The 229,968-nt window shown below is 59.2% G+C and carries 231 protein-coding genes, 1 other RNA gene, 2 pseudogenes and 1 riboswitch (1 of these 235 only partly in view); of the genes and pseudogenes, 68 read left to right on the forward strand and 166 right to left on the reverse strand.

Annotated elements, in window-relative coordinates; all coding sequences use genetic code 11:
• Positions 1-205: 205 nt before the first annotated feature.
• The 7 genes from rplS to rimM form a co-directional block, all read right to left on the reverse strand.
• Entirely contained in the window at positions 206-550 is a 345-nt protein-coding gene (gene rplS / locus MHY24_RS01545) for a 50S ribosomal protein L19 (RefSeq protein ID WP_005325245.1), read from the reverse strand.
• Positions 551-701: 151 nt separating this feature from the next.
• Positions 702-2,816 carry a YhgE/Pip domain-containing protein gene (locus MHY24_RS01550; protein WP_204608516.1) on the reverse strand — a complete coding sequence of 705 codons (2,115 nt, stop codon included), beginning with the start codon at positions 2,814-2,816 and terminating at the stop codon, positions 702-704.
• A 193-nt stretch (positions 2,817-3,009) separates the two neighbouring features.
• Positions 3,010-5,346 carry a Tex family protein gene (locus MHY24_RS01555; protein WP_239228113.1) on the reverse strand — a complete coding sequence of 779 codons (2,337 nt, stop codon included), beginning with the start codon at positions 5,344-5,346 and terminating at the stop codon, positions 3,010-3,012.
• A gap of 146 nt (positions 5,347-5,492) precedes the next feature.
• On the reverse strand, positions 5,493-6,131 hold the full coding sequence (locus MHY24_RS01560; protein ID WP_239193109.1) for a hypothetical protein: 639 nt from the start codon (positions 6,129-6,131) through the stop codon (positions 5,493-5,495).
• Positions 6,132-6,252: 121 nt separating this feature from the next.
• A complete protein-coding gene (locus MHY24_RS01565) occupies positions 6,253-6,627 on the reverse strand; it encodes a hypothetical protein (protein WP_239228114.1) in 375 nt (124 codons plus the stop codon).
• A complete protein-coding gene (gene trmD, locus MHY24_RS01570) occupies positions 6,627-7,499 on the reverse strand; it encodes a tRNA (guanosine(37)-N1)-methyltransferase TrmD (protein WP_239228115.1) in 873 nt (290 codons plus the stop codon). Before trmD ends, MHY24_RS01565 begins: the two co-directional genes overlap by 1 nt.
• Complete coding sequence (gene rimM / locus MHY24_RS01575) at positions 7,496-7,993, reverse strand: ribosome maturation factor RimM (protein ID WP_239228116.1); 498 nt, start codon at positions 7,991-7,993, stop codon at positions 7,496-7,498. Before rimM ends, trmD begins: the two co-directional genes overlap by 4 nt.
• 106 nt (positions 7,994-8,099) lie before the next feature.
• On the opposite strand from rimM, the gene MHY24_RS01580 reads away from it, so the two are divergent.
• Both MHY24_RS01580 and MHY24_RS01585 read left to right on the forward strand, forming a co-directional pair.
• Positions 8,100-8,504 carry a cupin domain-containing protein gene (locus MHY24_RS01580; RefSeq protein WP_204608499.1) on the forward strand — a complete coding sequence of 135 codons (405 nt, stop codon included), beginning with the start codon at positions 8,100-8,102 and terminating at the stop codon, positions 8,502-8,504.
• Between the two features lie 29 nt (positions 8,505-8,533).
• Positions 8,534-9,229, forward strand: a complete 696-nt coding sequence (locus MHY24_RS01585) for a TetR/AcrR family transcriptional regulator (protein ID WP_239228117.1) — start codon at positions 8,534-8,536, stop codon at positions 9,227-9,229.
• A gap of 219 nt (positions 9,230-9,448) precedes the next feature.
• Here MHY24_RS01585 and rpsP read toward each other — a convergent pair whose 3' ends face one another.
• Positions 9,449-9,964 (reverse strand): 30S ribosomal protein S16, encoded by a 516-nt coding sequence (rpsP, locus tag MHY24_RS01590; RefSeq protein WP_005325261.1) that lies wholly within the window; start codon positions 9,962-9,964, stop codon positions 9,449-9,451.
• A gap of 353 nt (positions 9,965-10,317) precedes the next feature.
• On the opposite strand from rpsP, the gene MHY24_RS01595 reads away from it, so the two are divergent.
• The gene (locus tag MHY24_RS01595; protein WP_239228118.1) at positions 10,318-12,585 is read left to right on the forward strand and encodes an acyltransferase family protein; all 2,268 of its coding nucleotides are present in this window, start codon (positions 10,318-10,320) and stop codon (positions 12,583-12,585) included.
• Between the two features lie 150 nt (positions 12,586-12,735).
• Here MHY24_RS01595 and ffh read toward each other — a convergent pair whose 3' ends face one another.
• The 16 genes from ffh to MHY24_RS01675 form a co-directional block, all read right to left on the reverse strand.
• Entirely contained in the window at positions 12,736-14,376 is a 1,641-nt protein-coding gene (gene ffh / locus MHY24_RS01600) for a signal recognition particle protein (protein WP_204608489.1), read from the reverse strand.
• A 51-nt stretch (positions 14,377-14,427) separates the two neighbouring features.
• A complete protein-coding gene (locus MHY24_RS01605; protein WP_239228119.1) occupies positions 14,428-16,551 on the reverse strand; it encodes a [protein-PII] uridylyltransferase in 2,124 nt (707 codons plus the stop codon).
• Between the two features lie 6 nt (positions 16,552-16,557).
• Complete coding sequence (locus MHY24_RS01610) at positions 16,558-16,896, reverse strand: P-II family nitrogen regulator (RefSeq protein ID WP_005325265.1); 339 nt, start codon at positions 16,894-16,896, stop codon at positions 16,558-16,560.
• Between the two features lie 230 nt (positions 16,897-17,126).
• On the reverse strand, positions 17,127-17,495 hold the full coding sequence (locus MHY24_RS01615; RefSeq protein ID WP_204608484.1) for a Na+/H+ antiporter subunit G: 369 nt from the start codon (positions 17,493-17,495) through the stop codon (positions 17,127-17,129).
• A gap of 3 nt (positions 17,496-17,498) precedes the next feature.
• Positions 17,499-17,789, reverse strand: a complete 291-nt coding sequence (locus MHY24_RS01620; protein ID WP_005328765.1) for a cation:proton antiporter — start codon at positions 17,787-17,789, stop codon at positions 17,499-17,501.
• The gene (locus tag MHY24_RS01625; RefSeq protein ID WP_005325271.1) at positions 17,786-18,319 is read right to left on the reverse strand and encodes a monovalent cation/H+ antiporter subunit E; all 534 of its coding nucleotides are present in this window, start codon (positions 18,317-18,319) and stop codon (positions 17,786-17,788) included. Before MHY24_RS01625 ends, MHY24_RS01620 begins: the two co-directional genes overlap by 4 nt.
• On the reverse strand, positions 18,320-19,861 hold the full coding sequence (locus tag MHY24_RS01630) for a monovalent cation/H+ antiporter subunit D family protein (RefSeq protein WP_239228120.1): 1,542 nt from the start codon (positions 19,859-19,861) through the stop codon (positions 18,320-18,322).
• Positions 19,861-20,337: a sodium:proton antiporter gene (locus MHY24_RS01635; RefSeq protein ID WP_005325274.1), complete on the reverse strand. Its 477-nt coding sequence runs from the start codon at positions 20,335-20,337 to the stop codon at positions 19,861-19,863. The genes MHY24_RS01630 and MHY24_RS01635 overlap by 1 nt, the downstream gene beginning before the upstream one ends.
• Positions 20,337-23,315: a DUF4040 family protein gene (locus MHY24_RS01640; protein ID WP_239228121.1), complete on the reverse strand. Its 2,979-nt coding sequence runs from the start codon at positions 23,313-23,315 to the stop codon at positions 20,337-20,339. Before MHY24_RS01640 ends, MHY24_RS01635 begins: the two co-directional genes overlap by 1 nt.
• Positions 23,316-23,685: 370 nt before the next feature.
• Positions 23,686-25,650: a signal recognition particle-docking protein FtsY gene (gene ftsY, locus MHY24_RS01645; protein ID WP_239193137.1), complete on the reverse strand. Its 1,965-nt coding sequence runs from the start codon at positions 25,648-25,650 to the stop codon at positions 23,686-23,688.
• A gap of 90 nt (positions 25,651-25,740) precedes the next feature.
• Entirely contained in the window at positions 25,741-29,262 is a 3,522-nt protein-coding gene (gene smc / locus MHY24_RS01650) for a chromosome segregation protein SMC (RefSeq protein ID WP_239228122.1), read from the reverse strand.
• 78 nt (positions 29,263-29,340) lie between these two features.
• Positions 29,341-29,625: an acylphosphatase gene (locus MHY24_RS01655; RefSeq protein ID WP_239193139.1), complete on the reverse strand. Its 285-nt coding sequence runs from the start codon at positions 29,623-29,625 to the stop codon at positions 29,341-29,343.
• Between the two features lie 16 nt (positions 29,626-29,641).
• On the reverse strand, positions 29,642-31,141 hold the full coding sequence (locus MHY24_RS01660; RefSeq protein WP_239228123.1) for a sodium:alanine symporter family protein: 1,500 nt from the start codon (positions 31,139-31,141) through the stop codon (positions 29,642-29,644).
• 53 nt (positions 31,142-31,194) lie between these two features.
• Positions 31,195-32,010, reverse strand: a complete 816-nt coding sequence (gene mutM, locus MHY24_RS01665; RefSeq protein ID WP_239228124.1) for a bifunctional DNA-formamidopyrimidine glycosylase/DNA-(apurinic or apyrimidinic site) lyase — start codon at positions 32,008-32,010, stop codon at positions 31,195-31,197.
• A 2-nt stretch (positions 32,011-32,012) separates the two neighbouring features.
• Entirely contained in the window at positions 32,013-32,783 is a 771-nt protein-coding gene (gene rnc, locus MHY24_RS01670) for a ribonuclease III (protein ID WP_239228125.1), read from the reverse strand.
• The gene (locus MHY24_RS01675; RefSeq protein ID WP_204608457.1) at positions 32,780-33,325 is read right to left on the reverse strand and encodes a DUF177 domain-containing protein; all 546 of its coding nucleotides are present in this window, start codon (positions 33,323-33,325) and stop codon (positions 32,780-32,782) included. The genes rnc and MHY24_RS01675 overlap by 4 nt, the downstream gene beginning before the upstream one ends.
• Before the next feature lie 150 nt (positions 33,326-33,475).
• Here MHY24_RS01675 and MHY24_RS01680 point away from each other — a divergent pair, with 150 nt between their 5' ends.
• Positions 33,476-34,138 (forward strand): hypothetical protein, encoded by a 663-nt coding sequence (locus MHY24_RS01680; protein WP_239228126.1) that lies wholly within the window; start codon positions 33,476-33,478, stop codon positions 34,136-34,138.
• 174 nt (positions 34,139-34,312) lie between these two features.
• Here MHY24_RS01680 and MHY24_RS01685 read toward each other — a convergent pair whose 3' ends face one another.
• Both MHY24_RS01685 and gdhA read right to left on the reverse strand, forming a co-directional pair.
• The gene (locus tag MHY24_RS01685; protein ID WP_179386675.1) at positions 34,313-35,071 is read right to left on the reverse strand and encodes a DivIVA domain-containing protein; all 759 of its coding nucleotides are present in this window, start codon (positions 35,069-35,071) and stop codon (positions 34,313-34,315) included.
• Between the two features lie 201 nt (positions 35,072-35,272).
• Positions 35,273-36,619, reverse strand: a complete 1,347-nt coding sequence (gdhA, locus tag MHY24_RS01690; protein ID WP_239228127.1) for an NADP-specific glutamate dehydrogenase — start codon at positions 36,617-36,619, stop codon at positions 35,273-35,275.
• Between the two features lie 198 nt (positions 36,620-36,817).
• Between gdhA and MHY24_RS01695 the strand changes: the two genes are divergently transcribed.
• Positions 36,818-37,900: a glycerate kinase gene (locus MHY24_RS01695; protein WP_239228128.1), complete on the forward strand. Its 1,083-nt coding sequence runs from the start codon at positions 36,818-36,820 to the stop codon at positions 37,898-37,900.
• On the opposite strand, the gene MHY24_RS01700 is transcribed toward MHY24_RS01695, so the two are convergent.
• Positions 37,897-38,295 carry a hypothetical protein gene (locus MHY24_RS01700; RefSeq protein ID WP_239228129.1) on the reverse strand — a complete coding sequence of 133 codons (399 nt, stop codon included), beginning with the start codon at positions 38,293-38,295 and terminating at the stop codon, positions 37,897-37,899. The two genes, MHY24_RS01695 and MHY24_RS01700, sit on opposite strands and share 4 nt — an antisense overlap.
• Before the next feature lie 36 nt (positions 38,296-38,331).
• On the opposite strand from MHY24_RS01700, the gene MHY24_RS01705 reads away from it, so the two are divergent.
• Positions 38,332-39,537, forward strand: a complete 1,206-nt coding sequence (locus MHY24_RS01705; RefSeq protein WP_239228130.1) for an amidohydrolase — start codon at positions 38,332-38,334, stop codon at positions 39,535-39,537.
• A 98-nt stretch (positions 39,538-39,635) separates the two neighbouring features.
• Positions 39,636-42,026 (forward strand): glycogen/starch/alpha-glucan phosphorylase, encoded by a 2,391-nt coding sequence (locus MHY24_RS01710; RefSeq protein WP_239228131.1) that lies wholly within the window; start codon positions 39,636-39,638, stop codon positions 42,024-42,026.
• A gap of 71 nt (positions 42,027-42,097) precedes the next feature.
• Here the strand turns inward: MHY24_RS01710 and MHY24_RS01715 are convergent, their stop codons facing one another.
• Positions 42,098-43,132, reverse strand: a complete 1,035-nt coding sequence (locus MHY24_RS01715; RefSeq protein ID WP_239228132.1) for an alkaline phosphatase — start codon at positions 43,130-43,132, stop codon at positions 42,098-42,100.
• A 132-nt stretch (positions 43,133-43,264) separates the two neighbouring features.
• Between MHY24_RS01715 and MHY24_RS01720 the strand changes: the two genes are divergently transcribed.
• Together MHY24_RS01720 and MHY24_RS01725 are read left to right on the forward strand one after the other, a co-directional pair.
• Positions 43,265-44,608, forward strand: a complete 1,344-nt coding sequence (locus MHY24_RS01720) for an IS256 family transposase (protein WP_239228133.1) — start codon at positions 43,265-43,267, stop codon at positions 44,606-44,608.
• Between the two features lie 103 nt (positions 44,609-44,711).
• A complete protein-coding gene (locus MHY24_RS01725; protein ID WP_198010462.1) occupies positions 44,712-45,395 on the forward strand; it encodes a hypothetical protein in 684 nt (227 codons plus the stop codon).
• Between the two features lie 7 nt (positions 45,396-45,402).
• On the opposite strand, the gene MHY24_RS01730 is transcribed toward MHY24_RS01725, so the two are convergent.
• From MHY24_RS01730 to hisD, 15 genes are all read right to left on the reverse strand, one after another.
• A complete protein-coding gene (locus MHY24_RS01730; RefSeq protein WP_005328806.1) occupies positions 45,403-46,293 on the reverse strand; it encodes a cation diffusion facilitator family transporter in 891 nt (296 codons plus the stop codon).
• A gap of 293 nt (positions 46,294-46,586) precedes the next feature.
• The gene (gene pyk, locus MHY24_RS01735) at positions 46,587-48,002 is read right to left on the reverse strand and encodes a pyruvate kinase (protein WP_239228285.1); all 1,416 of its coding nucleotides are present in this window, start codon (positions 48,000-48,002) and stop codon (positions 46,587-46,589) included.
• A gap of 159 nt (positions 48,003-48,161) precedes the next feature.
• On the reverse strand, positions 48,162-49,115 hold the full coding sequence (lgt, locus tag MHY24_RS01740) for a prolipoprotein diacylglyceryl transferase (protein WP_239228134.1): 954 nt from the start codon (positions 49,113-49,115) through the stop codon (positions 48,162-48,164).
• Between the two features lie 45 nt (positions 49,116-49,160).
• Positions 49,161-49,991 (reverse strand): indole-3-glycerol-phosphate synthase, encoded by an 831-nt coding sequence (locus tag MHY24_RS01745; protein WP_239228135.1) that lies wholly within the window; start codon positions 49,989-49,991, stop codon positions 49,161-49,163.
• 84 nt (positions 49,992-50,075) lie between these two features.
• Positions 50,076-50,714, reverse strand: a complete 639-nt coding sequence (locus tag MHY24_RS01750) for a TIGR02234 family membrane protein (protein ID WP_239228136.1) — start codon at positions 50,712-50,714, stop codon at positions 50,076-50,078.
• Positions 50,711-51,073 carry a phosphoribosyl-AMP cyclohydrolase gene (gene hisI, locus MHY24_RS01755; RefSeq protein WP_239228137.1) on the reverse strand — a complete coding sequence of 121 codons (363 nt, stop codon included), beginning with the start codon at positions 51,071-51,073 and terminating at the stop codon, positions 50,711-50,713. The genes MHY24_RS01750 and hisI overlap by 4 nt, the downstream gene beginning before the upstream one ends.
• The gene (hisF, locus tag MHY24_RS01760; RefSeq protein ID WP_239228138.1) at positions 51,070-51,840 is read right to left on the reverse strand and encodes an imidazole glycerol phosphate synthase subunit HisF; all 771 of its coding nucleotides are present in this window, start codon (positions 51,838-51,840) and stop codon (positions 51,070-51,072) included. The genes hisI and hisF overlap by 4 nt, the downstream gene beginning before the upstream one ends.
• A 30-nt stretch (positions 51,841-51,870) precedes the next feature.
• The gene (locus MHY24_RS01765; RefSeq protein ID WP_239228139.1) at positions 51,871-52,653 is read right to left on the reverse strand and encodes an inositol monophosphatase; all 783 of its coding nucleotides are present in this window, start codon (positions 52,651-52,653) and stop codon (positions 51,871-51,873) included.
• 3 nt (positions 52,654-52,656) lie between these two features.
• On the reverse strand, positions 52,657-53,445 hold the full coding sequence (gene priA, locus MHY24_RS01770; RefSeq protein ID WP_239228140.1) for a bifunctional 1-(5-phosphoribosyl)-5-((5-phosphoribosylamino)methylideneamino)imidazole-4-carboxamide isomerase/phosphoribosylanthranilate isomerase PriA: 789 nt from the start codon (positions 53,443-53,445) through the stop codon (positions 52,657-52,659).
• Between the two features lie 14 nt (positions 53,446-53,459).
• Positions 53,460-54,092: an imidazole glycerol phosphate synthase subunit HisH gene (gene hisH / locus MHY24_RS01775; protein WP_179386691.1), complete on the reverse strand. Its 633-nt coding sequence runs from the start codon at positions 54,090-54,092 to the stop codon at positions 53,460-53,462.
• Between the two features lie 3 nt (positions 54,093-54,095).
• Entirely contained in the window at positions 54,096-55,346 is a 1,251-nt protein-coding gene (locus MHY24_RS01780) for an MFS transporter (RefSeq protein WP_179386692.1), read from the reverse strand.
• Positions 55,343-55,510 (reverse strand): hypothetical protein, encoded by a 168-nt coding sequence (locus MHY24_RS01785; RefSeq protein WP_005324605.1) that lies wholly within the window; start codon positions 55,508-55,510, stop codon positions 55,343-55,345. The genes MHY24_RS01780 and MHY24_RS01785 overlap by 4 nt, the downstream gene beginning before the upstream one ends.
• 5 nt (positions 55,511-55,515) lie before the next feature.
• On the reverse strand, positions 55,516-56,118 hold the full coding sequence (gene hisB / locus MHY24_RS01790; RefSeq protein ID WP_239228141.1) for an imidazoleglycerol-phosphate dehydratase HisB: 603 nt from the start codon (positions 56,116-56,118) through the stop codon (positions 55,516-55,518).
• On the reverse strand, positions 56,115-57,245 hold the full coding sequence (locus tag MHY24_RS01795; RefSeq protein ID WP_239228142.1) for a histidinol-phosphate transaminase: 1,131 nt from the start codon (positions 57,243-57,245) through the stop codon (positions 56,115-56,117). The genes hisB and MHY24_RS01795 overlap by 4 nt, the downstream gene beginning before the upstream one ends.
• Positions 57,246-58,556, reverse strand: coding sequence for a histidinol dehydrogenase (hisD, locus tag MHY24_RS01800; RefSeq protein ID WP_239228143.1), 1,311 nt, complete (start codon positions 58,554-58,556; stop codon positions 57,246-57,248).
• A 127-nt stretch (positions 58,557-58,683) separates the two neighbouring features.
• On the opposite strand from hisD, the gene MHY24_RS01805 reads away from it, so the two are divergent.
• Positions 58,684-59,580 (forward strand): YbjN domain-containing protein, encoded by an 897-nt coding sequence (locus MHY24_RS01805; protein ID WP_239228144.1) that lies wholly within the window; start codon positions 58,684-58,686, stop codon positions 59,578-59,580.
• Between the two features lie 9 nt (positions 59,581-59,589).
• Here the strand turns inward: MHY24_RS01805 and MHY24_RS01810 are convergent, their stop codons facing one another.
• Both MHY24_RS01810 and MHY24_RS01815 read right to left on the reverse strand, forming a co-directional pair.
• Positions 59,590-59,994 carry a hypothetical protein gene (locus MHY24_RS01810; RefSeq protein WP_239228145.1) on the reverse strand — a complete coding sequence of 135 codons (405 nt, stop codon included), beginning with the start codon at positions 59,992-59,994 and terminating at the stop codon, positions 59,590-59,592.
• Positions 59,995-60,076: 82 nt separating this feature from the next.
• The gene (locus tag MHY24_RS01815) at positions 60,077-60,889 is read right to left on the reverse strand and encodes a hypothetical protein (RefSeq protein ID WP_239193187.1); all 813 of its coding nucleotides are present in this window, start codon (positions 60,887-60,889) and stop codon (positions 60,077-60,079) included.
• Between the two features lie 164 nt (positions 60,890-61,053).
• On the opposite strand from MHY24_RS01815, the gene MHY24_RS12105 reads away from it, so the two are divergent.
• The 5 genes from MHY24_RS12105 (at position 61,054) to MHY24_RS01840 (ending at position 66,865) form a co-directional block, all read left to right on the forward strand.
• Positions 61,054-61,593: a TetR family transcriptional regulator gene (locus tag MHY24_RS12105; RefSeq protein WP_284597113.1), complete on the forward strand. Its 540-nt coding sequence runs from the start codon at positions 61,054-61,056 to the stop codon at positions 61,591-61,593.
• A gap of 21 nt (positions 61,594-61,614) precedes the next feature.
• Positions 61,615-63,813 (forward strand): glycogen debranching protein GlgX, encoded by a 2,199-nt coding sequence (gene glgX, locus MHY24_RS01825; RefSeq protein ID WP_239228146.1) that lies wholly within the window; start codon positions 61,615-61,617, stop codon positions 63,811-63,813.
• Positions 63,814-63,826: 13 nt separating this feature from the next.
• Positions 63,827-65,158: an exonuclease domain-containing protein gene (locus MHY24_RS01830; protein ID WP_239228147.1), complete on the forward strand. Its 1,332-nt coding sequence runs from the start codon at positions 63,827-63,829 to the stop codon at positions 65,156-65,158.
• An 80-nt stretch (positions 65,159-65,238) separates the two neighbouring features.
• A complete protein-coding gene (locus MHY24_RS01835; protein WP_239228148.1) occupies positions 65,239-65,856 on the forward strand; it encodes a hypothetical protein in 618 nt (205 codons plus the stop codon).
• A 10-nt stretch (positions 65,857-65,866) separates the two neighbouring features.
• A complete protein-coding gene (locus MHY24_RS01840) occupies positions 65,867-66,865 on the forward strand; it encodes a GTP pyrophosphokinase family protein (RefSeq protein WP_239228149.1) in 999 nt (332 codons plus the stop codon).
• A gap of 21 nt (positions 66,866-66,886) precedes the next feature.
• On the opposite strand, the gene MHY24_RS01845 is transcribed toward MHY24_RS01840, so the two are convergent.
• Genes MHY24_RS01845 through ilvA form a run of 4 tightly spaced genes read right to left on the reverse strand, consistent with a single transcriptional unit; the run spans position 66,887 to position 69,425 of the window.
• Entirely contained in the window at positions 66,887-67,276 is a 390-nt protein-coding gene (locus MHY24_RS01845) for an RNA-binding S4 domain-containing protein (RefSeq protein ID WP_239228150.1), read from the reverse strand.
• A complete protein-coding gene (locus MHY24_RS01850; RefSeq protein WP_225746746.1) occupies positions 67,277-67,516 on the reverse strand; it encodes a hypothetical protein in 240 nt (79 codons plus the stop codon).
• Positions 67,517-67,518: 2 nt separating this feature from the next.
• Positions 67,519-68,157, reverse strand: a complete 639-nt coding sequence (locus MHY24_RS01855) for a YigZ family protein (protein ID WP_239228151.1) — start codon at positions 68,155-68,157, stop codon at positions 67,519-67,521.
• Positions 68,157-69,425 (reverse strand): threonine ammonia-lyase IlvA, encoded by a 1,269-nt coding sequence (ilvA, locus tag MHY24_RS01860; RefSeq protein WP_239228152.1) that lies wholly within the window; start codon positions 69,423-69,425, stop codon positions 68,157-68,159. The genes MHY24_RS01855 and ilvA overlap by 1 nt, the downstream gene beginning before the upstream one ends.
• Before the next feature lie 99 nt (positions 69,426-69,524).
• Between ilvA and MHY24_RS01865 the strand changes: the two genes are divergently transcribed.
• Both MHY24_RS01865 and MHY24_RS01870 read left to right on the forward strand, forming a co-directional pair.
• The gene (locus MHY24_RS01865) at positions 69,525-71,390 is read left to right on the forward strand and encodes a choice-of-anchor I family protein (protein WP_239228153.1); all 1,866 of its coding nucleotides are present in this window, start codon (positions 69,525-69,527) and stop codon (positions 71,388-71,390) included.
• 62 nt (positions 71,391-71,452) lie between these two features.
• Positions 71,453-71,938, forward strand: coding sequence for a hypothetical protein (locus MHY24_RS01870; protein WP_239228154.1), 486 nt, complete (start codon positions 71,453-71,455; stop codon positions 71,936-71,938).
• A 49-nt stretch (positions 71,939-71,987) separates the two neighbouring features.
• Here the strand turns inward: MHY24_RS01870 and MHY24_RS01875 are convergent, their stop codons facing one another.
• A complete protein-coding gene (locus MHY24_RS01875; protein WP_239228155.1) occupies positions 71,988-73,178 on the reverse strand; it encodes a cobalamin-independent methionine synthase II family protein in 1,191 nt (396 codons plus the stop codon).
• Between the two features lie 72 nt (positions 73,179-73,250).
• The gene (gene dnaE / locus MHY24_RS01880; RefSeq protein WP_239228156.1) at positions 73,251-76,823 is read right to left on the reverse strand and encodes a DNA polymerase III subunit alpha; all 3,573 of its coding nucleotides are present in this window, start codon (positions 76,821-76,823) and stop codon (positions 73,251-73,253) included.
• A gap of 27 nt (positions 76,824-76,850) precedes the next feature.
• On the opposite strand from dnaE, the gene rarD reads away from it, so the two are divergent.
• Positions 76,851-77,720: an EamA family transporter RarD gene (gene rarD / locus MHY24_RS01885; RefSeq protein WP_239228157.1), complete on the forward strand. Its 870-nt coding sequence runs from the start codon at positions 76,851-76,853 to the stop codon at positions 77,718-77,720.
• Here rarD and MHY24_RS01890 read toward each other — a convergent pair.
• The 5 genes from MHY24_RS01890 to lspA are packed head-to-tail and all read right to left on the reverse strand — an operon-like array spanning position 77,707 to position 81,039.
• Positions 77,707-77,976, reverse strand: a complete 270-nt coding sequence (locus MHY24_RS01890) for a permease (RefSeq protein ID WP_239228158.1) — start codon at positions 77,974-77,976, stop codon at positions 77,707-77,709. The two genes, rarD and MHY24_RS01890, sit on opposite strands and share 14 nt — an antisense overlap.
• 9 nt (positions 77,977-77,985) lie before the next feature.
• The gene (locus tag MHY24_RS01895) at positions 77,986-79,026 is read right to left on the reverse strand and encodes an HNH endonuclease signature motif containing protein (RefSeq protein ID WP_239228159.1); all 1,041 of its coding nucleotides are present in this window, start codon (positions 79,024-79,026) and stop codon (positions 77,986-77,988) included.
• A 60-nt stretch (positions 79,027-79,086) separates the two neighbouring features.
• Positions 79,087-79,623 carry a hypothetical protein gene (locus tag MHY24_RS01900; protein WP_204608393.1) on the reverse strand — a complete coding sequence of 179 codons (537 nt, stop codon included), beginning with the start codon at positions 79,621-79,623 and terminating at the stop codon, positions 79,087-79,089.
• Positions 79,620-80,546, reverse strand: a complete 927-nt coding sequence (locus MHY24_RS01905; protein WP_239228160.1) for an RluA family pseudouridine synthase — start codon at positions 80,544-80,546, stop codon at positions 79,620-79,622. Before MHY24_RS01905 ends, MHY24_RS01900 begins: the two co-directional genes overlap by 4 nt.
• Complete coding sequence (lspA, locus tag MHY24_RS01910) at positions 80,539-81,039, reverse strand: signal peptidase II (protein ID WP_239228286.1); 501 nt, start codon at positions 81,037-81,039, stop codon at positions 80,539-80,541. Before lspA ends, MHY24_RS01905 begins: the two co-directional genes overlap by 8 nt.
• Before the next feature lie 32 nt (positions 81,040-81,071).
• On the opposite strand from lspA, the gene MHY24_RS01915 reads away from it, so the two are divergent.
• Entirely contained in the window at positions 81,072-82,013 is a 942-nt protein-coding gene (locus MHY24_RS01915; RefSeq protein ID WP_239228161.1) for a hypothetical protein, read from the forward strand.
• Here the strand turns inward: MHY24_RS01915 and MHY24_RS01920 are convergent, their stop codons facing one another.
• Positions 82,014-82,664, reverse strand: coding sequence for a hypothetical protein (locus tag MHY24_RS01920; RefSeq protein ID WP_239228162.1), 651 nt, complete (start codon positions 82,662-82,664; stop codon positions 82,014-82,016).
• Positions 82,665-82,772: 108 nt separating this feature from the next.
• Here MHY24_RS01920 and MHY24_RS01925 point away from each other — a divergent pair, with 108 nt between their 5' ends.
• Positions 82,773-83,666 (forward strand): asparaginase, encoded by an 894-nt coding sequence (locus tag MHY24_RS01925; RefSeq protein WP_204608389.1) that lies wholly within the window; start codon positions 82,773-82,775, stop codon positions 83,664-83,666.
• Here MHY24_RS01925 and MHY24_RS01930 read toward each other — a convergent pair.
• Positions 83,663-85,051, reverse strand: coding sequence for a DNA polymerase IV (locus tag MHY24_RS01930; protein ID WP_239228163.1), 1,389 nt, complete (start codon positions 85,049-85,051; stop codon positions 83,663-83,665). The genes MHY24_RS01925 and MHY24_RS01930 overlap by 4 nt on opposite strands.
• A gap of 158 nt (positions 85,052-85,209) precedes the next feature.
• On the opposite strand from MHY24_RS01930, the gene MHY24_RS01935 reads away from it, so the two are divergent.
• The 6 genes from MHY24_RS01935 to MHY24_RS01960 all read left to right on the forward strand — a co-directional run bounded on the left by MHY24_RS01935 (position 85,210) and on the right by MHY24_RS01960 (position 91,481).
• On the forward strand, positions 85,210-86,190 hold the full coding sequence (locus MHY24_RS01935) for an ABC transporter ATP-binding protein (protein ID WP_239228164.1): 981 nt from the start codon (positions 85,210-85,212) through the stop codon (positions 86,188-86,190).
• Between the two features lie 9 nt (positions 86,191-86,199).
• Entirely contained in the window at positions 86,200-87,261 is a 1,062-nt protein-coding gene (locus MHY24_RS01940; RefSeq protein ID WP_239228165.1) for an ABC transporter substrate-binding protein, read from the forward strand.
• A gap of 3 nt (positions 87,262-87,264) precedes the next feature.
• Positions 87,265-88,929 carry an iron ABC transporter permease gene (locus MHY24_RS01945; protein ID WP_204608381.1) on the forward strand — a complete coding sequence of 555 codons (1,665 nt, stop codon included), beginning with the start codon at positions 87,265-87,267 and terminating at the stop codon, positions 88,927-88,929.
• Complete coding sequence (locus tag MHY24_RS01950) at positions 88,919-89,542, forward strand: metallophosphoesterase family protein (RefSeq protein ID WP_239228166.1); 624 nt, start codon at positions 88,919-88,921, stop codon at positions 89,540-89,542. Before MHY24_RS01945 ends, MHY24_RS01950 begins: the two co-directional genes overlap by 11 nt.
• A gap of 65 nt (positions 89,543-89,607) precedes the next feature.
• Positions 89,608-90,252 (forward strand): GntR family transcriptional regulator, encoded by a 645-nt coding sequence (locus MHY24_RS01955; protein WP_204608377.1) that lies wholly within the window; start codon positions 89,608-89,610, stop codon positions 90,250-90,252.
• A complete protein-coding gene (locus MHY24_RS01960; protein ID WP_239193225.1) occupies positions 90,249-91,481 on the forward strand; it encodes an MFS transporter in 1,233 nt (410 codons plus the stop codon). Before MHY24_RS01955 ends, MHY24_RS01960 begins: the two co-directional genes overlap by 4 nt.
• A gap of 71 nt (positions 91,482-91,552) precedes the next feature.
• Here MHY24_RS01960 and ileS read toward each other — a convergent pair whose 3' ends face one another.
• Positions 91,553-94,723 carry an isoleucine--tRNA ligase gene (ileS, locus tag MHY24_RS01965; RefSeq protein WP_239228167.1) on the reverse strand — a complete coding sequence of 1,057 codons (3,171 nt, stop codon included), beginning with the start codon at positions 94,721-94,723 and terminating at the stop codon, positions 91,553-91,555.
• 288 nt (positions 94,724-95,011) lie between these two features.
• On the opposite strand from ileS, the gene MHY24_RS01970 reads away from it, so the two are divergent.
• Complete coding sequence (locus MHY24_RS01970) at positions 95,012-96,013, forward strand: HNH endonuclease signature motif containing protein (RefSeq protein WP_239228168.1); 1,002 nt, start codon at positions 95,012-95,014, stop codon at positions 96,011-96,013.
• 75 nt (positions 96,014-96,088) lie between these two features.
• On the opposite strand, the gene MHY24_RS01975 is transcribed toward MHY24_RS01970, so the two are convergent.
• From MHY24_RS01975 to MHY24_RS02075, 21 genes are all read right to left on the reverse strand, one after another.
• The gene (locus tag MHY24_RS01975; RefSeq protein ID WP_239228169.1) at positions 96,089-96,310 is read right to left on the reverse strand and encodes a zinc-binding dehydrogenase; all 222 of its coding nucleotides are present in this window, start codon (positions 96,308-96,310) and stop codon (positions 96,089-96,091) included.
• 99 nt (positions 96,311-96,409) lie between these two features.
• A complete protein-coding gene (locus tag MHY24_RS01980; protein ID WP_239228170.1) occupies positions 96,410-97,585 on the reverse strand; it encodes a DivIVA domain-containing protein in 1,176 nt (391 codons plus the stop codon).
• A 203-nt stretch (positions 97,586-97,788) separates the two neighbouring features.
• Entirely contained in the window at positions 97,789-98,082 is a 294-nt protein-coding gene (locus tag MHY24_RS01985; RefSeq protein WP_005324523.1) for a YggT family protein, read from the reverse strand.
• 76 nt (positions 98,083-98,158) lie between these two features.
• On the reverse strand, positions 98,159-98,611 hold the full coding sequence (locus MHY24_RS01990; protein ID WP_239228171.1) for a cell division protein SepF: 453 nt from the start codon (positions 98,609-98,611) through the stop codon (positions 98,159-98,161).
• 104 nt (positions 98,612-98,715) lie between these two features.
• On the reverse strand, positions 98,716-99,414 hold the full coding sequence (locus MHY24_RS01995; protein ID WP_239228172.1) for a YggS family pyridoxal phosphate-dependent enzyme: 699 nt from the start codon (positions 99,412-99,414) through the stop codon (positions 98,716-98,718).
• The gene (gene pgeF, locus MHY24_RS02000) at positions 99,414-100,145 is read right to left on the reverse strand and encodes a peptidoglycan editing factor PgeF (RefSeq protein WP_204608365.1); all 732 of its coding nucleotides are present in this window, start codon (positions 100,143-100,145) and stop codon (positions 99,414-99,416) included. Before pgeF ends, MHY24_RS01995 begins: the two co-directional genes overlap by 1 nt.
• Before the next feature lie 24 nt (positions 100,146-100,169).
• Entirely contained in the window at positions 100,170-101,489 is a 1,320-nt protein-coding gene (ftsZ, locus tag MHY24_RS02005; RefSeq protein ID WP_204608363.1) for a cell division protein FtsZ, read from the reverse strand.
• 312 nt (positions 101,490-101,801) lie between these two features.
• Positions 101,802-102,473: a cell division protein FtsQ/DivIB gene (locus MHY24_RS02010; protein ID WP_204608361.1), complete on the reverse strand. Its 672-nt coding sequence runs from the start codon at positions 102,471-102,473 to the stop codon at positions 101,802-101,804.
• Positions 102,473-103,936 (reverse strand): UDP-N-acetylmuramate--L-alanine ligase, encoded by a 1,464-nt coding sequence (murC, locus tag MHY24_RS02015; protein ID WP_239228173.1) that lies wholly within the window; start codon positions 103,934-103,936, stop codon positions 102,473-102,475. The genes MHY24_RS02010 and murC overlap by 1 nt, the downstream gene beginning before the upstream one ends.
• Positions 103,937-105,037 (reverse strand): undecaprenyldiphospho-muramoylpentapeptide beta-N-acetylglucosaminyltransferase, encoded by a 1,101-nt coding sequence (murG, locus tag MHY24_RS02020; RefSeq protein WP_239228174.1) that lies wholly within the window; start codon positions 105,035-105,037, stop codon positions 103,937-103,939.
• 23 nt (positions 105,038-105,060) lie between these two features.
• Positions 105,061-106,461, reverse strand: coding sequence for an FtsW/RodA/SpoVE family cell cycle protein (locus MHY24_RS02025; RefSeq protein WP_204608355.1), 1,401 nt, complete (start codon positions 106,459-106,461; stop codon positions 105,061-105,063).
• Between the two features lie 29 nt (positions 106,462-106,490).
• Positions 106,491-107,882, reverse strand: coding sequence for a UDP-N-acetylmuramoyl-L-alanine--D-glutamate ligase (murD, locus tag MHY24_RS02030; RefSeq protein WP_239228175.1), 1,392 nt, complete (start codon positions 107,880-107,882; stop codon positions 106,491-106,493).
• A 42-nt stretch (positions 107,883-107,924) separates the two neighbouring features.
• Entirely contained in the window at positions 107,925-109,031 is a 1,107-nt protein-coding gene (gene mraY, locus MHY24_RS02035) for a phospho-N-acetylmuramoyl-pentapeptide-transferase (protein WP_239228176.1), read from the reverse strand.
• Between the two features lie 30 nt (positions 109,032-109,061).
• Positions 109,062-110,591, reverse strand: coding sequence for a UDP-N-acetylmuramoyl-tripeptide--D-alanyl-D-alanine ligase (gene murF / locus MHY24_RS02040; protein WP_005328922.1), 1,530 nt, complete (start codon positions 110,589-110,591; stop codon positions 109,062-109,064).
• 2 nt (positions 110,592-110,593) lie between these two features.
• Positions 110,594-112,129 carry a UDP-N-acetylmuramoyl-L-alanyl-D-glutamate--2,6-diaminopimelate ligase gene (locus MHY24_RS02045; protein ID WP_239228177.1) on the reverse strand — a complete coding sequence of 512 codons (1,536 nt, stop codon included), beginning with the start codon at positions 112,127-112,129 and terminating at the stop codon, positions 110,594-110,596.
• 9 nt (positions 112,130-112,138) lie between these two features.
• The gene (locus MHY24_RS02050) at positions 112,139-114,007 is read right to left on the reverse strand and encodes a penicillin-binding protein 2 (protein ID WP_239228287.1); all 1,869 of its coding nucleotides are present in this window, start codon (positions 114,005-114,007) and stop codon (positions 112,139-112,141) included.
• A 198-nt stretch (positions 114,008-114,205) separates the two neighbouring features.
• A complete protein-coding gene (locus tag MHY24_RS02055; protein ID WP_239228178.1) occupies positions 114,206-115,003 on the reverse strand; it encodes a hypothetical protein in 798 nt (265 codons plus the stop codon).
• A complete protein-coding gene (gene rsmH, locus MHY24_RS02060) occupies positions 115,000-116,040 on the reverse strand; it encodes a 16S rRNA (cytosine(1402)-N(4))-methyltransferase RsmH (protein ID WP_239228179.1) in 1,041 nt (346 codons plus the stop codon). Before rsmH ends, MHY24_RS02055 begins: the two co-directional genes overlap by 4 nt.
• Positions 116,041-116,198: 158 nt before the next feature.
• Complete coding sequence (gene mraZ / locus MHY24_RS02065; RefSeq protein WP_005324499.1) at positions 116,199-116,633, reverse strand: division/cell wall cluster transcriptional repressor MraZ; 435 nt, start codon at positions 116,631-116,633, stop codon at positions 116,199-116,201.
• Positions 116,634-117,081: 448 nt separating this feature from the next.
• Entirely contained in the window at positions 117,082-117,480 is a 399-nt protein-coding gene (locus MHY24_RS02070; protein WP_239228180.1) for a DUF3040 domain-containing protein, read from the reverse strand.
• Between the two features lie 109 nt (positions 117,481-117,589).
• Positions 117,590-118,021, reverse strand: a complete 432-nt coding sequence (locus tag MHY24_RS02075; RefSeq protein ID WP_239228181.1) for an SAV_6107 family HEPN domain-containing protein — start codon at positions 118,019-118,021, stop codon at positions 117,590-117,592.
• Positions 118,022-118,251: 230 nt separating this feature from the next.
• Here MHY24_RS02075 and MHY24_RS02080 point away from each other — a divergent pair, with 230 nt between their 5' ends.
• From MHY24_RS02080 to MHY24_RS02090, 3 genes are read left to right on the forward strand one after another with little or no spacing between them, the layout of a single operon-like run.
• Positions 118,252-118,806: a GNAT family N-acetyltransferase gene (locus MHY24_RS02080; protein ID WP_239228182.1), complete on the forward strand. Its 555-nt coding sequence runs from the start codon at positions 118,252-118,254 to the stop codon at positions 118,804-118,806.
• Between the two features lie 50 nt (positions 118,807-118,856).
• Positions 118,857-119,936 carry a polyprenyl synthetase family protein gene (locus MHY24_RS02085; protein ID WP_239228288.1) on the forward strand — a complete coding sequence of 360 codons (1,080 nt, stop codon included), beginning with the start codon at positions 118,857-118,859 and terminating at the stop codon, positions 119,934-119,936.
• A gap of 8 nt (positions 119,937-119,944) precedes the next feature.
• Positions 119,945-121,435, forward strand: coding sequence for an alpha-(1->6)-mannopyranosyltransferase A (locus MHY24_RS02090; protein ID WP_239228183.1), 1,491 nt, complete (start codon positions 119,945-119,947; stop codon positions 121,433-121,435).
• On the opposite strand, the gene MHY24_RS02095 is transcribed toward MHY24_RS02090, so the two are convergent.
• Entirely contained in the window at positions 121,404-121,808 is a 405-nt protein-coding gene (locus MHY24_RS02095) for an Rv2175c family DNA-binding protein (protein ID WP_239228184.1), read from the reverse strand. The two genes, MHY24_RS02090 and MHY24_RS02095, sit on opposite strands and share 32 nt — an antisense overlap.
• A 10-nt stretch (positions 121,809-121,818) precedes the next feature.
• Here MHY24_RS02095 and MHY24_RS02100 point away from each other — a divergent pair, with 10 nt between their 5' ends.
• The gene (locus tag MHY24_RS02100; protein ID WP_239228185.1) at positions 121,819-123,171 is read left to right on the forward strand and encodes a protein kinase; all 1,353 of its coding nucleotides are present in this window, start codon (positions 121,819-121,821) and stop codon (positions 123,169-123,171) included.
• On the opposite strand, the gene MHY24_RS02105 is transcribed toward MHY24_RS02100, so the two are convergent.
• Together MHY24_RS02105 and MHY24_RS02110 are read right to left on the reverse strand one after the other, a co-directional pair.
• Positions 123,168-124,556: a class II 3-deoxy-7-phosphoheptulonate synthase gene (locus tag MHY24_RS02105; RefSeq protein ID WP_239228186.1), complete on the reverse strand. Its 1,389-nt coding sequence runs from the start codon at positions 124,554-124,556 to the stop codon at positions 123,168-123,170. The genes MHY24_RS02100 and MHY24_RS02105 overlap by 4 nt on opposite strands.
• Before the next feature lie 44 nt (positions 124,557-124,600).
• Positions 124,601-125,110 (reverse strand): polyadenylate-specific 3'-exoribonuclease AS, encoded by a 510-nt coding sequence (locus MHY24_RS02110; protein WP_239228289.1) that lies wholly within the window; start codon positions 125,108-125,110, stop codon positions 124,601-124,603.
• Between the two features lie 74 nt (positions 125,111-125,184).
• Between MHY24_RS02110 and MHY24_RS02115 the strand changes: the two genes are divergently transcribed.
• On the forward strand, positions 125,185-126,261 hold the full coding sequence (locus tag MHY24_RS02115) for a glycosyltransferase family 87 protein (RefSeq protein WP_239228187.1): 1,077 nt from the start codon (positions 125,185-125,187) through the stop codon (positions 126,259-126,261).
• Between the two features lie 11 nt (positions 126,262-126,272).
• On the opposite strand, the gene MHY24_RS02120 is transcribed toward MHY24_RS02115, so the two are convergent.
• From MHY24_RS02120 to MHY24_RS02175, 12 genes are all read right to left on the reverse strand, one after another.
• A complete protein-coding gene (locus tag MHY24_RS02120) occupies positions 126,273-127,364 on the reverse strand; it encodes a hypothetical protein (protein ID WP_367398042.1) in 1,092 nt (363 codons plus the stop codon).
• Between the two features lie 65 nt (positions 127,365-127,429).
• A complete protein-coding gene (locus tag MHY24_RS02125; RefSeq protein ID WP_239228189.1) occupies positions 127,430-128,170 on the reverse strand; it encodes a 1-acyl-sn-glycerol-3-phosphate acyltransferase in 741 nt (246 codons plus the stop codon).
• A gap of 23 nt (positions 128,171-128,193) precedes the next feature.
• On the reverse strand, positions 128,194-129,126 hold the full coding sequence (locus MHY24_RS02130; RefSeq protein WP_239228190.1) for an ROK family protein: 933 nt from the start codon (positions 129,124-129,126) through the stop codon (positions 128,194-128,196).
• Between the two features lie 38 nt (positions 129,127-129,164).
• The gene (locus tag MHY24_RS02135) at positions 129,165-130,268 is read right to left on the reverse strand and encodes a glycosyltransferase family 4 protein (protein ID WP_239228191.1); all 1,104 of its coding nucleotides are present in this window, start codon (positions 130,266-130,268) and stop codon (positions 129,165-129,167) included.
• Positions 130,269-131,312, reverse strand: a complete 1,044-nt coding sequence (locus tag MHY24_RS02140) for an NlpC/P60 family protein (protein WP_367398043.1) — start codon at positions 131,310-131,312, stop codon at positions 130,269-130,271. It lies immediately after the preceding gene.
• Positions 131,313-131,425: 113 nt separating this feature from the next.
• On the reverse strand, positions 131,426-132,055 hold the full coding sequence (locus MHY24_RS02145) for a C40 family peptidase (RefSeq protein WP_239228193.1): 630 nt from the start codon (positions 132,053-132,055) through the stop codon (positions 131,426-131,428).
• A 958-nt stretch (positions 132,056-133,013) separates the two neighbouring features.
• Positions 133,014-134,636, reverse strand: coding sequence for a cytochrome bc complex cytochrome b subunit (locus MHY24_RS02150; protein ID WP_239228194.1), 1,623 nt, complete (start codon positions 134,634-134,636; stop codon positions 133,014-133,016).
• Positions 134,636-135,856 (reverse strand): ubiquinol-cytochrome c reductase iron-sulfur subunit, encoded by a 1,221-nt coding sequence (locus tag MHY24_RS02155; RefSeq protein ID WP_239193586.1) that lies wholly within the window; start codon positions 135,854-135,856, stop codon positions 134,636-134,638. Before MHY24_RS02155 ends, MHY24_RS02150 begins: the two co-directional genes overlap by 1 nt.
• On the reverse strand, positions 135,853-136,740 hold the full coding sequence (locus tag MHY24_RS02160; RefSeq protein ID WP_005324465.1) for a c-type cytochrome: 888 nt from the start codon (positions 136,738-136,740) through the stop codon (positions 135,853-135,855). The genes MHY24_RS02155 and MHY24_RS02160 overlap by 4 nt, the downstream gene beginning before the upstream one ends.
• A gap of 53 nt (positions 136,741-136,793) precedes the next feature.
• Positions 136,794-137,378 carry a heme-copper oxidase subunit III gene (locus MHY24_RS02165; RefSeq protein ID WP_179386734.1) on the reverse strand — a complete coding sequence of 195 codons (585 nt, stop codon included), beginning with the start codon at positions 137,376-137,378 and terminating at the stop codon, positions 136,794-136,796.
• A 572-nt stretch (positions 137,379-137,950) separates the two neighbouring features.
• A complete protein-coding gene (locus MHY24_RS02170) occupies positions 137,951-138,382 on the reverse strand; it encodes a cytochrome c oxidase subunit 4 (protein WP_005328946.1) in 432 nt (143 codons plus the stop codon).
• Between the two features lie 19 nt (positions 138,383-138,401).
• Positions 138,402-139,475, reverse strand: a complete 1,074-nt coding sequence (locus tag MHY24_RS02175) for a cytochrome c oxidase subunit II (protein ID WP_005324460.1) — start codon at positions 139,473-139,475, stop codon at positions 138,402-138,404.
• A gap of 390 nt (positions 139,476-139,865) precedes the next feature.
• Between MHY24_RS02175 and asnB the strand changes: the two genes are divergently transcribed.
• Positions 139,866-141,788 carry an asparagine synthase (glutamine-hydrolyzing) gene (gene asnB, locus MHY24_RS02180; RefSeq protein WP_239228195.1) on the forward strand — a complete coding sequence of 641 codons (1,923 nt, stop codon included), beginning with the start codon at positions 139,866-139,868 and terminating at the stop codon, positions 141,786-141,788.
• Between the two features lie 65 nt (positions 141,789-141,853).
• On the opposite strand, the gene MHY24_RS02185 is transcribed toward asnB, so the two are convergent.
• On the reverse strand, positions 141,854-142,198 hold the full coding sequence (locus tag MHY24_RS02185; protein ID WP_005324455.1) for an iron-sulfur cluster assembly accessory protein: 345 nt from the start codon (positions 142,196-142,198) through the stop codon (positions 141,854-141,856).
• A gap of 141 nt (positions 142,199-142,339) precedes the next feature.
• On the opposite strand from MHY24_RS02185, the gene MHY24_RS02190 reads away from it, so the two are divergent.
• Together MHY24_RS02190 and MHY24_RS02195 are read left to right on the forward strand one after the other, a co-directional pair.
• Positions 142,340-143,032: a DUF3043 domain-containing protein gene (locus MHY24_RS02190; protein ID WP_239193582.1), complete on the forward strand. Its 693-nt coding sequence runs from the start codon at positions 142,340-142,342 to the stop codon at positions 143,030-143,032.
• 11 nt (positions 143,033-143,043) lie between these two features.
• Positions 143,044-143,838: a nicotinate-nucleotide--dimethylbenzimidazole phosphoribosyltransferase gene (locus MHY24_RS02195; RefSeq protein ID WP_239228196.1), complete on the forward strand. Its 795-nt coding sequence runs from the start codon at positions 143,044-143,046 to the stop codon at positions 143,836-143,838.
• Between the two features lie 7 nt (positions 143,839-143,845).
• On the opposite strand, the gene MHY24_RS02200 is transcribed toward MHY24_RS02195, so the two are convergent.
• Positions 143,846-144,943 carry a branched-chain amino acid aminotransferase gene (locus tag MHY24_RS02200; protein WP_239228197.1) on the reverse strand — a complete coding sequence of 366 codons (1,098 nt, stop codon included), beginning with the start codon at positions 144,941-144,943 and terminating at the stop codon, positions 143,846-143,848.
• Between the two features lie 103 nt (positions 144,944-145,046).
• On the opposite strand from MHY24_RS02200, the gene MHY24_RS02205 reads away from it, so the two are divergent.
• The 3 genes from MHY24_RS02205 to thiC all read left to right on the forward strand — a co-directional run bounded on the left by MHY24_RS02205 (position 145,047) and on the right by thiC (position 149,316).
• Positions 145,047-146,534 (forward strand): leucyl aminopeptidase, encoded by a 1,488-nt coding sequence (locus MHY24_RS02205; protein ID WP_239228198.1) that lies wholly within the window; start codon positions 145,047-145,049, stop codon positions 146,532-146,534.
• Between the two features lie 38 nt (positions 146,535-146,572).
• Positions 146,573-147,109: an isochorismatase family protein gene (locus MHY24_RS02210; RefSeq protein ID WP_204608295.1), complete on the forward strand. Its 537-nt coding sequence runs from the start codon at positions 146,573-146,575 to the stop codon at positions 147,107-147,109.
• A 316-nt stretch (positions 147,110-147,425) separates the two neighbouring features.
• Positions 147,426-147,536: riboswitch (TPP riboswitch) on the forward strand.
• Positions 147,535-149,316, forward strand: a complete 1,782-nt coding sequence (thiC, locus tag MHY24_RS02215; protein ID WP_239228199.1) for a phosphomethylpyrimidine synthase ThiC — start codon at positions 147,535-147,537, stop codon at positions 149,314-149,316. (Overlaps the previous riboswitch by 2 nt.)
• Here thiC and MHY24_RS02220 read toward each other — a convergent pair.
• Complete coding sequence (locus tag MHY24_RS02220) at positions 149,308-149,718, reverse strand: oxidoreductase (protein ID WP_239228200.1); 411 nt, start codon at positions 149,716-149,718, stop codon at positions 149,308-149,310. The genes thiC and MHY24_RS02220 overlap by 9 nt on opposite strands.
• Positions 149,719-149,843: 125 nt before the next feature.
• Between MHY24_RS02220 and sucB the strand changes: the two genes are divergently transcribed.
• The 7 genes from sucB (at position 149,844) to MHY24_RS02255 (ending at position 159,512) form a co-directional block, all read left to right on the forward strand.
• Positions 149,844-151,889 carry a 2-oxoglutarate dehydrogenase, E2 component, dihydrolipoamide succinyltransferase gene (sucB, locus tag MHY24_RS02225; protein WP_239228201.1) on the forward strand — a complete coding sequence of 682 codons (2,046 nt, stop codon included), beginning with the start codon at positions 149,844-149,846 and terminating at the stop codon, positions 151,887-151,889.
• 293 nt (positions 151,890-152,182) lie between these two features.
• Complete coding sequence (gcvP, locus tag MHY24_RS02230; RefSeq protein ID WP_239228202.1) at positions 152,183-155,026, forward strand: aminomethyl-transferring glycine dehydrogenase; 2,844 nt, start codon at positions 152,183-152,185, stop codon at positions 155,024-155,026.
• A 2-nt stretch (positions 155,027-155,028) separates the two neighbouring features.
• Positions 155,029-156,141 carry a glycine cleavage system aminomethyltransferase GcvT gene (gcvT, locus tag MHY24_RS02235; RefSeq protein ID WP_239228203.1) on the forward strand — a complete coding sequence of 371 codons (1,113 nt, stop codon included), beginning with the start codon at positions 155,029-155,031 and terminating at the stop codon, positions 156,139-156,141.
• A gap of 36 nt (positions 156,142-156,177) precedes the next feature.
• Positions 156,178-156,570, forward strand: coding sequence for a glycine cleavage system protein GcvH (gcvH, locus tag MHY24_RS02240; protein ID WP_239228204.1), 393 nt, complete (start codon positions 156,178-156,180; stop codon positions 156,568-156,570).
• Positions 156,571-156,650: 80 nt separating this feature from the next.
• The gene (gene lipB, locus MHY24_RS02245; RefSeq protein ID WP_239228205.1) at positions 156,651-157,454 is read left to right on the forward strand and encodes a lipoyl(octanoyl) transferase LipB; all 804 of its coding nucleotides are present in this window, start codon (positions 156,651-156,653) and stop codon (positions 157,452-157,454) included.
• A gap of 126 nt (positions 157,455-157,580) precedes the next feature.
• On the forward strand, positions 157,581-158,645 hold the full coding sequence (gene lipA / locus MHY24_RS02250; protein WP_005327094.1) for a lipoyl synthase: 1,065 nt from the start codon (positions 157,581-157,583) through the stop codon (positions 158,643-158,645).
• Between the two features lie 81 nt (positions 158,646-158,726).
• A complete protein-coding gene (locus tag MHY24_RS02255; protein ID WP_204608280.1) occupies positions 158,727-159,512 on the forward strand; it encodes a DUF4191 domain-containing protein in 786 nt (261 codons plus the stop codon).
• Between the two features lie 74 nt (positions 159,513-159,586).
• Here the strand turns inward: MHY24_RS02255 and MHY24_RS02260 are convergent, their stop codons facing one another.
• Positions 159,587-160,060 (reverse strand): RDD family protein, encoded by a 474-nt coding sequence (locus MHY24_RS02260; protein WP_239228206.1) that lies wholly within the window; start codon positions 160,058-160,060, stop codon positions 159,587-159,589.
• Positions 160,061-160,178: 118 nt separating this feature from the next.
• Between MHY24_RS02260 and glnA the strand changes: the two genes are divergently transcribed.
• From glnA to MHY24_RS02275, 3 genes are all read left to right on the forward strand, one after another.
• Positions 160,179-161,612: a type I glutamate--ammonia ligase gene (gene glnA / locus MHY24_RS02265; protein WP_239228207.1), complete on the forward strand. Its 1,434-nt coding sequence runs from the start codon at positions 160,179-160,181 to the stop codon at positions 161,610-161,612.
• Between the two features lie 235 nt (positions 161,613-161,847).
• Positions 161,848-162,042 carry a hypothetical protein gene (locus tag MHY24_RS02270; protein ID WP_239228208.1) on the forward strand — a complete coding sequence of 65 codons (195 nt, stop codon included), beginning with the start codon at positions 161,848-161,850 and terminating at the stop codon, positions 162,040-162,042.
• Between the two features lie 32 nt (positions 162,043-162,074).
• A complete protein-coding gene (locus MHY24_RS02275) occupies positions 162,075-162,383 on the forward strand; it encodes a hypothetical protein (RefSeq protein WP_239228209.1) in 309 nt (102 codons plus the stop codon).
• A 43-nt stretch (positions 162,384-162,426) separates the two neighbouring features.
• Here MHY24_RS02275 and MHY24_RS02280 read toward each other — a convergent pair whose 3' ends face one another.
• The 50 genes from MHY24_RS02280 to MHY24_RS02525 form a co-directional block, all read right to left on the reverse strand.
• Positions 162,427-162,783, reverse strand: coding sequence for a hypothetical protein (locus MHY24_RS02280; RefSeq protein WP_239228210.1), 357 nt, complete (start codon positions 162,781-162,783; stop codon positions 162,427-162,429).
• 5 nt (positions 162,784-162,788) lie between these two features.
• Positions 162,789-163,061, reverse strand: coding sequence for a hypothetical protein (locus MHY24_RS02285; protein WP_239228211.1), 273 nt, complete (start codon positions 163,059-163,061; stop codon positions 162,789-162,791).
• A 158-nt stretch (positions 163,062-163,219) separates the two neighbouring features.
• Positions 163,220-163,552, reverse strand: coding sequence for a hypothetical protein (locus tag MHY24_RS02290; RefSeq protein ID WP_239228212.1), 333 nt, complete (start codon positions 163,550-163,552; stop codon positions 163,220-163,222).
• Complete coding sequence (locus tag MHY24_RS02295) at positions 163,552-164,967, reverse strand: peptidoglycan DD-metalloendopeptidase family protein (protein WP_239228213.1); 1,416 nt, start codon at positions 164,965-164,967, stop codon at positions 163,552-163,554. Before MHY24_RS02295 ends, MHY24_RS02290 begins: the two co-directional genes overlap by 1 nt.
• A 420-nt stretch (positions 164,968-165,387) precedes the next feature.
• Positions 165,388-167,595: a M14 family zinc carboxypeptidase gene (locus tag MHY24_RS12130; protein ID WP_239228214.1), complete on the reverse strand. Its 2,208-nt coding sequence runs from the start codon at positions 167,593-167,595 to the stop codon at positions 165,388-165,390.
• 5 nt (positions 167,596-167,600) lie between these two features.
• The gene (locus tag MHY24_RS02305; RefSeq protein WP_239228215.1) at positions 167,601-167,930 is read right to left on the reverse strand and encodes a hypothetical protein; all 330 of its coding nucleotides are present in this window, start codon (positions 167,928-167,930) and stop codon (positions 167,601-167,603) included.
• Positions 167,920-168,513: a hypothetical protein gene (locus tag MHY24_RS02310; RefSeq protein ID WP_239228216.1), complete on the reverse strand. Its 594-nt coding sequence runs from the start codon at positions 168,511-168,513 to the stop codon at positions 167,920-167,922. The genes MHY24_RS02305 and MHY24_RS02310 overlap by 11 nt, the downstream gene beginning before the upstream one ends.
• Entirely contained in the window at positions 168,514-170,148 is a 1,635-nt protein-coding gene (locus MHY24_RS02315; protein ID WP_239228217.1) for a hypothetical protein, read from the reverse strand.
• Between the two features lie 3 nt (positions 170,149-170,151).
• Positions 170,152-171,000 carry a hypothetical protein gene (locus MHY24_RS02320; RefSeq protein ID WP_239228218.1) on the reverse strand — a complete coding sequence of 283 codons (849 nt, stop codon included), beginning with the start codon at positions 170,998-171,000 and terminating at the stop codon, positions 170,152-170,154.
• Positions 171,001-175,851, reverse strand: coding sequence for a tape measure protein (locus MHY24_RS02325; RefSeq protein WP_239228219.1), 4,851 nt, complete (start codon positions 175,849-175,851; stop codon positions 171,001-171,003).
• Between the two features lie 32 nt (positions 175,852-175,883).
• Positions 175,884-176,207, reverse strand: coding sequence for a hypothetical protein (locus tag MHY24_RS02330; protein WP_239228220.1), 324 nt, complete (start codon positions 176,205-176,207; stop codon positions 175,884-175,886).
• 32 nt (positions 176,208-176,239) lie between these two features.
• The gene (locus MHY24_RS02335) at positions 176,240-176,596 is read right to left on the reverse strand and encodes a hypothetical protein (RefSeq protein ID WP_239228221.1); all 357 of its coding nucleotides are present in this window, start codon (positions 176,594-176,596) and stop codon (positions 176,240-176,242) included.
• Positions 176,597-176,695: 99 nt separating this feature from the next.
• Entirely contained in the window at positions 176,696-177,424 is a 729-nt protein-coding gene (locus tag MHY24_RS02340; RefSeq protein WP_239228222.1) for a hypothetical protein, read from the reverse strand.
• A complete protein-coding gene (locus MHY24_RS02345) occupies positions 177,425-177,811 on the reverse strand; it encodes a hypothetical protein (RefSeq protein WP_239228223.1) in 387 nt (128 codons plus the stop codon).
• Positions 177,812-177,816: 5 nt separating this feature from the next.
• Complete coding sequence (locus MHY24_RS02350) at positions 177,817-178,101, reverse strand: hypothetical protein (RefSeq protein WP_239228224.1); 285 nt, start codon at positions 178,099-178,101, stop codon at positions 177,817-177,819.
• Entirely contained in the window at positions 178,101-178,436 is a 336-nt protein-coding gene (locus MHY24_RS02355) for a hypothetical protein (protein WP_239228225.1), read from the reverse strand. Before MHY24_RS02355 ends, MHY24_RS02350 begins: the two co-directional genes overlap by 1 nt.
• On the reverse strand, positions 178,430-178,888 hold the full coding sequence (locus tag MHY24_RS02360) for a Gp19/Gp15/Gp42 family protein (RefSeq protein ID WP_239228226.1): 459 nt from the start codon (positions 178,886-178,888) through the stop codon (positions 178,430-178,432). Before MHY24_RS02360 ends, MHY24_RS02355 begins: the two co-directional genes overlap by 7 nt.
• 21 nt (positions 178,889-178,909) lie before the next feature.
• Positions 178,910-179,272, reverse strand: a complete 363-nt coding sequence (locus MHY24_RS02365; RefSeq protein WP_239228227.1) for a hypothetical protein — start codon at positions 179,270-179,272, stop codon at positions 178,910-178,912.
• Positions 179,273-179,287: 15 nt separating this feature from the next.
• On the reverse strand, positions 179,288-180,229 hold the full coding sequence (locus tag MHY24_RS02370; RefSeq protein WP_239228228.1) for a hypothetical protein: 942 nt from the start codon (positions 180,227-180,229) through the stop codon (positions 179,288-179,290).
• Between the two features lie 13 nt (positions 180,230-180,242).
• Positions 180,243-180,632, reverse strand: coding sequence for a hypothetical protein (locus MHY24_RS02375; RefSeq protein ID WP_239228229.1), 390 nt, complete (start codon positions 180,630-180,632; stop codon positions 180,243-180,245).
• Positions 180,633-182,138: a head maturation protease, ClpP-related gene (locus tag MHY24_RS02380; RefSeq protein ID WP_239228230.1), complete on the reverse strand. Its 1,506-nt coding sequence runs from the start codon at positions 182,136-182,138 to the stop codon at positions 180,633-180,635. It abuts the gene before it with no gap.
• The gene (locus tag MHY24_RS02385) at positions 182,135-183,496 is read right to left on the reverse strand and encodes a hypothetical protein (protein ID WP_239228231.1); all 1,362 of its coding nucleotides are present in this window, start codon (positions 183,494-183,496) and stop codon (positions 182,135-182,137) included. The genes MHY24_RS02380 and MHY24_RS02385 overlap by 4 nt, the downstream gene beginning before the upstream one ends.
• A complete protein-coding gene (locus MHY24_RS02390) occupies positions 183,489-185,120 on the reverse strand; it encodes a hypothetical protein (protein ID WP_239228232.1) in 1,632 nt (543 codons plus the stop codon). Before MHY24_RS02390 ends, MHY24_RS02385 begins: the two co-directional genes overlap by 8 nt.
• Before the next feature lie 19 nt (positions 185,121-185,139).
• The gene (locus MHY24_RS02395) at positions 185,140-185,433 is read right to left on the reverse strand and encodes a hypothetical protein (protein WP_239228233.1); all 294 of its coding nucleotides are present in this window, start codon (positions 185,431-185,433) and stop codon (positions 185,140-185,142) included.
• A 115-nt stretch (positions 185,434-185,548) separates the two neighbouring features.
• Positions 185,549-185,911: a hypothetical protein gene (locus MHY24_RS02400; protein WP_239228234.1), complete on the reverse strand. Its 363-nt coding sequence runs from the start codon at positions 185,909-185,911 to the stop codon at positions 185,549-185,551.
• A gap of 183 nt (positions 185,912-186,094) precedes the next feature.
• Positions 186,095-186,286 carry a hypothetical protein gene (locus tag MHY24_RS02405; protein ID WP_239228235.1) on the reverse strand — a complete coding sequence of 64 codons (192 nt, stop codon included), beginning with the start codon at positions 186,284-186,286 and terminating at the stop codon, positions 186,095-186,097.
• A 190-nt stretch (positions 186,287-186,476) separates the two neighbouring features.
• Positions 186,477-187,058 carry a hypothetical protein gene (locus tag MHY24_RS02410; protein WP_239228236.1) on the reverse strand — a complete coding sequence of 194 codons (582 nt, stop codon included), beginning with the start codon at positions 187,056-187,058 and terminating at the stop codon, positions 186,477-186,479.
• An 11-nt stretch (positions 187,059-187,069) separates the two neighbouring features.
• The gene (locus MHY24_RS02415) at positions 187,070-187,492 is read right to left on the reverse strand and encodes a RusA family crossover junction endodeoxyribonuclease (RefSeq protein WP_239228237.1); all 423 of its coding nucleotides are present in this window, start codon (positions 187,490-187,492) and stop codon (positions 187,070-187,072) included.
• 234 nt (positions 187,493-187,726) lie between these two features.
• Positions 187,727-187,921: a hypothetical protein gene (locus MHY24_RS02420; protein ID WP_239228238.1), complete on the reverse strand. Its 195-nt coding sequence runs from the start codon at positions 187,919-187,921 to the stop codon at positions 187,727-187,729.
• Between the two features lie 63 nt (positions 187,922-187,984).
• The gene (locus tag MHY24_RS02425; RefSeq protein WP_239228239.1) at positions 187,985-188,134 is read right to left on the reverse strand and encodes a hypothetical protein; all 150 of its coding nucleotides are present in this window, start codon (positions 188,132-188,134) and stop codon (positions 187,985-187,987) included.
• Positions 188,119-188,445: a hypothetical protein gene (locus tag MHY24_RS02430; protein ID WP_239228240.1), complete on the reverse strand. Its 327-nt coding sequence runs from the start codon at positions 188,443-188,445 to the stop codon at positions 188,119-188,121. The genes MHY24_RS02425 and MHY24_RS02430 overlap by 16 nt, the downstream gene beginning before the upstream one ends.
• 184 nt (positions 188,446-188,629) lie before the next feature.
• Positions 188,630-188,974: a hypothetical protein gene (locus MHY24_RS02435; protein ID WP_239228241.1), complete on the reverse strand. Its 345-nt coding sequence runs from the start codon at positions 188,972-188,974 to the stop codon at positions 188,630-188,632.
• Complete coding sequence (locus MHY24_RS02440) at positions 188,967-189,344, reverse strand: hypothetical protein (RefSeq protein ID WP_239228242.1); 378 nt, start codon at positions 189,342-189,344, stop codon at positions 188,967-188,969. Before MHY24_RS02440 ends, MHY24_RS02435 begins: the two co-directional genes overlap by 8 nt.
• Positions 189,337-189,723 (reverse strand): hypothetical protein, encoded by a 387-nt coding sequence (locus MHY24_RS02445; RefSeq protein WP_239228243.1) that lies wholly within the window; start codon positions 189,721-189,723, stop codon positions 189,337-189,339. The genes MHY24_RS02440 and MHY24_RS02445 overlap by 8 nt, the downstream gene beginning before the upstream one ends.
• Positions 189,716-190,075: a hypothetical protein gene (locus MHY24_RS02450; RefSeq protein WP_239228244.1), complete on the reverse strand. Its 360-nt coding sequence runs from the start codon at positions 190,073-190,075 to the stop codon at positions 189,716-189,718. The genes MHY24_RS02445 and MHY24_RS02450 overlap by 8 nt, the downstream gene beginning before the upstream one ends.
• Positions 190,068-190,442: a hypothetical protein gene (locus tag MHY24_RS02455; RefSeq protein ID WP_239228245.1), complete on the reverse strand. Its 375-nt coding sequence runs from the start codon at positions 190,440-190,442 to the stop codon at positions 190,068-190,070. The genes MHY24_RS02450 and MHY24_RS02455 overlap by 8 nt, the downstream gene beginning before the upstream one ends.
• Positions 190,435-190,824 carry a hypothetical protein gene (locus MHY24_RS02460; RefSeq protein WP_239228246.1) on the reverse strand — a complete coding sequence of 130 codons (390 nt, stop codon included), beginning with the start codon at positions 190,822-190,824 and terminating at the stop codon, positions 190,435-190,437. Before MHY24_RS02460 ends, MHY24_RS02455 begins: the two co-directional genes overlap by 8 nt.
• Positions 190,821-191,126: a hypothetical protein gene (locus tag MHY24_RS02465; protein WP_239228247.1), complete on the reverse strand. Its 306-nt coding sequence runs from the start codon at positions 191,124-191,126 to the stop codon at positions 190,821-190,823. Before MHY24_RS02465 ends, MHY24_RS02460 begins: the two co-directional genes overlap by 4 nt.
• Complete coding sequence (locus tag MHY24_RS02470) at positions 191,123-191,911, reverse strand: hypothetical protein (RefSeq protein WP_239228248.1); 789 nt, start codon at positions 191,909-191,911, stop codon at positions 191,123-191,125. Before MHY24_RS02470 ends, MHY24_RS02465 begins: the two co-directional genes overlap by 4 nt.
• Positions 191,912-191,954: 43 nt before the next feature.
• A complete protein-coding gene (locus tag MHY24_RS02475) occupies positions 191,955-192,113 on the reverse strand; it encodes a hypothetical protein (RefSeq protein ID WP_239228249.1) in 159 nt (52 codons plus the stop codon).
• Positions 192,114-192,180: 67 nt separating this feature from the next.
• A complete protein-coding gene (locus MHY24_RS02480) occupies positions 192,181-192,333 on the reverse strand; it encodes a hypothetical protein (RefSeq protein WP_239228250.1) in 153 nt (50 codons plus the stop codon).
• Between the two features lie 53 nt (positions 192,334-192,386).
• The gene (locus MHY24_RS02485) at positions 192,387-192,866 is read right to left on the reverse strand and encodes a single-stranded DNA-binding protein (RefSeq protein WP_239228251.1); all 480 of its coding nucleotides are present in this window, start codon (positions 192,864-192,866) and stop codon (positions 192,387-192,389) included.
• Entirely contained in the window at positions 192,866-193,186 is a 321-nt protein-coding gene (locus MHY24_RS02490) for a hypothetical protein (RefSeq protein ID WP_239228252.1), read from the reverse strand. The genes MHY24_RS02485 and MHY24_RS02490 overlap by 1 nt, the downstream gene beginning before the upstream one ends.
• A complete protein-coding gene (locus MHY24_RS02495; RefSeq protein WP_239228253.1) occupies positions 193,187-194,038 on the reverse strand; it encodes a hypothetical protein in 852 nt (283 codons plus the stop codon).
• A 168-nt stretch (positions 194,039-194,206) separates the two neighbouring features.
• Positions 194,207-195,148, reverse strand: coding sequence for a YqaJ viral recombinase family protein (locus MHY24_RS02500; RefSeq protein WP_239228254.1), 942 nt, complete (start codon positions 195,146-195,148; stop codon positions 194,207-194,209).
• Between the two features lie 187 nt (positions 195,149-195,335).
• Entirely contained in the window at positions 195,336-195,611 is a 276-nt protein-coding gene (locus MHY24_RS02505) for a hypothetical protein (protein ID WP_239228255.1), read from the reverse strand.
• A gap of 79 nt (positions 195,612-195,690) precedes the next feature.
• Positions 195,691-195,882, reverse strand: coding sequence for a helix-turn-helix domain-containing protein (locus MHY24_RS02510; RefSeq protein WP_239228256.1), 192 nt, complete (start codon positions 195,880-195,882; stop codon positions 195,691-195,693).
• 746 nt (positions 195,883-196,628) lie between these two features.
• Complete coding sequence (locus MHY24_RS02515) at positions 196,629-196,784, reverse strand: hypothetical protein (protein WP_239228257.1); 156 nt, start codon at positions 196,782-196,784, stop codon at positions 196,629-196,631.
• 12 nt (positions 196,785-196,796) lie between these two features.
• Positions 196,797-197,567, reverse strand: a complete 771-nt coding sequence (locus MHY24_RS02520; protein WP_239228258.1) for a phage antirepressor N-terminal domain-containing protein — start codon at positions 197,565-197,567, stop codon at positions 196,797-196,799.
• A 61-nt stretch (positions 197,568-197,628) separates the two neighbouring features.
• Complete coding sequence (locus tag MHY24_RS02525) at positions 197,629-197,889, reverse strand: helix-turn-helix domain-containing protein (RefSeq protein WP_239228259.1); 261 nt, start codon at positions 197,887-197,889, stop codon at positions 197,629-197,631.
• A gap of 140 nt (positions 197,890-198,029) precedes the next feature.
• Here MHY24_RS02525 and MHY24_RS02530 point away from each other — a divergent pair, with 140 nt between their 5' ends.
• From MHY24_RS02530 to MHY24_RS02570, 9 genes are all read left to right on the forward strand, one after another.
• On the forward strand, positions 198,030-198,548 hold the full coding sequence (locus tag MHY24_RS02530; RefSeq protein WP_239228260.1) for a helix-turn-helix transcriptional regulator: 519 nt from the start codon (positions 198,030-198,032) through the stop codon (positions 198,546-198,548).
• Positions 198,541-198,918: an ImmA/IrrE family metallo-endopeptidase gene (locus MHY24_RS02535; protein WP_239228261.1), complete on the forward strand. Its 378-nt coding sequence runs from the start codon at positions 198,541-198,543 to the stop codon at positions 198,916-198,918. The genes MHY24_RS02530 and MHY24_RS02535 overlap by 8 nt, the downstream gene beginning before the upstream one ends.
• On the forward strand, positions 198,918-199,820 hold the full coding sequence (locus tag MHY24_RS02540) for a TM2 domain-containing protein (RefSeq protein WP_239228262.1): 903 nt from the start codon (positions 198,918-198,920) through the stop codon (positions 199,818-199,820). Before MHY24_RS02535 ends, MHY24_RS02540 begins: the two co-directional genes overlap by 1 nt.
• Positions 199,821-199,856: 36 nt before the next feature.
• Positions 199,857-200,627, forward strand: coding sequence for a PH domain-containing protein (locus MHY24_RS02545; protein WP_239228263.1), 771 nt, complete (start codon positions 199,857-199,859; stop codon positions 200,625-200,627).
• Positions 200,628-200,811: 184 nt separating this feature from the next.
• Positions 200,812-201,978: a site-specific integrase gene (locus MHY24_RS02550; protein WP_239228264.1), complete on the forward strand. Its 1,167-nt coding sequence runs from the start codon at positions 200,812-200,814 to the stop codon at positions 201,976-201,978.
• A gap of 365 nt (positions 201,979-202,343) precedes the next feature.
• Entirely contained in the window at positions 202,344-203,249 is a 906-nt protein-coding gene (locus tag MHY24_RS02555) for an Abi family protein (RefSeq protein ID WP_239228265.1), read from the forward strand.
• A 173-nt stretch (positions 203,250-203,422) separates the two neighbouring features.
• Positions 203,423-204,394, forward strand: a complete 972-nt coding sequence (locus MHY24_RS02560) for a TDT family transporter (protein WP_367398044.1) — start codon at positions 203,423-203,425, stop codon at positions 204,392-204,394.
• 18 nt (positions 204,395-204,412) lie between these two features.
• Positions 204,413-204,610, forward strand: coding sequence for a hypothetical protein (locus tag MHY24_RS02565; protein ID WP_239228266.1), 198 nt, complete (start codon positions 204,413-204,415; stop codon positions 204,608-204,610).
• A complete protein-coding gene (locus tag MHY24_RS02570) occupies positions 204,610-204,984 on the forward strand; it encodes a hypothetical protein (RefSeq protein ID WP_239228267.1) in 375 nt (124 codons plus the stop codon). The genes MHY24_RS02565 and MHY24_RS02570 overlap by 1 nt, the downstream gene beginning before the upstream one ends.
• A gap of 2 nt (positions 204,985-204,986) precedes the next feature.
• Here MHY24_RS02570 and MHY24_RS02575 read toward each other — a convergent pair whose 3' ends face one another.
• Genes MHY24_RS02575 through thrC form a run of 4 tightly spaced genes read right to left on the reverse strand, consistent with a single transcriptional unit; the run spans position 204,987 to position 207,965 of the window.
• Complete coding sequence (locus MHY24_RS02575) at positions 204,987-205,532, reverse strand: NUDIX domain-containing protein (protein ID WP_239228268.1); 546 nt, start codon at positions 205,530-205,532, stop codon at positions 204,987-204,989.
• Positions 205,533-205,561: 29 nt separating this feature from the next.
• A complete protein-coding gene (locus tag MHY24_RS02580; RefSeq protein ID WP_239228269.1) occupies positions 205,562-206,395 on the reverse strand; it encodes a trypsin-like serine protease in 834 nt (277 codons plus the stop codon).
• On the reverse strand, positions 206,373-206,519 hold the full coding sequence (locus tag MHY24_RS02585; RefSeq protein WP_204608261.1) for a hypothetical protein: 147 nt from the start codon (positions 206,517-206,519) through the stop codon (positions 206,373-206,375). The genes MHY24_RS02580 and MHY24_RS02585 overlap by 23 nt, the downstream gene beginning before the upstream one ends.
• Before the next feature lie 3 nt (positions 206,520-206,522).
• Complete coding sequence (gene thrC, locus MHY24_RS02590) at positions 206,523-207,965, reverse strand: threonine synthase (protein WP_239228270.1); 1,443 nt, start codon at positions 207,963-207,965, stop codon at positions 206,523-206,525.
• 39 nt (positions 207,966-208,004) lie between these two features.
• On the opposite strand from thrC, the gene MHY24_RS02595 reads away from it, so the two are divergent.
• The gene (locus MHY24_RS02595) at positions 208,005-209,312 is read left to right on the forward strand and encodes a nitrate/nitrite transporter (RefSeq protein ID WP_239228271.1); all 1,308 of its coding nucleotides are present in this window, start codon (positions 208,005-208,007) and stop codon (positions 209,310-209,312) included.
• Positions 209,313-209,325: 13 nt separating this feature from the next.
• Here MHY24_RS02595 and MHY24_RS02600 read toward each other — a convergent pair whose 3' ends face one another.
• From MHY24_RS02600 to MHY24_RS02625, 6 genes are all read right to left on the reverse strand, one after another.
• Positions 209,326-210,033: an AAA family ATPase gene (locus MHY24_RS02600; protein ID WP_239228272.1), complete on the reverse strand. Its 708-nt coding sequence runs from the start codon at positions 210,031-210,033 to the stop codon at positions 209,326-209,328.
• Positions 210,034-210,043: 10 nt separating this feature from the next.
• Positions 210,044-210,262, reverse strand: coding sequence for a hypothetical protein (locus MHY24_RS02605; RefSeq protein ID WP_239228273.1), 219 nt, complete (start codon positions 210,260-210,262; stop codon positions 210,044-210,046).
• Between the two features lie 145 nt (positions 210,263-210,407).
• Positions 210,408-210,857 carry a hypothetical protein gene (locus tag MHY24_RS02610; protein ID WP_239228274.1) on the reverse strand — a complete coding sequence of 150 codons (450 nt, stop codon included), beginning with the start codon at positions 210,855-210,857 and terminating at the stop codon, positions 210,408-210,410.
• 10 nt (positions 210,858-210,867) lie between these two features.
• The gene (locus MHY24_RS02615; protein ID WP_239228275.1) at positions 210,868-211,212 is read right to left on the reverse strand and encodes a hypothetical protein; all 345 of its coding nucleotides are present in this window, start codon (positions 211,210-211,212) and stop codon (positions 210,868-210,870) included.
• Positions 211,213-211,309: 97 nt separating this feature from the next.
• Positions 211,310-214,381, reverse strand: coding sequence for a bifunctional [glutamine synthetase] adenylyltransferase/[glutamine synthetase]-adenylyl-L-tyrosine phosphorylase (locus MHY24_RS02620; protein WP_239228276.1), 3,072 nt, complete (start codon positions 214,379-214,381; stop codon positions 211,310-211,312).
• Between the two features lie 7 nt (positions 214,382-214,388).
• Positions 214,389-215,726, reverse strand: coding sequence for a glutamine synthetase family protein (locus tag MHY24_RS02625; RefSeq protein ID WP_150850861.1), 1,338 nt, complete (start codon positions 215,724-215,726; stop codon positions 214,389-214,391).
• 192 nt (positions 215,727-215,918) lie between these two features.
• Here MHY24_RS02625 and MHY24_RS02630 point away from each other — a divergent pair, with 192 nt between their 5' ends.
• Positions 215,919-216,977: a DUF2786 domain-containing protein gene (locus MHY24_RS02630; protein ID WP_239228277.1), complete on the forward strand. Its 1,059-nt coding sequence runs from the start codon at positions 215,919-215,921 to the stop codon at positions 216,975-216,977.
• Positions 216,978-217,114: 137 nt separating this feature from the next.
• On the forward strand, positions 217,115-218,851 hold the full coding sequence (locus MHY24_RS02635) for a CYTH and CHAD domain-containing protein (protein ID WP_204611357.1): 1,737 nt from the start codon (positions 217,115-217,117) through the stop codon (positions 218,849-218,851).
• 59 nt (positions 218,852-218,910) lie between these two features.
• Here the strand turns inward: MHY24_RS02635 and MHY24_RS02640 are convergent, their stop codons facing one another.
• Positions 218,911-219,099 carry a hypothetical protein gene (locus MHY24_RS02640; protein WP_204611356.1) on the reverse strand — a complete coding sequence of 63 codons (189 nt, stop codon included), beginning with the start codon at positions 219,097-219,099 and terminating at the stop codon, positions 218,911-218,913.
• A gap of 259 nt (positions 219,100-219,358) precedes the next feature.
• Here MHY24_RS02640 and MHY24_RS02645 point away from each other — a divergent pair, with 259 nt between their 5' ends.
• Positions 219,359-220,633 (forward strand): galactokinase family protein, encoded by a 1,275-nt coding sequence (locus MHY24_RS02645; protein WP_239228278.1) that lies wholly within the window; start codon positions 219,359-219,361, stop codon positions 220,631-220,633.
• A gap of 12 nt (positions 220,634-220,645) precedes the next feature.
• On the opposite strand, the gene MHY24_RS02650 is transcribed toward MHY24_RS02645, so the two are convergent.
• The 5 genes from MHY24_RS02650 to MHY24_RS02670 all read right to left on the reverse strand — a co-directional run bounded on the left by MHY24_RS02650 (position 220,646) and on the right by MHY24_RS02670 (position 225,515).
• Positions 220,646-222,040: an RNB domain-containing ribonuclease gene (locus MHY24_RS02650; protein ID WP_204611354.1), complete on the reverse strand. Its 1,395-nt coding sequence runs from the start codon at positions 222,038-222,040 to the stop codon at positions 220,646-220,648.
• Positions 222,041-222,065: 25 nt separating this feature from the next.
• An RNA gene (rnpB, locus tag MHY24_RS02655) (RNase P RNA component class A) lies at positions 222,066-222,513 on the reverse strand.
• A 15-nt stretch (positions 222,514-222,528) separates the two neighbouring features.
• A complete protein-coding gene (locus MHY24_RS02660) occupies positions 222,529-223,659 on the reverse strand; it encodes a bifunctional RNase H/acid phosphatase (RefSeq protein WP_204611353.1) in 1,131 nt (376 codons plus the stop codon).
• Entirely contained in the window at positions 223,659-224,375 is a 717-nt protein-coding gene (locus MHY24_RS02665; protein WP_005324390.1) for a zinc ribbon domain-containing protein, read from the reverse strand. Before MHY24_RS02665 ends, MHY24_RS02660 begins: the two co-directional genes overlap by 1 nt.
• Positions 224,376-225,515 (reverse strand): Nif3-like dinuclear metal center hexameric protein, encoded by a 1,140-nt coding sequence (locus MHY24_RS02670; protein WP_239228279.1) that lies wholly within the window; start codon positions 225,513-225,515, stop codon positions 224,376-224,378. It abuts the gene before it with no gap.
• 95 nt (positions 225,516-225,610) lie between these two features.
• Between MHY24_RS02670 and MHY24_RS02675 the strand changes: the two genes are divergently transcribed.
• The 7 genes and pseudogenes from MHY24_RS02675 to MHY24_RS02705 all read left to right on the forward strand — a co-directional run bounded on the left by MHY24_RS02675 (position 225,611) and on the right by MHY24_RS02705 (position 229,281).
• Positions 225,611-226,102 carry a low molecular weight protein-tyrosine-phosphatase gene (locus MHY24_RS02675; RefSeq protein WP_239228280.1) on the forward strand — a complete coding sequence of 164 codons (492 nt, stop codon included), beginning with the start codon at positions 225,611-225,613 and terminating at the stop codon, positions 226,100-226,102.
• A gap of 10 nt (positions 226,103-226,112) precedes the next feature.
• Positions 226,113-227,120, forward strand: a complete 1,008-nt coding sequence (locus MHY24_RS02680) for an SURF1 family protein (RefSeq protein WP_239228281.1) — start codon at positions 226,113-226,115, stop codon at positions 227,118-227,120.
• A 294-nt stretch (positions 227,121-227,414) separates the two neighbouring features.
• Positions 227,415-227,546: pseudogene (locus tag MHY24_RS02685) on the forward strand (IS256 family transposase); the annotation flags it as partial.
• Between the two features lie 161 nt (positions 227,547-227,707).
• Positions 227,708-228,112 carry a hypothetical protein gene (locus MHY24_RS02690; RefSeq protein ID WP_239228282.1) on the forward strand — a complete coding sequence of 135 codons (405 nt, stop codon included), beginning with the start codon at positions 227,708-227,710 and terminating at the stop codon, positions 228,110-228,112.
• A complete protein-coding gene (locus MHY24_RS02695) occupies positions 228,105-228,434 on the forward strand; it encodes a transcriptional regulator (protein ID WP_239228283.1) in 330 nt (109 codons plus the stop codon). The genes MHY24_RS02690 and MHY24_RS02695 overlap by 8 nt, the downstream gene beginning before the upstream one ends.
• A gap of 95 nt (positions 228,435-228,529) precedes the next feature.
• A pseudogene (locus tag MHY24_RS02700) lies at positions 228,530-228,766 on the forward strand (IS256 family transposase); the annotation flags it as partial.
• Positions 228,767-229,041: 275 nt separating this feature from the next.
• Complete coding sequence (locus MHY24_RS02705; RefSeq protein WP_239228284.1) at positions 229,042-229,281, forward strand: hypothetical protein; 240 nt, start codon at positions 229,042-229,044, stop codon at positions 229,279-229,281.
• A 297-nt stretch (positions 229,282-229,578) separates the two neighbouring features.
• On the opposite strand, the gene MHY24_RS02710 is transcribed toward MHY24_RS02705, so the two are convergent.
• Positions 229,579-229,968, reverse strand: partial view of an IS110 family transposase gene (locus MHY24_RS02710; RefSeq protein ID WP_005324630.1) — the 3' end only. It continues 840 nt past the right edge of the window; only the last 390 of its 1,230 coding nucleotides appear in the window; the start codon falls outside the window, past its right edge; the stop codon is at positions 229,579-229,581.

Genomic DNA, 229,968 nt, shown 5'->3' on the forward strand with positions numbered 1-229,968 from the left:
TCGACACTGCCTACAACCACTCTATGGGAATACGCAAAGGCCGCATGCGCTAAACCCCACCAACACAAAATGTCGTTTAGCCCGACACGCCGCAAAACAACACATTCTGTCGTTTAGGCCGTGAATTAAGCGAAATTGGGCATAGAAAAATCCTCCTGCATCCACAGTTGGGTGCAGGAGGAAGCTGGCGCGCAGCGCGCTAGTACTAGCGACGCTCCTTGATGCGAGCCTTCTTGCCGCGCAGATCGCGCAGGTAGTAGAGCTTCGCACGGCGGACGCGGCCACGGCGGGAGACCTTGATGGACTCCAGGTTCGGGGAGTGAACCGGGAAGGTACGCTCAACGCCGATACCGAAGGAGACCTTACGGACAGTGAAGGTCTCACGGATGCCGGAACCCTGGCGACGGATGCAGATGCCCTTGAAGAGCTGTGCACGCTCGTTGTTGCCCTCGATAACCTTTACGTTAACGTCGAGGGTATCGCCTGGGCGGAAGGACGGGATATCGTCGCGCAGCTGTGCTGCATCGACCTTGTCAATAATGTTGGACATGCCAATATTCCTTTTCAGTTTGGGACAGAGGACCCTAGCGGCGTACTGCCTAACCGGTTCGTGCCCGTTACATAGAACGGTGCACTATTTTTCCACATCCACCGGCAGGAACCAAATTTCTCCCCAGCACTACTTTCTCCCCCCTCCCAAGCTACGCCGCCGCAGCAGCCGGGAAGCGGACTAGGTGCTCATCCAGGATTTTCGCCGTACCCAAGTGACGCGCGCGGAAGACCACATATGAGGCGAAAAGTGCGATCAGGGTAAATCCGAGCAGCGCTGCCATTCCAGTCCAGAACGTCGCATCATGAATCCCATCAGTGGCACGCGTGAATGCGCCTTTGGCGTAGGTCATCGGGTGGAAAGGATGCATCAAACTCAACGGGCGGGGAATCGCGGCCACCGGCCACACACCACCAAAGACCATCACACCGAGGGCGAAAATTCCCGCAGCAAAGATGCCACCAATCTTTCGCCCAAAAGTCACGTGGAAGAACTGGTAAGTCGCCGCACCCACCGCTGCGATCGCTGCTACTACCCCGAGAATCATGGACCAGCTAGCCGGTGCCCACCCCAAAGTTGCTGACATCAGCGCCATAAAGGCAAGGACAATGAAGTTGAGCACGGTCAGCGTGATGAACGCAGACAATATTCCGCGCGCAGGATGCGCAACTGGGGTTCCTTTACGGCCGAGGTAATAGGGAAACACCATAGCCACCAGCAGCATGACGAGGAAGCCAAAGACGAGCACTAAGAGCAAAGAGGCACCGCCGGTGACGTCCTTGCGGGTGGGGTCCGTGGAGCTTATTGCTGTTTGGACTGGGTGCACATTGGACGCGGTGAAGTTAATGGGAACGGCCATGTTTTGAGCTGAGTCTTCCGGTTTGGAGATAGATGGCGCTTTGGCTGCACCATCTGCCAGCTTCTGTGAGAGCTCACCAGAACCGGCCTTTAGCTTATCCATACCACCCTTGAGCTCGGCACCACCGGCTGCCAAGCGGTCTGTTCCCGTCTTCAGGGTGCCAGTCCCGTCGTGGAGGCGGCTCGCGCCATCGTGCAGCTGAGCGGCGCCGGTGCCAAGTTCGCCAACGCCGCTGTGTAGCTCCTTCGTGCCATCAGCTAGACGGTGCGCTCCGCCATTGAGTTTGTTCATGCCGCCCAGATACTCCGAATTAGGATCTGAAAGGTTGTAGTACAGCTGACCGGTACCATTAGAAAGTTGCTCTAGTTTATCCACCATGTTGCCACTCGTGGCCGGATCAAGTTTGGATACGAGCGAGTGGAGCTGTTCAGCCTGCTGCCCCATACCCAAGTTACGCAGCACCTCTACCAGTTGCGACAGGGCAGGAACCACGACCTGGGCCTGTTTGAGCACTGGGATAAGCATTCCCGTGAGCTGATTGACTCCACCATCGATCTGGCCGGCACCGTCGGCGAGACGGCCGGTGCCAGCAAGCAGCTTATCGGAACCTTCAGCAAGTTGTGTGGCACCGTCATCCAGGCGAGCGGCACCTTCATCGAGTCGCCCGACTCCCTCATTGAGACGGTTTGTGCCATCAAGCAGCGCACCAGTTCCATCATGTAGCTTTCCTGCACCGGCTCCCAGCTGACCTATGCCGGCGACCGCACGACCTCCACCTTCTTGTAGCTTCCCGGCACCTTCATCAAGACGTCTAGCACCATCGGCGGCAGTGCCTATTCCATCACTTAGCTTATTGAGCCCTTCTATTACCTGGTCAGCGTATTTTTTCGAGATTGCATTTTCCACGCTGGTTTGCACCTGCGGGATTAGGCTCGAAGAAATAACGGAGCCGTTAGTTCCGTAATAGTCATTGCTAGCGAAGTGAATTTCAGGTTTGACGGGCTTATCACTGATGATGGACACCGCTTTTTTGGAAAAGTCCTCAGGGATGGTCACCACCAGGAGATATTTGCCTTTAATCAGCCCTTGATCCCCCTCATCCTTATTCACCTCTGCGAAATTCAGGTAATCGGTATCCAGCAGCCCTTCTACCACCTGAACGCCGTAGTTGGTATCAACGCCTTGCTTGTTGACGCCCGCGTCTTCATTCACCACCGCTAGGTCGATTTTGCGCATGTATTTGGATGGGTCCCACATCGCCCACATCATGGTTCCGGCAATAATAATGGGTGCAACCAGGAAGAACACGATGAACAACCGTGCCAATGCACTGCGCGGACGCCAGTCCAATACGCGGTGCCAACCCAACACTCCCCTGCCATGGCTGGCTTTAGCAGCTTTGCTCATTTCCCTCTCCTTGTAATTAAAATGGCACCAAGCGTCTTTTATTTAGTTTTGGCAAACTTACCATTTTGAAACAATCTCGGCGCGCATTGGACCCCACGTCGTGGAGGAATTCTCCCCTCTGGAATGTATAAGCTCCCACCGTCCGCAACGATGGGAGCAAAAAGCAGCAGGTAGAAAGGCTAGTCCACGACGATTAGAAGCCTGCCTTCTTCAAGGCATCGGCCATGGCTCCACCACCACCGGAGCCACCTCGACCGCCAGTGCGGCCGCGCGAGCCGTCCCGGGATCCGCGCCCAGATTTGTGGCCAGAGCGCTTTCCTTCGCCCCTGGCTCCGGATTTGGCGGAACCGCGTGGGGAATCACCGCGGCGTTTAGGGGCCGGCTGCCCCGGTTCATCATCCAAACGGAGGGAGAGACCGATGCGCTGGCGCTCCACATCAACCTCCATGACCTTCACCTTGACCACCTGGCCAGAGCGCACGACCTCGTGCGGATCGGAAACAAACTTGTGGCTCATGGCAGAAACGTGGACGAGGCCATCCTGATGGACTCCGACATCCACGAAGGCGCCAAATGCCGCCACGTTGGTCACCGTGCCCTCAAGAATCATGCCCGGGGTGAGATCGGAGACCTTATGTACGCCTTCTTTAAAGGTGGCGGTCTTGAACTCAGGGCGCGGGTCGCGTCCGGGTTTATCCAGCTCGGCGATGATATCGGTCACCGTAGGAATGCCGAAAGTCTCGTCTGCAAAGTCTGCTGGCGCCAGCATGCTGAGTACGCGGGTATTGCCAATAAGTTCAGAAATCCCCAGGCCCGTCTTCTCCGCGATGCGGGAGACGACAGGATAGGCCTCTGGGTGTACGGCAGAGGAATCCAGCGGATCGGTACCGCCGTTGATGCGGAGAAAGCCCGCAGACTGTTCAAAGGCCTTAGGCCCCAGACGCGGTACCTTCTTCAGTTCCTTGCGGGAAGAAAAAGAACCGTGTTCATTGCGGTAGGAAACGATATTGGCGGCGATAGTGGAATTGACACCCGCTACGCGCTCAAGCAGCGGGACGGAAGCGGTATTGAGATCTACGCCCACACCATTTACCGCACTTTCCACGACGCCATCAAGGGTGCGAGCGAGCGCCGTCTGGTTAACGTCGTGCTGGTACTGCCCCACACCAATAGCCTTGGGATCGATCTTGACCAGCTCAGCCAAAGGATCCTGCAAGCGGCGAGCGATGGAAACCGCACCGCGCAGCGAGACATCCATGTCGGGGAATTCCTCCGCTGCAAGCGGCGAGGCTGAGTAGACCGAGGCGCCGGACTCCGAAACCACCACAGGAGTGGGTCGCTGACCCCCAGCTTGCTTAATAAGGTCCGCAATTTCCTGGGCAAGCTTCTCGGTCTCACGGGAGGCGGTGCCGTTGCCGATGGCCATAAGGTCTACAGAATGCTTGGCGCACAGGGCCGATAGCGTCTGAACTGCTTGGCTCCACTGGTTCTGCGGCTGATGCGGGTAGACAATGGCGGTATCGAGCACCTTGCCGGTTTTGTCCACTACCGCGCACTTCACACCATTGCGGTAACCCGGATCCAAGCCGATGGTGGCACGCTGGCCAGCAGGTGCCGCGAGCAGCACGTCGCGCAGATTGGTGGCAAAGATCTTCAGCGCGCCTTCCTCCGCGATCTCTTTTAGCCGCATGCGAACGTCCAGGCTAGAGGAAATATAGAGCTTGGTGCGCCAGCCCCAATGGACGGCGTCGGCAAGCCACTTGGAGGAGCGATCCAGCTCGAAGCGGGAGGCGATTGCGTCCTCGTAGTCGGCGTCATCGCCGGCATCTAGCTGCAGCTGCAGCACGCCCTCATTCTCGCCACGCAGCAGCGCCAAAATGCGGTGCGAAGGCAGCTTGTGGAAGGGCTCGTTGAAGTCGAAGTAATCCTTAAACTTCGCACCTTCGGCTTCCTTGCCCTCAACTACATGCGCGCCCATGGAGCCCTCAGTGAACATACGCTCGCGTACTTCACCCACCAGATCCGCGTCGAGCGCGAAGCGGTCTGCCAAGATGGCGCGGGCGCCGTCGAGGGCCTTCTTGGTGTCCTCAAAGCCCTCGGTGGTAAAGGCCTGTGCCAGCTCTTCTGGAGCCGCGTTGGGATCCGCAATGAGCTTATCGGTCAGCTCCTCTAGGCCGGCTTCGCGGGCAATATCGGCCTTGGTTTTGCGGCGCTTCTTATACGGCAGGTACAGGTCCTCCAGGCGCGCCTTGGTCTCGCAGGCAAGGATTTGTTCCCTGAGGGCGTCGCTAAGCTTGCCCTGCTCTTCAATCGCCGCAAGGATGGTCTCCTTGCGCTCCTGTAGTTCCTTCAAGTAGTTCGCACGCTCTTCAATGGTGCGCAGCTGGGAATCATCCAGCCCGCCGGTGGCCTCCTTGCGGTAGCGGGCGATAAAGGGCACTGTATTGCCCTCCGCAAGCAGCTGCAACGCGGTAGAAACCTGCGATTCCTTGACGTTGAGCTCGGCGGCGATAGTGGCCGCAATATTCACGTGGTCTCCTCACTCTTTCTCGAGGTTTGGGATTAGACCCACCCAATTTACCGCACGGCCCCTCCACTGCCTTCGCTTGCCGACGCCCCCTAGACGCACAAAACCTCCTTTCCCAGTAAGGGAAAGGAGGTTGCTGCGGCGCGCTCTTAGTAGATAACCACGCGGGCGTTATCGCCGCCGGAGCAGGAAACGCGCGAAGAGCTACCGGAGCAGTACATGGTGTAGGTACCACCGGTGGCCGGCGAGTAGACGCTCAAGGTAGCGCCGGTGCCGCCGCCGGCGACCCAGTTATTCATAAACGCGGTATAGACGTTGCTGGCAAAACCGCTGGAGGTTTTGCTGGTAGCTGGATAGTAGCTAGTGAAGTCACTCCAAGAGTGCCCATTGCTGCTGCCAGAAGACGCTGCCTGTGCCGGCGCTGGCGCTGGAGCATCCTTAGTCTTGGTCACCGTGACCGGGCTGGAATCTTCATCCTCATCCTCTGCATCGTCCTTGGACGAGGAACCGGAGTGCTTGCTAGATCCGGAGCCGGAGCCGCTATTGGCATCAGCCTGTTGGAATTGGCTATCGGCAGCAGCGCTGGTCGATGCATCATCCTTGTTATTGGTCACGAACATGATGACCATGGCGGCCACCGCGATGACCGCCACAATTGCTGCGATAATTGCCGCGATTGTGGCGCCGCCTACGCCACCGCTTTGCTGCGGCTGGGAATAATACTGCTGATTGTACTGAGGCGGCTGTTGGTTATATCCACCGTAGTTATTGCCATTGGGAGCCGTCATAGTTCAGGGACCACCTTGGGAATAGGAATCTAGAGGGAATGTCCCCTTCACTATAACCTTAGAAGGCATATGCGCTGCAGTTTAGGCATGAAAAAGCACTAAATAATTGTCCAGATTCCGCTTATAACCCAGAATCCGCCCGCCACACCGCTGGGGCACCAAGCCCCATCTCCGTAAAACCGATTTCCGCACTGCCTACCCACGAGGCTGCCGGCGGCAAGCAGTCTGCTACCGAGGAAGCCACCGTGGCCAGGGGCTGCATGGTCTTTCCGTTTACGATGAGCCGCCACACCGGTATTCCTTGTGGCCACTGACCGCTCTTGAAGCGATACTCCTGCGCTAGCGGGCTGCTTTCCGAGCTTTCCTCCGCTACCTGAAGAGTGAAAATACTAAGCGGCTCAAAGCCCCGTGCATGCAGCGCCTCTGGCAATGCTTCGAGGCTTTTCGCCCACTCCTGGGTTACTAAGAGTACCGAGAGGTCAGCGCTTACCTCCATTAGCCTTCACCCTGGGTGTTGGCTTCTTGTTCCAACTGCGCGATGAAGGCTTTGTCGTCCTTATCGAGCTCAGCCGCCTCCAAAAGTTCGGGACGGCGTTGCCACGTGCGCAGCAATGCCTGTTCCCTCCGCCATTTGTCTACCAACCCGTGGTTTCCCGAGGTGAGCACCTCCGGCACGGCTAGGCCACGCCACTCTCGCGGCTTGGTATAGCTCGGGCCTTCCAAGAGACCATCAGAAAAAGAATCTTCCTCATGAGAGCGCTTATTTCCCAGCACGCCGGGGATGAGTCGCACTACTGCCTCAGCAATCACCAACGTTGCCACTTCCCCACCGATCAACACATAATCGCCGATGGAAACCTCGCGCACGCGGTAGCGTCGAGCGGCGTCATCCACCACGCGCTGATCGATGCCCTCATAACGCCCGCAGGCAAAAACAATGTGCTCCTCATTGGACCACGCCCGCGCATCTGCTTGGCTAAACGGTTTTCCGGTTGGCGTCGGCACGATAAGCAGTGGGAGGTCGCTATCCTCATCGGCCGTGGCATCAACCGCATAGGCTTGCGCCTCAACCCCTTCTAATTCATCGTGGCGCGGACGGTTTAGGTGTGGCAACGCAGACTCTAGATTGGGCGCACTTTCCCGCGTGGCGACGCTATCGAGCGCCGGCCCCCAAACTTCTGGCTTCATAACCATGCCGGGGCCACCACCGAACGGCGAGTCATCGACAGACTTATGCGCATCCGTAGCCCACTGCCGCAGATCGTGCACACCTACTTCAAGGCGACCTTGTTCAATGGCCTTGCCCAAAAGCGCATGCCGCAACGGGTCCAGGTACTCCGGAAAAATGGTGATGACGTCAAGCCTCATAGGTCAAGCAGTCCTTCCGGCGGATCGATGGTGCACGTTCCAGCCTCTAGGTTCACCTCAGGAACAATGGCATGCACGAAGGGAATGAGCGCCTCCTTGCTGTTGTCGAGTTTTACCTCCAACAAATCTTGACTTCCGCCGTGGATGACCGATGTGACCTCACCGATCTCCTCGCCCGCCAGAAGTACGCGAAGCCCTTCCAGCTCGTGGTCATAAAAGCCATCATCATCACTGTCGAGCGGAGCGGCAAAGAACTTGGTACCACGTAGGCTATCCGCCACTGTTCGGTCTTTGATCTCTTCAAAGGTAACGAGCAGCCTTCCCTTATGGCTCCGGACCGCCTTGATAGTTAGTGTGTGCTCCTTCTTACCCTGCGTCCCCTGAAGAACTTCCCCTACCGCAAAGCGCACCTCCGGTTCATCCGTAGTGGCCTCGACTACGACTTCACCTTTCACGCCGTGCGATTTAATCACGCGACCAATCATCAATTCCATAGCGGAAAGTCTACAACACAGACCTCTTTGCCCTTGTCAGTCATGAATTTTGGCGCTTTGGAAAGCAAACCCAGAATTTGAGTCTTATTGTCGTTAAAGTGGGCTCATGAGCGATCTACCGACCAACTCCCCGGACACGTTCGGCGCGGCTTCTCACTCAGGTGAGGATTCCGTCATGTCCGCGCTAAACCTGCTGGACATCGCGCCTGATACCGATCCGCACCGCCCGCGCCCGGGCGTACAGCGCGTCTTAAGCGCTGATGGTGCCAACCTCATTCTCTTTAGCTTCACACCAGGACAGTCTCTGCCCGATCACAAGGCCGCACATCCCATCACCGTGCAGGCGCTGCGCGGTGAGCTTGACTTCAGCTACGGCAGTGAAACCATCACGCTCACCCCCGGCTCTATCGTGCACCTTCCTGCATATGAGGTGCATAAAGTCGAGGCCACAAGCGAGAGCGGCAACCCTTCCACCCCCGCAATTTTGCTGCTCACCATGCTGACCAAATAATTTATACGTACATAGGTTTTGTTGATAAAATGAATTTTATAGAAACGCACAATAAGCCCTACCATCATGGAAACCTCCACGATGAGCTGCTCCGTATCGCTGTTCAACTGGGCAAAAGAAGTGGCCCCGATGCCATCACCGTCCGTGCGGTCACCCGCGAAGCAGGAGTGTCTCCTACCTCCGCTTACCGTCATTTCAAGGACCAAGAAGAACTGCACGATAAGGTAGCTGAGCTTGCGACCGATGAGTTGGTCCGGCGTTTACACGAGACTACCGAGACAGCAGTGGGCCTAGATTTTCCAGAACACCTGATGCAAATCGGCTACGCCTACCTCGAGTTTGCCCTAGATGAAACCAATTTCTTCCGCTGCATGCTGGAGTGGAAGGCGCTGCGTTTCATGCTTGGCGTAGATCCCAATACGGAAGATGATCCGAAGATGGATCACCTACAGCAGATTCGCGATTTCTTCGCCCTGTTGTCCCGCCACGCGGAAGCGCTGGACAACACCACTGACGCCAGGTATTTCATGCAGAATGCCCTGTTGGCTTGGTCGGCCATTCATGGATTTACCGTACTTGCCATCGACGGCCCTTTGTCCCGGCTTCCACGCGAGCAGATTCTCGAGCTTTTCACACCGGTTGTTGCAGGTGCACTGCGCGGCATGGACTTTAAGGAACCCTCTAATGTCTACAGCCGCTACCCCAACTACAAACCACAGAACTAAGGGCGAACTTGCAAATCCCCGACATGGATGCCGAAAGTTTCCTAGCGCGTCACTGCCAGTAGCGACCGCGCACGCAGCCCCGCCACGGACTAGCGTGCGCGGTCGCTACTGTGTGCCGGCCCCTCCCCCTACAACTACAAAGGCCCCGCCACTACGACCAGTGATCGTAGCGGCGGGGCCCGAAGCTAGAAGCGCTTTGTGCTTAGCAAGGGAGGCAGATTACTCTGCGGACTCCTCAGAAGCTTCCTCAGCCTTCTCCTCGGCCTCAGCGTCAGCTTCGCCGGCGGCAGCAGCGGCAGCCTCTGCAGCAGCAGCTTCCTCAGCAGCCTTCTTCTCAGCCTCTTCCTTGGCCTTCTTCTTCTTTTCGGTGATGGCCTCGATGGTCGGGCCGTTGTTGGCCTCAGCCAGTGCCTCGTTGAAGATCTCCAGCTTGGACTTCTTCTCCTCAGCAACCTTCAGGGTGCCCTCTGCACCCGGCAGACCCTTGTGCTTCTGCCAGTCACCGGTGACCTTCAGCAGAGCGAGAACCGGCTCGGTTGGCTGTGCGCCAACGGACAGCCAGTGCTGTGCACGCTCGGAGTCGATCTGGATGAGGGAAGGCTCTTCCTTCGGGTGGTAGATGCCGATGTTCTCGATGACCTTGCCGTTACGACGGGTGCGGGCATCAGCAATAACAACGCGGTACTCAGCAGCGCGGACCTTGCCCAGGCGCTGCAGCTTGATCTTGACAGCCATGTTGGCTCCTTTACTAGTCACTGGGCAGTACAGACGCGCACTAGGTTGTGCGCCGGTTCAACCCTTGGATTTTATCTGCGCGTGACATACCGGCCGACCGTAGACGGGAACGGTGCTACGCAGAATATTACGTTCTTCAGTTTATCTAGCTCAGAATATCCGAGTAGATAACCTGGGATATTTTAGCGCGAGTAGCCGCATTTTCAAAAATTACTACGCCACGCACGCAGGTTCGTTATGCCTGCGATAGTGAAGCAGAGTACCCTTAAGGGCCGAATATAGACATTTCGTTTCATATGTATGGCGCGCCTTCCGCCCCACCATCCAGGCATAGGCGCACGAAAAGACAGTTTATGACTAAAGAATCTCCGCGAAATTTCCGGTACCGCTATGACCTTGATGGTCTGCGCGGTATTGCCATCGGCCTAGTAGTTATCTACCACGTATTCGTCGGACGCGTATCCGGCGGCGTCGACGTATTCCTGCTGCTATCCGGCTACTTCTTCTTGGGCTCCCAGCTGCGCTACGCGAACAAGCCCAACGCCTCGCTGAACCCATGGTGGCCCATCTGGCGCACCTTGCGGCGCTTGGTACCAAGCTTGGTTTTGGTCATCGGCGTGACCTACATTCTAGTGCGCATTTTCACCCCGCAGCTCATGCGCACCGAGCTCACCCAACAAATCACAGCCACCATGCTGTATTACCAGAACTGGGAGCTAGCGGAACAAAACGCCGACTACACAGCGGCCGCAGCTGATACCTCACCGCTGCAGCACATGTGGTCCATGGCTGTGCAGGGCCAGTTCTACATCATGGGCATTGCCTTTGCGCTCATCTTGGCTGCCATCATGAAGTTCCGGCCACAGCAGCAACCTTTGGGCAAGCGGAGCTTCCCCACGGTCAACCAGATTGCTGGCCCGATCCTCATCGTGATCACCATTGCCTCCTTCGCCTATGCTTCGCGCCACGGCCTCTACGGCACCCCGGAGAACTACTACTCCACCTGGTCGCGCGCTTGGGAGTTAACCTTGGGCGCGGTCCTGGCTATCTACGGTTCCTCTTGGAAGATTCCGGCCCGCCTCTATGACCTCTTTACTGGTCTGGGCCTTTTGATGCTCATCTTTACTGGTGCCATCATCGCGGATACCACTGCGTATCCTGGCCCGCTTTCTCTTTTGCCACTAGGCGGCGCCGTGCTCATTATCTTGGGCGGCGGTGGCAAGATTTCCAAGGCCATGGCTTCCAAGCAGGCGCGCTGGCTGGGCGATGTAGCCTACCCGCTCTACCTGTGGCACTGGCCATTGCTTATTTTGTCCACGTCCTACCTGGGTCAAGAAACCCCGTCGTGGTGGTTGGGCGTCATCATTATCGTCATTTCTCTAGTGTTGGCGGACCTCACGCACCGCTTTTTGGAAAAGCCCCTGCGACAGCATCGCAAGCGCCCCACGGCCGAGGACCTACCGGTACGCAAGGGCCTGTCGACCTTGCAGAAACCCGCCGGTGCCGCCCGCGGTGTGGGTGGCGTTGTAGTCGCCGCGGCCGTTGTCGGCCTCTTGGCTGTCCAGCCACTGTGGATGCGCACCCTTGATGATGCTGATGCGGAGCTTTTGGACCCTGCCCTCTACCCCGGCGCAACGACGTTCATCAACGACATCACCCCGCCGGATAATGTGGAGGTCAAGCCTGATCCGATTCTGGCCGGCGGAATCCAGCCACCAGTAGCGACAAATTGGTGCTTCGTGCCAGATAGCCAGCCTGCTGACTTCTTCTTCGAAACCCGCAAGGACGGAAAGACCCCCTGCATTTTCGGTGACCTCAACGCAGAGAAGGAAGTCTATTTGGTGGGCGGTTCCCACGCGGAGCAGTATTCTGCCCCGCTGGACCGCTTAGGCAAGGAAATGGGCTTTAAGCTGGTACCGCTGCTGCGCCAAGGCTGCCCGATTGAATTGGGTGACGATGTCACCGTGACCCCAGAGTGTGCCGAGTGGGGCAAGCTGGCCATGGATCGCATCGAAGAGGCGAACCCGGCCTTGGTCATCTCGAATACCACCCGCCCACAAAATGAATATGGCACCGGCCCCGATGCCGTGCCCGCCGGCTACCAGGCATTCTGGGAGGAATTGGCCGAACGCGATATTCCCTTCTTGGGCTTCCGCGATAACCCGTGGGGCTTTGATGAAGAAGGCCGTCCACGCGAGTTTGATGAGTGCTACGTCGCTACCGAAGATGCCTACGGCTGCGGCATGCGCTTTGAACAGGTCTACCAGCCTTATGACCCCGGTGCAGTCGTGCTGTCGAAGTACCAGAATATGCTCTCGATCGATACCGCTCCGTGGTTCTGCGATGCCAATGGTGACTGCCCCGTCATCATCGGCAATACGATGGTCTACCGCGACATGCACCACATCACCAATGCTTTTGCGGAATCAGCAATGCCAATGATTCGCGAAGCCCTAAAGCCCTTCCTCAACGGGGAAAAAGTCCAGCAGGAAGCCCCGGACATTCCACCGGAGCAGGCTGCAGGAGCCGTAGAGCAAGCACCCGCAGCACCTACCAACGCCGGCAAGCAACATGCCAACCCAGTCCCCTACCCCAACGCCGCACAAGACGATGCCGTCTAGGCCATAGCTCGGTCACGCACAAGCCCCGAGGGCGAAAGCGCCTCATGCAAAGGCGCGCTGGGGCTTAGGGCGGCGTCGGCAAGCCGTATAAAAAGGAGGCTCCCGCAGCAACGCGGAAGCCTCCTTCTTTATGCTTTAAGGCTGGGAAAACTACTTTTTACCCTTGCCAAAGTCCAGGTTGTCGAGATCGATATTTTCCATTCCCTTCGGCATCTTTGGCATGCCGGGCATACCTGGCATGCCACCGCCGCCGCCCATTTGCTGCTGGAGCTTTTGCAGCTCCTCCATGGACGGCATGCCGCCGCCTCCGGGCATTCCCGGCATTCCGCCCATGCCCGGCATCTTCGGGCCGCGGTTGCCACCGCCGCCCTTGCCCTTCTTTCGCTTGCCGTTCTTGCCCTTGCGACCCTTGGGCTTCTTCTTGGTAGCGGAGCGACCACCCATGCCGCCCATGCCGAATTGGCCGGCCATCTTGGACATCATTTTCTTAGCCTGGTTGAAGCGCTCAATGAGCTGGTTGACCTCGGAAACGCTGACACCAGAACCATTAGCAATGCGCTTGCGGCGCGAAGCATTGAGAATCTTCGGATCCTCGCGCTCCTGCGGCGTCATACCGCGAATGATCGCTTGGATGCGGTCCAGCTGCTTTTCGTCCACCATGGCGGCCATTTCATTCATCTGCTTGCCGCCGGGCATCATCTTCAGCAGGTTGCCGATGGGGCCCATCTTGCGGATCATCAGCATCTGCTCAAGGAAGTCGTTGAGCGTCAGCTCGCCAGAGCCGAGCTTGGAGGCTGCCTCTTCGGCTTTCTGGTGGTCCAGGGTGGCTTCGGCCTGCTCGATAAGGGAGAGCAAATCACCCATGCCCAGAATGCGGCTGGACATGCGCTCCGGGTGGAAGACATCGAAATCATCGAGCTTCTCACCGGTAGAGGCGTACATGATGGGCTTGCCGGTGACCTCACGAATAGACAGGGCCGCACCACCGCGGGCGTCACCGTCCAGCTTGGTAAGAACAACGCCGGTAAAGTCCACGCCATCGCGGAAGGCCTCGGCCGTCTGTACGGCATCCTGGCCAATCATGGAGTCGATGACAAAAAGGACTTCGTCTGGGTTGACGGCATCGCGGATATTGCGTGCCTGCGTCATCAGGGTCTCATCGATGCCCAAGCGGCCAGCGGTATCGATGATGACCACATCGTGCTGCTTCTGCTTAGCCTCAGCAATGCCCTGCTTGGCGACGTCCACCGGGTCACCGTGCGAGGTACCCATTTCATGCTCATTGGAGTCCAGGGAGGTTCCCGGATCCGGTGCAAAGGTCGGCACCTCAGCGCGCTCGCCGACGATTTGCAGCTGCTGCACCGCGCCTGGGCGCTGCAAGTCACAGGCCACCAGCATCGGGGTATGGCCCTGCTTAGCCAGGTGCTTGGCCAACTTACCGGCCAAGGTGGTTTTACCAGCACCCTGCAGGCCGGCAAGCATGATCACCGTCGGCGGGTTCTTAGCCAAGTTCAGGCGGCGGGTTTCGCCACCGAGGATCTCAATGAGCTCCTCATTGACGATCTTGACTACCTGCTGCGCCGGGTTGAGCGCCTCAGAGACTTCCGCGCCGCGGGCGCGTTCCTTGATGCGCTTGATAAAGCCACGGACGACGGTCAAAGATACGTCGGCTTCCAGCAGCGCGAGGCGGATCTCACGAGCGGTGGCATTGATATCAGCCTCGGTCAGTTTGCCCTTACCGCGCAGGCCCGCCAGGGCTGACTGTAGGCGGTCTGATAGTGAGTCAAACACTACGGATGCGCTCCCTTAATTTAGATCGATCTAAAGTTCAACTATTCAATCTTAGTCCCTAGCCAGGGCCCTGGTCACATTCCCCACCACGGTAGCGCGAGAAACCTGCCCGGCGAGGTACACATTGACGATCATCGTCGCGCCCAAAATCTCATGGCGCAGCCACACAAAGTCCGGCAGTGCCTCTACCAAGTGCCCTAAAGCACCGATGCGCTCAACCGTCCGGATGACCAAAATGCCGCCTACATCGAATGCCGCAGTGGTCACCTCGCCAGCAATGGCCGGCAGCTCCGTATAAGTTCGTGAGTTATAGGACTGGATAAACCTTATCTCCTGCGCTGCCTCCTTTAGGGTCTGTTGCACCGTGCGGATGAAAAACTCCGCCTTATAGGCACCGTCCTCCTCGCGAACGATATTAGCCCGCACGATGGTCCATCCGAGAGCCGATAACAGGGCAAATATGCGCTTTAGCTTCCCTTGAGAGGTACCGCACCACGACACGCTGACTTCTTGGTCTTCCCAATCCACTTTGAGCGCAACGCCTTCGCTAGATAGCGGTACATGCACAGCAGGGCGGTCGAGAACACGCGGTTTGAGCGCCTCAAGTGCCCGCGCGACGATCAGCTTCTGTGCTTGCTTCACTCGCGGTGTCCACACGCCAGGCCCGGTCGATTGGGCATCAGCCTCAGCCAACACCGCTAACAGGGAAATAGTTAGCTGATCATAATGCGCGGCAGCCAATAAGGTGTCGCGAGCGGCGTCGGAGGCCGGATCCATCGTCGCCGCTAACCGCGCCAAGGTGGTATGTTCTGCCACCAGGGTTTGGGCGCGCGACCTATCGGCAACACTCAACCGCATACGGGCTGCCTGGTGGGTAATCATCTCCGCACCTACTTGCGCATGAGGGCGCCCGTAGCCCTTGCCTATGTCATGGTAAAGCGCCGCCAAAAGCAATAAGTCCGGTCGAGCCACCGAGGTACGCATTTCCGCACAGCGGGTAACCGTAGCGATGAGATGATGGTCCACCGCATGGACGTGGCTGCGCTCGCGCGGCAATAAGCCGCGCACATGCCCCCATTCCGGGACTAAGCGTTCCCATAGGCCATAGTGGTCCAAGTCCTGTATGACACGCGGCGTGCATCGCGGGGAGGACAAAATAGCGAAGAACTCATCCACCGCTGCCCGCGGCCAGCGTGGCGGCAGCTCGGGCAGGTCTTGGAGCTGGTGCCAGGTGGTCTCGGCGATGATATATCCCGTGCGCGCCGCGGCAGCCGCCACCCGGGTGAGCAGCCACGGGTCCTCGACATTAGGATTGCGCGAAAGGTAAATGTTGCCACCCTCGGACACCACGTCCACATCGAGCGGGCGGCGCCGGCCCCGGCCGGTCGCTGAAGCATTACGGCCTAGCACCCCACGGGCGGTTGCAAGGCCGCGCTCCACCGCCTTATTGACCGTGGCTGCAGCGCTGACCAAAGCTGCCGTCAGTGCGTAGCGACTTTCAAAACCCAGGTCCGCCGCTACGTCCGCGGCAAACTCGGGATCCAGTATGTCCCGGTGGCGCCGGGCTGTGACGTGCAGGAGCGTGCGGGCGTCGAGAAGCAGCCGCTGTTCACCGTCCAGATCTGGAAAGTCGCACAGGTTGCCCAAGGCCATCGCGCGCAAGAGCTGAATATCGCGCAGTCCCCCGCGCCCATTTTTCAAGTCCGGGTTCGTCATCGCTGCCACCGCGCCCGAACGCTTCCACCGAGTAATCGCGGTATCCAAGAAATCATCAAAGCCACGCTGCAGCTGGCGCCGCCACGCCGCGAGCAATTGCGCCCGCGCCTCATCCACCAGAACCTTGCGCCCTGCTACAAAGGCCAAATCCAGCTGGGCAAAGCCGGCAGAGGCATCTTCAGCAGCAATCGCCCCGCACTCTTGTGGGGTACGCAGGGCATAATCCAGGCGGTACTTGGCATCCCACACGGGGTACCACAGCTGCTCCACCAGAGCAGGATCTAGCTCATGGCCTTCCGGATAGATGAGGATGACATCAATATCCGAGTGCGGAGTCATCTCATTGCGCGCAAAGGAACCGGTGGCAGCGAGTGCGGTTCCCGGTGGAAGCTCGAGACTGCGCAATACACGAAGCGCCGAGGCATGGGCCTCGGCGCGAATCTGTGCGGCGGTATGCATGCGGGCTTAAAGTGCCGCCTCGCCGCGCTCGCCAGTGCGCACACGAATGGCATCTTCAACTGGGGTTACCCACAGCTTGCCGTCGCCGATCTTGCCCGTGTAGGCAGCATCCACGATGGCGTTAATGATGTCTTCGACGTGGTCATCGGCCGCAACAACCTCCAGCTTGACCTTAGGCACGAAGTCAGTGGCGTATTCTGCCCCTCGGTATACCTCGCTGTGCCCACGTTGCTGTCCGAAGCCCTGGCTTTCTGTAACAGTGAGGCCGCGTACTTCCTGCTGCTCCAGAGCCTGGCGGATTTCCGGCAGGGTGAAGGGCTTAACGATGGCCGTGATGAGTTTCATTGTTACTCCTTGCAATCTCTTCGGGGCGGGTCTAGAAGCACCGAATAACGTGCACCCATTCTAGCCCGAGCACAACAATTGCTGTGCAACTTTTCCGCATTGTGAATCCAGGGTGCAGGTGGGCTCAGAAGACCCCACTGTGCAACCAGAAAAGCGGCGAGCGGTTCTGTTCTCCGCGCAGCTACGCGCAGGAGCAGAAAGGGCTCGCCGCCAGAAGGAACTGGAGAGGACTAGATATCGTCTTCCCCTGCTTGCACGGTCTGAATTTTCTTATGGTTGTGCTTGGCGTGCTTGACGTCGGTGACGGTTACGCCATAGATGGAACGGCCCAGATAAAAGGAACCTACCGAGCCGATGATCCATACACCGAAGCAGGCAATCAGTGCTTGGATGAGCAGCCACAGCGAAAAACCATCGCGGCCAAAGTCCACGACTAGCTTGGCCACGATGATCAGCGGCACCGCAAGTCCCACGGTAGGGCCCAGCAGGTTGGCACGGGTCAAGGCATCGGGCGCTCGCCACAGAGACACCACCGTAGCGACCACCAAGATAGTAGCGATGATAAGCAGGACCGAAGCGATAATTTCAGAGATGGCCATGGTTTATCGCCTACCCTTCGAAATAATGCGGGCCATCGATAGCGTCGGTAGCACACCGGCGGCAATGGCTCCGAGGAGTGCAATGTAATACGCCATCGGGGCATTATTCGTCATCGACCACGCTAAATACATGCAGATCATGCCGTAGAAAACGATATCCGAGGTAATGGCGCGGGTGAGCTCATCGCGCGTGCGAAGCGCCAGCAGCACGCCGCACCACGTGGCGATGCCCATGATGAATACGCATACAAATACGACCCAGCCGAACGGGGACAATGTGGCAAAGTCAATCATCGCTCGGTCTCCTTTCTGCGTTGTACGTTGCGGGCGCGGCGCTTTGGCTTTTCGACGTCCGCTTCGCTTTCTGAAAGCGGAGTGTCCTCCGCCCGAGCCAAGTCTGGCGAGCGCATATAACGACCGACGGACTCGAGCGGATACTCGTAGAAAGCCTCATCCAATTCTGTAGTCTCCCCTTGCCCCGGGACGCCGTAATCGATGTCCTTAACCCGCGGGGCGAGGCGCTGTTCCATATCAGCAAGATCAGCGACGATTCCCGCTGGGTCGGATCCTTGGACGGCCTGTACCAGCACGATGCGGGGCAGACCCTTGCGGGGCGGTTCACGCAAACCGAGCGAGAGCGTGCCCGGGGTTGCGGTAATGGAGGACGTAAACCAGAAGATCTCCCAGGCGCTAGTCACGCGCAGTGGGTAACGAATGATAACCGGGTTATATTCGTTATCCGGTTTGAAGGCCGCCAGTGCCAAGCTAATGCCGGCGACGAAAATCTCCTTGATGAGCCACAATGCATACACAATTGCGTTCATTTAACGGCCCTCCTGGATTTCATCGATATTGGGAACGGCAATCGGCTCATCTCCCAAGACGGTTTCAGTATATGCGTTAGTATCCAGCAGCTGCTCCGCTGCAGAATCCACGACATCGAGGACGATGCCGGAGAAGATGAACATGCACAGCGAACCAAGGATGAGAGCCGCGGATGGGGCCATGAGCTTTTTGCGGATGACCAATTCATCTGGGACCTTGTCCTCCGGCAGGCCCTTGCCCCAAAAGACCTTGCGCCACACGCGCAGCATGGCCAAGAAGGCAGCGAAGGAAGCGATGATGATGGCCGCGATAGCAATCCAGGCCCAAGCACCGCCCACGCGGGCAATCTCGAAGACAATCATCAGCTTGCCCCACATTCCCGAGAACGGTGGGAAGCCCACGACGGAGAATGCACCGGCAGCGAAGATCCAGGCGATGATGGGGTCGCGGCGAGCAAGGCCGGAAAGCTTGCTGAGCAAGCCTGTGCCGTAGGTTTCCTCAATGGCACCAGAAGCCAAAATCAGCGAACCAACGGTCAGCATGTGGTGAATCGTGTACATGATGCCAGCTGCCAGTGCACGACGTGGGTCATCAGAGGTGAACGCAAGCATGACCAAAATGAAAGGCATGCCGTTGAGCATCTGGTAGCCGAGGACGCGGCGAATGGAATTTTCCGCTAGGCCGCCGAAGGCACCGATCATCATGGAAATAATCATGATGACAATGATCATCACATTCCAGCGCTGTTCCAGATCGAATAGCTGCACGTAGAGGCGGTAGAGCATGTAGACGGCCACTTTGGTGTGCAGGCCGGAAAACAGGCCCATCACCGCGGCCGAGGTCCCTGGGTAGGTGCGTGGCAGCCACGACTGCACGGGGAAAACGCCGGCCTTGGCGGTAATCGCAATGAGGATCAAGCCTGCTGCCACGGTCACCGGCCCATTGCCTGCCGCTGCGCCCTTCAGCGCGCCCAGGTTAACCGCACCGGTAACCGAATACATATAACCCACGCCAACAACCAACAAGGTGGAGGCGAAAAGGTTAACCAAGACGAAGGCACGGCCGGCTGCCAAGCGCGACCACGTACCAGACATGGTGATAAGGCCATAGGACGGCAAAAGCATGACCTCAATAAAGACGAAGAAGTTAAAGAGGTCGGCGGTGAGCAATGCGCCGCACACACCAGTGATCAAGATCAGGGTGAGCGAAGGATAGTAGCGAGACTTAGTCTCTCCGCCCACAATGGCAAACCAGTTGGCACCAAACGCGACGATCATCGTAGTAATGATCATCAACGCGGAGAAGGCATCGGCCGCAAACGGGATACCCACATTGCCTTGGTAGAGGCCAACGGTATGGGCTACTACCCCATTGTTCATGGTGTAGATGAGCAGGCCCAAGCCGGCGAAAATTCCAACGCCCGGGATGATAAGCATGATGGAATCGCGCACCGCACGCCACGGTGCTAGCAGCGCGAAGGCCGCTGCAATCAGCGGGACCGCTGGAAATAGCGGAAGGAGTTGAGCTACAGAATCAGCCATTATTTGTCATCCTCCTTCTGTTGAGTTGCCCCGCGTTCTGCAACGGGAGTGTTGTGGTCCACCTGACCGATTCGGTCCAGCTGATTGGTGGACTCTTCCAAAATTTGGCGATTTTGGGCGTCTCGACCCAAGGTCGAAAAGGCATGGTCGATGGTGTTGTCATCAACCGGCTCCACCACGTCGGTGTCGTCGTTCTTGCCCATGGCCGCCATCGTCAACAAGATGGTCGAGGTTGCCATGGAAATAACGACGGCGGTCAGCACAAAGGCCTGCGGCAGCGGGTCGGCCATCTGATCGTGCGGAACCTGGGATGGGAAGGACTCTCCGCGGTAGGAATACACGCCCGTAGCCAGCAGCATCAGGTTGGCACCGTGGCCAAAGGCCATCATGCCCAACACGATGCGTACCAGGCCGCGCTGCTGGATGAGATAGACAGCACTGCCGATGAGTAAAGCAATAGTCAGTGCAAGGATCATTACTTCTCCCCTCCCCGGTTAGCCACGGAGCGCTTATTCTTCCTCTTCGTCTTTGCTTCCGAAGGCGTCAGCAAGGCCAACGGATCGGTCGAAGGGTTGATCGGGTCTGGGTACGGATCGTCGACATCCTCGAGCGAAATGCGTGGAGTCGTCGGCAGCGCGGAATCATCATCATGAACCCATGGCAAGAAGTCACGCTCCGTGCCTGGGCGCAGGTAGCCACCCAATGCGTTAATCGCCATGGTCAACATACCCAGCACTGCTAGGTAGATGCCCAAGTCGAAGATGAGCGAGGTGGTCCAGTGTTGGCCAAAGGCCTCGGCATGAATTGCAGCCAAGAAGCCACCATTGCCAAAGCCGTGGTGCAAGTAACCCACAAAGCCGGCGATCAAGGCGGTTATGATGCCAATACCGGTCAGGTGAATCGGAGTCATGCGGCCGAAAACAATCTCATCGGAGCCACGGGACAGATAGATAAGCCCGATTGCCGCGCCCATGATCAGCGCTGCGGGGAAGCCACCACCGGAGGCATTGTGCCCGCGGAAGAAAACGATGACGGACATCATGACCAACAGCGGGATGACAACGTGCACGCCCTTGCGCAATGGCACGGAGTTCAGCTGGGACTGGCCAAACGGTGCTGGGCGTGTACCCGACTTGAACGGGAATCGCGGCAACGTCGTAGTGATGGCTGCAATAACCACCGCAGCCATACCCAGAACGGAAAGCTCGCCCAAGGTATCGAGTGCACGGAATTCCACGATGATAGTAGCGACAACATTGTCGCCGCCGGTGATATCCGGAGCATTGTCCAGGTACCACATGGCCAAATCGGAGCGCTCGTGGCGGCCCATGAGTCCCCACACGCCCAGGAACGCAGCCACACCGGCCAAGACCGCAATGACGATGGAGCCGGTCTTGCGGGATCTGTTCTTCACCGGATGGAAGGTTTCTGGCAGGTAGCGCAGCACCATCATCATGACGATGACGGACAGGGCCTCCACCATAAACTGGGTCAGCGCCACGTCAGGTGCGCCCAGCAGGAACATCTGCAGGGTCACGCCCGAGCCGGCAATGCCAATCATGATGGCACCCGTCAAGCGGTTCTGGGTGCGCACTAGTCCAAACATCGCTAGGGCGATGATGCCCAGTGGCAGCAGGTCCCATGGGTTATCCAAACCATCCACCCGTGGCTGCAGTGCTACCCCGTCGACGCCATCGCGGATGAGGGTGGTGGCAGCCAGCACGATGATCAAAATGACAATCGGCAGCATGTGGCGGGATGGATTATGCGAGTCGGACATCTTGCCCAAGACGCGCCCCAACTGGGAGCAGCCCTTCATCAAGGAGTACAGCAAATCATTGCCGCTACGCGGCATGAACTCGTGGGCTTCAAAGCTTGCCCACATCTTCTTGCGGGCAAAGATACCGGCAATACCGAGGATGAGGACCACTAGCGAGATAAGGAAAGGAACGTTGAGCCCGTGCCAGAGGGCAAGGTGCGAATGATGCTCCAATCCCACGGCAGCCACTGCATCATCGATCGGGGCATCAAAGAGCCCGAGCACAAATACCAGCGGCAGAGACATAAAGCCCGGCAAAGCTGCAGGTAGCCACAGCGACACTGGTGCTTCATGGACATCTCCCATGTCGCGAGGTCCGTCAAAGAAGGCGCCGAAGACAATCTTTGCGGAGTAAGTAAAGGTAAAGAAAGCACCGATACCGGCAACGATGAGAAGGATTACCTGGCCCGCGCCGCCAATCGGGGCGTCTTCAAACGCGGTAAGCATTCCTTCCTTGGACACAAAGCCCAAAAGCGGTGGCACCGCAGCCATCGAGGCTGCACCGATTACTACGGAACCGAAGGTCCACGGCATCTTATTCCACAGCGGTCCAAGGCGGCGAATATCGCGCGACCCAGCCTCGTGGTCGATGACGCCAATGAGCATAAACAGCGAGGACTTAAACAGCGCGTGCGCCAGAGTGTGGACCAGCGCTGCGGCGATAGCGAACGGGGTGCCCACACCGATGGTGGCAACGATCCAGCCCAGATGGGAGACGGTGGAATAGGCCGTAAGCTTTTTCAGATCCGTCTTCTGCACTGCAAATACCGCGGACATGACCGCGGTGCCCATGCCTACGACGATGAGCAACCAATTCCACACCGCCACATCGTGGAAGATGGTGGAAAAGCGAATAAGCAGGTACACACCGGCCTTGACCACCGCTGCCGCGTGAAGGAAAGCCGATACCGGCGTGGCGGCGGCCATAGCCTCTGGCAACCAGAAATGGAATGGGAACTGCGCCGCCTTGGTAAAGGCGGACGCCGCAATCAACACGGCTACGGCTGCCGTTACCCCTGGGCGTTCCGTCCATACAGGGGACGCCAAGATGGCAGATACGGTAGTCGATCCGGTCACCGTCGCGGCAATACCCAAGCCAGTCAGCAGGGTCAATCCGCCAATAAAGGTCAGGATTAAGGTGCGCTGCGAACCAGCCTCGCCGCCGGAACCGGAGCGAGCGATCAACATAAACGAAGCCAAGGAGACTAGCTCCCAGGCAAGGAACAAAACCACCACGTCGTTGGCCAGAACCAGCAACAAGATGGACAGCGTGAACGCTGTCATCAAGGTATAAAAGCTGGTGTTGCCCTCATTCTTGGGCAGATAGGCCGCCGAATAAGTGAAAACGACGGCGCCAATGACCAGTGCCAACATAGCGAAGAAGATGCTCAACGCGTCCCCGCGGAGAGCAAAACTTACGTCGACGCCTGGTGCGATGAAATCACGCACCCAAGTGGCGTGGAAACTTAATTCCTCCCCGGCTGCAATGGCAGGAAATTCCTTGGCGATGAGGACCGCTGCAATAAGAAAAAGGCCAGCTAGTGGATAGCCTGCCTTTCGGTCAATAACCTTTACGGTTACCGGTGCCAAGATCACTGCCAGCGCCGCGAGGAGGACTGCATAAAGTAGCGTCACGAAATACTTGCCTCACGAACCTTGGTCTAGGTTTAATGCGGATTTCGCATTAAATACAGCCCTTTCAGGCTACCATTCCCGCCAAGGTCAAACCACATTGCAGCATTCCTCTACGTTTCATAAAAGGCGAGTACAACCGCCACAATTACGCTCGCAGGCAGAGAATTCACAGGCGCTCAGCAGGACTTATTCCCGCGCCAATTGCATAGGCCTCTTTGCATAGTCTGTGAAACGACAGCGAGATGAGAGCGAAAGAATTCGCAAGATTGCTGCACGCTATAACTCGCCCATGAAAACGAAGGACTCCCCCAGCACACCGTGGCGCACGTACGTGGCACCCGATATGCAGGGGGAGCTACAAGCTTAGCCACTACTTCTCACCCAACAGGGCGTCGACGAAGCCTTCAACCTCGAATGGCGCGAGATCATCGGCGCCTTCGCCCAAGCCCACAAGCTTGACTGGTACGCCCAATTCTTCTTGTACCTGGAAGACGATTCCGCCCTTGGCAGTGCCGTCCAGCTTGGTGAGAACCACACCGGTAATATCTACTACCTCGCGGAAAATACGCGCCTGAGTAAGGCCGTTCTGCCCCACCGTGGCATCCAATACCAGCAGGACCTCGTCCACATCGGTCTTCTTTTCTACCACGCGCTTGACCTTGCCCAGCTGGTCCATCAAGTCCGTGGAGGTATGGAGGCGACCTGCGGTGTCGACCAAGACCACATCTACTTGCTGTTCCACGCCGGTTGCTACCGCATCGAAGGCTACAGATGCTGGGTCGGCACCTTCCTTGCCGCGCACGGTATCGGCGCCAACGCGGCGACCCCACGTCTCAAGCTGATCAGCAGCCGCAGCACGGAAAGTATCGGCAGCACCCAAAAGGACCTTGTGGCCCATGGCTACCAGCACGCGAGCAAGCTTGCCGGTGGTTGTGGTTTTACCGGTGCCATTGACACCGACGACCATGACGATTGCTGGCTTGCCCTCATTCGGCATGGCCTTAATGGAGCGATCCATCTCTGGGTGACCTGCCTCAATGAGGCATTCGCGCAGCATGGCACGTGCCTCATCCTCGCTGGAAACGCCGCGCTCTGCAATCTTTTCGCGCAGGGAATCAGTCACCTTCATCGTGGACTTGGTGCCCAAATCCGCCATGATGAGCGTGTCTTCGACTTCCTCCCAGGCGTCTTCATCCAGATCGCCTGCGGACAAAATTCCCATGAGCCCCTGGCCGATGGCATTCTGCGAGCGCGAAAGGCGTCCACGCAAACGGCCAAGACGTCCACCAGCGGGTGCGATATCATCCTGCGGAGCTGGCGCTGGAGCAGGTTCTCCCTCTGGAACCTCGGTCTGTTCCTTGGCCGCCTCGGCGGCACCGGTTTGTGCCTCGGCTGCGGCTGCGGCTTCTTCGGCTTCCTCGCGGTCGTCCACTCGCTCTTCGATGTCTTCGGCATCATTGTCTTCAACAACCTCGTCGAAGACTGGGGACTCCTCTGCTACCTCGGCATTTTCCACGGAGACAACGTCTTCTGGAGTTTCCGCCTTTTCGGCAGCTGCCGGCTCTTCCGGCTTGGGTGCAGCTTCTGGCTGCCCAGCCGCTTCCGGGGCACGGTCCGCGTGCGATTCTTCGCTTTCCGACGCCCCAGCTGCCGCACCCGCTACGCCTGCCGCGCCAGCAGCAGCCGCGGCCGCAGCGCCAGTTCCCTTGGACTGTGGTTTATCTGCCTTATCAGCGGAAGATTCTGCCGCTTGCTTCTTCTCCTCCGCTGGCGCTTGGGCCTGGGCCTGCTTAGTAGGCTCTGCCGGCTTGTCGGTCTTCGCCGGCTTCCGCTGCTGTTGTGCCGGTTTGGTTTCTGGTTCCTCTGCCACGGGCTTTTCGGCCACAGGCTTGTCGGCCACGGGCTTGTTTGCCGCGGCATCGGCCGTGGGCTGAGCAGACTGTGGCTTATCAGCCTGCGGCTTAGCCTGTGCCTGCGGCTTTTCCTTCGGCTGCGAGGTCTTGCCGCTGAGCTGCTCATTGGCGATGTCAGTAGCATTCGGTTCTGCAGCGTTCGGCTCTGCCTTAGCTGCCTGCTGTGCTTGAGCCGGCTTGTCCGCCTGAACCGGGGCTTTCTGCGCTTCCTTAGCGCCGCCAGCAGGAGCGAAGTTAAAGCCGGACTTGGCTTGATAGTTGCCGGACTTTTGCTCCTGGGTCAGCTGCTTCGGTTCTTCCTCAGCAGGCTTATCAAAGGACACCTTCTTGGCGTCGCCGCGCTTTTTGCCGATTACCACGAGAAGAATAATCAGCACGATGACGACGATCGCAATGCCGATCCATAACCATAAAGAATTCATGCCTCTATAGTGCCAGTCTTCTCAGCTCGCGGCACGTCAAACCCCCTCCTATAGCGGAAGGGGGCCTGCGGGAAGTGGACGAACCCCAGGCTACTTCCCCGCCTCGTCACCGCGGGGAGCATCTACACCCAAGCGAGTAGCATCCTCGCTGGCTTGCTCCGTTCCAGGGGCGCTGCCTGCGGGATTCATGCGCTGCGAAATCACGCGAGTAACACCATCGCCGCGCATGGTTACGCCATAAAGGACGTTGGCAACATCCATCGTCGGTTTTTGGTGCGTAATGACGATGAGCTGCGAGTCCTTTCGCAGCTCCTCAAAGAGGGCAATGAGGCGGCGCAGGTTGACGTCATCAAGCGCTGCCTCAACCTCGTCCATGACATAGAACGGGCTGGGACGGGCGCGGAAGATGGCTACCAGCATCGCAAGCGCAGTAAGCGACTTCTCGCCACCAGATAGCAAGGACAGGCGCTTGACCTTCTTGCCCGGTGGGCGTGCTTCCACCTCGATGCCGGTGGTGAGCATGTCCTCCGGCTCTGTGAGGATAAGGCGTCCCTCGCCACCGGGGAAAAGGGTCTGGAAAACCTTTGGAAATTCTGCTTCGACGTCGTGCCATGCATCTGTAAACAGTTGCAAAATCTGCGCGTCTACGTCTTCGATAACGCCCGCAAGATCCTTGCGGGCTTGGATGACATCCTCTAACTGAGTGGACAGGAAGGAATAGCGCTCCTCCAAAGCCTTGTATTCTTCCAGCGCGAGCGGATTGACCTTGCCTAGTGAATTGAGGTCCTTTTCTGCTTGCTTCAAGCGCGCGTTTTCCGCCCGGCGGTCGAAATCTTCGCCTGGAGTGTAGTCCTGCAAGAGATCCGAAATCGCAATGCCCAGCTGTTCCACAATCTTGGCTTCTGCTTCGTCCACACGCACCTGCGCCTGGGAGCGAGCAATTTCCGAGTCATGGGCGCGATTGGTCAGCCGGTCCAGCTGCTGCCGCGCGGCCGAGACATGTTGCTTGACCTGCTGCAGCTGCGAGTTTAAGGAGGTGCGCTGCGCAAAGTAGTCATCGCGCTCAGAGGTAGCGCGCTCAAGCAGCTGCGTGGCGCGCGCGGCCAGATCGCGTGAATGCTTGGCTACCGCACCGGCCAACTCTCCCTGGGCCTTGCGGCGCGCCATGGCTTGCTCATGGCGGGCTTTGGCTTGGCGTTCATGCTGCGCTTGGCGACGCAACGCCTCACCCTTCCCCGCTACCTGCCCCACGTGGTCTTGGGCCGAACGGGCCGCCACCTGCGCCTCCATTTCCATGGACTTGACCTGCTCTAATGCTGCGGAGGCCTCGTCGCGCTTTACCGAAGAGGGCTCGTCGGGCTGCTCGTCCGCATCGACGCGGGCGAGCCTATCGCGGGCGTCGGCAAGCTGCGTGCGCGCCTCGGTAAGCTTGACTTCAATCTCGGTCGCCCGCGCCGCGGCCTTCTCGTGCTCGTTCTTATTAGCCTCGTACTGCTTGAGCAGGCGTTGATGATCGCGCTTCCACGCATCAACTTCGGTATCGTGCTCGCGCAAGGCTGCCTTCGCCGAGGCTGCAGTCACCCGGGCATCCTCCGCCGCGATCTTCGCGCCCTCGAGCGTGCCGGAGAGTTCTTCCAGCTCCTGCGTGGCAGATTCCAACTGCTCCTCTGCCTCCGCGATGCGAGCGGAAACCTCGACGGTGGATGAGGCACCGGTGCCTACTTCTACCCAACCTTCACCCAGCACCACGCCGGATTCGGTGACGGCACGCAGGCGGGGATCCTCTGCCACCAGCTTTTTCGCCTCCGCGACATCGGAGACGAGTACGACATCCGCAAGGAGGCGGTGCAGCGCTGCGGATACCTCTGGAACCACCGCAATGTGGTCGAGCAACCACGAGGTGCCTGCGGGCAATGTCGCATCCACGCGCCAGGAAGAGGAGGGGGCGGCCACGGAGACGTCGATAAGCGCGGAGCGCGTGCCCTTTTCTAAGTCCGCAATCAGCTGGGCAGAAATCTCGCCCGCCTGGGCCTCTGCAAAAGCACCCAACGCGGCAGCTACCGCCGTCTCGTACTTGGTGGTGATGAACTCCGCCAACGGTTGGAACTGCTCGCCTACATCAACCGTTTCCGGCGCAGTCTGGGCCAAGGTATCGATGCGGGAGCGCAACGTGTAGACAGCGCGCTCACGCTCGCGCTGCTCATCGCGAAGCTGCTCCAAACGCTTATCGGCCGCACCCGATTCACTGGCCGCCCGCACATGAGCTTCCTCGAGCGGCTCACGCTCGCCGGCCAAAGACTGCAGCTTATCCGCCACCTCATCGGCTTCCGCCTGGGCAGCTTGGGTGCGTTGCTTGGTAGAAGTCAGGGTCTCCTCTTGGCGCGCCAGCTCCTCTTCGGCCGAAGTAACCTGGCCTGCCGCCTTTTCTTCCGCGGCGATGAGGCGGACGACGCCCTCGCGCCTATCCGCAATGGCACGCAGCTGCGCCATGTGCTCGCGCTCAGCAGCCTCGAATGCCTCACGGCGCTCTGCTACCTCTTCGCGGATAGCCTCCAGACGTTCCGCAGCCTCCTCCGCTGTGGCGAGAAGCTCTGCATGTTCTTCGTCCGCGCGGGCAGCACGAGACTCTAGGTCATCCGGATCCTGGCCGGAATAGGCCACCTGTGCGCCGGCATTGGCTGCTCGTTCCTCCGCAATGCGCTGGGTCGCGGAAATGCGCTCGGACAGCGTGGACAGGTCGAACCACAGCTTTTGGGCAGCATCCGCCTTGGGGTTTACCTCCTCTAGCTGGGCTTCCACTTCTAACTGAGAACCCGTTGCTTCTTCCAGCTGCGCGGTAACTTCTTCTACCTGCTCGGCCAAAACCTCGGCCGCGCGCTCGGCCTCCTGAAACTTGCTGCGCAGGCGCACCACCCTATCTCCTGCCAGCCGCAGGCGGGCGTCGCGCAAATCTGCCTGCACAGTGGCGGCGCGCTGCGCAGCTTCTGCTTGGCGGGCCAAAGGCTTGAGCTGCTTTCCCAACTCATCAGTAAGGTCCTGCAGGCGATCCAAATTGGCCTGCATGCCGGTGAGCTTGCGCTGCGCTTTTTCCTTGCGGCGGCGGTGCTTAAGCACACCTGCGGCCTCTTCGATATACGAGCGCCGATCCTCAGGCCGCGATTCCAGGATCTCAGAAAGCTTGCCCTGGCCGACGATAATGTGCATCTCGCGGCCAATGCCCGAATCAGATAGCAGCTCCTGAATATCCATCAGGCGCGCTTTGGAGCCATTGATTTCGTATTCGCTGGCGCCATCGCGGAACATGCGGCGGGTGACCGACACTTCCGAGTATTCGATCGGCAACGCACCGTCCGCATTATCGATGGTGAGGGTGACCTCGGCGCGCCCCAAAGCCTTGCGGTCGCCGGCACCGGCAAAGATGACGTCCTGCATCTTTCCGCCGCGCAGCGTCTTGGCGCTTCCCTCACCCATAACCCAGGCCAGGGCGTCCACCACATTGGACTTGCCGGAACCATTTGGCCCGACGACGGCGCAAATTCCCGGCTCGAATTTCAGAGACGTCGCCGACGCGAATGATTTGAAGCCTTTCAGCGTCAGCGATTTCAGGTGCATTTGGGTAAGTTTAGCAAGCCTTGAACGCAGCTGCCCAGCCGAGCCTGGCGGTTCGCTCCAGCGGGCTTGTGCTGCGAGTTAGCGTTCAATGAAGCCAGATTCGCCCTTAGGGGCAGCCCATTGTTCGACAACCAGATCCACCGTTCCCGGGCGCCGAGTCGTACTCGGCTGTTCTTTGAGGAGTCCCAGCAATTCCTCGCATTTCTCCCGCGGACCTTCTGCTACCACCTGCACCCGGCCATCTCTCAGATTGGTGGCATGCCCGCTCAAACCGAGTTCCAAGGCACGGGAGCGCGTCCACCAGCGAAAGCCCACGCCTTGGACGTGCCCATGGACAAAAGCAGTCATTCTTTCCAGTGCCATGCTGCCTCCCTAATTTCTAATAGCGGTCGTGGTGTCCCTTATCGCGCAACACGCGGCGATCCTCTTCGCTGCGGCGAGTGACAGGATCCGATCCGTCCCAGCACTCTACGCCCTTCAGCTCCGGCATCATGTCGCGGTGGAATACCGGATCGATGCCGTGGCTGCGCTGCTCGTTGTAATTCTTGAGCAACTTAATCGCCACACCGGATAGTGGCACGATGGCGATGATATTGAGGATCACCATGGTTGCCGCACCGGTATCGGCCAAAGCAAAGACCAGCGGCAGGGAACCCACTGCGCCGAACCAGACAAAGAAAAGCACGACGAGGCGGAAGATTACCAGCGCAGGCTTGCTTTGGGTGAGGTACTCCAGGTTGGATTCCGCCAAGTAATAATTGCCCAGGATGGAGGAGAAAGCCAAAAAGAAAAGGATGAAGCTGACGAAGTGGATTCCCCACTCGCCCACCTCAGAAGACAAAGCCGCCTGGGTCAAGGAGACGCCTTCTGCTTCAGCGCCGTAGGCAATCTCCGGCCCCAGCAAGATGATAAAGGCGGTGATGGTACACACCACCAAGGTGTCGAAGTACACGCCAAGGGTTTGTACCAGGCCCTGCTTGACCGGGTGGGAGACTGCCGCGGTAGCCGCTGCGTTCGGAGCAGAGCCCTCACCAGCTTCGTTGGAGAACAGTCCGCGCTGAATGCCCTTCATCATGGCCGCGCCGAGACCGGCGCCAGAAATTTCCTTAATACCCAGAGCGTGGCCGACAATATCGCCAATCATTCCCGGCACCTTGTCAAAGTTGGTAATGACCACAAAGCCGCCGACAAGCAGGTAGGCCACCGCCATAAAAGGCACGATGATCTGAGTGATATTGGCAATGCGGTTCACGCCGCCAAAGATGATGAGGCCCGCAACCACGGCGATAACAACACCAATAATGGAGCGGAACATAGTGTCATCGCGGTCAAAGGAGAAGGACACCGCATCTGCAATGGCGTTGGTCTGGAAGGCGTTGTAGACCAAACCAAAGGTAAAGGCGATAGCGATGGAGAAAAGAACGCCAAGCGGGCCCCAGCCCAAGCCGCGCTTCATGTAATACGCTGGGCCGCCGCGGTATCCATCACCATCGCGCACCTTCCACAGCTGCGCCAGGGTGGACTCGATGAATGCAGTTGCACCACCAAGGATGGCGATGAGCCACATCCAAAAGACAGCACCTGGGCCGCCCACGGAAATAGCCACGGCCACGCCGGCCACATTGCCGGTGCCAACGCGGGAGGCGGCCGAGATGGTAAAGGCCTTGAAAGCAGAGATGCCGCCATAGTCCTCGTCCTCATCGCGGCCCTCCCCCTTGGGTCGCTCGACGACGGCGCGGAACATATCCGGCACCATGCGCACCTGCACCAAAGCGGTACGGATGCCGAAGAATAGGCCCGCCGCGATGAGCAGCCAGGGCAGAATCCACGACCAGACGCCGTCATTAAATGTCGTTACGACATTTTCAAGAAAATCCATGCAGAATAATTTACTGCCTTGAGGTTCACAACGTGAACCCCATGCGCCATAACTTATTGGCAATGGGGGCAGAAATGGGTGGACCGCCCTGAAATGACGCAGCGTTCTAAGGGCGTTCCGCAGCGCTGACAGGGCTGGCCAGCCCGCCCATACGCGGCCAAGGACCGCGAGAAGTACCCCGATTCACCATTCACGTTGACGTACAAGGAGTCGAAGCTTGTGCCACCCACTTTTAGGGCGGCGGCCATGACCTCCTGGGCCGATTCGAGCAGGGCTACGGCATCCTTTTGCCGCAACGTCGATGTCCTTTTGCGGGGCGGAATCTGTGCCGCCCACAGGGATTCATCGGCATAGATATTGCCGATTCCAGACGCCAAGGTTTGATCCAACAGTGCGGTCTTTACTGCAGTCTTCTTTGCCCGCAGGCGCCGGGCGGTTGCCACAATGTCGAAGTCTGGTTCCAACGGGTCAATGCCAATGTGGGAGATCTTCGCCCACGGTGCATAGAGCCAATAGCCAAAGGTGCGCTGGTCTACAAAGCTAAGCTCTACCCCACCGCTTAGCTTGGCGCGAATGCGCAGATGCGGCGAATCGGTCGTGCCGATTCGAACCTGACCCGACATGCCTAAGTGTATGAAGAGGACGTCGCGGTGGGGATCCATTAAATCTTCGCCCACAAATTCCAGCCACATGAACTTTCCCCGCCGAGCCACAGCGGCGATCTCCTTACTGACAAGAAGACCGGAGAGTGGCTCATCTTGGCCACGGTTGGCGCGCGGGTGCAGCACTCGTACAGACTCAAAAGTCCGCCCCACCACGTGGGGCTCAAGCCCCCGGCGGACGGACTCGACTTCCGGCAGTTCCGGCATGCTTAGCCTTCTTTATGCGCAGTGCCCTGCACCAAGAGAGGAGTTTCGCGCAAAGTCTGGCACGCCTCTTGAGCTGCTTGCTGCTCGGCCAGCTTCTTATTGTGGCCCACTCCATTGCCCACGGTCAGACCAGCGACGGTAGCTACCGCGTTAAAGGTTTGGTCATGTTCTGGGCCGGTGGAGGTAGCCGAGTAGACCGGCATCGGTGCCTTAAGCTCGGCGCACAGCTCCTGCAGGGTGGTCTTCCAATCCAGGTGGCGGCCACTCACGGTCGCATTGTCGATCTTTTCTGCAAATAGGCGCAGGATGACATCTCGCGCAGTTTCGAATCCATGCTCGCGGTAAATAGCGCCAAAGATTGCCTCGGTGGTATCGGCAAGGATGGAATCCTTATCGCGGCCACCGGTCGACTGCTCACCTTTACCCAACAAAATGTGCGGGCCGAGGTTTATCTCACGGGCGATATCCGATAGTCCGTAGCGCGAGACGATCGAAGCACGCATTTTGGAAATATCCGATTCCGGACGAGAGGGATAAGTGATGTAGAGCTGGGAGGCCACCGACAGTCCCAGCACCGCATCACCCAAAAACTCCAAGCGCTCGTTATTAGGCAAATGCCCATTCTCATTGGCAAAAGAGCGGTGAGTAAGCGCCAGGCGCAGATGTTCTGGCTGCAATTCCACGCCGAGCGATTCCAACAATGGGGTGTGGTCTACGGCAGCAAATTCGGCTGCCAGTGCCTCTTCCCCGGTTAGCTTCTTTTTGCGGCTCATAGGAACTTCTCCAAACCAGCCCAGCGGGGATCGACCTTGTCTTCCTCTTCTTCGCCAGAGATACCGGTGGTCACCCCTTCAGGCGTGTCAATCTCACAGCCGTCCTCACACACCGGCGCGAAGGGAAGGTTGAGGCCTGCCTCATCGATCACGGCCTGCAAAAGGTCCAGCTCATCATCCTCGATCTCCGGAATCTCATCTCCGGAACCTTCATCATCGGCTGCAGGATCATCGCCAGAGACAAAGGAGTCATCGGCGGCAAAGACCTGCGTGACGTGGAGATCCAGCTGCGGGTGCAGTTCCTTCAAGCAGCGGGAACATTCCCCGGTTAGCCGTCCGGATACGTTGGCGTCCACCAAGACACCTGCACCTAGAGGGGTTAAGGTGGCGTCTACGGTGAGCTCCTCGCCCTTCGGAATGGCGATCATCTCGACGCCGATCCTCTCAGGTGCGGGGCCGGTCTGGGTGCGTTGCTCCGGCAGTGCGTCAGCGCCTTGGGCGTTCAACAATTCGCCCACATCGAACTTCAATGGTGATGTCATAACACTAGGTAGTCTACCTTGCCCCGCAAACTCCGCCTAGCGGCCAGCACAGGCAAACTTTCTGTCAAGAGTCTGTCGTTTAAAGTAAAAGGGCCTATGCCTTTCCGGATTAGCCTTTTCCCAAGCCAAAGCCGTCTTTAGTGTGGAGGCATGACTTACCACTTGGCGCTAGCCTCCACGGATCCCCGCAGCATCGCACTCGGATTCGCCGTGTTTAGCTGCCTTCCTGCCGCGGTATTAACCATTGCCGGCACGCTCATGCACGCCACTCCACGGCCGGACCGTTCAGGAATCTATGGTGCTAGTGGGATTCGCCTCTTTACTGCACTCATCTGCAGCATCATTGCTGGTTTGATAGCTGGCACCATCCTGGTATTGCCCACTGGCATGGACCTTTCGGTGCTTACCGGCGCACTCATCTTTTCCCTAAGCGCAGGCGCCATTACTTGGTTCTCTCGAGAGACCATTCCCACGGCGCTTATTTCTGTAGGCACCATGCTGGTTGCCACAGGTGCGCTAGTGAGTATGTGCGCCGTGTGCTTTCCGCAGAACTTTAGTGATAGTTCTTTGACGTCACTGTCTTCCTATTTCTTTACCGCACTCGTTGCATTCCTTTTCCCTGGATTAGTAACCACAATCATTGCAGCATGTATGGCCGTCCAATCCGCCGCGCCTGCGCATCTCACCTCGAGGAAGGAAGGAAGCGCCACGTCCGCACACACCGTTAACAGCGGCTCCCCATGCACCGAATCCGGCAGTGTCCACCACACAGCCTCGCTCCCGCGCAACCTCCTGAACTGCTCACGCTGGTAGGGAAACATAAAGGTCCTGGTGGGTGGGAAGACGGCGTACGACAAACCGTCTGCCCACCCACCAGGACCTTTGGCCGTGCCTGATTTAAGGGACTAAACCATCCCTCACCCCTCAAGCCCCAGAGCCCAGTTCCATCCGGGAAATGAAGCTTAAGAGCAGGAAGAATTTAAAGGTTTAGCGCTCGTTATAGCGACGCTCGTAGTTCTCACTTTCTGCGTAGCGGGAGCCGCCCGCAACACCGCCGGCACGACTCGAGGGCTGGTAGTCGCCGCCGCGGGAACGGACCCCGGCACCGCCGCGCAGTGCAGAGCGGTCGGAGCTTACGGTGCGCAGCAGCCCATTGAGGGTGGTTTCAAATTCGCTTAGCTTGCCGTCTACAAACTCATCGCATTCACTGCGCAGACGGTTGGACTCAGTGTGGGCGGACTCCACGATGCGGTGTGCTTCCTCATCAGCGCGGCGCACAACTTCCGATTCCGAAACCATACGCTCTTGCTCGGCACGGCCTTCTGCCACGGAACGCTCATATTCATCATTGGCCTGAGCGATGGTGCGGTCTGCTTCCGCGCGGGCCTGCTCCACCATGGACTGAGCGCGAGCTTCAGCATCAGCCACTAGCTTGGCGGCATGCTGTTCTGCGTGGGACACCGTAGCATCCGCCTCCTCGCGAGCGTGGCCCACGATGTCGTCGGCCTGCGCATTAGCGTCGTTGATGGTCTGGTCCGCACGCTCTTCGGCGCCGTGGAGGATTTCATCCTGCTTATCCAAGACATCCTGCGCGTCATCAATTTCAACGGGCAGGGCGTTTCGGAGGTCGTCGAGAAGGGCGAGCATTTCATGGCGCGGAACCATGCAATTAGAGGTCATGGGGAGGCTATGGGCCTCTTCCAAGTGCTGGACTAGTTCATCTAGGGACTCAAAGACACGGTACATGCTGCGAATTTTACATGCCCTCACGTGCCAGACGTGGAGGCCACGCACCGAGTGTGTACTGAGGATTTACCCTCCAGTGCCGACAATCGCCTTCCTCCCGCCCACTCACACAATCTATGGCGCGTATTTACAGCACAAGCTCCCCTTCTCCACTACACAAAGGCAGCGCAGAAGCGGAGCTAAAAAGGAAAAAGCGAGCTACTAAATCACGCCCTGTGCCAGCATGGCGTCCGCTACCTTCTTGAAGCCAGCGATATTCGCGCCGGCAACGTAATCACCCTCACGGTCATATCCCTTAGCCGTGCTATCGATGTTTTTAAAGATATTGGACATGATCGCATGGAGGCGATCATCGGTGTACTCAAAGGACCAGGAGTCACGGGATGCGTTTTGCTGCATTTCTAGCGCGGAGGTAGCAACGCCACCAGCGTTGGCGGCCTTGCCCGGCGCGAAGTTGATCTTGGATTCTTGGAAGATGTGGACCGCCTCTGGGGTAGACGGCATATTAGCGCCTTCGGCTACGTAGCGCACGCCGCCGTCAACGAGCTTTTTTGCGGATTCGCCATCGAGCTCATTTTGGGTGGCACATGGTAGAGCTACGTCTGCCTTTACTTCCCAGATATTTCCGCCTTTGTGGAACTCCACTCCGTTTCCAGCCTCTTCGGCGTAGGTGGAAATACGTTCACGGCGGGTTTCCTTTACATCCTTGAGCAGTTCAATGTCCACGCCATTCGGGGTGGTGATGTAGCCGGAGGAATCAGACATCGCAACTACGGTGGCGCCGAGCTCTTGGGCCTTAGCGGCAGCGTAGATAGCCACATTGCCAGAACCGGAGACGATAACCTTGGCACCGTCGAAAGACTCGCCGTGCGTCTTCATCATCTCATTGGTGAGGTAGACCGTGCCAAAGCCCGTGGCTTCAGTACGGACCAGGGAGCCACCCCAGGTCAGCCCCTTGCCAGTGAGGATGCCGGATTCATGCTGGGTGGTCAGGCGGCGGTACTGGCCAAAGAGAAAACCGATCTCGCGGCCGCCGACGCCAATGTCGCCGGCCGGCACGTCGCGATATTCGCCAATGTGGCGGTGCAGCTCGGTCATGAAGGACTGGCAAAAGCGCATGACCTCCACCTCGGACTTGCCCTTGGGATCAAAGTCAGAACCGCCCTTGCCGCCACCAATGGGCAGGCCGGTCAGGGAGTTTTTGAAGATCTGCTCGAAGCCAAGGAACTTGATGATGCCCAGGTTGACCGAGGGGTGGAATCGCAGGCCGCCCTTGTAGGGGCCGAGCGCGGAGTTGAACTGAACGCGGAAGCCGCGGTTGACCTGGATTTCGCCATTATCGTCAATCCATGGCACACGGAAGATGAGCTGGCGTTCAGGCTCGCACAGGCGCTCCACCAGGCCGTAGTCCGCGTACTGCGGATCCTTTTCCAGGACAATTTTCAGCGAATCCAGGACCTCAGAAACCGCTTGGTGGAATTCTGGTTCTCCCGCATTGCGCTTGAGCAATTTGTCGTAGTACTCAGAGATTTGGCTATCTACTGACATGGTGTGCATTCCATTCTGTGGACTTGTAAGAACAGATACCAGTTTCCTATCACACTACCGATAATGCAAGCAGGTTCGAGGGTTCAGGTAGATACATACCCCCTTTACCAGCCACGTTAAAGATGGATATTTTCTGTAGTCCGTTCGAATCTTAAGCCGCGTCGTGCCCCAGCGCGGGCGGGCTTTATAATCACGGGCATGCATATTGTTGTCGCCCCAGACTCGTTTAAAGGCACCGCCTCCGCGCCCGAGGCCGCAGCCAGCATTGCTATGGGAGTGCGCCAGGCGCTTCCCGACGCCACGGTGACCACCCTGCCCATGGCTGATGGCGGCGAGGGCACCGCCGCTGTCCTTGCACAGGCGGCAGCGGCCGGTGGACAATCCGCCGAGACCATTACCCTGCCCACTACCGACGCCATCGGCCGCTTGACCCAGGCAAGCTATGTCCTCGCCGGAACCACTGCGTTCATTGACGTCGCCGCTGCCACCGGGCTGCCCGCCGTGCAGGACAGCCTTGATCCGCTCCACGCCGATTCCTATGGCACTGGCGTGCTGATCGCGGATGCAGAAACCCGCGGTGCTACCTCGATCGTGCTGGGATTGGGCGGCACCGCCAGCATTGACGCCGGGATGGGCATCCTCACCGCACTCGGCGCCGCTGCGCACGACGCCCGCGGCTATGCCCTGCCGAAGGGCGGTGCTCCCCTCGTTCAGCTCGACCACATCGATACCGCGCAGCTCAATATCAAGGCGGGCATGCTTGACTTCACACTGCTGGCAGATACCCGCGCTACCCCAGTACAAGCGGCAACCATGTACGGTCCCCAAAAGGGAGCGAAAGGCGAACAAGTAGCGCTGCTGGCCGGCGCCATGCTCCAAGCCTGCGCGGTTACCGGCACCGATGCAGATTCTGTATTTTATGGCGCCGCGGGTGGCCTTCCCATTGGCCTGTCCTGGCTCTCGCGCACCCTCTGGGGTTCAGACGAACACGTGCGCGTCCTGTCCGGCGGCACGCATGTGGCCGCAGCACTGGGGCTTCCAGAAAAGATCGCCTCGGCCGATCTCGTCATTACCGGCGAGGGCCGCTTTGATGAACAGTCTCTGACCGGCAAGGCCGTCGGAACCATCACGGATCTCGCCCAACAAGCGGGAACTCCCGTGGGCATTATCGCCGGCTCCTTCGAGCATGACACCGACGCCTACTGCGTTCCCCTTAGCCAAGAAGGCTCGTTGGCCCAGCAGCTAGCGGCGGCCGCCGGGGACATCGTCAAGCAGCTCTAAGGCCGAATGGACAGCGACCACGGGAAGATGGCGGGCCGCTCATGCGCCAGCTCATCTTCTAGCAATACGTGGTCCTTGGGCAGCACTGCATGCGGGGTGAGAAGGCGCGAGAGCACCATGCCCAGCTGATTGACCGAGCCACTCACGCCCGCCACCGCAATGTCATAGCGGTGCACGCTCGCATCCTCAAGGTCACGTTCCTCATGCTCGTCGCGATAATTTTGCCGCAGCTGCTCTTCCAACCCCTCTGGAAACTGCGGCGCCTTGGGGCGGGTAACGTCAGCTGAGGAAAGCGAACCGCTCTCCACCAGCTTGTCAGTGGCGGTGGTAAAGATTTCCGCGACGCGCTCTGCTTGCGCGTTGGGAACCAAAACATCAAATTGAATAACCGGCATAGCGCCAACCCTACCCAATCCCTAAGGTGTGAAACCATGTCTGATTCTGCCCGCATCGCCCAGCTCACCACTTCCCAAGAAGCCGATCTGGGGTGGCAGCAGGACTTTTATGAGGACCTGCACCGCCACCCCGAGCTTTCGCATGAAGAGGAGCGCACCGCCGGTCGCATCCGCGCCAAGCTCGCCGATTTTGACTGCGAGGTAGTAGAAAACATCGGCGGCTTTGGCATGGTCGCCATCTTCCGCAACGGCGATGGCCCCACTGCTTTGCTGCGTGCGGACTTTGACGGCCTGCCCGTGGAAGAGGCCACCGGCGTGTCCTATTCCGCCACTAATGGAAAGATGCACGCCTGCGGGCACGATATGCACACCACGGCGCTGCTGGGTGCCTGCGCGCTTCTCGACGCCTCCCGTAATTCCTGGTCCGGCACCTTCCTCGCCCTTTTCCAGCCGGCCGAAGAATCCTCCGTGGGAGCAAAGGACATGTTGGCCGATAACCTCATCGAGCGCGTGCCGCGTCCCGATATTTGCCTAGGCCAACACATCATGCCCGGCCGAGCTGGCACTGTGCGCCACACCGCAGGCCCCATCATGGCCGGCTGCGATTCCCTGCGCATTTGCGTCTTTGGAAAATCGGCCCACGCTTCCATGCCCCATAACTCCATCGACCCCACTTATATCGCGGCCATGATCGTCACCCGCCTGCAGGCCATTGTCGGCCGCGAGGTCGCCCCACACGAGTTCTTTGTCATCTCTGTAGGCGAGCTACACTCCGGCGATAAAAACAACATCATTCCCGAATCCGCCGAGCTCGTGCTCAATACGCGCTACTACGATCCCGCACTCGCGGAAAAGGTCTATGCCTCCCTCGAGCGCATGGTCAAGGCCGAGTGTGTGGCGTCCGGAAGCGAGCAAGACCCGACCTTTGAGTACTACGCTCACGGCGAGGTCACCGATAACGACGCCGCAGCCCACGCACCAGTGGCCGAGGTTTTCGATACCGCCTTCGGCTCCGATTCGGTCATCGCCGCCCCTTCTACCGCCTCTGAGGACTTTTGCTATCTACCACAGGCATGGGGCGTGCCTTATGTCTTCTGGCACATCGGCTGCACCCCGGAAGACGAGTTGCAAGACCCACCGGTCAACCACCAGGCGACCTTCCTGCCGGACTACGCCCCGACCGTCTACGCCTCCACTCGGGCAGCATATGGTGCGGCATTGACCTACTTGGCAAAGCCCTAGGTACCCGGCGCGCCTTTCCCTATTCCTCCCTGCAAGGCTGCGCCAATCCTATTAAGCTGGCAGGCGTTTCGTGACTTCCCACTAACTTAAGGTTTCACATGAGCCAGCCACGGCACTCTGTTTTCGAATCCACCGTTCCCTCCCATGTTCGTGCGGCCTCCGGTGTAAGCCCGCACAGCGCTTCCTACCGCAAGTTCTGGTCGGGCCTATCCGGCGCCGTCATGGAGCAGATTGCCGATAACTGGGAGCGCACCCGTTCCGCCTACGCTGCGACCCGCCAGCAGCATTACTTCTCCGCGGAGTTCCTGCAGGGCCGCGCGCTGCTCAATAACCTCACCAACCTGGGCTTGGTCGACGATGCCAAGGCAGCGGCCTCCGCTGCCGACCACGAGCTAAGCGATGTCCTCGAAGCCGAGCACGATGCCGCACTCGGCAACGGTGGCCTCGGCCGCCTTGCCGCCTGCTTCCTCGATTCCGCCGTCACCCAGGACTACCCCGTTACCGGTTATGGCCTGCTCTACCGTTACGGCCTTTTCCGCCAGTCCTTTGAGAATGGCTTCCAGAAGGAACAGCCTGATGCGTGGATGGAAAACGGCTATGACTTCATTATCCGCCGCGCCTCCGAGCAGCGCCGTGTCCACTTCGATGATATGGACGTGCGCGCCATTCCTTATGACATGCCTATTACTGGCTACGGAACCGATAACGTAGGCACGCTACGCCTGTGGAAGTCCGAGCCCATCGCTGAATTCGATTATGATGCCTTCAACTCCCAGCGCTTTACGGAGGCCATTGTCGATCGCGAGCGCGTCATGGATATCTGCCGCGTGCTCTACCCCAACGACACCACCTACGAGGGCAAGGTACTGCGCGTTCGCCAACAGTACTTCTTTGTCTCCGCATCCCTGCAGACCATGGTGGATAACTACATTGCCCAGCACGGCGAGGACCTCAGCGGTTTTGCGCAGTACAACTCCATCCAGCTCAATGACACCCACCCAGTGCTCGCCGTCCCAGAGCTCCTGCGCATTCTGCTCGATGACCACGGTCTGAGCTGGGATGCGGCGTGGAAGATCGTCACCGAGACCTTCGCCTACACCAACCACACCGTGCTCGCAGAGGCCCTGGAGAGCTGGGAAGTGTCCATCTTCCAAAAGCTGTTCTGGCGCATCTGGCAGTTGGTGGAAGAAATCGACCGCCGCTTCCGCGAAGATATGGCCCACCGCGGCCTAGATCAGGGCCGCATTGACTACATGGCGCCGGTATCCAACGGACACGTGCACATGGCCTGGATCGCCTGCTACGCCGCCTACTCCATTAACGGTGTCGCCGCCCTGCATACCGAGATCATTAAGGCCGATACGCTGTCCGAATGGCATGAGCTGTGGCCAGAAAAATTCAACAATAAGACCAATGGCGTCACCCCGCGCCGCTGGCTGAAGATGTGCAACCCCCGCCTAGCAGAGCTGCTCACCCAGCAGGCTGGTTCCGATGCGTGGGTTACTGACCTCACCCAGCTGGCCAAACTCGCCGATAAGGCCGACGATACTGACCTACTGCGAGAGCTCATTGCCATCAAGCGGGCCAATAAGCGCGACTTTGCGCAGTGGGTCAACGACCACCAAGGCGCTGAAGTCGACCCTGATTCCATCTTTGACGTGCAGATTAAGCGCCTGCACGAGTACAAGCGCCAACTGATGAACGCCCTCTACGTCCTCGACCTCTACTTCCGCATCAAGGACGAAGGCGAAACCGTGCCGAAGCGCACTTTCATTTTTGGTGCCAAGGCCGCGCCGGGCTACGACCGCGCCAAGGCGATTATCAAGCTCATCAACACCATCGCGGATCTGGTCAATAACGACCCAGCCACCAAGGACATCATCCGCGTCGTCTTCGTAGAGAATTACAACGTCTCCCCCGCCGAACACATCATCCCGGCCGCTGATATCTCCGAGCAGATTTCTGTGGCTGGTAAGGAAGCCTCCGGCACCTCCAATATGAAGTTCATGATGAATGGCGCGCTGACCTTGGGCACCATGGATGGAGCAAACGTGGAAATCGTCGAGTCGGTCGGCGAGGACAACGCCTATATCTTCGGCGCCCGCAATGAGGAGTTGCCGCAGCTGCGCGCCGAGTACAACCCGGGCGAGCTTTACCAGAGCGTGCCAGGCTTGGCCCGCGTGCTGGATGCGCTTGTCGACGGCACCCTGGGCGCCGACAATGCCGGCATCTTCGGCGATCTGCGCTCCTCGCTTCTCGACGGCTTCGGGGAGCACGCCCAAGACCAGTACTACGTCCTCGGTGACTTCGCCGACTACCGCGAGACCCGCGACCGCATGGCCGCGGAGTATCAAGAGGACGAGCTTGCGTGGGCCAAGAAGGCATGGCTGAATATCTGTTATTCCGGTCGCTTCTCTTCGGACCGAACCATCGCGGACTACGCGAACGAGGTGTGGAAGATCCAGCCGACCCCGATTTCCCAGCGCTAAGAAAAGGTCCTGCCCTTCGCTTCCACGGCGAAGGGCAGGACCTTTAGGCAAGGCGGTGTGCCTGATTCTGTTTAGCGCAGGCCCACGCGCTTGAGCTGCTCATAAATGGGCTTCAAGTCAATGTTAAGCACGCCCATCTGCGTAGCTAGGAAGCCGAGTCCGCCGACAACTGCGCCCAGAATCCCCAGACCCGTAGCTAGACCAGCAGCAAAGCCCTTGCTGCTGCCTTCCTTGCCGGCATCGGCGTCATCGGACGGGTTGGCAGCGTCTTCTGGCTGCTCTGGGTCGTCTGCTTGGCCGGTGCCATCGTTCCACCACTCATCAAAGGTCAAGTTGGCTACCAGGGTGTTGTCGATGTAGTCACCGCGGACCGAATCGGTCCCAGAGGTACGGGCCATGATGTCCTCGGAGCCGACGCCCTTGAAGAAGAACGGCACCAACTGGTTGGTGTGCTGACCGGAGTACCAACCGTGGCGAGCAACCTTGCCCTTCTCACCTTCCATAGCGTTGAAGCGGTTATCCGCCTCAGGGTTATCCTCAGTGGGAGCCTCGTTCGCACCGGAGAGATAGCCGGTTTCGTGGTCTGCGGTAACAACCAGTAGGGTCTCCTCCCACGAAGAGTTCTCCTCTACCCACTTGATGGCGGCATCGACCGATTTGTTGAAGTCCTGGGTCTCTTCGATGTCGCGCACTGGGTTATTGCCGTGTCCGGCCCAGTCGATGGCACCGCCCTCGATCATGACGGAGAATCCATCCTCATCCTGCCCCAGTGCGTTGAGTGCGCCGGTGGTCATGGTGGGGAGATCGACGACGTCGTTAAGCGGGTCAGAGTACGGCTCCTTCGCCTCGCCAGAGCGGGAGTTCTGCAAGGTGGATCCTACCTGTGCGATACCCCAGTACTTCTGGTCCGGCTTGACGTCGCCTTCCGCCATCTTCTTGAAGTCATCGTTGGACTCAAAGTAGTTCCAGTCGGTCTCGCCAGCGGAAAGCTTGGCGTAGTCCTCCTCGTACATGAAGCTGTAATCCGGAGTATCGACCTTTTGGTGGTCATTATCGTAGAACGGGTGGCCAGCGGCCATGACCAAGTCGAGGGCGCTGCCGAGCATCTCACGGCTAATGTCCTGCAGCTTATCGCGGTCCTTGTTGTGCGCGGCCCACGCCGCCGGAGTGGCTTCGGAATAGAGAGTGTCTGATGGTTTGTGTGTGGGTACCTAACCCGCATAAGGAGATGGACCAGAATGACTACTGTGGCGAGACGAGATCCGGCTGATAAGGCCAAGATTGATGCGATTGAAAAGAAGCTGCTTGCTAACCCTGACATCGCGAAGCTGATTGATGACCTAGGCACGTCTACAACGGATGCCAACGACCTGGTTCGCGGCATGTTACAAGCCTCGATTACCAGAGGCCTCAACGCTGAAATGGATGCCCACCTAGGCTACGAGTCTGGCGACAGGAGCGCTAAAGCTGCAGCTAGAACAGACAATCACCGCAACGGGTCGTATCCAAAGACCGTGGATTCTAACTACGGGCCAGTCACCGTTGATGTGCCAAGAGATCGGGCTGGAACATTCTTTCCGACTATGGTCCCTAAAGGCTCGAGGAGATTGACCGATGTCGATGACATGACCGTTAGCTTGTACGCCGGTGGGATGACAATTAGGGACATCCAGCACCATATGGCAACGGCGATGCGTGTTGATATTTCCCATGAGACGATTTCCGCAGTCACCGATGCCGTCCTCGATGAGGTCATGGTCTGGCAAAACCGCCAGCTAGACGAGTTCTACCCGGTCATTTTCCTGGACGCGCTGCGCATTAAAATCCGCGATGGCGGCCTAGTGGTCAATAAGTCCGCGTACATGGCAATCGGCGTGACTCCCGACGGTATCAAGCACTTTTTGGAATCGTGGATTGCCAAAGAAGAAAGCGCTTCATCCTGGGCGCAGGTATGCGCCAATCTTTCCAATCGTGGGGTCAAAGACGTCTTTATTGTCTGCTGTGACGGGCTTAAAGGCCTGCCAGAAGCAGTTGAGGCAACGTGGCCGAACTCTATGGTGCAAACCTGTATCGTGCACCTGATTCGTGCCGCTAACCGGTGGGTAGCCTACGGCGATCGACGGGGTGTATCGGCGGCGTTGAAAAAGATTTACACCGCCGCAGACGAGTCCACAGCCCGTGCTGCTTTAGACGAATTTGAAGCCTCTGAATTGGCAGAAAAGTATCCACGCTCAGTCAAAGTCTGGCGAGATGCATGGGCGCGTTTCGTACCGTTTCTCCAGTTCCCACCAGCAGCCAGCAAGGTCATTTACACGAAGAATTCGATTGAATCATTCAACAATGAACTGCGGAAAGCTACCCGCAACAGGGTGCAGTTCACTAACAATGAATCAGCGCTGAAGACGCTGTGGTTGATGATCTGCAATATCGAAGACAGACAAGCTGCCAAGAGAGCGAAGCAGGGCAAACGAGTCTCAGCGACAACCGGCAGACTCATGGAAGGGACCCGAGTTTCCGGCTGGAAACAAGCCATTAACCAAATGGCCGTGGCCTACCCCGACAGCTTCGACAAATACCTATAAACCTAGCCCCACACACAAACAACTTGACACCCTCCGAACAAGCAAGCATTGATAGATGCAGGTCTGCACTACATTTTGTCGGTGAAACCCCACCGTGCCTGAGGTGATTGAAACCTGGCGGCGGGAAATCCCTGGTGAAGCCTACGCCCACGGCCAGATCTGGACACAAGCCTCGGCAAGCGATGCGCGCAAACACACAACCCCGAATACGGTGACCCACTTCCAGTACTCCTATGATCGGGCCAGACGCGGCCTGCGCGGAATCAAAGAGCAAGTCGCAAAAGCCAAACGCGCTGTTGACGGCGAAATCGCCATTAAGCGCAACCGCTATTTCGATCTTTCCACCCCGAACAAGAAGGTCAACTACGCTCTTGCTGCCAAACACCGAGCCCTAGCCGGAATTAAAGGCTATGAAACCGACCTGACCGCTCTTCCCGCCCAGGAGGTTATCGGGCATTACCGCAGGCTATTCCACATTGAAAATGTCGTATCGGATGTCGAAATCAGACCTGAAAGCACGCCCAATCTATGCGAGGAAACAAAACTCGATCACAGCACATCTCAATATTGTGATGGCAGCACTAGCCGTGACCCACCTGATGGAGACCCGCAGTGGTCACTTCATCAAACGCCTCGTGAGAACACTCAAGAAATACCGCAGCTTTCAACTCGTCGTTGGCGGCGAAACCATTCACGCCGCCGTACCATTCCCGCCCGACCTCACTGCCACCATCCAAGTAATCACCGGCCGCGAACTTCCGCACAAAATTGGCCTAAGTCAGGTTAGAAGGGAATCAGCACACCGTCTCGTGGGATTCGTGCTCTGGGTGCTCAATCTGGATGGTGGAGTGCTCGATACCGTGTTCGCGCAGGGCCTGCTGGGCGGCATCCAACAGCGGGCCGGTGCCGACGGTGCCGTCGCGCACGATATGCACGGTCGTGAGCACGTTCACGCCGTCCAGGCTCCACAGGTGCAGGTCGTGGATGTCAGCAACGCCCTCGACCTGCCGCAGCGCGGGCTCGATCGCACTGGCGTCGAAGTCCGCCGGGACTTGCTCGAGCAGCACGCTCGCCGAAAGCCGCATGAGCTGCCAGGCGCGCGGCAGCACCATCGCCGCGATCGCTAGGGAGGCGATCACGTCCGCCGCCACAAACCCCGTGGTCAGTACCACGATGCCGGCTACGATTACTGCGACCGAGCCGAGCATATCCACTAACACGTGCAAGAACGCGCCCTCCACGTTGATCGAGGATTTGCGGTGCCGGTGCAGAACCCACGCCGATAGCGCATTCGCCACCAGGCCGATCACCGCGATGATCAGCATCGTTTTTCCCTGCACTTCGGCCGGGCTCTGCAGGCGGCGCACCGCCTCGACGACAATCCACACCGAGATCGCCAGCACCATCACTGCGTTCGCCAGTGCAGCAAGCACCTCCACTCGTCGGTAGCCGTACGTGGCCTGAGCCGATGCTTGTCGGCGCCCAACCAACACCGCTAACACCGCGATGATCAACCCCGCAGCGTCGGAAAGCATGTGCATCGCATCCGCCATCAGCGCCATCGAACCCGCCAACCAGCCGCCGATCAGCTCCGCGAAGAAGACGGTGCCGGTAATGCCTAGCGCAATCAAGAGTGCGCGCAGCGGCGTGCTGGAGTGATCGTGGTCGTGGTGCTCGTGTGCCATGCACTCAGCCTATCCCCGTCGACGCTTATTGACAATTAAATGAAAATGGATGGCGGTAAGCGCAGCCACTGAGGCCAAGTCGGCCTGATTTAGGTCATTGTGCAGTTGTCCTTTGAATGTGTAGAGAAGCTGAAACATGAACAACCAAAAAGTACTGCAGCCGCATGTCAGGAAAGCAACCGCTGAGCGCACTCGAGGTAAATATAAATCTACATTTGTATAAATGTATATAGAAAAGCGCCGCGACCCGTGGAACGTGTTAAAGGGTGGGTCGCGGCGCTCGTGCCAAAAATCTACTTCTTGGTTTCACCCAACAAGTGACACTGAATCATGTTGGTGTTGCCAGCAATTCCTGGAGGAGTACCAGCAATGACGACAATCATGTCACCTTCCTCATACCTGTCCATCTCCAGCAATGCATCATCGATGGCTTCCATCATGTCATCGGTGGACTTAACGTGCGGGCTCAAGAAGGTCTCAGCACCCCACGTCAGAGCCAGCTGGGAGCGAACCGCTGGGTCCGGCGTAAACGCCAACAGTGGAAGCTGGGAGTGCAGGCGAGCCACTCGCTTAGCGGTATCGCCGGAGGTAGTAAAGGCTACGATGGCCTTTGCATTGAGGCGCTCGGCAATATCGCGGGCGGAATAGGACACCACACCACGCTTGGTGCGCGGAACGTGGGACAGCGGTGGAACCTTGCCGCCATCTTCAGCGTTAGCCACGATCTTGGACATGGTGCGCACGACGTTCTGCGGGTCGATACCCACGGAAGTCTCACCAGAGAGCATAACGGCGTCAGCGCCATCGAGAACGGCGTTAGCCACGTCGGAAGCCTCTGCACGGGTCGGGCGCAGGTTAGAAATCATGGAATCCAGCATCTGGGTAGCCACGATGACCGGCTTAGCGTTCTCGCGAGCAATCTGGATAGCGCGCTTCTGGAACAGCGGCACGCGCTCCAGCGGCACCTCGACGCCGAGGTCACCACGGGCAATCATGATGGCATCGAATGCCAGCACGATAGACTCGAGCGCGTCTACTGCCTCAGGCTTTTCCAGCTTCGCAATGACCGGAACGCGGCGACCCTCTTCGTCCATAATCTCATGGACCTTATCCACATCTGCCGGGGAGCGGACAAAGGACAGTGCCACGAGGTCAACGCCGAGCTTCAAAGCGAAGCGTAGGTCAGCGATATCCTTTTCCGACAAAGCCGGCACGGAGATATCCATGCCAGGAAGGGAAACGCCCTTGTTATTGGAAACCGGGCCACCTTCGGTGACCTCACAGACGACGTCGTTGCCGTCGACTTCCTTACAAACAACGGCAACCTTGCCGTCGTCGATCAGCAGGCGGTCACCTGGCTTGGCGTCCTTCGCCAGACCCTTGTAGGTGGTGGAGACGCGGTCATGAGTGCCTTCGATATCGTCCACGGTAATGCGGACGATCTGGCCGTTATCCCACTGCTCCTCGCCGTTGATAAAGCGGCCAAGGCGAATCTTAGGGCCCTGGAGGTCCGCCAAAATACCGACGGCGCGGCCGGTCTTATCGGTGGCTTGGCGCACCCAGTTGTAATTCGCCTCGTGGTCTGCATGCTCGCCGTGAGACATATTCAGGCGAGCAACGTCCATGCCGTCCTGTACGAGGCGCAAGATACCATCCTCGCTAGCAACGGCAGGGCCGAGAGTACAAACAATCTTCGTTCTTCTATCCAGCATTATTGGCCTATTCCGTCGGGGAAACTGAACACTCCCCAACCTACTCCTTCGAAAGGATTGAGGCCACAATTTTTCGGTACCACTTTTTTGAACGGGCACCCCAAAATGCCCCATTTCCCACAAAACCAAACCTAACCGGACACACTTGGGCAGTGCTTACGTCGATAAAGAACCCGGTTGCTGCCCGTCAGATACCGCGTTCTCATGGCTGTGCCCATCAGTATCCCGGCGCTCCGCCCAATACTTAGGATCCACCTCTTCGGGGGACTCCGGGCCCTGGCGGTGCCTATCAAGCACAAAGAAGACAATCGTGGCGATGATAAAAATCACAAGCGAGACGATGATATTTACGCGAACCCCAAAGATATGGGTCGCCTCATCGGAACGCATCCCTTCAATGAAGAAACGGCCCAATGTATAGCCCATGACATAGAGGGCAAAGACGCGCCCGTGACCCAACTTCCAGGCCTTGTGAGCCCACAAGAGGAAAAGGCAGACTAGGACATTCCACACGAGCTCGTACAGGAAGGTCGGGTGCACCGAGGTCATGATCTCCCCCGTGGAGTGTCCGGAAACGGGAGCATAGCCGCCATTTTCATTGACGCGGTAATAGATGTCTAAAGCCCACGGAACGTCGGTCGGGCGCCCATAGAGCTCTTGGTTAAACCAGTTACCTAGGCGTCCAATCGCCTGCGCGAGGACGAGGCCTGGCGCCACCGCGTCAGCAAAGGGGCCGAGCGGCACCTTTTTCACTTTGAAAAACACCCACAATGCTAGTGCGCCCAAGGCTACGGCGCCCCAAATGCCCAGTCCGCCATTGGTAATCTTCAGCGCGTCCGCGGGATTGCAGCTATCGCAGAAGTACTTCTGGTTATCGGTAATGACGTGGTAGAGCCGCCCGCCAATGATGCCGGCTGGGATGACCACGATGGCGGCATCCCATACTGTGTCTGGGTTACCGCCGCGTGCGGTGTAGCGGCGTAAGGTCATTCGCAAGGCGACGATAATACCTACGATGATGCACAGCGCATAGGCACGAATGGGAATGGGCCCCAACTGCCACACGCCCTGCGGCGGAGACGGAATATTTGCAAGAATTTCAGTGTGCACATAGCCAGTGTGCCTTATCCCCCACCTCACCAGCTAGTTGGGGTCTTATTCTATCTTGCGCGCGGGACACGCTGGATGCTGCCCGGCAGCCACCAAAGAGCGCGCCAGCGCCGTAGGATCCTGGGCAGCCATGACTGATTCTCCCACCAAAACTGCATCGGCGCCGCGGGAAGCATAGTGAAACAGGTTGCGCGCGTTATTTACCCCGCCTACTGCGATGCGCAGGATCGATTCTGGCAGGCCTGGAGCGATATCGTTAAACGCCTCGCGGTTAATGGCATCCGAAGCCAACGACCACGCATTGATGGCAATGACGCTACTTCCTGCCTTGATTGCGCGGTCAACCTCGGCGCAGTTGCGTACCTCTACGATGGCGGTCATACCGAGCGATTCCACCCGATCCAAAAGTGCCTCCAGGCGAGCTTGCTCTAAGAGTTCAACCTGCAGCGGAATAGCATCGGCCCCAAAGCACCGGGCTTCATGAATTTGGTAAGGGTCCACGATGAGATCGCGCGACATCATGGGAATATCAATCGCAGCACGCGCAGCTGCCATGTCTTCTAAAGAACCGTGAAAGCGGCGGAAATCGGTCTGGCATGCCATGAGATGTACGCCGCAGTGTTCAAAGGTGCGGGCCCATTCCGCCATCTGTTCCGCAGAACCAACATGTGCGATTTCGCCACCGTAGGGTACGGCGCGCTTGAGCTCCGTGATAACCGAGCAGCCTGTGCGCAGCAAAGCCGCGCGGGCATCCCGGGGAGGCTCCATGTCACGCGAGCGGGCTTTCACCTCTTTGAAAGACACGCGAGCTTCCCGCGCAGCGACGTCCTCCAAGACTCCTGCAACAAGGTGGTCAACGGCAATGGGCGTAGGCATCAGCACCTCCCTCCACGGGCGATTAAAATCACACTTAGGTTAACCCGCTAGCGTGCCGTTCCGGAAATTACACAGGAAACGGGGCTATTTTTTGTCCATATCGGTGGGATCGATATCACTATCAAGGGCGTCCCACATCACGCGGCCAGAGTCGGAGGAGGTTTCCAAATCCTCCTCCAGCTTTGCTTGTCGTGCCGCCGGGGTTTCGTATTTGCTAGACGCCTTCGCCTTATCCACGCCTGGATTGCGCGCAAGCATGACCGCACCGAATAGGGCCGCTGCCGCACCGATTAGGGCCAGAATTGGTCCCAGGGAATGCACCTCGGTGGAAACTACCGTGGCCCAGTCAGAAATCTGGGCAGAGTCTACGGCGTTTTCATTGGACGAGGCTCCCTGCAGGATCTTCTGGGCGCGCTCGGCGTCCGCGCCCGCAGTCAACAGACTCACCGGGGTCCATGCACTAGCCGCGGCCGCAAGAGCGCACACGATGCCCACTACTCGCCTACCTACGCGACGCAGCGCCATCCCCGCAACAGCACCGGCTACCAGAACGAGGGTCAAGGCCATGATTTCCAGCGACCAAGCCGAGCCGACGATGTCATTGGCCGCGGAGCCGGCCTTATCGTCCTCGCTGGCGGCTACCACCCACGTAGCACGCGAGGACAGCCACACTACGATGGCTCCTACAGCGATAAGTAGTGGTCCAAGGCGTCTAGCCTTCACGGTTGCCCTCCTAGGAGATCGGTGGCGTCAAAGCACGTGCGGTCACCGGTATGGCAGGCGCCGCCGCGCTGCCGCACGGTCAGCAGAATAGTATCTCCATCGCAGTCAAGGCGAACGCCCAGCACCTCTTGGGTATTTCCAGAAGTTTCTCCTTTGACCCAATATTCGTTGCGCGAGCGTGAAAAATACGTTGCCTTGCGGGTGGCGAGGGTATGGGCCAAAGCGTGGTCATCCATCCAGGCCATCATCAGCACCTCACCAGACTCAGCTTGGGCAATGGCCGGCACCAAGCCTTGGTCATTGCGCTTGAGCTGCTTGGCGATGTCCCCGTTAAGTTCAAAGTCGCCCGGGCTACTCATCGGCGCACCTCGTAGCCAGCAGCGTCAAGGGCGTCTTTCACGTGGCTGATTTCTACCTCACCGAAGTGAAAAATGCTTGCTGCCAAGACGGCATCGGCGCCTGCTGCAACTGCCGGTGGGAAGTCCGCAGCGCTTCCCGCACCACCAGAGGCGATAACGGGAACGGTCACCGCTGCGCGCACGGCGCGCAGCAACTCAAGGTCAAACCCTTCCTTTGTGCCGTCGCCATCCATCGAGTTAAGGAGGATCTCCCCTACGCCGAGTTCTTCGCCGCGGCGCGCCCATTCGATAGCGTCGATCCCGGCTGATTCCGTACCGCCGTGCGTGGTGACCTCAAAGCCGGATGGCGCATACTCCTCGTGGCACCGGCGGGCATCAACGGACAGCACGATGCATTGGGCCCCGAAAATCTCAGCCATTTCGCGCAGCAGTTCCGGATTCTTAATGGCCGCAGTGTTTACAGAGACCTTATCTGCCCCGGCGCGCAATAATTCCCGGACGTCATCAACGCTGCGAACTCCGCCTCCCACCGTCAATGGGATGAATACCTGGTCTGCGGTGCGGCGCACGACCTCGAGCATGGTGGAGCGGCCTTGTTGAGAAGCAGAGACATCCAAGAAGGTAAGTTCATCGGCTCCTAGAGAGTCATAACGCGCGGCCAGCTCCACTGGGTCGCCAGCATCGCGCAGGTTGTCAAAGTTGATGCCCTTGACCACGCGGCCTTGGTCCACGTCTAGGCAGGGGATCACGCGTACGGCTACAGCCATGGCGGCCGCCTCCTTTTTAGGGTTTAAATTTTAGCGGTGAAAAGTACCAGTATGACGAGACAGGATATCCACGATGGTCGCATGCACCTGCGGGGTACCTGCCACCATGCCGCGCGACTGCGCGGTCCACGGATTTCCTTCCGGATCGGTGACAACGCCACCAGCGGCCTGAATCTGCAGCGCTCCCGCGGCGTTATCCCATGGGTGCGGGGAGAAGTTAATTGCGCCATCGAACACTCCCTGCGCAACGAAGGCATTATCAAGTCCTACGGAACCGGTCATTCGCGGGCGCAGTCCGGTCTCGCGCAGCTCGTGGAAAATCTCGGTGGGCAGGTGGGAAGAACAGCCCACGTGACCACGTGCTTCATCAAATCCCATTGCTTCGCCCCCTCCACCGAAGCCAGTGGCAGGCCCACCTACTGAGCGCAGTGGGGAGCCATCGCAGGTGACCAGACGGCGCCCCAGGAGCGGGAAGTCAGATACCGCGGCAACGGGCGCACCCTCATGAATGAGCGCCACTAGGATGCCGGCCATGGGGTTTCCGGCAGAGTAGTTTGCGGTGCCATCAATCGGATCTACCACCCACACGGTATCGAGCACGCTGCCGCCTGATTCTTCTCCATAGACCGGGATGCCGGTCATCTGGGTCAAGATATCGCGCAGCTGTTGCTCGATGACGAGGTCTACCTCGGTGGCGAAATCTCCCTGCCCCTTAAAACGGGCGGGCGCAGCTCCGAGGCCGGAGCGAAAAATGGGTTCTACTTGGTCTACGGCCGCCTCCGCGAAGGCCACCAACTCGCGGGGTTCCATCATGACTTAGTTGTCCTCAGGGTCGAAAGGGTCAATGGTTTCTTCCGCCGGCAGCGGCTCTACCTCGGCCACCGCAGCGAGTGCTTCGTCGAGGGTGAAATTCCCCTCGTACAGGGCCTTGCCAATAATGGCGGAATCAATGCCCTCATTTACATAAAGCGCGAGCTCGCGCAGGTCTTCCACGCTAGAAATGCCACCAGAGGCGGTGATCTTTGCCTCCGTTGCCATCGCCACCTCGCGCAGGAGCTCAATATTAGGTCCGGTGAGCGTGCCGTCTTTAGACACATCTGTCACCACAAAACGCTGGCAGCCGGCTGCATCCAGGCGCTCGAGTACCTCCCACAGATCGCCGCCATCGGAGACCCAGCCATTGCCGGCGGTACGCCATTCGCCGCCTTCCTCGCGCACGGCAAGATCCACGGCGACCTTATCTCCGTAGCGCGCCAGGATGTCCTCGACCCATTCCGGCTGCTCTAGGGCAGCCGTGCCGATACTAATGCGCTGCGCGCCGGTAGCCAGCGCGCGCTCCACCGCGGCATCATCCCGGATGCCGCCACTAAGCTCCACATTTACGCCCAGCTCACGAGTAATCGTCGCCATTTCTGCGTGGTTGGAGCCCCGGCCGAAAGCCGCATCCAAATCCACAAAGTGCAGCCAGTGCGCGCCTTGGGATTGCCACTTTTGCGCGGCATCGCGCGGGGAACCGTACGAGGTTTCGGTGCCTGCTTCGCCTTTATCTAGGCGCACGGCTTGGCCTTGAGATACATCGACTGCTGGCAAAAGCGTAAAAGTCATATCCTTCATCCTACCTAGAGCGTGCGCATCCAGTTTTCCAAAAGCTGTGCACCGGCGTCCCCGGATTTCTCAGGGTGGAATTGAGTCGCCCACAGGGCACCGTTTTCTACGGCCGCGACGAACCTATCGCCCGCGTGCTCGGCCCAGCTCACCTGCGGCGGACGGGTGATTTCCGTTTCCAATTCCCACCGGCGAACGCCATAGGAATGCACGAAATAAAACCGCTCGTCTTCGGCCACTCCGGCAAACATATCGCTGCCGACGGGTACCTCTACGGTATTCCATCCCATATGCGGCAGCACCGCAGATTGCAGCTTTTCCACGGTGCCGGGCCACTCGCCGCAGCCGGTGGAGTTGATGTTGTGTTCCACTCCGGCGTCGAAAAGCACCTGCATGCCTACGCAAATGCCCAACACCGGTCGCTCTCCTGCCAAGCGCTGGCCGATGACCCGAGGCCCCTGCACCGCCCGTAGCCCGCGCATGCAGGCAGCAAAGGCACCCACGCCGGGGACAAGCAGACCGTCCGCTTCCACCGCTTCTTTAGGGTCCGCGGTAACGGTGACGTCCGCGCCCACCCGCTCCAGCGCGCGCTGGGCCGAGCGAACATTGCCCGCGCCATAATCCAATAATGCGACCGTCTTTGCCATGGGCTATACCTTACGCATGCGACGCAGGCGCGTCCGGATATCGTTGGTTTCGCTCACGCGGGTGCGCCCAAGGATAAAATCTGCCAGCGTCATCACAACGCCGGCGACGAGGATGACCACGCCGGCGCCAAAAGCCCCTGCATAGCCGTAGCCGGCAACCAAGGCGCCCAAGAGGGTCGAGCCCAAGCCGGTTCCGCCGTCATAGAAGATATTCCAGATGGCCGAAGCCTCCGAGACGCGCTCGCGCGGCAGGCGGTCAAACATCGATAGCAGGGCCTCATTTTGCGCAATACCAAAGGCACCGCCGAAGAGGAAGGCACCCAGGACGAGCCACCACACAGAACCGTCGAGGTACAGCGGTACGGCGATGGCGAGCACGCCCACGATGGCCATGATCTGGCTGGGGATATACAGACGGCCTGGGGTGCCTACGCGGTCTGCCACCATGCCGGCAAAGTAGCGGAAAATCATGGCGGCGCCGCCCACGATGGACAGCATGATGCCGGCCAAGCTGGCGCCGCGCTCTGCATCAAGTTCTTGCACCGCCGGCGGCAGGAAAGACGAGACGGCACCGTAGCTCATGGAGAAGGTCGTCAGCGCCAGCGCGGGCACGAGCACCAGCTTCCACGTAGGAACGCGGATAAGGTTCGGCTCCTCTTCGGTATCGGAGGCGAGGGTGACCTTAATCTTGGGAATGCGCAGGCACAGACCAAAGCCCACAAAGCCAATGATGCCGGCGGTGATATACGTCGAGGCATAACCTAGCTTTTCCGCCATGATCAATCCCAGTGGCAAAAAGACCATTTGGCCCAGGCCAGTGAAAACACCAATCATGCCGGTTGCCTTGCCCAGCAGGCGTACGGGCGCCAGTTCCGCAATGAGCGCGGACTCAGAAACGGTCAGCGCACCAAAGCCCACGCCGCGCAGTGCGGAAAAGAGCAGGACAACCCAAGCATCGGTACCCAAGAGGTGGCCAAAGGCAGGTACACCCAGGGTAAACGCGGACAGTGCCATTACGCGGCGGTAGCCCCACCGGCGCAGCAGCCACGGTGAGATGATCTGGGTAAGCACGGTGAAGGCCATGAAGATGCCTGTGGATGAGCCCGCCAAGGTCGCTGAGCCGCCGGAGTCAATGACCGCTAGCGGCACCACTGGAAGGAGGATGGACCAAGCACCGAAGGCTGCGGCGATGGCCAACATGGTCGCGGTATATCCAGGTACCTTCCAGATATTAGTTTCTTGGGTATTGCTCATTTACCGAACGCTCCTACCATCCACGAGATTGCTGCTACCACGGTGATTGCGGCCAATAAAGAGGCTACTACTGTCATTGCCTTCGATCCCTGTTGGTAGGCAGACCACGCACCGCCCACCAACATGCCGGCGACGAGGAAAAGGACCAAGATCATAAAATGCATGCGTTTTAGAGTGCTCCCTTCGTCGATGGAATTCCAGTCTGGCGGGGGTCGAATTCCACCGCGCCGCGCAACGCACGCGCTACGGCTTTATACTCCGCTTCCGTAATGTGATGCGGATCGCGCCCATAGCGCACGTTGAGGTGGAGCGTTACCGCAGCGTGGGTGGCGAGCGTTTCAAAGAAGTGGCGGTTGATAACCGTGGCGTAATGCCCACCAATGGTCTGCCACTGCAGATGTTCTGGTTCGCCGGTCATCACGAAATAGGCGCGCCCAGAAAAATCCACCACTGCTTCCACTAAGGCCTCATCCATGGGCAAAAGCTGGGAGCCAAAGCGGCGAATGCCGGCCTTATCCCCCACCGCCTTAAGCAGCGCGGTGCCGAGCACGATGGCGGTATCTTCCACAGTGTGGTGGGCATCTACCTCCACATCGCCCTCAGCCTGCACGGTGAGATCAAAGCTGCCATGAGTAGCAAAGGCCGTGAGCATGTGGTCAAAGAAAGGCAGTCCGGTGGAAATATCGTTTTGCCCCGTGCCATCGAGGTCAATGACCACAGAAATCTGCGATTCCGACGTCGCCCGCTGGGCGCGTCCTACGCGGTTGCTCATGCTTCGCTCCTTTCTCCTGCGACCGGGAAATCAGCCACTACTGTATCCGCAAGGTCCTCGGCTACGGCCAAAAAGGCCGAATTTTCTTCTGGCAGCCCCACGGTCATGCGCAGGTGGCCTGCGATGCCAACATCGCGAATAAGCACTTCCTTATCCAAGAACTGTTGCCACACGCGGTGTTGGTCAGCAAAGCGGCCGAAAAAGAGGAAATTGGATTCGCTGGGTAAGACGGTATAGCCCAGTTCGCGCAAGCGAGTGGCCACCCGCTCGCGCTCGGCGGCAATCTTTTCCACGGTGGCGAGCGTATCCGCGCTATGGCGCAGCGCCACCGTCGCCGCCGCTTGGGAAAGCACGGACAGATGGTACGGCAACCGCACCAGCATTACGGCCTCCACAAAGGCCGGGTCCGCCACGAAATAGCCGAGGCGGCCACCCGCGAAGTCGAAGGCCTTAGACATGGTGCGCGAGACCACCAGCTTCGTAGGGTATTTATCCAGCAGCGTTACCGCAGAAGGTGAGGAAGAAAATTCGCCATAAGCTTCATCGACGATGAGGATGCCCGGGGCGGCGTCGGCAAGCGCGGCAATATCGTCCACGCTGGTCACCCCACCGGTGGGGTTATTCGGCGTAGTCACAAAGATGATATCCGGCTGGTGCTGCGCCACGGCTGCGAGCGCCCGGTCCATATCAATGCGGAAATTCTCATCGCGCGGGCACTCCACAAACTGCGTATGGGTGCCGTCCGCAAGGATAGGGTGCATGGAGTAGGACGGGGTGAAACCGAGCACGCTGCGGCCCGGACCGCCGAAGGCCTGCAGTAGCTGCTGCAAAATCTCATTCGAGCCATTCGCCGCCCACACCTGCGCATAGCCCACGCACACGCCGGTCTGTGCAGAAACGTAGTCCGCCAAGGCCTGGCGCAACTCCACCGCGTCGCGCTCCGGATAGCGATTGAGTGTGGTGGCAAGGCGCCGGGTCTCCGCCACCAAGTCATCCACTAGCGCCTGCGAGGGAGGATAAGGATTTTCGTTGGTATTGAGCTGGTAGACCACGTGGAGCTGCGGCGCCCCGTAGGCAGACTTGCCGCGCAGCTCCTCGCGCAGGGGAAGATCATTCAAGTGCGTCATTTAATTCTCCTCGAATCGGGCGCGGATAGCCTCACCGTGGGCAGGCAGCCCCTCGGCCTCCGCAAAAGCGATAACGTGCGGGGCAATCTCTTCCAACGCAGCTCGGTCATAATCAATAAGGTTGACCGGCCGCATAAAGGTATGGGTAGAAAGGCCGGCAGAGAAGCGCGCCGTACCGGAGGTGGGCAATACGTGATTGGAGCCGGCCGCGTAATCCCCGAGCGGCACTGGAGCAAAATCCCCTACAAAAATGGCACCGGCGTGCTTAATCCGCTCGGCCACCGCGCCGGGCTCTGCGGTGTGGATTTCCAGGTGCTCTGCAGCGTAGGCATTGGCCACCGCCACCGCTGCATCCAGGGAATCGACCAACACAATTCCGGATTGCTCGCCGCCTAGAGCTTCGGCCGCCCGCTGCGCATGTGCGGTAGCGCCGTAGCGCGCCTCTACCTCTGTTTTCACACGCTGAGCCAGGCTTGGAGATGCCGTAATGAGCACACTCGCGGCCATCGGATCATGCTCGGCCTGGGAGATGAGGTCATAGGCCACATACACCGGATTCGCGGTGTCATCAGCGATAATGGCGATTTCGGTCGGCCCGGCCTCGGCATCAGTGCCCACCACGCCGCGCACCAGCCGCTTGGCCGCGGTAACGAAGATATTTCCAGGGCCGGTAATCATGTCCACCGGGGCTAGTTCGGCGTCATCATCGCCGTAGGCCATCAGCGCGATGGCTTGGCCACCTCCTACCGCCCAGACCTCATCTACGCCCAGCATCTGGCACACGGCTAGCACCGTGGGGTGCGGCAGACCGCCGAATTCCTTTTGTGGCGGCGAGGCTACCACTAAGCTTTCCGCGCCGGCCGCCTGTGCTGGCACGGCGTTCATAATCACCGAGGACGGATAGACCGCCTTGCCTCCCGGCACGTATAGCCCAACGCGCTCGATGGGGCGAAAGACCTCGGTCACCGTGGCACCTGGTGCTAGCTCGGTGGTGTGTGCGGCCGGGTTCTGCTCGGCGTGAACCTTGCGGACCCTCTCGATGGAGGCCTCAATCGCTCGGCGCACCTGTGGGTCTAGGCCGGAAGCGGCCTTCTCCAACTCCGCTTGGGGCACCCGCAGGTGGGTTGGGCGCACGCCATCGAATTGCTCGCCATAGTCCAAGGCGGCCGCAGCGCCTTCGTGACGTACTCGATGAACCAGCGGCGCCACCTTGTCCACCACGGCGGCGACGTCGGTGTCACCGCGCGGCAAAACTCGCCGCAGCTGGGCGGGGCGCAGCTCTTGGCCACGCAAATCGATGGTGCGGAGCATTCCCGGATCCCCTTTTTGCCAATCGGATTTCTGTTATTAAACCAATATCCTAATGGCCAAACGCCAGCGAGGGGGCCGGTTTGGGCTATAGACTCGGTGTCAACACAGCTTTAAGGTGGTGGCAGCGATGAGCGAGATTGAACCCTCTCTTCTGCTCTCGCATGCCCGCACCATTGCCCGCGATAATGACGTGTCCTGCTGGGCTCTGCCTACTGGCGAGCTTCTCGTTCCTCATGCGGCCGGTGGCTCCACCTTCATCTTTATAGACCAGTTGGAAGAACCGGTGCTCCACCTGCACACCAGCCCCCGCGGAGGCGTTGATCTCAGCGAGATCTCCGAGCTCGCACACCTAGCCAATGAGTGGAATCACGATTGCCTCTCCCCGGCCGTCGTGGTTGATTATGACCAGCCTGACTGCGTGAGCGTTTCCGGTCATAGCTATCTGCCGGCCGATACCTCCCCCAGCCGCGAACAGCTCGCGGCATTCCTCCTACCGGCGCTACGCAACGCGGAGGTCCTCATGGATCTGCTCGCCCAATCCCATCCCGGCCTCGTGCGCGAAGCCTCACCGGAGCTTGCCCCGCTTGCCGACGCCCCCTTGGAACCCTTCACGCTCGATAGCCTGGGCGAGATCCTGCCGCTTATTGGCATCCAGCGCTTCCAAAGCGACGGGGCCACCGCCATCTACGCCTGGGTCAATGACGTCCTTTTCGCCTTTGCACTGGACAACGGGCCCAGCCTCATTATCAAAGGGCATTGGGACCCTAGCCTGGACGAGGCGGAATTTACCCGGCTTTTTCTCATTTGCAATGACTGGAATCGCGCCCACCACGGCGCCGTGGCATTTTGCCACCACACCTCCGAGGGCCTGCAGGTGCGGATGGATGCCGCAACCATTACCGCCGCGGGACTTACCCGGCCGCAACTATTTAGCGCAATCGGCCGCGGGCTCAAGCACATCCTGCACGGCATCGATGACATTGCGCACGAAGTAACCGGCGCCTCCCCCGTCGAATGGCCTTAGACGCGCGCATCACCAATCTTCATCGGCGCTGACAAAGGCCGTGGACCAATAGGCAAACATCGCCATAAAGGGCGCCACCACCCACGAGATGGCTGGGGAAAAATTCGGGGCGAACTCTACGACTTCCCCTGGGTTTTCTGGCGGATGCGTGGCGGTGACCCCACCAAAGACATAAAACGACGCCGCCCCAGCCAGGGCACACACGCCGACCCACAGGAGCATCGACAAGCCCCGCCCCTGCCGGCGGAGATACGCGCCCAACCCCAAGAACAAACCAAGCAGGCCGGTAATGAGGGCAAAGGTAATAAAGGCGATGAACTGAACGCTTCCCATCGCATCGATGGCATAGCCGCCATCGTCTACCTCATGGCCGGTAAGCGTCGGCCGGAAAAGCCCCCACAGCGCACCGGCCACGGCATACACCAGGAGCGCACACGCGAGTAACCCCGCACCAAAACCTAGGGTGCGGGGTAACCGGCGCTTTAACTGAGCCAACTTAGTTACAGAAGGTCCAGTTGCCGTTCTCTCGACGGAAGCGGACCGTGGAGGTCTCGGTGCCCTCGGAGTTGGACACGCTCACGGTTGCAGAAGCATCGTCGCCATTGACCACAACGTCGTTGACGGACTGCAGCTTGGTCGACTGCGGGATGGACTCCAACTGGCTAGCGAACTTCTCTACCTCGGCGTTGCCACCGCCCTGCTGGCGCATGGTGTTGGCATACTCGGCGAAGGACTGGTTCGGCAGGCTATCGACGTACTGCTGGTACTGGCCGAACTCCTGGGACTGCTCATCGCGGACTGCCTGGCAGGCGTGCTGCGGCATGTAGTTGAAGTATTCCTTCACGTTATCGATCTCGTGCTGGCCGCGAACCAGCTGCTCGATGGCCTGCTTATCGCCATCATTAGCGTCCTGGCCGCCTTCGATCGGCTTGATATCCTTCGCGCCAGCGAAAGGATCTTCACCATTGTTCAGCGGGTTAGCCAGCTGATCTGGCCCCTCGCCAGCGCCGTCCTCGCCCTCCTGGCCTTCTGCGCCTGCGGCGGCGTCCTTGTTTTCGCCGTCCTTATTCTGATCCTTTTCTTTTTCCTTGTCCTTATCTTTGTCTTTGTCTTTGTCCTTGTCCTTGGACTTATCGGCATCTTTGTCCTCGGATTTATCTGCAGACTTATCCTCAGAAGACTTGGATGCCGTGGTGGCGGCAGCCTTCTTGGAATCGTCATTGTCATCCGAACCACACGCAGCCAAAGCCAGCGGGGTAACCAGCGCAACTGCGATGAGGGACTTCTTTGCAGGGGTCAAAAAGGACAAGGGAAAGCTCCTGAATCAATCTTGCGAATGTGAAGCCACCCCAAGGGCGGCCTCTTATTTGTCTTCGCAATACTAACAACCCGACGATGGAAATGACATTGAGACTCCGTTAAAAGAACCTGTGAACTACCGTCCCGCCCGGCCAAGTCCGTACAATTGCCAAGGTGCACATAAACCGCGAGAGTATTATCGACGCCGCTCTTTCCCTGCTTGATACCTACGGGCTTGGCGACGTCACCATGCGCCGCGTTGCTTCCTCCCTCGGCGTCGCCCCCGGCGCGCTCTACTGGCACATTGCCAATAAGCAAGCGCTCATTGCAGCCCTAGCGGAAGACATTACCTCCCCCGTTTCTGGGGAGTCGCTCGAGGATATCAGCCTCAATCTTCGTGATTTGCTGCTCGCCCGCCGCGACGGCGCCGAGGTAGTCATTGCCGGCCTCTCCCTCCCGCAGGCCCCGGCCTGGGACCGCCTCTTGGCGGCCTTCACCGCTGCCGCCACGCGCAGCACCCTCGCTGCCGACAGCGCCCACCGCGCCGCCGCGCTCTCCGCCATTCACCTCGTGCTCGGCGCCACCTTGATGGAACAGTCCCAACGCCAGCTTGCAGAAACCACCGGCGAGTCGCCGGTCACAGATTATCGCGCAGACCTCATTCGCGGCGTACGCATTATTAACGCTGGACTTACGCACGGCGCCGGCGCCTAGAAAGTGGTTATGCTCGTGGGCATGAACACTCCCGCCATGGACGCAGTCCCCACGCCCACCGAGAGCTACGGCCGCCAAATCTGGCCCGGCAAACCCACCCCGCTGGGATCCACTTTTGACGGATCCGGCACCAACTTTGCCCTGTTTTCCGAGGTAGCAGACAAGGTCGAGCTCTGCCTCATCGACAAAGAAGGCACCGAGGAACGCATCGAAATGTCGGAGGTCACTGCCCATGTGTGGCATATTTACCTCCCCAATGTCACCCCTGGCCAGCGCTACGGCTACCGCGTCTATGGCCCCTATGAACCAGAAAACGGCCTGCGCTGCGACCCTTCCAAGCTCCTTGTAGACCCCTATGCCCGGGCGTTCGACGGCGAATTCGACGGCGATGCTTCCCTCTACTCCTATGACATCCATGCTGAGGAACCCGGCACCGGCCGCAACGAAGAAGACTCGCTAGGCCACACCATGTTATCTGTGGTGATTAATCCCTTCTTCGACTGGCGCAGCGACCACCGCCCGCACATTCCGGATAACGAAAAGGTCATCTACGAAACCCATGTCAAGGGCATGACCATGACCCATCCGGACGTGCCGGAAGAGCTCCGTGGCACGTACGCCGGCATGGCCCATCCCGCCGTCATTAACTACTTCAAAGAGCTTGGCGTTACCACCGTTGAGCTCATGCCCGTCCACCAATTCCTGCAGGACGATCGCCTGCGCAACCTGGGGCTGCGCAACTACTGGGGCTATAACACCTTCGGCTTTTTCGCCCCACACCATGACTATGCCTTTGCCAAGAAGCCGGGCGAGGTGGTCTCCGAGTTCAAGACCATGGTCCGCGCCTTCCACGAGGCCGGCATCGAGGTCATCCTCGACGTGGTTTATAACCACACCGCCGAGGGCAACCACATGGGCCCCACCATTGCCTTCCGCGGCATCGACAATGGCGCCTACTATCGCCTCGTCGAGGGCGATGAGGCTCATTACATGGATTACACCGGCACCGGCAATTCCCTCAATGTCCGCCACCCGCACTCGCTGCAGCTGATTATGGATTCGCTGCGCTACTGGGTTACGGAGATGCGCGTCGATGGCTTCCGCTTCGACTTGGCGGCGACGTTGGCGCGGGAGCTTGACGACGTCGACAAGCTCGCTACCTTCTTCGATCTAGTCCAGCAAGACCCCATTGTCAGCCAGGTTAAGCTCATCGCCGAGCCGTGGGACATCGGCCACGATGGCTACCAGGTGGGCAATTTCCCGCCGATTTGGAGCGAATGGAACGGCAAGTACCGCGATACCGTGCGCGACTTCTGGCGCGGCGAGCCCGCTACCCTAGGTGAATTCGCCTCCCGCCTGACCGGCTCTTCGGATCTCTATGCCGATAATGACCGCCGCCCCACCGCCTCCATCAACTTCATCACCGCCCACGATGGCTTTACCCTGCGCGATCTTGTTTCCTATAACGACAAGCACAACGAGGCCAATGGCGAGGACAACCGCGACGGCGAATCTTTCAACCGCTCCTGGAACTGTGGCGAGGAAGGCCCCACCGATAACGACGATATCCGCAAGCTGCGCCGCCGCCAGGCCCGCAACTTCCTGACCACTCTCCTGCTTTCCCAGGGCACTCCTATGCTTTCGCATGGCGATGAATTCGGCCGCACGCAGGACGGAAATAATAACGTCTACTGCCAGGACAACGAGCTGTCATGGATGGACTGGTCCATGCTGGAGGAAGAAAAATCCGCCGCGATGCTGGGCTTTACCAAGCGCGTCCTGGCCATCCGCAATCATCACCCCGTCTTCCGCCGCAAGCGTTTCCTCGCCGGCGGCCCGCTCGGCGCGGATGTTAAGGAACGCGATATCGCCTGGCTGGTTCCTTCGGGCCGCCTGATGACCCAGGACGACTGGGACCACGACTTCGGCCGCGCCCTCATGGTCTACCTCAATGGCAATGCGATTACGGAAACCACCGCCCGCGGCGAGCGCATCACCGATGATTCCTTCATCATGATCTTCAACTCCCACGACGGCGAAATCGAGTTCACCCTGCCCACCAAGGATCTCGGCGCTACGTGGCGGCTGATGGTCGATACCGCCGATTCCGGCGGCTACCCCGCGGAGGAAACCCTCATTGAGGCAGAGGGTACGATCACGGTGCAGCCGCGTTCAACGCTGATTCTGCGTCAGATTGAACCGCCCGTTTTCGATTCCTAGAGAAAGGCCCCTCGTGTCATTTCCCGCGCACGGCGCACTCATCGATGTCACAGCGGATAAACTCGTGCTCCACCGCACCCTGCTGGCTACCAGCCTCGGCGCCCCCGCCACGCAGGATATCCCGCTTGAGTCCATCGACACCGTGCGCGTGAGTGAACCGACCCCCACCGGCTTCGGCGCCCTGGACTTGGGCGCCGCCGGCACTATCGCCTTCGCCCCGCACCAAGCCCCGCAGGCAGTCGCCCGCGCCATTTCCGCCGCACAGCGCGGCGAAGCACCCTCTTCCGCCGCCACCATCCCCGGCCTTGATTTCATTGCCGTGGACGTGGAAACGGCCAACGACAACTGGGGCTCTATCTGCCAAATTGGCGCGGTGCGCTTCCGCGACGGCCAGGAGACCGACTCCCAGTCCTGGCTGTGCACTCCTCCACCAGGCCTAGAGCACTTTGCCGATATCAACGTCTCCATCCACGGCATTACCGCGGACGATGTGAAAGGGGCGCCGGCATTTGCCGACGTCGCCAAGGAGCTCTTCGATTTCCTCGGCGGCGACGTGCTTGTCGCCCACAACGCCCAGTTCGATTCCACCGCACTGCGCTCCGGCCTCCTTACTGCCGGTGCCGAGGTGCCCACCGTGCCGCTGGCCTGCTCCCTCGCGCTGTCCCGCGATGCCTCCAAGGCCAAGGTTATTTCGGTGCGCAACCACAAGCTGCCCACCGTCGCCGCCCACCTGTCTGCGCCGGACTTCAGCCACCACGACGCCACCGAGGATGCTCGTGCGGCCGGCGAAATCATCGCCCGTTTGGCCGAGCGCTTCGGGCACACCGGCAGCATCCGCGATCTATTCACCGCACGCGAATTCACCTTGGGCCGCCTCGATTCCGAGGCCATTCTGCCCGTCCTGCGCGCCCACACCGCCCCCACCTCCGGCGCGGACCTCGGCGCAGGGACTGACTTCCGCGACCAGACCCGTGCGGCCGGCTCCGCACAGAAGAAGTCCCGCGGGCCAGCCCCATGGCAGTCCGTCGCCACCCCGGACACAATTCCGGAGCCCAACCCAGACGCCGACCCGGAAGGCGCACTCTACGGCCAGCACGTCACCCTCACCGGTGATTTTGAGCCCTACGATAAGGGCGTGCTGTGGCAGGGCATCGCCGAGCGCGGTGGCCAAGTGGCAAAGAACGTCACCAAAAAGTCCACCCTGCTCATCGTGGGCGAATGGGCCAAGAAGACCTCCAAGGAAAAGCGCGCAGAGGAGCTGCAGGCCAAGGGCCAAGAAATTGACATCTGGCCGGCCGATAAGCTCTTTGCTGAGCTGCAGCTCGACGCAGAGCCGCCCTTCTAGGCCCACCCAGGGAACCAAACGGCGGTTTCTCCAGTCCAATAAAGGCGACCGCACCCTACCGCCGCACTGGAGAAACCGCCGTGACCGTCGCCCTGCGCCCGCCTCGCCCCACCACCGCAAACCTGCTGCCTGCGCTCTTTGCCCGTTCCTGGCTGAAAGAGCAGCGGCTTTCTGACGACGGCTTCTGCGACTCCCTCGCCACCATCCAGCTCTCCCCGAGCTTATCCATGGCGCTGGTCTTTCCCGGCAAGCAGACCTTTCGCCGGCTCAGCCACCGCGGCCTCGCGGACATGGATATCTCCGCGCGCCGAGCATGGAACCACGCCTCCCATAACCTGCAGCGCGCCGCCCTCGATTCGCAAGGGTTGCGTTTTTGGACCCGCCCCGCCGCCTGCGCGCTGCCTTCCGCCGCCCGTTTCGGTGGCTTGCAAGTCCGCTCCCACGGCGCACCGATTTCCTCCTGGATTGCCCACCCAGAGACCTTTACCGTGCTGGACAAGCACATGCGCCGACTCCTGCGATCGCACTCCCTGACCTACCTAGTTCCGGACTCCGCCACGCTCTTTGTCTTTGCCCACCTGCCGGATACCTATGCCCGCCAGCTGGCCGCCGATGCCGTAGCGCGCGTACCCCGCCATCGCACCGTGCTCCACCCACGCCCGCTAGTATGGTCTAACGGATTCCCGCGGGAGTTATGAAAGGAGCACCATGCCGGAAAGTAGGATGTCGCGGCTGAGCAACCAGTACCACGACTGGGCGCGCAGCCACCCCACCGCCGCAGTGGACTTCCGCACCGCCATCGAGGATCTCCTCAATGACGCCGGCATCATCTTCGACCGCGTGTCTACCCGCGTCAAAACCTGGCCCTCGCTGAAGGCGAAGGCCAAGAAGCGCCGGGAGAACGGCGATTTTGTCTATCCCCAGCCCTGGCAGGAGATCCACGACGTCATGGGAGTGCGTGTCACCCTGTATCACTCCACCGCTATTCCAGAAGCGCTAGACGTTTTCGGTGAATCCTTTAAGGTTGAACGCTCCGTAGACAAGGCGGCCGAAACTCGCATCTCTGGTGGCTTTGGCTACGGCTCCCACCACCTGGTGCTTACCGTGACCGAAGATAGCGCGGCTGCGATGGAAGAGCTCGCCGCCTACGTGGGATGGACCTTTGAGGTGCAAATTCGCACCGTCCTGCAGCACGCATGGGCGGAATTTGAGCACGATATCCGCTATAAGCAGGGACCGAACCCGCCCTCGCCGGAGGTAGATCGCCTCTTTACCTTGGCCGCGGGGCTTATCGAGCTCGCCGACCAGCAATTCGATGAGATCGCCGCCCTCAAGGCCCCCGATACAGAAACCGACAAGGACGTGGAACTTACCGCCGAGACCCTGCCGGGCGTACTTGCCATCATCTTGGGCAATCGCTTCCCGCTCTCGCGCTCGGAGCACTACCGCTTCTTGGCGGAGCTATTGGAGCAGAACGGCGTGCGCCACTTGGGCCAGCTTGAGCAGCTGCTGGATGACACCGCCATTGCCCACGTCCACGACGCCATGCGCTACCGTTTCCGCCCCGGCCAGGTGCGGCTTATCGACGACCTCCTGCTCAACAAGTTTGGCAAACAACACATCGAGGCCACCGCCGAATCCGGCGACCGCCCAGGCCGCAAGCGGCGGCTTACTGCGCGCCTGAAAGCCCTACGCGCCGCCCACTAGCCGCGCAGGATTTTCGGCAACTTACCGGAAACCGCCGCGGAATTTCTCCATATCGCGGCGCTCCTTCTTCGTCGGCCGACCGGCGCCGCGCGGGCGCACGGGAACCGACGGCAGAAACTCCTTGGGCGGCGGCGGTGGCGCGTGGTCCGTATAGCAGGTGCGCGCGACGGGCGCGCCGACGCGCTTAGCGACGGTCGCTAAAACCTCGAGGTCATGCTCATGGTGGTTGCGCCATACGCGCACGCGGTCGCCAGGCACCACCTGTTGGGAAGGCTTGACGGCCTCGCCGTTGATCTTCACGTGCCCAGCGCGCACGGCGGTCGCGGCCGCGGATCGGGTTTTAAACATGCGAACGGCCCACACCCAGGCATCGATCCTGACGGGGCGGCCGCTAGGTTGCGGTACCGGCATCTAGTACTGGTTGTGGTTCTCGTTGACGATTTTCTGGATCTTCAGCCAGTTATAGCCGCCACCTGCGACGGCGACGATGGCACCCAGTAGCATCCAAGCCCAGAAGTTAGCCGAAAGCACGCCGAGCACTACGCCCACACCAATGCCGCCGGCCACGCATACGACGGCATTGCGGGAGTGCTTGCGCACCTGCTGCTTGCGCTGCGCAATGGGGTTATTCGGTCGCTGCTGCATACTCATGGTCAGGATCCTACCTCAACCCAGGCGCTGCCGGCCTCTGCCGCTTCGAGCTGGCCCTGCGAGATCGCTGCCAGCGTAGCTTCCAGCTCGTCCAGCCCGCCCGGGCGCACGGCTAGCGTAAAAGTCACCGCGGCCGCATAGGCGGTATCGGTTATCTCATAGCCGCGCCCGCGCAGGTCCGATTCCACGCGCCCAGCCGTCGCATGCGGACACTCCACCGCATAAAGCTCCCGGCGCGCCCTGGTTACCGCGCGCACCTTCTCCATGGTCTCGCTGACCGCACCACCATAGGCATGCACCAGCCCGCCGGCGCCCAGCTTGATGCCGCCGAAGTAGCGCACGACCACCGCGCACACATCGAGCATGCCGGAGCCCTTCACCACGTCTAGCATCGGCTTTCCGGCCGTACCGGAGGGCTCGCCGTCATCGGAAGAGCGCTCCACCGGGTTCGCACCATCAACGTGATAGACGTAGGCGGAACAGTGGTGGCGGGCGTCGGGAAAGCGGCTGCGGGCGGCGTCGATAAACGCGCGAGCCTCTTCCTCATTGGTGACGCGACCAATCAAGGTAATAAACCGGGAGCGCTTAATATCAATTTCGTGTTCGACCTGGCCTACTGGGCGACGATAAGAATTCTGCATTAGGCCACGAGGAATTCGTACTCGGGGGTGCCGGGCTTGAGGTACTGCACCGAAATCTTGGATTCTCCCATGCGCTCTAGCAGGCCCTGGAGATCCTCGGCGCGGCTAAGCTGCAGGCCCACCAGCGCAGCGCCCGTCTCGCGGTTATTGCGTTTGAGGTACTCAAAGAGCGTGATGTCATCGGTCGGGCCCAAAATCTCGTGCAAGAAATGGCGCAACTGGCCCGGCTCCTGCGGGAAATTCACCAGGAAGTAATGCTTCAGGCCGCGGTGGACCAGGGAGCGCTCCATGATTTCGGCGTAGCGCAGCACATCGTTATTGCCGCCGGAAATTACGCACACCACCGTCGCGCCCGGTTCCAGGTCCAATTGGTGCAGGCCCGCCACCGACAGCGCACCGGCCGGCTCCGCAATGATGCCCTCATTTTGATACAGGTTGAGCAGGTCCGTGCACACCGCGCCCTCGGACACGGTGTCGAAGCTCAGGCGCTCGCGATTGGCCTGCAAAATCTCATAGGGCAGCGCGCCTAGGCGCTTGACGGCCGCGCCATCCACGAAGGGGTCGACCTCCTCCAGCGTCACCGGGCCGCCGTGGTCAAACGCCGCTCTTAGCGACGCCGCCCCCTCCGGCTCCATGCCCACCACCCGAGTCTGCGGCGCCATATCCGCCACATAGGAGGTGATGCCAGAAATCAGGCCGCCGCCACCCACAGGAACGACGATGGTATCGAGCGACTTGCCCTTGGCCGAAAGCTGCGCCAGAACCTCCGCCGCGACCGTGCCTTGCCCGGTGATGGTATCGCGGGCGTCGAAGGGCTCGATGAAGGTGGCGTCGCGCTCGGCGGCGTCGGCATGCGCCGCCGCGGCTGCCTCATCGAAGTTGGCGCCGACCACCACCAGTTCCACCTGGCCGCCGCCATGGACCAGGATGCGGTCGCGCTTTTGCATCGGCGTGGGCTCCGGCACAAAAATCTTGCCGGCAATGCCCATCGTGCGGCAGGCATAGGCCACGCCCTGCGCGTGATTGCCGGCCGAGGCCGTAACAATTCCCCGGCCGCGCTCCTCTTGGGGAACATTCGACATACCGTTTAACGCGCCGCGAATCTTATAGGAGCGCACGTCCTGCAGATCCTCCCGCTTGAGATAGACCTCGCAGCCCGTCTCGGCCGACAGCCGAGCGCAGTATTGCAGCGGAGTCGGGGCGATTTCCGAGCTAATCCGCGCCTGCGCCTGCTGGATATCGGATGCATGGATGGTCGAATCAGTCATGTCTTGACAGTCTACCCATTCACTGGAAATTCACTGTCCTTTAGTTGCAGCGTTACCTCCATCAGCAATAGTGGACATAACCACAAGAAAGGAATACTTATGCTCAAGCGCATCTCTCTCTGCGTTACCTCCTCGCTCGTCCTCGCCTGTGCCCCGGCCGCCCACGCCCACATCGTGGATAACGTGCTGGAGCACTCCGCCCCCAACGCGGCACTGCAGCTGACTCCCATCGGTTCCCATGAATCCGGCGTGCTGGGCAAATCCGCCGCCGAAATCGTCGCCTACCACGCTGCGTCCCAGCGCATCCTCACCGTCAATGCGCGCTCCGGTGAGGTCGATATCCTCGACGCCTCCGATCCCACTAAGCCGCGCAAGATCGGCGCCCTCTCCGCCGGCGGGGACAAGGAAATCAACTCCGTGGCCGTGCGCCCCGATGGCCTGGCCGTCGCCGCGGTACAGCAGGCGGACAAAACCGACAACGGCGAGGCGCTGTTCTTCAATGCCGAAACCGGCGAGGAGCTTGGGCGCGTAGGCGTTGGCGCCCTGCCCGATAACGTGCACCTCACCGCCGACGGCCGCCACGCGCTGGTTGCCAACGAGGGCGAGCCTTCCGACGCCCTCAACGCCGAGGGCACCGCCTACCTCAAGGACCCAGAGGGCTCCATTTCCGTCATCAGCCTGCCCGAGGACGTCGCAGCGCCCGCGCTTGGCGACGTCCACACGGCCGATTTCACCGCCTTTGACACCGCCGACCTCGACCCCTCGATCCGTGTCTTCGGCCCCTCCGCGCACCACAACCTGCCCTCGCGGGACTTCGAGCCGGAGTACATCTCCTCCGCGGGCGGCAAGGCCTACGCCACGCTGCAGGAAAACAACGCCATCGCGGTCATCGATATCGAGTCCGCCACCGTGGAAAAGGTAATTCCCGCTCATATCGCGGACCACTCCCAGGTACCGGTGGATCCATCCAATAAGGATGACGTGGCGGAGCTGCGCACCATTCCGGTCAAGGGCCTGTCCATGCCGGACTCCATCGGTGCCTTCGAGACGGAGGGCCAGACCTACTTCGCCACCGCCAACGAGGGCGATGCCCGCGAGTGGGGAGACTATACCGACGAAGTAGAGCTCAAGGACCTAGTAAAGGACGGCAAGGTCTGCGACGACCTCGAGCTTCCCGAGGGCATCGAGGAAAAGAAGTTCGCCGGCAACCTCAAGCTCACCAACGCTTCTGGCTGGAACGAAGAAAAAGAGTGCTTCGACGACCTGTATTCCTATGGCTCGCGCTCCTTTAGCATCTACGACGCCGAGGGCAACGTGGTCTTCGACTCCGGTGCGGACTTCGAGAACATCACTAAGGATTTGCCCGGCCTGAACTTCAACGCCGATAACGAGGATCCGGATTTCGATGATCGCTCCGATAACAAGGGACCAGAGCCGGAAGCCTTGACCATCGGCAAGGTTGGCGATCGCACCTACGCCTTCATCGGCGCAGAGCGCGTGGGCGGCATCTTTGTCTACGACGTAACCACCCCCGCCGAGGCAAAGTTTGTCACCTACGTAAACAATCGCGATTTCTCCGTCGGCTACGACGAGGACGATGTCGCTGCCACCACCAAGGCCGGCGACCTCGGACCAGAGGGGCTAGCCTTCGTTCCCGCCGCAGATTCCCCCACCGATGACGCGCTCTTCATCGCCGGCAACGAGGTATCCGGCACCACCACCGTGTTCTCCGTCAAGGACCTGCTTGCCGACGCCTCCGATGACACCGATTCCCCCTCCACGTCTGCGGGTTCCACTGGATCCAGCAACGGCAGCAGCGGCAGCAGCGTCGCTGCCGGCGTGGGCATCGTAGCCGGTTTGGTAGGTCTTGGCGCCCTGATCGGCGGGGCGCTGGGCTTCCTGCCGAAGACCGTCGACGAGTTCTATGCGCTGTTGCCGGCGCAGGTGCGCAAGCTTTTGCCATAGACCTTCTGGGATTTAGCTGCTAAATTGTTTGAGGCTAATACCTCTCACTCTAAAGGAGAACCATGCGCAACCGTCTCAGCACTTCGCTCGTCGCCGCCACCGCCGTGGCAGCGGGCCTCGTTGCACCAGCTACCGCTTCTGCCGCTGAAGCGCAGCCGAAGCAGCTCTCGGCTGAATGCCAGGCCGAGGTCGACAACGCCAAGGCAGAGCACCTCAAGAAGATTGAGAGCGGCGAGCTCGGATCTTCCGCCCGCACCCCGCAGGAGCTCATGCAGGGCCTGGCTAGCGGCTACGGTTCTTCCGGAATGCCAAAGGAGCCGGACTGCGTAGCCGAGGAGGCAGAGGCGCAGCAGATCGAGGCACTCAAGAAGCTTCCCATCTGGGGTTCTTCCTCCCCAGAGAAGTTCCTCGAGGTCATGAGCTGGGTTACCGTGGCCGCCAGCCTCGTTGCCGCGCTGCTGCAGGCCTTCACCATGGTTGCCAAGGTGAACCCCGCTGTGCTGGAGCCAATGAAGAATGCCCTCAAGCAGCTGGGCGTGCGCTTCTAAGCACTAAATAATTGAGCCGCTCCGGAACTCTGGAGCGGCTTTATGCGTTTTAGAAGAGTTCTCGGGTAGCAATCTCCGCACCCTCGACCAAGGACTGCAGCTTCGCCCAAGCAATCTGGGGGTGCAGGCGGCCGCCCAAGCCGCAGTCGGTCGACGCGATGACGTTTTCTGGGCCGGCTACCTCTGCAAACTGGATGATGCGATCGGCCACGAGGCGCGGATGCTCTACCGCGTTGGTGGAGTGAGAGACCACGCCCGGGTAAATCACGGTGCCTTCCGGCAGCGCATGGTCCTGCCACACGCGCCACTCATGCGCGTGGCGCGGCGAAGCGGCCTCGAAGGAGAATCCGCCGACCTCGGCGCGCAGGATTTCCTCGATAATATCCGCAAAGGGCACGTCGGTAACGTGTGGTCCGTGCCAAGAGCCCCAGCAGATGTGCAGGCGCGTTTGTTCCTTGGGCAGGCTAGAGATGGAATCATTGAGGACGTCGATGCGCTCGCGGATAAAACCGCGGAAGTCCTGCACGGACGGCTCGGGATTGATTTGGTCCCAAGCCTCGGCCAGGTCGGGTGCGTCGAATTGCACAGTCAGCCCAGCATCGGTGATGGCCTGATATTCGGTGCGCATAGCGCGGCCGACGTCGGCAAGCAGCTCATGCTCATCGTCGTAGTAGCGGTTGGTCAGGCGCGCTGCCGAGCCGGGCGAAAGGGCGGCGATGAAGCCGGGGGTGCCGGTTGGGAGGGCGTCGGCAAGCAGGCGCACATCGGCGGCGACCTCATCCTGGCCGATGTAGGTCACAGGGCCGGTGAACTCTGGGTTCGCCACCTTGGCGCGGCCGGTGAAGATGCCAGAATCCGGGTCATTATAGGCCTCAGAGAACAGCGCGCGGTCGCGGCGATCAATAAACGACGTCAGCCGCGGCTCACCCGGCTTGGAGCGCACCACCTCGGCCGATTCCCAGCGGTCGGTATCCGTCATCGTCAGCCCGCCCAGGCGGCTAAACGAATAATTCCACCACGCGCCATAATCCACCGCACCAGAGGTGATATGGCCGTACTCGCCCTCGTTAATAATATCGAGGCCGAGATCGAGCTGCCGCTTGACGACGTCCGCCACCGCAGCCTCCAAAATCCCCTGAAACTCCGCGGCCGGCAGCTCCCCGCGCTGCAGGTTTGCTTCCAGCAGCTCCGGGGTGCGCGGCAGCGAGCCGACGTGGGTGGTGCGAATCTTGTTAACCATCAGGTTTCCTCCATCGATATAGACTGTGCTGTCTAGATTAGTAGAGGGCGCCCGCCGCCGCCGAGTTTAAATTCAGCCTAATATGCCCGCGCCCATAGTGGCCTTAAGGTCACCCATGAGGTTGCCGGATCGCTCCACACGCAGGTGGTCGCCGAGGATCATGGTGGTGGACTCGGAGCCGTCGACAAGCTCGAGGTAGACATCCGACTCGCCCTGGTTCTTGAGCAGGACCTGCTTGAGGCGGGCAATATTTTCCATGGTGCACTGGTCCGTGCGCATGGTCAGGCGCAGCGGCAGGCCCGCGCCACCGCCCGGGCCGAGGTCTGGGACGCGGATATCGGAGCAGAATAGCGAGCGGCGCTCATCGCGAACCTTGACGTTCACGCGCGCGAGGATGATATTGTCCTCCACAATCTGCGGGGCGACGAGCGAGTACACCTTGTTGAATACCAGGATTTCCACCTGCGCGCCGTTGTGGTCTTCCACCGTGACAATGGCCCACGGCGAGCCATCACGCTTAGAGAAGCGACGGTCCACGCCCGAAATGATGCCGCCGATGATGAGCTCTTGGCCGTTATGGACCTCGTCGTTGAGAATCTTGGTCAGCGGGGTGTCAGTCTGCGCGGCCAGCGCCTCCTCGAAGCCATCGAGAGGGTGGCCGGAAACATATAGACCCAGCATTTCGCGCTCGAGGGCGAGCTCGTGTTTGCGATCCCAGTTGTCTTCTGGAATGTCCAAGGCAAAGGCGTTGGAGGCCGCGTCGTCCTCTCCCCCGCCAATTCCAGCGAAGAGATCGAACTGTCCCTTATCCGCGGCCTTCTTGGTGGTTTGCACCGCATCCACCGCGTCCTCGTGGATGAGCATGAGGCCCTTGCGCGGGTGGTTCAAGTCATCGAAGGCGCCGGCCTTAATCAGCGCTTCTGTCACGCGTTTGGTGCAGGCGGCGAGCTCGATCTTGTCCAGGTAATCGCTAAAGGAGGTAAACGCGCCCTTGTCGTGGCGGGATTTGATGATGGATTCCACCACTTCCGAGCCGACGTTGCGGATAGCGCCCATGCCGAAGCGGATATCCTCTCCCACCGCCTGGAAGTCCTCTTCGGACTCGTTGACGGACGGTGGCAGCACCTTGATGCCCAGGTGGCGGCAATCCGAGAGGTAGATGGCGGACTTATCCTTCTTATCGCCCACCGAGGTCAACAGCGCGGCCATATATTCCGGTGCGTAGTAAGCCTTGAGGTAGGCCGTCCAGAAGGACACCAAGCCGTAGCCCGCGGCGTGGGACTTGTTAAACGCGTAGGACGCGAAGGGCTCGATGGTGCCCCAGAGCGCATCCATGGCGGACTTGGAGTAGCCATTTTCTTGCATGCCGCCCCAGAACTTGTCGTACTGCTGGGCCAGCACTTCGGGCTTCTTCTTACCCATTGCCTTACGGAAGCCATCTGCCTCGCCGGCCGTGTAGTTGGCGACCTTCTGCGAGATACGCATGATCTGCTCCTGGTAGACGATAAGGCCGTAAGTCTCATCCAGGATTTCCTTGAGCGGCTCTTCCAACTCCGGGTGAATTGGAGTGATTTCCTTACGGCCGTTCTTGCGGTCCGCGTAGTCCCAGTGAGCGTTCACGCCCATCGGGCCCGGGCGGTAGAGCGCAAGGGAGGCCACAATATCCTTAAAGCCGGTCGGCTTCATGCGCTTGAGCAGCTCCTGCATGCCGCCGGAGTCGAGCTGGAAGACGCCCAGCGTATCGCCGCGTGAGAGCAGGTCATAAACCTTGGAGACCTTGGGGTCGTCGGCATGCAGCTGCTCCAAGTGGATTTCTTCGCCGCGGTTGCGCTTGATGTTTTCAATCGCATCGCCGATAACGGTGAGGTTGCGCAGGCCCAGAAAGTCCATCTTCAGCAGGCCGATGGCCTCGCACGCCGGGTAATCCCAGCCAGTGATATAAGCGCCGTCGGCCGGGCGCTTCCACATAGGAATGTGGTCCATGAGCCGGACCGAAGCCATAATCACCGCACAGGCGTGCACGCCCGCCTGCCTGACGACGCCCTCCAAACCCCGCGCCGTGTCATAAATCTTTTTCACATCGGGGTCGGATTCCACCATCTGGCGGACCTCGGCGGCCTCGGAGTAGCGCTCGTGGTCCGGGTCCGTGATGCCTTTAAGCGGAATGTCCTTGGCCATGATGGCCGGCGGCAGCGCGCCGTTGATGCGGTCGGCCATCTGGAAGCCGGGCTGGCCAAAGTGCACCTTGGCCGAGTCCTTAATGGCCTGCTTGGTCTTCACCGTGCCGAAGGTAATCACCTGCGCCACCTTGTCCTCGCCCCAGCGCTCGGCCGCATAGGTGATCATTTCGCCACGGCGGCGGTCGTCGAAGTCGATATCGATATCGGGTGCGGACGGGCGCTCAGGGTTCAAGAAGCGCTCGAAGAGGAGATCGTGCTCCAGCGGATCGATATTAGTAATGGTCAGCGCGTAGGCGACCAGCGCACCGGCCGCCGAGCCACGGCCCGGCCCCACACGAATGCCCACGGAGCGCGCGTGCTTAATGAGCTCGGCCACGATGAGGAAGTAGGACGGGTAGCCCTTCATCTCAATAACGGAGATCTCATACTTGGCGCGCTCGATATACTCTTCCGGAACGTCCTGGCCGGGGAAGCGCTTTTGCAGGCCCTCCATGACCTCGTGGGTGAGCCAGGAGGTTGGGGTGTGGCCCTCAGGGACGTCGGCAATAGGCATGCGATCGTGGGTGTGTTCTTCCCAGATCTCGCCGTAGTCCTGCACGCGCTCGGCAATCCACAGGGTGTTATCGCAGCCGTCTGGAATCATATCGTCCCAGGTCTCGCGCATCTGCGCGGCCGACTTAATGTAGTAGCCGGTGCCGCCGAACTTAAAGCGGTCCGGGTCCATGAACGTCTTGCCGGTCTGCACGCACAGCATCGCCTCATGCGCCGGCGCCTGGGACTCCAACACGTAGTGGCAGTCATTGGTCACCAGCGGCGGCAAGTCCAGCTTGCGGCCGATTTCTAGCAGGCCATCGCGCGTGCGCTTTTCGATGTCCAGCCCATGGTCCATCAACTCTAAAAAGAAGTTGTCCTTGCCGTAGATGTCCTGCCACATGGCCGCAGCCTCCAGCGCCTCGTTGAACTGGCCGAGGCGCAGGCGGGTCTGGACGTCGCCAGAGGGGCAACCGGTGGTGGCGATGATGCCGTCGGCATGCTCGGCGATGAGCTCGGCGTCCATGCGCGGCCACTTGCCCAACTGGCCCTCGTAGGAAGCCAGCGAAGACAAGGTAAAGAGGTTGCGCAGGCCGGTGGCATTCTCCGCGATCATCGTTTGGTGGAGGTAGGCACCGGACGCGGAGACGTCGTCGCGCTTTTGATCCGGCGTGCCCCACAGCACGCGCTTTTTATTGAAGCGGGATTCGGGCGCCATATACGCCTCGATGCCGATGATGGGCTTGACGCCGGCGCCGGTCATGCGGCGGTAGAAGGCATCAGAGCCATACATATTGCCGTGGTCGGTCATGCCGACGGCCGGCATTTCTTGGCGGACCACCTCGTCTGCCAGCATATCGACCTTGGCCATGCCGTCCAGCATGGAAAACTCGGTGTGGTTGTGCAGGTGGACGAAGGAGGAGTTTTTGGCCATGCGGCTCATCATAGCGGGGCGGTCAAAATGGGCTATTATTTTGTGATGCTCTACACGCTCGCCGCCTACATCATGTGGGGATTTTTCCCCGCGTTCTTTCCCCTGTTGCTGCCGGCATCGCCACTGGAAATCTTGGCTCACCGCGTGTTGTGGACCGCGGTGCTGGTCACGGGATTTTTGTTCCTCAGCGGCCGGTGGCGCGAAATGGCGCGCATGGACAAGCGCACGTGGGGTTGGCTTGCGGCCGCGGGTGTATTCATCACGGTCAATTGGGGCACCTACGTGGTGGCGATTAATAGCAACCACGTGGCCGATGCGGCGCTGGGGTATTTCATCAATCCCCTAGTGTCGGTCGCCCTCGGCATGGTGTTTTTGAAAGAGCGGCTCCGCCCGTGGCAGGCCGGAGCGGTGGGCGTTGCGGCCATCGCGGTGCTGTACTTGACGTTCTTTACCGGCCAAGCGCCGTACATTTCGCTGTTGTTAGCCTTCAGCTTCGGCTTTTATGGGCTGCTCAAAAAGCAGGTCCGGGTGTCCTCGGCCGTCTCGGTCGCGGCGGAGGCGCTCGTGATGTCACCGCTGGCGGTGGGCTACATCCTGTGGCTAGAAACAAGCGGCCAGGGCACATTCGCCAGCGAGGGCGTCGGCCATGCGCTGCTTTTGGTCAGCGCCGGCTTGACTACCGCGCTGCCGCTCCTCTGCTTTGCGGAGGGCGCACGGACGCTGCGCTTATCGACGATCGGAATGCTCCAATACCTCACCCCCATCATGCAGATGCTGTGGGCGCTCTTTGTCACCCACGAGCACTTTTCAACGCACCGCTGGATCGGCTTCGGCATCATCGGCGTGGCGGTGGCTATTTACGTCGCCGACTTGGTGCGCATGGCTAGGAGCGCCTAAGTTCCTCACGGGCAGCGCGGGCGCGGCGACGCGCCGCCTGTTCCTCTTCTGCGCGCAGCGCCCAACGCGGCATCACCACGACGAGAAAAATGCCATAGGCACATACGATCCCGGAAAACACCAGCGTCATCGAGGCGGCGCCGGTGACAAGGCCGATTAAAAGCGCGATGCCGGAAACCACCACCGCGACCCACGCGGCGATATAGCCAAATTTGTAGTTGGGCATCCACTGCGAAAAAGGCTGGCGTGAGGACATAGGTCTAGCCTACGCGGTGGTTGTATTCGCAGGCCCGGTATCGACAAGGTCCGGAGGGGGTGGATCCCAGGGGTTAACCCAGCGAACGCCGCGGGCGGTGCGCTCGAAGCGGCCATTGCGCGGCGGGCCGGTGCGATGGTCATCATTGCGGCCATTGTGATAGGCGCAGGCGGTGGTGAGGTTCTTCGCATTTGTCCACCCGCCGCCGGCCCAGCTGAAGATGTGGTGAACCTGGCACTCATCGGCAGGCTTATTGCATCCCTTGACCGGGCAGGTGGGATTTTCCGCCGCGGCCATCATGAACTGCTTCCAGGTGGCCCCACGGCGCATGCGGTACAGGTTCACTGGGCCCTCTACGGGGTGGAGCAGGGTGACAAATCCCTCCTCGGCAAGCGCGCGCTGGGCCAATTCAGCACCCGTAATCTGCGCGCCATTGGTCATGGTCAGCACCACATCGTGGCTGCCATGGGCCACGCCAACCAACTTATCCAGTGGCACCACAACGTTGGTGCGCACGGTTGCGGCGGCGCCGGTACCGGTGCGGAAGAAGGAGGCGACGTCGGCAAGCGAGCCGGCATGCTGGTGAAGTTCTGCAATCAGCGTAGAAGGGCCGGTGATAGACAGCGTCCACGGTTTTCCGGCGGAGCGGCGGCGCAACCGCACCCCCGGCTTGGGCTCCCGCGGCGCGCGCATCTCACGCAGCTTTTTGCGGGCACGCCTTTCCATCTCCCGCGTATCGCACGCGATATGGGTGAGCTCGGCGCGCAGGGCCCAAGCTCGGGCTTGCGTGGGCGCGCGCCGGGCATGCTTTTCGATGACCTCCAGCGTCGGCAGCGAATGCCGGTTGCGGCGGGCCCCGTCCACCGCGCGGCGTTGGCGGCGGCGAAAGCCGGTGGTCCCGAAGTAGACCTGCGCGAGCTGCGCAACGGATTCTGCTTCTGCATCGGGCATGCCAGCGGCGGTAAGGTCCGCGGCGGAGGCATCGGCGGCCTCGGCGAGGATGTCCATCGCCGAGTTGAGCGCCGCGATATAAGCCCGAATGTGTTCCATGCCCTCGATGCTAAAAGCACTGGGCGGCCACCGCGCGCCGCAGGGGCCAGGAGGGCGATATTAGCTGGGAGGGCGGATGGCGAAGCTGCCCCAGGCGGCGTCCGCGGGCGCGGGTTCGACGGCGGCGACGGAGGGGGTGGAGGCGACGTCGGCAAGCTGGGCGCCCGACCCCCACACCACGGCGGCGCTCACCGCGGTGGGGCGCTGCCCATAGGAGGCATCGATGCGGTCGAAGGCGCGTTGGATGACCGCGGCCCGGTCCTCGCCGGCGGTGGGTTCGGGGACGTCAATGGGGGCGGTGGAGCCGATCAGGATGGCATCCATGCGCGGGGCCGCGGCGACGGCGGCCGCAGCGGCTACGGGTGGCAAATCCTCGTCGAAGGTGACAAGGGCGTAGGCAGGCGCGTCCGGAATGTCGCTACCGGACACGCGCGCAATATACTCCGCGCGCGTCTCGCCATCTGGGCCGAGCTGGTCTCCTTGCACCTGCGAAGAAGCCTGGGTCCCTAAGGTGCCAAAAAGCGCGAGCGCGGCCAGGAAAAGCACCGCAAGCACCGCTAGGGCCGCTAGCCGACGCCGCCGGTAGACCTTCCTCATCCCCGCAGAACCTCCAAGGCGTGCTCGAGATCGGCCGGGTACGGCGCTTCAATCTCGAACCACTTGCCGGTGCCGGGGTGGGTAAAGCCGAGCTTTACCGCGTGCAGCCACTGGCGCTGGAGCCCAAGGCGCTTAGCCAGGTTTGGGTCCGAGCCGTACATTGGGTCGCCCACGCACGGGTGACCGGTGGCAGACATGTGCACGCGGATCTGGTGGGTGCGACCGGTCTCCAGGTGCACCTCGATGAGGCTGGCCTCTCGGAAGGCCTCGATGAGGCTGTAGTGGGTGACGGCCGCTTTGCCGTCGTCAAGCACGGCGAATTTCCAGCCCGACTTGGGGTGGCGGCCGATAGGCGCATCGACGGTGCCCTCGATGGGATCCGGCAGGCCCTGCACCACGGCGTGGTAGGTCTTTTTCACGCTGCGGTACTTAAAGGCATGCTTAAGCGCGGAATAGGCGCGCTCCGAAGAGGCCACGACCATCACGCCAGACGTGCCCACATCGAGGCGGTGCACGATACCCTGGCGCTCGGTCGGCCCGGACGAAGCCACGGTATAACCGGCCGCGCGCAGCCCACCAATCACCGTCGGCCCGTCCCAACCCACGCTGGGGTGTGCGGCCACGCCCACCGGCTTATGCACGCAGATGATATCGGCATCGCTGTAGAGCACGTCCATGCCCTCGACCAGCTCTTCGCGCGGCAGCAACGGCTTTTCTGGCTCCGGCAAAAGCACGGAGACCACGTTGCCGGAGGTCAACCGCTCGGACTTGCCCAGCTCTTGGGAATCGATGGTCACGCTGCCTTCGGCGCACAGCTGCGCGGTGGCGCTGCGGGACAGGCCAAGGAGCTTGGCCAGGGCGGCGTCGGCACGCATGCCTTCTAGGCCTTCAGGAATGGGGAAGCTGCGCATTTGCCTATTCATGCTCGGCCTTCCTTTCCTCCAGCAGCATGGCGATGATGAACAGCACCACGCCGCAGGTAATGGCCGCGTCCGCAATATTGAACACGGCGAAAGAGCCGACCGAAATATAGTCCACCACGTGCCCGAACCAGAAGCCGGGGGCGCGGAAGATGCGGTCGGCGAAATTACCCAGCGCGCCACCGGCGATGAGCGCTAGGCCCACCGCCTGGCCGGAGTGGGTAATGCGCGGGGCGGCAATGGCCACGCCGAGCACAAAGACCAGCTGAATGGTGGTAAAAAGCCACGTCGATCCCTCCCCGCCCATGGAAAAGGCGGCGCCAGGGTTAAAAAGCAGGGTAAACCGGAACCAGTCCCCAATGACCGGCAGGGGCTCGCCCTCCGTAAGGATGGAGAGCATTATTTGCTTCACGGCTTGGTCTACCAGCGCCACGGCGATGACAACCGCGGCGATAAGTCCTGTCTTGCTCCTTCGTTTTTGACTCACCCGCTCTATTCTAAACGGGAGCGTCCGGTATTTTGGTAAGCGTGTTTCGAGTCAAAGTTTTTGCAGCCCTGACCACAGCCGCCGTAGCGCTTACGGCGTGTTCCTATGAAAAGCCGAGACCCGCGGTAGAACAGCCCGTGGGCCTGACTATCGACGCCCCACGCGTCACCGTGGACAATCCCGGCACCGGGGAGAAAAAGCTCCTGGAATACCGGGATATCGACTCCACGCAGGACGTGAACTACCGCGTTACCGAGGGTTTTTCGCAGGACCTGCTCAAAAAGTCCGCGGCCGAGAAGTTTCAGGCCTCCGACGTCGAATCCACCACCACTACCCTGCCGCTATCGGCCAAGGTAGATAAGGCTAGCGAGGACGTTGAAGATCAGCTGCCCGCTACCCGCAATGCGTTCGTCACGGCTGGCTCCCCAGAATCGTCCGGAGACACCGATGTCTCCTCAGCCGAGGGATTTCAATTTGGCTGGCGCGGCCAAAATTCAGGCCAGATGAATTCCTTGCGCTTGGCCGCACCCCAGGACGCCACGGATGAAGCCCGCGGCGCCGTCGAACAGGCGATTATGAAGCTGACGGCCCTACCCGTGGTTTTCCCCACCGAGGAGATAGGCAAGGGAGCGAGCTGGACGGTGGATTCGCGCGTTACCGGCGAGTCCACCCTGCTGCAGACCACGCGCTATACGGTCGCTTCCATCGAGGGCGACCGAGTGAAACTAAACGTAGAGGTAGAACAGCGACCCTCGCTAGGCGCACTGTCCTTTGCAGGCCAAGCCCAAGGCACGGAGCTGGAGAACAAAGAGCTCAAGGTTTTAGATTCCAGCACCAAGTCCAAGGGCAGCATCACGGTGGATTTGAGCAAGCCGCTGCCCGTAGACGGTGACGTATCTTTCGACACGAAGGTCATTTATGGTGCCGCCGGCTCGGAGCTGCGCGTGGTGCAGTCGAGCCTGACGGAGCTGAACTTTTCCTAGTTACTCGGCCGGGGCTTCCACAGGAGCCTCTGCCGGGGCCTGCTCGGCACCGGCAGCGGGGGCATCGCCTTCCGCGGGGGCACCTTCACCCTCGGCCGGAGCCGGGGCGGGTGCGAAGGCACCGGCGCCGGTGTCCGCGCACATTTCTGGAACCTGCTCCGGCGGCACCGTGTTTTGGATGAGCGTGCAAGCCCACGCCTTGGAAAGCTTCCAAGTGCCATTTTCATACACAAACTCCACTTCTTCCGCGGTCGGCTGCTGAACGTCATCTTTGGTGAAGTTCACAGTGGTAAGCACGGACTGCGGGTTATAGCCCGGCAGTACCGGATCGACGACCTCAAACTCGGCGCCGGATTCCTGCTTGGACTGGGTCATGGTGTCAAAGATTTCCGGTGCGGTCTCGCCGCCCTGCACGGTGGCGGTCTTTTCCTGCTCAGAAGCGTTTGGATCCGTGGCCTTGGCCAAGATGGCGTTGAGGTCCGCCGGGGACGGCAGCGCTGGGGCGGCGGAATCGCCGTCGGAAGAGGCGGATTCCTGCGCCTCGGTGTTGGTGGCGGCGGTATCGTCCTGCTCGTCGTCGGAAGAGCAGGCGGCCAGGGCGGTGGCCGCGGTCAGTGCGAGGCACGCGGCGCTAAACTTGCGGAATTTCACTTCTAACTCCTCACGTCTGGGTTCTAAACTCCCATCAGTTTACAGCTGCACCAGCCTTTTCCGGGCTGCGCCCGCCGCGTGGGCGGAGATTTCTTTAACCTTGAGTGCATGACCCGACTTGCTTTGATCGCCACCGGCGGCACGATCGCGTGCACCACCGTGGCCGATGGTTCCCTGGTTCCCACAATCTCCGGCGCGGACCTTGCCGCTGAAATCGACGCCGAGGTAGTGGAGTTTCGCCAGCTCGACTCGTCCTCTATTACTTTGGCGGACCTCGATGAGCTCATTGCGGTGGTCAATGAGCACACCGCGCGCGAGGACATCGGTGGCGTGATCATCACCCATGGCACCGACTCCATGGAGGAAACCGCGCTGGCGTTGGAGATTTTCTGCGCAGGGGCAAAACCCATCGTGCTTACTGGAGCGCAGCGCGCCTACGATCACCCTGCGGCCGACGGCCCCACCAATCTGCGCGCTGCCCGCGAGCTAGCGGCCAGCGGGCGCCCTGGGGTTTTCCTCTGCTTTGGCGGCGAGACCATCCCGGCGCGCGGTGCGCGCAAGCGACACACCAGTGACCTGCGCGGGTTTGAGTCGCTGCCGGTTCCTGGCACCACCCCGCGTTTGCATCCTGCCCCGCTGGCGTCGCAGCGTATCGAGATCATCCCCGCCTATCCGGGAGCGGGGCGCCTGCTGGTCGACGCCGCCGTAAACTCCCCCACCACCGGTCTCATTGTGGAGGCCATGGGCTCGGGAAACATGGGCGAGGACATGGGCCGCGCGCTTGCCGACGCCCTCCACGCCGGCCTCCCCGTCATCATTTCTACCCGCACACCCTATGGCCCGACGGCGCTGGCTTACGGTGGCGACGGCGGTGGCGCGAGCCTGGGCAAACGTGGCGCCATCAACGCCGGATGGTTCCGCCCGAGCCAAGCGCGAATCCTGCTCGCGGCGGCGCTGGCCACCGGTACCGATCCGGCAGAGCTTTTTGCTCAGGAGGGCTAGTCCTCGCTGGTCAGCCAGTCTTGCCAATCCAGTGAGTCGAGCGGGTCTGCCGGCACGAGCGCGGGATCATTAGCCGCGAAGGATTTGGTGCGGCCGGGACCCGTGGCGCGGGTTTCAAAGCGCACGCTCACTACCCCGTGGCCAGCGCCTTGAATCCAACCGTGGCCGTAGTCGGGGTGGAAGACGTCTTGCGTTGCGTGCCACTGGTTATCGGTTTCTTCCTCCACCGTCACCGTAGGCGCTGGAATGGCCGGTGTTGCGTCGTCGCTCACCCCCGTCTCATAGTCCGTATCCGCCGGTGCAGGGCGCACTATTTCGCGGTCGAGCTCCGGAAAAAGCACGTCTTGGCGAGCGGCCTCCAGGCCGGAATAGCTCACCCCTACCAGGCGGATGGGCCCCAGCTCATCGGGGTAGCGGGCAAGCTTGAAGGCGGCGGCGGTGAGCACGGCGGCGTCGTCAGTCGCATAAGGCAAGGTGGTCGAGCGCGATTCGATATGAAAATCCGCCATGCGCAGCTTTACCGTTACGGTGCGCGCGCCGCGCCCGTCCTTAAGCAGCCGGCGGTGAGCGCCCTCCGCCGCGCGAGTGATGGCTGCATCGACCTCAGGGGCGGTCTGCAAGTCTTTCGGGTAGGTGTGCTCGGTAGAAATCTGTTTAGAAATAGCGCGCGGCGCCACCTCACGGTCATCAATGCCGCGGGCCAGCCGCCACAGCTGCAGCCCCACCACACTGCCGATAGAAATCTCTACTTCCTTGCGCGTCATCGCCGCCAGCTGCCCAATGGTCTCGACGCCGATGGACTTGAGCTTCGCGCCGGTCACCGGGCCGACTCCCCACAGCTTGTTCACCGCAAGGGGGTGCAGCATTTCTAGCTGGCGCTCCGCCGGAATAACAAAGGTGCCGTCGGGCTTCGCCTCGCCGGAGCCAATCTTGGCAAATTGTTTGCCCGAGCCCGCCCCAATGGAGCACGGCAGACCCGTCTCTTCCCGAATGAGCGCGCGCAGCTCATCCGCCCAGCGCTTGACCTCCTCCGCGCTCGCCCCTTCCAGGGCGGCGGGTTCCATAAAAGCCTCATCGATGGAAAGCTGCTCGATAACCTCCACGTGTTGCGCGATGATGCCGAAGACGCGCCGCGAGGCCGCCGCATACACCGCCCGGCGCGGCTGCACTACCACCGCGCGAAGTCCAACAAGCTGCTGCGCGCGGTACATCGGCATGGCCGAATGCGCACCGTACACGCGCGCCTCATAGGAGGCGCCAGCCACCACGCCGCGCCCACTGGTACCACCCACCAAGACGGGACGCCCTTGCAAGGTAGGCCGGGTCAGCTGCTCGACGGAGGCGAAAAACGCGTCCATGTCGATGTGTAGAACCCAGCGTTGCATGCGGACCAGTCTAATAGGCGCGCTCACGGGTGCACTCCTGGGTGTTTGCGTGCCGTTAATTAAAGCTTTTATTTCTTTCCATCTCCACGTCACCCACATGCAATATTACGGCCTTATCTTTTTCGAGGTTATTTCTTGAAGAAAGTATTTCGCTGATTATGAACTCACCCCACGTCATCTTGCGCGGCGTTAAGCGCGAATTCGCCGATAATACGGGCCTCCACGAGACCGATCTAAGCATCAACCGCGGTGAATTCATCTCTATTCTGGGTCCCTCCGGCTGCGGTAAGTCCACCCTGTTGCGCTGCATCGCCGGGTTGGAAACTCCCAATGCGGGCACCATTGCCATTGGTGAGAGAGAGGTTTATGGTCCGCGGACCAATGTGGCCGTCAACAAGCGCCGGCTGTCTATGGTCTTCCAAGACCTCGCACTGTGGCCGCACATGACGGTGGAAAAGAACATCGAGTTTCCGCTGACAACCCCAGGCAATAAGGTGGCGGCAGGCCAGCGGTCCGAGAAGGTGCGCGCCTGCATGGACATGGTGGGCATCACCAGCAAAGCGAAGGCGCGGCCAAACCAGCTCTCCGGCGGCCAACAGCAACGCGTCGCCATCGCCCGTGCGTTGGTTTCGAATCCGGACCTCCTGCTCATGGATGAGCCACTGTCCGCCCTCGACGCCGCGCTGCGCGTGCAAATCCGCGCCGAGCTCACCCAGCTGGCACAGGAGCTGGGGCTGACGGTCATCTACGTCACGCACGACCAAGCCGAGGCACTTGCCATGTCGGATCGCGTCGTGGTTATGAATCAAGGCCACATCGAACAATTCGCGGATCCGGTCACCCTTTATGAACAGCCGGCCACCGATTTCATCGCTGGCTTTGTAGGCACCATGAACCGCCACCCACAGCTGCCCAGCGTACGTCCAGAAAATCTCACCGTCACCACTGCGGAGGAAGACACCGGCGCCTCCCCGCGCCGGGTCGAGGCGCAGGTTCTTGGCGCTCACTACATCGGTGGACGCTTCGAGTTGCGCTGCGACGTCCCCGGGGCGGAGGAACCCTGGGTGACGTATTCACCGCATCGCTTCACTCGCGGCGAGACCGTCTACCTCAACTATCCATCTTCTCTTTCTGCATAGGAGCCACACATGTTCACCAAAAAGTTTACTGCCACCATCGCCACCACCGCTGCTGGTGCGCTCGCCTTGACCGGTTGCGGATCCGTCGAGGACGGCGCCGATACCGCCACCGACCAGTCCACCTCTTCTGCCGAAAAGTGGCAGGCACCTGAAGGCCTGTCCGGCGAGGTGGATTACTACTCGGCTAACCCGCAGGGGCTTACCGACGCCCTCGTGGAGGCCTTCGAAGAAAAGACCGACGTCCACGTCAACGTCTTTGCCGATACCACCGGCAAGATCACCGCCAAGCTCAAGGCCGAGGAAGCCAACCCGCAGGCTGACGTGGTCTACCTCGCCTCCTGGGCGGCAGCTAGCAAGCAGGAAAAGTCCGGCGCCCTTGAAAAGTACACGCCGGAGGGAGCGGACAAGATTGAGTCCAAGTGGGCGTCGGAAAGCGGGGCGTTTACCGGCCGCGATGGTTCGGCCCTAGCGCTGGTAACCAACACCAACGTCGTCGACGAGGCCCCGAAGGACTGGGAAGATCTCACCGATGAAAAGTACAAGGACCAAATCATCATGCCGGACCCGCGCGAATCCGGTACCGCTGCCGACCTCATCGCGGCCATGGTAGACCAGTGGGGCGAGGAGAAGACCTGGGATCTCTTTGACAAGCTCTTTGACAACGGCATGATCGTCCAAGGCGCCAATGGCCCAGCGCTCGACCAGGTCACCTCCGGCTCGCGCGGCATTGTCCTCGGCGGCGTTGACTACTCCGCATACTCCGCGCAGAAGAAGGGCGAGCCGCTCGAGGTTGCTATCCCAACCTCCGGCACCACGGTTACCCCGCGCCCAGTCATGATCCTCAAGTCCTCCGATAACAAGGAAGCCGCAGAGGCATTCGTGGACTTCATGTTCTCCGATGAGGCACAGGAGATCTCGGCCTCCAAGAACATGATCCCGGCCAATAAGGACATCGCTCCAAAGAATGGCCCGAAGCTGGATGAGATTAAGACCCTCAACGATGACCTCGATGGCCTGGTTTCTCAGTCCAAGGACATCAAGGAAACCTTTGCTAAGCGCTACCTGAAGTAACCAATGAGCTCCACCACCACTCCCCAACGTCGCCTTGGGATCTACGGGGTCCTTCTCATCTTGCTCGCCCTCGTCGCCGCGCCGCTAGCCTCCGTGCTGGTCAACGCGGCCGTGGGCTACCACGATGAGCCCTCAGCCCTAGGCAGCATTGTCCAACCGGGCATGCTGCACATCCTTGGCAATACCATCTTGCTGTCCGTGCTGGTCGTGGCATTTGCCACGCTCATGGCCGCGCCGCTCGCCTTCCTCCGTTCGTGGACGCGGTTTAGCAGGGCCAATTGGATCGAGATCGTCATCATGATCCCGTTTATGACCCCACCCTTTGCGGCAGCGATGGCGTGGATGGATTTCACCCGCCGCGGTGGTGTGGCCGAGATGCTGCTCGGCCACGGCGCCGGCAAGCTCGCCCACGATGCCATATACTCGGTGTGGGGAATGGCCTTCATCATGGCCGCGGAGCTCTTTCCATTCTTGTACCTCATCCTGCGCACCTGCCTCAATTCCATTCCGGCGTCCACGCTGGAGATGGCACAGATAGCCGGCGCGAGCCGCTGGCAACAAGCCGTGCGCATCATCGCTCCGAACATAATCGGCCCCTTTTCCCTCGGCGCGCTGATTATCTTCATTAAGGCCGCCGGCGAGTTTGGCACCCCAGTCACGCTTGGCAACGCCATTGGCTACAAGGTGCTCGTCTCCTCCATCTATGAAGACGTCACCATCGACCCCCTCGATTTTTCCAGCGCCGCTGCCTCCTCGTCGGTGCTCTTTGCCATCGGCGTGGCCGCCTGGGCCTTCCAACAATGGATTTCACGCCGCGACCTCTCCGGCGGTGGCCGAGTAAGCCGCCCCGTACGTATCCGCCTCGGCTCGGTCGGCACCATCTTCGGCGCTGTGGTGACCGCAACAATCTTCATGGCCGCGGTGGTCATCCCCTACCTTTCCATCACCTTGGCCGCGATGACCATTCTGCGCTCGGCCCCGCCTACGCCTAATAACCTGACCTTCGATTACTTTTCCATCGTTGTGCAGATGCCCACCGCTCAAGAGGCACTTGTTCGCTCCATCGGACTAGGCGCCCTTGGCGCGACCACCGCCGTTGCTCTCGGCGTCCTCGTCACGGTGCTCACCCGCCGCCAAAGCACCATTACCGCAAAATTCAGCGATTTCTTGGCCATCGCCCCCGACACCGTTCCCGGAATTGTCCTGGCCATTGGATTTATTTTGCTGTGGAACTCTCCCTGGCTGCCATGGTCGCCCTACGGCACTATGGGCATGCTAGTTATGGCCTTCACCGTGCTCTTTTTGCCCATGGCCATCCAAAACATCAAGGCTTCAGCAGAGTCCGTCTCCCCTACCGTCTACGAGGCCGCTGCAATTTCCGGCTCCTCCACTCTGCATACCTTTGGGCGCATCACCCTGCCCCTGCTTGCCCCTGGCATCTTCGCTGGCTGGCTCCTCGCCTTCTTCGTAGGCATCCGCGAGCTGGTCATGTCCTCACTCATTCGCCCGAGCCAAGTCAACCTCTTGGCTCCGTGGATCATGAACCAATTCGATCAAGGCCACCGTGCCGAGGCCATGGCTATGACGCTCATCGGCGTCGGAACCTCCACCGTTGTCTTGGTAGCTATCACCTGGTGGCAAAACCGGAAGGCCGCACATGCCCGCTAGCATTTTTGTCTTTGCCGATCTGCACCTAGGCCGCCCGGGCGCCCCTGGGCTGGACTGGGCCCTGCAAGAACTCGAAGTTGCCGCCAATAGTGGAGCCACGGCGTGCGTGTGCTTGGGCGATATCATCGACCGCAACGCTGAGGCGTCCGAATTCGTGCCCCAGGCCCGCGCCGTAATGGCCCACGCTGCCACACTGTTCGGCGAGGTCCACTTCATTTCTGGCAACCACGATACCCACCACAACCTGGACTTACCGCCCGAGGTCACAGTCCACGGCACGCAGGTGCATACCTTTCGCATAGGAAACACCACGGTTCTAACCGCAGCGGTGGCCACCGATCCGGACCCGCGCCACCTCCAGCTTCCTCCCCGCCGCTGCGACGGGCCCCTCCTCGGCCTCCTACATTCTTCCGTCACCGGTGAGTTTTCTAAAGGCACCTGCCTGCCGCTTTCCGTGGCTGAGCTACAGGCCTGCGAGGCCGATGCCTGGATCCTCGGGCACGTCCACACCCCGCACACGCTTGCCGACGCCCCCTTCATCGGCTGGGTCGGCATGGGCCACGGCTTACTCTTCGACCCCGATACGTGCCACGTCACACGTTTGCCTAGCTAGATCCGTTCCCCACAAAGTGCCACTGCACGCTTGCTTGCATGCAAGCTTGCATGCAAGATGGATGCATGTCCAATGAACGAATGCAGCCCGCCGCGGAGCGCGCCTATGACTTCGTCAAAGAGAAGATCATTGACGGCTCCTTCGAGCCCTCGCAGATGCTTTCCGAGGCCTCCCTGGCTACCGAAATGGGAATTAGCCGCACCCCGATGCACGAGGCTTTCCTGCGCCTAGAGGTCGAAGGCTTTCTACAGCTCTACCCCAGGCGGGGTGCACTCATCGTGCCGATCAGCCCGCAGGAAATCCGCGAGGTTTATGAGGCACGCTTGCTCGTGGATAGGCACTGTGCTGAAAAGATCTGCGCAATGTCTGATGCCGAGCGCGCGGACATCGCTGATCAGCTGGACGCGACCATCGCGGAGCAGGACACTGCGTTGAATGGCGCAGACCTGCATGCCTATACGCACCTAGATGCGCGTTTCCACCAGATCATCATGGATGGCGGGGCCAATACCCTGCTGGCCGGGCTGGGACACCAGCTGCGCGAACGCCAGCAGCGTTTTACCGCCACGGCCATTGGCCGCAACGTAGCCCGCGCCCGCACCTTCGTGGATCAGCACCGCGCGCTTGCCGATGCCCTCCGCACCGGCGACCTCGACGCCTACCTTTCCGCATTGGACACCCACCTAACCAACTCGAGGAATCAACTATGACCGAAAAGTTTGCCAAACACTCATGGTTTCCCGTCGCTGGCAGCATGGTCGCTGTCGCGTGGGGCGGCAATGAGTTCACCCCTCTCCTAGTCATGTACCGCGAGGAGTCACACTTCTCGCAGGTCACCGTCAATGGCCTCTTGGCCGCCTATGTGCTCGGCATCGTGCCTGCGCTGCTGATTTCTGGCCCGCTTTCGGACTACATTGGCCGCCGCCCCACGATGCTGCCTGCCGCGCCACTATCGCTACTCGGTTCCTTCCTTCTGTCCATCGCACCGAACGAGCCACTCGTCATTGCCGTGGGCCGCATCATGTGCGGCTTGGCTTTGGGCATCGTCATGGCCGTCGGCTCCACGTGGGTGGCAGAGCTCATCACCCGCGCAGGCGGCGATCCCGCTGCCGGCCCGCGCCACGCCTCCATGTGCCTGACATTAGGCTTCCTCATCGGCGCCGGCCTCGCATCGGTGCTGGCCCAGTGGGGCCCGTGGCCGACCCACTTGGCGTATATCCTGCACATCCTCCTCACCGTCGCCACCGCTATCTGGCTGATGAAGACCCCGGAAACCCGCCCGCCGCGGGGCGCTACGGTAAAAGACTCCTTCCTTGACCTGAGCATCCGCGACATGCTGCGCATGCTGCACATTCCCTCCGCAGCACACCGCCGCTTCGTGCGCATTGTCCTGCCGGTCGCACCGTGGGTCTTCGGCTGCGCTGGCGCCGCCTATGCCCTCCTGCCCCAGCTTTTGTCCAAGTCTGCCGGCGATGCCCCCATCGCTTTCTCGGGCCTGATGACCGTTATCACCTTGGGCTGCGGCGTCGGCATCCAGATGCTCGGCAAGGTTATCGATACCAGCCGCTCCGCCCGCGCTTCCGCAGTTGCCATGGGCGTTATCACTGTGGGCACCATCCTCGGCGCGGTTGCCTCCCATACTCGCTCCCTGCCGCTCGGCATCGCCGGTGCCGCTGTCATGGGTGCAGGCTACGGCCTCGCCCTTGTAGCCGGTCTCTCTGAGGTCCAGCGCATCGCCCGTGCCGAAGAACTCGCCGGCCTCACCGCCGTGTACTACTCGGTGTCCTATACCGGCTTCTTCATCCCCATGGCCTTCAGCGCACTCGCGCCGCTGCTCGGCTTTACTACCCTATTCCTCGTTGGCGCCGTGCTCGCACTGTGCTGCCTCGTTAACGTCGTCCTCGGCTGGCGCGCTCACCTGCCCGGCCCGGTCCGTTAAGTCCTATCACTCATAAAAAAATTGCCCAGCCGCTAAGGCTGGGCAATTACTTTTAGGTGGCGGCTTAGGCGCTACTGCTTAACGACGGTAGCGTTAACCCCCTTCACCACCTCGTGCACGTCCGCACCATCGAGCGCCTCGGTGGTCACCTGGAAATCGGTGGCGAGCACTTCACCGGCGATGTGGTCGGCGTGACGCTCCGCCCAGGCCTTCTTCTCCTCTGGGACAGAGAGTACGGCCGCGATGCGGTCCGAGACCTCGAACTCAGAAGCCTTGCGGGCATCCTGCAGGCCGCGGATAACGTCCGCCGCCCAGCCTTCGGCCTCGAGCTCTTCGGTCACCTCGGTATCGAGTACTACCAGGCCGTCGAGGCCTTCGATACGCGCGGTCGACTTCGGATTCGCTGCCTGCAGGCGCTCGGTGTACTCATCCGGGCCAAGCACGATATCGCCGTCCACTACAACCTCTTCGCCGCGGCGTTCGTAGTTGCCCGCCTTGAGGTTCTTGATGGCGCGCTGCACGTCCTTGCCCAAGCGCGGGCCGGCAACCTTCGCGTTGCAGACAACCTGGAAGGTGCCTACCGAATCGACGTCGTCCGTAAGCTCAACTTCCTTAACGTTGACCTCGTCGCGGATGATATCGGCAAAGTCCGCCAGGCGCTGCGCCCCATTGAGGGCCACCGTCAACTTCGGCAACGGCAAGCGGTTGCGCAGCTTATTGGACTTGCGCACCGAGGACGCGGCCGAAGCGACCGCGCGGGTCGCATCCATCGCAGAGACAAGCTCTGCATCGGACGGGTAGTCCGCAGCCTGCGGGTAATCCGCCAGGTGCACCGAACGCTCACCGGTCAGTCCACGGTAGATAACCTCTGCCACGTGCGGCAGCAGCGGTGCCACCACGCGAGTCACGGTCTCCAGCACGGTGTACAAGGTATTAAACGCCTCAGGATGGGCGTCCTCGCCCTCCCAGAAACGATCGCGCGAGCGACGGACGTACCAGTTGGTCAGGACGTCGGCAAACAGGCGTACTTCTTCGGTTGCCGTGGCGATATCGGTATCGGCAAGCGCCGCGTTGACATTGGCCACGACGTCGTGGGTCTTGGCCAAGATATAGCGGTCCAAAACATGCGTGGAGCTGGTGTCGAACTTTGCTTCCTTTTCTGCGTAGAGCTGCAGGAAGGTATAGGCATTCCAGATAGGCAAGATTGCCTGGCGCACGCCCTCGCGAATGCCCTGCTCGGTCACGATCAGGTTGCCTCCGCGCAGGATAGGCGAAGACATCAGGAACCAGCGCATGGCATCCGAACCATCACGATCAAAGACCTCATTGACGTTCGGATAGTTGCCCTTGGATTTAGACATCTTGAGGCCATCGTTGCCGAGCACGATGCCATGGGCCACGACCTTCTTATACGCCGGGCGATCAAAAAGCGCGGTGGACAGCGCGTGCATCACATAGAACCAACCACGCGTCTGACCGGAGTACTCCACGATGAAATCGGACGGCGAGTGGGTCTCAAACCATTCCTTATTCTCGAATGGGTAGTGCTTCTGCGCAAAGGGCATCGAGCCGGACTCAAACCAGCAATCCAGCACGTCTGGCACGCGGCGCATCATCGACTTACCGGTCGGATCATCCGGGTTCGGGCGCACCAACTCGTCGATGTGCGGACGGTGCAGCGACTCCGGACGAACTCCGAAATCGCGCTCCAGCTCATCCAAGGAGCCGTAGACATCGATGCGCGGATAGTTGTCATCATCGGACATCCACACCGGGATAGGCGCACCCCAGTAGCGGGTACGAGAGATATTCCAGTCGCGCGCGCCCTCGAGCCACTTGCCAAACTGGCCATCCCGGATATGCTCCGGCAGCCACTCAATCTCCTTGTGGTTAAGCTCCACCATGCGATCGCGGAACTCGGTCACCTTCACGAACCAGGCCGGCAGCGCCATGTAGATAAGCGGCTCGCCCGAGCGCCACGAGTGCGGATAGGAGTGCTCGATGGTTACGTGGCGCACCACTCGCCCAGCAGCCTTCAGGTCCTTGATGATGTCCTTATTCGCGTCAAAGACCAGCTGGCCCTCATAAGGCGGAACCTGCGAGGTGAACTTGCCGTCCTCGTCCACCGGGATGACCAGCTCGATGTCGTACTGGTTGGTGGTATTCATATCGTCTTCACCAAACGCAGGAGCCTGGTGTACCACACCGGTGCCGTCCTCTGTGGTGACGTAATCAGCGATCAAGACCTGGTAGGCATTGCGCAGATCCGGGAAGAAGCCGAAGATAGGCTCATAGGTAAAGCCCTCGAGTTGCGCGCCGGTAAACGTCTCCAGTACCTCGGCCTCCCCTAGTTCCTTCTCCAAGGTGGCCAGCAGGTTTTCCGCCATGATGAAGGTACGGCCAGCAAAATCGCCCTCCGTAGCCTTAAAGAGCACGTAGGTAACCTCTGGATGAACCGCCAAGGCCTCGTTCGAAGGCAAGGTCCAGGGGGTGGTGGTCCAGGCGAGGAAAGAGGCGTCGGCAAGCGCAGGGTACTCCGCCAACGTCTTTTCTGCCGCGCTTCCCTCGCGCGCGCCCTCCACTGGGAAGGTAACCGTCAGGGTCGGATCCTGGCGCATCTTATAAGAATCGTCCAGGCGGGTCTCCTGATTGGACAAAGAAGTGTGCTCCGCCCAAGAGTACGGAAGAACTCGGAAGCCCTTGTAGATCAAGCCCTTGTCATAAAGCTCCTTGAACGCCCACATGACCGATTCCATGTAGTTGATATCCATGGTCTTGTAGCCGTTGCCAAAGTCCACCCAGCGGGCCTGGCGGTTGACGTACTCTTCCCACTCGTCGGTGTACTCCAGCACGGACTTAGCGCAGTATTCATTGAACTTTTCCAAGCCCATGTCTTCGATCTGCGCCTTTTCAGTGATACCCAGCTGCTTTTCCGCCTCCAGCTCAGCGGGCAGACCGTGGGTATCCCAGCCGAATACGCGAGGTACGTAATTGCCAGCCATCGTGCGGTAGCGCGGGACAATATCCTTCACATAACCGGTCAGCAGGTGGCCATAGTGCGGCAAGCCGTTAGCGAATGGGGGGCCATCATAAAAGATGTACTCTGGGCAGTCCTTGGTCTTTTCCAGCGAAGCCTGGAAGGTATCATCCTGCTTCCAGTACTTCTGGACTTCCTCTTCCATATCTGGGAAACGGCTGGAGCCGCCGGTCATATCGACCTTGGGGTAAATCTTTTTCGCCATAATTATCCTTCACTCTTAACACGGTGCAGGGACGCGCCTTTAAGGCTCGCGGTACCACCCTGCTTGAGCCCGCAGGCTCCGCTTCGTTTCGGTGAAGGAGTTGACGGTCCCACCCGTTCAGTTCTACTGGGCCACACTGGCTGTTCTTCTGAATTGCTCCCCGGTGATGGCCGGATCACTGCGTGTAGGCCACAGTATAGCGCCACAGAATCTTCGTGCACAAGAAGTTATCCACAGGCCAAAAATTTTCCCTTGTGGGGGCTTGCGCTGGGAAATAAATTGTGAATCGTGAACGCGCTAGATACTTACCTCGCAGCCATGGCACCCGGGATGGACATCGTCCTCGGGTGCGCAGGCATGTCCGAGGACGACCTCTGCGCGCGAGGCGCCGCTGAAAAAACGGCCCGCGAGTTGGCATTGCTAAAAGAGGCGTACTGCGGCACGACCAAGTTCACAAGGAAGCGTCGTCGTGCCATCGAAGGAGCTCAGCACAATGGGCATTCCATCGTTGCTTTATCCATCATTGAAAAGTATGCGCGCAAGATGCCCACGCTTTTCGACGCCTGGGTCCTCCGCGAACAGCTATGTACCACCAAGGCCACAGCAGCGGCACTAGAAAAGCTGGCGCAATCCAAGGTTCCGAAGAAAAAGCGCAAGATAAAGCCTGGTATACGCATCATCCGCCGCAAGGATGCGCCGTGGACGCTAGCGATCGACGGCTCATCCTCGTTCATTGCTGACCTCCACGCGGCCGTGGAAAACCAGGATAAAAAGCCGCTGGATGTGGTGGAAGATACCTTCTTCGGCAGTGATACGGGGCAACGAAGCACGGTGGTAACCAATGTCATCGTGCGCCTGGAAGACTACGTGCGCATCGTCAACGGCGATGGTGAGGAAATCACCTTGCAGATGACCAACGGAGCAACGCTTACGGGTGCGCAGTATGTGCGCCGCACGTTAAAGGAGCATGGACTCATTACTCTGGTGAGCCCCTATGAAGGCGCGGTGAACCTGTACCGCACGGAGCGCTTCGCCAATGCTAAGCAGCGGTTGATGGCGGGTGCGGAAAATCCGGTATGCCCATGGCCGCGCTGCGCTAAGCCTGCCGACGAATGCCAAATTCACCATCTGGAGCCGTGGTTGCACGGTGGATTGACCAATATCGCGAACTTATCCACAGCCTGCGCGTACCACAATGGCGCCAACGATGACGATCCCAACGCCCCGCCGCTGCGCGGGCGACTTGCCCGGACGAACGGGCAGATTCGGTGGCAACCGCCCGATTGCTAGAGCCCGACCGCGGAATAAGGCGCCTCGTGCGCCTTATTGGCATGCCTGCAACCGAAAGCTTGGGGTCTCGCGGCGTTAGTCCTCGTGGAAGGCTGCGCGCAGAGCCTCCTCCTCGGGGGATTCAGTTGCTGAGGCTTTGTCAGCGCGATGCTTATGCGCCCAGTCCAGGATGAAGCACACGAGTCCGACGCCGGCGGCGCCAAAAACGATATACAGCGACCAATCTGCACCCGAGATAACAAAGTTGACCAAGGCCACGAATGCCACGAGGGCGAGAACTAAAGCGGCTACGAGCACAGTGGTTCCTTTCGGTAGGGGCGGGCTATAGCACGACGGTCTAAAACAACAATAGCGCCCCCGCCGCGGTGGCGGGGGCGCTAGGAAGAACGGGGTGGCTTAGTTGTTGCCAGCCTCGCCGTTCGGTGCGGCGGTGCCGCGGGTAGCCAGCTCTTCCAGCTGAGACTCCAGCAGGGTCTTCAGGCGGGTGCGGTACTCGCGCTCGAAGGTGCGCAGCTCGGAGATACGAGCCTCCAGTGCGGTCTGCTGCTGCTTGACGGTGTTCATAACCTCGGTGTGCTTGCGCTCGGCATCGGCCTGCAGGGAAGCAGCCTTCTCCTCTGCCTGGCGGATTTGTGCCTCTGCGCGAGAGGAAGCATCAGACTCGGTCTGCTTTGCCTTTGCCTCAGCGTCAGATACCAGCTTCTTGGAGCGGGAATCTGCGTCCTGCAGCTGGGCGTCGTACTTCTTCTGGGCGTCAGCAAGCTGTGCCTTGGAGCGGGAATCGGCGTCGGTCAGCTGCTTCTCGGCGGCGGTGCGTGCCTCGGACAGCATGGACTCGGACTCCGCACGAGCCTCGGAGGTCAGGCGGTCTGCCATCTCCTGTGCCAGTCCCAGAACGCGGGCAGCCTGCATGTGGGTTTCTGGGGTGGCCAGGCCATCGGCGGTCTGAGCCGCACCAGCGCCTGCGATACCCGCAGCCGCTGCACCAGCCTTGGAGGAACCAGCTGCGGAAGCCGACTTCTTCAGCTCGTCGTTTTCCTTCTTAGAAGCCTCGAGGTCCTTCTTTGCCTGGGCTGCCTCGGCGCGAGCTGCCTCGGCGTCCTTCTTGGCCTGAGCCGCCTCATCGCGGGCTGCCTTCAGGTCTGCGGAAGAGGAAGCAGCGGCAGAGCCAGATGCCTGTGCCTTAGAAGCCTCAGCCTGGGCAGCCTTAACCTGCTCCTGTGCCTTCTTGGTCTCTTCCTTGGCACGGGAAACCTCGGACTTGGAGTCCGCCAGCTTGGTTTCGTACTCGGCGCGCAGCTTAGCCTCAATCTCCTTGCGCAGCGCAGCCTCATCGGTGCGGGTGGAAGCCGCAGTTGCGGTACCAGCAGCACCGGCGCCAGCACCCGCCTTGGCCTGGGAGTTCAGATCGCTAACCTGCGCCTGCAGGTCTTCGTTCTCATCCTGCAGCTGGGCAAGGGCGTCCTCTACGAGGTCGAGGAACTGATCCACCTCGTCTTCGTTGTAGCCGCGCTTGCCAATTGGCGGCTTGCTGAACGCGACGTTGTGAACATCAGCTGGTGACAGTGGCATGTCTTCTCTTCCCCTTCAGGTTGGTACAACCCCGGAGCTTCCAGGGCCTTAGGAGTGCGGTTCAGGTCTAACTAAACCTTCCCCACAAAGGTACATGTGGTTCATAATACGGGTTATCGCGATTTATCGTAACCAAACGCCCACAATAATCGACGCCCCGCCGAGTCTCAACGTTTACCACAGGTTTCGAGGCGACGGGGGTGCTACGTCAGAAAAATCATCTGCAAGATCATTGTGAGTATCGAGAGCAAGACGAACAGTACAAGCACCGATACATCGAGCGCTACGCCACCCATTTGCAGGGGCGGGATCAGGCGCCGCAACGCCTTGACCGGCGGATCCGTAATCACAAACAGGGGCTCCGCTATAACCATAAACCAGCGTGGAGGGTTGAACTGCCGCGAGAAAGACTGGATCATCTCAATAATGATGCGGGCGATGAGCACCCACGTATAGATCCGCACGAGCAGGATAAGAATAATTCCGAGTTGTGTCACAATGACCGAGCCTATCGAATAAACCCCCGCAGGTGCCCAATCGGCACCCCGCGGGGGTCACATGAACCGTGCTGCTTTAGCGCAGGCCTGCGGCACGCTCGAGTTCGTGCTTTGCAATGTCCGCAGACTTAGGCACGATGGAAAAGACCTTGCGCTCAGTGTCCATGCCCTTGGTGAGGTTGAGCATACGACCCTCCAGGCCGAAGCAGAGGCCGGCAGCGAAGTCGATGAAGCGCTTGGCGGTGGCCTTTTCGGCGTCAGTCAACTCGAAGACAACGGCATCGCCGTCGCGGAAGGGCTCGCCTACCTTGGCGGCGTCATTGAAAGACGTCAGGGAAATAGCCACGATGGTCGGGACGAATTCCTCCTGTACCGGGGCCGGATCGTAGGACTGCGGGGCGCGGCGAGGTGCGTAGGCCGAGGAGCTATTTTCGGAGTAACGCGGCTCCTCGTTGTAGTAGGCATCGTCTTCTTCGATGTCCACCGGGCCCAGCCCGAAGAAATCCTTCGTCTTATCAATGAATGACATTTTTGGGTCTCCCTCTGACCTAAATTTGTACAAGTCTAAACGCGCAAACTGTGTCTAGTGTGACTCATGTGATTTACGCTGTGAAATGCGCTTTTGCGATGTTTTTAACCTACTGGCCGCGGCCCCATGATACTGGTTCCGACACGCACGATATCACTGCCCGCAGCAATTGCCTCGGCCATGTCCGCACTCATGCCAGCAGAGAATTTCAACGGTCGATTCAGCTCAGAGGATAAGCGATCTACCTCTCCGCGGACGTTTCGGAATACCTCACCTGCATCGGCATCAAGTGGCGGAACCACCATGAGTCCGGCAAGTTCTAGGTGCTGCGCTTCTTCTACGGCACGCACGAGCTCATCGAGTGCCTCAGGAGAAACACCACCGCGAGCACCGTCACCGTCGGCGGAGACTTGGATAAAAACCGGCAAATTGCTTTCGCGCTCGCCTCGTTCCTTGGCTAAGGAAACGCCTCGCTCCAGTGCGTGGGCCAGCTTGAGGGAATCAAGCGAATGCACGCTGGCCGCCCATCGGGCTACATGGTTGGCTTTTTTGGTCTGAATTTGGCCAATCATGTGGAAACGCAGCTGCGGCAGCTCAGCGGCCTTGGCGCGGGCTTCTTGCTCCCGGTTTTCGGCGACGTCGGTAATTCCTAGCTCTGCCAGCAGGGCAATATCGGCAGCTGGGTGAAACTTCGTTACCGGCAACAGCTGCGGTGGTTTTCGCCCTGACTGCGCTGCTAGCCGTTCAATCTCGGCAAGGGTGGCCGATAGGTTTTGTTCTAGCTGTGCCTTTCGGTCTGACATTACTTAGCCTCCAACCAAATTAGTCCAGCCTGGCGGCCGGTGGTGCCTTCGCGGCGATAGGAAAAGAAGTCTTCGTCTTCGATGGTGCAGCGCGGGTCGGATTCAATCGCGGTGATGCCTAGCCCCATGAGCTGGCGAATCAGCCCTGCGCGCACATCGATGCCCCACGTGCCCTTCGACGTCCGAGTCTTGGAACCGGGCAAGCGACTCTCGACGTCATTGGCCATTTCCTCAGGCACTTCGTAGTTCTTTCCGGAAGCGGCCGGCCCCATGACCACCTGAATGCGCTCGGGCTGTGCGCCAAGCTTCTGCATTTCGCGCACGGTATTGACCACAAGGCCGTTGCGGGCGCCAAGGCGGCCAGCGTGGGCGGCGGCGATGACGCCAGCGGTGACGTCGACAAGCAGCACCGGCGTGCAATCCGCAACAAGGACGCCCAAGCCCAAGCGGCGCTGGGTGGTGACAATTGCGTCTGTGGCTGGCACGGGCTCGTCCTGTGGACCATCGACGACGGTGACGGTATTGGTGTGAAGCTGTTCCATCCACACGATGTCGTCCAGACCGGTCACGCGCTTCAGGCGCTCGCGGTTAGCGGCAACCGCGTCGGGGTCATCGCCGACGTGGTGCCCCAAGTTGAAGGAGTCGTATGGAATAGCAGACGCCCCGCCAGCACGGCTAGTAAAAACCATGCGGACGGGGCGTGTGGTGCGATGTTCCTCGTTTACTGGCATGCACACCAGCGTAGCGCTTTGCGCTTAGCGCATGAAGGAAGGCACGTCCAGATCGTCGTCGCCGTCATCGTCACGACGCTGCGACGGGCGGGACAAACGGTAGTCATCGCGGCGCTCCTCGCGGGAGAAACGGTCAGAGTTGGTGAACAGACCGCTAGATTCTGGGCGACGCTCCTCGGCGGGGCGCTGCGGGGCGTAGCGCTCTCGCTCCTGGCCGGCGCGCGGCTCGTAGGAGTGGCGCGGAGAGTAGTCATCCTGTACCGGCTGAGCGGCAGCGGGCTGCGCCGGTGCCGGGGTGACGGGTTCTGCGGCTTCGCGCTGGCGATTGTCAAAAAGGGAGCCCGGCTTGCGCTGTTCCTGCTGCGGCTGCTGCTGCGCAGCGGCCTGGGTCATATTGGCCTCGGCATCGAAACCCGTGGCAATGATAGTGATGCGGATTTCATCGCCCAGGGTGTCATCGATGATGGTACCGAAGATGAGGTTGACGTCTTCGTCAGCGCGCTCTTCCACCATGGAGGCGGCGGCGTTTACTTCGTGCAGGCCGAGATCGGAGCCGCCGGCGATGGACAGCAGCACGCCCTTGGCGCCTTCCATCGTGGATTCCAACAGCGGGGAGTTAATGGCTTGCTCAGCAGCGGTCATGGCGCGGTTATCACCGCGGGCGGAACCGATGCCCATCAGCGCGGAGCCAGCGTCAGACATAACGGAGCGGACGTCCGCAAAGTCGACGTTGATCATGCCCGGGATGGTGATCAGGTTGGTAATACCCTGCACACCATTGTGCAGCACCTCATCGGCAGCACGGAAAGCCTCAACGATGGAGAGCTCTTCCCCACCGAGCTGCATCAGGCGATCGTTCGGAATGACGATGAGGGTATCGCAGACCTCGCGCAGCTCCTCAATGCCGGCCATGGCCTGGCGGGTACGGCGAGCGCCTTCGAACTTGAACGGGCGGGTGACAACACCGACGGTCAGCGCACCCATTTTCTTCGCGATAGACGCCACGACCGGAGCAGCACCGGTGCCGGTGCCGCCACCCTCGCCGGCAGTCACGAAGACCATGTCGGAGCCCTCGAGGGCGTCTTCAATTTCGGACTTGTGGTCTTCTGCGGAGGTCTTTCCTACCTCAGGGTTAGCGCCGGCGCCGAGGCCACGGGTGGCCTCACGGCCAATGTCGAGCTTGGTGTCTGCATCGGAGAAAATGAGGGCCTGGGAGTCGGTGTTGATGGCGACGAACTGAACACCCTTGAGGCCTTCTTCGATCATGCGGTTGACGGCGTTGACGCCGCCGCCGCCGACGCCGACGACCTTGATATCCGCGAGATTGTTATTGGAAGAGATCATGTGAGTAGGTCTCACCTTTCGCTACTTTAAGTCTGCACGTGCATTAAACGAGGAATGTAATGCGCTCCGCCGAAGGCGAATCGCGTTCCTTTCCATCTTTAACGACAGCGGTGTAATTTTCACGCACATTTTCCGCGTGTCGAGACCCTCAAGTTCCACTTTAGGGTTGCTCACCTGCGGTTTTACAAGTCACACCCGCATCATCCGCCCCACGGTTCAGGCACTAAAAAGAGCCCGTGCAGCGCACACGCCTAAGCGGTGCTGCACGGGCCCACAAGAGCGATAAAGGCACCTGCGGGGGCACCCGTCGCCCTATCCGCGGGTGGTGACTAACTCAGGGTTGGAAATATTCCACTCGCGGCCTTCCATCTTCAACACTGTGGCAAAAGCATGCGCCTTGTCCTCATCGTTAGAATCGCTGGCACCCCAGAAGATGCGCCGGTCATCTTTGGTGGTGAAAGTCAGCGAATATTCGCCCGCCACTTCCAGCTTTGCTACTTGTTTGCGGACGTCGTCGGAAAGCGCTGCAATCGCTCGCACGGCATCCTGGATTTGCGGCGAGCCACTATCGACGGAGCCCGTCACCTCAACCGCGCCCGCGGGAGGCTCAGCGGAGGTAAACTCCTCGCCTTTGTCGTCGATCAGGAAGGGCTTATTATCGCGCTTTACAAACGCCACAGCCTTGTGCTCGGACACGTTGATGGTCAAGGTCGAAGGGAAATCGCGAGAGACTGTCACCGAATCGACCCAGTCCAATCCAGCAACACCGGAAGCTGCCTCGCGCGCATTAACGCGTAGCAAATTTTCGCCCTTGGGAACCCCAGAGGCTTCCTCCACCTGTGTGGAATCGAGCTGATGGACGCCCTCCACCTGAAAATTGCGTACCTTCAGGACCGGAACTGTCCACATCACGGCGGCCGCTATGAGCGCCACGGCGACAATTGCGGCGATGACCCCAGCGATGAGCTTTGCGGATACGCGCACTAGCTTGCCCGCAATTCATCGAGGATTTCCGCCGCCACCATGGTTACCGAGCCAGCTCCGATGGTCAGCACCACATCTCCTGGCTCCACCACCGACACAACGTCGCGGGCGGCGGCGGAAAAATCCGGCTCGAAGATGACCTGCATATCAGCGGGCATCTTATCGGTAATGATGCGGGAGGTAATTCCCTCCACGGACTGTTCGCGAGCGCCGTAGATGTCGAGTACCACGGCGGCGTCGGCAAGCGAGAGTGCCTGGGCAAACTCGGCGTCGAATTCCATGGTGCGCGAGTACAGGTGCGGCTGGAAACACGCGATAACGCGCCCGCCGTGCCCTTCCGCCTCGACCTTGGCGCGGGCGGCCCGCAGCACTGCCGCAACCTCGGTGGGATGGTGCGCATAATCATCAAAGACCCGCACGGGTTTGCCCTGCTTGTCGACGCTCCCCCGGTACTCAAAGCGCCGGCGCACACCGCCAAAATCAGCCAATCCCTCGGCGATGTCAGCCGGGGTGCCGCCGGAGAGCACGCCAGCGATCAAGGCGCCCATGGAATTGAGCACCATGTGGTGGCCTGGGATCTGCAGCTCGTAGCGCACGGTTTCAGAAACGCCAGGAAGGTTGACTTTGACGGTGGTGTCCATGCCTTCCGCGGTGGTCTCTTCGCGGACCAACTCGGCCGCCAGTGGCACGGTAGAGGTAAAAGACTTCTCCGGCGAGCCGTAGGCCACGACGTTGATGCCGCGCTCCAGCGCCCGCTCGCCAGCCCGGGCAGCATGCTCGTCTTCAGCACACACAACAAGGTAGCCGGTCTCCTGGGTAACCAAGTCAGCAAAGTCATCGAAGACTTGGAAATAGGCTTCCTCGCTGTGGAAGAAGTCGAGGTGGTCGGGCTCGATAGTCGTGAGCACCGCGACGTCAGGGCTATAGCGCAGCAGGGAGGCATCGGATTCATCAGCCTCGGCGACGAACGCTTCCCCGGTGCCACCGTGAGCATTGGTACCCGCGCGGTTGAGCTGGCCGCCGATGGCGAAGGAAGGATCAAGACCCGCGTGTTGCATCGCGCTTACGGTCATCGACGTGGTGGAGGTTTTGCCATGGGTGCCAGCCAGCAACACCTGCTTGTGGCCTTCCATCAAGGCGGCGAGCAGATCGGAGCGGCGAATTACCGGGATATCGTTATCCTTTGCGGCTACTAGCTCCGGGTTGTCTTGGGGAATGGCGGCAAAAGAAGTAACCACGACGGTGGGCAGTTCGCCAGACAGTCGCAGGTTTTCCGCGGCATGGCCGATGGCGACCTTGGCGCCCATGGTGCGCAACACCTCAACCGGGGTGGAGTCTTTGACATCGGAACCTGTGACCACTCCGCCGCGAGCGGCGAGGATTCGCGCGAGCCCCGACATGCCGGAACCACCAATGCCGATGAGGTGGACGCGGCGCAGATCGTAGTGTGCGGGATCGGTCATTTACTTATCCTTCCTTCCAGCGGCGTCTTCGGCCTCGGATACGCGGGCGGCGATGCGGTCTGCGATGGTATTTGCCACGTCTCCGGCGCTGGCATGGGCGGCGGCGTGCGTCATCGACTCGAGGCGTTGCGGGTCATCGAGAATGCCGCGCACCTCGGAGATGAGTCGCTCTGGGGTCAGCTCTGCGTCCGGAATCTGGATGGCGGCGCCTGCCTCGACCACGTCGCGGGAATTGAGCGCCTGTTCGCCATTGCCGTGCGGCAGCGGAACGTAGATGGCCGGCAGGCCTGCGGCGGATACTTCGGCAACGGTCATCGCGCCGGAGCGACACACGACGAGGTCAGCTACCGCAAGGGCGGAGCCCATGTCCTCGATATACGGCAGTGCGGCGTAGTTCGGGTGTTCTGCGGGCGGGTCATTCTTCTTGCCATAGGCGTGCAGGAGCTGGAAGTCCTGCGCCAAGTCCTCCACCGCTCCCGCAACAGCGCGGTTGATGCTGGCTGCGCCTTGGGACCCGCCGGTGATGAGAATGGTGGGAAGCTCGGCCAGGTTCCACTTGGTGCGCGCGTCTGCGGCCAGGTTGCCATTCGGGTCGTCTGCCAGGCTCGGCCGAACGGGAATGCCAACGACCTCGCCCGGCATGCCAGAATCCGGGTGGGCGTTGAGTCCAATGCCGCCCATCTTCACGCCGAGCTTATTGGCCATTCCAGCCAAAGCATTGGTCTCGAGAACATAGAACGGGATGCCGAGGGATCGCGCAGCGATATAGGCCGGCCCGGCCACGTAGCCGCCGGTGCCAAAGACGACATCCGCTTCGACATCCTTGAGTACCTGCTTGGCCTCCCCCACCGCGCGGGAGAGGTTGAACGGTAGCTTGAAGAGCTGCGCGTTGACCTTGCGCGGGATTGGCACGGGGGTAATCAGGCTAAGGTCCACGCCGCGGGCGGGAATGATATCGCGCTCGAGGCCCTTTTCGGTACCGAGAGCGGTGATGCGTGCGCCGTGGCGCTCGCGCAAAGCTTCGCCCACGGCGAGGGCGGGTTCAATATGTCCGGCGGTGCCGCCACCTGCGATGACGACGGAAATAGGCGTGGAATTCATAGCCTAAAGGCTACCAGCGCCGCCTAGCGATAGCGGCGCTCGGCGCGCGGATAGCGGCGGCCGCTTCCGGTTACGGGGCGACCAAAGCGCTCCTCGCGCACGCGGGAGCGCGGCTCCTGCGGGCGGGCGTGACGGCCCTGCTGCTTCTTCTTCGGCTTCGGCACTGGCTGCGGCTCGCCGATGAACAAAAGGCGGTCGAACAGCGGGCGGCCGAAATTCTGCATGGCGGAAATTTGCATCGGTTCGTGACGCGCCACGTTGCACAGGATGCCCATCGAGCCAATCGTGATGATCGCCGCGGTACCGCCGGCAGAAATCATGGGCAGCTGAATACCGGTCACCGGCAGCAGGCCAATGACGTAGCCAATATTCACAAAGGCCTGGGTGACCACACCGATGGTCAACGTTGCGGCCAGCAGGGACTGGAACTGGTTCTGTGCGCGCATCGCGGTGCGCAAGCCCACATAGCCCAGTGCGGCGAATAGCACGATGACGAGCGCACCGCCCCACCAGCCGAGTTCCTCACCCACGATGGCGAAAATAAAGTCATTTTTCGCCTCGGGCAGGTAGAACCACTTGGCACGGGATTGGCCAATGCCAACGCCCCAGAAGCCGCCGTCGGCAAGCGAGAGAAAGCCCTGATAGGACTGGAAACCCGTACCTTGAGTATCGGAGATATTGCCTACGAGGGCATCGAAATAGGTGTGGAAGCGGTTGGACCGGAAGCCGCCAGAAAGGAAGATAAACAGCAAACCGCACACGGCTGCGACGCCGATGGTCGCCGGAACGCGCCAGTCGACACCCGCGAAAATCAGGGTGAAGACAACCACGAGGGCCAAGGACAAAGCCATACCGAAGTCGCCCTGAAGGACGATGAGCAAGAACATAACGCCGGCAATGAGGGAGTACATCATGAAGGGATCCGTCACCTTCATGGATTTGTGCTCCTTATCCGCCAATACGGTCGCACCAAACATGCCTACGGCGACGCGGGCAAGCTCCGAGGGCTGCAGGGAGAACGGTCCCAAGTAAATCCAGGACTGGGAACCTACCTCCTCGCGGCCGGTACCCACGCCGGGGATCAGCACCGCGATGAGCAAAATGATGGACAGGCCCACAATCCACGGCACGCATTTGCGCAGGGTATGCGGCGAAATTTTGAGGCCGAACCAAAAGGCAACGAGGCCCAAGAACACCATCACGCACTGGCGCAATGCCTGGTTCCATACGCCGCCGTCTTCCGTCAGGGAGGTAGCCATGGAGGAAGAAAAGACCATGAGCACGCCGATGCCCACGAGGAAGAAGATGATAAAGCGCAGCAGCTGGTAATCAAGGCCGGCTTCCTGGCGGGCGCGCTCGCGCAGCTCGCGAACGCGGTCGCCAAAACTCTTGGAGCGCGGGCGCTGCTGGGAGGTGGCCGTCATGTGTTCTCCTGATCCTTAAATCTATAGCTCTAGTTGCGGGTAAGCTCCCGCGCGGCCGCGGCAAATACATCACCGCGTTGAGCCATGCCGGTATACATATCCAACGATGCCGCAGCCGGCGCCAAAAGAACGGTATCCCCGGCGTCGGCGTGTTGCAGTGCAGCCTCCACCGCAGCGTTCATGGCTGCAAAAGGCTCCTGCGTCTCGATGACGTCCACTGGGGCATGCGGCGCGTGCGCGGCGAGAGCCCAGGCAACTTCTTCCCTATCCACGCCCAGGACTACCGCGGCCTTGATGTGGGCGGCGTGCTTGGCGACGAGCCCGTCTACCTCCGCGCCCTTCAACTGCCCGCCGGCAATCCAGATCACGGAATTGAGCCCCTTGAGCGCCGCATCCGCCGCGTGCGGGTTGGTGGCCTTGGAATTATCGATGAACGTGATGCCGGAATGCTCATGGACCACAGCGCCGCGGTGCCCGGCCACGGTATACGCTGCCAGCCCCTGTGCAATGGACTCCGGGGTGGCGCCTGCCAGACGCGCGACGCTGGCTGCGGCCGCAGCGTCGAGGACTCCTGCCAGGCCGGCGGGCTCAATGCCCTCTGCGGACGCGAGATCCTCGCGCTGCTCGTTAAGCCGCGAGACAAGGCGGCCGGCGCTTACGCCCACCTCTCCCTGTGTGGGTTCAGCGGCAGTAAAGCCGAAGAGGTCTGCGGTATCCGCGGCGTAGCGGACCGCCTCGGCGTCATCCTTGCCTACCACAGCGACGTCACCGGAGAGCACCTTGGCCTTCGCGCGGGCATAGGCATCGAACGATCCGTGCCAATCTAGGTGATCATCTGCCAGGTTCAGCAACACGCCCACATCCGGGCGCAAGTGGCTGGACCAATGCAACTGGAAAGAAGATAGCTCGGCGCAGAGAATGTCGACGCGAGGGATGGCCGTGAGGGCGTCGAAAAGCGAAACGCCGATATTGCCCACCGCCAGTGCGCGCTTGCCGGTGCGCTTGGCATCAGCCTGCATAATCTGGGCCAACATACCGGTAGTGGTGGTTTTGCCGTTAGTCCCGGTAACTACCAGCCAGGTGCGCGGCGCCCCGAAGACGCCCGCACGATCCAAGCGATACGCCAGCTCCACGTCGCCGATAACCTCTACCCCAGCGTCCTGGAAAGCAACCAACAAAGGCGAATCGGGACGCCAGCCCGGCGAAGTAACCACAAGGTCAAACTCGCCCTGGGCGGCAGAATCGACGGAGACGGTTGCTACACCGAATTCCTCCGCCAATTCCGCCAGCGCGGTCTCGTTGGAATCTGCCACGGTGGTATCCACCCCGAGGCTTGCCAGCATAGCGACGCAACCGCGCCCCGATACTCCCGCCCCAGCCACGAGCACTCGCCCGCGCAACGAGGATGGCAACTCGGTCATCTCTATTCCTCTTTCCTCGATAAAGCTAAAAAGGCATGAGTTTTAGGAAGCAAAGCCGACGGCAGACAGCCAGTCGCCGTAGAAGATGCATACGCCGGCAATAGCCGCCATGGCGCTCAGCAGCCAGAAGCGGGTGACCACGGCGGTCTCCGCCCAGCCACCATTTTCAAAGTGGTGGTGGATGGGCGCCATGCGGAAGAAGCGCTTTCCGGTGCTGCGGAAGACGATGATCTGGATGACGACGGAGACAGTCTCAATCACGAAGATGGCGCCGATGATGATCATGAGCAGCTCGGTGCGGGTGGTCACGGAAAGGCCGGCGACGAGGCCACCGAGCGCAAGCGAACCGGTATCGCCCATGAAAATCTTTGCCGGTGCGGCATTCCACCACAAAAAGCCCAAGCAACCGCCCAGGCCGGCTGCAGCCAGCACGGCCAAGTCGAGCGGATCGCGAACTTCATAGCACCCTGCCGCTGGCGATACGGCGCAAGAGTTGCGGAACTGCCAGAAGGAAATCAGTGCGTAGGCGCCCATCACCATCGCGGTGGTGCCTGCGGCCAAGCCGTCGAGTCCGTCGGTGAGGTTCACGGCGTTGGACCACGCAGCAATGAGTAGGTAGAGAAAGACCAAGAAAACAATGGTGCCGATGATGGCGCCGCCTACGGCAATATCGAAGGTGTCAAAATCGCGAACGAAGGAAAGGTTGGTAGACGCTGGGGTCAATCCGTGCTCGTCTGGGAACTGCAGAGCCAAGATGCCGAAGATGAGCGCCACGGCCAGCTGACCTACCAGCTTGGCGGTCTTGTTCAGGCCGAGGTTGCGCTTTTTGAATAGCTTGATGAAGTCATCGGCAAAACCCAGACCGCCAAGGCCCATCGTGAGGAAGTAGACCAAAAGACCGGAGGGGCTAAAACCACCGTTACCGGTCACGCGGGCATAAATTCCCACCACGAGGTAGGCCACGGTGATGGCCAGCAAAATCGCGAGACCGCCCATGGTGGGGGTGCCACGCTTGCGCAGGTGCAGCTGCGGCCCGTCCTCGCGAATTTCTTGTCCCTTGCCCACCCCGGAAAAGTAGCGCACCAACATGGGAGTGGTAAAGATCGCGACGAGGAAGCTGAGGATGCCCGCGATAATGATCTGAGTCATTGCTAGAGGTCTTTCTCCTTGTACTGAGGACTAACGGCGATTGAGCTGTTCTGCCACGCGCCACAGGCGCTGGGCATTCGACGACTTGATGAGGACTACATCTTTGGCCTCGCGCCCCGTCCAATCTTCGATGCCGGCAGGCGCTACCCTGATGATGTCTTCGACAGCCGCCGCAGCGGCGTCAACATCCGGGCTGATAGTAGTATTTATACCCCGCGCCTGTGCGGCCTCCACCATGGCCCTCATATTATCGTTGTCTCCCACGGCCACGAGGTGGTCAACGTGGTACTTGGAAAGCACCTCTCCCAATGCGCGGTGGGCGGCCACTGCTTCTCCGCCGAGCTCGCCCATCTCACCGAGCACGGCGATGGCGCGGGCATCCGGTCGGGCGGCCGAGGTATAGGCCAGCGCGGCAATGGCCGCGTGCATGGAATCGGGGTTGGCGTTATAGGAATCATCGATGGTGGTTACTCCATCGCGGCGGGTACGCACGTCCATGCGGTGTTCCGAGGCATTCTGGTGCCCAGAAAGCGCGTTAGCTACCACCTGCGGGTCCATGCCCGATTCGATGGCCGCGGCGGCCGCTGCTAATGCGTTAGAGACCTGGTGCTTGCCAAAGACCTGCAGCTTCACCGGAAGCGGATCCGTTCCCGGCGCATGCAGCACAAACGAGGGGCGGGCAACGTCATCGAGCTGGATATCGCTGGCGTAGTACTGGGCGTCGGAAGCCGGCGGCTTATTGGCCGAGTAGTAGACGACCTTGGCTGAGGTGCGCGGTGCCATGCCGGCGACGAAGGGATCATCGGCATTGAGCACGGCGACGCCGCCCTCAGCGGCCGAGGGCAAGGCTTCAACGAGCTCGCCTTTGGCCTGGGCAATATTTTCCCGTGAGCCAAACTCGCCCAAGTGCGCGGTACCAACATTGAGTACCACGCCGACGGTGGGCGCGGTAATGGTGGTCAGGTGGCGGATATGACCGATGCCACGGGCGGACATTTCTGCGACTAGGAAACGGGTGTGCTCATCGCAGCGCAAAGCGGTATACGGCAGGCCGACCTCGTTATTAAAGGAGCCGGGAGGAGCGACGGTATCACCCTCTGCGCGGAAAATCGTGGCCAGTAGGTCCTTGGTGGAGGTCTTACCGGCCGAGCCGGTTACGCCCACGATGTCTAGGCCCTGCTCGGCGGTCAGGCGGCGCGTGACCTCCCGCGCGATATCGGATAGCGCCTGCACCACCGCGGCGGCCGAGCCGTCCTCGTCGTGGGCATAGATATCCGCGTTGGCGGCATCACCGGTAACGCGGCCTTGGGGCTTGACGACGACCGCCGGAACCCCCACCGGCCGCGCCGCCAGCACCGCCACTGCGCCCTGCTCGATGGCCTTTTCTGCATAGTCATGGCCATCCACGCGGGCCCCGGGCAGGGCGAGGAAGAGCCCGCCCTTAGTTACCTTGCGGGAATCGAATTCGATAAACCCGGTAACGCGCTGGTCTGGGTCAGACACGCAATCGAGGCTGCCCCCGGTGATTTCGGCAATATCGGCAATAGAAAGTGGAATCATGTCTACTCCTTCGCATCCCCAAGGGTATCGCGGTGCGGGGTTCCGGCCAGCTTTTCCTCGATGGCGCGGGCCATTTCCTCGCGGTCATCAAAGTGCAACGTCTTTCCGTTCACGAGCTGTCCCACCTCGTGGCCCTTGCCCACGACGATGACAGCATCGCCCGGCTCAGCCCAATCGACGACCTCATCGATGGCACGGGCGCGGGAGCCTACCTCGCGGATATCGCCCTGAGGGGCGGCGTCACGTGCGCCCGCCATCACCGCAGCGCGAATGGTGGCGGGGTCCTCGGTACGCGGGTTGTCATCGGTCACCACGGTAAGGTCAGCGCGGCTGGCTGCGGCTGCGCCCATGATGGGGCGCTTAGAGCTATCGCGGTCTCCGCCGGCGCCGACAACAATGCCGACGCGGCCCGTGGTTCCCTCCAGCTGACCGCGCAGGGTGTCAAGCACCGCTGCGATGGCCGCCGGCTTATGCGCATAGTCCACTACGGCTACAAAGTCTTGGCCGCGGTCGATGCGCTCCATGCGGCCGGGGACTGCGACCTTTTCCACTCCCGACAAGAACTCCGCCGGGTCCTCTCCCACCGCGGCGGCCATGCCGAGCGCCAAGCAAGCATTGGCGATATTGAACTCGCCAGGCAGCGGCAGCCGGAAGGCGAAATCGGCGCCCTCATAGTTCAAGGCCACCTTCTGGGCGCCGGTGGCCTCGGTGGCGGTTTGGCGCGCGCTGATCGTGGCCGCAGCGCCCTGGGTGGCAACCGTAGTCACGTTGTGGCCCGCGCTCTTGGCGACGCCGCACATGCGCTCGCCCCACTCATCATCGATGCAGAGGACGGCTCGTTCAGCCGCCTGCTCCCCGGCGAAGAGCTTCGCCTTTGCCTGGAAGTAGTCCTCCATCGTGGGGTGAAAATCAAGGTGGTCCTGGCTCAGGTTCGTAAAACCGCCTACCGCAAACCGAGTTCCGCGCACGCGTCCCAGCTCCAGCGCATGCGAGGACACTTCCATCACCACGTGGGTAACGCCCTCGTTCTTCATTCGCGCGAAAAGCTCTTGCAGGGTCGGCGCCTCAGGCGTAGTCAGCGAGGTGGGAACCGGCGTGCGGTTAATACGGGTACCGGTGGTTCCGATAAGGCCCACGGAATGCCCGGCGTGCAGCAGGCCGGCCTCCAGCAGGTAGCTGGTGGTGGTCTTGCCGGAGGTGCCGGTAACGCCGATGACCGTCAGGTCGCGGGTGGGGTGGCCATATATCTCGGCGGAAATTGGGCCGAGCACGGCACGAATATCCTCCACCACCACAATGGGGCGGGTCTCTTGGTCCTTGGTAAGCAGGTCGAGCCCAGCGGCGTCGGTAAGCACAGCTCCCGCCTTGGTATCGCGAGCGAACTGCGCGCCGTGTACGCGCGTGCCCGGCAGGGCGGCAAAGAGCGCGCCTTCCGGCAAACGGGAAGAATCCAGCCCGCACGCGGAGACCTCCACGGAGGCATCACCAATGACGCGCCCACCAGAAAGCTGGGCGAGAGTGTCCAAAGAAACGGTCATACTAAGCTCCTATTGTGCCCGCAGGGTCAGCCGCGGTGCTGGTTTCGATGTCGGAATATTGTCACGGTTGAGCAGCCACGAGGCGATATCGCGGAAGATAGGTGCCGCCGACTGGCCGCCACCGCCATTGTCCTCCACGCCGGACTTGGGCTCATCCAGCATGACGGCAACAACGAAGCGCGGATCATCGGCCGGCGCAATGCCGGCAAAGGTGATCCAATAGGCGGAATTCGAATATGCCCCAGTATTTGGGTCCACCTTCTGGGCTGTACCGGTCTTGCCGGAAAGCTGATAGCCCTTAAGCTGCGCATTGCCGGCCGTACCATTTTGCAGGCCGGCATCATCGTCTTGGAAGACGGCGCGGAACATATCCACCGTGGTTTTGGCAGTCTCCGGGCTTACCACCTGGTTCTTTTCCGGTGCCTCTAGCTTTTCGTCCTTGCCGTCCGGCCCCTTGACCGAGTCAATGATGCGCGGCTCGATACGCTCGCCACCATTGGCCAATGCTTGGTACACGCTGGCCATCTGCAAGGTGGTCCACGACTGGCCCTGACCAATAGGCAGGTTAGCGAAGGTGCCGCCGGACCATTGCTCCAAGTCTGGGACGCTGCCGGCCGATTCGTTCGGCAGCTCAATACCGGTGGTATTGCCCAACCCAAACTTCTTGAGGTACTCGGCGTACTTTTCTTGGCCCAACTTATCGGCGATCATCAAGGTACCGACGTTGGAGGACTTACCAAAGATGCCGGTGGTGGTATACGGCTCGGTGCCGTGTTCCCAGGCATCGTTGACCGTCACGCCCGCCATATCGATGGAACCGGGGACCTGGTGCACCTCATCCGGGGTGGTCACGCCCTCCTGCAGTGCAGCAGCCGCGGTAACCACCTTGGCTACAGAACCCGGCTCATAAGGGTGGGAGACGCTGCGGTTTTCAAAGTCCTTGCCCTCATCAAGCTGATCCTCAACATTCTTATTGGGATCCACGGTATCGGTATTGGCCATGGCAAGGACCTGGCCGGTGGCAGCATCGAGGACCACTGCTTCCGCACCAGAAGCCTTGGAGTTGGCCTTGGCCTTTTCCAGCTTTTGCTGAACGTAGGTTTGCAGGTCCAAATCCAGAGTGAGGGTGACGTCGCGACCATCAACGGTATCCACGACGTCACGCAGAGTGCCTGGGATCACCTGGCCATCTGCGGATACGTCCTCGGTGGACTGGCCGTCAATGCCAGTAAGTTCCGTATCGCGCGCGGCCTCGAAACCGAACTGTCCATGGCCGTCCATCGATACCTTGCCCACGACGTTTTCACCAATGGCGCCGTTGGGGTATTGGCGGATGTCTTGGCGGTCCGCTGCCACTCCGTGGTACTTATTGGCAATCTCTACGGCTACATCCGGGTCCACGTTGCGCACCAGTACCTCATACTGGGTATCGGCTTTGAGCTTATTGAGGATATCGTCCTTATCCACCTTGGAGGTCGAGGCGCCGGAATCCTCAATCAGCTTCGGGATTCCCTCAGACATGTCCTTGAGGGTCTCCTCCATCTTCTTGGTGAGGAAGCTATCCAGCTTCTTATCATCCATGCCCTCGGTCGAGCCATCTTTTTGGGCCTCGATCTCGGCCTTGTCTTTTAGCTCATCGCGCAGGCGGGTCGGCGAGACGGTCAAGGAACGAGACTTCATCGTGTAGGCCAAGCGCTGGCCATCGCGGTCCAGGATTTCTCCCCTACGGGCCGGCTCGATATAGACACGCTCGCGCTGCGTTACGGCCTTGGCGGAAAGGTCTGGGCCCCACACAAGCTGTACCCAGGCCAAGCGGCCAGCGAGGACGACCATCGCCACGAGCACCACGGATACGATGATGCGCAGGCGTTTGCGCATCATCTTCTTTTGCGGCACCGCGGAGCTGGTCGAGCGGCGCGGGCGGCGCCTAGCCTTACTTGGCGTAGTCACAGTCCAGTGTCACCTTCCCTATTTCCGCCACAATTTCTTGCGTGTATTGATTGTGCCCTACAAAAGTGAGAATGCCCGCGCCACCACGCGCGAGCATCATCTTTTTCACCGATTATTCTTCCCTAGCTACTCGGCGCGGCTGGCATACGGCGCACGGGCCGGAAGGTTAGGTCGCGCATTGTCTTGGGCGCCACTGGCATCGCCGGTCTCGCGGTCCGAGTTGCGGTCGCCGGCATCGCCACCATTGCTGGTGCGCTGCTGTCCCTGTGGCACGGCATTGAGGGAATCCGACATCCCCTCCGTATCCTTTGGGTCGCTGGAAGCCTGGCCCGGGCGGATTGGTTCACCGTTGACATCAATGAGCTTCTCGGTATCCGGGGTGCCTTCGCGCTTGTCGACGATCTTTCCATCGCCGCCAACTTCCGCAATGCCCGGCTGCTTAGGAATAGCCATTCCCATCTCGTCCGCGCGGCGCGCAATATCAGCAGAAGAGCTGAGATTCTCCGCATCGCGGTTGAGGGTCTCAATCTGGTTATCCAGTTGGGAATCCTGCACGGTCAGCTGCTGGATGGCAAAGGTTTGCTTGGTGGACAGACCAGACAGCCACATGGCCAAGGCCACACCGACGATAAGCAGGGTGAGGGAAATGACGCCCAACCGGGTTAGGAGCCCGTTCTTCTTCGTCTGCGGCTGCAGCTGACGGCCGCGGAAGCTCACTACCTGCTTCGAGCCAAGGCGCTTCGTGCTGCGGTGTGGCACGCGCGTGCGGCTCGGAGCACGCTTAGTGCTGGGACGCTCGCGCAGCGCCGTCGGGGCTCCGGTATCGATTCCGGTGGTGAAGTCTCGGCTGGCGCCCATGGTGCGAGTGGCCTCTCTGTCGCGGCTGTCAGTCTTTAGGTGGTTGCGGCGTGGGATGGTGCTCATTGCCTGCCTCCCGGCGGTAGAAATTCTGGCATTCCCTCGAGTCTTTCGATGGCACGAACACGCACCGACGCGGCTCGTGAATTTTCCGCGATTTCCTCTTCAGAGGCCTTTTCCGCCCCGCGCGTAACGATCTTGAACTTCGGCGCGGTGCCTGGCAGATCCATCGGCAACCCAGCCGGCGTCTTGGACGTAGTCAGTTCTTTGAAGGCTGCTTTAACGATGCGGTCTTCCAAAGATTGGTAGCTCATGAATACGGCACGGCCACCTTCCGAAAGTGCCTGGGTTATGACCGGCAGGACATTTTCAATAGCTTCCAACTCACGGTTGACCTCAACCCGCAGCGCCTGGAAGGTGCGCTTGGCGGGGTGACCTCCGGTACGGCGGGTCGCAGCGGGAATGACATCATAAAGTAGCTCAACGAGCCGCGCGGAGTTGACGAAAGGATCCTTGTCGCGCTCTTTCAACACGGCGGAGGCAATTTTTCCCGCGAAACGCTCATCACCATAGGTTTTGAGGACGCGAGCCAAGTCGCCGTGCGAATAGGTATTGAGTACATCCGCCGCAGTAATCCCCTGCGAAGGATCCATGCGCATATCCAGCGGCGCATCCGCTTTATAAGCGAATCCGCGGTCTGCCTGGTCTAGCTGCATTGAGGAAACACCAAGGTCAAAAAGGGCGCCGGCAATGCCTACGGAGCGAGCAGAATCAAAGATATCGCCCTCCCCTTCCGCGATGGCGCTGCCCAGCTCATCGAATCGTGCATTAACGCCAACGAAGCGATCACCGTAGGGCGCAAGACGTTCGGTGGCATTGCGCAGCGCCTGCTTATCGCGGTCAACACCAATGACTCGAGCCTCTGGGAAAGATTCCAGGAAGTAGCGAGTGTGGCCACCGGCACCCAAGGTGGCGTCGACAAGCACGGCCCTATCCCCCGCCGCTTCTACCTGGGGGCGCAGGAGATCAGCCATGCGCTCGCGCATGACCGGCACGTGGCCGTGGTTTTCGGCCACATCATAATTTAGGTCTTTGGTAGCCATGTCTCCCCGCAACCCCCTTTCTCAAATTCCCTAACTTCCAGTGGTGGAAAGCATGCGAGTGCGTATAGGGCCCTGTCCGAGGCAGGTTTCTGATATCGGGGAAGTACACCAGAATCATCCGCCTCGGACAGAGTCCTTACACGCACTCTTGTGCAGGCTTAAAGCAAGCCCGCCAGTACGTCATCGGCATCTGCTGCCGAATAAGCATCTTCAGTTTGCGACTGGTACTCAGCCCACGCGGCTGCGTCCCAAATTTCGAGAAAGTCCACAGAGCCAACCACAACGCACTCCTTAGACAAGTTGGCATATTCCCGATGCCCCGCAGACAACGTAATGCGCCCATGCCCATCCGGCCGCTGTTCGTCCGCACTTGCTGCCAAGTTACGAATGAAAGCTCGTGCTTCTGGGTTGGTTCGAGAAACCGCCGCAGCCTTCCGTGCGCGTGCCGCAAATTCCTCCCGCGGGTACACGGCCAGCGAGTGGTCCTGCCCCTTGGTGACCATGAGGCCACCCGCGAGTTCATCGCGAAACTTTGCCGGAAGCGTAAGACGTCCCTTGTCATCGAGCTTCGGAGTGTAGGTTCCGAGAAACATCCCGGCGTCCACCTTCCTTACTCGAAAACTCCGGATTCTCTTACTTCAGAATGGAGACCCTTGAGCCCCTCTTTCCTCCGCTGCGCCCCACTCTACCCCACTTTCCCCCACCTAACCCACTTAAAGCGGCGTGTCTCCGAGAGAAGATACTGATATCCGCAGTTAGCTGACCGTTTTTCCGGTGGGCAGAAATCCCATAAAGGGTATTGACAACCCTCTATATTCACCCCTATTACCCCACCTGCAACACCAAGATAAGATGCCACCCCCTCACTTAAACCCCACATACTGCGCTGACCCAGCGTTTTGAGCTTTACGAGGGTCGCCTACCCCACAATGCCCCACCAACAAGACCATTAGTGGGGCAAAGTGGGAGATTTTGGATAGGCATGAAAACACCCCAGCCAATCCCTACTGAATCGACTGGGGCAACTAAGGCTAAAAGGCGCTAACGCTCCTCAAAACGGCGACGGAAGTTTTCTTCGAGCCTCCCGCTAACACCCCCGTTGCGGGAAGCAGACTTCTTTGCACGTCCACCAGAATAGCGATCCTGCGATGAGCGACCAGAGCCATCACCACGCAGCATCCATACACCGGCGGCAAACATGACCAAAAATCCCGCAATGGAAAGGGCAATGAACCACAGGCTTTGCTGCGCTAGAGCAACACCACCAATAAGCATGCAAAGGCCAACAACGACGAGCGCCACACCCCGCAGGGTTACTGCACCGCCAGAGCCGCCAAACGACGTAGGCTCAGAAACGGAAGCACCAAATTTAGGATCGTCAGCAAGCAACGATTCCTCAATTTCACGGAGCGTTCGCTGCTCCTGCTCAGAAAGAGACACTGTTCCTCCAACTAGGGATTGGGCTTCAGGCGGTAATAGTTCTATCTATACTAACGCCCAGAATAATCAGTATGTTCCCTAAAAAGTAGTGAGCGCCCCCACGCAGTGACTACGCAGCAAAAGAACCAAACGTTGTCTCTGCCTCACTTTCATCCAAGAATTGTGCGGAGCGCTGCATAAGGCCATAAACGAACTTTTCACCCGGCACTTCATCTAGGCCCGATGCCACTCGAGCGCGGGTCCGAGAATAGGCCTTAAAAGTTTCCGCCCACCGCTTATCTTCCACACCTACTAGAGCTAGGCGCTCCCAAGCACTAGAAGGAAGACGGCGACGCCGCGCCACTGCGGAAGCCGCCACTCGCGCACCGGCGGTACGCAGCGCCGCCTGGTATGCCACCTCTAAAGCTTGGTCGAATCGCCCATGTGCTGCATATCCGCGCGCCGAGTCCAATAGCTCACGCGCCTGAAAGAGGAATCGAGCCCGCTTGCCTCCCTCTCGACCAAAAGAACGAGTACGTGTTGCCGAAATAATCTGTGCCATTGTCCTTGTCCTTAACTAAGTAACTAACGCCGTTGAAGTGCCCCTGACATTAAGAAGGCCACCGGACATCTCACAGTTCATAATAGTTCAGATGTTCTAATGTAACAATAGGAGCGACACCGTAAAATGCTTATTCTCCAAATTTTGTTCGAAACTCCTATTCTGTTCTCGGTGGCCCAACACCCGCCCTGTTGCTCCACTTGGCGCATACTTCTGGTGTCATAGACACCGTGAGCTTTGAAATCCGCCGCCTAACTCCGCCAGAATTCTCTGTGCTGGCCCCGCAATTGGTTGAGATCTATATCGAGGCGATGAATTATCGCCCCGATATTCTGCACAGCCGCATAGCAGGCTGGCGAAATGACCTGATCCGGCCCGGGTTCAGTGCTCTGATTGCCACTCACGACAACGGCACTGTAGGAGTAGCCTATGGATTTCTAGGCTCCCCGGATAACTGGTGGGACGCCGAACTTCGCCGCGGGCTGCGCCTACAAGGCGGGCCCACCGAAAAGCAGTGGGATATTGTGCGCAACTATTTTGAGTTAGCAGAGATCCACGTCTTACCGCAGTATCAAGGCCATGGGCTGGGCAGACAACTGCTGGAGGGATTGTTGTGGAATGCCCCGGCCCACTACGCCCTACTGTCAACGCCGGAAGTGCCAAATGAGGACAACGGGGCTTTTCGGCTGTATAGATCCGCCGGATTCTTCGACATTATCCGCAATCACCGCTACCCCGCGGACACTCGCCCATTTGCCATTTTGGGGGCCGCCCTGCCGCTGTAAACCTCTGTTATTCCTTGCGCACCCTAGCCGGTATCGTGTGGAGTGTGACTATGCAGAATATTCCTGAGCTTGCGGAGATCCCCGGTGCAGTGCGCGAAGAACTCGCAGCCTTCCTTAACCAACGCCGAGGACAAGTGGCAGAAATTGGCAGCCCTGTAACCAAGGCCGTAAGCTTTTTGGAATCCTTCGTGCTTGATGGTGGCAAGCGGGTACGCCCCACGTACGCTTGGGCCGGCTACCTTGCCGCAGGGTGTGGAGAAGAGGACCCTGTAGCCATGCTTCGCGCGGCGGCGTCTCTAGAATTTATCCAGGCCTGCGCATTGATCCACGATGACATCATCGATGCCTCCAATACCCGGCGCGGGAATCCTACGGTGCACCGGAGCGTCGAAAAGCTCCACCGCGAGTCGGACTATTTGGGCGATCCCGAGTTCTTCGGCACCTCCGTGGCAATCCTGGTAGGCGATCTAGCGCTGGTATACGCGGAAGACATGTTCCAAGATTCCGGTTTGAGCGCAGCTGCACTGCGCCGCGCCCGCAGTCCGTGGCGCGGAATGCGTACCGAGGTCATCGGCGGCCAGCTATTAGATATTTCCTTGGAAGCAGCAGGCTCCGAGTCTGTAGAACTAGCCAATTCCGTCAACCGCTACAAGACGGCGGCTTATACTATTGAACGCCCACTACACCTAGGTGCGGCCATAGCCGGCGCTAGCGAGGACCTTATCGCTGCCTTCCGCGGTTATGGTCACGATATCGGCATTGCCTACCAGCTACGCGACGATCAACTGGGAGTCTTCGGCGATCCGGAAATTACCGGCAAGCCAGCTGGCGATGATCTGCGCGAGGGAAAACGCACCGAGCTTTTGGCGCTAGCACTCCAGCGCGCGGATGAATCTGACCCACAAGCTGCCGCTACCCTGCGCAAATTCATCGGACAAACCTCGGATCCCCAGGAATTGGACCGCATGGCGCAAATCATTGCTGATTCGGGTGCGCCACAAGAAATTGAACGCCGAATCGAATCGCTGACTCAATCTGGCCTCGAACATCTGCGTGCCGCACAGGTGGATCCTGCGGTGACCGAGACCCTAGAGCGATTGGCTATTAAAGCCACCGCTCGTCACAAGTAGGTCTAGCCGTGGAAAAGACGTATTCCTTTCCCATTCCGCGCGCACTGCCGCTGGGTCTATCAGCCTCTTGCGTTTTGCTGCTGGCGTCTTTTTCGGGCGGCGCTACCCGTAACCGAGGGGGGCTATTAGAAGCGCTCAATATCGGATTCTTATCTTATGGACACGGGCGCAATCTTGGTCTCGCACTGTACTGGGTGGGAATTTTCCTTCTCGCCGCAGCGTGGGTGCTTGCCGGGCGCACCATCATTCGCCCACAGCTTAAAACCCCACTCCCCGAGGGCGGCTTACGCGATATCCAGCGCATCCTCATTGCCTGGGTCGCTCCCCTATTGTTGGCCGGCCCTTTGGCCTCACGCGATGTATATTCCTACCTCATGCAGGGGGCTATGGTCCGCGATGGCTTTGATCCATATACCGAAGGCGCCGCCGTTAACCCCGGCCCCTTCCTCCTCGAGGTATCGCAGGATTGGCGCAATACCACCACCCCGTATGGTCCCCTTCACCTTTGGATAGGTGAATTGGTCACCAGCTTGGTGGGCGATAACGTCACCGCGGGCGTCGTGGTCTATAAGGCTCTTTCTCTACTCGGTTTCATTGCTATCGCTTGGTCAATTCCACAGATCGCCCGCAAGCTCGGTGCGGATCCGGCGGTAGCACTCTGGCTCGGCGTAGCTAATCCGGTTATCATCTTGCACCTAATTGGCGGTATGCATAATGAGTCCCTCATGGTGGGGCTTGTGTCCATCGGCCTACTTGCGGCTCTGAATAGGCGCTTCCACGCGGCACTTTTACTCGTGGGCGCAGCCGTAGCGATGAAGGCCACAGCGCTCATCGCTGCGCCCTTTATCGTGTGGATGATGCTTCACTATTACGCGCCCCGGGGCTCAAGCGTGTGGCGGTCGGTCTTCGTCTTCGCTGTATCCGGCATCGCTGCGGTGGCGGAAATCATCGCCGCAGTAGCACTGATCACGTGGGCTTCGGGCACATCTTGGGGTTGGTTATCGCAAATTAGCGGCAACTCCAAGGTCATCAACCCGCTCGCAGGTCCTACCTTAGCTACCGACGTTATCTTCCCTGCCGTCCAGATTTTCATGCCGGATGCCTCCTATAACGCCATTTTGGCTGTCTTGCGCAGCATCGCCATGGCATGCATGTTCATTGGCCTAGTGGCGGTGTGGTGGTTGTGCCGCAAAAACAACCGCGATGCCATCATGGGCACCGCGGCCGCGTATCAAGTTGCTTTCGTATTCAACGCCGTGACCTTACCGTGGTACTACGCCTCCATCTTTACCTTGATGGGTACCTTCCGGCCGCCACTGTGGCTTTTGAAGTTCACCACCGGCGTAGCCTTATTTATCGGCGTCTCCTTTTCCGGGGATGGCAATCACCAGCTCTATAACTGGTTCTGGGTCATCGGGATGATCGTGGTGGCATGGTTTGCAACCCAATGGCTCTTTGAAGGAGTGCCTAAAAAGCAGCAGCCTGCGCGCGACGGATAACCTCGCGAGCGAGATGACCATGCAGGGCATCGATCGGCCGGCCTGGGAGTGAGTCGTCCTCAGTAAAAAGGTATTTAAAGATTTCCGCGTCCTTGTAGCCGCCATCGGTGAGCACGGTTATTGCCGCAGTCACATGCTTGGCAATGACGCCCTTATCATTAAAGAAAGCTAGCGGAACGCGCTTTCCTTCTGGGGAATCCCAGGCAATGAACTTTCGGTCCTGCAGCAGGTCATAGGCACGAGTAATGGGCAGGTCTAGCTTTTCCGCTACCTGCTGCATGCTGAGCAGTTCTTCGTTTGCAAGCAAGGAATCGAGGGATTTTTCTACGTTAATCACGCCACCTACTTTAACGCGGGTAGTGGGATCGGCCATACTGGAAGGCATGACTAGGTTGGAAATTGGTGACATTCTAGAGAATCGTTACCGCATCGATCGCCCCATTGCCCGCGGTGGCATGTCTACCGTGTATCGCTGCGTGGATTTGCGGCTCGGGCGGGCGGTCGCGGCCAAGGTCATGGACGAGCGCTATTGCGATGACCCAATCTTTATCAAGCGCTTTTCCCGCGAGGCCCGCGCAATGGCTCGCCTGCAGCACCCCAACCTAGTGGCTATCCACGATTTTTCAGCCGATGGCGAACCCATCTACCTCATCATGGAGCTCATCGATGGTGGTACGCTTCGTGAGCTTTTGGCAGAGGGAGGCCCCTTTCCAGCTCAGGCGGCCACCTCTACCCTGCGCAACGTTTTGCGCGGCTTGGAGGAGGTGCATTCCACTGGCCTCATCCACCGCGATATTAAGCCCGATAATGTGCTTATCACCTCCCACCACCGGGTAAAAGTAGGCGATTTTGGGTTAGTGCGCGCCACCAATGCTGAGGCCACCTCAGACACGATTGTGGGCACCGTGTCCTATCTAGCACCGGAGCAGGTCACGGGTGAGGAGATTACGCCTGCCTCGGACGTTTATTCGGCAGGCATCGTCCTTTTCGAGCTACTTACCGGAACCGTTCCCTTCTCCGGCGATACTCCCCTAGCGCATGCTACGGCTCGGTTGGATTCTGACGTCCCTGCGCCGTCATCGCGGATTTCTGGGGTGCCCAAGCTTGTCGACGCCCTCGTGGCCACCGCCACCGCCCGCGATCCCCGCGAGCGCTTCGCCGACGCCGGCGAGTTTCTTGAAGCACTCGATGATGTCTGCCGAGAGCTTGATCTTCCGGACGTCTCCATTCCCGCCCCTAGGAATGCTGCCGCAGCGCGCACTGCACAGGCACCCACGGACTTTTCTGGCACCGGTGCCACCGAAATCTTCGAGCCCACCCGCACCATCCCGCAAGGCGAAACAGAACAGCTCGATGGCGGGCCGACAGAAGTTATCCCACCGCAACGTCTGAGCTTCGAGACGAAGTTAGATTTGCCGCAGGCCGAGGCTGCTCCAGAGCCAGAGCCGCAATCTTTTTCTCGACCCCAAGCACAACCGTATTCGGCGGCCGAGCCCCCACTCGAACCATTTGCACCTGCAGCCGCATCTGCGCCCACACCGGTGCCGGCTTCCGTTCCCGAACAGCCGGTGCAGAGCGCACATGAAGAACCCGCCGAACGTCCGCTGACCAACCGCAATCCAATTTCGCTAGTACTTTTCTTACTAGTGGTCGCGATTGCCGTTGGAGCGGTAGCTATCGGCGGGTGGTGGTTCGGGTCCTCGCTCTACGACACGACACCGAACCTGTGGATTTAGTTACGCAGCATCTCCGCAATGAGGAAGGACAGTTCCAGCGACTGCTGCGTATTCAGGCGCGGATCCACGGCCGACTCATAGCGACCCGGAAGATCCACATCGGTGATGTCCTCGGCGCCGCCAAGGCACTCGGTAACATCCTCACCGGTGAACTCGAGATGTACACCGCCCGGATGGGTGCCCAGCTCACGGTGTACTTCGAAGAAGCCCTGCACCTCATCCACGATCTTGTCAAAGTGCCGAGTCTTGTAACCGTTCGATGCGGTAAAGGTATTGCCATGCATGGGATCGGACTGCCATACCACCTTGTGTCCGGAGTCTTCTACCGCCTTCACAATGGCCGGTAAAACGGTGCGTACCTTATCGTGGCCCATACGGGAGATCATGGTCAGGCGCCCTGGCTCGCGATGCGGGTCAAGCCTTTCCGCGTATTCCACGGCCTGCTCTGGAGTAACTCCCGGCCCCAGCTTGATTCCCACAGGATTGCCGATCATCGCCGCAAAATTGACATGGAAGTCTTCGATACCGCGGGTGCGCTCACCAATCCATACCTGGTGTGCGGAGAGATCGTAGAGCTTAGTATCGCCGTTATTGTCCTGGCCTAAGCGCAGCATGGACCGTTCGTAATCCTTCAGCAAGGCCTCATGCGAGCAGTAAATATCGGCCGAGCGCAGGGTGTCATCATGCACGCCACAGGCATTCATAAAGTTCAGGCCATTTTCGATCTCACGGGCCAGATCCTGGTAGCGGGCACCGGCGCGGGATTTCCTTACGAACTCACGGTTCCACTCGTGTAGGCGGTAGAGATCCGCAGTTCCAGAGGAGGTCAAGGAGCGAACCAGGTTCATCGCCGCCGAAGAATTGGCGTACGCCCGGATCATGCGGGCCGGATCGTGGCGGCGTGCTTCCTCGGTTGGCTCCACGGCGTTGACGATGTCACCGCGGTAATTCAGCAGGCCATTGGAATCCGTATCGGAAGATCGCGGCTTAGCATACTGGCCAGCAATTCGTCCCAACTTAACCACGGGTACAGAGGCACCATAAGTCAAAACCACGGCCATCTGCAGCAATGTTTTTACATTGCCGCGGATATGGGGCTCGGTATTGGACTCAAAAGTTTCCGCACAATCGCCGCCCTGCAGCAAAAAGGCATTGCCTAGGGCAACGTCTGCCAGCTTCTTTTTGAGCGCTTCGATCTCTGGTGCAACCACGATGGGTGGTACGGATTCGAGAATCTTGCGCACGTTATTGGCCTGGGCGGTATCCCAGCTGGGCTGCTGTTTTGCGTCACGCTTGATGACGTCCTTGAAGACTTCCTCGATGCCCTCTGGCAAAGGAGGAAGGTCCGGGAGAACGCCTTGCGGAATATCTACTGTCCAACTCACACTGCTATTTAACCACTAATAGCCTATCGCGCGTTAGTTAAATTCTAGATATTAATTCTATTGCCTTTAGAGAGCGGAAGCACTTGGGCGCAGGCGCGGAACTTGGCGAGGTTATGGCGGGCGTCGACAAGCGCATCGTGATTCCCCTTGGGCACTGCGGGCAGGCCCGGGCGGCCTGCAAACTCCCAATACTGCTTAAGCTCGCGGGTGTAGCGCGGCAGGCGCTTTGGCAAACCGGCCATATCTCCCCACAACTGTGCCAACACCACGTGATCATAGGCACCGACCCAAGCCCACAGCTCTACCGGAGTCGAGCTCTGCGTCAGGAATTCTAGGACCTCCGAGCGGATTGTATCCAAAGGCTTCCACACTGGATCGCGCGGGCTCGGCAGCTTATCCAATACATTATCTTTCACCCAAGAATTGGCCTTGGCGGGATCAAAATCCGTGGACACAGCGTAATATTCGCTGCCATTCTCACCGACGATGCCGATGGAGACCAATTCAATGGTCTGTCCATCCTCAATAAATTCGGTGTCATAGAAGTAGCGCACGTCTCCCAAGCCTAGCGCCGCCTAGTACACGGCAATAAATTGGCCCCTTAAAGCGACGGTTGTACACTTCTGGCGTGAAGAAGTCTCTGTGGTTTACTGCTCTACCCTTGTGCCTTTCCGCTCTCGTGGCCCTTTGGTGGCTCATTGATATACCGGAGCTTTTCTCAGGACACTTTTCCGCCTACTACCACATTGACCTTGACGTTTACCGCGAAGGAGGCGCTGGTTTTGGCAGCGACCTCTACGCCAAGGACTATCTCGTAGGCAGCAATCGCGACGTCTCCCTCCCCTTTACTTACCCGCCGTTCGCGGCGTTGCTCTTTACCCCACTGAGCTGGCTCCCTCTTACCGCCGCAAGCATCCTTGTATCCGTCGCCTCTTTTGCCGCACTCTGGGCCTGCGTAGCGCTCGTCCTTCGCTCCATTAAGTGCTCCGGATGGGCAGCTTGGGCACTACTGGCTGCCATGCTCACCGAACCTATTACGGAGACCTTTAGCTTCGGCCAGGTAAATATCCTACTCTCCGCCCTCGTGGTGGTAGACATCCTCTGGCTCCGTCCAGGCCGCGGACGAGGCGTGCTTACCGGTATCGCCATGGCTATCAAGCTCACCCCCGCAGTATTTCTTGCTGTGTTCTTTGTCCGCCGCGAGTGGCGCGCGTTTTTCAGCTCACTCGGCGCTTTCTTCGCAGCCGGACTAATCGCCTTTGCCTGCAATCCGCACAGCTGGATTCAGTACTGGAGCGAGACATTGCGCGATTCCAACCGCATTGGTGGGTTGGCTTATAGCTCCAACCAATCTCTGCGCGGTTTCTTTAGCCGCCTTGGCCCCCGAGAACACAGAAGAGCTATGGCTCATAGCCGTTCTCGTCGTCATTGCCAGCGTGTGGTTTGTCATGTAGCGCCTCTCCCATGGAAACCAGTCCGTTCTCATGCTGCTGGCTGCATCAATATCACCACTTTGCTCGCTGGTGTCCTGGTCGCACCATTTCACTTGGCTGGTACTTGCTGGCGTCCTTCTTGCAGCCCAACGCCGGTGGAAGCTCGCCGCACTAACCTGGCTGGCTCTTTTGGCTCGCGGACATTGGCCCGTTCCTCACACCAATGGCCAAGAGCTGAATTGGGCTTGGTGGCAAAACATCGTGGGCAATGACTATGTCATCGTTACTGCTCTGCTGGTTCTTTGCTCGCTACCATTGGCTCTGCGGCGGACCGGCGCTTATCAATCCGCGGCGGAACCAATGTCCAACCGAGGATAGGGACCTTCCCCAGCGCCCACAGTGCCACCGAAGCAGCCGCCGAATAGAAAAAGCACATCGCTATCCAGAACCACGTATTTTCCATCGGCCACTGTCCTGCCAAGCTAACGGCATAATCGCGGTGGGCCATGAAGAAGCCGTACCCCACCGTCATGCCGATTGGGTGGGCCAAATAAATAGGCAAGGTATGGCGCCCCACAAACTTCACAAACGCAGAAACCGCCGGAATATGGCTGATGAGTACTGCCCCTACGATGCCAGCCGGGGTTTCGAGCGTCTGTTCCGCAAAGCGGATCAACAGGTCGAGATCCCCCCTGCCTAGGATATCGCTCCCGGGCAACGGCCAATGCACCGTTACTTCTCCTTCGAGGGCATTCCACGTTTTCCGGATGAACACTCCCGCGAAGTAGCTCACGATCGCCGTCCAGTAAGCCCACAGAGAACCCATGCGGAAGATGCGTTTGAAAGGGGCTTCGGCGGCATCGGCAAATCGCGTAATAGGCCCACGCAGATAGGCTGCGCCGACGAAAATAGGCAAAAACTTAATCGCATTGCCTATAAAGAAGTAATGATCCTGCCACGGGATGAACAACAGTGGTGTAAAGCTCAATGTCATGCCCGCCCATGCGGGCAGCTTGCGCACACTCCACAAAAAGATATTGAAGATGATGAGCGCGTGGATAAACCACGCAATGGTCTGGCCCAAAAGCAGGTTATAAATAAGATCCGTGAACTGCAGGTAGGGATCCCCAAACGCCCAATGGTGTTCAGTACGCTTGGTCCACAGCTCAACGGTCATCCACACCGTATAAGGAACGAGGAAAAACCACAGGCGGCGAGTAAATAACTCGCTAAAGGAATAGCGAAAAATTTTGGAAGAGAAATAGCCGGATACGAGGAAGAACAAGGGCAGTCGGAGAGGATCCAGCCACATGTTCAGGTCAGCCAACCACGTTGACTCACCTTCCGGAACCACCTGCGTCACGTGCAAAAGCACTACGCCGATAATGGATACACCTTTAGCGGTATCTGGCCAAGCTAAACGGGCCTTGGGAATAGTGATTACCTCCCCTTGTATTCAGCGCCGGCGGGGTAACCATGGCCGGCTTTGAGCGAAGCCTTCACATCGGAGGCGTACACGTCAACATAAGGCTGATCGCTCAACTCGGCCAAATTATGCATCACAAAGTCCGTGAAAGCACGGACAGTGTCATGCTCCGCTGGATTCATGCCGCGCTCCTTTGCCCAGTCATGCGGCCAGATAGGATCACCTACCCGCACGCCGACCTTAAACGGGCGCGGGATCCACGAGCCAATGGGATTAGCCTTGCGGGAATTGATCATCGCGATGGGAAATACCGGCTGGTTGGTCTCCATTGCAATGCGCGCCATACCGGTACGGCCTTTGTACACGCGTCCGTCTGGCGAGCGGGTGCCTTCCGGATAGATGCCGAAGAGATCGCCGCGAGACAAAATACCCCCTGCGGTCTCCACAATGGCGTCGCCGGCGTCTTCGCTATCACGCTCAATGGGCACTTGGCCCACCGAGGTAAAAAACCATTTCTGTAACCCACCGACTAGCCCGGGGGTAGTAAAGTACTCCGACTTAGCCGGAAAGGTAATTTGGCGGGGGCACACCAGCGGAAAGAAGAAGGAATCCATAACGGCCTGGTGGTTTGACACCAAAATCGCGGGCCCTTCAGAAGGGATTTTTTCTATTCCCTCAGTCCATGGGCGATTCCATACACGCAGGGCGGGTCCGAAAAAGATGTGCTTAAAAGTCCAGTACCATTTGTTTTTCATCGCCAGGTCGTCCTTTGCTTGTTCTAACGGCCACTGCGGGCCAAATCGGCTACGCCAATCATACCCGCTGCGGAACCCAATTCTGCGGTGGCAACACGTACGAGGGGGCGGTGCCCTGCCCCGACAATATCCTGCCCCATCGCTTGGACAGCGCCCTTAAGGTACAAGTCTGCATCTTGTGATACACCGCCGCCCAGCACGATAAGCTCGGGATCGAGTACATCGGCAACGATGGACAAGCCCTGACCCAACCACCGGCTGAAATCTTCCATCACCGCTACCGCAAGGGGATCGCCACGGCGCGCCGCCTGGGTAATCTCCTTACCCGTTGGATCAGTCGGCAACGCAGTTTCATAGCTAGCACGCAAATCCGCACAGGTATCCGGCAATGCCGTACCGGAAGCATATCGCTCCAAACAGCCCCGCTTACCACACGAGCACTGCCGCCCATTGGGCACCACGACGATATGGCCAAACTCTGGGGCGGTTCCAAATGCACCGCGGTAAATGGTGTCGTGCGTCATCAGCGTGGCCCCAATTCCGGTACCCACTGCAAAGAAAACCCAATCCTCGGCGCCCCGGCCAGCGCCAAAGCACCACTCTCCCCATGCTGCTGAATTAGCGTCGTGCTCCAAGCGCACATGCATACCAAGCTTTTGCGATAGCGATTCCCTCACGTTGGCGTGCCGCCATGGTACATGCGGGGCAAAGCGCACCACTTCACAGCTAGGATCGAGAAAGCCTGCTAAAGCTAAGCCAACAGCGTCAACCTCATAATCAGCGCGTAGCTCATCGACGATGCCCACAATGTCAGCTTCCAGCTGCTCGGCGTCCATCGACGTGGGGATTGTGCGACTGGCGAGGATTTTCCCCTCCCGAGTGATCACTCCACCGCGCACGTTGGTGCCACCGACGTCGAAGCCGATAGTCAGATCGGCGGAGTTGTTCTCAAGCATGCATAACAGAATATACCGACAACCGGGCTAGGGTCACATCAAGACATCAGCCGACGCAAACGCTGCCCCATAATCTGCCATGCCCAATTCTCCTCCACATGGCGGCGGCCCGCTTGCCCCATCTGCTGTCTACGGTGCGGATCACCTAGCAAGGCCTTCAACGCCTTAGCCAGTTCTTCCACAGAAGAGCCCTTGACGACGACCCCGGTCTCCCCCGTCACCGTCTCAGGCGCTCCGCCAGAATCGCCAGCGATGACTGGCACACCGCACGCTTGCGCTTCCAAATAGACAATGCCGAGCCCTTCCACATCTAGTCCACCGCCGCGAGTACGGGCGGGCATGGCAAAGACGTCGGCTGCGTGCAGCGCCGTATCGATACTTTCGGCCTCTTGGATCACTGCATCCGGACAATACATATCCGCTAACTCCACTAATGCAGCCCGGTAGCGGCCCCTCCCGATGAGAAGCAGCTGCGCATCCGGAAACTCCTCGCGCACGAGGGGCATGGCGCGCAAAAGCTGATCCTGCCCCTTGCGCGGTACAAAGCGCGAAATGCACACGATGGTCGGCCCATCGACTCCGAATTCCGCCTTTGCGGCGGCGCGTTGCTCTGGCGTGGCCGGAGAAAAATTCTCCACTCTCACCCCAGAGGGCAGGTGCTCCCAGCGAGGATGAGGACCGAATGGTCCTCGCAAGCGGCGCAAGGTGTAGCCGGAGATATAGGTAATAACGTCAGCGTAGTCACCAATACGCCGCAGACATTGTCTGGCAACGGGCACCATCGACCACCCCACTTCGTGTCCGTGCGTCGTTGCCACAACACGGGTGGCTCCTGCCTCTTTGGCCGGCTTGCCCATCAGAGCAAGGGGCGCGGCTGCCCCGAACCAGACGATATCAATATTTTCGGCGCGGATAATCTCCTGCATACGGCGCACCGTTGCTGGAGTTGGCAACATCACGCGACGGGGCCAACGGATCACCTTATAATCCGCCGCAGCATCAAACTTCGCCGGGGACTCCTGCGTAGAAGCAAAGACCACGACATCGCGCGGGTCCAAGGTAGCTACAAAATCACGCAGGTAAGATTGAATTCCGCCGATTTTGGGTGGAAAGTCATTAGTTACCAGCAGAATACGAGCCACTTAGTAACGCGCCGTTCCGGTAATCGGCATGGACTTAAGCGGCACTACCTGGACAGGTACGCCATAGGTAGAGGCGTGCACGACTTGACCATTACCTATGTACATGCCCACGTGAGTAACGCCTGGGTAGTATCCCACGATATCGCCCGGCTGCAGATCTTCTAGCGGTACCGAAGTACCGCCGGCAATCTGTGCCTGCGAGGTGCGCGGAATAGACTTTCCAATCTGCTGATAAGCCCAGAACATCAAACCAGAACAGTCAAATTGATCTGGGCCCGCTGCGCCCCAGCCATAGGGCGCACCTAGTTTGGACAGCGCGGCCGAAGCTGCTCCGTCAGCAACATCACCTAAGTCCACTTTTGGCTTGTCAGAGCCGCCGAACTGGCTCTCCCATGCCTTGCGCTGCTGCTCATCAAGGGCATCGACCTGCTTCTCGATGTCCTTTTGTTGCTTTTCTAGCTCCTCCTTTTCCTTCAGGAGGACCTCGCGCTGCTCTTCTAGGGCCTTCTTTTCTTCGCGTACCTTGTCCACAGCAGCCGCAGCCTTGTGCTTTTCGTCTTCTGCCATGGTCGCGGCGTTCGATTTAGCATCAAGAGTGCGTTGGGCCTTACGGGACAGGGCACCAAGGTAGCCCATGCGCTCTACAGCATCCGAAGGATCTTCTGCCGCCAGCGCTCCCGACACAGCGGAGCGGGAATCACCGCGATAGCGAGACTGCGCAATGCCATTGACCTTCTCTTGCTGTGCGGAAACATCGCCCTTAGCACCGTCCGCACGAGATTGCGCGTCGGCCGCTGCACGCTCAGAGTCCGCGACCTCAGCCTGCTTGTTCTCGAGCTCGAGTTCTAGCTCTTTTACTTCCTCATTCTTGGCGGAAACTTTGCGCGCGACCTCACCTACGCGCTCGACCAATGCATCCACATCTTCAGTGGTGGACTCTTGGCGCGGGGCAGCCTCTTGGGCAACTACCTGCGAGATTCCGGACACAGACGTAACAGCAAGAGCTGATACTAGCGCAGCTGCAGGAAGTATTCGTTTAGACACGTATGGACCCTTAGATTAAGAAAATTTGAAAATCGTACTTACTATAGCGGGTTTTACCCCCTAATGCACGACAAAGCCCTCCCCACGAAGGGGAGGGCAATATCCACCGCTTCTTAGAAGCGAACGGCCGAGTGGATCGGCATGTAGTTCAGGTCGCGCTCCTGAACTGGGACGCCAGAATTCAGGGCGTCAATAATGGTTCCGTGGCCGGTGTAGATACCGACGTGGGAAGCGCCACCGTAGTAGGCGACGATGTCACCCGGCTGCAGCTGGTCCAGCGGTACTGGGGTACCAGCGGAAGCCTGCGCCTGAGAGGTACGCGGGATCTGCTTGCCGGCCTGAGCGTAAGCCCAGCTGGTTAGACCGGAGCAGTCGAAGGCGTTCGGACCAGCAGCGCCGTAAACATACGGGGAGCCGATAACGGAGCGAGCTGCTGCGAGCGCCTTCTGGCCGACGGTCTGCTGTGCTGGAGCGGCCGGCTTGTGACCGGCTGCTGCGTAGTTGGTGTGCTGCTGGTTGGAAACCTTGCCCAAGGACGGTACGTAGCTGTCAATGTTTGGGACCTGGTCAATGTTCGGGACATTTTCAAGACCTGCTACCTCAAAGCGGTAGTCGGTATTAGGTACGACAACCTCAGCTGCCTGTGCGACGCCTGGTGCGACGACGGCTGCGGTTGCAGCGAGTGCTGCAGTAGATGCAATACGACGGGTATTAACAGTGCCCTGACGACGGTGCTGTGCCACGAGTAAAACTCCAAATCTTCCTGCGCGCCTACCTCCTCTTAAAAAAGGAAGCTCTGACCCTGGGGGACTAGCGTTCGTTGGAAAACCGTTCCTTTAGGATTTCCTCCACTCGGCCCCTCAGCAGGAAGGGCCAGATGCGGCGCTGTAATTCTTCTGTTCTGATTGAGCACCTTTTCGGGCGGTAACTCAATGTCTCGAATAGGTTACGAAATCATCACAAGCAATGTCCATTCGCGACACCAAAATAACGTTTGTTATCGCTTCGTTACCTTCCGTTGACCTTGTCGAGATTTAACCTCCACATGGACGCTAGTTCCCACCAGAATTAGATGCTTTAAGGTCACAAGCTGCACAAACGACAGAGGATGGCAGACACCCGACCAAGAGTTACCCTTACTAAGAAAAAGCTTAACAATTAAGAGAATTCTAAATTGTGACTTTCAGCACTAAGACATTTTGGCAGCCCCTTCTTCCCCACCAATTGACTCCTCTACCGCACGCCTAGAGCCTAGTTTTCATCGCAACTGCGCCCCGCTTTGCCGCCTTTCCTTGCGGTGCTTCTAGCTAAACCGCTTTCCGACGCCCATTAAGGCGCTCAATCGCCGAGCGCAGCGTGTCTCAAGCCAATAGCCTTTCGGCATTCACACCTACCTGAGCCCACGCACTAGGCTCCTAAGGCTGTAAATCACGAGAGAACCACTAACCACCGACAATTCGCGCACCAGAACACGTACTAAACCGACTTCACAACAAGCTTCAGCAGCAGTCCTTCAAATGCTTCAAGACTCATAAAGACTCACAGAAGCGCAACAGCCCCCTTCAAAAACTCTTGTTGCAGCTAGGAGAATAAGGACTGGGTTCGGAATTGATCTTTACATACGCAAGACCCGCCCTTGCTCCTTTAATAGGAGCCGGGCGGGTCTGTGAGCGTGTTTCGAGAAACCCTCAGGAAAAGCGGTTAGATGCGGCCGTTTTCCTCGTCCTCACGGCGGTTAGCCTCGTTGAGGCGGCGGAACATCTCCGCTTCCTCGTCGTGGTTATCCGAGTGGATTTCGTGTACTCGGTGCATAAGTGCCGAGTCATCAGGGCTGAAGGTACCCTGGGTCTCGGAATCAGCAAGTCCGAGGTGGTTCAGCTGCTTCGGCACCTGAGCGCCTGCGTACTCGAGAGGAACCGGGTGGCCTTCGGCGTCAACCGGGCCGAGCGGCTGGTGAACCTCGATGAAGGCACCATTCGGCATCTGTTTGATAACGCCGGTTTCAATACCGTGCTCCAGCACCTCGCGGTCAGAGCGCTGCAGACCAACACAAATGCGGTAGGTCATGAAGTACGCAATCGGAGGCAGCACGATGAGACCGATACGACCAACCCAGGTCATAGCGTTCAGCGAAATCTGGAAGAAGTGTGCCACGTGGTCGTTACCACCGGACAGCGTAACCAGCAGGAAGAACACGATGGCAGCCGCACCAATAGCGGAGCGGGTAGGAACATCGCGCGGACGCTGCAGCAGGTTGTGGTGTGCATCGTCACCGGTGAACTTCTTCTCCAAGAACGGGTACGCCATCAGCAGGACGACCATGAGGCCACACAGCAGGGCTACCCAGAACGCGGAAGGAATGGTGTAGTTGCCGATGTAGAGCTCCCATGCCGGCATGACACGAGCGACACCGTCAGTCCACAGCATGTAGATATCTGGCTGGGAACCAGCAGAAACCTGGGATGGGTTATAAGGTCCAAGCGTCCAGATTGCGTTGATGGTCAGCAGACCCGACATCAGCGCCAGTACGCCAGCAACCATCATGCCCATGCCGATAGCCTTAGTAGCGAAGACCGGCATAATGCGCACACCAACCACGTTGTTCTCTGCACGGCCTGGTCCAGGGAACTGGGTGTGCTTCTGGAACCAAACCATAATCAGGTGGGCTGCAATCAAGCCAAGGATGATGCCCGGAATAACCAGAACGTGCAGGATGTAGAAACGATCCAGCATCAGGTCAGACGGGAAGTCACCGCTAAAGATTGCCCAGTGCAGCCAGGTGCCGATAATCGGCAGGCCCAGGATGATGGCGGACATGATTCGCAGACCAACACCGGAAAGCAGGTCGTCCGGCAGGGAGTAACCAAGGAAGCCCTCGATCATGCCCAGCAGGATAAGTGCGCAACCGATAATCCAGTTTGCTTCACGCGGACGACGGAACGCACCGGTGAAGAAGATGCGCAGCATGTGCGCAACCATGGACATCATGAACAGCAGAGCTGCCCAGTGGTGCATCTGGCGTACGAACAGGCCACCACGAACTTCGAAGGAGATATCCAGCGCGGTGGCGTATGCGCGGGACATTTCTACACCATTAAGCGGTGCGTAGGTGCCGTCGTAAATGACCTTGGTGATGGAAGGGTCGAAGAACAGCGCCAGGTAGATACCGGTCAGTACAAGAATGATGAAGCTGTATAGCGCCATCTCACCGAGCATGAAGGACCAGTGGGTCGGAAAGACCTTGTTCAGCTGAGTCCTCAGCACGCCGGCGGCGCTATAGCGCTCATCCATGTTGTTGCCCATTTGGGCGAGTTTATTGCTCATTATGACTTACGCTCCCAGAATGCCGGGCCGACAGGCTCAATGAAGTTGCCCTGTGCAACGAGGTAGCCCTCGTCGTCCACCGTGATAGGCAGCTGTGGCAATGCGCGGGCAGCCGGGCCGAAGACCGGCTTTCCGTAGTGCAAAGCGTCGAACTGCGATTGGTGGCACGGGCACAGGATTCGGTTGGTCTGAGCCTCATACAGAGAGGTCGGGCAACCGATGTGGGTACAGATCTTGGAGTAGGCGTAGTAGTCGCCGTGGTGGAAGTCTTCCTGACCTTCGCGCTCGATTGCCTTCTGGGCGTCGTTGTGACGCAGGCGAATCAGCATGACCGCATTGCGGTTGCCGTGAATCGAGTGCATGTGGTGCTCGTAGACATCGCGCTCGGCATCGTACTTGTCGCCATCGTTGACGTCTTCTTCTGCCAGCGGGAAGACGGTCTCCATGCCGCCTGCTGCCAGATCCTCCGGGCGCACACGAACCAAGCGGGTAACACCCTTGGTGCTGTAGTGCTCACCGGTTTCACCGGAGTGCTTCTCGGCGATGGTACCGGTGTCGCGGGCCAGGTAAAGCTTGACGCCTTCATTGTGCAGGGTCCAGCCGGAAGTCCACAGGGTGCCGTCGCCGGCATAGTTCATATTGTGGCGAACCTTCCAGGGGTTCTTGATTGCGCCGCCAAGCGGAGCAATCACGGTTAGACCGAACAGAACGCCGGCGCCGCCCAGCAGACCTTGGACGGTCTTGCGGCGACCCAGAGTCGAGGTCTTCCAAGAATCGTTCAGAAGGGCGGTCAGGGTACGGCGGTCAACCTCTTCGGAAGGACCGTCGTGACGACGCTGAACGGAGATCTCCTCGGGGAGAATCTTCTTTACGTACTGAACGATGGCGATGCCCAAGCCGCAAATTGCGAGGGCAGCAGTAATTCCCAGCAGCGGGGTGTAGAGAGTGTGCCAAATGTGGCCCTCCTCCCCTAGCTGCTTGTACTGCCACGGCCAGAACAGGTAAACGCCAAGGAATCCGAGGCCGCCGATGACGGACAGGAACAACCAGATAGCAACGTTACGTCCAGCGCGCTTTTCAGCTGGGTCACCTTCGACTGGGAAACGCTCCTTGCGGAACGCAACGGTGACGTCATCGAGCTCGGTACCAAGAGCAGCGAGTTCATCGTTGCTCATCTTGTCGAGCTCAGCGTTAGTGTAATTCTTCTTCACATTGCTCATGAGCGCGATCCAATCCACATAGCGGCAGCGCACAGGGCGCTAATACCGATAATCCACATTGCCAGGCCTTCCGCTACTGGGCCGAGACCACCAAGGTCCCAACCTGCTGGGGAAGGAGTTTCCTTTGCAGACTTGAGGTAGGCAATGATGTCCTTCTTCTCATCTGCGGTCAGCTGGCGGTCAGAGAACTTAGGCATGTTCTGCGGGCCGGTCAGCATTGCCTGGTAGATTTCCTGCTCGCTTGCCGGAGCCAGCTCCGGAGCGAACTTACCGGAGGACAGAGCGCCGCCCTGGCCGGTGAAGTTGTGGCAGGAAGCGCAGTTCATGCGGAAGAGCTCGGAGCCCTTCGCTACGTCTTCTGCCTGGATTTCGCCATTGTAGTTAGCACCACGCAGCGATTCCTGAGCAACGCTTCCGTCGTCGTTGTAGACAATGTCTGCGCCGCCACCGTTGGCTGCAACATATGCAGCAAGAGCCAGAGTCTGCTGCTCGGTGTAGCGAGGAGCCTTGCGCTCTGCTTGGGCGTCGTTAGACATCATCGGCATACGGCCGGAGTGCACCTGGAAGTACACGGAACCAGCACCGATACCGACGAGGGACGGACCGCGACCTTCGATGCCCTGCAGATTGGCACCGTGGCAGGTGATACAAGCGGTGTCATAGATGTCCTTACCCTCTTGGACGAGGGCTTGGTCATCTTTTTCCGCCGTGGCGACCTGTGCGTCCGGGGTCAAGGCAGAAGCCAAGACGCCCGCACCGGACAGGCCAATCGCCAAAGCGAAGCCACCGGCAAGGGTGCGCTTCGCCTTGCGGCGACGGCGGGTCTTCTTAGCCGCCGCAGTGGTCTGCTCCACTGCCACGGACTGCGAATTGTTATCCATCATTTTCCTTTAGATAACTCGAACACGGGAGGACTGTTTGGGGATCTTGGCCAGTGCTACTGGACCAAGTAAATAACGGTGAAGACGCCGATCCACACAACGTCAACGAAGTGCCAGTAGTAGGACACTGCCATTGCTGCGGTCGCCTGTGCCGGCGTGAACTTGGACTTAGCAACGCGCGCGAGGATGATTGCAAAAGAAATCAGACCCGCGGTCACGTGCGCAGCGTGGAAGCCGGTGATGATGTAGAACACCGAACCAAAGACGCTGGACTGCACAGTCACACCTGCGTGAATCAACTCGGTCCACTCAAACGCCATGATGCCCAGGAACACAACGCCCAGTACCAACGTCACGGTGTACCAGAGTCGAAGCTTGTAAACGTCACCCCTTTCTGCGGCAAACACGCCGAACTGCGAGGTCACAGAAGAAGAAATCAGCACTGCCGTAATGAGGAAACCCATGGGCAGGTTGATATGGGCAGTGTGCTCCGCCCAATCGCCTTCCTGACCGTTTGCTCGCGAGGTAAACCACATCGCGAACAGTCCGGCAAAGAACATCAATTCCTGAGACAGGAACACGATAGTGCCGACACTGACCATATTGGGTCGGTTCAGTGAGGCAGCACGTGGTGCTGTCATACCTTGGTTAGAAACTACGCTCGTCACAGTGGCTATTATGGCCGTTCCGGGCGCTGAAGTCACCTCGATTCCCCCCGCTTTCTCCACTCTTTTTTGATGCTTCGTCCAGCAAAAGGCCAGCAAGTCAGAGTCAAAAACTTTATTTTTCCTTACGGGAACTTTTCGCCCCGCTTTCCGACGCCCCATTGATGCAGGTGACACCACACGTCGGGCCCCACCCTGAAATTCCGAAGCACCCCGGCCACCCGACGCCTCCACTTATCGATGCACCAGTCCGTGTACCCGCCCCCGTTGCCTGGAGAGATAAATCACACTCCACGAGCTCCCTAAACGCCCTGCTTTACAACTTTCGAACGACCCCCGCAAAAATCGGCTCCCACGTGCCAGAATGCAGAAGAAGCGCCATCGCGAACATGCAGCAAGATCAGCCACTCCTCCCCCACCGGTAAAACTTTTGAAATTCTCGGGAACTTTCTTGCGTCGCGGACGACGCTGGATCGCCAAAGCCCTCCTAGCCATAGTGACTAGGAGGGCGGAGAAGTTTTAGGCAGGGATTCCTTTACATCGAGGAATTAGTGCTTTTCCTTCGGCAGGCCGTACTGGAGGGACAGGCCGGTGCAGGCCGCGATGAGGCAGACAGCGCCGAGGGCAATCAGCCAGAAGTAGAGGAAGATGATTCCCAAGCCAAGAAGGCCAATGGCGCCAGTCATAGCCAGCGGCCAGATGGAGCCTGGGGAGAAGAAGCCAAGGATGCCAGCGGCATCTTCAGTTTCTGCCTCTTCCCAATCCTCTGGCAGGACGTCACTGCGGTCATCAGTGAAGTGAAGGTAAGCACCCAGCATCATGCACAGCAGGAAGGCAAGGAACATGCCCACGATGCCAACCCACTCGGCACCGTAGAGGTAGCCATCGTCCTTAACGAAGGTGACGCCGAAGATGTAGACAATCAGCGAGACAAGAAGGTACGTCGCGATTGAGTAAAAGACTTTCGATGTTGCACGCATTGTGTTGTGTCCTTATCTCTTATGCCGCGGTGTTTACGTAGTTGTCGCCCTTAGCGGTGTCACGCTCGCCGGAGAACGGGTGGGTGGTTACCGCATATGGGTCCTGGCCGATTTCTTCCAGGGCTTCCGCGTTGGTGGCCTCTGGGTTGTCCTCACGGAACTTCAGGTAGGTATTGAAGTCCTCCGGAGAGACAACGCGGATTTCAAAGTTCATCATCGAGTGGTAGGTACCGCACATCTCGGCACAACGGCCAACGAATGCGCCCTGCTTCTCAATCTTTTCCACCTGGAAGCTACGCTCCTGAGCGTTTGCCTCTGGGTGTGCGTAGACGTCGCGCTTGAACAAGAACTCCGGTACCCAGAATGCGTGGGACACGTCGCCGGAAGCGAGGCGGAACTCAATCGCAGTATCGGAAGGAAGAACCAGAACCGGAACCTCTTCGGTGGTACCGACGGTCTCAATCTTGTTGTAGTTCAGGTAGGAAAGGTCGCCCATGGACTTACCGTGGATTGGGTTCGGGTTGTCCACGCCCTCAGGGTCGTGAGCAGTCTTCTCTGCCTCAGCCTGACGCTCCTTGTCGGCACCGTCGTAGTTCTCACCATTGACATGGTTCTCGGCGTAACCAAACTTCCAGTTCCACTGGAACGCAGTAACGTCGACGACAACCTTTGGATCCTTATCCAAGGCGGTGACCTTCTGCTGAGTCTGAACAGTGAAGAAGAACAGGCCCATAATGATGAGGATCGGGACGATGGTCAGAACCATCTCTAGCGGAACGTTGTACTGAATCTGGCGCGGGAACTCGCCCTTGCCATCCTTCTTTGCCTTCTTCGCGCTCCAGCGGAAGATTGCGGTGAGGAACAGGCCCCACATAATAAAACCAACGATCCATGCGGCAACCCAGACCCAAATCCAGAAGTTGTACATGGCCTCTGCCTCAGGGGTAATACCCTTCGGCCAACCGAATCCCAGGAGGTTCTCTACAGCAGTTGGCGCCTGAACGTCACAACCTGCCAGAGCGAGTCCACCCAGGGCAAGTGCGCCAGCTACGCCCGCCTTGCGGGCAAAGGTGCGCTTATTACGCTGTCCCACGTGTGTTCTGCCTTTCTGTCCACACAAAACTTCTCGAATACTCACAGAGCACTCTTACCCAATCAGAATAGAGGAGAATTGCCAGATTCCCAGCCAGTTTAAAGGCATAAAAGGGCACCTAGTGCGCTCATTTCATATTCTCCTTCTGGTAGGTTACCGCCCCACCTGCACAATGTTCCAACCGCACCCCCAGCAGCCCCAGAATCCATGTGCGCCAATTCACAGGAATCGGACGGAACCATCATCCGAAAGTTCGCACCCCTATCGGGGAAGCTAATTCCAAGGCAGTCGGCAGGTTTCCTTAAGCCGTGGCGTGTTCTGGTTTCACGCTCTCTGGCCGTAAAGTGGGTTACTAGCAATAGACGCTTATATATAAGGAGCAATCTTTACATGTGCGGACTTCTTGGCATGCTCGCCGCCACGGGCAACGTAGATAAGTACGTTGACGCGCTGGAACGTTCCCTGCCCTGCATGCGCCACCGCGGCCCAGATGCGGCCGGCACGTGGCATGACGGCGATGCCGCCTTCGGCTTCAACCGCCTGTCCATTATTGACTTGGAGCACTCCCATCAGCCCCTCCGCTGGGGCCCAGAGGACGAGCCCGACCGCTACGCCATGACCTTTAATGGCGAAATCTACAACTACGTGGAGCTGCGCGAGGAGCTCAAGGGCCTCGGCTACACCTTCCACACCGAGGGCGATGGCGAGCCCATCGTGGTGGGCTACCACCACTGGGGCAAGGACGTAGTCAACCATCTGCGCGGCATGTTCGGCATTGTCATCTGGGACACCCACACCAAGACGATGTTTGCCGCTCGCGACCAATTTGGCATCAAGCCGCTGCATTACGCCACTACCGAGGCGGGTACCGTTTTCGCTTCGGAGATGAAGTGCATCTTGGAGATGGCGGATCAGCTCGGTCTAGATCTCAACCTTGACCGTCGCGCCATTGAACACTACGTGGACCTGCAATACGTCCCGGAGCCAGAATCCCTCCACGCGAATATTCGCCGCGTAGAATCCGGCTGCACTGTTACCCTTCGTCCAGGCGAAGACGTTGTCGCCGAGCGCTACTTCAAGCCTCGCTTCCCTGTGCAGCAGGTTAAGCAAGGCGAAGAGCAGCAGCTATTTAACCGCATTGCAGAGGCGCTGGAAGATTCCGTCGCTAAGCACATGCGTGCCGACGTCACCGTGGGTTCCTTCCTATCCGGCGGCATTGACTCCACCGCTATTGCCACTCTGGCCAAGCGCCACAACCCGGATCTACTGACTTTTACCACCGGCTTTGAGCGCGAGGGCTATTCTGAGGTCGATGTCGCGGCAGAGTCCGCGGAAGCTATTGGTGTGGAGCACATCGTCAAGATTGTCTCCCCCGAAGAATATGCCGAGTCCATCCCGAAGATCATGTGGTACCTGGACAATCCGGTGGCTGACCCCTCGCTGGTCCCGCTGTACTTTGTGGCGCAGGAAGCCCGCAAACATGTCAAGGTAGTTCTTTCCGGCGAGGGCGCGGACGAGCTCTTTGGTGGCTACACCATCTACAAGGAACCACTATCCCTCGCGCCGTTTGAGAAGATCCCGTCGCCGCTGCGTCGCGGACTGGGCAAGCTCTCCCAGGTTCTACCGGAGGGCATGAAGGGCAAGTCCCTGCTTAATCGCGGCTCGATGACGATGGAAGAGCGCTACTACGGCAACGCTCGTTCCTTCAACTTTGAGCAGATGCAGCGCGTTATCCCGTGGGCAAAGCGCGAATGGGACCACCGCGAGGTTACCGCCCCCATCTACGCCCAGTCCAAGGACTTTGATCCGGTTGCCCGCATGCAGCATTTGGATCTATTCACTTGGATGCGCGGTGACATCCTGGTCAAGGCCGATAAGATCAATATGGCCAACTCCCTGGAGCTGCGCGTGCCATTCCTAGACAAGGAAGTCTTCAAGGTTGCCGAGTCCATCCCATATGACCTGAAGATTTCGCACGGCACCACCAAGTACGCCCTGCGCAAGGCCATGGAGCAGATCGTCCCGGCGCATGTACTGCACCGCAAGAAGCTGGGCTTCCCAGTGCCGATGCGCCACTGGCTGGCCGGCGATGAGCTATACGGCTGGGCCCAGGACACCATCAATGAATCCCAGACCGAGGACATCTTCAACAAGAAGGAAGTTCTCGAGATGCTCAAGGAGCACCGAGATGGCGTTTCCGATCACTCCCGCCGCTTGTGGACCGTGCTGTCCTTTATGATTTGGCACGGCATCTTTGTGGAAAAGCGCATCGATCCGCAGATCGAGCAGCGCGACTACCCGGTCAAGCTCTAAGAGCCTTCCACACAAAAAAGAGGGTGGGTGCCAGTGGCACCCACCCTCTTTGTATTTCCTTCTCTTTAGTTGAAGGAATCGCCACAAGCGCAAGAGCCGGTGGCATTCGGGTTATCAATGGTGAAACCCTGGGACTCGATGGTGTCAGCGAAGTCAATCTTGGCACCGGTCAGGTAGGGAACGGACATCTTGTCCACAACGAGGTTTACGCCGCCTACCTGGTCAACCTTGTCACCGTCCAAAGTGCGGTCATCAAAGTAGAGCTGGTAGCGCAGGCCAGCGCAGCCACCAGGCTGGACGGCAATGCGCAGGGAGAGATCGTCGCGGCCTTCCTGATCAAGCAGCGCCTTTGCCTTTGCGGCTGCTGCTTCAGTCAGAATGACGCCGGTTGCGGAAGCTGGAGCGGTCATCACTTCTCCTCAATAAGTATTGGATTCGTTGCCACTACCCTACCCGGTTAGTTCAGGTGGGAAAAGGTAGCCCATACCTACAACACCATCTGGGCCGGGCCTATTCCCCTATTCACACCTACACCTTGTAGTGTGAGGAACGTGAAACTCCCGTGGCAAAAAGATGATAAGACCTCCACTGAGCCTGCTCCTGTACAGGACAAAGCTCAGGCAGAAGTTCAGGAAGTGCCCCAGCGCAAGGGCTACACCCCACCGAAGGGTCGTCCTACGCCAAAGCGCGCAGAGCAAGAGATTGCACGCGGCGTAAAGCGCGATCCCAATGGCATGTCCGATGCGCAGCGGTACCAGCATCGCAAGGACATGAAGAAGTCCATGAGCAAGGACGAGTGGAAGGAATATAAGAAGAAGGAGCGCCAAGAGCGCCAGCAGGCCAACCGCGAGCAGCAGGCCCGCATGGCAGAGGGCGATCCGCGCTTCCTGCCCGCCCGCGACCAGGGTGAAGTGCGCGCCTATGTGCGCGATTGGGTGGATGCCCGCCGCAGCCTGAGCAACTGGGTCATGCCGATGGCCCTGGTGCTCATCGTGGTCATGTTCTTGACCTACGCGGTACCCAGCATTGCAACACTCATCAACGCGGTAGCGATGGTTATCCTCGTTATCTTCGCCATCGAGGGCGTCATTCTGGCCCGTCGCTGCAATAATGCCGTGCGCGCCAAGTTCCCCGGCACCACCGAAGCCGGCTTTAGCCTTGGTTTTTATGCGTATTCTCGCGCCAGCCAGCCGCGCAAGTGGCGCATCCCGCGCCCCCGCGTGGAGCTCGGCGCTGACGTTTAAGGGGACTACTCATGGCCATTCCGCAGCCCGATAAGCAGGCACGCACCGCACAGGACGCACAGCTCGCCCCTTGGGGGCGCCTGACCGACGCCGCTCAATGGCTGGCTGCTTGCCAAGGCGCGGCGCCTGCCCATGAGCCGCGGCGCGTGCGGGCCGTGATTTTCGCGGATCAAGAGACCTCGCTTTCGGCCGCTGAGACCGCTGCGCGTCGCGCCGAGGCCGGGCTGAATGTAGTCACCGTGACGGATTATTCCCAGGCCTACAGCCTTGGAGCTGCAACAGCGGATGCGGAAATTGATGCCGGGGCTGACCTACTGATTCCCGGCGGCGAAGAGCTCGCCCGAGTACCGGCCGTGGTAATGGCAACTATGACGCAAACGGAACCGGTAGTGATCGTCGGCAAGCAGCGCAGCGTGGAAGACTGGAAGCGCGAGGTTTGCGCTATCCGGGACGCCATGTTCCACGCACGCAACCTCGAAGGCATGGAGCTGGTGGAATCGTGCCAGTCCACCGTGCTAGCAGCCACGGTGGGGTTCATTGCCCGGGCCGCGGAGCGCCGTACGCCCCTGCTTATCGACGCCCCCTTGACCGCCACCGCCGCGCTTCTTGCTGAGCGCGATAATCCCGGTGTGAAAGACTGGCTCTTCGCCACCACGCTGTCCCCTGCCCCTGCGCATAAGTTGGCACTGGAAAAGCTAGGGCTCCACCCCCTGCTGGAACTGGGAATGGAGCCACAACCTACGCTCGGTGCCCTCGCGGCGCTGCCACTGCTGCTCACCGGAGTGGAGATCGCCGCGGACGCCTAAGCGGGGACTACTTCACTAGGGTATGGAGCCAACCGTGGGTATCCTCCACTGCGCCGCGCTGGATTCCGGTGAGACGCTCGCGCAGGGCCATGGTGATCTCACCCGCTTCATTCCCATTGACCTGGAAATCCGCAGAATCTCCCATTACGTGACCCACCGGCGTAATAACCGCGGCAGTGCCACAAGCAAAGGCCTCTGGCATAGCGCCGGATTCGGCATCGCGCTGCCACTCTTCGGTAGTAATCCGGCGCTCGGTGACCTTGTAGCCCAAATCCTGCGCTACCTGCAATAACGATTCGCGGGTAATGCCGGGCAGCAAGGATCCCGATAGTTCTGGTGTAACAATCTCCGCGCTATCACCAGAGCCGTACACAAACATCAGGTTCATTCCGCCCATCTCCTCGATGTAACGGCGCTCAATGGCGTCCAACCAGACCACCTGGTCACAGCCCTTTTCATCTGCCTGGGCCTGCGCCAAGAGCGAGCCTGCGTAGTTGCCCGCAAACTTGGCCGCGCCGGTGCCGCCAGGGGCTGCGCGCACGTAGTCGGTGGATAGCCACACCGAAACCGGCTTGATCCCGCCGCTGAAGTAGGAACCCGCTGGGGAGGCAATGAGCACATAGCGGTAGGAATTGGCGGGGTGAACACCCAAGGAGACCTCGGTGGAGATCATAAATGGGCGCAGGTACAGCGCTGCTTCCCCGCCGGCTTCTGGTACCCAGTCCTGATCCGCTTCCACCAATTGGCGCAGGGACTCGATAAACTCCTCCTGCGGAAGCTCGGGCATAGCCAGGCGCTCAGCGGAGTTGATAAAGCGCTGCGCATTGTGGTCCGGCCGGAAAGTAGCGATAGAACCATCCGGCTGACGGTAGGCCTTGATGCCCTCAAAGATAGCCTGCCCATAATGGAATACGTTGCTGGCCGGGGCCATGCTCATCGGACCGTACGGGCGCACCTGAGCATCGTGCCATCCCTTTTCTTCGGTCCAGTCAATGGTGACCATGTGGTCTGTAAAGTGCTTGCCAAAGCCGGGATTGGCGAGGATATCGCTCAATTCTTCCGCGGACGTAGGGGTATCGTTACGAGTAATCGTGTAATCAAGCATGCCCACAATCTACCCCTTTATCTATAGCGAGGCAGGAATAAGTTCATCACCGCGCGGTACAGTGGTGGGAAGATTGATAAGCCTTTCCATAAAGGAGGAGACAATGGCACAGTCCGATCTACCAGCACGCGGCCACTTTCCCCAGGTAAAGCTGGGAAAGAAGGTTCCTAAGAAGGCGGAAGCTCTACTTATCGCCGCTTTCGAGGGCGAAGGCGGCCTAGAACTGCCAGGCACCGAATTACTTGGGGGCGCAGCGCTGCGCTCCACTTATGAGGCGCTGGTGGCCGTCGGGGCCTCTGGCAAGACCGGTGAAGTCACGCGCGTGCCGGCTCCGGCTAAGGCGGGTGTAGCATCCATCATCGCCGTTGGCTTGGGCGATGCGGAAGAAGTAGACGATGAGACGCTGCGCCGCGCTGCCGGCCAGGCCGCGCGTTCCATCACCAAGGTGGGGGCCGTAGCCACCTCCCTGGGCGATTTCGGTATCACCCCAGTGGTGGAAGGCCTCATCCTCGGCGGCTATAAGTATTCTGGCCTGCGCTCCGAGTCGGCCGCGGAGACCACCACTTTCACCGTGGTGGCGGAGAAGTCCGCACAAAAGGAATTCGACAGCGCCAAGATTACCGCCGAGTCCGTTCTCATCGCCCGCGACCTCGTCAATACCCCTTCCAACCTGCTCTACCCAGAAACCTATGCCGAATTCCTCTCTGCCCAAGCGGCAGAGGCCGGCCTTGAAGTCGAGGTCTTGGACGAAAAGGCGCTGGAAAAGCAGGGCTTTGGCGGCATCATGGCCGTCGGTCGCGGATCCGCCCGCCCGCCGCGCTTGGTCCGCTTGAGCTGGAAGCCGAAGAAGGCCAAGCGCCACGTCGCCCTAGTAGGCAAGGGCATTACCTTTGATACCGGCGGAATTTCCCTGAAGCCGGGCGCCAAGATGTGGGACATGATTTCTGACATGGGCGGTTCCGCTGCAATGGCCGCCGCCATCATCGCTGCGGCAAAGCTGAACCTGAAGGTGGGCATCACCGCTACCCTGCCGCTGGCAGAAAACATGCCGGGCAGCGATGCCACCCGCCCGGGTGACGTCATCACCCACTACGGCGGCATTACCTCCGAGGTACTCAACACTGACGCGGAGGGCCGCCTCGTGCTTGCCGACGCCATTGCGCGCGCCAGCGAAGACAACCCCGATTACCTCATCGAAACCGCGACCTTGACCGGCGCCCAGATGGTCGCCCTGGGTGAGCGCACCGCCGGCGTGATGGGCTCGGAAGAATTCCGCGATCGCATGGCCGAGATTGGCCGCGAGGTGGGCGAAAAGGCATGGGCCATGCCTTTGCTAGAGGAACACGAGGAATCCGTGAAGTCCGCCAGCGCCGATATCCGCAATATCAACGCCAAGCGTGAGGGCGGCATGGAATACGCCGGCACCTACCTCCAGCACTTCGTGGGCGAGGGAATCGAATGGGCCCATATCGATGTGGCTGGCCCTTCCTTCAACACCACGGGCCCTTATGGATACACCCCGAAGATGGGCACCGGCGTGCCCACCCGCACGGTGGTTGCCGCCCTGCGCGAGATTGCTGAATTAAAGTAGCACCACAACAGGCTTGTTGCGTTTAGAATCCTAGAGGCATGAAGCCTGCTTTAATCATCGTTGACGTACAACATGACTTCTGCCCCGGCGGCGCCTTAGGCACCGAGCGGGGCAATGAGGTCGCTGCAAAAATCGCCTCCCTGCAACAGGACTACGAAACCGTCGTAGCCACGCAGGATTGGCACATCGATCCGGGTTCTCACTTTTCTAAGGACCCGGATTTTGTCGATTCTTGGCCAGTGCACTGCGTAGCCGACTCCCACGGGGCGGCCATGCATGAGGCCATCGGGCCGGCGCAAGCCTACTTCCGCAAAGGTGAATACACCGCGGCCTATTCCGGATTCGAGGGCGCTGCGAACGGTACCTTGCTCGCTGACTGGTTGCGCGAGCGCCACATAGACGCCGTGGATATCGTGGGCATTGCCACCGATCACTGCGTGCGCGCCACGGCCGCCGACGCCTTGAGAGAAGGGTTCACCGTCCGCGTACTGCGTGAGTACTGCTCCCCCGTTGATGATGCCCGTGGCGAGACCGCGTTGCAGGAATTGGCCGCTGCCGGTGCCACCATCTGCTAAGCGCACGACAACGCCTACGGCCCTCGAACCGAATCTGGTCCGAGGGCCGTAGGCGTCTCTCTACAAAGTGTTTCCATGTATCAGCTAAAGCAGCCGCCCTCTGGAAACGGGAGGGGTTCTCTCTATCTCTCTCGCATGCGCTCTCTCAAACGCATGAATTAAGTATGGAATGCCGATATTGGATCCGGGTGTCAAGTACCTGAAAGTTTCCTGTTGAATTGTGCCACCAAGGCTCCTACTACCTCACCTCGACAAATGTGTCTCCACCCAAATGGCGAAAGCTCTGCGCTACGCGAGACGATTGTTATAGGGTGATCTGCGTCCCCACGGGTGCCCGAGCACGGGCTGAGAGTGCGCTAAAGCTGCGCATAGACCGTTCGAACCTGTTTGGTTAATACCTACGAAGGAAGAGAGGAGCGCTTGCCATGACGGCTGCCCCAGAAAACCACCCTAAGCATTCCTATTCCCCCATTCACCACGACGGTCTAGAAGTTCCAGAGACCGAAATCCAACTGGATGATTCCCCACAAGGCCCCAATGAGCCCTTCCGCGTCTACCGCACGCGTGGGCCAGAATGCGCACCTGAAGTGGGGCTACCGGCCCTGCGCAGCGAGTGGATTAGCGAGCGCGGAGATACCAAAGAGTACGCCGGTCGCGGCCGCGAGCTGGCTGACGATGGACGTGCCGCACAGCGCCGCGGGGCGTCTTCCCAAGAGTGGAAGGGCTCTAAGCGCCCGCCGCTTAAGGCTCAGCCCGGGCGCCGCGTAACTCAAATGCACTACGCCCGCCAAGGAATCATCACCCGCGAAATGGAATTCGTAGCACTACGTGAGCATTGCGATCCAGAATTCGTTCGCGCTGAGGTAGCTCGCGGCCGCGCCATTATCCCTAATAATGTCAACCACCCCGAGTCTGAGCCCATGATCATTGGGCGAAAATTTCTCACCAAAATCAACGCCAATATTGGTAACTCCGCGGTTACCTCCTCCATCGAGGAAGAAGTGTCCAAACTGCGCTGGGCTACCCAGTGGGGCGCGGACACCGTAATGGATCTTTCCACTGGTGACGATATCCACACCACCCGCGAGTGGATTCTGCGCAATTCCCCAGTTCCCATTGGCACCGTGCCTATTTACCAAGCATTGGAAAAGGTAAATGGCGTGGCAGAGGATCTGACCTGGGAAATCTTCCGCGATACCGTCATCGAGCAATGCGAACAGGGTGTGGACTATATGACCATTCACGCCGGTGTGCTCTTGGCGTATGTACCGCTAGCAAGCAATCGCGTGACCGGCATTGTCAGCCGCGGTGGCTCCATCATGGCGGGATGGTGCCTTGCTCACCACAAAGAGTCATTTCTGTACGAGCACTTCGATGAGCTGTGCGAGATTTTCGCTCAATACGATGTTGCATTTTCGCTTGGCGACGGCCTGCGCCCCGGCAGCCTTGCCGATGCCAACGACGCCGCCCAATTTGCAGAGCTAAAGACTATCGGCGAGCTTACACGCCGCGCCTGGGAGTATGACGTCCAAGTCATGGTGGAAGGCCCCGGACACGTGCCGCTCAACATGATTCAAGAAAACAACGAACTCGAACAGGACTGGGCTTCAGATGCCCCCTTCTATACCCTCGGCCCTCTAGTTACCGATATCGCCCCTGGCTATGATCACATCACTTCCGCCATCGGTGCCGCCCATATCGCAATGGGTGGTACAGCCATGTTGTGCTATGTCACGCCGAAGGAGCACTTGGGACTGCCCAACCGCGATGATGTAAAAACTGGCGTCATTACTTATAAGATTGCGGCGCACTCAGCGGACGTTGCCAAGGGACATCCAGGCGCCCGCGCTTGGGACGATGCCATGAGCAAGGCCCGCTTTGAATTTCGCTGGAATGACCAATTTGCGCTCTCCCTCGACCCAGAGACCGCGCAGGCCTATCACGATGAAACGTTGCCTGCTGAGCCAGCAAAGACCGCACACTTTTGTTCCATGTGTGGGCCGAAGTTCTGCTCCATGCGCATTAGCCAAGACATCCGCGAGATGTTCGGCGGGCAAATGGCCGAGCTGGGCATGCCGACGCTGGGCGACCAGGTCCGCGCGGCAGCCCACGGCTCAGCACCAGAGGAAGGTATGCAGGAAAAATCCGCCGAATTCCGCCGCAACGGGTCTCAAATTTATTTACGCGAGGATGCTGACCTAGCTTAGCTCTCGCCCTGTATCGGGATTTTCGCCGCGCTCAAATCGGGCGCGGCGTTGCCTTTGCTCTTCCCTTTTGCGCAAGATGCGCTGCCTTTCCATGCGATCGCGCATGCGCTGCGGATAGCCGGTTTCTTCTACATCATAAATATCGCAGCTCAATAGTTTGGCCACCGCATCGATGCCCTTTGGCCCGCCGATACGACGGCGAATGAACTCGCCGTTTTCATCCACAACAACAACGGACATCTCATTGACTACCGTTTCCGGCTCCACAAAGGCTTCTATAAAAGCCTTTCCGGCGGCCCACTGTTGCAGATCCTGCGCGTCTTCCGGGCGGACGGTCTCCCCCGGTCCGCGGGGTGGTCGCAGCGACGATCTGGACTTATTGCGGCGGAAAGGGTTGAACATAATTGCCTAGCTTACCCGGAAGGAGGGTAGTTACTAACCCCACATCTGCACGAGGGTGAGCATCACGCTGTAAGATTGTCGGGTAGCGATAGAACACTTCCAACTTTCGAGGAGTCTTATAACTCATGGCGAACTCCGTTGAGATGCCCGAGCTGGGCGAATCCGTAACCGAAGGCACCATCACGCAGTGGCTCAAGTCCGTCGGCGATACCGTCGAGGTCGACGAACCATTGCTCGAGGTCTCCACCGATAAGGTCGATACTGAAATCCCCTCCCCCGTAGCCGGCACCATTATTGAAATTAAGGCTGACGAGGATGACACCATCGAGGTTGGCGAAGTCATCGCCATCATCGGTGACGAGGATGAGGCAGGCTCCGCATCCAACGACTCCTCCGCTGATAAGGGCGAGGAAGAAGCAGAAGAAAAGAAGGAAGAGCCGAAGGCTGACTCCTCCAACGGCGGCTCCGGCGACGCAGCCGACGTGGAAATGCCAGAACTCGGCGAATCCGTCACCGAGGGCACCATCACCCAGTGGCTGAAGTCCGTTGGCGATACCGTCGAGGTAGACGAACCGCTGCTCGAGGTCTCCACCGACAAGGTCGATACTGAAATTCCTTCCCCAGTAGCAGGCACCCTGGTAGAAATCCTCGCCGACGAGGACGACACCATCGAGGTCGGCGAAGTCATCGCCCGCATCGGCGACGAAAACGCCACCGCATCCTCCTCCGAGGCCAAGCCAGAGCCACAGGAAGAAAAGAAGGAAGAGCCGAAGGCCGAAGAAAAGGAAGACAAGAAGGCTGACTCCTCCAACGGCGGCTCCGGCGACGCAGCCGACGTGGAAATGCCAGAACTCGGCGAATCCGTCACCGAAGGCACCATCACCCAGTGGCTGAAGTCCGTTGGCGATACCGTCGAGGTAGACGAACCGCTGCTCGAGGTCTCCACCGACAAGGTCGATACTGAAATTCCTTCCCCAGTAGCAGGCACCCTGGTAGAAATCCTCGCCGACGAGGACGACACCATCGAGGTCGGCGAAATCATCGCCCGCATCGGCGACGAAAACGCCACCGCATCCTCCTCCGAGGCCAAGCCAGAGCCACAGGAAGAAAAGAAGGAAGAGCCCAAGGCCGAAGAAAAGGAAGACAAGAAGCCAGAACCGAAGGCTGAGGAAAAGAAGGAGTCCAAGCAGGATTCCTCCCTGAACACCTCTGCCAAGGTCAACAATGGCGATAACGTTCCTTATGTCACCCCACTGGTACGCAAGCTGGCTGAAAAGCACGGCGTAGACCTCAACACCGTTGAGGGCACCGGCGTCGGCGGCCGTATCCGCAAGCAGGACGTGCTCGCCGCTGCTGGCGAGGGCGATGCACCTGCCAAGTCTGGCGCACAGTCCGATAACTCCCCTCGCGCGCGTTGGTCCACCAAGTCCGTGGATCCGGCCAAGCAGGAGCTCATCGGCACCACCCAGAAGGTCAACCGCATCCGCGAAATCACCGCCGCCAAGATGGTCGAGGCGCTGCAAATTTCTGCGCAGCTTACCCACGTTCAGGAAGTCGACATGACTGCCATCTGGGATATGCGCAAGAAGAACAAGCAGGCGTTCATCGACAAGCACGGTGCCAACCTGTCCTTCCTGCCATTCATCGTGAAGGCTACCGCCGAGGCTCTGGTCTCCCACCCGAACGTCAATGCGTCTTATAACCCAGAGACCAAGGAGATGACCTACCACTCGGACGTCAACATCGCTATCGCCGTTGACACCCCGAAGGGCCTGCTCACCCCGGTCATCCACAAGGCACAGGATATGACCCTGCCGCAGATCGCTCAGCAGATTGCAGAGCTCGCTGATAAGGCCCGCAATAACAAGCTGAAGCCGAACGATCTCACCGGTGCTACCTTCACCGTGACCAACATCGGTTCCGAGGGCGCCATGCTCGATACCCCGATCTTGGTTCCGCCACAGGCCGGCATCCTGGGCACCGCGGCTATTGAAAAGCGCCCGGTCGTTGTCAACGAGAATGGCCAGGACGCCATCGCCATCCGCCAGATGTGCTACCTGCCATTCACCTACGATCACCAGGTAGTTGACGGTGCGGACGCAGGCCGCTTCATCACCACCATCAAGGACCGCCTGCAGACCGCTGACTTCCAGGCAGACCTCGAAGTCTAAAGGTTCTATCGCCGCTTAAAGCCTCTTAGCCCCACTGCGGGGCTAAGAGGCTTTAGCTATGTCTGGGGTGCCAAGTGGGGGTGACGGATCCGAAAACGCCGGACTAATCCATCCCTTTTTATTCGAGGTGTTGGGGGAGACTTGCCCCTAAGCCCATGGTGAGCGCACTGGGTGCAGTTCTATACAGTGACGCGCTGCATAAAAGTTTCCAAAGCGGGATCGGCTCACCCATTGTTAAACATATAATTGGGGCGGTTACAGCCACTGTCCCCCTATTAAGGAGTCTCACTGACATGGAATTCATCTCCCGCCACCTAGGGCCGGATTCTGCGGAGCAGGCCACCATGCTTGCGAAGGTAGGCTACGACAGCGTGGACGCGCTGGTCGATGCCGCCATTCCCTCAAAGATCCGCGCCGCAGAACTGCCTCAGCTTCCTGAGGCACTCTCGGAAGATGAGGCGCAGGCTACATTGCGGGAGTACGCCAACCAGAACACCGTGCTGAAGTCCTTCTACGGACAAGGCTTTTCTGACACCCTCACCCCCGCGGTCATCCGCCGCGGTTTATTGGAAGACGCGGGATGGTACACCGCCTATACCCCATATCAGCCAGAGATCTCCCAGGGTCGTCTTGAAGCGCTGTTGAACTTCCAGACGATGATTGAGTCCCTGACCGGTCTGCCCATCGCCAATGCATCCTTGCTGGATGAGGCCTCCGCCACCGCGGAAGCCGTGGGCCTTATGTCCCGCGCGGTCAAGAAGGGTCGCCGCGTGGTGCTGGATTCTCGCCTGCACCCGCAGGTGCTTACCGTCGCCGCAGAGCGTGCCCGCGCGATTGACCTCGAGGTAGAAATCGTAGACCTGCGCGAAGGCCTCGTGGGCGAGGACCTCATCGGCGCAGTAATCGCCTACACCGGTACCGAGGGCGACATCTTTGACCCCTCCACCATCATCGAGGAGCTGCACACCCGCGGCGCTCTGGCCACCGTGGCCACCGACCCGCTTTCGCTGCTCCTGCTGGAGGCACCTGGCTCGCTGGGCGCCGATATTGTGCTCGGTTCTTCCCAGCGCTTTGGCGTTCCGCTCTTCTTCGGCGGCCCGCACGCTGCCTACATGGCGGTCACAGAAAAGCTCAAGCGCCAGATGCCTGGCCGCATCGTGGGCGTGTCCAAGGACGCGGATGGTCGCCCCGCTTACCGCTTGGCACTGCAGACCCGCGAGCAGCACATTCGCCGCGAACGCGCCACCTCCAATATCTGTACTGCGCAGGCACTGCTAGCCAATGTCGCCTCCATGTATGCCGTCTACCACGGTCCGCAAGGCCTCACGGCCATTGCCCAGCGCGTCCACGCGCTCGCTTCCTCCTTTGCGCAGGCCGTCAAGGATGCCGGAAAGCAACTCGTGTCCGAGGACTTCTTCGATACCGTGACCGTCGCCGGCGTAGACGCCGCCACCATCAAGACTGACCTCCAAAAGGAGGGCTACCTCGTGCGCACCATCGGCGAGGACAAGGTATCGGTGTCCTTTGGTGAGTCGGCGACCAAGGAGGACGTCGCCAAGCTCGCCCAGGCCTTCGGCGCCAAAGCTGCTGAGGCCGACTTTGCCCTGCCGGAGAACCTGCAGCGTGGCGAGGAGCCACTCCAGCACGAGATCTTCAACCGCATCCATTCCGAGACCCAGATGCTGCGCTACCTGCGCAAGCTGGCCGATAAGGACTTGGCGCTCGACCGCACCATGATTCCGCTGGGCTCCTGCACCATGAAGCTCAACCCCACCGCCGCCATGGAGCCGATTTCCTGGCCGGAGTTTGCAGGCATCCACCCCTACGCACCAGAGGAAACGACCGCCGGTTGGCGCGCCTTGGTAGAAGAGATTGAGGGCTGGCTGGCCGAGGTCACTGGTTATGCCAAGGTCTCCATCCAGCCCAATGCCGGCTCCCAGGGCGAGCTGGCGGGTCTTTTGGCCATCCGCCGCTACCACGTAGCCAATGGCGATAACGAGCGCGATGTAGTGCTCATCCCAGCTTCCGCGCACGGTACCAATGCGGCTTCGGCAACGCTGGCTAACCTGCGCGTTGTTGTGGTCAAGACCGCCGAGGATGGCTCTATTGACCTGGCGGATTTGGATGAGAAGATTGCCAAGCACGGCAACCACATCGCCGGCATCATGGTGACCTACCCGTCCACCCACGGTGTCTTTGACCCCGAGGTCCGCGACGTATGCGATAAGGTCCACGCGGTGGGCGGCCAGGTCTACATCGACGGTGCGAATATGAACGCGCTGACCGGCTGGGCCCGCCCAGGCCAGTTCGGCGGCGATGTTTCCCACCTCAACCTGCACAAGACCTTTACCATTCCGCATGGCGGTGGCGGCCCGGGCGTGGGTCCGGTCGCAGTGGCCGAGCACCTCATCCCCTTCCTGCCCACCAACGCCGCGGATCCGCAGCTGGATGCCACCACCGCTACCCCGGTAGGTCAGGGCGTGCCAATTACCAATACCAAGTACGGCTCGGCGGGTGTGCTGCCGATTTCCTGGGCGTACCTAGCTATGACCGGGGCACAGGGACTGGCCCAGGCCTCCGCCCACGCGATTTTGGGCGCGAACTACCTGGCCAAGTCCTTGGAAGATTCCTTCCCTGTGCTCTACACCGGCAACGCTGGCTTGGTTGCGCACGAATGCATCCTGGATCTGCGCGCGCTTACCGACGCCTCCGGGGTCACCGCAGCCGACGTAGCCAAGCGCCTCGTGGACTTTGGTTTCCATGCCCCGACCCTCGCCTTCCCGGTGGCCGGAACCCTCATGGTCGAGCCCACCGAGTCCGAAGACCTGGGCGAGCTGGACCGCTTCATTGAGGCTATGCGCACCATCCGCGCGGAGATCCAAGAGATCATCGACGGCGAGGTTTCCTACGAAGGCTCCGTTATTCACCACGCACCATTTACCGCGGAGTCCATCGGCTCCGATACGTGGGAGTACGCCTTCAGTCGCGAAAAGGCCGCGTGGCCCGTGAAATCCCTGCGTCACAACTACAAGTACTTCCCGCCGATACGCCGCATCGACGAGGCCTACGGCGACCGCAACCTGGTCTGCAGCTGCCCACCACCAGAAGCTTTCGACATCGACGAATCTGAGGAGTAACCATGACCGAACTACTCACCTCCCCGCTTCATACCGAGCACGAAAAACTCGGCGCCACCTTCACGGCCTTCGGCCCGTGGAACATGCCCTTGAAGTACCAGAACGAGCTGGATGAGCACCGCGCGGTGCGCAGCACCGCCGGCCTCTTTGACCTCTCCCACATGGGCGAAATTTGGGTCAACGGCGCCGACGCCGGCAAGTTCTTGTCCTATGCCTTCATCTCCAACTTCGAGCCCCTCAAGGTGGGCAAGGCCAAGTACTCCATGATTACCGCTGAAGACGGCGGTATCATCGATGACCTGATCACCTACCGCTTTGAAGAGGACAAATTCCTCGTCGTCCCGAATGCCGGCAACGCCGATACCGTGTGGGACGAGCTCAATAAGCGCGCCGAGGGCTTTGATGTAACTCTGAAGAACGAGTCCCGTGACGTCGCCATGATCGCCGTCCAGGGCCCTAAGGCCGCAGAAATCCTCGTGCCGCTGGTAGAAGACAATAAGCAGGACGAGGTATATAACCTCGGCTACTACGCCGCCACCATGGGCAAGGTAGCGCGCACCTTCGCCATTATCGCGCGCACCGGCTACACCGGTGAGGATGGCTTCGAGCTCATCGTGTATAACTCCGATGCCCCGCAGCTGTGGGAAGAACTGCTCAAGGCCGGTGAGGAATACGACCTCAAGCCGTGCGGCCTTGCCGCCCGCGATTCCCTGCGCCTCGAGGCCGGCATGCCGCTCTACGGCAACGAGCTCTCTCGCGATATCACCCCGGTAGAGGCGGGCATGGCGCGTGCCTTTGCCAAGAAGGAAGCCGATTTCGTCGGCTCCGAGGTCATCCGCCAGCGCGCCGCCGACGGCCCGCAGGTGGCGATCACCGGCCTCACCTCCACGCAGCGCCGCGCCGCGCGCGCCGGCGCCGAAGTATTCGTGGGAGACAAGAAGGTCGGAACCGTCACCTCCGGCCAGCCTTCCCCCACCCTGGGACACCCAGTTGCCATCGCGCTGCTGGAAACCAGCGCCGAACTCGAGCCCGGCGCCGAAGTCGAAGTAGAGATCCGCGGCAAGCGCTATCCTTTTGAAGTAACCGCGTTGCCGTTCTACAAGCGCGATAAGTAAACATCATCTCAACCAGCCCGAAAGGACTACACCACCATGGCTACCCTTCCACAAGATTTCTCCTACTCCGAAGACCACGAGTGGGTCAACGCCACCGCTGACGCCGTCGCTGGCGCTACCGTGCGCATCGGCATTACCTCCATCGCTGCCGATCGCTTGGGCGAGGTTGTCTTTGCTGAGCTACCGGAGGTGGGCGATACCGTCACCGCCGGCGAGTCCTGTGGCGAGGTGGAATCCACCAAGTCCGTCTCTGACCTCTACTCCCCTGTCACCGGCACCGTCAAGGCTGTCAACGAGGCCGTACACGATGACTACGCCGTCATCAACAACGACCCGTTCGGTGAGGGCTGGCTCTTCGAGGTCGAGGTAGATGAGGCCGGCGAGCTCATGGATGCCGCCGCCTACGCATCCGCTAACGGCCTGGACTAATTCAGCCCCACGCGGGAGGGTGTGCCACGCGCATCCTCCCGCTTTGCTTTGCCCACCGCACCAGAGGAAACTTTGAGGCTATGACTGCACCACGCGATCCATTCTTCCCCGCCGAGCGCTCCATCCGCGCCTCCGATAAGCCACTAGAGGTCCGTTTCCTGGGCCGGATGGACTACCAGGAGGCGTGGGATTACCAGGCCGAGGTAGCGGCCGCCCGCGCCAAGGGCGAGCAAGGCGACGTGGTGCTCGTGGTTGAGCACCCCAATATCTATACCGCCGGCAAGCGCACCCAGCCAGAGGATATGCCCGATAACGGCCTGCCCGTTATCACCGTGGACCGCGGCGGGCGCATCACCTGGCACGGCGAGGGCCAGCTGGTCATCTACCCCATTATCAAGCTGGCAGAGCCTGTCGACGTCGTCGACTATGTCCGCCGCTTGGAGGAAGCCACCATCCAGACGGTTCGCCAGATGGGGGTGACCACCGCAGGGCGCATCGATGGCCGCTCGGGCGTATGGGTCCCCTCCACCACCAAAGCCAAGGATCCGGCTGCCCCGAAGCGCGACCGCAAGATCGCCGCCCTGGGCATCCGCATTACCCGCGGGGTGACCATGCACGGCTTGGCCCTCAATTGCTGCAATACGCTGGAGTACTACGACCACATCGTGGCCTGCGGCATCGATGACGCCGACGTCACCACCCTGTCCCTAGAACTGGGCCACCAGGTCAGCCTCGAGGACGCCACCCAACCGCTGTTGCAAGCGCTGGACGACGCCCTCTCGGGCCGCCTCATCGTTGCCGACCACACCTTCGGCTCAGCCCCGGATCCCACGAAGCTGGCTAATGAAAGGGCACGGGAGAGGCGTCGGCAAGCGCAGCAGTAGCCCTCGTTCGGGGCTGGCGCGGAATAGGATGTGACTGCGGCGACATATACCTAGAAGAGCTATTAGCCATCACCACCATCAACCGATAAAGTGAGTTTTGTGACTGTAAAGCCTGAAGGACGCAAGATGCTCCGCATTGAAAAGAAGAATGCGGAGTCACCCATCGAACAAAAGCCACGCTGGATTCGCAACCAGGTCCGCACCGGCCCGGGCTACGAGGACATGAAGTCCCGCGTGGCCGGCGCTTCCCTGCACACCGTGTGCCAAGAGGCAGGCTGCCCGAATATCCACGAGTGCTGGGAATCCCGCGAGGCTACGTTCCTTATCGGTGGCGATAAGTGCACCCGCCGCTGCGACTTCTGTGATATCGCCACCGGCAAGCCGGAAGAACTCGACCGCGACGAACCGCGCCGCGTGGCCGAAAACATCCGGGAAATGGACCTTAACTACACCACCATTACCGGCGTTACCCGCGACGATCTTCCGGATGAGGGCGCATGGCTCTACGCGGAGGTCGTGCGCAAGATTCACGAGCTTAACCCCCATACCGGCGTGGAAAACCTCACCCCGGATTTCTCCGGCAAGCCGGACCTTTTGGAAGAGGTCTTTGAGGCCAAGCCGGAGGTCTTTGCCCATAACCTGGAAACCGTGCCGCGTATCTTTAAGCGCATCCGCCCGGCCTTCCGCTACGAGCGTTCCCTGGACGTTATCCGCCAGGCCCACGACTATGGCCTGATTACCAAGTCCAACCTGATCTTGGGCATGGGCGAGACCGAGGATGAGGTCGAGGAAGCATTGCGTGACCTGCGCTCTGCTGGCTGCGATATCATCACCATCACCCAGTACCTGCGCCCCGGCCCGCGCTTCCACCCGATTGAGCGCTGGGTGCGCCCAGAGGAATTCGTCGCCCACTCCAAGCTGGCCAAGGAGCTCGGCTTCGGCGGCGTCATGTCCGGCCCTCTGGTGCGCTCGTCCTACCGCGCCGGCCGCCTCTACGTGCAGGCCATGGAAAAGCGCGGCTTTGAGCTGCCGGAAAACCTCAAGCACCTGGCCGAGACCTCCCAGGGTGCCACCGCCCAAGAGGCCTCCACCCTGCTGGAGAAGTACGGCCCCTCGGAAGAGACTCCAGTGACCACCCGCATGGCCAAGACCCCGGCTAATGCGAATTCGGCGGCGGCCACCATCCGCTAAACCGAACGTTTTCATAACGGCCTGCGCTTTTCGCGTGGGCCGTTTTAACATTTATGCCCGTTGACCTTTAAAGTAGGAGCCATGGCGAAAGATGACAAGGCAGCACTAAAGGCTGCAAAGAAGCAAGAACGCGCGGCCAAGCGCCAGCAGCGTAAGCAAACCTGGTCCCAAATGTGGCAAGCATTCAATATGCAGCGCAAGCAGGATAAGGCGCTTATCCCCATCATGCTGGGTGCCTTCCTGGGCATGGGCTTGCTCTTCTTCCTCATTGGCATGCTTTTTAGCGGCGAGTGGTTCATGCTCATCCTCGGTTTGGGCATCGGCGCGCTGCTCGCTATGTTCCTCTTCACCCGCCGCCTTGAGCGCGATATGTACAAGCGCGTAGAAGACCAGCCCGGCGCTGCCGGCTGGGCGCTGGAGCAGCAGCTGCGCAATACCGTGGGCATCGTGTGGTCCGTAAAGACCGGTGTGGCCGCTACCCGCCAGCAGGATCTTATCCACCGCGTCATCGGCAATGCCGGCGTCATCTTCGTTTGCGAGGGCAATAAGAACCGCGTACGCCCCACCTTGAACCAGCTTAAGAAGCGTGTAGACAAGATCGCCGGCGGCGTTCCCGTCTACGAGATTTTCGTAGGCAACGGCGAGGACGAGGTTCCCGTATCCAAGCTGCGCAATAAGGTCATGAAGCTGCCGCGCAACTTCAATAAGAACGAAACCTACGAAAACATCCGCCGCATCGAGGCCATGGATTCCATGCCGGGTACCACCCCGGGCATGCCTAAGGGCCCTATGCCCCACCAGGCGCAGAACATGGCCGGCATGAACCGCCGCATGCGCCGTGCCCAGCAGCGCAAGAAGAATAAATAAGCGCCTAAAGCTAATCCCTGCTACACCGTCGGCGGCGTAGCAGGGATTTTCTTATGCCCTTGATAGCAGGCTATCTAGGAGCGAATGACGATGGTGCCGGTGGCGCGGTCGTGCATGCCGCGTCCATCCGCATCAACCATGGCCGCCGGGAAAAGCACACCGGTGAGCACCGTGCGCAGCGCCGCACGCCACAGGCCCACGCGGGCACCGGGGACGTCGAGTCGCGCCACGCCCATACCCAACAGCAACATGCCGGGGGTGCGGGCAAAGAGCCAACCGCAGACAATGCCCATGACTACCCACAGCGCGTAGCCCAAGAAGGCCACCCCGCCCAATTCCGTGGTGAACATGTGGATCAGGTTGGCAATGAGCATGCACACGATCCAGTCAATGGCCACGGCGCCGGCGCGGCGGCCAACGGGCGCCAGTGACCCCGGCCCGGACTCCGGAAGGCCGAGCTTTTCGCCCGGCCAGCGGCCAGGGCCTTCCATGTCATCGTATTCGCCCGGAATATTCGGCCCGTCGAGCCACGTACGCTTATCTGCCATGCTCACCAATCTAGCGGGCACAAAGTGAGATGTGAAACGAGGGGAATCGCGATGCCAACGGTAGGAACCTAGTAGGCTATAGAGAGACAATTCACCGGTCAACAACGAGGAGACAAACGTGTCTTTCGAGACAGTGCAGGACATCGTCCAATTTATTAAGGACGAGGACGTAAAGTTCGTCGATATCCGCTTTACGGACGTCCCAGGCACCGAGCACCACTTTTCCATCCCAGCAGATGAGTTCACCGTAGAAGATGCCGAAAATGGCCTTGCCTTCGACGGCTCCTCTATCCGCGGATTCACCACCATCGATGAATCCGATATGACCCTGCTGCCGGATCCAGCCACCGCGCATATCGATCCGTTCCGCACAGCCAAGACCCTGAACATCAAGTTCTTCGTCCACGACCCATTTACCTTTGAGCCTTTCTCCCGCGACCCACGCAACATCGCGCGCAAGGCAGAAGAGTACCTGCAGTCCACCGGCATTGCCGATACCTGCAACTTTGGCGCTGAGGCCGAGTTCTACCTCTTTGACTCCGTGCGCTTTGGCACCGACGTCCAGCACGGCTTCTACGAGGTGGATTCCGATGAGGGCTGGTGGAACCGCGATAGCGAGACCAACTTCGACGGCACTCCGAACACCGGCTACAAGACCCGCATGAAGGGCGGCTACTTCCCCACCGCGCCGTATGACAAGCACGGTGAGGTTCGCGACGCCATGGTGGAGAACCTGCAAAAGGTTGGCTTCCAAATCGAGCGCTTCCACCACGAGGTCGGCGCCGGCCAGAACGAGATCAACTACCGCTTCAACTCCATGTTGCACGCGGGCGATGACATCCAGACCTTCAAGTACGTGGTGAAGCAGACCGCAGCGCAGTGGGGCAAGACCGCAACCTTCATGCCTAAGCCGCTGGCTGGCGATAATGGTTCCGGCATGCACGCCCACATGTCCCTGTGGAAGGACGGCAAGCCTCTCTTCCACGACGAGGCTGGCTACGCAGGCCTTTCCGATATCGCCCGCTACTACATCGGTGGCATCCTCCACCACGCTGGTGCCGTTCTTGCGTTCACCAACCCGACGCTGAACTCCTACCACCGCCTGGTGCCAGGCTTCGAGGCACCGATTAACCTGGTGTACTCCCAGCGCAACCGCTCGGCCGCTATCCGTATCCCGATTACCGGTTCCAACCCGAAGGCCAAGCGCATCGAGTTCCGCGCACCGGACCCATCCGGCAACCCGTACCTGGGCTTTGCCGCCATGATGATGGCCGGCATTGACGGCGTAAAGAACCGCATCGAGCCGCACGCTCCAGTTGATAAGGACCTCTACGAGCTGCCACCGGCAGAGGCTGAGTCCATCCCGCAGGCGCCGACCTCCCTCGAGGCTTCCCTGAAGGCCCTGCAGGAGGACATGGACTTCCTCACCGAAGGCGATGTCTTCACCGAGGACCTCATCGAGACCTACATCAACTACAAGTACGAGAACGAGATCAACCCGGTTCGCCTGCGTCCTACCCCGCAGGAGTTTGAGATGTACTACGACTGCTAGTTATTGGGCCCTAAGACTGTCCTGCGGTTTCCTTATCACCGCAGGTCACAGTGTTTCGATACTTCCAGCAATTCCGGTAATTACGGGGGCTACAAAGCGAATTGCGGGATTTTTGCGGGATCGGGGGGCGCGATCGCCACAACTTGCCATGTCGTAAACTACGGCATATAATGGTGTTAGACGGCAAGGGGAACCACCCCTGGAAGAGGCCGCACAACCGGAAAGAAAGTCCGAAATGCAGACCATCATCACCACCCTGGGCACCTACACCGGCCCCCACATGTACGCCATCCTCAAAGAGCAGTTTCCCGCTGATGTGACGTTCCGGCGCACCAACACCGCGGGGCAGTGGGGCACCATCGACCGCGTCGTAGGCCGCCAGCACTTCACCCTCGGCACCATCACCGAAGTAAGGACACAAGCCGCATGACCCCGAATGAGTTCCGTATACTACGCACCAGCATGGGCCTAACCTCCCAGGACGTGGCCGACGCCTGTGACGTGAACATACGAACCGCCCAACGCTGGGAAACCACCCACCAGCCCCCGCTCGATGCCGGTGTATGGCTCCAGGACAAGTGGGTGCGGTTCGCAGACTGTATCGACCAAGCCCTACAGATTGCCGAGCAGGCAGAGGCAGAAGGCAAACCTGTGATGCTCACCAACGCGATTACAGGTGAAAGTTTTAGCCGTTCTGAACACACCGCACTCCTAGGGCATATCCATATGGCGTACACGATGGCAGACTTTGATTTCGAGGTTGCCCCCTAAAACGACGAAAAGCCCCCCACCCCGCGCAGGGGTGAGGGTCATCCTAAAAATCATTTTCTAGCTCGTCGGGTATGGGCATTTCAGCGACGCTCTCCGGGTGGCGAATTCTCCACTGCCTAATGTGGTTCACGGCGATAAAGTAGCGGCTTTTCCACACCTCTAGTTTGTCGCGGAGTTCCGCGATTTCGCCCCGCATCTCATTAATGGACTTGTCGCGCTCTTTCAGCTGCTCATTCGTCCACTCACGGATACTATTGGTGAAGGATTCCCACTCGGGGCCTCGTGTTTCTATCTCCGCTTTCTTTTTCTGGCTTTTCTCCGTCAGGTGAGTACCAATGATGGTGCCGAGCACGCCAATCACGCCAACGATGATGGTTGCCAGCGGCCCGTCTACGGGCATGCCCGTCACCTCCCATCGACCAGCTTCATCTCATTGCTTTGTCCGCGTGCGTAAGCGTAAAGGGTCATGGCGGCGATGCCGATATAGCCGAGGGACGACACCCAAGCACGGCCCATATCACCAAAGATGGTGGCGAAAATGAAGCTGAGTGCCCACATGGAATGCAGCCCCACAACAGCCCCCACAGCAGCGGGCACCAACCTCGGCCACTTGACCCCGCACAGGCACAGCGCACCCATGAGAAGCCACACCACAGACCACGACGGTGGGTTAAGCACACTCTCCATAAAGTGCGTAGGCTTCCGCTCAGGGTTCACCAGCAGCGGCGTGTAGGACATGCCACGAGCAATGGAAATACTACCCAGAATCAATAGCCCGGCTGCGTCGGATACGAGCCACCTGGCGGCGCGGAGTTTAAATCTTTCCCAATCCATACTCACTCCCCTGCCGTGGTGGGGCCAGTGTAGACCGGCAGGCTGGTGGGCGCATCCTCCGGCTCAGGCGTGACGGGCTGCTCAATGACTACACCCACAGGTGCTTCGTCGGATTCACGGCCCGTATTCACTGCGGCGAGGGCACCACCAATGAGCGCGGCTAGTCCACCAGTCTGGCCGAGCCAGCCGTCCACCTGCTCGGGGCTGGCGATGCCGAATGCGACGAGGGCAAGGCCCACGGCGGCGACCACGACGTACACGGCTAGGCGTATCCACCATGGGGTGCCGATGACGGCGCGGGGCTTTGGTGCGGGATTGGTGTAGTGCTTGGCCATTAGCGTTCCTCCAGATTCTTTTCAATCTCCACGAGTTGGCGACGGATACTCGCCACCGCATCCGGAAGCGTGAGATTACGGCCTTGGCTATCTTGACCTAGTTGTTCCCAGCCGGGGTAGGAGGCCTCAATATCTACGGTGCCGTCCTCGCGGATAATCTTGTCGCGCCCACCGGTCAGCTGCTGGCGAATGTCCTTAACATCTGAACCCATCGGCTCAGTGATGCGAATATCGACGTAGCGCTTGGTCTCCTCGGTTTTCCGGTCAATATGGTCAAGGATTCTTTGAATGTCAGCCATGCTTAGCTCCTCCTGCTGCTTTCCTGTGAATAGTGCTTTTAGCTGCGCCCTGCTACCCCTGTAGGCGTTGATGTCCACGCTGTACCCGGCCACTTGGGCGTTGGAGCCGTATTGCCACAGGGCGGGCTTCTGATTGCCCAGCGGGTAATCCCATTGCTGGTGCTGGTCGCCGGGGTAAATATCGCGTGGGCGGCCGTGGTGATTCTGCCCGTAAGCAGCCACCCAAAAGGCCCCGAACTCGTGAGAGTCCGGCTCGTGTGGGCTGATACTCCCCTCCCAATACGGGACGTAGGAATAGCAGCCAATCACCCGCACGCCCCGGCGCTCGAACTCAGCCTTGCAGGCGCGGATATGGCCAACGTGCAAACCGGCGTTAGTCTCCACATCAATCCACATCGGGCGCTTCATGTCGCCCATGACCTCCAGCGAGGCCTGTACTTGCTGCGCCACGCTGGTGCCTTCGCTCGGGTTACGCAGGTAGTGGTAAGAAGCTGTCAGCATTCCCGCCCCTTCTGCATCCTCTAGGTGTGAGCGGTAGCAGCGGTCGCGGTGCGTGCCGTCAGTGGTGCGAATAATCGCAAAGCTAATACCCTCACTAGCAGCACGTTTCAGGCTCATTCCGTCCTGGTGCTCACTAACGTCAACGCCGACCAATGTGCCGCCCCGCTTCCCCACAGGGCGGGCAGAAGACTCGCCGGGCTGCGCGGCGTTAGTTAAAAACGGGGCGGGGTCTTGATGAGAACCACCTAATCGCCCCGGCGACCCCCAAACTTCGAAATGGCAGTGAGGGCCGGTGGACTCGCCCTCGTTACCGACCACACCTATCTGTTGGCCTGCGCGTACACGGTCACCGGCCTTAACCAGAATTCCGTCATGCTTGACATGCCCGTAAATGAAGTCCTTGCCGACGCTATCCTGGCAGTCGAGCCATATCCACGAGCCGAAACCGGACACGTTATAGCGCTCCCGGCCCTCCACCACGACACCATCAGCCGCCGCATAAATCGGCGTGCCAATAGGCGCAGCGAAGTCCAGCCCAGCGTGAAACGTGCCCCAGCGTGGCCCATAACCACTAGACACCTGATAGGTGCCCTGTTTCATTGGGTGAGTAACCATAATTACGCCCTCCTTTTGGGCAAAAATTAAAGCGCCCCGAAGTGCGCGTTAGTTTGTAGCGAGGTATTCAATCCGAATCGTAAGCCCCGGTTGCGCTCCTACGACGCGAAGCTGGTCGCCTTTGGATTTCAGCTCCACAACTTCGGATACAGCTCCACCAGCGAGTGTAAGCTCCCCGCGCTGCGGGTCCGCACCATCGTTGAGTAGCCACTGGCGTGTAATTTTCTCCACCGGCGCCAGATAAGTCACCAAAAATAGACCCCGGTAGGAAAGCGAAATACGAGTATCGAGCTCGTCCAACTTCGCCAACGGGTGGTCAGTACGCATTCGCCAGACAGACCACCCAGACGCCGCCGTAGACCCCGTGCCAGTACACACCACAGGGGCTGGGGACAGAGCACCAATTGTTACCGCCATGGGCTACCCCTCGCCCATCGGTAGAGATTTACGCCGAACACCCGCTAGAAGACCCAGACGAATGTGGTTGACCATCGCATCCAACCCCAAGGTCATTGCCCTGGCGCTAAGTTCCTCACCGTCACCACCATCCAACAGTGTGATGTTATTAGTTTCCAAAGTGGAGCCAGGGATACCCACGCCCGCATACGCTCTGCCAAAGGACCCGCCAGTGCATTCACTGACGTAGCCGTAGTAAGTGTCATGGATGGTAATCCAGTCGTAGCGCTGCTTCCAGCGTCGTGACAGTAGGCGGATTAGTGCCTTGTTGACTTCTAGCATCATCGGGTGGGAGTAGATAGCCCACACCTGCCGCCATGGGCTGGATTCCGAGGATGAGAAGTTGTGCATGTCAATGCCGAGGACGGCGCGGTCTTTAACGTCCTGCATGAGTTCCCAGACGGCTTTAGACTCCGGTTCGGACAGTGGAGATTCGCCGGACCACGTTGCCGTATCTGGTTTGGTCTTTTCCCACCCGACAGGGAAGTTTCGGTTCAGGTCAACCTTGTTGCCATTTTTTCGCGGCCACACAGCCGGGTTTCCCCTGCCGTTGAAACCGTAAGGGTTGACCATGGGGATGAATACGAACTCGAAGTTCCACCGCATTGCTTCAATCGCGGGGTATTTATCCCAGTCATTGCACAGGAGCTTTGCGAACTGGTACAAGTTGGACACTACGGATACTTCATGCCCATGCGTGCCGCTCGATAGTACGCAGGTAGGCATTGTGCGTTCCTGGTCGGAAAGTTGGCCGTATTTACGGCCGTGGGTAGGCAAATCAGGCCGCTTAAATGTGTAGGCTACGAGCGGAGTCTTACCATCGGAGGCAGTGCCCAAGGTGCGCTTAGTAATATAGTCCGGGTTTTCGGCCATGAGCTTGTCATACCGGGAGATAACGCCAGCAGCGTCCAACCCTGGGGTGGTAGTGTCAGCCGGCATATCGGGGCTTTGGAACTCGTGGGTTAACCCGTCAGTGTCTACCGCGAAGTGTGTGATGTCCGCTGCAGAATCTACTGCGGCGGCATCCCCGGCCACTTTTGTCCATGCGGACCACGTATCGCCAGATTTCGAAGCCAGCCATAGTGCTGGTTTCTGGCCTGAATTGTCTTGTGCCTGGAAAAGGGCGGTCTTGCCTGACGAAATGTACTGGATGAGCAACGTGCCGAAGTTTTCCGGCAAGCCTAACGCTGTAGAGATGTTGCCGCTGCCGACGCCCCAATTGCCTGGCGCTAGCTCATCAATGGATTTTACGCTGGAGTCGATGAGTCCCCGGTAAAACGGCCCACCGGCTACCTCAACCCATTCACTCCATCCAGAAATGTAGGTGCGAACAAATACTCGTCCGCTGTCAGTAGACCTAACCGTTTGCATGATCTGGCTAGGCGCGTTCTCATTAAGGCGGCTGACTGTAACAGTTACGCGCCCGCCCTCAACGGGATACTTATTCTTCTTTGTGGCGCTCTTGCCAGTAGGCTGGACATAATACCCAGTTTCCGTAACTGTATCTAGGCTCTCCTCGCCGAGGTTTACCGGCTTATAATCATCGGCGTCCAAACGCTGCCACGGAAGCCACTCACCCCCACCAGAGCGGGCACGGTGCCAAATACCGAACTCATCATAGGAAATAAACGTCTGTGACTTATACCTATCAGACGCGGAAGCGGGGTCCGGGTTATGGACATAAAGCACGCCCGCAAAGCGGATAGGGTCATTCTTATCATCATACGTGCCCTGATTGCGTACATAAGTGGAGCGCGTAGTCAGCGTATCCCAGTCCGTACCGGAAGGGATTTCCCCCGGCGCTACCGCCTCATCAACAGCTTTCTTCGCATAATCGTCGATGACGCCGCGTCCATCTTTCAGCAAGGCGATGAAGTCTAGGAGGCCGGGGATGCCAGCGGCGTTTGCCATTGCCTGCACGATGGTGGTGAATCCCTCAGCGGCGGAGATAGGTACAGAATCAGACCAGCCGCTACCTTCAAGGTATAGCCAAGCTGGCCCTGGTTCGACGGTGATGGTGAAGGTTCCGTCCGTATCTACGCGGCGCGGAGACGAAGTGATAATCGAATTGCTACCTGCGCGGTAGACAGGCGCTTTGACTGACACTACTACTTCGCCTTCGGGTGGGTTTCCAGTAACGTCGGTGATTTTTCCGGTGAGGTTAATTGCCACGGGTTTTATCCTTTCTCTACCTTGCCGGTGGTGATGTTGATGAGTGCCCATCCTGGTTTAAGGGCGGGTTTTGTCCCGGTGCCGTCCCACCACAAAAGCAGTGGGTATCCGGTGAGGTCGGGTGAGGTGGATTGCTTTTCTAGAGCGGCTACCCGCTTAGAAAGGTCGGAAGTTCCTTTGTTTGCGGAGTCGGCTTGTGCGGCGATTTGGGCAAAGGCTTTACCGGCTTCATTACCGGTGTGCTCGGCATCGGAAACTATGCTTGTCGCGTCTGTGCGCCCATCAACCGTGTAGTTCTTCTCCACACCATCGCCGGAATTTGGGTTAATGCCCATCGTCTAGCTCCTCTATTGCTTTCAGGCGCTCTAGACGCATGGCTTCGGCGGCAAGCTGGGAAAGCTCCAAAGCGCTAAGCCCGTCGAGCGTCTTTGGTGCCGGTGTGGTGGACTCGGCACGTGCCCGCTTCTGGGTAATGGGTATCCACGCGACCTGCTCGCCCGGTGTTCCCGTACCGCCTAGTGGGTCGAGTTTCACCGCCGGGCCAAGCGCCAAAGTCACGTCATACAGGCCGGGCTTCGTGAACTTGCCTGTGAGGGTGCCGTTGTGGCGGTGTAGCTCAATACCGGGCGGCAGGTGCCCATCTATGATGCACACACCACGCTTATCAGCACCCGGAATCTGAAAGTCCAACTCTTCGCCCACCGTGGCGCGCTCGCGGTCACTATCAGTGTCGAAATCAACCGCCCACCCAAGCGTGATGGTCTCCGCCTCTCCCACCTGGAAGCGAGCACCTAACTCGTCGAAAATATGGCGTGCCACAGCAGACTCGCGTCCCTCCGGCACAACACCTAGAAACAGGCCCGCGTACGGGTGTTCCGACTCCGGCACCTGCGTCGGCACAATGTAGCGGTAATCCATCTATCCTCCCTTTGTCACGGCCAGTCGGCCAATCACAGCACGAACATTCTCTTTATTCGCCTGGTACAGCTCACCCGGCGACGCCAACGACGCATAATCGCCAATACGCAACTGCCAGCCGACCTCATTGCCGGGCTTAGAAGTCCACGTCAACCCAGACACGTAAGCGGCCCACACCACGCCCCACGCGGTCACACCGATGGTGTCGCCCAGGTCAAAGTCACGCCCTGGTAGGTACGGGTCGGGGTTGTCGATGGAGAACTCGGCGCTGATGCCGCCCTCCGTCTCCTGCTTCGCCTGCCAAGCCTTCTGCAAAGACTCCACCGTGTTGGCTTCACCTGTCTTTGAGATAGCCGTGAAACGAGACCGGCCATAATGAAACTGGCGATTCTTGTCCACGTACTCGTTGAGGACAAACAGGCGGTCAGCGGACATCTCCGCCAACAATTCGCCGCCGCCCTTAATCACCTCGGCAATAGGAGCACCAACCCACGGGATTGCGGCCACCGCCGCAGCAAACGCGGTCTTAATACCAATATTCGCCGCCTTATTCACGATGTCTGGTGACTTACCACCCACCAGCCAACGGTGGTCCGTGGACTTACGCAGCTTCACATCTGGGGCGTCCATGAGTGTGTAGACCACCCACGGGCGCCGCCCATCACTGTTCCTTATGTCCACGTCCGCAAACTCGGTAGTGGATGTAATGAAATCGTCACTACTAATCGTGCGGCGCAATTGGCGGAAAGCCTGCCCCACGATGCCTGCCGCGCCAGTCACCGTAGCCCTTGGGGCGAAGTCAATAATCGTCGTCGGCAACGAGAGCGTCGTATAGGACGGGAAAGGCTGCGGGTCGCCGGGAAGCCACAACCACGCGAAAGGCTGCACACCAGCCGCCGCCCACGTTGCCTTAAGCAAATCCCACGCGTTATCCCAACGAGCCGACACCACGCACCATTCGGAGCGATTACCAGACATGACCGGCGAGCAAATCACCGGATGCATCGACGGATTAAACCCACGCCACTGCGAGGGGCTAGTGTAGCCCGTCGTCCACGAGAACATACTGTCCAGCAGGCTCGGCTGCTGATAGCCAATGAGATTACGGCCAATCAACTTGCGCGAGACTTTTTCGGCGCTGCCGTCTTGGCGGTCCTCCCACTGCAACTGCACAACCTTAGACCGGTTGGACGGGTCCGCCCACAGTGGCAAGTGCTTCAGGTGCTCCATCGAGTCCACACCCGTGAGTTCCACCTCGGCGGGGTTGCCCTGCGGGTCGCCACCACGCGGATTGATTTCCAGAATGCGGTAGCAACGGCGTTTAAGACCGGGGCGCTCCACGACGACATGCACCGCGCCATGAATAAGCGCGTCCAAACTGCCGCCCTTATCCAAGTTTCGGAGGTCATCGCGCAAAAGATAATCCACCACGGGGTTGACCACACCCGGCGATACCTCACCCGGCAAGGTCATGGACATGTTGCCCACGTCCGCAAAAATGCCACCCCACTCGGCCTCTAGCCAATCCTCAATGTCTAAGACTGGTTCCCAGTTCTTGTCGTACAGGCCGACGTACTGCCCGTGAGCCTGCATGACCGATTCACGGTGGGCTTTATGCTGCGACCAGTCAACCATGTGTCACCTCCACGGGGATAAGTAACGCGGGGTGGCCTCTAGGGTGAGCCCCGCGCCCAGTTGGAAATCATTCTTTGTGTGTGGCTGCAGCGTCTCCCCTACGAGCACGCCGCGCAAAGAAGACCATGTACCCGAATCGACGTTGCCGTTCGCGTCAGTCACCTGGCCTTGCATTCCGCGCTCCAAATCAATCCACCGAGTTCCCGGGCCACTACCCAAACTGACACGCAGACCACTCGGCAAAGTGAAACTGGTTGAGCGGCCGTCCCATTTCAGGCGAAGTTTCGGTGGTAGGTCGCCGGGAACCGTCACAGTGACGTTACCCGTGTATATCCTAGCACCCCCAGACCAGAACCCATCAAGGCACTTATACCGAACACTATCTTCAATAAGACGTGTCCCTGACGGATCTAGCTCAACCTCACCGAAACTCACCAAACGAACACGCGCCTCACGGTTACCACCATCACGCGCCACGACCTTTAACAGACCATCATCGAAATAGGACCACGAATTACGCCAATCACGCAGAGTCTCCATCACCGAATCATCAGGGCCCGGACGAACAACAACATCCAACTCGCCATCAAACGCCGGAACCTTCGACCCAACAACACGAGAACCGTAACGAGTGACAGACTCCGCCGAAGAAAAATCCACCTCGCCGAAGCCGCCACCAAAACCGCTCTCTTTAAGAACCACACGCTGCTCATCCGCTTCCGCGTCAAGCATCGAGTGCAAGATGAACGTCTCACCAGGGCGGTGCGGCGCAGTATAGGTGATTTTGTAGCCAGGCGGGTCCGGTAAATCGAAACCCGAAAAACCGGAACCAAACCTCACAGGATTCACCATCTACATCGCACCTCCCCTAGTAGTCGCAGCAACAGCCACACCAGTACGACGGCGCAGCTTGCCAATCTCCTCCGTATTAATCGTGACCTCACCTTCGACCTTGTCCATGCGCTTACGCAGAACCTCCTGGCCTTCAAGGTTGACTACAAGCGTCATCCCATCATCAGACTTGAGTCCGCCGCGCTTAATGTCGCGCCACTGGTCACCGTTGAATACCGGCTCCGGCTCGTTGGATAGGTTCACGGCAATGCCACCAGGCTTGAGCCAGCCGCCCTGGTCGAATACACCGACCTTGTTTAACAGCTTCTCGGCATTACCCATCTGCTGCCCATAGCGGTCAGGAAAGGCAGAAACCTGAACCTTCTGCGCAGCAGCTCCCGGGTCCATCGCGTGATAGTCGAAGCCCTTGAGCTTGTCGAAGAACATGCCCGCAGAGTCATACGGGGTCATGCGCTGCTTCACCGTTCCCCACGCACCGTTATCACGCTGCTGGAACAGGCCAACAGAGTCGTAATCCGAACCAACAGCATCGTGACGGTACTTCAGCGACTCCGGCACAGCACGGTTCGCCCACATTTTCAGCGGGTTACCCGACTCCACCAACGCCGTCGCCAGACCAATCTTCGCGGCCAGCTTATCCAACCTCATGTCCTTCGCCTTGCGAGCAATCTCACCAGCAAAGAAATCAGGGCCCCACGTCGGACCTTTTTTCTTCTCCGGTTTGGGTGCTGCAAGCTGAGGGTCTTTAGCCATCTTCGCCGGTGACAACGACGTTGCCGCATCGGACTCAATGGCTTGGGCGTTCTTCGCAGCCACGCTGGTGCGCGGCTGCTCCTTCACCTGCTGCGTGGTGACGATACTCTCGCCACTTGGCAGTAGGTCTTTGCCCTTGGTGGTCAGCAACTTCTTGATGGTGGAATCTTTCATGCCGAGCATGTCGAAGATTCCGTCTACCGCGAAGTCCAGGATGGACTGGTCGCCCAGCTCCTTCGCGGCGGTGGCCTTAGCCGCATCCTCCGGGGACAACGCAACCGTGACCGTGTTCTCGCCAGTGCTACCAGTGGTTTCATCGGCACTCACAGAGACGGGCACGCCGTCAATGGTCATGCTTGCGCCGTCCGGGATGGCATTCTGGTCGAGAATTTTGTTCATCTTCGGCGGCTTCGGCGGCTTAATGGTCTTATAGAAGAACGTGTCGAAATAGGAGTCCCACGCGCCAGCAGCACGGCCACCAATCTGACCGTTACCACGGGCGCCGCCCATCTCCACGTTCGTGCCATCAGGCAGCGTACCAGCAGTGTGTCCACCAGCCGGCCCGCCGTTCTTGAAACCGATACGCAGGTCGCCCTTCTTACCGCGACCGCGATGGAACCCGTGCGAGGACAGCCACGCGGCCTCATTGCCAGTAGCAAACTTACGCGGGAACGGATTCAGGCCCACCGCAAACGCGGAAATTGAACTCATGCTGGCTGAGCAGTCACCCCAGTCTGACGAAGCCCATTTGTAAGGGGCCCCTTCAAGTGATCTAGACGCCTGATAGCCCCTAACACGTGCTCCTTCGACGAAGGAACGAATCTCCTTAGCCGTGATTCCGCCGTTGGCGAAGTACTGGGATTTAGACGGCGCTACTTGGGAGGAAGTGCCTGGTTTGACCAGTTCACCCTTTTTGTCCACTACCGACAGGCCGAAAATATCGGCCGTCTTGGCAAGAATCTGTGTAGACCGCTTCCGCTTCGACTTCGCGAGTGGGATGTAGGACTCGCCGCCGGTTTCCGGCTCCGCCCACACACGCCACTCGCCGCCCTTAGCAATCTGCGCTTTATGCTGCTCTTTCGAGCCGCCGTTAGCGTAACGCTCTAGTTTGTCGATGCCGCCGTCAATGTAGGCACGGGTGATACCACCCTCCGCCATGTAGACGCCGCCGTCCATGAAGCCAAGCATGCCGCGAATCTTGTCCGGCATCACCGAACCAATCGCATTACCCACCTGGCCAAACATCGACTTAATACCGTTAATAAGGCCGTTGATGATGTTCTTACCGGCATTCACCAGCCACGAACCAGCCGAAGCAAAAACGCCTTGGACCTTGCCCGGAATCTGGCCGAGCACGCCCATCATCTCGCCAATCTTGTTACGAACCGTGCCAACCATTCGACCAATAGCCTGGCCAAACGACGCGGCAACCTGCTTCGCATTCTCAAAAATGGACCGGAAAAAGTTCATCGCCGAGTTGATAACGCCGTGAACAATGTTGGAAATCGCCTGGCCCATCGCGCTGAAACGATTACGGATATTCGAGAAATTACCCGTGAGCACGTCCGCCAGCAGGCCAGCCGCGTTACGGAAGAAATCCCATGCAGGCTTAATGACGCCATTCCACACGTTGGAGATAAGCGAGCCCATCGTGCGGAACGCGCCGCCAATCACGGCGGTGAAAATCGGCACGACAAACGACGCCACCGACTGAACCACCGACATGAACAGTGCCAGGACGGGCTGAATCGCCCCAGACCACACAGCAGAAATAATCGACCCAACAAACTGAAATGCCGTAGAAATTCCCGAAAAAGCCGCAGACACGACAGAGCCCAAAACTTGGAAGCCCGTCATCATCACGTCAACAATCGGAGCAATCCACGACTGGTAAAACTCACCAAAGCCCTGCGTGAACTCGGCCCACTTCTCCTGCATGCTATTCCAGGCGTTAATCGCCGTGGCCTGCAGAGCAAAAAAGCCAGCCTTAATAAACTCCACAACCGGAGCAATCCACGTCTGGTAGAACTGGCCGAAACCCGTGGTGAACTCTTCCCACTTGGACTTCATAAAGTCCCACGCAGCAACAGCAACATTCTTCAAGTCCACGATGCGGTCGCGGAAGAACGTCAGTGCAGTGAAGATTGGGGAATCCTCACTAATGCCCAAAGCAGCGGCATAGTCAGTCGTGTCACCAGTCTTCAAGAAATCGAGGGCGCCGGAGAAAATCTCCTTCACCCTATCGACCGCGCCAGTAACCTTTTCCACCGTGGCATCCCACGCCCCGGAAATCGTCTCACCAATCTGGGAGAAGACAGGACCAAAAGTAGACTGCACCCAATCCAGACCGGCCTGGAACTTTTCCACTACCCAATCCCAGCCAGCGCCCAGGGCCTCAGTAAACTGTGCCCAGATTTTCTGACCGGTCTCGGTCTTCGCAAAGAACCACGTCAGACCGGCAACTACAGCTGTAATTCCAGTGATGATAAGCCCCATAGGGTTAGCCCTCATCACCGTATTCAAGATGCGCTGCGCCGTAGCTTGCGCCTTCGTCACCGTCGTCCACAATTGAGTGGCCTTCACAGCCTTCATCGCCCACGAGACAAATCCGCCAGCGGCCATAATCTTCTGCTGCAGAACCAACAATTTATAAGCGCCGACGACGGTGCCCACAGACACCGCCAACGAGCTCAACCAGTCAGAATTACGAGAAATCCACTCCCCAACAGACTTCAACGCATCAACGACAGCTTTAATCGCCGGAACCAACTGGTCTTTGAACACGTCAATGGCCACGTACGTAAAATCAGTGATTTTTAGCGCTATATCACCAATGAGCGGACTGATTTCCTCCAGCCCGGCTTTCGCAGCGTTATTAAACGCAGCCTTCATGTTGGTGAGACGGCCCGACGTGGTTTCTGCCATCTTCCCCATCACGCCAGACATTGATTCAACTTCACCAGCCATTCCCGAAGACCCCTCGAGAATGCCCTTAGTCAAAATATCAATGCCCTCGGCAGCATCGACCGCACCCGAGGAAATCTTTTTCTGCATTTCTTCGGTGGTAACACCATACTCATTCGCAAGAATGGTCAGTCCCTGCACACCACCTTCAGCGAGGCTGTTAATGGTATCCATCGAGATTTTTCCGGACGCGGCAGCCTTACCAAACGAGTCAGCCATCGAGTTCAAGGCCTGCTCGCCCTTGCCCGAAGCCGACGCGGCCTCACCCAGAGCAGTAACAATATCGGAGGCTTTCTCAGCCTCTACACCAAAAGCAATCAGGTTCTTACCCGCACCAGCCCACGCATCAAACGAATACGGAGTACGCTGGTTGGACTTCTCCAACTCCCCCATCACCTTTGTGGCTTCCTCGGCCGAACCCATCAGAATGCCCAAAGACGCGGTAGTATCCTCAATCGAGGTAACTTTAGCGAACCCCTCCTGGACTGTGCCTGCAATGCCGGAAAGCCCCGCGAAAGCTGCAGCAACACCACCAATTTTGCCGATACTACGCCCCAGCGTGCCGAAGAAACCGCTGCTCTTCGACTCCGCGGAATCCAACGCATCACCAAACTCATTGGTGGAATTAGACGCAGAATCCTGCGCCTGCTCAAGCTCACGAGTGCGCTGCTCTAGCGACTCCGCAGCCCGCTTGGACTCCGCCATGGCCTTCTCAACGCCACGCTCAGCCTTCTCAACATTCTGTGCGGTAGTTTGAACCTTGGCGCGCTTATTCAGCACGTCGCCTTCGGCTTTAGCGAGCTGTTCTGAAGAAGCCTTACCAGACTTCTTCATCTCAGACAGCTTCGACTCTGCAGCCTCCAGCTGCTTAACCGCCGCCTGAGACTTCAACACCTCAGAGTTACGCTTCGCCTCAGCATCAGCCAACTCCTCCGAGGATTTCTTAACGCGGTAATTCGCCTTCTCGACCTTCGCCGCTGCATTGTCGGTGCCCTTGGAGATGCCCTTCTCGATGGAGTCGCCGGCCTTCTTCGCCGCTTTAGACGCCGGTGCCAAAAGCTGCGATTGCAGTTCCTTGTTAATTCCAGACAACGACACCGTTGTTGGCAAAACTGCATAGCCTGTTGCGCTCATTAGGAAACCTCCATCAAAAAGAGCCACAGGGATTACCCTGCGGCGTTAAACTCCCTGGCTCGCTCACGAGCCCGTTTCATCGCATCCTCACGTTCCGCAGCCCTGCGGCGACGCTTCATCTCATCCCAGCGCGGGTGCTTAGCCCCATTAAGGCTGGCCCAAATATCCATCAAGACAGAGGAAACTTCACTCACCGGCGGGCGGTCCTGGACCGTAGAGTGAAACAGCGACTCGGGCGGAAGATGCTCCGCTAAAATCAACATGCGCCGCAAAGTCATGCGCGACGCTCCCCCACCCTCACGGTAGAAATCCCGGTAATCCAGGTGGTAGAACCGCTGAAAATCAACCTCTACCAAGTCCTCATGCTGCGCGATGAGGTACAGCAGCCCTATTTTCCCTGGCGGCGCTCACCCCACGCCTCAAACACCTGACGAAATTCCTCAACAGACAAGCCAAGGTCAATGAGCTTAAAGACCTGGTCTTCACCAATGATGGCTTCAAGCACACTCGGAATGTACTTCTGTGCGTAACGCTCGTGGAACACGAACATCATTCCGGCAGGCGCTGCTTCACGAGTCCATCGATCTTCAATCTCAATTTCTTCGCCATCTACATCGATGGTGAAGGTGGGGTATTCGATGTTCTCGTCTGGGGTGTCGGTGGCGGTTTCTTCGAGTGCTTCGGCCTGGGCGCCGGTGGCGTCCTTTGGGTCGATGGTGTCGTTCTTTTTCTTGCGAGTAGTCATGGCAGACCCTTTCACATTGAGTTGTTTAGTAAGAAACTTGGGCAGACCTTGGGGTTAGGGGTAGGGGCGGTCTGCCAAAATCTCCCCTACCCCATCGCACTACTGCGTAGCGCCAGACTCAGAGCCAGCATCAGAGCCAGCATCAGCGTCAGTATCAGCGCCGCGAGACGGAGCCTCCTCGGCAGCGTCGCCAGTGTCGTTCTTCTCCTCAGAGAAACGAATAACCTCCGGCAGCTCATCCGGGGTATCGTCACCACGTAGACGCAGGTAGTCATACAGTGCGCCGTACTGGTCCTTGCGAATCTCAGCCTTAAACTGAGTTACGGAAGCACCATCATCGTTACGCTCATTACCGGAATCTGCGTACACCAGAGCACGACGGCGAGAAACATCAATATAGATGTCACCGAAGCTATTGGTGGTCTTGAACGCAATGAACACCTCGGCAGGGTTCTCCGGCGCCATAAGAACACCCGGTTCACCCTCCTTGAAGTCAGAGCCTGGCCACAGCAGCGGGAAAGTCACGTCGTTCATTTCGAGCGCGTCGAAACCACGAACGTCCTTCTTGAACTTGTTATTCAGAAGCTGCAGCACGCCACCAAACGAGTTGATTTCAGTGCGGTCAACCTCCGGCTCCTGCGTAATGGCGGAACCATCGTTGAGCAGACCGACGAAGCTCCACACAGCCGGGTCGAATGAACCATCAATGCCAATCTTCGGATCGGAATCGGTAGAGGTGTAGACCTCCGCGTCCTTCCAGACATCAATCATCCGGGCGCGGTCAGTTTCCAGAGTCTGGGTGCCCTGGTCAGTGTTAGGGGTAGTCATTTAGGAAAGTCCTTTCTTAGTTGAAGCAGCCACGACCGTGACCGCAGCGACCCAACCCTTAACGTCCTCATCTTTCACAATGAGGAACGGGCCGGGAGAAATACGAAAACCCCCAACAGAGTGGGGGTTTAACAGCCAAGCGTTTATCTCACTAGCAGCACGTCGAACTTCCGGCTCATATTTTCCGTACACATTCACACGCACATTCTCAGTCGACGTAGCACGGCCCGAGCGTGGAGAACCATCACTCGACACCGTCACTACCGGGCCATCATCAACCGACCACCCCTGCGGGATAGCCGCCGCGACCCTAATCGACTTCGCCATCACGCCACGCAAAGCGCGGCGAATGACCTCCGGGGCGTTACGCTGAATAAAGTAATCCAACTGCGTCACCTCGGGTTATACCGGTGCACATCCAGGCCTTGCGACGCTGCAGCACGAGTCAACGTGCCGTGCTTAGCCTGCATAGCCAGGCCCTTCGCATGAGCCAACGTCACCAAAGCAACGGGGCGCCCATGACGGTCAGTCTTCATCGTCACCGTTACCGGAACATCACCATCAACGGAACCAGCGACCGCCTGCGCTTTCGACTCCAACTGCGGGGCTAACGAGGAAAGATTCTTCTTGTACCAAGAATCCGGAATATTCAGTCGAGGTTTCCCAACCTTAGCCACTAGCCCTCACCCCTCACGCAATCAAAAACCACAGACGGGCGATGCCGCCTGTACACAGGACGACGGTGTTTAGACCAGTCCCACGCTGTAATACGCACCTGATACCGCTTACCGCGAACCGTGACCTCGTCACCATCGGCAACCTCAGTCCCGGCCGGCGCCCACACGCGCAGAATGTCCTTCGTCCCCTGCTTGTCTTCATCCGACATCTCAGACAACGACAGCGGCTGCACCGACCTCACCACAACCTCACGGTCAGGCGCGCCAGCAACCGGGTAACCATCATCATCCACACCACCAGCAGCACCATGAATAATGACTGCTTCGCTCACCATGCACCCCGCTCACTGAACTCCGCACCACGAACCGCAGTACGCCGACCATACGGAATGACACTGCCACCACGACCGCGTGGGAACCCACCAACGCCAAGACCCAACAGGTCTAGAATCGCATCGTCAATTCCCACACCGCCCCAGTGAAACCGAAGCCCCTGCGAGTACGTCACCGAATCGGACTCCTGGCCCGTAGTCGACGACGCCGACGCAACACCCACATTGTCGCCAATGAGGACCGCCTGAAACACCATCGCACGCACAGCCTGCTTAGCCGCAAGCTGCAACCACCGAGAATCAGCAACCTCACTCTGGAAATCACGCCCACGCCGAGCAAACTCCAACTCGATAAGCTCATAAGACTGCTCAATCAGGGCGCCTACACGCGAGCGTTCTTCATCCAGCAAGGGGCGTGGGAAAACGTCAGCAACATCATCAACGGAGATATTCATCTGTTCTCCCCTCCTTAAGGTTTAGCGCGACTGATTAACAGTCTTCGTGACAAAGCCCATAATCTCGTTGCGCTTGGTTAATCCGGTGAGCTTAATCCCATTCCGGCGGGCATACTCTTTCCACTCCGCCACGGGAGCGGTCTTCTTCGGCAACGCCGGATAGCCAGACTCCTGCACCACCGAAACCGTTTCTTCAACCGGAGGCTCCGCCGGTTCTTCAACAGTCTCCGAGACAGGCGGCTCGCTCGGTTCAGTAACTACTACGCCCAGCTCAACGAGAGCATCGAAGTCTTTGTCTTCAACATCGATGACTTCACCGGAACGGTGCACCACTGTTGAGTTCAACGGGTAGCGGGCAGCCTTAGCAAGACGTACTTGCTTCATGCCTAGCCCCCCTTCCTAGATAGCGCCAGTGATCTTCACAAGCGCCTTCGGGGCACGCACAACCAAGGAACGGAAGTGCACATAATCCGAGCGCCAGGTCAGACGAGGGCCACCCATGCCGGACTGGCCACCCTCCTCATACCAATCAGAGAATCGCGGCGGCTCCGCCTCAAAGCGAGTACCAAGACCACCGGTCAGGGTTTCCGACATCACGTAAGCAACGCCGTCCTCCATGCCGTCGTCTACAACAAGCTCGAACTGCTCACCAATGACAGGCTGGCGACCAATCGGGGTGAAACGTGGGTCGGCGTGTGCCATGTCGCCGACGTACAGTTCAGTGACCTGCTTATTACGCTTCAGAGCATTGATGGTGCGACGGTTCGCCCAGATATAGCGACCTGCGTAGCCAAAGCGTCGACCCTCCTGGTCGACTGCACCTGCGAGCAGGTCATCAGCAGCGTAGAGGTCATCCATGGCCTTCGCGTCCGCAGTGTTCCACTTCGCTGCGACCGGCAGCTCCTCCACCTGGTCGTCAACTGCAGCGAAAGCCGCGAGCGCGTCACGGCCATTCTTGCGGCGAATCTCCGCAGCACGGCCAAGAAGCTCACGCTGCACCGCGGCGCCAGAGGTGAAGTTGCGCTGCGCGTAAGACACGCGGACACCAATACCAGTAGGCAGCAAGTCAGTGAAGCGTCGCTCACCACGAGACGGGTCACCCACCGGAATCTCCGCAAACTCCGCAATAGTCTGGGCTTCCTCGTCCAGGCCCGGCGCGGAATCCAGATTGTAGCCGACAGTGAGCTTTCCATCCGTGTTATACGGGTCGAAAATCAGCTCATAGGCCTGTTCGCCTTCCAGTAGCTCGTTGACTGCACCCTCGATAAGCTCCGAGGAGGTCAGGATGTCCTCAACGGACAGGTCCTTCAGGTCATCAAAATACGAGTTAGTAGTGCTCATTAGAGTGTTCCTCCTAGGATTCAGCAGCAGCTGCCACAGCAGGCAGCTGGTTGAGGATGGTTAGGGTCTTGCCGTTCTCGGTGGCGCGCACTGCCACGCCGACCTGGACGGAACCAGATGCGGACGCCTTGCCGTCAGCCGCGGCGAATACCGCAGCGCCGGCCTTAATCTCACCGTCGGTTTCTAGCTTCACCGCAGCATCACCGTAGTGAACGGCGATAGTCGCAGCACCAGGCTCCTTCGGCTCCACTCGACCAGCCTCGGTAACTGCACCAAAGACAGCGCCGGACGCATCAGCATGCTTAATCTTGCCGTTCTCATCCACAGCGACAAGACGGAACTTCTCAGTGTCGGCCGCAACCTCAAACGAGATAGGGCCGGAGCGGAAAGTAGGGTTCGACATTTACTTATTCTCCTTCTTATTCTGACGGTTAGCCGCAGCCTTGGCGCGCAGCTTCTCAACCTTGGACATGCCGGCAACATCACCGGAATGGCCAATCTCCTGAACCGGGACAGCCACATTCTTCGGCAGCGCGCCCCAAATCTTTTCCGCAGCGACCGGGTCAGTCTGGTAAGCGGCGATAGCTGCCGCACGGTGGCCTGCAGAGTATCGGCCTTCTCGGATGTGACGGTCGACCTTCGCTTCGAGCGCTCGGCGCTTGTCCTCTGCGAGCTTTGCGGAGTACTTCGCCCGGTCAGCCATATACTCGTCCCACACAGCACGCGGCACGGTCACCACGTCCGCCGCAGCTTCTCCACTAGCCGGGGCAGCGGGGGCATCTCCCTCAGCGCTTTCACCGTCGTTAGTATCCTCCGACAGTGCACGCACCGTCACAGACAGCGGAACCGCCGTCTCGTTGACCATCACAGTGAACTCAGCGGTCGAACCGACCTCCGCCCCAGACGGAGCAGTGATAGTAACCGAGCCACCCTCATCAACAGTGGCATCGAAGCCCTCTGCCACATCGCCCATGGTGAACGTGAGCCCTGCGGACTTCGCCAGTTCTACCGAGGCCGGGTTTGGCTTTGGCTCAGTGCCCTCGGGAATGACCTCAACCTGCTCATCGCCAGCAGTAGCGTCACCAATCTTCGCGTCAACGGTGATGCGCTCCGTAGGAACAATCTTCACGTCCTCCGGATAGGTCACATCAACCTCTCCGGTAATCTTGACGGTCGCATTAAAAAAGCCGGAGAGCTTCTTGCGAAGCTCGTCCGGCTCAACACCCAGTTCCTGGGCGAGATTTTTGATGCTCATCGCATCTCCTTTCTGCCCATCGCTGGGCTTAGTTGTTTCGTCCCCCGATTCCGACCGGGTGACAGGCGGCGGCGGAGCCGCAGCCCGGTTCGCAAATTTGAACCGGTGGCGCATCGAAGCCTCCGGGGCTTGTGCCTCCGGCACAGGCTTTGCGTCCACCACGCGATCTGCTAGGCCAGCGGCTACGGCCTCCTCGGAGGTGTACCAGGTCTCCGCCCCCATGGCCTCGAGCCAGTCGTCGACCTGCCCGCCTGCCTTTTCGGCGTAGATCGAGGCAAGCTTCATGTCCTGCCGCTCAAGGTCCGCCAGGGTCTTGCTCAACTCGTCGGCGTTACCATCCGAGAAAGTCATCGCCCGGTGAATCATCATCTCCGACGACTTACGCATCAACACCTCGTCGGCACCCCCGACCGCGATGAACGACGCCGCCGATGCCGCCAACGACTCAACAATGACGGTCACCCGGCCGGGGTGGTTTCGCAGAGCCTGCATGATGTCGATGCCCTCGTACACATCGCCCCCACCAGACGAGATACGCACCGTCACATCCCCGTCGATCTCTGCGAGCTGAGCTATGACACTCTTCGCTGTGATGGAGTCATCCGGCTCCCACATGTCAGCCCCAATGGGGCCGTACAAAAGAATCTCAGTCACTGCTTACCTCCTGTCACTTGGTGCCGGTAGGCGTCGAACGACTCCGCCGCATCAGGAGCGGGCGTTGACTCCGACGGCTCATCGTCGGACAGCGTCACCCCGATCTCCTGCTCCGCGTCCGACAACGATTTCTTCGCTTTCAACGCCTCATACAACGTGCGGGCCTTTGGGATTCGGAACGTGGAGCGCACCCACTGCTCGAGGTTTGGCTCCTTCGTCAGCACTCCCTGCGCGGCCAGCTGCGATACGTCCCCCGGCGTGAGGTCCTTCTGAACCTGAATCCGAGTCGAAGTAATCAGCGGTACCGGGCCCTCATAGTCAGGGAATGCTATTCCTACAAGGTCCTCCACAATGTGCTGGGATGCGATATCAGCAATCCATTCCGAAATGGACTGCAACCCTTGAATGAACTCACCTAGCTGAACATTCGCCAGGGCGTAAGACCCGCCCGCGCCGGTCAGGTTCAGGTGGGTGGCGTTGCACGCAATAGCAATCTGCGAAGCGTGGTACTGCATCGCCTTTTCAATATCCGGCAACGTGCCAGAAACACCCTCCACAGGCATCTTCGCCCCTGGCGGCAGAGAATACGCAGTAACCTCACCCGCAGCATAAGACTCCGCAAGCTCCTGGCCACGGTTCAACTCCTCTTGAACCTGAGAACGGTCAGTGAGCTCGGAGGCCTGGTACTTCGGAATACCCATACCGTTGCGCTGCATAACCAACGAGTTGAGCTTCTCCATCTTCATCAGCTCAAGCCAATTATCACGCGCAGGGGCAAACACACTCGAACCCTGCCACGTATCATCACGCCGCCCATGCCGGTACGCCACCAGACGCTCCACAGGGATGAAGACATCTTTGCTACCCTTCACCCCACGCTGTGTGATACCCACCAGACCACCATCAGAAGCGACGTGGATTTTACGGATGGATATATTCGGGCGCGGTGCCAGTTTCCGCAAATGGTGACGCCCATCATCGCCTAGTTCGTAGACCTGCTCGAAGAAAGCGACACCCGTGAACACGGCTTCCAGGGCCATCTTCAAATGCTCATCCCAGGAGACACGACCAGTACGGCGAGCTACCTGGCCATCTTCGCCCTTAACTGGCAAACGTAAATCAGTCGACACCAGCTCGACTACCTCTGCAGGTGCGCCGTTCGGCTCAATCGACCATGCGGCCTGCTCAATCGGCTTACGAATAGCGTTCTCAACCTGCGCAACCTTCGCCGTAGAACGCATCTCCATAAACTCCGCCTGCTGTGTCGCCCACGACACCGCATCCGGCCGGCCAACACGCGGAGACCACGCCGGCGACGACGCATGCCCAATCTCGCGCACCATCACATTGTCAGCCAACGAGCGCACCTCCCATCAACTTCTTCCTCGAGAACACCGGGAATGTCCCCACGGGGTTCTTCTTCTCAACCTCAACTTGCTTGTACGGCACCTGGAACTCCGCAATGAACTTATTCAAAGCCCACAACGCAAACGTGCCAGCAACAAGCACAGACACATCACCCGAAAAACGCTCAATCGACGGATACCGACCGCCACCATCACGCACCGTCGCAACACGCAACGCGCCGACCCATTCCTGCGCGCCGTCATGCGTGAGACGACCATCAGCAACCGCTTGCTTCATTTCACGAAGCGCGCCAGCGACCATGCCACCGTTAAGCAGCACCGGCTCAATCCCTACCGCCTGAAGATGCGGAACAAGAACACCAGCCGGCGAATCCTTATCCAACACCACCGCAGCAGGGTCATCATTCTCAACAACGAACCGGCGAATGGCCTCAACCGCAGACTCAACCTCAAACGCCTTATCGCCGTCCCTCTGCTCAAGGTGCACGCCCCGCGAAGTCTGCCCCGCAGACACAAACGTCACCGACTCCGAATCCGGCGACACCTCAACAGCAAGCACACACTCACCAACAGCAACACGACGCTCCACCGCCAACGACTCCCAACGCTCAAACGGAACAATCGGCTCGAAATCATCACCAAGCTCATCAACCCACTGACACAAATGCTCAGTACGAAAAGCCGCCTCCGACTTCGACTCACGGAAACCCGCCAACGTCGCCATCGTGATACGCCCATTCCCAAGGTCCGGATTCGCCTGCTTCCACCCCTCAGCATCATCAATATCCGCCGAAGGGTCAGCAGACCACTCAAACAGCCCCATACGAGTATTACGCCACGTACCCTCATCAATAGGGCGCTTCGCCATACCGCGATAATCACGCAGCACCACCGAATGGCCCACGCCAGCATTCGACGTAATCACAATCAACCCATTGTCCGGCACCGCAGTGGTAGCTTCCAACGAGTTCACACCCGTGAAGTCTTTTTGAGTACGCAGCTCATCAATGTAGAGCAAATCCACCGTGTCACCACGGCCAGCATTCTCATCAATGCCCACCGGGCGATACCGGTGCCGCTTACCCTTCGTCCACATAGCCTGCGCGCCCTTAGAATGGTCAACACGGCCTAAAAACTTACGCAACTTCGGGTGACGCTCAATCTCAAGCAGAATCTCATTCCACAAATCAATCGACTTATTTAACGTCTGCGCTGCGGCCATAACTTCCGGCATACGCTTGCGGAAAATAGCCCACTTAATGAGCTTCTTCACCCAGTCAGTCTTGCCATTCTGGCGAGAAATCAAAATCAAAGTCTTAGTAAACCGCAAACGCCCATTCGGAATTGGACGACCGCCGCGAACCTCCGGCGAAGCATACAAACGCTCCACCTTCGCAATCTCCGCAGCCGGATCATCCTCCAACATGGCGAACTCGAGCGCTTTCTCCTTTGTCAGCACCTCAAGCGCATGCATCGACAACCACTCCTGATAATCAGAAAGCGGCTCACCCAAAATCTCATCGCAAAACCACGCCATATCATGGCCCCACGACGCCCCCGGCTCATCAAGGTCACGCAGCGGCGGGGTAAACACCCGCGGCAAAGTCAAAGCCACGACCACTCACCCCTGACTACTAAAACTCGTCATCCTCCTGGACATCATCATTCAAGCCCAGCTTCTGCTTCCCCTCCGGATTAAGCCCCAAACCCGTCAAAACCTTATTCAACGTAGGCATCGGGCCAAACGAAGTCTTAGAAATAGCATCCGGGTCACCCGAATCACGCGCCTCGTCAATAATCGTCGCCAAATGCAACGCCAAATCGATTGAAGCCTGGTCAGACTCCACCAAATGATCCGCAGACTCAACCGCCTCAACGACTGATTCAACCATCGAGCGCAGTCCATCATTTTCAAAATCCATCAACATGCCTCCCTATACGCGCACGACCCCCCATTTTTCACCAGAGAGAGAATCCCTGACTGCATGCGGACGGGGCGGTGTCAGGGAGAGGGCGTGTCAGATTTTTTGGTCACCCCCTGGGTCACCAGTTGATTATTTTTCCGCCGGGCCAGTCGAGCCCCTCCCCTGTTTCAGTGTCGGTGGCTTGGCCGTGTTTGGCGTACCATTCGGGACCGTGTTTGACCCATGTGCCTTTTCCTTTGCCGTTTAGCGTGCGGTTGCATTTGCGGTGTATGAGGCGTTTGGGTGGCTGGGTTTTGTCCCTGTCTACGTGGTCCGCTTCGAGTGCGGCGCTGTCAAAGTTCTTGTCTGGGGTGCGGAACATTGGTTTGCCGCAGTATTCGCATTCGGTGCCGTCGACGAGGTTGAATAGTAAGTTTTTGCGGGTTTTTTGGTGTTGTTTGTATCCGTATCCGCGTTGTGTGGTGGTTTGGGCGAGACTCACGTTTACCTCCACATCTTCTTTGTGCCTTGTTCTGGTCGTGAGCCGGCGGCCTGCGCCTCGGTGTTGTTGCTCAGAGTTGCTCTAACGTTTCAATGCGTGATGGTTAGTTGCAGTGAGGTGGCTACAAGGCTTGGTTAAAACGACGAATACCCCCAACGTGTGTTGAGGGTATTCTCTTGACGACTATTCGTCGTGCATCTTTTTAGCGAGCTTTCTGACGTTCTGCATATTCGGCGATATGCCAGAACGTTTTAGCTCACGCGCTATATTGTCCTCGGTTTGTTTGACCGATTCCCCTTTTTGGAATTGAAGCTCGTTGAGCTTCTTGTTGATTTCTTCTTCAACTTGGTCTTTGTTGAACCTGAGTCTAGCCATCGAGTACCTCCTACTTCTTATTGGGTGGTACTCAAATTATGCCCTCTATTTAGGAAAGGCCATAGTAGAAGATGAACTTTAGGTTAACTTGAGAAACCTATGTACGCACCTAGCGTCTATTTTAATCTAAGCGCACTAAGTCGTCGCGTCGAGTATAGCAGTTGGCGTGACACGGCCGCAAGAGCTGCGGCTATTGATGCTGGCCTTTGAGGTGTTGGAGCACTTGGCTGGTGCGATAGAGGTTACGGTTGCCGGAGGCCTGGGCTTCGATGATGCCGCGGTGTACGAGCTGGCGTAGTTGTCCTTGGGTGACGCGGTGGCCTTGTCCGGCGCATAGGGTGATGACGGTGCGTGCTGGGTGCCAGGGTTCGGGACGATCGGCGCGTGGTGCGGTGGGTTGGATTAGGCGGTTGATGCGGCGGGTTTGGTAGTCGAGTTCTAAGGCGAGTTCGTCTACGTATCCGGGGTCGAGGGTGGTTATTTGTTCGGCGTTGAATTTGAGCCAGGGCAGCATGGTGTCCCAGTTTCTGGGGAGCATGCGGCTGGGTGTGATGTAGCGTTTGGCATCGCAGACGTAGTCGTAGAGTCTGGTTTCTAGTTCTATGCAGAGGTTGACGGGTTTGGTGTGGCCTGGGGTTTGGGGGCCGAGGCGTCCGCCTGGTCGCATGGTGCGTTCGTCTCGGGTTTGGCCGGTGGCGTATTTGGCTTCTTCGAGGTGGCGGTAGGCGGTGTGGAGGTGGTTTATTTTGTGGGTGAGTTCGGTGGTGTCCAATGGGGTTTCCTCTAGTGGGGTTGGGTTTCGCCTAGAGGTGTGATGGTGATGTGTGCGCCGGGTGGCTCGTCTGGTTTGGCTCGGCGTTTGAGTGCTGTTATTGCGGTGATGGTGGAGTCGTCGGTGATTATACCGGCGGTGGTGAGTGCGTCGTCTATGGCGCGGATTAGTTTGTCGAGGTCGGGTTTTACGGTGTGCCAGCTGCCGGGGTGTGGTTCTTTTTTGCGGGCGGGCATGACGAGTACGAGGTCTAGGCGTTGTGGGCCGGTGAGTGGTTCCCGGCCGCGGTGGGCGCGTTTGGAGATTTGGGAGACTTTGGTGCGCCAGGCTTTGACGTATTTGGAGGATTCCACCATGCGGCCACCGCCGACGTGGCGCTTGGAGCCTTGTGGTCGTGGTGTGCCGGGGACGAATGTTTGGAAGGCTGGGGTCATAGCCAGCCTCTGTGGGTGAGGGTGCTGGCGGGTTGGTCTCGTGTGAGGGTGATGCGGTCTGCCCAGTATCGGTCGAAGCCTAGGAGCGTGAGGGCTCGTGGGTGGATGGTGGCTATCTGTGCGGCGCATAGGGCGGCTGTGTGGTCCCCTAGGGGGTAGAAGTATGCGCCGGCTACCACTCCCCACGTGGGGCCGCTGGTGGACGCGAGTGGTTGGGCTTTGCGGACTTTAGGTTTATACATGCGGGGTTACCTCTAGCGGGATGATGTAGTCCAGGTCTTGGTGGTCGGTTTGTAGCCATTCGGTGCCGTTCAAATACCACCAGGCTTGTTGTTCGGTGTTGTGGTGGGTGCGTACAACGAGTTGGGGTATGCCGCCACAGACGCTGGCGATGAATGGTGTGCCTGCTGGGGCGTGTAGGTGTTCCATGGTGGTTCCCTTCTTTGGGCATAAGAAAAGACCCCGCGGTGTGCGGGGCCTGTGTGGTCAGGACTATTGTGGTGGCGCTTCGGATCTGTCTTCTTCTTCCATCGCTGCGATGGTTTCGAGGGCGCGCTGCGCGATGTAGGGCGGGATGATTGGGGGCTTGGTGCCGTCGCCTAGCCAGAAGCGGGCCTGCTCCGGGGTCATGCTTGCTCCCATTTTCCTATCCATTGGCGGTGTGTAGGATTCTCCTTGCCGCATAGGTAGACGGTTGTTACTCCCTTGCTTAGACGTTCGGCGTGCTCCCATTTCCCTGCTGGTGGTGTGCCGTCTGCTTGCCATGCGCGGGGCAGGTCGGGGCGTGGGGTGATGTCCTTCAGCTGGTAATCGATTTTCATCCCTTCGCTCGGTATTACTAGCTGCCACCCGATTTTTTCGTGGTCTCGGAACATTGGTGCGAGTAGTACGAATGTTCCTTTAGGCGTGTCACACCACATTCCTCGGCATTGTGCGCGTTCTTCTTCGGTCATGTCTGCGAATGTTTTAGTCATAGCGTTGTGGCTCCTGTCCATAGAATGGCCGCTAATGCGGTATAGGTGAGCGTAGGGGTGAGGTCAGGCTTCTGCCGCCACTGTGCCCGCCTGGCGATTTGAATAAGTCCTAGGGTGGTGGCGCTAAATGTGGCTGCGCACGCCCCGGCGATAATGATTACGTTCATGCTTCCTCCCGGTGGTTTGCGGCGGCGAGTATTGCTGCTGTGAGTTTTCGGGCTTCGGCGGGGCTGATGCTGAAAGCTCGGCCTTTTCGTTCGATGAATACTTCGCCGCCTAGTGCGCGGACTATTATTAAACCGCCGTCCTCATCATTGATGGGTATTTCCCAGTTGGGGCCGTTCCCGTGCTCAAAGAATGGTTGAGGCGTGTCTGGGGCTAGTAGACCGGCTTCTTGTAGGTCTCCTGCGAGGTTTTGTGCCGCCCAATCTGGATTGCTTTCCATCACGATCGGGTGCCGTTTCTGCCAGGTGCGGATAACTTCGGCTGCTTTGTATTGGTTATTCATCGTGGTCTCCTTGGATTTTTGCGACGGTGGTTTTTATGGCATCGGCTACTCGCTTTTGGACTACTACATCTTCGCTGTTTTCGGCGGCGAGCCGTGTTTCTTCTACGAGGTATCCGAGCGCGTCGCGTAGGTGGATTACTTCCTGTGCGAGTTCTGGGGCGGCGGCTGCGAGGTCGAAGTTCGCATACTCCTCGTCCTCTAGTGGATAATGAGGTGACCGCAGGGGAAGTCGGTGACGGCCCATTTGGAGTATTACCCAATACTCGTCCCATCCTTCGGGAACGCCCGCTACGCCATAGCGGGATTCCCACGGGCCTGGTGTGGCTTGGCTGAGTAGATGCTTGAGGTGGTAGGTGGTGAGGTTATTCATTGACTTCTCCTAGGACGATTTCTTTTAGGAAGCCTGCGATGATTGCGGGTGCTTGGGATTCGCCGGTTGCGGCTTTATCTTCCATGGCGGTGATTAGTTCCTCGATGTGTTCCCGTAGGTGGATTACTTCTTCCGCGAGTTGTGGGGCTGCGGCTGCGAGTCGCAGGTTACCGGGGTGATCTTCGAGAACCGTGTCATTGAGAATCTCAAACAGATGCCTACCGTCACTGCCTTTCACGATGTGCCCAATGTTTATGAGCATTGGAGGGTATTCCGGCCCTGCCACATGCTCCCATTCTTTTTCTTCTTTGAACTTCCAGGGCCCTGGTGTGGCCTGGTCGAGTAGGCATTTCAGGTGCATGGTGGTGAGGTCAGTCATTGGTGGTCTCCTTCAGGTCGCAGGCGGCGAGGATTGCATAAGCATTTTCCCGAGCCTTGGAGGTATCCGAAATGCGTATCTCAGCACAGTCAGATTCGAGCTCGGCGGGTTCCCAGTCTTCGTCGGTTTCGTCATGGATCACGTGGATAATTCCGTCTTCGAGAGAGACGTATCCGTCTTTCATGTGCCACTCGTATCCCCCGGTGTCGGGAAAGGTGCGCGGCTCTGGTAGGTCTGTCATGATTAGCCCTGCTTTGGCGAGTGCTTCTGCCGCGTCGTATGGGTGGATGCGGATTTCTCCGGGGCGTCGGGAGGCTTCAAGCACCGCGAGAGCACGGTCAATGTTATCCATCCTGCACCTCCGTGAGTGTGTAGCGCTTGCCAGTCGGGGTGAGATAGGCGGTGATGAGACTATAGGCTCGGTACAGGCCGCGCCAATTGCATAAACATTCGATTTCCGTGTCAGACGCGGGGTGCAGCATGATGACTTTCCCAAAGCCAGGGTGTTCTGCTTCTGCGAGGTAGTGCTTCTCGTCGTCCCATTCGACCTCGGCCATTGTGGGGCGTGGGCGTGGTGGGAGGACGGCGGCAATCGCCCTGCCCTCAGTTTTTATCAAGTCTTTTTCGTCAGGGTCCGATGTGTTGCTGAGTGCAACGCATACGAGCGCAGCTAACGCGTTGTTCGCGGCGATGATTTCTTGGCGGGTGGGGTTACTCATTGGTGGTGTCCTTTGCTTGTTCTGCTAGGCGGCGGGTTTCTGCTTCGACTTCCTCCCACGTCCAGATATGGGGAATTTCTCCGTACATGCTCAGGGTTGACATTTTTTCTGTCTGGTAGGCGAGCTCAGCCTCGGGATGGTGGCCGTCGCGGAAGTGATTAGTGTCGAAGCCGATTACGCGGCCCTCGTGGTAGGTGATTCCTCCGTGTACGTCCACGCCGTCGAAGAGCTGTAGGTCTCCCTCGTCGAGCCATGGGTGGTTTTCTGGCAGTTCTATGTATCCGTTGATGGTGAACGGCCCCAGCTGCGTCATACAGTTGATGCCCTGGTGAGTGAAGTAACGGGCGGTGTTGTTGGCGATACAGTCGAACGGGTTGGTCATTGGTTGTCCTTGTGGGTGTTGGTGGCGTTTTTGTGGGCGGTGATGTGGGTGGTGGGGTCTTGTCCTTGGGGTATGCGGGTTTGGTGGATGGTGTGGTTGTGGTGGTTGCGGGTTTCGATGAAGGCGGTGGTTTCTTCGGCGTAGATGACTATGTGGAATCCGTGATAGGGGAAGGTCCAGTGTTGGATGTAGGGGCGTGGGTGGTGGCGTTTGGGTTTGCGGGTGTTGAATTGGCGGCGGCATTCCTGGTCGATGATGTCGACCCATAGGCGCCATTGGGGGTTTTCTGTTGGGGTGGTCAAAATGGTGGCTCCTCGCGTGGCTGGCGGTGGTCGCAGCGCCTGGCGGGGTTGGTGCCTTTTACCCATCCGTTTTCGTCGCATTGGTTGCAGTTGTCGATGGCTTGGCGGCGTTGTTTGCGTTCGTCTGCTTTCGCGGCTTTTTGGTGTTCCTCGTACGCGATGCGGGCTTCTGCGCATTGGCCGCAGTTGGGGACGGTGCCGGGTGCGAGGTGTTGGTGTTCGGGGCAGCGGCGTGGGTCGGGTTGGCTGGCGGCGTGAGCCGCCGCTAACTCGTCGAGATTTTGAGGTTGGGGGCTTTCGGTGTTGGGGTCTTGTCCACCAGTAGGGTTACTGGTTTCCTTAACCCCCTCCCCTGTTCCCCTGTTCCCCTGTTCCCCTGTTCCCCTGTTCCTATGCTCCGGTTTCCGCGAACTTCCGCCGCCTTGTGTAGGAACTTCCGACGCTGTGCGTAGGAAAGTGTAGGAACTTCCGTCACTCCACTGGTCAGAGACGTTTTCGCCGTCTTCTGGGGCTGGATATTTAGACTTAGCCTTGCGTTCTGTGCGCTGATGGTCCGCCCATGTTGGGATGGCGTAGTAGGTGCGTCCGTGGACCTCATAAATGATGATTCCGAAGGTGTCTACAACTTCCTTCACGACGCGGCGGAAATTCTCGGAAGTTCCTACGCTAAGTTCTTTGATGTCATCGTTGGGGAAAATGAACCCCTCTAACTCCTTCAAGTTGAGGGTTCCGCGCCCGTAATCATCCGCCCAATTCCACATCCCGATGTAGGCCAGGCGCGCCACAGCAGACGCCTTTGCCACATCCGGCGAGGACCAAAATTCGGGTTTAATCGTCCTGATTCGGGGCATCGTCTTCTCCTCCTTTCTCTATGGATTGGAACAACTGGATTAGTGCGTCGAGGAATGCGGGCCGGGCGCAGTACACGTCCTGCGATTCCAACCAAGCACGCATATCTTCGCGGGAACGGTGGTCGGGGTTAGGCATGGGTAAAAGTCCGTTGGGGTTAGAAATAAACCCCGCCTGTGGACTGTGGAGGTCCTAAAAGGCGGGGTTATGCGGTGGGGTCGACGAGGACGGTGGATGTTGCTTTAAGGGCGAAGCGGCCGTCTCTGGTGGCCCCGTGGACTGTGCCGTCGTATTCGGCGGCGTAGGTGATGCGGTCGGGTATTGAGTCCGGGTCGAAGGCGGAGGGGAATAAGGCCACACGTTTGCCCTTATGGTTGGGGAGGTCTGCGGCCTTAATCTCGATGTAGACCATCAGAATGGTGGTTGCTGGTCTTGGCCTGCCTGCGCCGGAGGCTGGGACCATGCGCCACTGGTAGCTGTCTGGCCGTTCTGGGCAGCGTTGTTCCACTGCTGCTGTGCCTGATTTTGCTGCTGCGGCGCAGCAGGCAGCACGTAGTAACGCATGGCGTTGAACTCCACCTTGCTGCGCTTCTCCCCTTCCCTGGTTTCCCACGTGCGGGTAATCAACTTGCCGGTGACGGCTACCTGGTCGCCCTTTTTCAAATCAGCGGCCATCTCAGCCCACGGGGTGGGATTCTGCTTATTGCCCTGCTCGTTCCAGATGGTCACATCTAGGTACATGCTGCGAGTCTTTACCCACTGGTTCTGCTCTTGGTCGAACCTATTGTCCGAATTGGCGAGGGTGAAGTTAGCCACCGCGGCGCCCTGCGGCGTGAAACGTAGCTCCGCGTCTCGCGGCAAGCCACCAGTGAGAGTGATTACGTCAATCATTAAAAGCCCATCTCCTTAAGTTGTCGTTTGGTCGCGTTGATGCGGATATAGCAGTCGGTCTTGCGGGCCCTGGACTCGCACGGGTACTCACTGAACGGGCGGATTTCTCCGCGGTGAATACGGTTCGAAAGATTCCGCGCACGACCAATCAGCTTCTTTTCCGCCTGCCCCTCGGCGTCCGGATAGAGCCACACGTAGGGAACCTTTGCCCACTTGCCGGGGTTAGCCAGCATTTCGTCGATGAGCTCCTCGGCACGCTCATTATCAATAGTGGTCCTGCCTTGTACCGGTGGCAGTTCGTCTACGAATACGAAGCCCATTTACTTCTCCTTTAGCTGGTTGTAGCGGTCCATGATGATCTGCTTTGCGGCTTCCGGCACGTCACCGTCTGCTTTGAGTGCGTCGGCAAACTCGTTAATTTCCGTTGTGGTGGACATGCCCGCCACGGTGTTTTTAATGTCGGCCAGGAACTCATCGTCGCCATCGACTTCGGCGTCTACCGGCTCCTCCTCCGGCGCAGTATTCGTTGCTGCGGCAATCGCAGACAAGCCACGCGACTGCTGCGGCTGCTGACGAGTAGCCGTTGCTTTAACCGGCTTTGGCTCGAAGGCTGCTTCCTCGGTCTCTGAGTACAGGCCCATGAGTGGGCCTGCGGCAATCATGCGGGCTAATTCTGCCTGGCACTTGGAGCGCAGCATCTCCTGCGGGTTGGTGCCGTAGCGTTTGTTGCTCGTGTAGCCGGCTTTCTTGGCGCGGTCCATAGTCCAGGTGACTTGCTGTTCGTGCCCGCCGGGCTTGCGGCCTGCCCACGTAACAGAATTATCGGAGGCTTCCACCTCCCAGAGTTCGCAGCCGGCGTTTTCAGCAACGGCGACCATGGCGCGGGCGTACATTCCGGTCTTGCCGTTGATGACAAAGAAAGCTTCCAGCGCACCGTCCGGGTCGAAGCCCAAAGCGGTGCCGCGGATGATGGCTGCAGCGGCGTCCATCGGCTTGCCCTTGTAAATAGATGGGCATGCGCCGGTCTTGGTGATGAAGTCCGCATAGTCGAATGCCATGGCTTTCAGTTCGGCGTGCTGGCGGAGTTTCGCAACGCCCTTTTCCATGAGGGTCTGGCTGGCGTACGGGGCAGCTGGGGTGGCTGGCGCGGTGTAGGTTTCTACTTCGGTCATGATTAGTTCTCCTTGGTGATGTGGGTGCTGATGGTGGTGAGTGCGTCTGCGATTCGGCACAGTGCCGTAAGTTCGATGACCTCACACGCTGGTATTTCTGTCATGAGGTCTATCTCGTCTTGACGGACAGCTGTCTGGAGTTGCTCTTCAAGCGAGGGCGGTGTGGTGTTAGGCATCGGCGAGGTTGGCTTTCTTGTTGAATTGGACGTAGGGCGTGCCGCCATTTTTGGCGCGGCGGTCGGCGAGCTTCACGGGCTTGTCACGCCCGGGAATGTTCACGGTGGCGTATTTTGCGTTTCCCATGAGCTTGGCGAGCTGTGTTTTTGCCAGCTGGGCCTGTTTCTTTGCCTCTGCTTCGGCGGTGATTGCGTCCAGCCATGCGACGGCCTGGTCACGGTCAACATCTACGGACTCGTGGGTATCAATGTCGGGGTGTAGTCCGCGGATGACGGTGTAGTCGCGTAGCGAGTCGCTAAGCTCCGGCTCTTCCCCTTCCTCAAGGGTTTGCATCCATTCGGCGGCTTTATCCACCATTCCCTCAAACACGGGTTGGCTCCACTCCACAGTGTGGATTTCCGGCGCGCCGAACGGCCCCAGGACACAGATGCTTGCTTGGTGAATACCACTAATGCCCATGCCCCAAAGGACTTGGGCATAGTAGTCGGCGGGTACGGCGTTATCCTCCCCTGGGCGGCCCCAGTCTGCGAGGTCGCGGGCAGTCTTGCACTCGATAATGTGGAAGCGCCGCGGGTCACGCACACCAAAGGCACGGTTCATGGCGCGGCGGTCCAAGGTGGCAAGATTCGGGAAAGGGAGATCATCGCGGGTATAGGTGATCTCCGTCTCCCCTGGTTTCCCGGCGTTGAGCTGCCAGCCGGGGTTGTGGTGCTTCCACCATTCAGCGAGCGAGTGCTCCGCGATATGGCCCCACGCGCCAGTCTCCTCATCAAACGGTTCCGGCTCAACGTTGCCGGACATTTCATGCCACAGCGAGAACGGGGACTGGAATCGAGACAAGCCCAGAATGGTGGCAATCTTTGAGCCGGACATGGTGCGGCGCCATTCATCTGTTCCGGGGCGTGGTGGCTGTTTAAGAGTTTTCGAAGTCATGCGTTAATCAGCTTTCTTTCTTCCCTTTGGCGGCGCGCCGGCGTGATGTAATCCCCTATCGTTTCGACTGGGGTTCCATACACCTGAGATAGCCGCCGAATGGTCAGTTCACGGGAGATGCCGCAACGAGTGAAGTGGTCAAATTCCTCTTGGATGACACGCACGCGAGTAATGCTCTTCCGTGGAGTCATTGCTTGCTCCTCGGTGTGTGGTCGCGCAGGAGATCGTCGATGCGGCTTGCTTCTTCCGCGTTAGGGGCCTCCGATGGTGTAAGCCCTAGGTGGTGATTCATGCGCTTATTTAGGTTTCCGATAGCGTCAGATAAAGCGCGGTCACGGTAAAAGGCGCGGGTGGCGTCATCTTCGAGTTGATTAATGCGGTGGTTAACCACCACCGACAGGGCCATAGTCCCCAACAGGTTAATCAGAACGATGGCGCTCATAGCAGCAATCCAGGTGTTCACAGTGCAATTCCTCCAATCAGAATGCCGGCGAATACAAACGAGCCGAAGACGCAGCCAAGTGCGTAATCTTTGAGATGACTCATGCGCTCACCGCCGGGTCTAGGAGAGCATCGATAACCTTCTTTGGGAATACAGTGCGGTTACCGACCGTGATGGGATGCAGATGGGCTACCTTGTCGGCGCGCACGTGGTCATACAGCGTCGACGGGGCGATCCCCAGCAGGGCGGCGACTTCTTGGACTGAATAGGCCTGCGTTTTGGTAGGCTTCATCGTGTCCTCCTTATTGTGGTGATGAGGTGGATAAAAATGGATTGAGAAAGCCCCGCGCACAGCTACTGCACGGGGCTTTACTCATAGGTGGGGAGTAGAGCGCGCCGACGCGGCCGACGGCCAGGCCGCGCATTGTGGTTTGCTTACGAGACCCGCTAGGCGAAGCGGTCGGGTCTCTCTACTCCCCCAGTTCTCCCGCGTGGAATCGAACCACGAGCCCCGTCGAAGGGAACGACCAAGCCAAAGTCGGGGCGCCACACCACCGTGGCGGGAGATTAAAGCCCCAAGGCCGCGCAGTCCGCAAAATCCGGCCTTGAGACGTATCAGGGGTTGATGCAGCTACCGCATGCCGGTCAGGTTAAGCCGGTGCAGTACTCACTGCGCGGGCTTTAGGACAGTGCTAATCCGTTAACACCAACCCCTAGTGGCCTGCCGGGGAATCGAACCCCAGTTAGTCTTTTGTAAGCACATTTCCTTAGCCCCTGTAGTAGGTGTAAAAGAATTGTGATTTGTCCATTCAGGCCTGGTATTTATATGCGCGCCACCATTTACGCCCGTGCGAGGTCGCTACACCGTCAACACAGGCACCACAAGGGCTGGTGGCGCTGATCCACTAATTCAGTTCTCAATACAACGTTTTTCGCCCTGCCCTAACCCATCGGGGTTAAGTCACTTTGACGAAAATTCAGGACACACGAGTCCCAGTGCCCGTGGGGAGGCTCGCACTCCCCCGCCTGCTAGTCGGGCTATTGCGTCTTGGATTGGTTGAGTTTCTTGAGGGTCTTGCGCGCTGCGGCTTCCGCTTCGGCAAAGAGCGCGTCTACTTCTTTGGGGTCGAGCTGTTCTTTGATTGCGGCTTCGATGTAGCCGAGCATGAAAGCTTGGATGCCGGAGATGTCCATGGGTCTTCGTCCTTATGCGGTGGTGTAGTACTGGTCCCACACGCGCTGCATCAGCTCTCGGTCTGCTTCGGTGTAGCCGTTGACCTGGCGAACCTGACCGTTCGGTAGGGTGAGGTCGTACTTTTCCGGTTCCTTCCCCTTTTCCAGCGTGTACAGTGCCTTCATGCGCTTGCCGAACATTGGGGCCACGGACTTCATCTTCTTGTTGGAGAGGTTCTTCGACTTCAGGAAGTCCGCCGTATACAGGGGGCGGGTCTTCGGGTCGAGTTCCGGGGCTTCGCCCAGGCCGCGAGCTAGTACGATGCGGGCCTTCGCTTCTAGATGGTCAGGGTGGATAAGGCCCTTCGCTGCCTGGCACAGTTCCATCTGCATCTGCGATTGACGCATCAAAGCGTTTAGTTGGTGTTCCTCGGCGCGGGGGTTGATGGCGCCACCTTTGTGGAAGTAGGCGTCGAGGGCGTTAACTGCTTCGCGCTGGTAGGCAATGAGTGTTTCTTTAACCTCTGGCGCTACGCGGGTCTCATTAATCGTGGCGAGCCACATCGTGAGCGTCCGACGGTCCACCATTGCCATTTCGCGCTGCTTGCCGTCCGCTCCAACCGTGGTCAAAATTTGGACGGTTGACCAAGAGCGATCTGTGAGCTTGCGGTGTTGGCTCTTCCAGTTGATTCCGAGAGCATCGCAGATGTGGCGGGCTGCTGCCCATTCGGTGCCGTCCTTCTGTACCGCCATGATGGGGCTGGAAGCCCCTGGCACCGGGATAGTTACTAGCTGGTTTCCCATTGTGCTAATCTCCTTATAGATACTTACTTTTTGGCTCGGTGTTCCAGCACCGGGCCTTTTCTTATGCGACGGACCGGACTCGGACTCGTCGTGTGCGCATTTCTTCTTCGGTTACGTCGAATACGTCCTCAAATGACACGGGGCAGTTAGTGAGGATGGCTCCGATTAGTCGGGGTCCTGCCTCTGCTTTGTCATTGAGTTGGCGGCTAATTGTCGAGGGGGCGCAATCGAGTTTGTCTGCGAGGGCTGCGATGCCTCCGGCTTCATTGACTGCGTCCTCTAGCCACGCTTTGCGGACTCGAACTGTATGAAGGAAAGTCATGCAACCTCCTTGTTTGTGCGTTCGCAAACTCTGTTTGTGCTTGCACAATTGAAATTACATGACTGTTTGTGCCTGCGCAAGTATTGTTTGTTTTGTCGCTACCACTTGCTATTTTGCGTCTGCGCAAATATGGTTAAGTCATGACTTCAACACGTTGGTGGCAATACATCGAACCCGTAATCAGCGGCATGACAATGCGAGACGCCGCGAAACAGGCAGGCTTCAATCAAAGCGCCTTCACGCGCTGGAAGAACGGCGCCAAAGCAGACCCAGACTTCGTTGTTAAATTCGCCCGCGCCTTCCACCTCAACGTCTTAGAGGCACTCGTAGAAGCCGAGTTCATAACAGAGAATGAAGCTAACCTCACGGAGGTAACAGTGGGAGGTCCCGCACTTGCCGACGCCACTAACGAACAGGTCCTGGACGAAATCATGCGCCGTTCCGACCCACAAGCGCGTTACCTGTTCGGAAACGAGAGCGACAAGGGAACCATTGGTCTAGCCCCACACCTCACCCCCGTGTCCGATGCGTCTGCTTCACTACATGATGACGATGATGGCCTGGTCCAAGAATGGGACGATTCCGTACCGCACGCGGCGGATAGTAGCCCCGACGAGCAGGCCGAGCGTGAAAAGCGAGGTGAAGACTTGATTGATTAACACCGATGCCCTCATAGATGTGGCGCAACGGCGCGGGTATCGGGTGAGGTGGCATCGTGGCGGCCCGAAAGCAGCATGGCTCCCCCACCGCAACACCATCAGCCTGCGCGTCGGCATGGATGATGTCACCACCCTGTGTTCCCTAGCCCACGAGTTGGGCCACGCGCATTACGGTGACCCTCCCGGCCACCACGGGCCACATGAAATTCGTGCCGACAGGTTCGCAGCCCGACTCCTCATCAACCCCCACGACTACGCCGCTACTGAAGCAATCTACGGACCACACCCCACCCTCCTAGCCCACGAGCTAGGCGTCACGGTCAAAGCCCTAAAAACTTGGCAATCTCTCTACGAAAGGCAAGCAGCCTAATGACCCTCCTAAAAATCCTAGGCGAAAACTACTCCCAAGAAGTTGACCGCGAAAGCTTCTTCTTTCCCAACCTCCGAGAATTAGCCGAAGACAATCTAGCCGGCCCAGGAGAAGAGTTTGAACTCGACCTTAAGCTACTCCCTGTCACTGACTACTACGGCATGGACAGAGCGATCATCGTCCGCGAATCAATCAATACCTTGGGCTGGCTCCCAGAAGACGATATGGACTATTGGTGGCAGCTTGCATGCGCCGTCCACGACGCCGGAGGAACTATCGAAGTCCCCGGCCGCGTATGGACCAGCCGCGATTGGGAGAAAGACTTCTACGCTTCCGTGCGCCTAGATATGCCCACCATGGCGGAAGCAGAAACAGAACTAGAAAACGATGGCGTAGAGCTCACCGCAGCAAACCGGAAAGCGTGGACGAATTTCAGCAACTACATCGAAGAATACTGGGACCCACGCTGGGTTGAAGCCCACGGCATGACCGAGGACGAAGTAGAGCAACGAAAAGAAGCTACCCACCGTGAAGTTGAGGAATATCTAGCTCAGCGAAAGCTCGAGAAGGAACGCACCAGCCCATACGACGGTTGGCAGCAAACACATGCCCAGCCCTCCCCTTACCTCCAGGAGCCACAGCAGGACTACCACCACGCCACTGCTGGTTATGCTCCGCAATACATCCCCGCAACGCATATCAGCCTGCCATTGCTGTGGTTCCTTTGGCTCGTCCTAGGACTTTTCGGAGGTCACCGTTTCTACCTCGGGAACATCGGAATTGGCATCATTCAGTTGTTCACCGCAGGTGGTTTCGGAATCTGGTGGTTGGTAGACGCATTCATCATGCATAACCGAGCTCGCGCCCTCGAATCCGGTACAGAACCGCGCATCAAGTTTTAAGGCCTTGAAAACTCTCTACGAAAGGACAGCAGCCTAATGACCCAGATATCCCGTCGCCTCATCGCGCCAGACCAGGATGTACTTTCGGCAATCGCACAATTCGTGCAAACCAAGTTCCCGAAGTACGAACTCGATACACAAGCAGATAGCGTCTCTGCCCGTCGGAAAGTTTTATGGCAAAAGCAGGAAGCCACATTTCAGGTAACTGGTGGACAACTAACCGTAACTGGCAACTGCCAAGAGGCCGACAAAGTTGTCTATAAGACTTTGAAGGCTATAGACGAAATGATTGATGACCGCGGATGGGCAGAGGCAGCGCGTACCCACGGAATAAAGTCGGTAGCAAAAGGCCACCTGCTAAAGGACCAGGTGCTGGATGCGTTAGAGCCCACTGAACGAATCGTGGTTGCTGCCCAAGGGCATTACGATGGGAAGATCACAGTCCTTACTGTTACCGAAAGGCGCATTTTGGTCGTCTCTAACGATGTGATCGGTTTTCAAGGGGCATCGAAGACTATTGCGCTGGATAAAGTTTCCTCTGTCTCGGAGAAAACTGGGTGGGCGTTGGGGTCTATCCGCATCTCTACCTCGAATGATGAGATTGAGGTGGAGAAAGTGGCGACCGATGAGGCGAAGGCAGTTGTGTCCGCAGCGCGTCGTGCACTCGAGCAGGTTTCTGCGCCGTCCTCTGCATCTGAGTCCAGCGGTAGTTTAGACGATTTGCAGAAGCTCGCCGACTTGCACGATGCCGGTGTGCTGACTGACGAAGAATTTGCAGCGGCTAAAGCCAAAGCGCTCGGACTGTAAAAACTGGGGGTGACCCCGTGGAGCTTAGCTCGAAACACGGGGCCACCCTGTAGGCCCACGGGGGGATGTGGGCCACCAGCAGTATAAGACAAACCCGCCCCTGGCGCTCGACATGTGGAAGTAGAGAGCGCCAAGGACGGGAATCATCAAGCCAAAAAATGACCTGACAGGAGAAGTGTATCTGATGGCTATTCAGAAACGGCTTAACAAAGCCGGGAAGAAGATCTACGTTGCCCGCTGGCGGGACCCGTCCGGCAAGGAGAGGTCTAAAAGTTTTTCCCGCGAGAAGGCGGCAAAGGTGCACCTCCAAGAAATGGAAAGGGCTGTACGCCGCGGGGAATACATTGAGCCGAGCGATGTCACGGTAGAGGATTTAGTCCAGGCCCGCGTTGACGAGGCGGGCAATACTTCCACCCGCAATTCGCGCCGATCGCTTCTTGCGAATCTAGGGGATTTGAGGAATATGCCAGTGCAGAGCGTGAAGCCGGCGCATGTCAGGGCGTGGATGACATCGCTCGAGCAGCCGCGCTCCTGGGCTGGTGATAAGCCACTGGCACCGTCGACTATTAACATGTTGGCCTCCATTCTTCACGGAGTATTTTCGCAGGCGGTGCTGGATGACGTGGTGGGGCGCCACCCAATGCGCGGGGTGAAGATTCCGCGGACGGAGGTAGGCGCCGAGCGTGCGGACATTCCCACGGTCGAGGATGTGCAAGCGCTGATTCGTACGGCGCGGGGCACAAGTGTGGGGCGTGGCCCTAATTTGACGTTGGCGGCGATGATTCAGGTTGCGGCTGAGACTGGGCTACGTGCTGGTGAACTATGTGGTTTGCGGGTTCGGAATGTGAATTTTCTGCGCGGTGAGATTCACGTGGTGGAGCAGATTAATCAGCGCAGTGGTGATTTTTCACCTTTGAAGACCGAGTCCTCGCGGCGTGTGGTGCCGATTGGGCCGGGGACGGTGCAGGTTATTGAGGAGCAGTTGCGAAGGGTGCCGCGGGCGCCGGAGGAAACGGTGTTTTGCACCAGGGAGGGTAGGCCGCTTTCTTCTTCGAGTTTGTCGGCTCGGTTTCGGACGGTGGCGCGGCGGGCTGGTGTGGATACGACGTTTCATGCTTTGCGGCATTTTTATGCTTCGTCGTTGATTGCTTCGGGGGCGTCGGTGGTGATGGTGCAGCGGGCGTTGGGGCATGCTTCGGCGTCGATGACTCTGAATGTGTACTCGCACCTGTTTCCTGGGGCGGATGAGGGGTTGCGTGGGATGGTGCCGCAGGTGCGGGATTTATGCGGGATCTCGAGCGATGATGAGGACACTGGGGGCAGTGTTCGTGCTGGTGGTGGGGGTGTTTAGTGGGTTGTGGGTGTATTACGACTGCTAGAGCTGCGCTTGCCGACGCCCCCTCTCGCCACCAGCTTTCCGCCTTCCTAGGCTCCCTAATTGCTGAGTGCCGATTGGGGGCTTTGCAGATCCTCTGTGCACTTTGGATTCAGAGGTTTTACACCGACTATTGACAAGCGCCCTTGATTCTTAGCGGTGGCCACTCCTTGTTGTTTGACTATCGCAGCGTTTTCAAATGCATGGCACTTGAGCAAAACCTTGCGCAAATGATTACTAAGATTGCGCATTTTGAGCTATACTTTAGTCAATCGATACCCCCTCCAAGCTTCCCATAGGAACAGCTCAATATGAGAGGGGGGCTTTGCTATTCTGAAGCAATGAACCGCAGGAAGAAGTTCCTTAGCATTGAAGAACAAGTTAGTTTAATTCAACGCCGTGGGTTAACCCTTCCTTCCGAGAAATCTGCTAAAGATTTCCTTGAGCGCCAAAACTATTACCGCTTTTCGGGCTACATGCGGTACTTCCAAGAAGACATAGCCGGTGACGAAGCCAAATTCCTTCCTGGCACCCAGTGGGATGAAATAGTTAATATCTACCGGTTGGACATCGAACTTCGTTCTCTTCTTCTCCGCGGGCTCCAAGAAGCAGAGCTTGCGGCCAGGACGGCCTTTGCTCTCAGCGAAGGTGAAATCCATTCTCCTTATGAGAAGTATCTTCAGCCCACTGCGTACCGGCGCCCACCAAGTCCGGCCATGCGGCCCACACACAATCTAATTATCAGTGAGCTCAAGCGGTCTAAGGAACCATACCTCCACAAATACCAAAAGGACTCAGGGTCCGACACTGAAAGGTGGGTTTACGATGTCCCAATTTGGGTGGCCGTCGAGGCTCTGTCCTTTGGTACGTTGTCGAAAGCAATAAGCTTCCGAAACGACAACAACCAAGTTTACGCAAAGACTTGTTCCATTCTTGGCGTAAAGAAACAATATTTAGCGCGCCAATTGCGCTCTTTTACATTCGTGAGAAATAAGTGTGCTCACTCAGCTCGGTTATGGAACAGTTTCGTCTTGGACCAACCTGCAGTATCCAATGCTACGAAGCGGCGTGCTGAGAAAGTTTTAGGTCAAAATTATGGCGAGAACTCGCTACTAGCAGTAATTGTAGCCCTTGATAACTTTCTCTTCCTTACAAATTCGTGGGTTGGATTTTTGGATGAGTATATGAAGCTGGTCGAACGAAATCCGGATTTCCACCAAGGTATAGCGAATCCTCATCATTCATAGCCTCCCTTGGTGCATGAACACGCAATGGTATTCCAGCCCTTTTCTTGCGACCCCAGACACACATTCACGTGGGTTTGACCCCCGCCCCTAAATGCACGCTTAGCGAGAGTTCTCACCAGCAAAAACGACAGCAAAATTCTGATAACCCGACCGAAAGAAATTAACATGTGGGTGTGACTAATAGATTCCGCCAACTCCCAGCCCCTGGCCCCGCGTGGGGAGGCAGCCTCATGGGCACCTCCATCGTCTCGCGCCTGCTCGTGGAAGAAGGCATGATGATCCTGGCCGGCATTTTTGCCGCCATCGCGTGCGTCATCTTTGTCGTTCTCACCGCGGGCTTCTTGCGCTACCGCCACCCTAGCTTTGAGCGCACCACTATGGCGGAGTGGTCGATGTTTTTCATCGGAATCTTGGCGCTCGGTGCCGCACTTTCCGGCCTGACGGATATCCCTACCTTCCGTCTCGTGGGCTTTTGGATCGGTGGCCCGGTTACGGTTATTACGTGGGCTATCCAGCTCACGCGCTTTCATGGCGAGCCGAAATTCACCTGGGGCCTGCCGCTGGTCGGCCCTATGATTTCGGCTTCCGTTTCCGGTTGGCTGGCTAATGATTACGGCCCGCTCTACCACGTGATGGGTACGGTATTTTTCTTCATGTCCCTGGTGACGGCGGTGCCCACCTTCGCCCGCGTGTACTGGTCGGCATGGCACGGCAAGGTGGATTTCACCGGCGCGAAATCGGCCACCGCCTGGGTCCCGCTTGGCGTGGTGGGCCAGTCCACCACGGCAATGCAGATTCTCTTCCCCGGCCCGGTGTCCATTTATTACGGCGTTACGGCGCTTATTATCGCCATTCCGCTGTCCATCTACGCGATGTTTACCTTCTATCCCAATGTGGCGCGGTGGGTTCCGTACTCCCCGGCGTGGTGGTCCTGCACGTTCCCGCCGGGAACCGTGAGCATGGGCGGCCACCAGCTGGCATTGGTCAATGGCTCCGAGCTTATCGACGCCATTGCGCTCACCATCCCCGTCCTCCTCACCGCCCACTGGATGCTGTGCTCCACCCGCTTCCTCAGCTGGGTGTGGGAAGGAAAGAAGGAAACCGGCCCTGAAGAGCCGCTCATTAAGACTGGGCCCAAAAGGTAGCAAGGAGGCGCAGCCACTATGCGAGACGCCAGCTTCGAACGAGGCAAGCGCCGCACGCGTGAAGCGCGACCGCGACGCGAGCACTGGAGCAGGGAATACGCAATCTATGCGGAAGATTCCTGGGGCATCGATGACTTGGGGCCCGAAGGCGGCGAGAATTCCGTGCGCGCCTATTCCGGCGGCCGCGCAGATGGCAATCGTCGCCGGCGCCGCTGATGCATAATAGCTCCCCTATCACCTTCATCGCCTGGGACCGCGCCAACGTGGCTGCGGTGAGGGAGGTTCTCGCTGGCCTGCAGCGAGACGGCATCTACCTGCGCCGCGGCCACCTGCTCTTGGAGACGTCGTGGCTTGGCTCTGGCGCGCGGGATTTCTACGCCACTGCATGGCGCTGGGGCGCGCAAGACTGCCCGCTCTTTTATGCCCTAGCCCGGCGCGGAAAGCTTTTGCTTACTATCAGCGATACCGTGATTTCCTGCGGCAGCAAAGACGACATTGCCGATGCACGCGATGGCATTGCACAAGAGCTCATCGCTGTCCAGAACCCGCAGCACTTGTGCGGGCTGCTTGCCGACGCCGCAGAAGAATAGCCCTACAGTCCCGGTTGCTCGCTGCGCTTCATCCAGCCCATGCGTGGAACAAAGCCGCGGGGATGCTTCATTTGGGCTACGGCGTCGGCAATCATGAGGCGGTGGCGGCGCGACACGCTATCAGGAAGCTTCGCCACGGAAAACCACCCAGCCTCGGTATTTTCTTCGTCGCTGATGACCGGCTCTGCGCCATCCGCTACTGATACGCGCAGCGCGGTTCCCATAAAGGTGCACTCATCACCGTTGGGGTAGGTCACGGGGCCGGACTGCCCCACGCCCAATAGCGCTTCCACCTTGGCGTCAAGGCCGACTTCCTCTTTGACTTCTCGCAGCGCGGTGGTGGTGATCTCCTCGCCTGGCTCGCAGATTCCTTCCACCGGGGTCCACGTACCATTATCGGAGCGCTTTACTAGGAGCACGGAGGGGACTTCCCACAGCGCGGCGTCTGCCGGAACATCGCGGATGATGATGGCGCTGCAGGCCGGCACAAAGATCTGATCGTGGCCAATCTTTTCGCGCAGCTGAACAATAAAATCTGGAGTCGGCATGCCACCTAGCGTAGACCAGTGCGGCGCACTTAAGCCATGGGTCCCAAGACCTCTTTAGCTAGAAGCTGAATATCGGTGGCCAACGTGAAAGACAGCTCCATGTCCGTCTGCGTGGTCTGGCAGGTGTGGCCCTCTTCGAGGCGCTGCGTCGTTCCGGAAACCACGCCCACGATGGTTTGTCTTCCTTCTACTTCGCCATACACCGGACCACCGGAGTCGCCATTGGTGCTGCATACGCGCGCCCTAGCGGCAAGCGAATCACGCTGGAGTCCCTCCGAGTTCAGCTGCGCCATCTCTGCATCATGGGAAAGCGTGCCGCAGGTCTCATCGGTCACGCGGCCAAGCTTGCACAGCTGAAGCGGCAGGTGGGCCAAGGAAGTAGCGACGCTATTGTCTACCGCCCCGGGGACGTAGTACTCAGCGCTGCCGGTGATCTCAATAAAGGCCACGTCGAGGTCGTGGCTGTCGTCGGCATAAAAGTCAGAGTAGATGACCTCGCCGATAGGTTCAGCGGGGTAGCTGAAGTCGCCGTCGGCGGTGCCGGCCCAGACCTTATCACCTGGTTTGCCACAATGGGAAGCGGTAACGGCGATCGTTCGGGCGTCGGCAAGCGTAAATGACCATGCCGCGGTACAAGACTGGTAGTTGAAGTAGGCACCCGGCCGCGGTTCATCGCCGGAGAGATCCAAGGCGGTGCCCGGCGCGAGCGGCGCCGCGGCCGGGGAGTAAGACTCATTGGGAATGAGGTTTTTATAAGACAGGGCGGAGAAACTTGGCTCTTCCCCACCCCGCACCGGGCTGCAGGCCGCAAGGAACGCGGCCGTGCACGCTACAAAGACGCTAGTTGCTCTCCGCGTCCGCATCCCCGGCGTTGTCCTTGTTCTCTTCTTCCGCATCCATCTCCGCCTGGGCTTTGAGATCGCGGATGAACTTTTCCGGATCAAACTCGGTGTAGTGTTCCGGGCCGGCAAAATTTTCTAGGGCCATGGTCTAAACCTCCGTTTTCTGAATCGACGTGGTGATGTAATCCTTGACCTCCGCGGCATCATTAGGCAAGTCCTTGACGTGCCGCTCAGTATCGAGGATGCCGGCAAAGCGCTCGGGCGGCTCAGGGGCAGAGCCGATGGCTTCCGTGATCGTCTCGGCAAACTTCACCGGCAGCGCGGTCTCCAGACACACGATTGGAGTCTTTGCCCCCTCGCGCTGTGCGCCACGAGCCACCTTGATGCCGTCGGCCGTGTGCGGATCCGCCAGGTAATCAAAGCGCTCGTGTACGTCCTTGATGGTGGCTAGGCGATCGGCATGGCTGGAGGAACCGGACAGGAAACCATAGTCCTCGCGGGCAGCAGCAATCTTGTCGTGGTCGAGGCTAAAGCCGCCCTCTTTCACCTTGGTGCCGAATAGTTCCGCGGTTTCGGCTGCATCGCGGCCGAGCAAGTCGAACGCAAAGCGCTCAAAATTCGAGGCGCGCGAGATATCCATGGACGGCGAAGAGGTTGCCATGGTCTCTGCGGCTGGACGCGGCCGGTAGTTTCCGGTGCGGAAGAACTCATCCAGCACATTATTTTCATTGGTAGCCACGATAAGACGATCAATGGGAAGGCCCATCTGGCGAGCGATGTGGCCGGCACAGATATCGCCAAAGTTACCGGTGGGAACGCTAAAGGAAACTTTCTGATCGGCGGTTTCGGTGACCTTGAGCCAGCAGGAGATGTAGTAGACCACCTGGGCCATCAGCCGTGCCCAGTTAATGGAATTGACCGCGCCAATGCGATAGGCGGCCTTAAAGTCAGCATCTCCCGATACCGCCTTGACCACATCCTGGCAATCATCGAAAACGCCATCTAGAGCGATGTTGAAGATATTCGGGTCATCCAGCCCAAACATCTGCGCCTGCTGGAAGGCCGTCATTCGGCCGGCCGGGGTGAGCATAAAGACGCGAATCCCGTGGCGCCCGCGCATCGCATACTCTGCAGAGGACCCCGTATCGCCGGAGGTGGCGCCCAAAATATTGAGGGTCTCACCGCGCCGGGCGAGCTCATATTCGAAGAGCTCCCCCAAAAGCTGCATGGCCATGTCCTTAAATGCCGCAGTTGGCCCTTCGGATAGATGGCCGATGAAAAGGCCCTCGCCTAATTCGGTGACGGGAACGATTTCCGGGTCCGCAAACTTGGGGCTGGTGTAGGCGCGGGCGGCGATGGCCTCGATGTCTTGCGCTGGAATATCGTCAATGAAAAGCTTAAGTACCTCGGCCGCAAGTGCCGCGTAGCCTTTGTCTGCTAGGAGCCTGCGCCATGAATTTAAAGTGGCGGAATCTAGCTGTGGGTAGCTCTCAGGCAGGTATAAACCGCCATCGGGGGCAAGCCCGCCGAGGAGAATATCTGTAAAAGATGCGGGCTGACGGACGGTATCGCGGGTCGAAATGTACTTCACACAAAAGAATCTTAGTAGTTAAGGCGTAAGGTATCAGCCATGTCGCAGCCGAATCCCAAAGAAGTCATTACCACTCAGGCTTTGAGCATTTGGGTAGCCGCCATGGCGGTCTACCTCGTAGCGATTACCGGCCGTACCTCTTTTGGTGTGGCCGGTTTGGATGCCATTGAGCGCTTCGATGTCGATGCCGGCCGTATCGCGGTCTTTACCTCTGTGCAGTTGGGTGTGTATGCCCTAGCCCAAATCCCCACCGGCATCTTGATTGATAAATTCGGCCCGCGCTTACTACTCGTGGTCGGCGCGGTCATTATGGGCATTGGCCAGGTCGTCCTGGGCTTTACCACCAGCTATGGCGTGGCCATTGCCGCGCGCGTGCTCATCGGCGCAGGCGATGCCACAGCCTTTCTCTCCGTGATGCGCATCCTGCCCTATTGGTTCCCACTGCACCGCACCCCCATGTTCACCCAGGTGACGTCGTCGTTAGGGCAGATGGGTCAGTTCATTTCCGCGGTGCCCTTCCTGTGGTTGCTGGGTGCGGCCGGATGGACCGCTGCCTTCGTTACCCTTGGCGCGGTGGGCATCCTGGTAGCCATCGCCGCCATCGTGGCGGTGGCAGACTCACCAGAGAAGTTGGGGATTATCCCCACGGAGAAGGAACCACCCAACTCGCAGGCCACCAGCATCCCGGCCCGCTTGAAAACGGTATTCCGCTCCCCGGTGGCCTGGCAGGCCTACTTCATCCACTACATCGGCATGCTCCCGCTCATCGTCTTTGTCATGCTGTGGGGCATGCCCATGATGACCCAGGGCATGGAGATGTCCAAAGCCAAGTCCAGCCTGGTGCTCACCTTGCTGGCGGTATTTTTGGTCTTCGTTGGCCCCTTGCACGGCAAGATTTCCTCCCGTGCGCAGCATGTCCGCCCGTGGCTTAGCCTCGGGTTTGTCGCGGCTCACGCACTGACCTGGCTGATTTTCTTTACCTTTGGCACCGACAGCGGCCTAGCCGCAATCTTGGTGGTGTCCTTCGTTACCGCACTGTGCACGCCGACGGCTAACTATGGCTTCGATATCGTGCGTGAGCGCATGGACCGCTCCGTGGTGGCTACAGCTACTGGCTTGGGAAATATGGGTGGGTTTACCTCTGGCATGTTGGGCGCGCAGCTCTTCGGCATGGTCTTGGACCACTCCTCGGACGCCCCTGATTACTCCATGCCAGATTTCACTGCCGCCGCGGCTGCGGTGCTAGCCGTTTGGGTAGTAGGCATGATTGGTGTGGTCATTACCCACTTCCTTCGCCGTCGCGCGGGCGAAGACGGGCCTTCGGTCACCATCGTGGAGGTTTCCTAGACCCCTCGGTTGATTACCCTGGGTTGAGGATGAAGCGAATGGTCCCCTCAGGGTCCGCCAAAAGCTCCCGGGTTGCCGCCACGGCTTCCGCTTCGTCGAAGGCGATGCGCTCGAAGCCAGTATCGTTGAGCTCCACAATGTCCGCACCAGGGCAGGCCAGAAGAATCGGCGAGTGCGTGGCAATAATGACCTGTGCGCCGCGGTCAACCGCTTGGGCAATTTCCCCTACGAGGGCCAGTTGCCGGATAACGGACAGCCCAGATTCTGGCTCATCAAGGATGTACACGCCTTGGCCATTGATGTGCTCGTAGAGCAGGTCGAAGACGGATTGCCCGTGCGAGCGGCGAGACAAATTCACGTTCTGAGAAAGAGTCGAACGACCGCCACGTTCGGCCGCTGAATCCCCACGTCCAATCAAGTGCTCGTGCTTTTCGGCGCGCAGGAAATAGGCACGCTGGATAACTTCCTCTGTATCGCAGCGAATGGGGCTGCGAGGAACGATTTCATCTGGGTCATCCATGCGGCCGCCCGCAGGTGAACAGCCCAAATCACTAGCCACGCCAGCGAGCAGGCTCGATTTGCCAATGCCATTTTCACCTACAAAGACGGTGACTGGACTCCGCAACTTGAAGCTGCCCAAATCAACTAAGTAGTCGAAGACAGGCAGCTCGGCGCGGTAGTCATCAGGCTTGAACTTCAGGCTTAGGGCATCAACCAGCATGGGCCCTAGGTTAATTCAGTTCATCGAGTACGCGCAGCGCGTCTTCTTGCGCTGCCGCCGCGCCAAAGTTTTTCAGGTGGTCGCCCAAGTCGCCGGCCGGAACTGATTGGGCGATGGTATCGGCCGGCACAGTATTGACGGCATAGGCCACCCCTACCCCGCCGGTGATGGGGATGGCAATGGCGGTGAGTACTCCCACCGCGGTCGACAGCGTGGTCTTGAAAGTCATAGTCTCCTCCAGAGGCTTCGGCACCGAGCACCCTGCCCGTTACCAATTTGTGATGTTTTACCTTAGGAAGAGTTACTGCCAAGGCCATGCCGCCTAGCTGCGGGTTGCCTGAATTTTCGCGCCCAGTTCGCGAGGAAATAAAGGGCTAGTTTGCTGGATAGCTCTCGGCCACGATGCCATCGCTGGCCGGCATCACAAGGCCTCGCTCAAATGCTACGAGGACTGCCTTTTCATCGGATTCGCTGATGTCACCAGACTCCACCGCACTGTTGAGCTCGCGCTCGAGGTAGACGCGCACATCGGATTTTCCGTTTTCCGTCTGGGTAATATCCCGCGGGACGGAATTGAGCGGGATGCCCAGCGCCTTCGCCAGGGAGGTCACGCGGTTGGCGTCGGTGGAATCATCGGCCTTGATGTCACCATTGACCTGTGCGGGCATGTCTTCTTGGACCACGCCACCGGCCACGGCCTCGCCCACTGTCTTCGTCCCCTTGGGGGGATTATCGTGATTGGTGGCCCACACCCCGACAGCGATAGCCACGATGACGGCCACGGCTACAAAGGCCCACAGGTAGATGAGCTTATGTCGATACACTCCGCTGATTTTAGCCATGGTAACCAGCACCATCGCCGAAGGAACCGTAGTCATTGCCGCGAGGGTTCTCGCCGCGATCATTGAGGGCGTCGATGATGGAGCGGATGGTGGCCTCCCCTATGCGGTCGGCGCGCCCCCACGAGCGAGCGGCCTGGCGAGAATTGTGCGGTGCTGAATCTGGGCGCGGCGGCACTGGCTTTTCCTCCCGAGGCGTGGAGACCTCGATGGTCAATGTGGTGCCGTCAAGGTGGAGGACGTCACCGTCGCGCACGCCCGCAGCACGCGCTGCAGAAAGCAGCGCGGATAATTCGCCTACCGTGGCGTTGTCCACATCGAGTTGCAGCTTAAAAGACATAACTAGCCAGTCCTTTCTTATTCCCATCCCACTTTAGAGTCCAAAAGTGCAAAAAGTAAGGCCGTGGTGCGCACAACGGGGACTTTCAAGGCTAACTCTAAGAATGCTCGAAGGATTCCTCCTCGCCCCAAAAGACCTCATCTACAACCTTCCGGGCATGGCGGGTAAGTTTCAGATAGTTCTCTAAAAACTCTTGGTTCTCCTCCGGCGGCCAGCCAGCGGCACCGGCCACCTGGGCCAGCTGCGGGCCGGGCCCGGGCAACTGGTCCACGCGCTTGCCGCGCACGAGCACCAGTGCATTGCGGGCGTCGGTAGCCATAAGCCAGGCGTCGCGCAGGTCCGAGACCTGCTCGGCAGACAGGATTGCGTTTTCCTCTAAGGCATCGAGCACACGCAGCGTGGACGGATCGTGCAGCTGGGCATACTCGTGAGCATGCATCATGGTCAGTAGCTGCACAGTCCATTCAATATCTGAGAGCGCACCGCGCCCCAGCTTGGTATGAGTATTGCGGTCCGCGCCGCGCGGAAGGCGCTCATTGTCCACGCGCGCCTTCATCCGCCGGATATCGCGAATGGTCGATGCGCTGGCACCGCCTTCTGGGTAGCGGAAGCTATCGACCATGGATATAAATCGCTCGCCTACTTCCCTATCGCCAGCCACGAAGGCCGCGCGCAACAAAGCCTGCAGCTCCCAAGACTCGCCCCACTCGCGGTAGTAGCGCTCATAGGAGGAGATGGTGCGTGCCACCGCACCGGAGCGGCCCTCTGGGCGCAGGCCCAAATCGACGTCCAGCGGCGGATCGCCCGAAGGCTTAGACAGGCGGCGCCGAAGCTTATCGACGATCCCGATAGCCCACTTCACAGCCTCCCCTTCCGCACCAGAGTCATCGGCCGGTTCGCTAGGTTCTGCCACCACAAGCACGTCCGCATCTGAGCCAAATCCCAGCTCCATGCCTCCCAAGCGGCCCATGCCAATGACGGCGATGCGCGCTGGCGGCTCCGCGCCCTCGTTAGCCAGGCGCCACGCGCGCACCTCGGCGCGAAGTGCAGCCTCAAGGACGGCATCCCAAATTGTGGATAGCTCATGACATACCTGCTTGACCGGCATAAAGCCCAGCAAATCCGCACTGGCGATGCGGGCCAGCTCCACTCGGCGCAACGAGCGCGCCACCGCCACTGCTTTATCCGGGTCGGCGTGGCGCTTGCTGGAATTGACCAGCGCCTTGGAAACCTGTTCGGGCTTGGTTTCTAGCAATTTGGGGCCAGTGGCGCCGTCGGAAAGCTGCTTGACCGAATCCGGCGCGCTAATAATCAGATCAGAGGTAAACGGCGAGGTACCCAGAATGTGCATGAGCCGCTGGCCCACAATTCCTTCATCGCGCAGCATGCGCAAGAACCACGACCTATCGTTCGCGGCCTCCGAGAGTTTGCGATAGTTCAACAGGCCCATGTCGGGGTCTGCGGTATCAGCCAGCCATTCCATCAAGGTTGGTAGCAAAATCGCTTGGATGCGTGCCTTGCGCGAGGTTCCCGCCGCCAGGGAAGTCAGGTGCTCGAATGCACGCTCGGGGTGGTTATAACCCAGCGCGGCCAGCTGCAGCTTGGCGGCCTCCGGCGAAAGCTTGAGCTCATCGGCGGACATGGTGACCACGGAATTAAGCAGCGGCCGGTAAAACAGGCGCGAGTGCAGCTCGGAGATCCGCAGGCGGATTCGGCGCAGGTGCGACAGCATGCGCTCGGCCGCCGACTTGGTGCCCTGCGGATAAAAGCCGGCGATGCGCGCCAGCCACTTCATCCCCTCTTCATCGTCCTTTTCCGGAAGCGTGTGCGTGCGGCGGAAGCGCTCCAATTGCAGGCGGTGCTCGAGCAGGCGCAGAAATTCATAGGCTTCAATGAGTTGGGTGCCGTCCTCGCGGCCGACGTACCCCGCTGAAATCAGCGCCTCCAGCGCCTCCACCGTGGAAAGCGCTCGCAGCGTCTCATCGGAGCGTCCGTGCACCAATTGCAAGAGCTGGACAGCAAATTCGATATCGCGCAGGCCGCCCACGCCTAGCTTCAGCTCACGGTGTTTGAGTTCTTCGGGAACATTGGCCAGCACGCGGCGGCGCATGGCCTGTACGTCCTCAACAAAGGACTCGCGTTGCGACGCCGTCCACACCATCGGTCGGATCTGGTCCAAATAGTCCTGGCCTAGTGGGAGGTAGCCCGTCATGGCGCGCGCTTTAAGGAGCGCCTGGAATTCCCACGTCTCCGCCCACCGCTTGTAGTAGGCCACGTGGGATTCCAAAGTGCGCACCAACGCGCCCGACTTTCCCTCCGGGCGCAGGTTTGCATCCACCTCGAAAAAGGTGGTGGATCCAATGCGGTTAAACTCCGCCGCCAGCCGCGTGGCCCTAGGGGTTGCCTCGCTGCCGACGAAGATGACATCCACATCGGAGATATAGTTCAGCTCGCCTGCGCCACACTTGCCCATCGCCATGACTGCCAGCTGTGCATCCAAGGGGTCATCGCCGTAGATGGTGCGCACGGCGCAGGCAAGGGAGGCGGTCAAGGCGGCGTCGGCAAGCGCGGTAGTCAGCGCCGTAATCTGGCGGAACCCTACCTCCGGCTGAGGCTTAGTTTGGCCTTTGCGCGCATGGAAGGTGCCCGCCACATCGCAGGCGGCAATGCGCATCATCAAAGTGCGGTAGGTCGTGCGCAGCGCCTGCTTATGCTCCCCCTCGCCGGCGCGGTAAGTGCCCGGCGCGCTCAAGTCCTTGCGCGCCGGATCGGGCCGGTCAATGTCATCCGCAAAGTCCGCGGGCTCGGCATCGACGGCACCGAGCAAGCTTTGCAGCATCTCTTCAGACTGCGGAAGGGGTTTTTCTAGTTCTCGCCACAGCTCAGGGTGCGCCGCGAGGTGATCGCCAAAGGCGGTCGACGCCCCCAGTAGTGCGAAGAGGCGCACGCGCAGAGTTTCATTGGAACGCACGGCATCATCGAGCTCTGGGGCTTGTTCATAGATGCGGATCAGATTATTGAGAGCCAGGTCTGGGTCACCCACGGCAGCGAGGGTCCACAACAGATCCGCAGATTCCGGATTCTTCCACCCCAGCTGCTCAATATCCTGCGCAGCATGCGGGCGGGTAAGACCAAGTGTGGCCGGTGAAGGCACAGCAGCAGGACGCATTTTTCTCCTAGAAGTTCAGGTTATTGCGCAGCTCAAAGGTGGTGATTTGGCTCTGATAGTGGTGCCACTCATCCCACTTGGAGCGCAGGAAGAACTCAAAGACGTGCTCGCCCAAGACTTCTGCCATGAACTCGGATTTTTCAAATTCGCGCAAGGCCTGATCCAGGCTGGTGGGTAGATCCTTATAGCCCATTGCCCGGCGCTCGCGGCGGGTGAGCTGGTGGACATCGTCCTCGGCCGGATCATCGAGCTCGTAGCCTTCGCGGATGCCTCTCAGGCCTGCCGCTAGTAGCACCGCATAGCCCAGGTAGGGGTTCATCGAGGCATCAATGGAGCGGATTTCTACCCGGCGCGATTCTTCCTTGGTAAGCCGGTAGGTGGGAACGCGGACCAGCGCGGAGCGATTCGATACTCCCCAGGTGGCTGCGCCCGGCGCCTCGTTGCCGAACATTAGGCGCTTATAAGAATTGGTCCACTGATTCACAATCGCGGACATCTCCGTAGAGTGCTCCAAGATGCCGGCGATGAACTGGCGGCCGGTCTGGGACAAAGAGAATTCATCATCCGGATCGTGGAAAGCATTGGATTGGCCTTCAAAAAGGCTCAAGTGGGTGTGCATGCCAGAGCCCGGCAAATGTTCGAAGGGCTTAGGCATGAAGGTGGCGCGCACGTTGGAGTTGGTGGCCACCTGCTTGATCACGTGCCGGAAGGTCATGATGTTATCGGCCATGGTGAGCACGTCCGCATGGCGCAGATCAATTTCTTGCTGGCCCGGCGCGGTTTCGTGGTGGCTAAACTCCGTGGCGATTCCCAGCGATTCCAGCGCTAGCATCGCCTTCCTGCGGAAAAGCGGGGCGGTATCGTGCGTTGCTTGGTCGAAGTAACCGCCGTTATCCGTCGGTACCAAGTCGGTGAGTTCGCGGCCGCGCTCGAAGAGATAGAACTCGATTTCTGGTGAGGCCATGCAGGTAAACCCATCGTTAGCGGCCTCGGTGACCTGGCGGCGCAGGATATGGCGCGGGTCCACCATGGAGGGTTGGCCGTCTGGCTGTGCGATATCGCAAAACATGCGGGCCGATTGCAGGTCCGGCTCGTCCATATCAAAGGGCAGAATCTGGAAGGTGGAGGGATCTGGCAGCGCGATGGTGTCAGACTCAGAGATGCGAGAAAAGCCCTCTACGGAAGAGCCATCGAAGCCAACACCTTCTTCAAAGGCCGATTCCAACTCGGACGGGCTCATGACCACGGATTTAAGGGCGCCCAGAATATCCGTAAACCACAGGCGGATAAAGCGGATATCGCGTTCCTCAACGGTGCGCAAGACAAATTCGTGTTGGCTATTCATGCTTTAGACCTTACCGGCTCTCCCCCGAGGGATGTGCAGTTCATGCGACAGTTTTTCCAGGGCGAAATGCGCAGGTCGCAAGAGTATCTAGGGGGTGGCCAGCGGGGGCTTTTCCGGCAGGAGCCAGCTTCCGCGCATGCTTTGCTAAGTGGGCAAGCGAACATACGTACACCTCTTAAAGGACGAATCTTTATGACCACCCACTGCGATGATCTTTCTGCTCACGTAATCGAACGCCTCATCACCGCCGCACAACAAGGCTGGGCGCCGGCGGACTTAGAACACGTCTTAGGTCCGCACGCCTACCCCATTATTTACCGTGCAAGCCCCCATGTGCCGGCGCGAATTACCTCCCCTGCGCTGCGCAAAGCATGGCTCCAGATGGCCCCTCCGCAGGAGAATTTCATTCCACGCGATAAGCTGCGTGCCATTATTAAAGAGCTCATTCACCTACCGAGGCTGCGCGATACCGAGCTTTTAGCCTCCGGCGAATCCTTGCGGGAGGACGGGCTTAGCGATAAGCAACGCAAGATCCGCGAAAAGGTGCTAGGCCTTTTGCGAAAAGCGGAATCTACCAGCTTTGAGGATGAGGCCGAGGTTCTCATCTCTAAGGCGCAGTCCCTGCAGCAGAAGTATCGCATCGAGGACCTCCTTACCTCCGAGCTACCTGATCTTATTTCCCACCGCGTGCACATCCACCCGCCGTATATCAAGCACCAGGTTTCCCTGTTAAGCACTATCTCTGACGCCAATGGATGCACCACTCTCCTGATTCATGACAAGGGCTTAGCCTGCGTGATTGGCGCTCCTGCCGACGCCGCCCATTGCGCCGACCTTTTTGCCTCCCTCAACCGCCAATGCGATTGGTTCATGCGCAATGGTGACGGCGCAGAAATTGCCCGCGCTACGGGCTCTACCGCCGCCTATCGCCGTAGCTTCCGGCTCTCCTACGCCGCCCGCATCGGTGAATTGCTCACTCAAGCAAATGAGGATGGCATCGCAGATAACCTGCGGGAGTCCCAGTACTGCTCTCACCACGCAGAGACTGTAGCTACCCAAACCCTTCCGGCGTTGCAGGCGCGCACCGATCATGCCATCGAAACCCGCAATCGTCTCTTCCCCAACCTGACGGAAATGTCGCTTTCCATGAACAGCATGCACGGCATCAACGATGGTATTGCCGCTGCCGATAAATCTCACTTTGGCGGTGATGCTTCCGGGATTGGTTCGGTTCCAGAAATTACGCAGTAATTTTTGCCCTGCTCAAGGCCATTCTTCTCTCCCGTTCCCTGCTAGCGAACGGGGGCGAGGAGTGGCACCGCATCGAGTGCTTAACGGGTAGGATCACCGGTGAGTTTTATTTGGTCTAGAAAGTAAAAGGTACGTGAATGTCTACACAGTCTTTTCTCGAAGTTGAAGCGAAATTCTCCGTAGCCGAGTCCACTCAGCTCCCTGAACTGGCCCGCCTCGAGGGAGTTGACCACGTTGCAGACACGCGCCACCACGCGCTTTCTGCCATCTACTACGACACCGAAGACCTCCGCCTTACCCACGCAAAGGTCACCCTCCGCCGCCGCACCGGTGGCAATGATGATGGCTGGCATATCAAGATTCCTAGCGAGGCTGGCCGCACTGAAATCCACGCCGAGCTGGGAGAACCTGTAGATGGCCGCTACGAAGTACCTGAGGAACTTCTCCACCAGGTTCGCTCCATTATCCGCCACAACGAACTCACCCCGATTGCGCAGGTAGACAACAAGCGCACCGAGATGGTCCTAGCGGATGCCGATAATAAACCGGTAGCAGAATTCTGCGATGACCACGTCACCGCCTTTTCCTTCCTTCCAGGTGGCCAGCAGCAGTCGTGGCGCGAGTGGGAAGTAGAGCTCGCCGGTGAGCTTCCTGGCACCGAGGAAGGTACGCAATTCATTCGCCGTGCCACTTCCTTGCTTATCGGTGCCGGTGCGCGCGTTTCTTCCTCCCCATCCAAGCTGAAGTCCGCCCTGGGTGATTCCTACGCCAACGCACCGCTGCCTCCAGCCCTGGTATCGCCGGATGTGGACCCAGACTCCCCTGCCGCGGCCGTCATCACCGCACTCCAAGCCAACCGCAACAAGCTAGTTGATTATGACCCTCGCGTGCGCCGCGATGAGTGGGACTCGGTTCACCAGATGCGTGTTGCCACCCGCGAACTGCGCAGCCACCTACAGACCTTCCACGGCATTGTTGTCGGCCCAGAAATCGACAAGATTGAAGCCGATCTCAAGGAGCTTGCCGGTATTTTGGGCGTTGCTCGCGATGCGGAAGTTGTGGAAGAGCGCTGGCAGAAGCTGCTGGAGTCCGAAGATTCTGACACCTTGGATGACTCCACCCGCGAGCACATTGCGCACGATATGGGCAACGCCTACCGCCGCGCGCACCGCCGCGTTATCGCAGCCCTGGATTCCGAGCGTTACCTCGAATTGCTGGAATCCCTGGACCGTCTTCTCGCTGATCCACCAACGGCCGATAAGCAACAAGAGTCCACCCCGGTAGCTAGCGAAGCGGAGGAGACGGAGGAGCAGTCCTCTGTGGAAGGGGACGCCGCTACCCCTACCGATTCCAGCGAGGACAGCGCGCCTGCTGCGGACAAGGCCGAAAAGAAGCCAGAGAAAAAGAAGTCCAAGGACAAGTCCGCTGACATGGACACCGTGATGGCGCAGCACCTTGAAAAGGCCTATAACAAGCTGGTCAAGCGCCATAAGAAGGCCGTGGAGAACTGGGATAACCAGGAATTGTCCCTGCACGAGCGCGAGGATTATTTCCACGATATGCGCAAGGCAGCAAAGAAGCTGCGCTATGCAGCTGAAGCAGCTGGTTCTGCCACCAACCTCAAGACCAAGCGCCTCTACAAGGCCTGCAAGCAGATGCAGTCGGTGCTCGGTGACTTCCAGGATTCCGTGACCTCGCGCGATAAGCTGCTCGAGCTGGCAGAGTCCGCTCGCCGTCGTGGGGAGAATACCTTTGGTTACGGCCTGCTTTACCAGCGCGAGCGAACCATTGGCCTAAAGGCCCTTGATGATTACGCCGAGTCTTTCAAAGACATCAAGGCCGCGTTTAAGCCGCTGCGCAAGAAACTAAAGTAGCCGCGCTCCCCGGGTCGGCGCCGGGAAACACGGCTTTAAAAGAGATGGCTGGGAGTTAGTTACTTCCAGTCATCTTCTTCGTCTGCGGCATCTGCCGCATCATTGCGGGCTTGGGCAATTCCGATGGCGTTTTCTGCCTCTTCGCGGGTGTCATACGGGCCCATCCGATTTTCCCAGCCAGAGGTCTTGCCTTGGCTGACTTCCTTAGTGGTGGGATCAAAGAACCACTTCTGGTCTGCATCGCTCATGAAACTATCCTCTCAGTTGTTGCATCAGCGGCACCGGCTAAGTGCTGCCGCTGATATGGTTTGTGCCCACACTACCCACGCTGTCCCATTGATGCCCGCTAGAATGTGGGGCAGCACAATTCTTTTATACGAATCCATGTCGTATTCCCCGCCACCGCGCACATAGGTGGCGGGCGTTCGTTGCTTTAAACGCACCGCCGCGTGTGTGGGGCAACGAAGACTACTGGTCCCAGAACCTGGAAAAGGAGCTTTAGCACCCATGCCACTGTGGTCAACGCCTGCAGAGCCCGTAGCCGAGCGCGCCGCCCGAGCACATACCGAACTCACGGGCAGCGCTCCAACGCATACCGCCAGCGCGCCGGCAACGTGGTCCCTCATTGGTGAACATATTGATCACTTCGGCGGCATTGTCGCCATGTGTGTGGGAAAGTTGCGCGCTGCAGCGTCGGTAAGCCCGCGCACCGACGGCGTGGTAGCCGTACATTTCCACCCAGCTCAGGGCGAGACTGCCCATGACTCGATTAGCCTGCAGGCGCTTGCAGAACTGGCAACGGCGCAACAGCCTGCCACGGATGCGGAAGGCCAGCCGGTTATTCCGCCGTCACCACAAGGCGGGTTGGCGGCCCGCGTGGGCGGCATTGTCCACACGATGATTAATCGTCAGTTGCTCTCCCGGGAGACAGCCGGTGCGGATATCACCATCGCTTCCGATATTCCAGAGGGCGCGGGTATGGGCGCGGATGCCGCTGCGGACGTCGCGGTGGCGCTCGCGCTCATGGGCGCGGATGCGGACCTCGATGCACCGTTGAGGGCCCGGGTGGCGGATGTCTGCACCCAGGCCGTTTCTACCTTCGCAGCGCGGCCGCCGCTGCGCGCACGCCACAGCGCTGCGCTGCGCAGCACGGGTGAGGGCGTGTGCATCATGGACTATGCCGATGGTTCTGTCACCCACGCCCCACATGTGGTGGGCCGCGAGATGTCCGCCTTTGCGGTAGCGGTGCCCGAAGATTTTTCCGCGCAGGAGGAAAAGGCCATCGCCGATATCCGCCAGCGCCAGCGCTTTATCGATGATGCCTGCCACTCCTTCGGCACCGATTTGCTGCGCTTGCTTCCCGACGCCCAACAGCGCGTCCTCGACTGGCTCAAGGCCGTGCACAAGGTCTACGGCGAGGAAGGCCGCCCGAGCATCAGCGCCGCCACGGAGTGGATGGCCTTTTATGAGGAAGAAACTGAGCGCGTAGAAAAGTTTGCGCGCTGCCTGCGCTCGCACCGCGGCGCGGAGCTCTTCCCTATCCTGTTGCAGTCACAGTCTTCTTTGGCAAATATCTACGGCTTGGATTCGGCAGAAAAACTCGCCGAGCTGGTCACGGTTCGCGGTGCCGTTGCGGGTCGATCGGCGCATGCCGGCACCTCGAACGCGGTCATCGCTTATGTTCCGGCGAAAAGCGCGCACAATTTTGCAGCTGACTTGGCTGAAGACGGACTGCTCGTCGTCGAGCTGCAGCCAGGCGAGGCCGCCCGCGGCGAAGGCTAGGAGCCCTGCCGGCTAGTCGGCCGGCCAGGCAAAGAGAACCTCGCGCGAATCGGTATCCGCCGTCACCAGTGAGACAGTGGTTTCACTGCCGGTTTCCGGTGCGCCCACGCATTGGGCGAAGACGGGTGGCTCCGGTACGAAAATCCGTGCCTTGTCCCGCTTCGGGTCCCCGCGGACCACGGTGGCCGGAAAATTAGTCCCGAGCCAAGGTCGCAGCACAGTCGCCTCCGTCAGGTTCAGGCAGGCCTTATCCACTTGGGAGGCGAGCTGCGAGGTCGAACGCATCGCCCCGATGACCTCCGTAGCGCTGCCTGTTACCCACTCGGGAACCTCATAACCGCCGCACAGGGCAAGGCATACCTCCGTGGCGAACCTATCGGAAAGACGCCGCAGCGGCGCGGTAACGTGGGCATAGTAGCCACCAATACCGGCGTGCACCTGCGCCTCTTGCTCGCCTAGCCAGGCATAGTCGGCTCCGCGCAAAAGGCTTTGGGCTTCGCGCATGACGGCCATGCCGCGCGGGGAATCGGCGTCGACGGTGAGGAGGAATTGGGGAATGGGGGCGTCGCCAAGCGTAAAGCCTAGGGCCTGAGCCTCGGCGCGAAATTGGCGCTCATGCTCCGGCTCGGCCGCGGGCAGGGTGCGCAAGAAGCCCACACCAGCTTCCTGCATGAGGCGCCCAGCGCACATGCCGGCCAACAGGGAAATTTCGGAGTTATAGTCCATGACCTCATAGCGCGGCTCGATGATGAGCTCAAAGGTACCGTCGTCATTTTCCACCACGCGCTGGGAGGGCAGGCGCAAGGAAATGGCCTCGCGGCGCAGGGAAGATTCCTGGCGCAGCCGGCCGACCACCGGCAGCAGCGCGATGGATGGGTGGAGGTTGCCGGCCGCGAGGTCCGCGTGCGCGCCTTCATAATCCAGGCGTGCCTGGGAATAAATGAGCGCGCGCTCGACGTGGAAGGACTCCACCTCGCCGTTGCCATCCAAGTCAAAGGTCCACAACACGGCCGGCTTATCGGTGCCAGGCAACAGCGAGGCTCGGTCCTCGGAAAGCTCTGGCGGGTGCAGGCGCGCGGGTTCATCGGGAAGATAGATGGTCTGGCCGCGGCGGAAGGATTCGCGCTCTAACTCGCTGCCGGGCTCGATGAAAGCAGCAACGTCCGCGATGGCATAAAAGACGCGGTATCCGCCCTCGCGTTCTTCGATGTAGACTGCCTGATCCAAGTCCATGGAGCCGGCGGGATCCAGGGTCACGAAGGGAATTTCGCGGGCGTCGCGGCGCGAGTCGGCGTATCGGTCCTGCGCGCGGGCGGCCTGGGCAGTGACCGCGGCCGGAAAATCGGTGGCTACCGAAAATTCTGTGGCAATGGCGCGGAAATCGAGCGGGGCGGCGTAGAGCTTCATGCCCACCACCATAAACGTAGTAGGGCGAATGAGTCGGCCTATAAGCCGGATTCTGTCTCATCGCGGCACTCCCTGGGAAGCACCGCGCGGTGAACATCCATCTAGACCAACCGTTGCCAGTTGGTTCCAGCAGCTACCTTCAGGCTCGAGCGAGCAGCCTTAAAACGCCTGATCGGGCCCCGCAACGTGGCGGGGCCGTGATGCCTTGCTCCCGGTGGGGTTTACCCAGCCACCGCCATCGCTGACGGTGCTGGTGCGCTCTTAACGCACCGTTTCACCCTTACCTTGTGGCTCCAACTTGGCCGAAACCAAGTGGAGGCACGAGGCGGTCTACTTTCTGTTGCACTTGCCCGCGGGTTTCCCCGGGTTGCCGTTAGCAACCACCGTGCTCTGTGGAGTCCGGACTTTCCTCGGCGCCCACGCGGCAGCACGTGGCTGCCCGTATGAAGCGACGCGATCACCCGGCCGGCTCATTCGCGTTCCTTATTCTAGCGCAGGCCTGCCAGGTGGCCCACATCGTTAAATCCGTGCACCATAGAGCCGCCTTCCCAGAACTCCACCTGCGAAATGGCAGCCAGGTCGAGGAAGAGATGCCCAAAGGTGGCTGGGCCGGCATCGAGTGCTTGGCGGATGAAGGACTTAATCGGGTTGACGTGGCTCACCACCAGCACGGTCTTGCCTGCGAAGCGCTCTTGGAGCTCCTTGCGGGTGGTGCGCACGCGGCGGTTGACCGCCTGCAGCGATTCGCCGCCCGGACAGGCGACGCTCGCATCGTGCAGCCACTCCTCGTGAAGTTCCGGATCGCGCTGGTGGGCCTCGGCGGCGGTCTTGCCTTCCCACGCACCGAAGTCCACCTCAATGAGGCCGTCGACGGTCTCTACCTCGATATCACGGCCGTTGGCCACGGCCGCCGCGGTCTCTTGGCAGCGGCGCAGGGGTGAGCAGACGATGGCATCAAAGTCGGCGTCGGCAAGCGCTTGCGCGGCGGCGAGCGCCTGCTTTTGGCCAAGCTCGGTAAGGCCCGGATTGGCGCGGCCGGAGTATTGCTTGGCGGCCGACATCTCCGTCTGCCCGTGGCGAAGCAGGATAAAGCGGGTGGTAGGTCCACGGTCCCCCAGCCAATCGGTGGGGTGCGGCGCGGTGGTGTCTTGCTCCCCGGCCGGAGCTGGCTCGGCGTCTTCTTCACCGGCCACGATGCCTTCTGGGTGGCCGGCGGCCGCGGCATCCATGGCGTCATTGGACAGGGCGTCTGCCACCTTATTCTTGGCGCGCGGCACCCAGTCCAGGCTGAAAGAGGAAAAGCCGTTGATGTATTCGCGGGCGCGCAGGGCCAGCTTCTGCATGTCAGGGTGCTTGATCTTCCAGCGGCCGTTGATTTGTTCCACCACCAACTTGGAATCCATGTGGAATTCCACCTCGGTAGCGCCCATCTCGGTGGCGGCTTCAAGGCCGCGCAGCAGGCCGTTGTACTCAGCGACGTTATTGGTGGACTTGGTGCCTACCACGTAGACAATTTCGCGCAGGATGCGCTGCCCGCTGCCGTCATAGATAACGGTGCCGGAACCGGCTACCCCGGGGTTGCCGCGGGATCCGCCATCGGCGTAGATGATGACCTTCATTAGACCAGGCGCACCAGGTAGGAGCCGCAATCGCCGCACTGCGGCAGCTCATCGGCCGGGGCATTGCGCACGGCGTTTTGCTCGGCCGGCGGCAAGACGATGAAGCAGCCGCCGCAGGCGCGGTTGGCCTTGAACTGGGCGGCACCTACGCCGTTTTCCTCGCGCTGGGTATCGTACTCGCTGAGCACTCCAGCGGGCAGTTGATCGCGCAGCTCGCCTATGCGCACGGCCGGGTCTTCTTGATTGGCGGCCGCTTCCTTAGCCGCCTCGGCCGCACGGCGCAGCTTTTCCAGCTTGCGCTCGGAATCAGAAACGCGCGCGCCGTGGACGTCTAGATTGGAACGCAGCGCGTGCACCTCGTTATGCGCCTCCTGCAGCTCGCTCATGAGGTCTGCGATGCGGGACTTGGCCGCGTAGAGATCGTGCTCTAGATCCTTGCGGGTTTCTGGGTCCACTGCGGCGCCAAGCTGGCGCTTGTCATCGCGCTCTCGCTGGCGCAGCTTGCGCTCATCGGCCTGGATGCGCAGGATTTCGGTCTCCATGTCGTCGACAGCCATCTGCGCAGAACCGGAGGCATCTAGCAGGCGCTTGTGCTCTTCCTTGGCCTTGTCATACTCGGCTTGTTCCGGGATTTCCTTCTCAGCGCCATGGCCCTGCGAGCGTTCCAGGTTGGCCAGCTCCAGCAGTACCGGCTGTAGTTCTTGCGATAGTTTCACTTATGACTCCTTTGGGTGCGCAGAGATAGTCCACGGGTCGGTGCGCAGGCTAATAATTTCCGTATCCAGTTCTAAAGCATCCTCTACGATATCGCGCGCTTGGGCGGTCCACGGAAATTCGCTGGCCCAGTGGGCGGTATCGATAACGGCGGGGCCGCCGGCGCGCAGGTGCTCATCCACCGGGTGGTGGCGCAGATCCGAGGTGACGTACACGTCCACGCCTAGCTTCGCGGCCGCGGAGAGGAAAGAATCTCCCGAACCGGAAGACACGGCCACCGTGCGCACCTTCTGGTCCGGATCGCCGGCGGCGCGGATGCCCCAGGCGGTCTCCGGCAAGGCATTAGCCACCTGCTGGGTGAACTCGCGCAGGGTCATCTCCTGCGGCAGCTCTCCCACACGGCCCAGGCCGAGCGCGTTGTCCAGGTCCTGGTGGCCGGCCGTTTCCGTGATGTCATAGGCCGGCACCTCATAAGGGTGGGCGGTGTGCAGGGCCTTCAGCAAAGAGGAGCGAAGTGCGGCCGGGGCGACGAACTCGACGCGGATTTCCTCGCCGCGGTGCAGCGCACCGATCTCACCCTCGGTGGGGTCAGCGCCCTCCTCCGGCTGGAATTGGCCCGTGCCGGCGATATCGAAGGAGCAGTGAGAGTAGGCGCCGATTTGGCCCGCGCCGGCGTCGAAAAGCGCCCGCTTTACCTCCTCGGCCGCGGCTACCGGCACGTGCACGCCCCACTTATCCACGCCCTGGGGCTCCGGCACGATGGGCCGGCCGGGATTGATGCCTACCAGCTCCGCGAGCTTGTCGTTGACGCCCGGCCGCGCCTTATCCGCGTTGGTGTGGGCCGCAAAGAGCGCAACGCCATTGCTGACCAGCGTGTGCACTACCTTGCCCTTGGGCGTATCGGCCGCTACGGATTCCACCCCGCGCAAAAGCAACGGGTGGTGGACCACGAGCATGTCCGCGCCGAGCTCCACCGCGCGCTCGGCCACCGCCTGGGTGCAGTCCAAAGCAAAGGCCACCCTCTTTACCTCCGCGTCCGGATCGCCGCAGATAAGCCCCACGGCGTCCCACTTTTCCGCCAGGTGCGGTGGATAGGCCTCATCGAGTACGCGGCGGACATCGCCCACGCTCACAGCGGACATAGAGGTGCTCCTTTATGCTCGTTTCATGGAATAGTTACTACTGCTATATCCTATCTTCCGCACCACAGTACTATTCGCGCGAAGGGGTTTTCCGCATGACCGAATCCGATACCCGCTCCGGCCTTTACCTCGTCTTTGTCTGCACCGGAAATATCTGCCGCTCCCCCATGGCAGAAATCATCGTGCGCGATGAAATGGAAAAGGACATGCTTGACCTCGTCGCCACCGTAGATTCCTGCGGTCTCGGCGGCTGGCATGTGGGCCAGGGCGCGGACGAGCGCGCGATTGCCGAGCTGCGCCGCGGCGGCCACGATGGCGGTTCCCACCGCGCGGCCAAGCTGGGCGCCGAGCACATGGACGCTGATCTCTTCATCGCTATGGACAAGGGCCACCGCGAGGCCCTCATTGAGCACGGCATCGACCCGGCCAAGATTCGCCTGATGCGCAGCTTCGACCCCAACTCCCCGGAGGACGCGGACGTGGCAGACCCGTATTACGGTTCCACAGCGGATTTTGAGACCACGCGTAAGAATATCGAGGCCGCCGTGCCTGGCCTGCTGGATTGGATTCGCGCTAACCGCGACTAAACTAGGCCCCATGCTAAAGACGTTCCTTAAGCCAGGTTGGGTTCTACTGCTGCTGTTCGTCGTGGCCTTTTCCTACCTCGCTTTTACCGTCCTTGCCCCGTGGCAGCTGGGCAAGGACGATGACATTGTGGAACGCAACGAGCTCATCACCCACGCCTATGAGGCCGATCCCCAGCCGGTGGAAGACCTCGTGGATGGCAACGGCGCCATCAAGGACGACGAGTGGTCCCGCGCCACCCTGCACGGCCATTACCTGCCGCAGGATGAGGTGCTGCTGCGCCTGCGCCCGGTCGATTCCGGTCCGTCCTACCAATCCCTGGTGCCCTTCCGCACCGATTCCGGCCTGACCATCCTGGTTAACCGCGGCTGGGTCAAGGCCGGCGAGGCCAATGCCGTGCCGGATATCCCTGATGCTCCCTCGGGCGAGACCACGCTTACCGGCATGATCCGCGCCGACGAGGCCGAGCACCAGTCCGCCCCCATTAAGCAGGAGGGCTACCAGCAGGTCTACTCCATCCATACGGAGCAGATTGCCACGCTTATCGACGCCCCCTTGGCCCACGACTACATCCAACTCTCCGCCGACCAGCCCGGCGTGCTCAACGCCATGCCCATCCCGCAGCTCGACCGCGGCAACCACCTCTCCTACGGCTACCAGTGGATTGCCTTCGGCATCATGGCCCCGCTGGGCTTGGGCTACTTCGTATGGTCCGAAATCCGTGAGCGCCGCCGCCTGCGTGAGGAGGAAGAAGCCCTCGCCGCCCTCGATGCCGATGCCTCTACCCCATCCGAGCCCGCGGACGCCTCCGCTGCAGGCTCCGCACCGGTAGAAGCCCCGTCCCCCGCGACCTCCCGGCACGACGCCCACGCGGCCACTGACGACGCCACCGATACCGCCGCGGCCGTTCCCGCCGCGTCCTCCTCGCACGCCGCCAGCCGCCGCAATCGCTCCCGCTACGGCGATTCGAAGCCGGATCATTACGCCAAGCTGAACAAACGCCGTCGCGAGCGCTACTAACCCCTCTCTGCCTAGGCAGCGGCTTGAGCATCCGCATAGGCCCCACGAAACAACCACGTTAGCGCGCGCTACCCTCCCCCCTCGAGGCATAACGTGGCCACAAGTTGGCTCTCGAGGCCTTGACCCCTCAACCGGGTTAAGGGTTAGAAAGTGTGTCTGGGATCGGGGATTTTTAGGTTCTGACCTGTAGGTTAGCGTGAAATATATGCTTTGGGAGCATATATCTGGCCTCAACACGGTAAATCCCCGGTGTGGCTGCCAGTCTGTGGTAGTAGGCGGTGGTGTGGTGGCTCAATGCCAAAGAACCGACCACGCTGCTACTGCGGCGGTGATACCAAACGCAATGGAACAACCAGCAAAGGCACTACCCGATGTCGATGTAAGGCCTGCGGAGCCTCAGTCAATAAAAGTCGGCCAGATGTCACAGTAGCAGACCACCAGTCCCGTTAGACCCCCATGCGTAGCTACATTCCCACTATGCACAGTCCTTCACTTGCATACTTGGCAAGCATTAGACTTGCATGTACAGCAAGTGTTACACTTGCCTTAGTTGCAAACCAGGGAAGTTGGCGTTAGGGAGAAGAACGATGAGCGACGACCTTAAGATCATTCACGACGTTCAAAAGCGCACCACGTGGAAACAGAGCTGGTGGGCGGTGGCGATAATGGCGCTTGGCGTCGGCGGCGGTCTCGCGCTAACTAAGCTGTCATGGTGGTACGGTCTCGCGGTTCTTGTACCGACGTTCGTTCTGGGCTATCTCCTCAAGGATAAGATTGCAAACCCATTCGTGCGCCTCGATCCAAATATGGGTCCGAGCAACGATCGCGCAACCTGGTCACGAGTATTGCTACCCGGTGCAATGATCATGTCTACAACACCGACGCCGGATTCATGGCCCTGGATAGTGTTCTCCGGAGCGGTAGTCACTGCAGCTACCGCGTGGATGTTGTATGAGAACCGCAACGCCGCTGTAAAGGGTGTCAATGTCTAAGGATCCTTCACCACGCCCAGCAAAGCTGGATCCGGTCATCCACCCCATCAATCGGCTTAAAATTTGTGCCACGCTGTTCCATTCAGGCGCAACCGACGGCAGGCAGATGAAATACGCCGTGCTTGCAGAACTCACCGAGCTTCCCGCCGATACGCTTTCCAAGCAGTTGAAACATCTTGAGGACAGCGGCTATATCAGCCGCACCCGCGAATACGGCTCCACGCGCGCGAAAGACGCCGTCTGGGTCGCGTTGACTCAGACTGGAACAGGAGCCTATGCACAGCACGTTGCCGCACTTAAAGCCATGACAGAGGGCTCATAGGCTGCGCAGCCACTGCATAATGTGCTGCCACAACTGCGGAAATTCGAGGTAGCCGTCACTCCCCAGGAAGTGCCCACCGTTCTCAATGGTAGTGAGCGGGGCCGAGAAAACGTCGGCAAGCGTGATGGCTGTATCTAAAAACAGAACTGCCCGACGATCCCGTAGAAATCGCCAGGCAGTCCAACTGGGGCCAGGACCAACTCGCCAAAGTACAAACCCTGACCCACAACGAGAACCAAGCCGACCACGAAACAGGACGACCAACCCTCTACGACAACGCTATCGACACCAACTACACCCATTCAATCGGCATCCAAAAAGGCCAAATCTAGCCCAAGCGACACGCCGAGCCAGACACACATTTTGACCCTTAACCCCCTCAACCCTGCCAGCTGGCTAAGCCCACCAACGCAAAAAGACCGCCTCCCGGAACCGAATCCGATAGGCGGTCTGTCTTGTGCGGCCTGAGGGGATCGAACCCGTGGTTTATCCCTGTTGGTAAGCGCACTGTTTAGCGGTGTTTTTAGCGCTCCTGCACTGGGTAGAAACTCTATCAAACCCTACGCGTGCAACAAACGTGCAATAAGGAGATTAAGGAGCGCCTGTAGTGGATACAGCGACGAAGTTGGACGGGCTTAGTATCCCGTTCTTGGTGAGCGTGAACACCGTGGAAGGACGGTTACAGATATCGCATGATGCTGTGCTGCAAGACTGGCACCCGCTGGTGTCCCCGGTGTTGGAATACACCCGGCGCGCCGGGCTGTGCGTGCTGCACGATGACGAAGGCGATAACGACTATTTCGTTTCTGGCCGTGAGCGTGAGAGGTGGTTTGTTCCCGGTGTTTAACTACAAACTCGAAACGCTAGCCAACGGTGTTCGTCTTACCTACGAATTGCCGAACTGGCGGCATGTACCAGCGTCTGTAACCGAATAGATAGCTAGCCAAGATATGACGCGGATTAGTACCAGCGTTTCCGGCCTAAACGACAGGATGTGTTGGTGAGGTTGTACGGCTAGCTGGTCTGGCGTGCTGTTATTAGTACTATTTCACTTATCCAAAGGGATATTCCAGCTTCGACCATGAAATACCGCCAAAGGCATGCCGGTGTGCTAGGCACCTGAGCGTGATGCTCCTATGTTGTGTCAAGCTGATTTGAGAAGTTCTTCATAAGCCAACCTCAACTCCGGCAAAGGGCGCTTGCCGGTTTCGATATCACTGATTCTCGCCGGGGCACACCCGAGTTTTTCAGCAACCTGGGCTTGCGATAACTGCCTCTCGATCCGTCGAGCTTTGAGTTCATCAACCTCTACCTGGCCCGTTGGAAGAACGGCCTGACCCAAGCACAACACCCGGTAGACCTCCCTGACAATGGCGCGTTTCAGACACCGTAAGATCTCCTTTTTCGACAATCCTTCCTTGGTGCGTTTGGCTACGTAGTCCCTGGTGCGTTGGTCATGATGCATCCGCACCAACGCGATCCGATGCAACGCAGAATTCGCCCGACGATCACCACCCCGGTTGAGACGGTGCCG

Origin of the sequence: Corynebacterium sp. ACRPQ (genome assembly GCF_022347225.1) — a bacterium.
Lineage (GTDB): Bacteria > Actinomycetota > Actinomycetes > Mycobacteriales > Mycobacteriaceae > Corynebacterium > Corynebacterium tuberculostearicum_D.

Coding starts and splice junctions, on each gene's coding strand:
- rplS (WP_005325245.1), bottom strand. CDS start 550: ATGTCCAACATTATTGACAAGGTCGATGCAGCACAGCTGCGCGACGAT.
- MHY24_RS01550 (WP_204608516.1), bottom strand. CDS start 2,816: ATGAGCAAAGCTGCTAAAGCCAGCCATGGCAGGGGAGTGTTGGGTTGG.
- MHY24_RS01560 (WP_239193109.1), bottom strand. CDS start 6,131: ATGACGGCTCCCAATGGCAATAACTACGGTGGATATAACCAACAGCCG.
- MHY24_RS01565 (WP_239228114.1), bottom strand. CDS start 6,627: ATGGAGGTAAGCGCTGACCTCTCGGTACTCTTAGTAACCCAGGAGTGG.
- trmD (WP_239228115.1), bottom strand. CDS start 7,499: ATGAGGCTTGACGTCATCACCATTTTTCCGGAGTACCTGGACCCGTTG.
- rimM (WP_239228116.1), bottom strand. CDS start 7,993: ATGGAATTGATGATTGGTCGCGTGATTAAATCGCACGGCGTGAAAGGT.
- MHY24_RS01580 (WP_204608499.1), top strand. CDS start 8,100: ATGAGCGATCTACCGACCAACTCCCCGGACACGTTCGGCGCGGCTTCT.
- MHY24_RS01585 (WP_239228117.1), top strand. CDS start 8,534: ATGAATTTTATAGAAACGCACAATAAGCCCTACCATCATGGAAACCTC.
- rpsP (WP_005325261.1), bottom strand. CDS start 9,964: ATGGCTGTCAAGATCAAGCTGCAGCGCCTGGGCAAGGTCCGCGCTGCT.
- MHY24_RS01595 (WP_239228118.1), top strand. CDS start 10,318: ATGACTAAAGAATCTCCGCGAAATTTCCGGTACCGCTATGACCTTGAT.
- MHY24_RS01605 (WP_239228119.1), bottom strand. CDS start 16,551: ATGCATACCGCCGCACAGATTCGCGCCGAGGCCCATGCCTCGGCGCTT.
- MHY24_RS01610 (WP_005325265.1), bottom strand. CDS start 16,896: ATGAAACTCATCACGGCCATCGTTAAGCCCTTCACCCTGCCGGAAATC.
- MHY24_RS01615 (WP_204608484.1), bottom strand. CDS start 17,495: ATGGCCATCTCTGAAATTATCGCTTCGGTCCTGCTTATCATCGCTACT.
- MHY24_RS01620 (WP_005328765.1), bottom strand. CDS start 17,789: ATGATTGACTTTGCCACATTGTCCCCGTTCGGCTGGGTCGTATTTGTA.
- MHY24_RS01625 (WP_005325271.1), bottom strand. CDS start 18,319: ATGAACGCAATTGTGTATGCATTGTGGCTCATCAAGGAGATTTTCGTC.
- MHY24_RS01630 (WP_239228120.1), bottom strand. CDS start 19,861: ATGGCTGATTCTGTAGCTCAACTCCTTCCGCTATTTCCAGCGGTCCCG.
- MHY24_RS01635 (WP_005325274.1), bottom strand. CDS start 20,337: ATGATCCTTGCACTGACTATTGCTTTACTCATCGGCAGTGCTGTCTAT.
- ftsY (WP_239193137.1), bottom strand. CDS start 25,650: ATGAATTCTTTATGGTTATGGATCGGCATTGCGATCGTCGTCATCGTG.
- smc (WP_239228122.1), bottom strand. CDS start 29,262: ATGCACCTGAAATCGCTGACGCTGAAAGGCTTCAAATCATTCGCGTCG.
- MHY24_RS01655 (WP_239193139.1), bottom strand. CDS start 29,625: ATGGCACTGGAAAGAATGACTGCTTTTGTCCATGGGCACGTCCAAGGC.
- MHY24_RS01660 (WP_239228123.1), bottom strand. CDS start 31,141: ATGGATTTTCTTGAAAATGTCGTAACGACATTTAATGACGGCGTCTGG.
- mutM (WP_239228124.1), bottom strand. CDS start 32,010: ATGCCGGAACTGCCGGAAGTCGAGTCCGTCCGCCGGGGGCTTGAGCCC.
- rnc (WP_239228125.1), bottom strand. CDS start 32,783: ATGAGCCGCAAAAAGAAGCTAACCGGGGAAGAGGCACTGGCAGCCGAA.
- MHY24_RS01675 (WP_204608457.1), bottom strand. CDS start 33,325: ATGACATCACCATTGAAGTTCGATGTGGGCGAATTGTTGAACGCCCAA.
- MHY24_RS01680 (WP_239228126.1), top strand. CDS start 33,476: ATGACTTACCACTTGGCGCTAGCCTCCACGGATCCCCGCAGCATCGCA.
- MHY24_RS01685 (WP_179386675.1), bottom strand. CDS start 35,071: ATGTACCGTGTCTTTGAGTCCCTAGATGAACTAGTCCAGCACTTGGAA.
- gdhA (WP_239228127.1), bottom strand. CDS start 36,619: ATGTCAGTAGATAGCCAAATCTCTGAGTACTACGACAAATTGCTCAAG.
- MHY24_RS01695 (WP_239228128.1), top strand. CDS start 36,818: ATGCATATTGTTGTCGCCCCAGACTCGTTTAAAGGCACCGCCTCCGCG.
- MHY24_RS01700 (WP_239228129.1), bottom strand. CDS start 38,295: ATGCCGGTTATTCAATTTGATGTTTTGGTTCCCAACGCGCAAGCAGAG.
- MHY24_RS01705 (WP_239228130.1), top strand. CDS start 38,332: ATGTCTGATTCTGCCCGCATCGCCCAGCTCACCACTTCCCAAGAAGCC.
- MHY24_RS01710 (WP_239228131.1), top strand. CDS start 39,636: ATGAGCCAGCCACGGCACTCTGTTTTCGAATCCACCGTTCCCTCCCAT.
- MHY24_RS01715 (WP_239228132.1), bottom strand. CDS start 43,132: ATGCTCGGCAGCGCCCTCGACTTGGTCATGGCCGCTGGCCACCCGTTC.
- MHY24_RS01720 (WP_239228133.1), top strand. CDS start 43,265: ATGACTACTGTGGCGAGACGAGATCCGGCTGATAAGGCCAAGATTGAT.
- MHY24_RS01730 (WP_005328806.1), bottom strand. CDS start 46,293: ATGGCACACGAGCACCACGACCACGATCACTCCAGCACGCCGCTGCGC.
- MHY24_RS01745 (WP_239228135.1), bottom strand. CDS start 49,991: ATGCCTACGCCCATTGCCGTTGACCACCTTGTTGCAGGAGTCTTGGAG.
- hisI (WP_239228137.1), bottom strand. CDS start 51,073: ATGAGTAGCCCGGGCGACTTTGAACTTAACGGGGACATCGCCAAGCAG.
- hisF (WP_239228138.1), bottom strand. CDS start 51,840: ATGGCTGTAGCCGTACGCGTGATCCCCTGCCTAGACGTGGACCAAGGC.
- MHY24_RS01765 (WP_239228139.1), bottom strand. CDS start 52,653: ATGATGGAACCCCGCGAGTTGGTGGCCTTCGCGGAGGCGGCCGTAGAC.
- priA (WP_239228140.1), bottom strand. CDS start 53,445: ATGACTTTTACGCTTTTGCCAGCAGTCGATGTATCTCAAGGCCAAGCC.
- hisH (WP_179386691.1), bottom strand. CDS start 54,092: ATGGCAAAGACGGTCGCATTATTGGATTATGGCGCGGGCAATGTTCGC.
- MHY24_RS01780 (WP_179386692.1), bottom strand. CDS start 55,346: ATGAGCAATACCCAAGAAACTAATATCTGGAAGGTACCTGGATATACC.
- MHY24_RS01785 (WP_005324605.1), bottom strand. CDS start 55,510: ATGCATTTTATGATCTTGGTCCTTTTCCTCGTCGCCGGCATGTTGGTG.
- hisB (WP_239228141.1), bottom strand. CDS start 56,118: ATGAGCAACCGCGTAGGACGCGCCCAGCGGGCGACGTCGGAATCGCAG.
- MHY24_RS01795 (WP_239228142.1), bottom strand. CDS start 57,245: ATGACGCACTTGAATGATCTTCCCCTGCGCGAGGAGCTGCGCGGCAAG.
- hisD (WP_239228143.1), bottom strand. CDS start 58,556: ATGCTCCGCACCATCGATTTGCGTGGCCAAGAGCTGCGCCCCGCCCAG.
- MHY24_RS01805 (WP_239228144.1), top strand. CDS start 58,684: ATGAGCGAGATTGAACCCTCTCTTCTGCTCTCGCATGCCCGCACCATT.
- glgX (WP_239228146.1), top strand. CDS start 61,615: ATGAACACTCCCGCCATGGACGCAGTCCCCACGCCCACCGAGAGCTAC.
- MHY24_RS01840 (WP_239228149.1), top strand. CDS start 65,867: ATGCCGGAAAGTAGGATGTCGCGGCTGAGCAACCAGTACCACGACTGG.
- MHY24_RS01845 (WP_239228150.1), bottom strand. CDS start 67,276: ATGCCGGTACCGCAACCTAGCGGCCGCCCCGTCAGGATCGATGCCTGG.
- MHY24_RS01850 (WP_225746746.1), bottom strand. CDS start 67,516: ATGAGTATGCAGCAGCGACCGAATAACCCCATTGCGCAGCGCAAGCAG.
- MHY24_RS01855 (WP_239228151.1), bottom strand. CDS start 68,157: ATGCAGAATTCTTATCGTCGCCCAGTAGGCCAGGTCGAACACGAAATT.
- ilvA (WP_239228152.1), bottom strand. CDS start 69,425: ATGACTGATTCGACCATCCATGCATCCGATATCCAGCAGGCGCAGGCG.
- MHY24_RS01865 (WP_239228153.1), top strand. CDS start 69,525: ATGCTCAAGCGCATCTCTCTCTGCGTTACCTCCTCGCTCGTCCTCGCC.
- MHY24_RS01870 (WP_239228154.1), top strand. CDS start 71,453: ATGCGCAACCGTCTCAGCACTTCGCTCGTCGCCGCCACCGCCGTGGCA.
- MHY24_RS01875 (WP_239228155.1), bottom strand. CDS start 73,178: ATGGTTAACAAGATTCGCACCACCCACGTCGGCTCGCTGCCGCGCACC.
- dnaE (WP_239228156.1), bottom strand. CDS start 76,823: ATGGCCAAAAACTCCTCCTTCGTCCACCTGCACAACCACACCGAGTTT.
- rarD (WP_239228157.1), top strand. CDS start 76,851: ATGGGCTATTATTTTGTGATGCTCTACACGCTCGCCGCCTACATCATG.
- MHY24_RS01890 (WP_239228158.1), bottom strand. CDS start 77,976: ATGTCCTCACGCCAGCCTTTTTCGCAGTGGATGCCCAACTACAAATTT.
- MHY24_RS01895 (WP_239228159.1), bottom strand. CDS start 79,026: ATGGAACACATTCGGGCTTATATCGCGGCGCTCAACTCGGCGATGGAC.
- MHY24_RS01900 (WP_204608393.1), bottom strand. CDS start 79,623: ATGAGGAAGGTCTACCGGCGGCGTCGGCTAGCGGCCCTAGCGGTGCTT.
- MHY24_RS01905 (WP_239228160.1), bottom strand. CDS start 80,546: ATGAATAGGCAAATGCGCAGCTTCCCCATTCCTGAAGGCCTAGAAGGC.
- MHY24_RS01925 (WP_204608389.1), top strand. CDS start 82,773: ATGACCCGACTTGCTTTGATCGCCACCGGCGGCACGATCGCGTGCACC.
- MHY24_RS01930 (WP_239228163.1), bottom strand. CDS start 85,051: ATGCAACGCTGGGTTCTACACATCGACATGGACGCGTTTTTCGCCTCC.
- MHY24_RS01935 (WP_239228164.1), top strand. CDS start 85,210: ATGAACTCACCCCACGTCATCTTGCGCGGCGTTAAGCGCGAATTCGCC.
- MHY24_RS01940 (WP_239228165.1), top strand. CDS start 86,200: ATGTTCACCAAAAAGTTTACTGCCACCATCGCCACCACCGCTGCTGGT.
- MHY24_RS01945 (WP_204608381.1), top strand. CDS start 87,265: ATGAGCTCCACCACCACTCCCCAACGTCGCCTTGGGATCTACGGGGTC.
- MHY24_RS01950 (WP_239228166.1), top strand. CDS start 88,919: ATGCCCGCTAGCATTTTTGTCTTTGCCGATCTGCACCTAGGCCGCCCG.
- MHY24_RS01955 (WP_204608377.1), top strand. CDS start 89,608: ATGTCCAATGAACGAATGCAGCCCGCCGCGGAGCGCGCCTATGACTTC.
- MHY24_RS01960 (WP_239193225.1), top strand. CDS start 90,249: ATGACCGAAAAGTTTGCCAAACACTCATGGTTTCCCGTCGCTGGCAGC.
- ileS (WP_239228167.1), bottom strand. CDS start 94,723: ATGGCGAAAAAGATTTACCCCAAGGTCGATATGACCGGCGGCTCCAGC.
- MHY24_RS01980 (WP_239228170.1), bottom strand. CDS start 97,585: ATGCCACTGTCACCAGCTGATGTTCACAACGTCGCGTTCAGCAAGCCG.
- MHY24_RS01990 (WP_239228171.1), bottom strand. CDS start 98,611: ATGTCATTCATTGATAAGACGAAGGATTTCTTCGGGCTGGGCCCGGTG.
- MHY24_RS01995 (WP_239228172.1), bottom strand. CDS start 99,414: ATGTCAGACCGAAAGGCACAGCTAGAACAAAACCTATCGGCCACCCTT.
- pgeF (WP_204608365.1), bottom strand. CDS start 100,145: ATGCCAGTAAACGAGGAACATCGCACCACACGCCCCGTCCGCATGGTT.
- ftsZ (WP_204608363.1), bottom strand. CDS start 101,489: ATGATCTCTTCCAATAACAATCTCGCGGATATCAAGGTCGTCGGCGTC.
- murC (WP_239228173.1), bottom strand. CDS start 103,936: ATGACCGATCCCGCACACTACGATCTGCGCCGCGTCCACCTCATCGGC.
- murG (WP_239228174.1), bottom strand. CDS start 105,037: ATGAATTCCACGCCTATTTCCGTCGTCATCGCAGGTGGCGGCACCGCC.
- MHY24_RS02025 (WP_204608355.1), bottom strand. CDS start 106,461: ATGACGGCCACCTCCCAGCAGCGCCCGCGCTCCAAGAGTTTTGGCGAC.
- murD (WP_239228175.1), bottom strand. CDS start 107,882: ATGACCGAGTTGCCATCCTCGTTGCGCGGGCGAGTGCTCGTGGCTGGG.
- mraY (WP_239228176.1), bottom strand. CDS start 109,031: ATGACTCAGATCATTATCGCGGGCATCCTCAGCTTCCTCGTCGCGATC.
- murF (WP_005328922.1), bottom strand. CDS start 110,591: ATGATTCCACTTTCTATTGCCGATATTGCCGAAATCACCGGGGGCAGC.
- MHY24_RS02045 (WP_239228177.1), bottom strand. CDS start 112,129: ATGACCGTTTCTTTGGACACTCTCGCCCAGCTTTCTGGTGGGCGCGTC.
- MHY24_RS02050 (WP_239228287.1), bottom strand. CDS start 114,007: ATGCGCAAACGCCTGCGCATCATCGTATCCGTGGTGCTCGTGGCGATG.
- MHY24_RS02055 (WP_239228178.1), bottom strand. CDS start 115,003: ATGAGCACCATCCCACGCCGCAACCACCTAAAGACTGACAGCCGCGAC.
- rsmH (WP_239228179.1), bottom strand. CDS start 116,040: ATGGCTACCAAAGACCTAAATTATGATGTGGCCGAAAACCACGGCCAC.
- mraZ (WP_005324499.1), bottom strand. CDS start 116,633: ATGTTTCTCGGAACCTACACTCCGAAGCTCGATGACAAGGGACGTCTT.
- MHY24_RS02075 (WP_239228181.1), bottom strand. CDS start 118,021: ATGGCACAGATTATTTCGGCAACACGTACTCGTTCTTTTGGTCGAGAG.
- MHY24_RS02085 (WP_239228288.1), top strand. CDS start 118,857: ATGCAGAATATTCCTGAGCTTGCGGAGATCCCCGGTGCAGTGCGCGAA.
- MHY24_RS02095 (WP_239228184.1), bottom strand. CDS start 121,808: ATGGCCGATCCCACTACCCGCGTTAAAGTAGGTGGCGTGATTAACGTA.
- MHY24_RS02100 (WP_239228185.1), top strand. CDS start 121,819: ATGACTAGGTTGGAAATTGGTGACATTCTAGAGAATCGTTACCGCATC.
- MHY24_RS02125 (WP_239228189.1), bottom strand. CDS start 128,170: ATGAAAAACAAATGGTACTGGACTTTTAAGCACATCTTTTTCGGACCC.
- MHY24_RS02130 (WP_239228190.1), bottom strand. CDS start 129,126: ATGCTTGAGAACAACTCCGCCGATCTGACTATCGGCTTCGACGTCGGT.
- MHY24_RS02150 (WP_239228194.1), bottom strand. CDS start 134,636: ATGAGCAATAAACTCGCCCAAATGGGCAACAACATGGATGAGCGCTAT.
- MHY24_RS02155 (WP_239193586.1), bottom strand. CDS start 135,856: ATGAGCAATGTGAAGAAGAATTACACTAACGCTGAGCTCGACAAGATG.
- MHY24_RS02160 (WP_005324465.1), bottom strand. CDS start 136,740: ATGATGGATAACAATTCGCAGTCCGTGGCAGTGGAGCAGACCACTGCG.
- MHY24_RS02165 (WP_179386734.1), bottom strand. CDS start 137,378: ATGACAGCACCACGTGCTGCCTCACTGAACCGACCCAATATGGTCAGT.
- MHY24_RS02170 (WP_005328946.1), bottom strand. CDS start 138,382: ATGCGTGCAACATCGAAAGTCTTTTACTCAATCGCGACGTACCTTCTT.
- asnB (WP_239228195.1), top strand. CDS start 139,866: ATGTGCGGACTTCTTGGCATGCTCGCCGCCACGGGCAACGTAGATAAG.
- MHY24_RS02185 (WP_005324455.1), bottom strand. CDS start 142,198: ATGACCGCTCCAGCTTCCGCAACCGGCGTCATTCTGACTGAAGCAGCA.
- MHY24_RS02195 (WP_239228196.1), top strand. CDS start 143,044: ATGGCCATTCCGCAGCCCGATAAGCAGGCACGCACCGCACAGGACGCA.
- MHY24_RS02200 (WP_239228197.1), bottom strand. CDS start 144,943: ATGCTTGATTACACGATTACTCGTAACGATACCCCTACGTCCGCGGAA.
- MHY24_RS02205 (WP_239228198.1), top strand. CDS start 145,047: ATGGCACAGTCCGATCTACCAGCACGCGGCCACTTTCCCCAGGTAAAG.
- MHY24_RS02210 (WP_204608295.1), top strand. CDS start 146,573: ATGAAGCCTGCTTTAATCATCGTTGACGTACAACATGACTTCTGCCCC.
- thiC (WP_239228199.1), top strand. CDS start 147,535: ATGACGGCTGCCCCAGAAAACCACCCTAAGCATTCCTATTCCCCCATT.
- MHY24_RS02220 (WP_239228200.1), bottom strand. CDS start 149,718: ATGTTCAACCCTTTCCGCCGCAATAAGTCCAGATCGTCGCTGCGACCA.
- sucB (WP_239228201.1), top strand. CDS start 149,844: ATGGCGAACTCCGTTGAGATGCCCGAGCTGGGCGAATCCGTAACCGAA.
- gcvP (WP_239228202.1), top strand. CDS start 152,183: ATGGAATTCATCTCCCGCCACCTAGGGCCGGATTCTGCGGAGCAGGCC.
- gcvT (WP_239228203.1), top strand. CDS start 155,029: ATGACCGAACTACTCACCTCCCCGCTTCATACCGAGCACGAAAAACTC.
- gcvH (WP_239228204.1), top strand. CDS start 156,178: ATGGCTACCCTTCCACAAGATTTCTCCTACTCCGAAGACCACGAGTGG.
- lipB (WP_239228205.1), top strand. CDS start 156,651: ATGACTGCACCACGCGATCCATTCTTCCCCGCCGAGCGCTCCATCCGC.
- lipA (WP_005327094.1), top strand. CDS start 157,581: ATGCTCCGCATTGAAAAGAAGAATGCGGAGTCACCCATCGAACAAAAG.
- MHY24_RS02255 (WP_204608280.1), top strand. CDS start 158,727: ATGGCGAAAGATGACAAGGCAGCACTAAAGGCTGCAAAGAAGCAAGAA.
- MHY24_RS02260 (WP_239228206.1), bottom strand. CDS start 160,060: ATGGCAGATAAGCGTACGTGGCTCGACGGGCCGAATATTCCGGGCGAA.
- MHY24_RS02270 (WP_239228208.1), top strand. CDS start 161,848: ATGCAGACCATCATCACCACCCTGGGCACCTACACCGGCCCCCACATG.
- MHY24_RS02275 (WP_239228209.1), top strand. CDS start 162,075: ATGGGCCTAACCTCCCAGGACGTGGCCGACGCCTGTGACGTGAACATA.
- MHY24_RS02280 (WP_239228210.1), bottom strand. CDS start 162,783: ATGCCCGTAGACGGGCCGCTGGCAACCATCATCGTTGGCGTGATTGGC.
- MHY24_RS02290 (WP_239228212.1), bottom strand. CDS start 163,552: ATGGCCAAGCACTACACCAATCCCGCACCAAAGCCCCGCGCCGTCATC.
- MHY24_RS02295 (WP_239228213.1), bottom strand. CDS start 164,967: ATGGTTACTCACCCAATGAAACAGGGCACCTATCAGGTGTCTAGTGGT.
- MHY24_RS02305 (WP_239228215.1), bottom strand. CDS start 167,930: ATGGGCATTAACCCAAATTCCGGCGATGGTGTGGAGAAGAACTACACG.
- MHY24_RS02310 (WP_239228216.1), bottom strand. CDS start 168,513: ATGGATTACCGCTACATTGTGCCGACGCAGGTGCCGGAGTCGGAACAC.
- MHY24_RS02315 (WP_239228217.1), bottom strand. CDS start 170,148: ATGGTTGACTGGTCGCAGCATAAAGCCCACCGTGAATCGGTCATGCAG.
- MHY24_RS02320 (WP_239228218.1), bottom strand. CDS start 171,000: ATGGTGAATCCTGTGAGGTTTGGTTCCGGTTTTTCGGGTTTCGATTTA.
- MHY24_RS02325 (WP_239228219.1), bottom strand. CDS start 175,851: ATGAGCGCAACAGGCTATGCAGTTTTGCCAACAACGGTGTCGTTGTCT.
- MHY24_RS02335 (WP_239228221.1), bottom strand. CDS start 176,596: ATGACTACTCGCAAGAAAAAGAACGACACCATCGACCCAAAGGACGCC.
- MHY24_RS02340 (WP_239228222.1), bottom strand. CDS start 177,424: ATGACTACCCCTAACACTGACCAGGGCACCCAGACTCTGGAAACTGAC.
- MHY24_RS02355 (WP_239228225.1), bottom strand. CDS start 178,436: ATGGTGAGCGAAGCAGTCATTATTCATGGTGCTGCTGGTGGTGTGGAT.
- MHY24_RS02360 (WP_239228226.1), bottom strand. CDS start 178,888: ATGAATATCTCCGTTGATGATGTTGCTGACGTTTTCCCACGCCCCTTG.
- MHY24_RS02365 (WP_239228227.1), bottom strand. CDS start 179,272: ATGAAGCAAGTACGTCTTGCTAAGGCTGCCCGCTACCCGTTGAACTCA.
- MHY24_RS02370 (WP_239228228.1), bottom strand. CDS start 180,229: ATGAGCACTACTAACTCGTATTTTGATGACCTGAAGGACCTGTCCGTT.
- MHY24_RS02375 (WP_239228229.1), bottom strand. CDS start 180,632: ATGTCGAACCCTACTTTCCGCTCCGGCCCTATCTCGTTTGAGGTTGCG.
- MHY24_RS02395 (WP_239228233.1), bottom strand. CDS start 185,433: ATGTTGATGGATTTTGAAAATGATGGACTGCGCTCGATGGTTGAATCA.
- MHY24_RS02405 (WP_239228235.1), bottom strand. CDS start 186,286: ATGGCTAGACTCAGGTTCAACAAAGACCAAGTTGAAGAAGAAATCAAC.
- MHY24_RS02415 (WP_239228237.1), bottom strand. CDS start 187,492: ATGACCCCAGCCTTCCAAACATTCGTCCCCGGCACACCACGACCACAA.
- MHY24_RS02420 (WP_239228238.1), bottom strand. CDS start 187,921: ATGGAACACCTACACGCCCCAGCAGGCACACCATTCATCGCCAGCGTC.
- MHY24_RS02425 (WP_239228239.1), bottom strand. CDS start 188,134: ATGGGAGCAAGCATGACCCCGGAGCAGGCCCGCTTCTGGCTAGGCGAC.
- MHY24_RS02430 (WP_239228240.1), bottom strand. CDS start 188,445: ATGACCGAAGAAGAACGCGCACAATGCCGAGGAATGTGGTGTGACACG.
- MHY24_RS02435 (WP_239228241.1), bottom strand. CDS start 188,974: ATGAATAACCAATACAAAGCAGCCGAAGTTATCCGCACCTGGCAGAAA.
- MHY24_RS02440 (WP_239228242.1), bottom strand. CDS start 189,344: ATGAATAACCTCACCACCTACCACCTCAAGCATCTACTCAGCCAAGCC.
- MHY24_RS02445 (WP_239228243.1), bottom strand. CDS start 189,723: ATGACTGACCTCACCACCATGCACCTGAAATGCCTACTCGACCAGGCC.
- MHY24_RS02450 (WP_239228244.1), bottom strand. CDS start 190,075: ATGGATAACATTGACCGTGCTCTCGCGGTGCTTGAAGCCTCCCGACGC.
- MHY24_RS02455 (WP_239228245.1), bottom strand. CDS start 190,442: ATGAGTAACCCCACCCGCCAAGAAATCATCGCCGCGAACAACGCGTTA.
- MHY24_RS02460 (WP_239228246.1), bottom strand. CDS start 190,824: ATGACCAACCCGTTCGACTGTATCGCCAACAACACCGCCCGTTACTTC.
- MHY24_RS02475 (WP_239228249.1), bottom strand. CDS start 192,113: ATGCCTAACCCCGACCACCGTTCCCGCGAAGATATGCGTGCTTGGTTG.
- MHY24_RS02485 (WP_239228251.1), bottom strand. CDS start 192,866: ATGATTGACGTAATCACTCTCACTGGTGGCTTGCCGCGAGACGCGGAG.
- MHY24_RS02490 (WP_239228252.1), bottom strand. CDS start 193,186: ATGGGCTTCGTATTCGTAGACGAACTGCCACCGGTACAAGGCAGGACC.
- MHY24_RS02495 (WP_239228253.1), bottom strand. CDS start 194,038: ATGACCGAAGTAGAAACCTACACCGCGCCAGCCACCCCAGCTGCCCCG.
- MHY24_RS02500 (WP_239228254.1), bottom strand. CDS start 195,148: ATGACTTCGAAAACTCTTAAACAGCCACCACGCCCCGGAACAGATGAA.
- MHY24_RS02510 (WP_239228256.1), bottom strand. CDS start 195,882: ATGAAGCCTACCAAAACGCAGGCCTATTCAGTCCAAGAAGTCGCCGCC.
- MHY24_RS02515 (WP_239228257.1), bottom strand. CDS start 196,784: ATGGACATCTCCGGCATCCAAGCTTTCATGCTCGGCTACATCGAAGCC.
- MHY24_RS02520 (WP_239228258.1), bottom strand. CDS start 197,567: ATGGGAAACCAGCTAGTAACTATCCCGGTGCCAGGGGCTTCCAGCCCC.
- MHY24_RS02525 (WP_239228259.1), bottom strand. CDS start 197,889: ATGACTTTCCTTCATACAGTTCGAGTCCGCAAAGCGTGGCTAGAGGAC.
- MHY24_RS02530 (WP_239228260.1), top strand. CDS start 198,030: ATGACTTCAACACGTTGGTGGCAATACATCGAACCCGTAATCAGCGGC.
- MHY24_RS02540 (WP_239228262.1), top strand. CDS start 198,918: ATGACCCTCCTAAAAATCCTAGGCGAAAACTACTCCCAAGAAGTTGAC.
- MHY24_RS02545 (WP_239228263.1), top strand. CDS start 199,857: ATGACCCAGATATCCCGTCGCCTCATCGCGCCAGACCAGGATGTACTT.
- MHY24_RS02550 (WP_239228264.1), top strand. CDS start 200,812: ATGGCTATTCAGAAACGGCTTAACAAAGCCGGGAAGAAGATCTACGTT.
- MHY24_RS02555 (WP_239228265.1), top strand. CDS start 202,344: ATGAACCGCAGGAAGAAGTTCCTTAGCATTGAAGAACAAGTTAGTTTA.
- MHY24_RS02565 (WP_239228266.1), top strand. CDS start 204,413: ATGCGAGACGCCAGCTTCGAACGAGGCAAGCGCCGCACGCGTGAAGCG.
- MHY24_RS02570 (WP_239228267.1), top strand. CDS start 204,610: ATGCATAATAGCTCCCCTATCACCTTCATCGCCTGGGACCGCGCCAAC.
- MHY24_RS02575 (WP_239228268.1), bottom strand. CDS start 205,532: ATGCCGACTCCAGATTTTATTGTTCAGCTGCGCGAAAAGATTGGCCAC.
- MHY24_RS02580 (WP_239228269.1), bottom strand. CDS start 206,395: ATGCGGACGCGGAGAGCAACTAGCGTCTTTGTAGCGTGCACGGCCGCG.
- MHY24_RS02585 (WP_204608261.1), bottom strand. CDS start 206,519: ATGGCCCTAGAAAATTTTGCCGGCCCGGAACACTACACCGAGTTTGAT.
- MHY24_RS02595 (WP_239228271.1), top strand. CDS start 208,005: ATGTCGCAGCCGAATCCCAAAGAAGTCATTACCACTCAGGCTTTGAGC.
- MHY24_RS02600 (WP_239228272.1), bottom strand. CDS start 210,033: ATGCTGGTTGATGCCCTAAGCCTGAAGTTCAAGCCTGATGACTACCGC.
- MHY24_RS02605 (WP_239228273.1), bottom strand. CDS start 210,262: ATGACTTTCAAGACCACGCTGTCGACCGCGGTGGGAGTACTCACCGCC.
- MHY24_RS02615 (WP_239228275.1), bottom strand. CDS start 211,212: ATGTCTTTTAAGCTGCAACTCGATGTGGACAACGCCACGGTAGGCGAA.
- MHY24_RS02620 (WP_239228276.1), bottom strand. CDS start 214,381: ATGCGTCCTGCTGCTGTGCCTTCACCGGCCACACTTGGTCTTACCCGC.
- MHY24_RS02625 (WP_150850861.1), bottom strand. CDS start 215,726: ATGAATAGCCAACACGAATTTGTCTTGCGCACCGTTGAGGAACGCGAT.
- MHY24_RS02630 (WP_239228277.1), top strand. CDS start 215,919: ATGACCACCCACTGCGATGATCTTTCTGCTCACGTAATCGAACGCCTC.
- MHY24_RS02635 (WP_204611357.1), top strand. CDS start 217,115: ATGTCTACACAGTCTTTTCTCGAAGTTGAAGCGAAATTCTCCGTAGCC.
- MHY24_RS02640 (WP_204611356.1), bottom strand. CDS start 219,099: ATGAGCGATGCAGACCAGAAGTGGTTCTTTGATCCCACCACTAAGGAA.
- MHY24_RS02645 (WP_239228278.1), top strand. CDS start 219,359: ATGCCACTGTGGTCAACGCCTGCAGAGCCCGTAGCCGAGCGCGCCGCC.
- MHY24_RS02650 (WP_204611354.1), bottom strand. CDS start 222,040: ATGAAGCTCTACGCCGCCCCGCTCGATTTCCGCGCCATTGCCACAGAA.
- MHY24_RS02660 (WP_204611353.1), bottom strand. CDS start 223,659: ATGAAGGTCATCATCTACGCCGATGGCGGATCCCGCGGCAACCCCGGG.
- MHY24_RS02670 (WP_239228279.1), bottom strand. CDS start 225,515: ATGTCCGCTGTGAGCGTGGGCGATGTCCGCCGCGTACTCGATGAGGCC.
- MHY24_RS02675 (WP_239228280.1), top strand. CDS start 225,611: ATGACCGAATCCGATACCCGCTCCGGCCTTTACCTCGTCTTTGTCTGC.
- MHY24_RS02680 (WP_239228281.1), top strand. CDS start 226,113: ATGCTAAAGACGTTCCTTAAGCCAGGTTGGGTTCTACTGCTGCTGTTC.
- MHY24_RS02690 (WP_239228282.1), top strand. CDS start 227,708: ATGAGCGACGACCTTAAGATCATTCACGACGTTCAAAAGCGCACCACG.
- MHY24_RS02695 (WP_239228283.1), top strand. CDS start 228,105: ATGTCTAAGGATCCTTCACCACGCCCAGCAAAGCTGGATCCGGTCATC.